The 220,574-nt window shown below is 37.7% G+C and carries 201 protein-coding genes, 1 tRNA gene, 1 rRNA gene, 6 pseudogenes, 2 riboswitches and 2 other annotated features; of the genes and pseudogenes, 57 read left to right on the forward strand and 152 right to left on the reverse strand.

Annotation, left to right across the window (positions count from 1 at the left end; all coding sequences use genetic code 11):
- Positions 1 to 126: transposase (locus tag FGQ66_RS03430; protein WP_138301725.1), on the forward strand; the 126-nt coding region annotated here is incomplete at its 5' end.
- 99 nt (positions 127 to 225) lie between these two features.
- A complete protein-coding gene (locus FGQ66_RS15085) occupies positions 226 to 675 on the forward strand; it encodes a transposase (protein WP_113846170.1) in 450 nt (149 codons plus the stop codon).
- On the opposite strand, the gene FGQ66_RS03440 is transcribed toward FGQ66_RS15085, so the two are convergent.
- Together FGQ66_RS03440 and FGQ66_RS03445 are read right to left on the reverse strand one after the other, a co-directional pair.
- Positions 647 to 937 (reverse strand): cation-transporting P-type ATPase, encoded by a 291-nt coding sequence (locus tag FGQ66_RS03440; RefSeq protein ID WP_113846171.1) that lies wholly within the window; start codon positions 935 to 937, stop codon positions 647 to 649. The two genes, FGQ66_RS15085 and FGQ66_RS03440, sit on opposite strands and share 29 nt — an antisense overlap.
- 519 nt (positions 938 to 1,456) lie before the next feature.
- Positions 1,457 to 2,113 carry an MFS transporter gene (locus FGQ66_RS03445; protein WP_230315219.1) on the reverse strand — a complete coding sequence of 219 codons (657 nt, stop codon included), beginning with the start codon at positions 2,111 to 2,113 and terminating at the stop codon, positions 1,457 to 1,459.
- Between the two features lie 34 nt (positions 2,114 to 2,147).
- On the opposite strand from FGQ66_RS03445, the gene FGQ66_RS03450 reads away from it, so the two are divergent.
- Together FGQ66_RS03450 and FGQ66_RS03455 are read left to right on the forward strand one after the other, a co-directional pair.
- A complete protein-coding gene (locus FGQ66_RS03450; protein WP_113846172.1) occupies positions 2,148 to 3,380 on the forward strand; it encodes an AraC family transcriptional regulator in 1,233 nt (410 codons plus the stop codon).
- A gap of 98 nt (positions 3,381 to 3,478) precedes the next feature.
- Positions 3,479 to 4,222: pseudogene (locus FGQ66_RS03455) on the forward strand (transposase); the annotation flags it as partial.
- A 144-nt stretch (positions 4,223 to 4,366) separates the two neighbouring features.
- Here FGQ66_RS03455 and FGQ66_RS03460 read toward each other — a convergent pair.
- The 9 genes and pseudogenes from FGQ66_RS03460 to FGQ66_RS03500 all read right to left on the reverse strand — a co-directional run bounded on the left by FGQ66_RS03460 (position 4,367) and on the right by FGQ66_RS03500 (position 15,292).
- Entirely contained in the window at positions 4,367 to 6,988 is a 2,622-nt protein-coding gene (locus FGQ66_RS03460; RefSeq protein ID WP_212745818.1) for a glycosylhydrolase-like jelly roll fold domain-containing protein, read from the reverse strand.
- A 395-nt stretch (positions 6,989 to 7,383) separates the two neighbouring features.
- The gene (locus tag FGQ66_RS03465) at positions 7,384 to 8,802 is read right to left on the reverse strand and encodes a 6-phospho-beta-glucosidase (RefSeq protein ID WP_138301729.1); all 1,419 of its coding nucleotides are present in this window, start codon (positions 8,800 to 8,802) and stop codon (positions 7,384 to 7,386) included.
- Positions 8,803 to 8,844: 42 nt separating this feature from the next.
- Complete coding sequence (locus FGQ66_RS03470) at positions 8,845 to 10,251, reverse strand: PTS transporter subunit EIIC (protein ID WP_113846175.1); 1,407 nt, start codon at positions 10,249 to 10,251, stop codon at positions 8,845 to 8,847.
- 128 nt (positions 10,252 to 10,379) lie between these two features.
- Positions 10,380 to 11,234, reverse strand: coding sequence for a PRD domain-containing protein (locus FGQ66_RS03475; protein ID WP_113846176.1), 855 nt, complete (start codon positions 11,232 to 11,234; stop codon positions 10,380 to 10,382).
- The gene (locus FGQ66_RS03480) at positions 11,218 to 11,685 is read right to left on the reverse strand and encodes a PTS sugar transporter subunit IIA (RefSeq protein ID WP_171024556.1); all 468 of its coding nucleotides are present in this window, start codon (positions 11,683 to 11,685) and stop codon (positions 11,218 to 11,220) included. The genes FGQ66_RS03475 and FGQ66_RS03480 overlap by 17 nt, the downstream gene beginning before the upstream one ends.
- A 324-nt stretch (positions 11,686 to 12,009) precedes the next feature.
- Positions 12,010 to 12,328: pseudogene (locus tag FGQ66_RS03485) on the reverse strand (family 1 glycosylhydrolase); the annotation flags it as partial.
- A gap of 505 nt (positions 12,329 to 12,833) precedes the next feature.
- Positions 12,834 to 13,847, reverse strand: a complete 1,014-nt coding sequence (locus tag FGQ66_RS03490; RefSeq protein WP_212745819.1) for a quinone oxidoreductase family protein — start codon at positions 13,845 to 13,847, stop codon at positions 12,834 to 12,836.
- Positions 13,848 to 13,938: 91 nt separating this feature from the next.
- Positions 13,939 to 14,739 carry a 2-oxo acid dehydrogenase subunit E2 gene (locus tag FGQ66_RS03495; RefSeq protein WP_138301732.1) on the reverse strand — a complete coding sequence of 267 codons (801 nt, stop codon included), beginning with the start codon at positions 14,737 to 14,739 and terminating at the stop codon, positions 13,939 to 13,941.
- 115 nt (positions 14,740 to 14,854) lie between these two features.
- Positions 14,855 to 15,292: a hypothetical protein gene (locus FGQ66_RS03500; protein ID WP_138301734.1), complete on the reverse strand. Its 438-nt coding sequence runs from the start codon at positions 15,290 to 15,292 to the stop codon at positions 14,855 to 14,857.
- A gap of 197 nt (positions 15,293 to 15,489) precedes the next feature.
- Between FGQ66_RS03500 and FGQ66_RS03505 the strand changes: the two genes are divergently transcribed.
- A complete protein-coding gene (locus tag FGQ66_RS03505; RefSeq protein WP_171024557.1) occupies positions 15,490 to 15,969 on the forward strand; it encodes an RrF2 family transcriptional regulator in 480 nt (159 codons plus the stop codon).
- A gap of 466 nt (positions 15,970 to 16,435) precedes the next feature.
- Here FGQ66_RS03505 and FGQ66_RS03510 read toward each other — a convergent pair whose 3' ends face one another.
- Together FGQ66_RS03510 and FGQ66_RS03515 are read right to left on the reverse strand one after the other, a co-directional pair.
- Positions 16,436 to 17,065 carry an NAD(P)-dependent oxidoreductase gene (locus tag FGQ66_RS03510; RefSeq protein WP_113846180.1) on the reverse strand — a complete coding sequence of 210 codons (630 nt, stop codon included), beginning with the start codon at positions 17,063 to 17,065 and terminating at the stop codon, positions 16,436 to 16,438.
- A gap of 31 nt (positions 17,066 to 17,096) precedes the next feature.
- The gene (locus tag FGQ66_RS03515; protein WP_230315220.1) at positions 17,097 to 18,038 is read right to left on the reverse strand and encodes a DMT family transporter; all 942 of its coding nucleotides are present in this window, start codon (positions 18,036 to 18,038) and stop codon (positions 17,097 to 17,099) included.
- A gap of 128 nt (positions 18,039 to 18,166) precedes the next feature.
- Here FGQ66_RS03515 and FGQ66_RS03520 point away from each other — a divergent pair, with 128 nt between their 5' ends.
- Positions 18,167 to 19,057, forward strand: a complete 891-nt coding sequence (locus FGQ66_RS03520; RefSeq protein WP_113846182.1) for a LysR family transcriptional regulator — start codon at positions 18,167 to 18,169, stop codon at positions 19,055 to 19,057.
- A gap of 468 nt (positions 19,058 to 19,525) precedes the next feature.
- Positions 19,526 to 19,966, forward strand: a complete 441-nt coding sequence (locus FGQ66_RS03525; protein ID WP_138301736.1) for a DUF5348 domain-containing protein — start codon at positions 19,526 to 19,528, stop codon at positions 19,964 to 19,966.
- A 95-nt stretch (positions 19,967 to 20,061) separates the two neighbouring features.
- On the opposite strand, the gene FGQ66_RS03530 is transcribed toward FGQ66_RS03525, so the two are convergent.
- The 5 genes from FGQ66_RS03530 to nadB all read right to left on the reverse strand — a co-directional run bounded on the left by FGQ66_RS03530 (position 20,062) and on the right by nadB (position 25,979).
- Positions 20,062 to 20,514, reverse strand: coding sequence for a hypothetical protein (locus tag FGQ66_RS03530; protein ID WP_113846184.1), 453 nt, complete (start codon positions 20,512 to 20,514; stop codon positions 20,062 to 20,064).
- A 686-nt stretch (positions 20,515 to 21,200) separates the two neighbouring features.
- Entirely contained in the window at positions 21,201 to 21,584 is a 384-nt protein-coding gene (locus FGQ66_RS03535; protein ID WP_113846185.1) for a hypothetical protein, read from the reverse strand.
- Between the two features lie 996 nt (positions 21,585 to 22,580).
- Positions 22,581 to 23,678 (reverse strand): quinolinate synthase NadA, encoded by a 1,098-nt coding sequence (nadA, locus tag FGQ66_RS03540; RefSeq protein ID WP_138301738.1) that lies wholly within the window; start codon positions 23,676 to 23,678, stop codon positions 22,581 to 22,583.
- Complete coding sequence (gene nadC / locus FGQ66_RS03545) at positions 23,675 to 24,520, reverse strand: carboxylating nicotinate-nucleotide diphosphorylase (RefSeq protein ID WP_005876697.1); 846 nt, start codon at positions 24,518 to 24,520, stop codon at positions 23,675 to 23,677. Before nadC ends, nadA begins: the two co-directional genes overlap by 4 nt.
- Position 24,521: 1 nt before the next feature.
- Entirely contained in the window at positions 24,522 to 25,979 is a 1,458-nt protein-coding gene (gene nadB, locus FGQ66_RS03550; RefSeq protein WP_113846188.1) for an L-aspartate oxidase, read from the reverse strand.
- Positions 25,980 to 26,068: 89 nt separating this feature from the next.
- On the opposite strand from nadB, the gene FGQ66_RS03555 reads away from it, so the two are divergent.
- Positions 26,069 to 27,160: a cysteine desulfurase family protein gene (locus tag FGQ66_RS03555; protein ID WP_113846189.1), complete on the forward strand. Its 1,092-nt coding sequence runs from the start codon at positions 26,069 to 26,071 to the stop codon at positions 27,158 to 27,160.
- 199 nt (positions 27,161 to 27,359) lie between these two features.
- Here the strand turns inward: FGQ66_RS03555 and FGQ66_RS03560 are convergent, their stop codons facing one another.
- From FGQ66_RS03560 to FGQ66_RS15090, 3 genes are all read right to left on the reverse strand, one after another.
- The gene (locus FGQ66_RS03560; RefSeq protein ID WP_016177727.1) at positions 27,360 to 27,695 is read right to left on the reverse strand and encodes a hypothetical protein; all 336 of its coding nucleotides are present in this window, start codon (positions 27,693 to 27,695) and stop codon (positions 27,360 to 27,362) included.
- Between the two features lie 121 nt (positions 27,696 to 27,816).
- Positions 27,817 to 28,362, reverse strand: coding sequence for a hypothetical protein (locus FGQ66_RS03565; RefSeq protein ID WP_081135554.1), 546 nt, complete (start codon positions 28,360 to 28,362; stop codon positions 27,817 to 27,819).
- A gap of 40 nt (positions 28,363 to 28,402) precedes the next feature.
- Positions 28,403 to 28,558: a hypothetical protein gene (locus tag FGQ66_RS15090; protein ID WP_171024558.1), complete on the reverse strand. Its 156-nt coding sequence runs from the start codon at positions 28,556 to 28,558 to the stop codon at positions 28,403 to 28,405.
- 213 nt (positions 28,559 to 28,771) lie between these two features.
- Here FGQ66_RS15090 and FGQ66_RS03570 point away from each other — a divergent pair, with 213 nt between their 5' ends.
- Entirely contained in the window at positions 28,772 to 30,235 is a 1,464-nt protein-coding gene (locus FGQ66_RS03570) for a helix-turn-helix domain-containing protein (protein ID WP_230315221.1), read from the forward strand.
- Positions 30,236 to 30,422: 187 nt separating this feature from the next.
- Here FGQ66_RS03570 and FGQ66_RS03580 read toward each other — a convergent pair whose 3' ends face one another.
- The 7 genes from FGQ66_RS03580 to FGQ66_RS03610 all read right to left on the reverse strand — a co-directional run bounded on the left by FGQ66_RS03580 (position 30,423) and on the right by FGQ66_RS03610 (position 37,107).
- A complete protein-coding gene (locus tag FGQ66_RS03580; RefSeq protein WP_005876685.1) occupies positions 30,423 to 31,130 on the reverse strand; it encodes a zinc metallopeptidase in 708 nt (235 codons plus the stop codon).
- A 77-nt stretch (positions 31,131 to 31,207) separates the two neighbouring features.
- Positions 31,208 to 31,543 (reverse strand): zinc ribbon domain-containing protein YjdM, encoded by a 336-nt coding sequence (locus FGQ66_RS03585; protein ID WP_113846191.1) that lies wholly within the window; start codon positions 31,541 to 31,543, stop codon positions 31,208 to 31,210.
- 148 nt (positions 31,544 to 31,691) lie between these two features.
- On the reverse strand, positions 31,692 to 32,642 hold the full coding sequence (locus FGQ66_RS03590; RefSeq protein ID WP_113846192.1) for a DHH family phosphoesterase: 951 nt from the start codon (positions 32,640 to 32,642) through the stop codon (positions 31,692 to 31,694).
- A 14-nt stretch (positions 32,643 to 32,656) separates the two neighbouring features.
- The gene (locus FGQ66_RS03595; protein WP_005876680.1) at positions 32,657 to 33,988 is read right to left on the reverse strand and encodes a DRTGG domain-containing protein; all 1,332 of its coding nucleotides are present in this window, start codon (positions 33,986 to 33,988) and stop codon (positions 32,657 to 32,659) included.
- An 8-nt stretch (positions 33,989 to 33,996) separates the two neighbouring features.
- Entirely contained in the window at positions 33,997 to 34,677 is a 681-nt protein-coding gene (locus tag FGQ66_RS03600) for a metal-dependent hydrolase (RefSeq protein ID WP_005876678.1), read from the reverse strand.
- A 152-nt stretch (positions 34,678 to 34,829) separates the two neighbouring features.
- A complete protein-coding gene (locus FGQ66_RS03605; protein WP_113846193.1) occupies positions 34,830 to 35,303 on the reverse strand; it encodes a YbaK/EbsC family protein in 474 nt (157 codons plus the stop codon).
- Positions 35,304 to 35,427: 124 nt separating this feature from the next.
- Positions 35,428 to 37,107, reverse strand: a complete 1,680-nt coding sequence (locus FGQ66_RS03610) for a ribonuclease J (RefSeq protein ID WP_005876674.1) — start codon at positions 37,105 to 37,107, stop codon at positions 35,428 to 35,430.
- A 533-nt stretch (positions 37,108 to 37,640) separates the two neighbouring features.
- Here FGQ66_RS03610 and FGQ66_RS03615 point away from each other — a divergent pair.
- Both FGQ66_RS03615 and FGQ66_RS03620 read left to right on the forward strand, forming a co-directional pair.
- Positions 37,641 to 39,137, forward strand: coding sequence for an ABC transporter permease (locus FGQ66_RS03615; RefSeq protein WP_138301740.1), 1,497 nt, complete (start codon positions 37,641 to 37,643; stop codon positions 39,135 to 39,137).
- Positions 39,138 to 39,149: 12 nt separating this feature from the next.
- Positions 39,150 to 39,824: an ABC transporter ATP-binding protein gene (locus FGQ66_RS03620; RefSeq protein WP_113846195.1), complete on the forward strand. Its 675-nt coding sequence runs from the start codon at positions 39,150 to 39,152 to the stop codon at positions 39,822 to 39,824.
- Between the two features lie 449 nt (positions 39,825 to 40,273).
- Here FGQ66_RS03620 and FGQ66_RS03630 read toward each other — a convergent pair whose 3' ends face one another.
- The 4 genes from FGQ66_RS03630 to FGQ66_RS03645 form a co-directional block, all read right to left on the reverse strand.
- Positions 40,274 to 40,501, reverse strand: coding sequence for a CsbD family protein (locus tag FGQ66_RS03630; RefSeq protein ID WP_005876667.1), 228 nt, complete (start codon positions 40,499 to 40,501; stop codon positions 40,274 to 40,276).
- An 85-nt stretch (positions 40,502 to 40,586) separates the two neighbouring features.
- Positions 40,587 to 41,771, reverse strand: a complete 1,185-nt coding sequence (iadA, locus tag FGQ66_RS03635) for a beta-aspartyl-peptidase (protein WP_113846196.1) — start codon at positions 41,769 to 41,771, stop codon at positions 40,587 to 40,589.
- A gap of 74 nt (positions 41,772 to 41,845) precedes the next feature.
- A complete protein-coding gene (gene yfcC, locus FGQ66_RS03640; protein WP_005876662.1) occupies positions 41,846 to 43,585 on the reverse strand; it encodes a putative basic amino acid antiporter YfcC in 1,740 nt (579 codons plus the stop codon).
- A gap of 534 nt (positions 43,586 to 44,119) precedes the next feature.
- Positions 44,120 to 44,719 carry an SIS domain-containing protein gene (locus tag FGQ66_RS03645; RefSeq protein ID WP_081135577.1) on the reverse strand — a complete coding sequence of 200 codons (600 nt, stop codon included), beginning with the start codon at positions 44,717 to 44,719 and terminating at the stop codon, positions 44,120 to 44,122.
- Between the two features lie 975 nt (positions 44,720 to 45,694).
- Between FGQ66_RS03645 and FGQ66_RS03650 the strand changes: the two genes are divergently transcribed.
- The gene (locus tag FGQ66_RS03650) at positions 45,695 to 45,940 is read left to right on the forward strand and encodes a hypothetical protein (RefSeq protein ID WP_113846197.1); all 246 of its coding nucleotides are present in this window, start codon (positions 45,695 to 45,697) and stop codon (positions 45,938 to 45,940) included.
- Positions 45,941 to 46,170: 230 nt separating this feature from the next.
- Here the strand turns inward: FGQ66_RS03650 and FGQ66_RS03655 are convergent, their stop codons facing one another.
- From FGQ66_RS03655 to FGQ66_RS03670, 4 genes are all read right to left on the reverse strand, one after another.
- Positions 46,171 to 46,521, reverse strand: a complete 351-nt coding sequence (locus FGQ66_RS03655; protein WP_005876654.1) for a hypothetical protein — start codon at positions 46,519 to 46,521, stop codon at positions 46,171 to 46,173.
- A gap of 158 nt (positions 46,522 to 46,679) precedes the next feature.
- Positions 46,680 to 47,549: a UTP--glucose-1-phosphate uridylyltransferase GalU gene (gene galU, locus FGQ66_RS03660; RefSeq protein ID WP_081135580.1), complete on the reverse strand. Its 870-nt coding sequence runs from the start codon at positions 47,547 to 47,549 to the stop codon at positions 46,680 to 46,682.
- Between the two features lie 37 nt (positions 47,550 to 47,586).
- Positions 47,587 to 48,606 carry an NAD(P)H-dependent glycerol-3-phosphate dehydrogenase gene (locus FGQ66_RS03665; protein WP_095443584.1) on the reverse strand — a complete coding sequence of 340 codons (1,020 nt, stop codon included), beginning with the start codon at positions 48,604 to 48,606 and terminating at the stop codon, positions 47,587 to 47,589.
- Positions 48,607 to 49,576: 970 nt separating this feature from the next.
- Positions 49,577 to 51,316: a fibronectin type III domain-containing protein gene (locus FGQ66_RS03670; protein WP_113846198.1), complete on the reverse strand. Its 1,740-nt coding sequence runs from the start codon at positions 51,314 to 51,316 to the stop codon at positions 49,577 to 49,579.
- A 205-nt stretch (positions 51,317 to 51,521) separates the two neighbouring features.
- On the opposite strand from FGQ66_RS03670, the gene FGQ66_RS03675 reads away from it, so the two are divergent.
- Entirely contained in the window at positions 51,522 to 52,376 is an 855-nt protein-coding gene (locus FGQ66_RS03675) for an Rgg family transcriptional regulator (protein WP_138301742.1), read from the forward strand.
- 119 nt (positions 52,377 to 52,495) lie between these two features.
- Entirely contained in the window at positions 52,496 to 53,137 is a 642-nt protein-coding gene (locus tag FGQ66_RS03680) for a lytic polysaccharide monooxygenase (RefSeq protein ID WP_113846200.1), read from the forward strand.
- A 226-nt stretch (positions 53,138 to 53,363) separates the two neighbouring features.
- On the opposite strand, the gene FGQ66_RS03685 is transcribed toward FGQ66_RS03680, so the two are convergent.
- The 7 genes from FGQ66_RS03685 to FGQ66_RS03715 all read right to left on the reverse strand — a co-directional run bounded on the left by FGQ66_RS03685 (position 53,364) and on the right by FGQ66_RS03715 (position 60,795).
- Positions 53,364 to 54,365, reverse strand: a complete 1,002-nt coding sequence (locus FGQ66_RS03685; RefSeq protein ID WP_113846201.1) for an SIS domain-containing protein — start codon at positions 54,363 to 54,365, stop codon at positions 53,364 to 53,366.
- Between the two features lie 12 nt (positions 54,366 to 54,377).
- Complete coding sequence (locus FGQ66_RS03690; RefSeq protein ID WP_113846202.1) at positions 54,378 to 55,427, reverse strand: SIS domain-containing protein; 1,050 nt, start codon at positions 55,425 to 55,427, stop codon at positions 54,378 to 54,380.
- A 15-nt stretch (positions 55,428 to 55,442) separates the two neighbouring features.
- Positions 55,443 to 56,264, reverse strand: a complete 822-nt coding sequence (locus FGQ66_RS03695) for a PTS system mannose/fructose/sorbose family transporter subunit IID (RefSeq protein ID WP_005876639.1) — start codon at positions 56,262 to 56,264, stop codon at positions 55,443 to 55,445.
- Positions 56,251 to 57,030, reverse strand: coding sequence for a PTS mannose/fructose/sorbose/N-acetylgalactosamine transporter subunit IIC (locus FGQ66_RS03700; RefSeq protein WP_005876638.1), 780 nt, complete (start codon positions 57,028 to 57,030; stop codon positions 56,251 to 56,253). Before FGQ66_RS03700 ends, FGQ66_RS03695 begins: the two co-directional genes overlap by 14 nt.
- A 17-nt stretch (positions 57,031 to 57,047) precedes the next feature.
- A complete protein-coding gene (locus tag FGQ66_RS03705; RefSeq protein ID WP_113846203.1) occupies positions 57,048 to 57,518 on the reverse strand; it encodes a PTS sugar transporter subunit IIB in 471 nt (156 codons plus the stop codon).
- Between the two features lie 12 nt (positions 57,519 to 57,530).
- Positions 57,531 to 57,950 carry a PTS sugar transporter subunit IIA gene (locus FGQ66_RS03710; RefSeq protein WP_081135659.1) on the reverse strand — a complete coding sequence of 140 codons (420 nt, stop codon included), beginning with the start codon at positions 57,948 to 57,950 and terminating at the stop codon, positions 57,531 to 57,533.
- A gap of 76 nt (positions 57,951 to 58,026) precedes the next feature.
- Positions 58,027 to 60,795, reverse strand: coding sequence for a sigma-54-dependent transcriptional regulator (locus FGQ66_RS03715; protein ID WP_113846204.1), 2,769 nt, complete (start codon positions 60,793 to 60,795; stop codon positions 58,027 to 58,029).
- 312 nt (positions 60,796 to 61,107) lie between these two features.
- On the opposite strand from FGQ66_RS03715, the gene FGQ66_RS03720 reads away from it, so the two are divergent.
- Both FGQ66_RS03720 and FGQ66_RS03725 read left to right on the forward strand, forming a co-directional pair.
- Positions 61,108 to 62,823, forward strand: a complete 1,716-nt coding sequence (locus tag FGQ66_RS03720) for an ABC transporter ATP-binding protein (RefSeq protein ID WP_081135654.1) — start codon at positions 61,108 to 61,110, stop codon at positions 62,821 to 62,823.
- Between the two features lies 1 nt (position 62,824).
- Positions 62,825 to 64,588 (forward strand): ABC transporter ATP-binding protein, encoded by a 1,764-nt coding sequence (locus FGQ66_RS03725; protein WP_005876629.1) that lies wholly within the window; start codon positions 62,825 to 62,827, stop codon positions 64,586 to 64,588.
- Between the two features lie 43 nt (positions 64,589 to 64,631).
- On the opposite strand, the gene FGQ66_RS03730 is transcribed toward FGQ66_RS03725, so the two are convergent.
- Complete coding sequence (locus FGQ66_RS03730; protein ID WP_005876627.1) at positions 64,632 to 65,168, reverse strand: folate family ECF transporter S component; 537 nt, start codon at positions 65,166 to 65,168, stop codon at positions 64,632 to 64,634.
- Positions 65,169 to 65,205: 37 nt separating this feature from the next.
- Positions 65,206 to 65,305: riboswitch (THF riboswitch) on the reverse strand.
- 157 nt (positions 65,306 to 65,462) lie between these two features.
- Positions 65,463 to 65,885, reverse strand: a complete 423-nt coding sequence (gene mgsA, locus FGQ66_RS03735) for a methylglyoxal synthase (RefSeq protein WP_005876625.1) — start codon at positions 65,883 to 65,885, stop codon at positions 65,463 to 65,465.
- A 174-nt stretch (positions 65,886 to 66,059) separates the two neighbouring features.
- On the opposite strand from mgsA, the gene FGQ66_RS03740 reads away from it, so the two are divergent.
- The gene (locus FGQ66_RS03740) at positions 66,060 to 67,169 is read left to right on the forward strand and encodes an ABC transporter ATP-binding protein (protein WP_005876623.1); all 1,110 of its coding nucleotides are present in this window, start codon (positions 66,060 to 66,062) and stop codon (positions 67,167 to 67,169) included.
- A 132-nt stretch (positions 67,170 to 67,301) separates the two neighbouring features.
- Here FGQ66_RS03740 and FGQ66_RS03745 read toward each other — a convergent pair whose 3' ends face one another.
- The 5 genes from FGQ66_RS03745 to FGQ66_RS03765 all read right to left on the reverse strand — a co-directional run bounded on the left by FGQ66_RS03745 (position 67,302) and on the right by FGQ66_RS03765 (position 72,065).
- Positions 67,302 to 67,928: a hypothetical protein gene (locus FGQ66_RS03745; RefSeq protein ID WP_005880261.1), complete on the reverse strand. Its 627-nt coding sequence runs from the start codon at positions 67,926 to 67,928 to the stop codon at positions 67,302 to 67,304.
- 257 nt (positions 67,929 to 68,185) lie between these two features.
- Positions 68,186 to 69,064: a 16S rRNA (adenine(1518)-N(6)/adenine(1519)-N(6))-dimethyltransferase RsmA gene (gene rsmA / locus FGQ66_RS03750; RefSeq protein ID WP_113846205.1), complete on the reverse strand. Its 879-nt coding sequence runs from the start codon at positions 69,062 to 69,064 to the stop codon at positions 68,186 to 68,188.
- Positions 69,057 to 69,623 (reverse strand): ribonuclease M5, encoded by a 567-nt coding sequence (gene rnmV, locus FGQ66_RS03755; RefSeq protein ID WP_138301743.1) that lies wholly within the window; start codon positions 69,621 to 69,623, stop codon positions 69,057 to 69,059. The genes rsmA and rnmV overlap by 8 nt, the downstream gene beginning before the upstream one ends.
- Complete coding sequence (locus FGQ66_RS03760; RefSeq protein ID WP_016177709.1) at positions 69,616 to 70,392, reverse strand: TatD family hydrolase; 777 nt, start codon at positions 70,390 to 70,392, stop codon at positions 69,616 to 69,618. Before FGQ66_RS03760 ends, rnmV begins: the two co-directional genes overlap by 8 nt.
- Before the next feature lie 359 nt (positions 70,393 to 70,751).
- Entirely contained in the window at positions 70,752 to 72,065 is a 1,314-nt protein-coding gene (locus FGQ66_RS03765; protein WP_095443589.1) for an APC family permease, read from the reverse strand.
- Between the two features lie 171 nt (positions 72,066 to 72,236).
- On the opposite strand from FGQ66_RS03765, the gene FGQ66_RS03770 reads away from it, so the two are divergent.
- From FGQ66_RS03770 to FGQ66_RS15095, 5 genes are all read left to right on the forward strand, one after another.
- Positions 72,237 to 72,821: a hypothetical protein gene (locus FGQ66_RS03770; RefSeq protein ID WP_113846206.1), complete on the forward strand. Its 585-nt coding sequence runs from the start codon at positions 72,237 to 72,239 to the stop codon at positions 72,819 to 72,821.
- Between the two features lie 400 nt (positions 72,822 to 73,221).
- A complete protein-coding gene (locus FGQ66_RS03775) occupies positions 73,222 to 75,384 on the forward strand; it encodes a peptide cleavage/export ABC transporter (RefSeq protein ID WP_113846207.1) in 2,163 nt (720 codons plus the stop codon).
- A gap of 71 nt (positions 75,385 to 75,455) precedes the next feature.
- Positions 75,456 to 76,811, forward strand: a complete 1,356-nt coding sequence (locus FGQ66_RS03780; RefSeq protein ID WP_113846208.1) for a sensor histidine kinase — start codon at positions 75,456 to 75,458, stop codon at positions 76,809 to 76,811.
- Positions 76,786 to 77,523 (forward strand): LytR/AlgR family response regulator transcription factor, encoded by a 738-nt coding sequence (locus FGQ66_RS03785; RefSeq protein WP_113846209.1) that lies wholly within the window; start codon positions 76,786 to 76,788, stop codon positions 77,521 to 77,523. The genes FGQ66_RS03780 and FGQ66_RS03785 overlap by 26 nt, the downstream gene beginning before the upstream one ends.
- Before the next feature lie 199 nt (positions 77,524 to 77,722).
- Positions 77,723 to 77,878, forward strand: a complete 156-nt coding sequence (locus FGQ66_RS15095) for a hypothetical protein (RefSeq protein ID WP_171024559.1) — start codon at positions 77,723 to 77,725, stop codon at positions 77,876 to 77,878.
- Positions 77,879 to 78,089: 211 nt separating this feature from the next.
- On the opposite strand, the gene metG is transcribed toward FGQ66_RS15095, so the two are convergent.
- Positions 78,090 to 80,099: a methionine--tRNA ligase gene (metG, locus tag FGQ66_RS03790; RefSeq protein ID WP_113846210.1), complete on the reverse strand. Its 2,010-nt coding sequence runs from the start codon at positions 80,097 to 80,099 to the stop codon at positions 78,090 to 78,092.
- A 463-nt stretch (positions 80,100 to 80,562) separates the two neighbouring features.
- Between metG and FGQ66_RS03795 the strand changes: the two genes are divergently transcribed.
- On the forward strand, positions 80,563 to 80,841 hold the full coding sequence (locus FGQ66_RS03795) for a hypothetical protein (RefSeq protein ID WP_005880237.1): 279 nt from the start codon (positions 80,563 to 80,565) through the stop codon (positions 80,839 to 80,841).
- Between the two features lie 101 nt (positions 80,842 to 80,942).
- The gene (locus tag FGQ66_RS03800; protein WP_005880234.1) at positions 80,943 to 81,764 is read left to right on the forward strand and encodes an NUDIX domain-containing protein; all 822 of its coding nucleotides are present in this window, start codon (positions 80,943 to 80,945) and stop codon (positions 81,762 to 81,764) included.
- 155 nt (positions 81,765 to 81,919) lie between these two features.
- On the opposite strand, the gene FGQ66_RS03805 is transcribed toward FGQ66_RS03800, so the two are convergent.
- Genes FGQ66_RS03805 through opp3b form a run of 5 tightly spaced genes read right to left on the reverse strand, consistent with a single transcriptional unit; the run spans position 81,920 to position 86,939 of the window.
- The gene (locus FGQ66_RS03805) at positions 81,920 to 82,927 is read right to left on the reverse strand and encodes an RNA-guided endonuclease TnpB family protein (RefSeq protein WP_113846211.1); all 1,008 of its coding nucleotides are present in this window, start codon (positions 82,925 to 82,927) and stop codon (positions 81,920 to 81,922) included.
- Positions 82,928 to 82,940: 13 nt separating this feature from the next.
- Positions 82,941 to 83,894 carry an ABC transporter ATP-binding protein gene (locus tag FGQ66_RS03810; RefSeq protein WP_005880230.1) on the reverse strand — a complete coding sequence of 318 codons (954 nt, stop codon included), beginning with the start codon at positions 83,892 to 83,894 and terminating at the stop codon, positions 82,941 to 82,943.
- Positions 83,869 to 84,948 (reverse strand): ABC transporter ATP-binding protein, encoded by a 1,080-nt coding sequence (locus FGQ66_RS03815; protein WP_016177701.1) that lies wholly within the window; start codon positions 84,946 to 84,948, stop codon positions 83,869 to 83,871. The genes FGQ66_RS03810 and FGQ66_RS03815 overlap by 26 nt, the downstream gene beginning before the upstream one ends.
- A 5-nt stretch (positions 84,949 to 84,953) precedes the next feature.
- Positions 84,954 to 85,997: an oligopeptide ABC transporter permease gene (gene opp3C / locus FGQ66_RS03820; RefSeq protein WP_113846212.1), complete on the reverse strand. Its 1,044-nt coding sequence runs from the start codon at positions 85,995 to 85,997 to the stop codon at positions 84,954 to 84,956.
- A complete protein-coding gene (gene opp3b, locus FGQ66_RS03825; RefSeq protein ID WP_005880225.1) occupies positions 85,998 to 86,939 on the reverse strand; it encodes an oligopeptide ABC transporter permease in 942 nt (313 codons plus the stop codon).
- A gap of 82 nt (positions 86,940 to 87,021) precedes the next feature.
- Between opp3b and FGQ66_RS03830 the strand changes: the two genes are divergently transcribed.
- Positions 87,022 to 87,369 (forward strand): DUF3899 domain-containing protein, encoded by a 348-nt coding sequence (locus tag FGQ66_RS03830; protein WP_016177700.1) that lies wholly within the window; start codon positions 87,022 to 87,024, stop codon positions 87,367 to 87,369.
- Between the two features lie 86 nt (positions 87,370 to 87,455).
- On the opposite strand, the gene FGQ66_RS03835 is transcribed toward FGQ66_RS03830, so the two are convergent.
- The 10 genes and pseudogenes from FGQ66_RS03835 to FGQ66_RS03875 form a co-directional block, all read right to left on the reverse strand.
- Positions 87,456 to 89,123, reverse strand: coding sequence for a peptide ABC transporter substrate-binding protein (locus FGQ66_RS03835; RefSeq protein ID WP_016177699.1), 1,668 nt, complete (start codon positions 89,121 to 89,123; stop codon positions 87,456 to 87,458).
- 335 nt (positions 89,124 to 89,458) lie between these two features.
- Positions 89,459 to 90,010 carry an aminoglycoside N-acetyltransferase AAC(6')-Iih gene (locus FGQ66_RS03840; protein WP_005880220.1) on the reverse strand — a complete coding sequence of 184 codons (552 nt, stop codon included), beginning with the start codon at positions 90,008 to 90,010 and terminating at the stop codon, positions 89,459 to 89,461.
- Positions 90,011 to 90,394: 384 nt separating this feature from the next.
- Positions 90,395 to 91,468 (reverse strand): dual-specificity RNA methyltransferase RlmN, encoded by a 1,074-nt coding sequence (gene rlmN, locus FGQ66_RS03845; protein ID WP_081134119.1) that lies wholly within the window; start codon positions 91,466 to 91,468, stop codon positions 90,395 to 90,397.
- A gap of 172 nt (positions 91,469 to 91,640) precedes the next feature.
- Complete coding sequence (locus FGQ66_RS03850) at positions 91,641 to 92,663, reverse strand: LLM class flavin-dependent oxidoreductase (RefSeq protein ID WP_081134118.1); 1,023 nt, start codon at positions 92,661 to 92,663, stop codon at positions 91,641 to 91,643.
- 388 nt (positions 92,664 to 93,051) lie between these two features.
- Positions 93,052 to 94,563 (reverse strand): annotated as a pseudogene (locus tag FGQ66_RS15770) (DNA translocase FtsK); the annotation flags it as partial.
- A 197-nt stretch (positions 94,564 to 94,760) separates the two neighbouring features.
- Positions 94,761 to 95,493, reverse strand: a pseudogene (locus FGQ66_RS15775) (cell division protein FtsK); the annotation flags it as partial.
- A 170-nt stretch (positions 95,494 to 95,663) separates the two neighbouring features.
- Entirely contained in the window at positions 95,664 to 97,100 is a 1,437-nt protein-coding gene (locus FGQ66_RS03860) for a glycoside hydrolase family 1 protein (RefSeq protein WP_081134116.1), read from the reverse strand.
- Positions 97,101 to 97,517: 417 nt separating this feature from the next.
- Positions 97,518 to 98,336: an amino acid ABC transporter substrate-binding protein gene (locus FGQ66_RS03865; RefSeq protein ID WP_005880208.1), complete on the reverse strand. Its 819-nt coding sequence runs from the start codon at positions 98,334 to 98,336 to the stop codon at positions 97,518 to 97,520.
- Positions 98,337 to 98,353: 17 nt separating this feature from the next.
- On the reverse strand, positions 98,354 to 98,989 hold the full coding sequence (locus FGQ66_RS03870; protein WP_081134115.1) for an amino acid ABC transporter ATP-binding protein: 636 nt from the start codon (positions 98,987 to 98,989) through the stop codon (positions 98,354 to 98,356).
- An 11-nt stretch (positions 98,990 to 99,000) separates the two neighbouring features.
- The gene (locus FGQ66_RS03875) at positions 99,001 to 99,642 is read right to left on the reverse strand and encodes an amino acid ABC transporter permease (RefSeq protein WP_005880203.1); all 642 of its coding nucleotides are present in this window, start codon (positions 99,640 to 99,642) and stop codon (positions 99,001 to 99,003) included.
- A gap of 199 nt (positions 99,643 to 99,841) precedes the next feature.
- Positions 99,842 to 100,072 (reverse strand) — a binding site (T-box leader).
- Positions 100,073 to 100,164: 92 nt separating this feature from the next.
- On the opposite strand from FGQ66_RS03875, the gene FGQ66_RS03885 reads away from it, so the two are divergent.
- Entirely contained in the window at positions 100,165 to 100,650 is a 486-nt protein-coding gene (locus FGQ66_RS03885; RefSeq protein WP_138301747.1) for a prolyl-tRNA synthetase associated domain-containing protein, read from the forward strand.
- Between the two features lie 646 nt (positions 100,651 to 101,296).
- Here FGQ66_RS03885 and FGQ66_RS03890 read toward each other — a convergent pair.
- From FGQ66_RS03890 to FGQ66_RS03900, 3 genes are all read right to left on the reverse strand, one after another.
- Entirely contained in the window at positions 101,297 to 103,369 is a 2,073-nt protein-coding gene (locus tag FGQ66_RS03890; RefSeq protein ID WP_113846214.1) for a DNA topoisomerase III, read from the reverse strand.
- Positions 103,302 to 103,679: a DUF1033 family protein gene (locus tag FGQ66_RS03895; RefSeq protein ID WP_005880198.1), complete on the reverse strand. Its 378-nt coding sequence runs from the start codon at positions 103,677 to 103,679 to the stop codon at positions 103,302 to 103,304. The genes FGQ66_RS03890 and FGQ66_RS03895 overlap by 68 nt, the downstream gene beginning before the upstream one ends.
- Before the next feature lie 124 nt (positions 103,680 to 103,803).
- Positions 103,804 to 104,370 carry a TetR/AcrR family transcriptional regulator gene (locus tag FGQ66_RS03900; protein ID WP_113846215.1) on the reverse strand — a complete coding sequence of 189 codons (567 nt, stop codon included), beginning with the start codon at positions 104,368 to 104,370 and terminating at the stop codon, positions 103,804 to 103,806.
- A gap of 148 nt (positions 104,371 to 104,518) precedes the next feature.
- On the opposite strand from FGQ66_RS03900, the gene FGQ66_RS03905 reads away from it, so the two are divergent.
- Positions 104,519 to 105,802 (forward strand): multidrug efflux MFS transporter, encoded by a 1,284-nt coding sequence (locus tag FGQ66_RS03905; RefSeq protein ID WP_081134111.1) that lies wholly within the window; start codon positions 104,519 to 104,521, stop codon positions 105,800 to 105,802.
- A gap of 214 nt (positions 105,803 to 106,016) precedes the next feature.
- Here FGQ66_RS03905 and FGQ66_RS03910 read toward each other — a convergent pair whose 3' ends face one another.
- From FGQ66_RS03910 to FGQ66_RS03945, 8 genes are all read right to left on the reverse strand, one after another.
- Positions 106,017 to 107,339 carry an MFS transporter gene (locus FGQ66_RS03910; RefSeq protein WP_138301749.1) on the reverse strand — a complete coding sequence of 441 codons (1,323 nt, stop codon included), beginning with the start codon at positions 107,337 to 107,339 and terminating at the stop codon, positions 106,017 to 106,019.
- Positions 107,340 to 107,363: 24 nt separating this feature from the next.
- Positions 107,364 to 107,474 (reverse strand): flavodoxin family protein, encoded by a 111-nt coding sequence (locus FGQ66_RS03915; RefSeq protein ID WP_309471317.1) that lies wholly within the window; start codon positions 107,472 to 107,474, stop codon positions 107,364 to 107,366.
- Positions 107,475 to 107,700: 226 nt separating this feature from the next.
- The gene (locus FGQ66_RS03920) at positions 107,701 to 108,324 is read right to left on the reverse strand and encodes an NAD(P)H-binding protein (protein WP_113846217.1); all 624 of its coding nucleotides are present in this window, start codon (positions 108,322 to 108,324) and stop codon (positions 107,701 to 107,703) included.
- Positions 108,321 to 109,187 (reverse strand): aldo/keto reductase, encoded by an 867-nt coding sequence (locus FGQ66_RS03925; RefSeq protein ID WP_081134108.1) that lies wholly within the window; start codon positions 109,185 to 109,187, stop codon positions 108,321 to 108,323. The genes FGQ66_RS03920 and FGQ66_RS03925 overlap by 4 nt, the downstream gene beginning before the upstream one ends.
- A gap of 76 nt (positions 109,188 to 109,263) precedes the next feature.
- Positions 109,264 to 109,683 carry a MerR family transcriptional regulator gene (locus FGQ66_RS03930; protein WP_113846218.1) on the reverse strand — a complete coding sequence of 140 codons (420 nt, stop codon included), beginning with the start codon at positions 109,681 to 109,683 and terminating at the stop codon, positions 109,264 to 109,266.
- A gap of 500 nt (positions 109,684 to 110,183) precedes the next feature.
- On the reverse strand, positions 110,184 to 111,305 hold the full coding sequence (gene mnmA, locus FGQ66_RS03935; RefSeq protein WP_005880185.1) for a tRNA 2-thiouridine(34) synthase MnmA: 1,122 nt from the start codon (positions 111,303 to 111,305) through the stop codon (positions 110,184 to 110,186).
- Between the two features lie 282 nt (positions 111,306 to 111,587).
- A complete protein-coding gene (locus FGQ66_RS03940; protein ID WP_113846219.1) occupies positions 111,588 to 112,190 on the reverse strand; it encodes a hypothetical protein in 603 nt (200 codons plus the stop codon).
- 82 nt (positions 112,191 to 112,272) lie between these two features.
- Positions 112,273 to 112,884 (reverse strand): hypothetical protein, encoded by a 612-nt coding sequence (locus FGQ66_RS03945; RefSeq protein WP_138301752.1) that lies wholly within the window; start codon positions 112,882 to 112,884, stop codon positions 112,273 to 112,275.
- A gap of 1,235 nt (positions 112,885 to 114,119) precedes the next feature.
- Between FGQ66_RS03945 and tnpA the strand changes: the two genes are divergently transcribed.
- From tnpA to FGQ66_RS15100, 3 genes are all read left to right on the forward strand, one after another.
- Positions 114,120 to 114,521: an IS200/IS605 family transposase gene (tnpA, locus tag FGQ66_RS03960; protein WP_005880176.1), complete on the forward strand. Its 402-nt coding sequence runs from the start codon at positions 114,120 to 114,122 to the stop codon at positions 114,519 to 114,521.
- Between the two features lie 23 nt (positions 114,522 to 114,544).
- Entirely contained in the window at positions 114,545 to 115,663 is a 1,119-nt protein-coding gene (gene tnpB / locus FGQ66_RS03965) for an IS200/IS605 family element RNA-guided endonuclease TnpB (RefSeq protein ID WP_113846221.1), read from the forward strand.
- Between the two features lie 77 nt (positions 115,664 to 115,740).
- Entirely contained in the window at positions 115,741 to 115,881 is a 141-nt protein-coding gene (locus FGQ66_RS15100) for a hypothetical protein (RefSeq protein ID WP_171024555.1), read from the forward strand.
- Between the two features lie 114 nt (positions 115,882 to 115,995).
- Here the strand turns inward: FGQ66_RS15100 and FGQ66_RS03970 are convergent, their stop codons facing one another.
- Positions 115,996 to 116,601 carry a metallophosphoesterase gene (locus FGQ66_RS03970; RefSeq protein ID WP_005880170.1) on the reverse strand — a complete coding sequence of 202 codons (606 nt, stop codon included), beginning with the start codon at positions 116,599 to 116,601 and terminating at the stop codon, positions 115,996 to 115,998.
- Positions 116,602 to 116,914: 313 nt separating this feature from the next.
- Here FGQ66_RS03970 and FGQ66_RS03975 point away from each other — a divergent pair, with 313 nt between their 5' ends.
- A complete protein-coding gene (locus tag FGQ66_RS03975; RefSeq protein ID WP_113846222.1) occupies positions 116,915 to 117,694 on the forward strand; it encodes a hypothetical protein in 780 nt (259 codons plus the stop codon).
- 93 nt (positions 117,695 to 117,787) lie between these two features.
- Here FGQ66_RS03975 and FGQ66_RS03980 read toward each other — a convergent pair whose 3' ends face one another.
- The 8 genes from FGQ66_RS03980 to FGQ66_RS04015 all read right to left on the reverse strand — a co-directional run bounded on the left by FGQ66_RS03980 (position 117,788) and on the right by FGQ66_RS04015 (position 126,099).
- Positions 117,788 to 118,129, reverse strand: a complete 342-nt coding sequence (locus FGQ66_RS03980) for a DUF1831 domain-containing protein (RefSeq protein WP_005880167.1) — start codon at positions 118,127 to 118,129, stop codon at positions 117,788 to 117,790.
- Between the two features lie 146 nt (positions 118,130 to 118,275).
- Positions 118,276 to 119,502 (reverse strand): chloride channel protein, encoded by a 1,227-nt coding sequence (locus FGQ66_RS03985; RefSeq protein ID WP_138301754.1) that lies wholly within the window; start codon positions 119,500 to 119,502, stop codon positions 118,276 to 118,278.
- A gap of 58 nt (positions 119,503 to 119,560) precedes the next feature.
- Entirely contained in the window at positions 119,561 to 120,256 is a 696-nt protein-coding gene (locus tag FGQ66_RS03990; RefSeq protein WP_081134101.1) for a GTP pyrophosphokinase, read from the reverse strand.
- 304 nt (positions 120,257 to 120,560) lie between these two features.
- The gene (locus FGQ66_RS03995; protein WP_113846224.1) at positions 120,561 to 120,995 is read right to left on the reverse strand and encodes a hypothetical protein; all 435 of its coding nucleotides are present in this window, start codon (positions 120,993 to 120,995) and stop codon (positions 120,561 to 120,563) included.
- Between the two features lie 110 nt (positions 120,996 to 121,105).
- Positions 121,106 to 122,974 carry an LTA synthase family protein gene (locus FGQ66_RS04000; RefSeq protein ID WP_113846225.1) on the reverse strand — a complete coding sequence of 623 codons (1,869 nt, stop codon included), beginning with the start codon at positions 122,972 to 122,974 and terminating at the stop codon, positions 121,106 to 121,108.
- A 301-nt stretch (positions 122,975 to 123,275) separates the two neighbouring features.
- Positions 123,276 to 124,103 (reverse strand): NAD(+) synthase, encoded by an 828-nt coding sequence (gene nadE, locus FGQ66_RS04005; RefSeq protein ID WP_113846226.1) that lies wholly within the window; start codon positions 124,101 to 124,103, stop codon positions 123,276 to 123,278.
- 12 nt (positions 124,104 to 124,115) lie between these two features.
- Positions 124,116 to 125,588: a nicotinate phosphoribosyltransferase gene (locus FGQ66_RS04010; protein ID WP_016177683.1), complete on the reverse strand. Its 1,473-nt coding sequence runs from the start codon at positions 125,586 to 125,588 to the stop codon at positions 124,116 to 124,118.
- A 148-nt stretch (positions 125,589 to 125,736) separates the two neighbouring features.
- Positions 125,737 to 126,099, reverse strand: coding sequence for a DUF1827 family protein (locus FGQ66_RS04015; protein ID WP_138301756.1), 363 nt, complete (start codon positions 126,097 to 126,099; stop codon positions 125,737 to 125,739).
- A gap of 194 nt (positions 126,100 to 126,293) precedes the next feature.
- Here FGQ66_RS04015 and FGQ66_RS04020 point away from each other — a divergent pair, with 194 nt between their 5' ends.
- Positions 126,294 to 127,049: a MerR family transcriptional regulator gene (locus tag FGQ66_RS04020; protein ID WP_138301758.1), complete on the forward strand. Its 756-nt coding sequence runs from the start codon at positions 126,294 to 126,296 to the stop codon at positions 127,047 to 127,049.
- Between the two features lie 266 nt (positions 127,050 to 127,315).
- Here the strand turns inward: FGQ66_RS04020 and FGQ66_RS04025 are convergent, their stop codons facing one another.
- The 3 genes from FGQ66_RS04025 to FGQ66_RS04035 form a co-directional block, all read right to left on the reverse strand.
- Entirely contained in the window at positions 127,316 to 128,239 is a 924-nt protein-coding gene (locus FGQ66_RS04025; RefSeq protein ID WP_138301760.1) for a LacI family DNA-binding transcriptional regulator, read from the reverse strand.
- Between the two features lie 16 nt (positions 128,240 to 128,255).
- A complete protein-coding gene (locus FGQ66_RS04030; RefSeq protein WP_138301762.1) occupies positions 128,256 to 128,528 on the reverse strand; it encodes a hypothetical protein in 273 nt (90 codons plus the stop codon).
- Between the two features lie 79 nt (positions 128,529 to 128,607).
- Complete coding sequence (locus FGQ66_RS04035; protein ID WP_138301764.1) at positions 128,608 to 130,011, reverse strand: PTS sugar transporter subunit IIC; 1,404 nt, start codon at positions 130,009 to 130,011, stop codon at positions 128,608 to 128,610.
- A 411-nt stretch (positions 130,012 to 130,422) separates the two neighbouring features.
- On the opposite strand from FGQ66_RS04035, the gene FGQ66_RS04040 reads away from it, so the two are divergent.
- The 3 genes from FGQ66_RS04040 to FGQ66_RS04050 all read left to right on the forward strand — a co-directional run bounded on the left by FGQ66_RS04040 (position 130,423) and on the right by FGQ66_RS04050 (position 134,831).
- Positions 130,423 to 130,734 (forward strand): DUF1700 domain-containing protein, encoded by a 312-nt coding sequence (locus FGQ66_RS04040; RefSeq protein ID WP_227260050.1) that lies wholly within the window; start codon positions 130,423 to 130,425, stop codon positions 130,732 to 130,734.
- A 550-nt stretch (positions 130,735 to 131,284) separates the two neighbouring features.
- Positions 131,285 to 131,713, forward strand: coding sequence for a GFA family protein (locus tag FGQ66_RS04045; protein ID WP_138301766.1), 429 nt, complete (start codon positions 131,285 to 131,287; stop codon positions 131,711 to 131,713).
- A 367-nt stretch (positions 131,714 to 132,080) separates the two neighbouring features.
- Positions 132,081 to 134,831, forward strand: coding sequence for a cation-translocating P-type ATPase (locus tag FGQ66_RS04050; protein ID WP_138301768.1), 2,751 nt, complete (start codon positions 132,081 to 132,083; stop codon positions 134,829 to 134,831).
- A 662-nt stretch (positions 134,832 to 135,493) separates the two neighbouring features.
- Here FGQ66_RS04050 and groL read toward each other — a convergent pair.
- Entirely contained in the window at positions 135,494 to 137,119 is a 1,626-nt protein-coding gene (groL, locus tag FGQ66_RS04055; RefSeq protein WP_005880136.1) for a chaperonin GroEL, read from the reverse strand.
- Between the two features lie 52 nt (positions 137,120 to 137,171).
- Positions 137,172 to 137,456, reverse strand: coding sequence for a co-chaperone GroES (groES, locus tag FGQ66_RS04060; RefSeq protein WP_005880134.1), 285 nt, complete (start codon positions 137,454 to 137,456; stop codon positions 137,172 to 137,174).
- Between the two features lie 282 nt (positions 137,457 to 137,738).
- Between groES and FGQ66_RS04065 the strand changes: the two genes are divergently transcribed.
- Positions 137,739 to 138,407, forward strand: coding sequence for a CPBP family intramembrane glutamic endopeptidase (locus FGQ66_RS04065; protein ID WP_113846232.1), 669 nt, complete (start codon positions 137,739 to 137,741; stop codon positions 138,405 to 138,407).
- Positions 138,408 to 138,705: 298 nt separating this feature from the next.
- Here FGQ66_RS04065 and FGQ66_RS15365 read toward each other — a convergent pair whose 3' ends face one another.
- The 9 genes from FGQ66_RS15365 to FGQ66_RS04110 all read right to left on the reverse strand — a co-directional run bounded on the left by FGQ66_RS15365 (position 138,706) and on the right by FGQ66_RS04110 (position 148,122).
- Entirely contained in the window at positions 138,706 to 139,290 is a 585-nt protein-coding gene (locus FGQ66_RS15365; protein ID WP_230315222.1) for a hypothetical protein, read from the reverse strand.
- Between the two features lie 578 nt (positions 139,291 to 139,868).
- Complete coding sequence (gene walJ / locus FGQ66_RS04075; RefSeq protein WP_005878927.1) at positions 139,869 to 140,678, reverse strand: exodeoxyribonuclease WalJ; 810 nt, start codon at positions 140,676 to 140,678, stop codon at positions 139,869 to 139,871.
- A 51-nt stretch (positions 140,679 to 140,729) separates the two neighbouring features.
- Positions 140,730 to 141,602 carry a two-component system regulatory protein YycI gene (locus FGQ66_RS04080; RefSeq protein WP_138301770.1) on the reverse strand — a complete coding sequence of 291 codons (873 nt, stop codon included), beginning with the start codon at positions 141,600 to 141,602 and terminating at the stop codon, positions 140,730 to 140,732.
- Positions 141,603 to 142,913: a YycH family regulatory protein gene (locus tag FGQ66_RS04085; RefSeq protein ID WP_113846234.1), complete on the reverse strand. Its 1,311-nt coding sequence runs from the start codon at positions 142,911 to 142,913 to the stop codon at positions 141,603 to 141,605.
- The gene (gene walK, locus FGQ66_RS04090) at positions 142,910 to 144,745 is read right to left on the reverse strand and encodes a cell wall metabolism sensor histidine kinase WalK (protein WP_005878932.1); all 1,836 of its coding nucleotides are present in this window, start codon (positions 144,743 to 144,745) and stop codon (positions 142,910 to 142,912) included. The genes FGQ66_RS04085 and walK overlap by 4 nt, the downstream gene beginning before the upstream one ends.
- Before the next feature lie 3 nt (positions 144,746 to 144,748).
- Entirely contained in the window at positions 144,749 to 145,453 is a 705-nt protein-coding gene (yycF, locus tag FGQ66_RS04095) for a response regulator YycF (RefSeq protein ID WP_005878934.1), read from the reverse strand.
- A 345-nt stretch (positions 145,454 to 145,798) separates the two neighbouring features.
- Positions 145,799 to 146,482, reverse strand: coding sequence for an MIP/aquaporin family protein (locus FGQ66_RS04100; protein WP_113846235.1), 684 nt, complete (start codon positions 146,480 to 146,482; stop codon positions 145,799 to 145,801).
- 226 nt (positions 146,483 to 146,708) lie between these two features.
- On the reverse strand, positions 146,709 to 147,566 hold the full coding sequence (locus FGQ66_RS04105) for a DegV family protein (RefSeq protein WP_005878938.1): 858 nt from the start codon (positions 147,564 to 147,566) through the stop codon (positions 146,709 to 146,711).
- Complete coding sequence (locus FGQ66_RS04110; RefSeq protein WP_005878940.1) at positions 147,556 to 148,122, reverse strand: DUF1836 domain-containing protein; 567 nt, start codon at positions 148,120 to 148,122, stop codon at positions 147,556 to 147,558. The genes FGQ66_RS04105 and FGQ66_RS04110 overlap by 11 nt, the downstream gene beginning before the upstream one ends.
- A 255-nt stretch (positions 148,123 to 148,377) precedes the next feature.
- Here FGQ66_RS04110 and FGQ66_RS04115 point away from each other — a divergent pair, with 255 nt between their 5' ends.
- Both FGQ66_RS04115 and FGQ66_RS04120 read left to right on the forward strand, forming a co-directional pair.
- The gene (locus FGQ66_RS04115) at positions 148,378 to 149,322 is read left to right on the forward strand and encodes a tocopherol cyclase family protein (RefSeq protein ID WP_113846236.1); all 945 of its coding nucleotides are present in this window, start codon (positions 148,378 to 148,380) and stop codon (positions 149,320 to 149,322) included.
- A 319-nt stretch (positions 149,323 to 149,641) separates the two neighbouring features.
- Positions 149,642 to 149,714: transfer RNA gene (locus FGQ66_RS04120), tRNA-Lys, on the forward strand.
- Between the two features lie 181 nt (positions 149,715 to 149,895).
- On the opposite strand, the gene FGQ66_RS04125 is transcribed toward FGQ66_RS04120, so the two are convergent.
- The 7 genes from FGQ66_RS04125 to FGQ66_RS04155 all read right to left on the reverse strand — a co-directional run bounded on the left by FGQ66_RS04125 (position 149,896) and on the right by FGQ66_RS04155 (position 157,953).
- The gene (locus FGQ66_RS04125) at positions 149,896 to 150,699 is read right to left on the reverse strand and encodes an HAD-IIB family hydrolase (protein WP_138301772.1); all 804 of its coding nucleotides are present in this window, start codon (positions 150,697 to 150,699) and stop codon (positions 149,896 to 149,898) included.
- 176 nt (positions 150,700 to 150,875) lie between these two features.
- Positions 150,876 to 152,603 carry an ABC transporter permease/substrate binding protein gene (locus tag FGQ66_RS04130; protein WP_138301774.1) on the reverse strand — a complete coding sequence of 576 codons (1,728 nt, stop codon included), beginning with the start codon at positions 152,601 to 152,603 and terminating at the stop codon, positions 150,876 to 150,878.
- Positions 152,596 to 153,789, reverse strand: a complete 1,194-nt coding sequence (locus tag FGQ66_RS04135; RefSeq protein WP_005878949.1) for a quaternary amine ABC transporter ATP-binding protein — start codon at positions 153,787 to 153,789, stop codon at positions 152,596 to 152,598. Before FGQ66_RS04135 ends, FGQ66_RS04130 begins: the two co-directional genes overlap by 8 nt.
- A 199-nt stretch (positions 153,790 to 153,988) precedes the next feature.
- Positions 153,989 to 154,621 (reverse strand): GntR family transcriptional regulator, encoded by a 633-nt coding sequence (locus tag FGQ66_RS04140; protein ID WP_005878951.1) that lies wholly within the window; start codon positions 154,619 to 154,621, stop codon positions 153,989 to 153,991.
- A 581-nt stretch (positions 154,622 to 155,202) separates the two neighbouring features.
- Positions 155,203 to 155,346, reverse strand: a complete 144-nt coding sequence (locus FGQ66_RS04145) for a hypothetical protein (RefSeq protein ID WP_016177900.1) — start codon at positions 155,344 to 155,346, stop codon at positions 155,203 to 155,205.
- Between the two features lies 1 nt (position 155,347).
- On the reverse strand, positions 155,348 to 157,480 hold the full coding sequence (gene feoB, locus FGQ66_RS04150) for a ferrous iron transport protein B (protein WP_138301776.1): 2,133 nt from the start codon (positions 157,478 to 157,480) through the stop codon (positions 155,348 to 155,350).
- Positions 157,481 to 157,485: 5 nt separating this feature from the next.
- Positions 157,486 to 157,953, reverse strand: a complete 468-nt coding sequence (locus FGQ66_RS04155) for a FeoA family protein (RefSeq protein WP_138301778.1) — start codon at positions 157,951 to 157,953, stop codon at positions 157,486 to 157,488.
- Between the two features lie 399 nt (positions 157,954 to 158,352).
- On the opposite strand from FGQ66_RS04155, the gene nrdH reads away from it, so the two are divergent.
- The 3 genes from nrdH to nrdF all read left to right on the forward strand — a co-directional run bounded on the left by nrdH (position 158,353) and on the right by nrdF (position 161,892).
- A complete protein-coding gene (gene nrdH, locus FGQ66_RS04160) occupies positions 158,353 to 158,577 on the forward strand; it encodes a glutaredoxin-like protein NrdH (RefSeq protein ID WP_081134079.1) in 225 nt (74 codons plus the stop codon).
- 137 nt (positions 158,578 to 158,714) lie between these two features.
- Positions 158,715 to 160,874 carry a class 1b ribonucleoside-diphosphate reductase subunit alpha gene (gene nrdE, locus FGQ66_RS04165; RefSeq protein WP_138301781.1) on the forward strand — a complete coding sequence of 720 codons (2,160 nt, stop codon included), beginning with the start codon at positions 158,715 to 158,717 and terminating at the stop codon, positions 160,872 to 160,874.
- Positions 160,875 to 160,926: 52 nt separating this feature from the next.
- On the forward strand, positions 160,927 to 161,892 hold the full coding sequence (nrdF, locus tag FGQ66_RS04170; RefSeq protein ID WP_016177897.1) for a class 1b ribonucleoside-diphosphate reductase subunit beta: 966 nt from the start codon (positions 160,927 to 160,929) through the stop codon (positions 161,890 to 161,892).
- 250 nt (positions 161,893 to 162,142) lie between these two features.
- Here nrdF and FGQ66_RS04175 read toward each other — a convergent pair whose 3' ends face one another.
- From FGQ66_RS04175 to nagB, 3 genes are all read right to left on the reverse strand, one after another.
- Positions 162,143 to 163,264, reverse strand: a complete 1,122-nt coding sequence (locus FGQ66_RS04175) for an AI-2E family transporter (protein ID WP_138301783.1) — start codon at positions 163,262 to 163,264, stop codon at positions 162,143 to 162,145.
- Between the two features lie 212 nt (positions 163,265 to 163,476).
- Positions 163,477 to 164,190: an MgtC/SapB family protein gene (locus FGQ66_RS04180; RefSeq protein ID WP_113846272.1), complete on the reverse strand. Its 714-nt coding sequence runs from the start codon at positions 164,188 to 164,190 to the stop codon at positions 163,477 to 163,479.
- Between the two features lie 130 nt (positions 164,191 to 164,320).
- Positions 164,321 to 165,022, reverse strand: a complete 702-nt coding sequence (gene nagB, locus FGQ66_RS04185; protein WP_081134070.1) for a glucosamine-6-phosphate deaminase — start codon at positions 165,020 to 165,022, stop codon at positions 164,321 to 164,323.
- 348 nt (positions 165,023 to 165,370) lie between these two features.
- Between nagB and FGQ66_RS04190 the strand changes: the two genes are divergently transcribed.
- Positions 165,371 to 166,903: an ABC-F family ATP-binding cassette domain-containing protein gene (locus FGQ66_RS04190; RefSeq protein ID WP_138301785.1), complete on the forward strand. Its 1,533-nt coding sequence runs from the start codon at positions 165,371 to 165,373 to the stop codon at positions 166,901 to 166,903.
- A gap of 99 nt (positions 166,904 to 167,002) precedes the next feature.
- Here FGQ66_RS04190 and FGQ66_RS04195 read toward each other — a convergent pair whose 3' ends face one another.
- The 6 genes from FGQ66_RS04195 to rplK form a co-directional block, all read right to left on the reverse strand.
- Positions 167,003 to 168,199 (reverse strand): MFS transporter, encoded by a 1,197-nt coding sequence (locus FGQ66_RS04195; RefSeq protein WP_081134068.1) that lies wholly within the window; start codon positions 168,197 to 168,199, stop codon positions 167,003 to 167,005.
- Positions 168,200 to 168,330: 131 nt separating this feature from the next.
- Entirely contained in the window at positions 168,331 to 169,008 is a 678-nt protein-coding gene (locus tag FGQ66_RS04200; protein WP_138301787.1) for a TVP38/TMEM64 family protein, read from the reverse strand.
- A 193-nt stretch (positions 169,009 to 169,201) separates the two neighbouring features.
- Positions 169,202 to 169,570 carry a 50S ribosomal protein L7/L12 gene (rplL, locus tag FGQ66_RS04205; RefSeq protein ID WP_081134063.1) on the reverse strand — a complete coding sequence of 123 codons (369 nt, stop codon included), beginning with the start codon at positions 169,568 to 169,570 and terminating at the stop codon, positions 169,202 to 169,204.
- A 52-nt stretch (positions 169,571 to 169,622) separates the two neighbouring features.
- Complete coding sequence (rplJ, locus tag FGQ66_RS04210) at positions 169,623 to 170,126, reverse strand: 50S ribosomal protein L10 (protein WP_005878979.1); 504 nt, start codon at positions 170,124 to 170,126, stop codon at positions 169,623 to 169,625.
- Between the two features lie 178 nt (positions 170,127 to 170,304).
- Positions 170,305 to 170,431, reverse strand: a sequence feature (ribosomal protein L10 leader region).
- A gap of 78 nt (positions 170,432 to 170,509) precedes the next feature.
- Positions 170,510 to 171,199: a 50S ribosomal protein L1 gene (gene rplA, locus FGQ66_RS04215; RefSeq protein WP_005878981.1), complete on the reverse strand. Its 690-nt coding sequence runs from the start codon at positions 171,197 to 171,199 to the stop codon at positions 170,510 to 170,512.
- Positions 171,200 to 171,302: 103 nt separating this feature from the next.
- Positions 171,303 to 171,725, reverse strand: coding sequence for a 50S ribosomal protein L11 (gene rplK, locus FGQ66_RS04220; protein WP_005878984.1), 423 nt, complete (start codon positions 171,723 to 171,725; stop codon positions 171,303 to 171,305).
- Between the two features lie 321 nt (positions 171,726 to 172,046).
- Here rplK and sdaAB point away from each other — a divergent pair, with 321 nt between their 5' ends.
- The gene (gene sdaAB / locus FGQ66_RS04225; protein WP_005878986.1) at positions 172,047 to 172,715 is read left to right on the forward strand and encodes an L-serine ammonia-lyase, iron-sulfur-dependent subunit beta; all 669 of its coding nucleotides are present in this window, start codon (positions 172,047 to 172,049) and stop codon (positions 172,713 to 172,715) included.
- 13 nt (positions 172,716 to 172,728) lie between these two features.
- A complete protein-coding gene (gene sdaAA / locus FGQ66_RS04230; RefSeq protein WP_115234719.1) occupies positions 172,729 to 173,592 on the forward strand; it encodes an L-serine ammonia-lyase, iron-sulfur-dependent, subunit alpha in 864 nt (287 codons plus the stop codon).
- Between the two features lie 242 nt (positions 173,593 to 173,834).
- Here sdaAA and FGQ66_RS04235 read toward each other — a convergent pair whose 3' ends face one another.
- The 5 genes from FGQ66_RS04235 to rpmG all read right to left on the reverse strand — a co-directional run bounded on the left by FGQ66_RS04235 (position 173,835) and on the right by rpmG (position 177,157).
- Positions 173,835 to 174,935, reverse strand: a complete 1,101-nt coding sequence (locus FGQ66_RS04235; RefSeq protein ID WP_113846277.1) for a lactate oxidase — start codon at positions 174,933 to 174,935, stop codon at positions 173,835 to 173,837.
- 235 nt (positions 174,936 to 175,170) lie between these two features.
- Complete coding sequence (locus FGQ66_RS04240; RefSeq protein WP_138301789.1) at positions 175,171 to 176,052, reverse strand: alpha/beta fold hydrolase; 882 nt, start codon at positions 176,050 to 176,052, stop codon at positions 175,171 to 175,173.
- A 117-nt stretch (positions 176,053 to 176,169) separates the two neighbouring features.
- Positions 176,170 to 176,715, reverse strand: coding sequence for a transcription termination/antitermination protein NusG (gene nusG, locus FGQ66_RS04245; protein ID WP_005878994.1), 546 nt, complete (start codon positions 176,713 to 176,715; stop codon positions 176,170 to 176,172).
- 100 nt (positions 176,716 to 176,815) lie between these two features.
- Positions 176,816 to 176,986 carry a preprotein translocase subunit SecE gene (secE, locus tag FGQ66_RS04250; RefSeq protein ID WP_005878996.1) on the reverse strand — a complete coding sequence of 57 codons (171 nt, stop codon included), beginning with the start codon at positions 176,984 to 176,986 and terminating at the stop codon, positions 176,816 to 176,818.
- 18 nt (positions 176,987 to 177,004) lie between these two features.
- Positions 177,005 to 177,157: a 50S ribosomal protein L33 gene (gene rpmG, locus FGQ66_RS04255; RefSeq protein WP_005878997.1), complete on the reverse strand. Its 153-nt coding sequence runs from the start codon at positions 177,155 to 177,157 to the stop codon at positions 177,005 to 177,007.
- Positions 177,158 to 177,316: 159 nt separating this feature from the next.
- Here rpmG and cbpA point away from each other — a divergent pair, with 159 nt between their 5' ends.
- On the forward strand, positions 177,317 to 177,958 hold the full coding sequence (gene cbpA / locus FGQ66_RS04260; RefSeq protein WP_005878998.1) for a cyclic di-AMP binding protein CbpA: 642 nt from the start codon (positions 177,317 to 177,319) through the stop codon (positions 177,956 to 177,958).
- Between the two features lie 239 nt (positions 177,959 to 178,197).
- Here cbpA and FGQ66_RS04265 read toward each other — a convergent pair whose 3' ends face one another.
- Positions 178,198 to 178,701 (reverse strand): QueT transporter family protein, encoded by a 504-nt coding sequence (locus FGQ66_RS04265; protein WP_104660430.1) that lies wholly within the window; start codon positions 178,699 to 178,701, stop codon positions 178,198 to 178,200.
- A 14-nt stretch (positions 178,702 to 178,715) separates the two neighbouring features.
- Positions 178,716 to 178,762, reverse strand: a riboswitch (PreQ1 riboswitch).
- Between the two features lie 572 nt (positions 178,763 to 179,334).
- Here FGQ66_RS04265 and FGQ66_RS04270 point away from each other — a divergent pair.
- Positions 179,335 to 180,312, forward strand: coding sequence for a diacylglycerol/lipid kinase family protein (locus tag FGQ66_RS04270; RefSeq protein WP_138301791.1), 978 nt, complete (start codon positions 179,335 to 179,337; stop codon positions 180,310 to 180,312).
- 196 nt (positions 180,313 to 180,508) lie between these two features.
- Positions 180,509 to 180,673, forward strand: a pseudogene (locus tag FGQ66_RS04275) (ISL3 family transposase); the annotation flags it as partial.
- Between the two features lie 194 nt (positions 180,674 to 180,867).
- On the opposite strand, the gene recD2 reads toward FGQ66_RS04275, so the two are convergent.
- The 4 genes from recD2 to FGQ66_RS04295 form a co-directional block, all read right to left on the reverse strand.
- A complete protein-coding gene (gene recD2 / locus FGQ66_RS04280) occupies positions 180,868 to 183,441 on the reverse strand; it encodes an SF1B family DNA helicase RecD2 (RefSeq protein WP_113846280.1) in 2,574 nt (857 codons plus the stop codon).
- 17 nt (positions 183,442 to 183,458) lie between these two features.
- A complete protein-coding gene (locus FGQ66_RS04285) occupies positions 183,459 to 184,115 on the reverse strand; it encodes a histidine phosphatase family protein (protein ID WP_113846281.1) in 657 nt (218 codons plus the stop codon).
- A 395-nt stretch (positions 184,116 to 184,510) separates the two neighbouring features.
- Complete coding sequence (gene trmL / locus FGQ66_RS04290) at positions 184,511 to 185,014, reverse strand: tRNA (uridine(34)/cytosine(34)/5-carboxymethylaminomethyluridine(34)-2'-O)-methyltransferase TrmL (RefSeq protein WP_005879005.1); 504 nt, start codon at positions 185,012 to 185,014, stop codon at positions 184,511 to 184,513.
- Between the two features lie 223 nt (positions 185,015 to 185,237).
- Positions 185,238 to 186,095 carry a methyltransferase domain-containing protein gene (locus FGQ66_RS04295; protein WP_113846282.1) on the reverse strand — a complete coding sequence of 286 codons (858 nt, stop codon included), beginning with the start codon at positions 186,093 to 186,095 and terminating at the stop codon, positions 185,238 to 185,240.
- Between the two features lie 135 nt (positions 186,096 to 186,230).
- On the opposite strand from FGQ66_RS04295, the gene FGQ66_RS04300 reads away from it, so the two are divergent.
- Positions 186,231 to 186,869, forward strand: coding sequence for a copper homeostasis protein CutC (locus tag FGQ66_RS04300; protein ID WP_113846283.1), 639 nt, complete (start codon positions 186,231 to 186,233; stop codon positions 186,867 to 186,869).
- A 270-nt stretch (positions 186,870 to 187,139) separates the two neighbouring features.
- On the opposite strand, the gene mgtE is transcribed toward FGQ66_RS04300, so the two are convergent.
- From mgtE to yjbM, 4 genes are read right to left on the reverse strand one after another with little or no spacing between them, the layout of a single operon-like run.
- Positions 187,140 to 188,501 carry a magnesium transporter gene (gene mgtE / locus FGQ66_RS04305; protein ID WP_081134051.1) on the reverse strand — a complete coding sequence of 454 codons (1,362 nt, stop codon included), beginning with the start codon at positions 188,499 to 188,501 and terminating at the stop codon, positions 187,140 to 187,142.
- A gap of 17 nt (positions 188,502 to 188,518) precedes the next feature.
- Complete coding sequence (locus tag FGQ66_RS04310) at positions 188,519 to 189,418, reverse strand: RluA family pseudouridine synthase (RefSeq protein WP_005879009.1); 900 nt, start codon at positions 189,416 to 189,418, stop codon at positions 188,519 to 188,521.
- Between the two features lies 1 nt (position 189,419).
- A complete protein-coding gene (locus tag FGQ66_RS04315) occupies positions 189,420 to 190,217 on the reverse strand; it encodes an NAD kinase (protein WP_005879010.1) in 798 nt (265 codons plus the stop codon).
- Positions 190,195 to 190,899, reverse strand: coding sequence for a GTP diphosphokinase (yjbM, locus tag FGQ66_RS04320; protein WP_005879011.1), 705 nt, complete (start codon positions 190,897 to 190,899; stop codon positions 190,195 to 190,197). The genes FGQ66_RS04315 and yjbM overlap by 23 nt, the downstream gene beginning before the upstream one ends.
- Positions 190,900 to 191,029: 130 nt before the next feature.
- Here yjbM and FGQ66_RS04325 point away from each other — a divergent pair, with 130 nt between their 5' ends.
- Positions 191,030 to 191,605 carry a CYTH domain-containing protein gene (locus FGQ66_RS04325; RefSeq protein WP_113846284.1) on the forward strand — a complete coding sequence of 192 codons (576 nt, stop codon included), beginning with the start codon at positions 191,030 to 191,032 and terminating at the stop codon, positions 191,603 to 191,605.
- 117 nt (positions 191,606 to 191,722) lie between these two features.
- Positions 191,723 to 192,394: pseudogene (locus tag FGQ66_RS04330) on the forward strand (ClpXP adapter SpxH family protein).
- A 292-nt stretch (positions 192,395 to 192,686) separates the two neighbouring features.
- Here FGQ66_RS04330 and FGQ66_RS04335 read toward each other — a convergent pair.
- The 9 genes from FGQ66_RS04335 to FGQ66_RS15105 all read right to left on the reverse strand — a co-directional run bounded on the left by FGQ66_RS04335 (position 192,687) and on the right by FGQ66_RS15105 (position 201,032).
- Complete coding sequence (locus tag FGQ66_RS04335; RefSeq protein WP_005879014.1) at positions 192,687 to 193,199, reverse strand: type 1 glutamine amidotransferase domain-containing protein; 513 nt, start codon at positions 193,197 to 193,199, stop codon at positions 192,687 to 192,689.
- A gap of 123 nt (positions 193,200 to 193,322) precedes the next feature.
- On the reverse strand, positions 193,323 to 194,180 hold the full coding sequence (pheA, locus tag FGQ66_RS04340; protein WP_171024560.1) for a prephenate dehydratase: 858 nt from the start codon (positions 194,178 to 194,180) through the stop codon (positions 193,323 to 193,325).
- A 2-nt stretch (positions 194,181 to 194,182) separates the two neighbouring features.
- Positions 194,183 to 194,683 (reverse strand): shikimate kinase, encoded by a 501-nt coding sequence (locus FGQ66_RS04345; protein WP_104660416.1) that lies wholly within the window; start codon positions 194,681 to 194,683, stop codon positions 194,183 to 194,185.
- On the reverse strand, positions 194,680 to 195,966 hold the full coding sequence (aroA, locus tag FGQ66_RS04350) for a 3-phosphoshikimate 1-carboxyvinyltransferase (RefSeq protein WP_081134046.1): 1,287 nt from the start codon (positions 195,964 to 195,966) through the stop codon (positions 194,680 to 194,682). The genes FGQ66_RS04345 and aroA overlap by 4 nt, the downstream gene beginning before the upstream one ends.
- A gap of 4 nt (positions 195,967 to 195,970) precedes the next feature.
- Positions 195,971 to 197,047 carry a prephenate dehydrogenase gene (locus tag FGQ66_RS04355; protein ID WP_138301795.1) on the reverse strand — a complete coding sequence of 359 codons (1,077 nt, stop codon included), beginning with the start codon at positions 197,045 to 197,047 and terminating at the stop codon, positions 195,971 to 195,973.
- A gap of 11 nt (positions 197,048 to 197,058) precedes the next feature.
- Positions 197,059 to 198,225 carry a chorismate synthase gene (aroC, locus tag FGQ66_RS04360; RefSeq protein WP_016177880.1) on the reverse strand — a complete coding sequence of 389 codons (1,167 nt, stop codon included), beginning with the start codon at positions 198,223 to 198,225 and terminating at the stop codon, positions 197,059 to 197,061.
- Positions 198,226 to 199,290, reverse strand: a complete 1,065-nt coding sequence (aroB, locus tag FGQ66_RS04365; RefSeq protein ID WP_005879020.1) for a 3-dehydroquinate synthase — start codon at positions 199,288 to 199,290, stop codon at positions 198,226 to 198,228.
- A 16-nt stretch (positions 199,291 to 199,306) separates the two neighbouring features.
- Positions 199,307 to 200,326, reverse strand: coding sequence for a 3-deoxy-7-phosphoheptulonate synthase (gene aroF, locus FGQ66_RS04370; protein WP_016177879.1), 1,020 nt, complete (start codon positions 200,324 to 200,326; stop codon positions 199,307 to 199,309).
- Between the two features lie 529 nt (positions 200,327 to 200,855).
- On the reverse strand, positions 200,856 to 201,032 hold the full coding sequence (locus FGQ66_RS15105) for a hypothetical protein (protein WP_005879022.1): 177 nt from the start codon (positions 201,030 to 201,032) through the stop codon (positions 200,856 to 200,858).
- A 393-nt stretch (positions 201,033 to 201,425) separates the two neighbouring features.
- Here FGQ66_RS15105 and FGQ66_RS04375 point away from each other — a divergent pair, with 393 nt between their 5' ends.
- From FGQ66_RS04375 to FGQ66_RS04385, 3 genes are all read left to right on the forward strand, one after another.
- Positions 201,426 to 202,817 carry a Y-family DNA polymerase gene (locus FGQ66_RS04375; protein WP_113846289.1) on the forward strand — a complete coding sequence of 464 codons (1,392 nt, stop codon included), beginning with the start codon at positions 201,426 to 201,428 and terminating at the stop codon, positions 202,815 to 202,817.
- Positions 202,780 to 203,274, forward strand: coding sequence for a hypothetical protein (locus FGQ66_RS04380; RefSeq protein WP_113846290.1), 495 nt, complete (start codon positions 202,780 to 202,782; stop codon positions 203,272 to 203,274). The genes FGQ66_RS04375 and FGQ66_RS04380 overlap by 38 nt, the downstream gene beginning before the upstream one ends.
- Positions 203,275 to 203,335: 61 nt before the next feature.
- The gene (locus tag FGQ66_RS04385) at positions 203,336 to 203,590 is read left to right on the forward strand and encodes a hypothetical protein (RefSeq protein ID WP_227644991.1); all 255 of its coding nucleotides are present in this window, start codon (positions 203,336 to 203,338) and stop codon (positions 203,588 to 203,590) included.
- 218 nt (positions 203,591 to 203,808) lie between these two features.
- Here the strand turns inward: FGQ66_RS04385 and FGQ66_RS04390 are convergent, their stop codons facing one another.
- From FGQ66_RS04390 to efp, 12 genes are all read right to left on the reverse strand, one after another.
- Positions 203,809 to 205,188: an FAD-dependent oxidoreductase gene (locus FGQ66_RS04390; RefSeq protein WP_113846291.1), complete on the reverse strand. Its 1,380-nt coding sequence runs from the start codon at positions 205,186 to 205,188 to the stop codon at positions 203,809 to 203,811.
- Between the two features lie 378 nt (positions 205,189 to 205,566).
- Positions 205,567 to 206,730: a pyridoxal phosphate-dependent aminotransferase gene (locus FGQ66_RS04400; protein WP_005879035.1), complete on the reverse strand. Its 1,164-nt coding sequence runs from the start codon at positions 206,728 to 206,730 to the stop codon at positions 205,567 to 205,569.
- A gap of 27 nt (positions 206,731 to 206,757) precedes the next feature.
- A complete protein-coding gene (locus FGQ66_RS04405; RefSeq protein ID WP_113846293.1) occupies positions 206,758 to 207,858 on the reverse strand; it encodes a M20 metallopeptidase family protein in 1,101 nt (366 codons plus the stop codon).
- Entirely contained in the window at positions 207,818 to 209,167 is a 1,350-nt protein-coding gene (locus FGQ66_RS04410) for an aspartate kinase (protein ID WP_113846294.1), read from the reverse strand. The genes FGQ66_RS04405 and FGQ66_RS04410 overlap by 41 nt, the downstream gene beginning before the upstream one ends.
- On the reverse strand, positions 209,164 to 210,165 hold the full coding sequence (locus FGQ66_RS04415) for an aspartate-semialdehyde dehydrogenase (protein WP_138301797.1): 1,002 nt from the start codon (positions 210,163 to 210,165) through the stop codon (positions 209,164 to 209,166). Before FGQ66_RS04415 ends, FGQ66_RS04410 begins: the two co-directional genes overlap by 4 nt.
- 14 nt (positions 210,166 to 210,179) lie before the next feature.
- Positions 210,180 to 210,875 carry a 2,3,4,5-tetrahydropyridine-2,6-dicarboxylate N-acetyltransferase gene (gene dapD, locus FGQ66_RS04420; RefSeq protein ID WP_138301799.1) on the reverse strand — a complete coding sequence of 232 codons (696 nt, stop codon included), beginning with the start codon at positions 210,873 to 210,875 and terminating at the stop codon, positions 210,180 to 210,182.
- A gap of 16 nt (positions 210,876 to 210,891) precedes the next feature.
- Positions 210,892 to 211,596, reverse strand: a complete 705-nt coding sequence (gene dapB / locus FGQ66_RS04425; protein ID WP_113846297.1) for a 4-hydroxy-tetrahydrodipicolinate reductase — start codon at positions 211,594 to 211,596, stop codon at positions 210,892 to 210,894.
- Positions 211,593 to 212,474, reverse strand: coding sequence for a 4-hydroxy-tetrahydrodipicolinate synthase (dapA, locus tag FGQ66_RS04430; protein WP_113846298.1), 882 nt, complete (start codon positions 212,472 to 212,474; stop codon positions 211,593 to 211,595). Before dapA ends, dapB begins: the two co-directional genes overlap by 4 nt.
- Complete coding sequence (gene dapF / locus FGQ66_RS04435; protein WP_081134027.1) at positions 212,475 to 213,278, reverse strand: diaminopimelate epimerase; 804 nt, start codon at positions 213,276 to 213,278, stop codon at positions 212,475 to 212,477.
- Entirely contained in the window at positions 213,275 to 214,522 is a 1,248-nt protein-coding gene (gene lysA / locus FGQ66_RS04440; RefSeq protein WP_113846299.1) for a diaminopimelate decarboxylase, read from the reverse strand. Before lysA ends, dapF begins: the two co-directional genes overlap by 4 nt.
- 336 nt (positions 214,523 to 214,858) lie before the next feature.
- Positions 214,859 to 215,497, reverse strand: a complete 639-nt coding sequence (trhA, locus tag FGQ66_RS04445; RefSeq protein ID WP_113846300.1) for a PAQR family membrane homeostasis protein TrhA — start codon at positions 215,495 to 215,497, stop codon at positions 214,859 to 214,861.
- Between the two features lie 548 nt (positions 215,498 to 216,045).
- Entirely contained in the window at positions 216,046 to 216,609 is a 564-nt protein-coding gene (gene efp, locus FGQ66_RS04450) for an elongation factor P (RefSeq protein ID WP_005879045.1), read from the reverse strand.
- Between the two features lie 366 nt (positions 216,610 to 216,975).
- On the opposite strand from efp, the gene FGQ66_RS04455 reads away from it, so the two are divergent.
- From FGQ66_RS04455 to FGQ66_RS04470, 4 genes are all read left to right on the forward strand, one after another.
- On the forward strand, positions 216,976 to 217,893 hold the full coding sequence (locus FGQ66_RS04455; protein WP_113846301.1) for a PLP-dependent cysteine synthase family protein: 918 nt from the start codon (positions 216,976 to 216,978) through the stop codon (positions 217,891 to 217,893).
- Between the two features lie 66 nt (positions 217,894 to 217,959).
- Complete coding sequence (locus tag FGQ66_RS04460; RefSeq protein WP_138301801.1) at positions 217,960 to 219,108, forward strand: cystathionine gamma-synthase; 1,149 nt, start codon at positions 217,960 to 217,962, stop codon at positions 219,106 to 219,108.
- Positions 219,109 to 219,240: 132 nt separating this feature from the next.
- Positions 219,241 to 219,699, forward strand: a complete 459-nt coding sequence (locus FGQ66_RS04465; protein ID WP_005879048.1) for an S-ribosylhomocysteine lyase — start codon at positions 219,241 to 219,243, stop codon at positions 219,697 to 219,699.
- Positions 219,700 to 219,980: 281 nt separating this feature from the next.
- Positions 219,981 to 220,451 carry a glutathione peroxidase gene (locus tag FGQ66_RS04470; protein WP_113846303.1) on the forward strand — a complete coding sequence of 157 codons (471 nt, stop codon included), beginning with the start codon at positions 219,981 to 219,983 and terminating at the stop codon, positions 220,449 to 220,451.
- A gap of 46 nt (positions 220,452 to 220,497) precedes the next feature.
- Here FGQ66_RS04470 and rrf read toward each other — a convergent pair.
- A 5S ribosomal RNA gene (rrf, locus tag FGQ66_RS15780) occupies positions 220,498 to 220,574 on the reverse strand; the annotation flags it as partial.

The raw sequence follows: 220,574 nt of genomic DNA on the forward strand, positions 1-220,574 counted from the left end.
GGACCATTGGAATGTTTAAACAACCACATCAAATCATTAAAACGCAATGCGTACGGCTTTCGCAGCTTTTACAATTTCAAACTACGGATCATGATTCGTCATGGCAAAACATTTTTAACCAAATAAACAGAACAGAAAGAGGTTTCCTTCTTTCTGTTCTGTCCAAATTATTCTAAGATTTCTCTTTACCAACATCATTTGACAAAGAGCCGGGTTTGTATTTTTATGGCAAAAAATAGTTTTGAATTCAAGTTGGCAATCGTTCAAGAGTATCATGAAGGAAAAAGGTGGATTAGGATACTTAGCAAAAAAACATGGGGTGAGCTCAAAAAACAGGTACACGGATGGATCAATGCTTATCGTGAATTTGGAGAAGAATGGCTCTTGCGTAAGCGAAAAAAGCAAAGTTATTCTTTTCAATTCAAGATAGATGCGATAGAGTTATATCAAACGAGTGATCCTTCCTATCGTGAAGTGGCGAATCATTTAGGGATAAATCAACCCGCGTTAGTTGTCAATTGGATGGAAATTTTTCGTTCAAAAGGATTGGACAGGCTCTCAAAAATGAAAGGATGTTCCTCCATTTTGTCTAGGAAAGAAGTAAAGGAAGAAATAAGTAAGCTGATGCCTGAAGAACATAATTGCATCAAAGAATTGAGGAAGCTGCGAAAATAGGAATCCCAACAAAGACGATCGAATCAATCACAATAATCACAACCACGAATACTAGCGTAATCAAGCCATCGTGGGGTTCGCCTAAAAAGAAGTAAATGAAAGCTGCAATAATCAGCAGAAGAAACATCGGTTCCAATATAATGTGGATAATTTTCAAGAAAAACGATTCCTTCTTTTTTTCTTCTAATCGATTCTTTCCAAATTGCTGTAATTTTTTTTGTGCCTCATGATTTGTTAGCTCATCCCAATGAATATTTTTCAAAGATCTCCACCTCGTTAAAGCTTAAAATAGTAACGTTTGCACCAATCTCAAAGCGGATGGATGAAATGTATGTAAAAATTATCATTATCTATACCGTGCGATTAATTCTAATGAATCTACGTTGGATATTTGGTTGCAGAAAAATTGGGATACGTTGTAAAACGTAGCTGTACTTTACCTAAGGATGTAAACTATCAAGCTGATAAGATTCTAAATAACATTTTGGAGCAGAATCACCGATTAATTATAAAACGAATTCCCAAATCCTGCGACAGGAAAAGTCATTTCCAAAGGCATCATTGCAGTTCTGCATATACTAGACAAACAAAGTCGAAGCGACAAAACTCGCTCCGACCATTTTTTGTGAAATAAATCTGATGAACTGTTCCAAGCAGCATAAAAGGAACAAATAAAAATTGGAGAATTCCCTACTTTGAAAAAACTTTATAACAAAACCACTTATCAGTTCGAGTCAATAGAGTCTGCCTAACCTTATATCTATTTTGAGAGCAAATTATTTTAAGCTTCTTGCACCTTTTCATTTTTTACATTGCTTGCTGTTGCTTCACCGGACTTTTTTTCGATTCGTTTTCCTAAACGAGTAATCAATAATACGACAGCCATTAAACCGCTAATGGCAATCCCCGCAAGATAAGAGTTTGCTCCTGCTGAAATCTTAGTTGCTGCCAGCAGTATAGGTGCTGCGAAACCAGCTAAGGAAGAAATCAGTGTATTCATTGCGATAGCGACCGGGAATTGTTGATGATTAGCTAAAATAGATAATTCAAATGGAATCGTCGCATTAACCATGACAATCCCCATTCCCGAGAACATATTTCCAGCAATATGCAACGCAGGATTATTGAAAAATACGATACAGATATAAGATAAGGCAAAAGCCACGAAACCCCAGGCCATCGTATCTGTTCTTGTAATTTTGCGGATATATTTCAATCCAAAGGCCGTACATATTCCTCCGACATTTCCTAATGCTGTGATCATTGCCGTATACGCTGTACCGTTCCCTTTTGAAGCTAGCAGAATTGATTGATTTGCCATAAAGATCATTAAGCAAAGAGAAGTCGCAAAAGTCACGATCAACATCACATAAACATAGCCATTCAAACTTTTTAACGTTTTACCAAAACTGATTGAACGCTGGTTAGAGACTTCCACTTCAGATAATTTTCGATCTTTGGGAGAAGATTATATGAGTAATGAGGTCAATGATAAGCTAGAGTATTTATTAGATTTGTCTAATTTTTTATTAGAAATTCTAGGAATTAATATATATTTTACTGATGAGTCTTATCATATTAAACATAATAATTCTAATGGGAACATACTTAATCCTAGATACAAAAGTAACTCTGCTTTAATTAAATCATTAATGAACAATAGATTTGGTAGTTTTGAGAAAAAACCAATAATATACCAAACTGCATTCTCTGAATATTTCATCATTTATAGAGTTGAAGGTTTTGGAAATATTATTTTAGGTCCTGTTCGGACAAAAAAAATTACCCATGTAGAAGTAAGATCACTACTGTATGATAACAATATTTTTTCTGATCATACTCAGTTTTTTACTTATTATGATTCAATTAAAGTTATAGCAACAGAACAACTTCTTTCAGTTATAAAGTACTTGAACTATCAGATTTTTGAGGTTAAATTATCTGATAATTGTATATTGGATGATTTTATTTTTTCTACTAATTACGAAACAGAATTACTGTCTTATGAAAAAGTGTTAATTAATGTAAGATCAAATCTAGACTTTCATCATGATATCAAAAATGAACACGAATTATTAAATGCCATTAAAATCGGTAGAAAAGAATTAATTCCTAAATATTTAGATAAAATAAGTAGTCAAAATAATGGGGTACTTTCAAAGAAAAGCTTATTGCGTTCCATAAAAAATCAAGGTATCTCTGCAATTACACTGGGAACACGAGCTGCCCTTGAAGGAGGATTAAATCAAGAAATTGCTTTTATTATTAGTGACAAATATATACAAAGAATGGAAGATATGAACGATACTGTAGCAGTAGCTATAAATGTCCAAGATGCTCTGTATAAATTAGCAGATGAAGTTGGCAAAAGTAAGACTGTAGGCTACTCTAAAAAGATAATTGACGCACAGCACTATATCTACAGTCATATTTTTGAAGAAATTAGCATTCACTCGGTTGCAGATTACCTTAATTTGAGTTGTAGTTATTTTTCAAAAATTTTAAAAAAAGAAGTTGGAGAAACTGTGCATCGGTATATATTGCGTGTAAAAATTGATGAAGCAAAAAATTTGATTGAGCACATAGATCTTCCAATTTCTGAGATAGGAATGCTTCTCAATTTCTCTGATCAAAGTCACTTTACAAAAATCTTTAAAGTATTTACCGGAATAACTCCAAAAATATATAAATCTTTACTCAGATAAATATTAATAGCAAAAGAGCGAATCAATAAAAGGTTCACTCTTTTGCTATTGTTATGGTTAACTCTATCTAAGATCACTCCAAAAGTATCAGCGGATTGGTTAATATTATTCACAACGGTTCGTATACAACATGGCACTCCCATGGTGAAATTCAAAGAGAAGCTGACTATTTCAGAAAGCATACGCCACCATTCTATTGTCATGATTGTGGACAGACATTTTCTGCGAAAACAGACTTATACTATACACTAACTTGGAATTAAAGCTAGCAATTCTCGTGGAACTGTATGAACATCAATCACGTAAATTGATCACTAATAAGTACTTTGTCTCGGATGAAACGATTACACATACCTTTCGTGAAGCGATTAGGTATTATCAGCCATGTATGAACTATCTTCCACCTGTATTGTGCATGGATAAGTTCAAATCAATGAAGCTGGTTTCTGGTTCCATAAGTTTCATTTGTATCGATGAGACAGCCAGTCGACTATTCACGATACTGGAAGATCATAGACTCTACAAATCGATCTAATACTTCCCATGCTTTCCTAGAAAAGTCCTTTTAAACGTTAAATACCCCTTAATGGATATGAAAGCTAGCTATTGTCAGTTGCTTAAAACTGTCTTTTCGAATGCGGAGATTGTAACTGATCGCATTCACATATTAATCGCAGCTTCAATCAATCACGTGTACAGATCATGAATCGTTTCCAAACCTCACACTTTGAAAACCAAAAAAGTACCGTCGACTCAACGATATTGGAACCTCTTACTCAAAAGATTCCACGGCATCATTAGAACTGCTCAAACAGCGTTATCACCGGCTTTTCAAACACCCATCAGTCACAATGAACGCTTAAGCTACAGGGTGTTATGAAATTTCACACCCATATCAAGTAAAAAACTTTCTGGTTGACAAGAGATTTGAATGCATGCTTTTTTAAACTATAGCAATAAAAACATCACCCAAAAATGAATTGGGGTTACATTTTACAATCATCAAGATTCTTTTTTAACGTAATTGGACCTAAAAGACCCGATGGCTCTTGTATCATGAACTGAGACAAATAGTCTTGCTCTTGTTTCCCTAAATTATTGGTAACTTCTATTACTAATTCGTTTCCTTTTCTTTTCAATTTTTTTTCAATACTATAAGTGTAAGGTGGAGCAATACTCACGCCTAATCTTTCACCGTTTAATATTACTTCAGCTATTTCATAAACACTCCCCAAATCAATACTTTCTATCTTTTCATCAACACAATCAAAAGTTGTTTCATACCGAACTGTGCCTGAAAAATTTTGTAAGCCTTCGATTTTGGCAATATTCCCTAATTCTAGCAATTCCATGCTATTCGTAAAATGTGGATAAGATTTAGCACTCGCAAAGGATACTTTCCATTTGCCAATTTGAGGTGAAACAGTTGTCACAGCCTCAAATTTTTTATTAAGAGTACTTCCATTATCCTCAATAAATATTATAGATTCATAAGGCTCCAGTTTAAGATCAACTGTCGTTTTACCATCAACTATATTTTGTGGGATATTTTTTAATGTATTTTTAAATCCATCGTATGCTAATACTCTTTTACTTGTAGATAATTTGACTGTAGTTTCAATCCTCTTGTATGGATCTTCATTGAAAAACATATAGATATTACCATCAGGTTGCTCATAATGGTAAAATCGCAAATAAGGTTGATATTCCTCAACTTCTAAATCAAAAATACCACTACCTCGTAAAAACTGCGCAATTTGATTCAATTTTATAGTAGTACAATTAATGGAAAATTTTTTTTGGCTAATTTGAAGTCCCATCTCATTATATTTAGGAAAACCATTGATAAACACTACAGGTATTCCATGTTTTGCTAATTCATCAACTTTATCGAGAAATTGTTGCGGTATCCCTTCAGAGTAGGGAACTACTAAAGCTTCAAAAGATTCATCGTCAATTAAAAATTTTTTCTCTCTCACTTTTGAATTACAAACTAATTCTATTGACATAATATCGAAATCGATTTGATTTTGTAATAGTTCACGAGCAGGCTCTTGAAATAACATATATTCACCGAGCCATTCAGATTCTGCATGATACAATACCCCAACACTTGCAATATGTTTCCCTCCATTTAACAAATGAGAAACTCGATTTAAATATTCGAATAGAACATTTATATAACGATTTTGTGGGTTCTCCCCTCTCGCGTAGAAATGAGGTGGGCAATCAGCATCTGGAAATTTTTTCATCGAAAATGCGTGAGGTACAAAATGTGTAATGCCTCTAACTAACATATGATCCGTTATCCATTTCATTAGCTTTAAGCCTTCTGCCCATCCATAAGCGCCGTAAACTTCACATACAGTTCTGTTTTTCTTTTTTTTATCTAAGTGACCTAAGGAAGATCCTAGTTTAGCTAAGCCATAGTGGAAAAACTCTCCATCCCAGCCGCTTGAGGTAATAGATTTAAAGTAATTTTTGTCCATTCCAGGTAAAATTTGATTTAGAACCACATCTATTCCAGCCATATCCTGTCCCCATAATGCTCTAAAATAGTGGCCCGCACCATAACCTAGTCGACTATGTGCATTGTTATCTTCAATTAGGTGCCCAATGTACTCAACTTTTCTTTCTCTGCACCAAGATGCCAAAGTATCTGTAAAGCACTCTGCGTATAATTTACTTACTATATCCATGTATTTATATCTTATACCAAATTCTTCTCCCTTAGCTTCAAGAGGTAAAAGAAGAGGTAGTTTTAATAATTCTTTTTCGCTAAAATAATTTAATAGATTTTCATTCCAGGGAAAAACCATCTCATATCTTCCAATAGACCCTGTAGATCCGTGCATATTTCCAAAGCGAGGCTCATCCGAAAAAAATCCAGCAAAAGTTTCTCCAAAATCTTTTTTGTAGCGTTGAAAATGAGGTTCGTATACCTCATCAATTAATACCTGAGTCGCATTCTTATCCAAAGGATTCAAATATCCTTCTGTTTGTTTCTCTCCACCATATATTGTTTCTATAAGTGTAAAAATTCTCCATTGCCCCTCTGGAATGTCCCAGTTGAGTATACCATCTTTTTCTAAAGAACTTATGTTAACCAAAGTTGCAGGATCTATGCTATTACTTCCTGTTTTTTTAGCTGCCACAACTAGTACTATTTTATCTGGTTTTTGTACTTGTTTTTTTAGCGAATTCTTATTTCTTTCATTCGCCCATCCTAATAGGAATGATGCATCTTTAAAGGGACCCACAAAATCCAACTGACTAATTTTTAAAAATTTCTTTATAAGATTGGGTTTATCTGAAAGAATTCTACCGTTTGCATATCCAGTCGGGAACCGAACATCGTCCAATAAAAAGACTTTCATTTTTTTTGCTCTAGCCTCCCCCATTATTAAGTCCATATCATTCCACCATTCAGAGCCCATAAAATCGGGATGAGTACGTGATTCAATACAAAGCCCTCTTATTCCTGCTGAGTAAATCTCCTCGATACAGGATTTTATGGTGTTGCTATCTTCTCCGTTTAACCATAAAAATGGATAGATATAATTATCTTGTTTATTTTCAAGAACTTCATTTAGTTTCCGGATTGACATAGTTATTAACTCCTTCTTTCTCTATGTAATAAAAACTCCAAATTAATGCTCAATTTTGCTTGTTTCTATCAAAAAAGCAATGCTTACTCAAAATAAGAATAAGCATTACTCTTACATGTCTTACTTAATCAATATATAAAATATAACGTAGTGCACTTTTTAGAATTTTCCACAAGTGATAATTTCTAAAGGATTATCCGCCCTTTATTGAATAACCATCTTCCCCCGTAGAGTTCCAATTGCTGTATATTTTGATAAATTAAATTAAATTTTAAAATTGAATATAGTCCAAAAATTTTAGAACAAAATTTACGCTTTGATTGTTCGATGAACACCACTTGTCATGTCCTATTAATCTCACTATATAAATAGTTGCATTAGAAATCATTTCGGTTTTATAGAATTTCTCCATTAGATGAAATAACTTTCTTATACCATTCAAAAGATTTCTTTTTACTTCTTTTTAAACTACCATTTCCTTTATCATCCCGATCAACGTAGATAAAGCCATAGCGTTTAGACATTTCCCCTGTTGCTACAGAAACCAAATCAATGGGCCCCCAACAAGTATATCCCATCAAATTAACACCATCTACTTCAACAGCAGCCTTCATTTCTTTAATATGTTCTTTTAAAAATTGGATTCGGTAATCATCTTGAACATAGCCGTTTTCATCGGGTTCATCTAAAGCACCAAGTCCATTTTCAACAAGAAATAGAGGTTTCTGATACCGATCAAATACTTCATTCATTGTAATTCTTAATCCAACAGGGTCAATATGTCTCCCCCATGGTTCCATTTCAACATATGGATTTTTTGCAGACTTTAATAAGTTCGAATCATACTTCCCAGGTCCATTCGAATCAACAACTCGTGTAGAGTAGTAAGAGAATGAGACAAAATCAACAATATTATTTTTTAGAATTTCAACATCATTTTCTAAAAATGGAATTTTGTAATTGTTTCGTTCAAATTCTTTTTTTACATACTCTGGATACTCACCTCTAACTTGTACATCAGAAAACATATAATGCTTCCGATTCTCGTATTGTGCAGCCAAGACATCTTGCGGGTTACAAGTCATTGGGTAATAAACACCCGCATTAAGCATACAACCTATCTTAGCTTCTGGAATTATTTCATGACATAACTTAACTGCCCATGCACTGGAAACAAGTACGTGATGCACTGCATCATATACTCTTTTATATTTATTCTCACCATCTTCAAAGATAATCCCTGCTGCCATGAAATAAGCTTGAGTCATAATATTAATTTCATTGAACGTTAGCCAATATTTAACAAGGTTTCTATATCGATTAAATATGGTAGTCAAGAGATTCTTATAAAATCCAATCAGTTTTCTATTGCTCCAACCACCATATTTTGTTACTAGATTCATAGGAAGGTCGTAATGAGAAATTGTGACAAGAGGTTCGATATTGTGTCTTTTTAGCTCGTTTAGCACATTATCATAAAATTTTAGTCCTTCTTCATTTGGTTCAGTATCATCGCCATTTGGAAAAATTCTGCTCCAAGTAAACGATATTCTAAGTGTTTTGAATCCCATTTCTGCAAAGAGAGCAATATCTTCTTTATATCTATGATAAAAATCAATACTTACTTTGTTAGGGTAATAATAATTGTCATCAAATTCCAACATGGGTTTGTCGCCAACTAATACTGCCCGTCTGTCTTTTCCATAAGGTAGAACATCAGAACTAGCTAATCCCTTCCCCCCTTCGTTATATCCTCCTTCACATTGGTTCGCAGCAATTGCGCCGCCCCATAAAAAATCATTTCTAAATGGCATACGTGAATCCTCCTAAAATTTATTAATATACAGCATACTAGATCAATTAGTTCGCATTGGGCTTTCGTTCTGCATTTCAAATCCAAAAATCAATGATAGTGCTAAAGTAACTCCAAATGCTACAGCACATCCAATAATACCTTTAACTAAGTCAGGGCCAAATCTTAACGGATTCATAAATGGGAGACCGACACTTGAAAAGATATAGACTTTTGCGGATAAAATTCCCATTGTAAATCCACCGCATGCTCCACCAATGACAGTCCAAGCTAGTGCTTTCATATTTCTTAGTAATAATCCGTAAATAAGCGGCTCAGAAACTTTTCCGAATGCATAGGTAACAAAAAATCCCCATCCTACTGCCCTGTCTTCTTTTCTTCGAGCACGAATTCCATAACCTATGGAGACGGCAAAACTAGCAAAAACTGTAGCAATAGTCCCTGGACTAACAATTGCATCATATCCTATTTCCATATTGGCAGGAAGGAGAGCCATCATAATAGGTAAGTGCATCCCAACCGCAATAATCATTGTCCAACATCCAGCAATTAATGTAATTGCTGCAATCCCAATTGTATTCGAAAGCCAGATAATACCATCGGCTATTAAACTCATAATGGTTGTACATAGTGGCCCAACCAAGCATAAAATGATTGGGATCATGATTAATACTGATAATACTGGAATACCCAATGTTCGTAAGGTGTCTGGAACAATCTTTTTCACATATTTTTCTACATATGAGTAAATCCAAACATTAATAATAATAGGAATTACAGCTTGAGTGTAATCTACTAAAACCATGGGAATCCCGTACACAGTAAATGGTTCTCCAGCTTCTACAAGGCTTAGCATATCAGGGTAAATTAACATGAGTGCAAGTAATAAAGAAATAACCCGATTACAGTCAAAATATTTTGCGGCACTATATGCAACGAAAACTGGTAGGAAATAAAATACTGAGTCCCCGATCATATTAAATAATCTGATTAAATCACTTTCAGAAGACATGAAGTTAAAGATATCAGGTCCTAGAAGAAATGCAATCATTTTCAATATACCGCTTACAATAAACACTGGTAATATGGGAGTAATTGAGCCAGTAATTCCATTTAAAATACTGCTTCCAATACTTTTAATAGATATTTTTGTTTTTATATCCTCGTCTAACTCAATATTGAGTTTAGCTGTTTCAGTGATTCCGCTTTGTTTAACTATCTCAGCATATACTTTATCGACAGTTGGTCCAATTACTACTTGTGTTTGACCACCCGCTTTCACTAAACTTAGTACTTGAGGGATATTTTTAAGACTATCCTCATTAACTTGACTTTCATCTTTGAGATTGAACCTCAGACGAGTCATACAGTGAGTGACATTAGTTACATTTTGCTTTCCCCCAACATTAATCAATATTAGATTTGCTAACTCAGAATAATTATTACTCATTTGATATTCCTCCATTTTTATCAAAATACTTTATAAATATAGTTTTTTTGAAGCAATAACTCTCTTGTTTATAATTTGTGTTTTGGTATAAAAAAACCTCATAACAAAGCAAACAATCGTCAACTTTGTTATGAGGTTATGCCCTGCTGGTTACAATCCTCTCTATAACACATTCTATTTATATGTAGAACCAAATATAACTGTTCTTCTTCAGATAGATTCCAATCTAACTTATCCGCAAAATATTTTTTAATAGACATAGTACACAGATAAGATTTTGGATAGTCCTTTGTTACCTTCTCAAAAAGTTTTCCATTTTTTGAAGTAACTTCTCCCTCCTCTGTTCTTCGAATTAACAGATACTGTACATGTGAAACAAACCTAGAATAGTTAAAAGAAGACTTATCAATAGTAATATCAAAATCTTCTTCAATAATTGAAGTAATTCTTTCAATTATTTCTTCTCTATTGAGTTGATCGGATTCTTCATTTTTTCTATTTTCAGACTCAAATATATGCATCGCAATAATGCCCGCTTCATCATTTGGTAAGCTAACATTATACTTTTTATTTATAAATTGAATAACTTTTAAGGCGATTTCTGTTTCTCTTGGATGATATATTTGTATATCGTGAAATAATCCAGTATGCATATATATACCTTCTTTTGCCCTAACTATCGCATAATTAATGTGATCCGCCAAAATAAAAAACAAGGACTCATTTATTTCATGATCGACATTAACCCTAGCATAATCAACAAGATTATTACTAATTTTAATAACATCATCTGGGATATGCTCTAGCAATGTTATATACTCGGTCTTGATACTGTAAAATGTTCTATCAATTAAACTCATATCAGCTATTTCATACGGTATTGGTTTAAAACCAATTCCTTTTGAGAATGCAATCAACTCCCTGTCATCACTATCTCTACATAATGCCACATTATTATTTATTTTTTTAATAACATGTATCATTTTTAATGACTCCTTCACCTTGCTTTATAAACTTATCGAAACGCGGCAGATTCATATCACTAGTCTCAAGAAGAACGACCATAGTAACCAGATTAATATTACTATCATTGAAAATTTTTTCTGATAATTCAATAATTTTTTGCCCTTGCTTAACTGTATCACCTTCTTTGACAAAAACAGAAAAACCCTCCCCGTTCAATTCAACAGTATCAATACCAACATGAACAATAACATCCTGACCATTATTCAATTGAAAACATATAGCATGTTTAGTAGGAAAAACCATCTTAACTTTCCCATTAATAGGTGAATACAAGGTTTTCTCTGTAGGAATGACTGCAAAACCATCACCCATAGCTTTACTAGAAAAAACTTGGTCTTCTACCTTGTCTAAATTGATTAAGTCACCACTAACAGGCGAAACTAAACTAAATTTTTCTTTTTTTTTCAAAAAATTGAACACAAAAATCCCCCCAATAGACTATTCCTTTTACGGTAATGCCTCCTAGGGGGAGTTACAATCCATATCTTTTAAATAAAAATTACCAGAAATCGCTTTCTATGTCAATAGCGTTTTTTGATTTATTTTACAAAATTATGGACACAAAAAGAAAAGAATATATCTCAATTATGTTTACAACAAATTTGTCCAGAAATTAGTCATTTTCTGAATACTGAAACTCTAATTTATATGCTCTTGAGGAGTTTAGAAAGTTCTAAAAAAAAACAAAGATATTTTAGACTTATTTCCAACTTATTGGCTCATTTCTGATATCTATCCACTTTCAAAGACTTCTCCGTTCGAGTCGATTAGTTTCTGATAATAATATTTTCTGATTCTTTGTCCACTACCAAAAGCCTGATCATCTCGATTCACGTAGATAAAACCATAGCGTTTTGACATTTGTGTCGGCAGATAACATGTCGATTGGGCCCCACCAGGTGTATCCCATAATTTGTACCCCGTCTTTGATTGCTTCTTTTATTGCCAACACATGCTGACTCAGATAATCGATTCGGTAAGGATCATGAATTTTTCCGTCTTCAACAGTATCTTTGGTACCAAGGCCATTTCCAACGGAAAACAAATGAATTCAACGGTATTTGAGTTGTTGACGGTACAGTGATAGGATTCAGAAAGGAAAGTGACAGAAGTATGTCTAACATGTGGAGGAAGTTATCGAGAATATGGCTATTTTGACTCTTAACCCCTCATGTTATCCATTATCTCCTTCAAGTTCTTACTATGCTAGTTCTAGTGGATCTCTCCATCCCATAAAAGTCTAATTTTTTTTGATTTAGTCTTGCCCAACTTACTTGTCCATTATATACAATCTATAAAATTCTAGTAATATTTCGAACCATGAAGTATACTCTGTTGACCTCTAAATAAAACCTTTCTGATCTAATTAAATGAGCTGCTGGAAAAGCTATGAAATGAGCAATAAAAAAAAGGATCAAAAACTTTTAAGTTTCTGACCCCTTAAAGAAATAGTTCTAATTATTATCAATTCCATTTAGTTGAGAAAAAAACTTAAAAACTCTTCAGAGGATTGGCTAGCTCTCTGAGGAGTTTTTATATCATGCTATTAATTAAAACTAAATTTCATTTATCGTTAAGACTATTTTCCCAGAATGTTGTCCTTTTTCAATTCTATCGAGTGCTTTCTTTACTTCTCGTAATGGATACGCTCGATCGATCACCGGGTGAATTTCTTTTTTGTTGACGAGTTTAATCATCTTAGAGAAATCATCTGCACTGCCCATTGTTGATCCAATTATGGACATTTCTTTAAGTGTCAACGAAGGCAAAAACAAATTGTTAACAGGGCCTCTGGTTGATCCAAAATTTACGATACGACTTCCGATTTTACCAAGAGCGATCAATGATTTAAAGCTGTCACCACCAACACTATCTATGCTAAGGTCAATTCCACCAGTTAGATCCAACAGCTGTTCTACCCAGTTTTCTTCCGTATAATTGACTCCTCCGACAGCTCCTAACTCCATTGCTTTATTAATTTTATCTTCTTTACTTGAAGTTACATAAACTTCTGCACCTAAAGCATGCGCAAATTGGATAAGAAAACTTGCTACACCACCACCAGCACCAGGAATTAAAACTTTTTCTCCTTTTTGGACATTCCCCTTTGTAACTAAGGCCCGATACGCAGTTAATCCTGCTAATGGCAAAGAAGCTGCTTCCTCCCAGGATAAGTGAGTGGGCTTTTCAACTATATTTTCAACGGGTACTTTTACATACTCAGCATAAGTTCCATTTTGAGGCATTCCCAAAATAGAAAAATCAACATTTTTTTTGTTGCTATCGTCTCCCCAATTCAAGCCAGGATTGATAATAACTTGGTCGCCGACAGAAAAGTTCCTCACCGGATTCCCTAATGAATAGACTTCTCCAGCACCATCGGAACCAAGAATTATCGGAGCTCTTGCCCCCTGATATTGACCTTTAGCAATCATTAGCTCGCGACGGTTCACAGCTGCTGCTCTCAATTTCACAACTACTTCTCCCTCTTCTGGTGAAGGTACATCAACCTCTTTATAGTTTAAACTAGCAAGATTACCTAATTCATCCAAAACTACTGCTTTCATCATAAAATTCAGAACCTTTCTCAAGTGATATTTTTATTCGAATAACTAAGATTGGTTGTCTCAATCATCAATATTATAAAAATAATGACCTATTTTACCATTCGTTTATTACACTTGGTAAAGCAAATATTTCATCAAGTTTCTTTAAAAATGGTACCAGTGCACTGAAATCCACTGCACGATGATCAAATACTAAAGTCATAGGAAGAACTTTTCTAATACCGATTTGTTTATTTCCATTTTTATCACTATAGACTCCTGCGCTTTCCTGAATAGCACCAATACCTACAACAAAAACTTCTGGAGGTATGATCTCAAGTAATGAAAAATGACCTTTCTGTTCTTTGTAAAGGGATCCAATGTTTGATACTGTCACGGTCCCTCCTTTTATATCTTCTATTGTCAAGCCGTCATTGTTACTTGAATCTGGTGTTCCTGTTGCGAGCATCCCCACCAATTCTTTTAAATCAGTCTTTTCAACTTTTTCTCCAAGACGTGCTATACTTTCAGCAATTTCAGTTAGTGATAACTCATTCACTCTATGGATTGCTAATGGAAACATTGTTCCGTTAGGCATTTGCCATGGAATTGAAATATGAATATCTTTATTATATTGAATTTGACCTTCTTTCGTTTCATCGTCGTATTCCAAATGTGCATTCAAAGCTGGAGCTGCAAGTAACCCCTCTGTAATAACTTTAAGCATAATCGTATTAATTGTAATTTTATCTTTCTTTGCTACTTTACGGTACTCCGTATAAAAATCTGTAATATCAGGTTGGTAAACATAAGATACATGCGGTACTTCTTTCCAAGATTTAGATGTCATGTGAGCAACCATCTTTCTCTGTGAATCAAAAACTTCATGATGGTCTGTTGTGTCTGAATTTATCATTTTATAAAATCCTCCTTTTTTTATTTTAACAGCACCCTACTTTAGAAATACTTACTTTGCATTTTCTGGTAGAGTTAAATAAACTTGTTGTACATGCCTAATTAAACGTGTATCTTCAATATGATCGTAGAGCCGAGAGTTTATACCAATGTTGAGTAATCAATGAAATGCCTATATATAATAAGAATGTGTCATTTAGCCCTTTAATGAAATGATCTGCTACCATATGAAGCACAATCATAACTAACCATATGACAACTGTTTTCCAAGTACCTTGACTATATAAAAGCCCATCTGCTTTCCATACTCTGCTTGTATAGGCTCTTAAAAATGCAAGCCCCACAGCCAGAAAAAGAAGCACAGAAACCAATCCCAGTGTTGAGAACGGAGTAAAGATAAAATCACCAGATAAGACACCGTTATAGAAAGTATAAAGTCCTATAAAAAAAAGCACATATTTTCCTTTACTATTGAGATCAACTTCTTTTGGCCGCAACTGATTGATAATAACCCAAATCACAATAAGTAAATAAATAAGATTAGTTCCACTCATACTTTTTACATCTCCATTTTTTGTTTAAGTTATTCTAAAACGAAAATAATTTTATCTTCGTCTATAATGAGTTTCTTGTGTTGACACCTTATTCGAAGTATCATTATTTGAGGATATATGCTATCCTAGTTCAATAAGAATCTTTAGACATTTTATATCCTCGGATAATTTATGTCAACGAAAAGGAGAGAGTACACTTGAAATTAAGTAAATCCTTTATCCAATCAATAGGTATACTGGTTATGCTGGCAGAATTACCAGAAGGTGTCACGCTGAAGTCGCATGAAATTAGCAAAAGAATGGACGTCTCACACACCTATCTAATTAAAATAGCAAAAAAATTAAAAGACCAAGGCATCATTTTATCTATTTCTTCAAAGAATGGTGGTTATTCTCTGAACCGTCCTATTGAAGAAATCAGTTTCTGGGATATTTATGAAGCTGTTGAACCTCAAAAAATTTTTTTAGACGGAGTAAATTTTGAACATATCTATTCCATGTTTTTATCTAAAGATATAATCATGGAACAAGGGCAAGTTTTCAGATCGATTGTGTCTGAAGCAGAACTAGGGTTTAAGGAAATTCTCGCTCACCATTTTCTTTCTGAAGTTATGCCGAAGGACAAGAATGGAAATTTTCTTAAGATTGACTGGACAAAAATAAATGACGAAAATTAAGTTAGCTACTATACTCTATTGCAATAAAAAAAGGTCAGTAGCATTTAAGTTTCTGACCTTTTACTTTCGATTGGTTAATAGTGTCTTTCGCGGAATAAATCGGTGCATGCCGAATGAAGCGTAAATTAGTCGTTCAGAACGATCATAAGATTGGTTAACATATAATAGAATATTGACAGTACTAATTAGCCTTGAATCAATACTGTCAACTTTTGCATTGTGAATAGTGACTTCATAAGGTCCAATTGGATTAACTTGTTGGGCTATTGATTGAATATCGGTTATTTTAAACAAATTATTGATGTCGGATACAGTTGAATTTCGGTTCAGTGCTACTTTTTCTCGTTCTTGATCTCAAGCATGTAAAATAATGGTATGTTTTTGTCTGAAATGCTCTTTAGCGGTTAAAGTACCTAATCCAGATGGACAGCCTATAATTAAAATTTTTACCATATCTTTGATTTTCCTAGTTTAAGACAACAATTCTCTGACGAATGTAAAGGTGTTGTTCGACCATGTCGATAATTGCTTTTGCCATATCTTTGTAGCTGATATAGGAATTCAATAGAGTATTTAAATCCACATATTCCCCACCAATTTGATATTTACCAGTGTATTTACCATTTGGATCATAATTGAATGCAGGTGTAACATAAGTCCAAGCAATATCCGAAAATGAGCGGATGCGTTCTAAGTTGGCAATTAATGCTTCAGCCAGCGCTAAAATAGCTTTAGGATAATCCGACCAATCTCGTAACATCTTAGTATGTTCAGAATTGATATACATTGTACCCGTACCACCTATTTTGATATAACGGATGGAGGTGCCTTGAATTAAATGAGCAATGTGGACAGCTGTATCTGTATGAATAGCAAAAGTAACTGGTGTCCAAGCACTAATAGCATCGATTATGACATCATAGCCATCAATGTCATCAGCAGTCAAATCAACACTACTTTTGATTAACTCATGCTTAAAATGAATATCATCATGTTTTCGATGAGCAACAGCCAAAACTTTATGACCATTCTTTTCAGCCATTTTTACTAGTTCACGGCCGGATTTACCATAAGCACCAATAACAATAAATTTCATAATATTTACCTCTTTTTTTAAATTGAATTAATTACGCAATAAAACGGATAACAATAACCCCAACCAGCATGACGATTAAACCGACAACTTTAGTTAGATTTAAGTTATGTTTGGCAGAATGAAACATTCCCAGTTGGTCAATAATAGCGCTGAAAAGTAACTGACCAAACAAAGCAATTACAATGACTTGTCCGGTGCCAATGATCGGTACAAGCCAAGCACTTAATAAGACGTATAAACTACCACAAATACCACCGAGCAAAATCCACCATTCACCTTGATGAATACCTGATTTGATAGCATAAAGTCGGACTTTAATAGGAGTTCTTAAAGTCATCGTAATGAGTCCAAGTGTTATAGCACCAACTAGAAATGCGACAAATGTCGCCTTGATTGGTGAATGTAAAATTGTTCCTAGTCGGCCATTAATAGCCGTTTGAAAACCAATTACTAAGCCGGCAAATACACCTAATAATTGCCAAAATATTTGGTTATTTTTTTGTTTGACATTAGCCCTCATTCCACTTTTATTACTCAACACAACTACTGCTAGCATGCCTAGTAGTACTAGAATCAAACCTAATAATTTTACTGGTGTTATTTGGGAAATAGGTGAATAGAACAACCCAAACTGATCAACTAAAATTCCAGCAAGCATTTGACCAAAAATTGGAAGAACTGCTGTTTGAACACTCCCGAGTCTGGGAAAGAGTAATATATTGACTGTCAAACCAAAAGCACCTGTAAAGCCAACAATCCATAACCACCATGGGTTATGAGTAAAAGTAGTCAATGGAATAAAAATTGATGTTTTAGTGAGCATCAATAAAATCAATAAAAATAAAGCGCCTATGAAAAAAGAAATTGCAGAAGCCATAAAGGGCGTTTTAGTATATTTTCCTAGGCGTGAGTTAACGGCTGTTTGAGACGCTACTGTGAATCCCATCAATATGGGGATAATAGATAATAACATTTTCATTTCCTCCTCAATGAATAACTGTAATTCATATCTTAACGGGTTTAGAAGTTGTTCGGAAGTGAGAAAAGTAGTATAGTGGCGTTAACTTAAAGTTAACTCAAATTTTGTGGGAGGAGTTAAAAATGATTTCACAAGAATACTTAACATTTTTACAGGTCGTTCAGAGTGGAAGTTTCGCAAAAGCTGCTCAAAAATTATTTATTTCCCCTGTTTCGGTAATGAAACAGATGAATAATTTAGAAGAGAAACTTAATCTCAAATTGTTTATTAGAACTAATCGTGGTATTAAATTGACCAAAACTGGTAGATTTCTATATGAAAAAACTTACAAAATTAATGAGATAACAAATTCCGTCATCAATGAGGCTAAGGCCATTAGCGAGCAGGAAAAAATTATCATTGATCTGGGTGCTTCCTTTATGCGTCCTGCAGATCCATTAGTTAATATTTGGCGACAGGTCAACGATAAACTTAGAGAATATAAATTACGTATTGTTCCTTTTAATGACCAAGATGTAACGATTAAAAGTCCATCACCAGATATTGGTACTAAAATTGATTGTATTGTTGGACCATGTGATGCTAGTCAATGGTCCAAGTATTACGGTATTTATGTTTTGGGATATGAACGTTTTAAGATTGCAGTACCGTTAAAAAGCAAGCTAGCAAAAAAAGATAAGCTAACTTTATCTGATTTAGATGGCGAAACACTTGTCATGCCACCGTTAGACTCTAGTGTTGTTGAGCGAATGAGCCAAGAAATGAGGGTGAGTCATCCAGCCATCAATATTATTAATACGAAAAATTATTATTCACCAAATACTTTTAATGACTATGCGGATAATTTTGTTTTAACACGTGAATCTTTTGAAAATTTAGCTCCTACTCATCGAGTTATAGAAGTGGATTGGGAATACAAATCGCCTTATGGTATTATTTTTGAAAAAAATCCTTCCGAGAAGATGAATAATTTTGTTGGCTTATTAAAGCAAATATTACCTAAAACAGTATAATTGTGATGATAAAGATTTATAAAATATTGTACTATCCGATATGATCAAAAAAGGCCTTGGTTTTTAGAAGAACTATGACGAATACACCCAGAGTTGGGAATCAACTCTGGGTGTATTCGTATATGAACCATTTCAAGACTAATTCTTTTAGCTTTATCATGTATAGCACTACTTCTAATATCTCTATAAAAGTTTAATGCAGTTTTTTCCTGTTTTCTATCCCTCCAAATATTTGTTTCATTAAATTCATTTAAAGCCTTAAATAACTCTTTTTCCCAAACACTTGTATTATATATACTGTTAACTCAGCTTTTTCTATCAAGGTATACTCTATTGGTCTTTTAATTTAATGATTAAACATTGTTTATATTGCTTTGTTAATCTTCTTTTCAATAAGGTATAATATATCTAGCAATTAAGATTTTTAGAAACATTCAAAACAATATGGTGAAGAAAGAAGGTAATACAATGAAAAATGTTAATGAAGTATTTCAATTGAGCAAAGATTTATCGATCGAGATCAAAAAAGCTTTCGGAAATTTAGGGTTCAAAGATGACAATGATTTTCAAAATATCGATACAAGCACATTGTCGTCTGATGAAATGCTGCGCTATGACGAACTAAGAAAAGCATTTAGTAATCTTGAAAGTTTTAATCACATTTTAGAATATTTGACTTCACCGATCGAGTTTGAAGGAACTATCCCTGAAAGTGGAAATGGACGATTTGTTCTAAACAACGGCTTTGAATTCACCAGTGGCAATAGAATTGAAGCACTTATTTATAATGATTTTCTCGATCAGATGAGTTGGGTTAAAACGTCGGTTGAAAGCAATGAAAACGGTTACTATCTTGTAGGATACAGACATATTTCTCTGGAAGGGCTGAAGGTACGGCTAAGAAAATGATACTTATAACAAAGGTAGCAATACATACACAAAAATCCCAACAAGGTATATCCTGTTGGGATTTTTGTATGTTTAATTTCTGATCTAATGTTTCATTATTTATTTTTTTCATAAAGCACATATTTTAACGTATTTCCTTCACGATCCTGGACATGAACGGCAATGGGGTGATAGTTCCAATGCAGCCAAGGTGATCCAAACTTGTTTACATCCTCATTCAGCTTGATACCAGCTACAATATAATCAGTTTTCTTTTCTTCTACATATTTATTTTGTTGATCCATGCTTTCTTGGTAAACACTGTAAGGAATATTTATATTCATAAAATACTTGACATTTGGCACAATATTTGGGATCACTGAGAATCCATAATCAACAAATTGATAATTTAACAGAGTTACATCTTTCTTGTTTTTTAAATACTGAGCAAATTCTAGCTGTGCTGGTACTTTAGCATTTGGATTTGTATTTTCCGAATTTTTTATTTGAACGCCTGGACGATCAGTAAAGAAACGCATGTCTTTAAAGGTATCATTAATGTTTGCCATTAATAGAATACCTACGATAATAATGGCTGCTAGTGATATTTCGTTTAAACTTTTATTGTACAAGCGGTATCGAAGCACTACGTTCTTAATCAATACACAAAAACTTAAGTAACTGATCAAAAGTATAATTATATCTAACAAAATATAATAGTTTAGTGGTATTCCTCCGTAGAAAATGAAAAAATTAGTACAAAAGAACAGCAGTAACCAGAGTAGCCTATAAAAGATTCGTTTAAAAATTGATTTTGTAAATAAAAGATAAATAGTTCCTATTAATAGAACAGCCAACATGATTTTATTGGGCCACGTCAATGTAATAAAAATTTTTAGAGTATTAATAAATCGGCTTATTATATTAAAGTTATTTCCTTGATCAACAAGTTGAGGATATAAGATCATATTAAATTTGAAATAAACAAAATACATTTCTTGTACAGCGTGATTGATTACAAAATAAATAATGACAGGTACACTGACGAATATAAATCCCATCAAACTACAGATCAAAGCCTTAAAGAATTGCTGAAAATCTTTTTTTATTAAATAAAATATACCAAAAAAAAGAAAAAAAGCAATCCAAGGACTTATTAAATTTTTGCTGTTTTTAGTAATTAGATCAATACATGTTAAGTTTATGGAAGATAAACGTTATTTCCAAAATAAGCCTGATTACGCCTAACTTTTTATTAGCCATTGCTCTCATCACTTTTCATCTCTTTAAAAGCCTCAGATAGAGCTAGCAACATAGCTGAAAAAGCAAACGTTGCTAACAAACTAAATATAATGGTTTTGAAGCCTTTAAAATTATGATGGACGTAAATTGAAGTTAAGTTCCACACAATAAAAGGTGTGAGCCAATAAATCACCCATGAAATACTCGTTCGTAAATTAAGTTTTAAAACACCAAGAATTAACAAGGCGTACCCCCCATAATAAAGAATAATTAACCAATCGAAAGAAGTATGAAAGAGCACCGATAATATCCAGTAAAACACAGCTGATAAAACGAGTGTAAATAATACACGACCAACGACATTTAGTTTCTTATACCACTTTGTAAAAGTATTCAATTTGTCATTCTCCTTTATATTGTAGTTACGCTTAGATAGCTTAATTTTTCTTTGCAATACGCATAAGAGTATAGTACAAAAATATGTAAACATAAGATGCGGTATCCAAATGTTCGATTTACTTCCCCTCAAAATAAAAACGTTTGCAAAATAAATTAATAGATTATAACTACCACTAAAACGAATTATGGGTAGCATTAAAAATCTAATAATATCCTACTATAATTTTTCTAAATCTATTTATGCCTGATAATTTTTACAAACTAAAATTACTAAAATACATCAACAGTAATCCAAACACTAAAAATACACTACATCTTAATAAAACAAAAATTGGTCAAAAAAACTGTTAACCAATCAGAATCAATTTTACCTTTAATTTTTAACAGCACTGATACTATAGTTATTACCACTGAAATAGCTATGAATAAGGATATTATAGTAAAAATACTGTCATCAACATAACCTACCTTTCTATTTTTACTAAAACAGCACACTATTCTTTACAAAGTTCTCTTTAATACTGTTATTGGTTAATGATATTAACGTAATTATAACATCATTACACTTCTAGTAATATTTTTCTTTGTATGGATAACTAAAATTTTCCGCTAGCCCCTCCATCTTGAGCCCTCGTTGGACAGACGAACAAGGTCGATGGAAATTTCTATACCGGATTTTGGTTTAAAAACACCCTGGATGAAACACCAGTATAATGTCTGCTTCATAACGTTGATTCACAAATTACTGTTTTTTAGTTTTCTTTGGCTAATTCGTCCCAAAAATTCTTGATAATTTTTAGGCGAATTAGTTCTTCTGACACGATGCCAAGCCACGGAAATTTCCAATGAGTTGCTCCAGCGAAAAAAGTGCGTTGAGTCCAATACCGAAAACCAACTACCGCGAACTCACAAAAAGCTAAGAACTAAGGTATTTAGACTATTTCCTCAGCGCCTAGCTTTTTGACTATTCTGACTTACTACCAATATCATCTGATCAACTTAAGGCTAACATCCGTTCAAGGGCCTTTAAAGCTGATTTTGTGGTTCTTTCATCGACTGTGATCTGGTTGACGACTTCACCTTGCACCAATTGTTCCAAAGACCAAGCTAAATGAGGCAAACGGATGCGATTCATCGTCAAGCAGGCACAGGAACGAGGATTCAAAAAACTGATTTTTTTATCGGTAAAGGTGTCCTTCATTCGACCGACAAGATTATTATCAGTTCCAATCGCCCAATGACTACCCGCCGGAGCCGCCGCCACCACCTGTAAGATTTTATTGGTGGAGCCATACTCGTCGGCCAACGCCACTACTTCCTGAGGACATTCAGGGTGGACGATTATGTTAATCTCAGGGTCAGCTTGCTTCAAGGCTTTGATCTGACCTGAGGTAAATTGTTGGTGCACCGAACACCAACCATCCCAGAGAATCACTCTTGGATCAGATCCAGCGGAGGCAATTAGTTCATTTTTACGGGGATTCCACAGGGCCATGTCTGATAAAGGAATGCCCATCCCAAAAGCTGTATTGCGGCCTAAATGTTGATCCGGTAAAAAAAAGATTCGCTTCTTCTGCTTGAATGCCCATTTCAACACCTGGGTCGCATTACTGGAAGTTACGGTAACTCCCCCGTGTTCCCCAACAAAAGCTTTCACGGCAGCAGTCGAATTAATATAGGTAATCGGTAAAATTTCAGCAGAATATTTCTCCTGTAGCTGCTCCCAAGCGGCCTGTAGTTGATAACGATCCGCCATATCTGCCATCGTGCAACCCGCAGTCAAATCTGGCAAGATTACTTGCTGATTGGCTTCTGTCAACATATCAGCTGTTTCCGCCATAAAATGGACGCCACAAAAAACGATATATTCCGCCGTTTTATTTTTGGCGGCAAGCTGAGCCAATTGTAAAGAATCCCCTACCTCATCGGCCAAGGCCACAATCTCATCTTTTTGATAGTGATGAGCCAAGATTAATAGCCGTGAACCGAATTGTTTTTTGGCTGCCAGAATTTTTTCTGTTAGCTGACTTGCTGAAGCATCAAAATAATCCTGCGTGATGCGTTGCCCTTGAAATTCTGTCAAAATGCTCATCCTTTTACTCCTTCCTTACTATTAAAACTGATATCTAAAGCTGTTACTGAGTGGGTCAGAAAGCCTAGAGAAATGCAATCTGCCCCCGTTCCTTGGTAGTTCGCGATATTTTCTAATGTAATCCCACCAGAAATTTCAGTGGTGATACCGGCGGGGACCAGCTGCTGAAATTCCTTGACTTCAGTGGGCGTGCGGTTATCGAACATAATCACATCCACCTGAGCCTCAATCGCCGCCTGCAATTCTTCTTTTGTTTCCACTTCCACTTCGATTTTTACCATGTGGCCTAATTGTTGGCGGGCTTTTTTAACGGCAGTTGGTATCCCACCGGCAAAGGAGATATGATTATCCTTTAACATCACCCCATCGTCTAAACCAAAACGATGATTAAACCCACCACCTTGTGTCACCGCGTACTTGTCAAACAATCGTAGCCCTGGCGCCGTCTTGCGGGTATCGCAGATTTTGATACTTGGGTCAGCGAGACGCTCACAAGCAATCCTAGTCGCGGTGGCAATTCCTCCCATTCGCTGCCATAGATTCAAGATTGTCCGTTCGCCAGTTAACAGTGTGCGAATCGGTCCGGTGACTTTTGCCAAAATAGTTCCTGCCGATTGATAACTTCCTTCTGCCACTAGCGGCGTAAATTCCACCTGTCCTCCTAATAATTCATAGACTAACGGGGCAATGAATAAACCACAAACCACTCCATCAGCTTTTAGAAGAAAGGTTCCTTCCCCTTGAGCTTCGACGGGAAAGATTGTTTCACTGGAAAGATCACCAAAACCGAGATCTTCATTGAGAAATAAGTGTAATGCGTCTTTTACTGCAATCTGATTCATCTTAATTTTTCCTCCAGGCATGGGCCCCTAAATTTTCTTTGCGTGCCAAGGCTGCTTGAGCAATTGCTTCAGCCACTAAGCACAAATTTGCTGTCTCTAATTCATTTAAACTATAGTGGGCTGGTAAAGATTGAAAATCAAACTGGGCCAGCCAAGTTAAAAATTCCTCGATTTCTGTTGGACTTCGTTGGATTCCCAGCGCTGCCCAAGCCCGAGTTTGCAATACTGCTTTATCCGGTAAAGTAAATTTATCGGCTAGCTTTTGAGAAATAGGTGTTGTCGCTTTTGTTTCGTCGGGTAAAGCCGCAATCTCTTGGGCTACTTGGTGACTAAAGACAACGCACTCCAATAAGGAATTACTGGCTAAGCGATTCGCGCCATGAACTCCGGTACAAGCGGCCTCTCCGACTGCATACAATCCTGGCAAGCTAGTAGCACCAGTTTGATCCGTAGCAATTCCCCCCATCATAAAATGTGCCCCTGGTCGAACCGGAATCAAATTGTTTTGCCGAAATGGAATTTGATGGCGATCGATTAATTGGGTAATCTGGGGGAAATGTGTTTCAAAATCTTGTACTTCCCTCAGATCCAAGAAAATTTGATGACCGGCTTGATATTCTGCGGTCAATGCCCGTGCCACGATGTCGCGTGGAGCTAGGTCTTGCATTGGATGGACCTCCTTCATCACTAGACGACCATGCTCATCAACTAAGTGAGCCCCCGCTCCCCGAACAGCTTCGGAAATCAAGCCGTAACATTTTCCATCCTGGGTTAACAATGTCGGATGAAATTGGACAAATTCCATATCCGCTAAGCTTACTCCCGCTCGGATAGCTAAAGCCGCTCCATCGCCGGTGATGGTTTCGTCATTAGTGGTCAAAGGATACAACCCGCCGATGCCACCAGTTGCTAAAATGACAGCATCCCCGTAAAGTTGTGTAGGTTCTCGAGTTTCACTCAGATATTCCACCCCGATACAGCGTCCCTCTCCTAAGAGCAAACGAGTCACCGGCTGATTTTCTTTGATTTCCACTTGCGCCAAATGTTCATGGGCAAAGCGTGTCAGATATTTACCAGTCTGATCTCCATGACAATGTAAAATTCGAGGAAAACTATGAGCTCCTTCCAAACCAAATTGCCAATTTCCTTGCTCATCTTGATCAAAAGCCATTCCTTGTTGAATCATCTTCTCGATCGCTGTGACCCCATTTTTGACTAATAGGCTCGTTGCCGCCGGATCATTATGAAAAACACCGGCTTTGAGAGTATCTTGATAGTGGGCCCGCCAATTATCATCTGGTGACATAGCAACAGCAATTCCCCCTTGTGCTAGCATCGAATTGCAATCGGTCAATTTTTTTTTGGTAAACAATGTCACTTTACATTGCTCCTGTAAGCTAGTGGCAGTCAAACTACCGGCTAGGCCTCCACCAACAATAATTACTGTTTTTGTTTTCATCTTAAATCGATCCCCAATATGTTTGTGTCTTGACAATAATATGCACCTATTCTACCATACATGTCAAGACAGTTTAGAAAGGAGTTTCTATGAACTATTTTGATTATGCGGCAACTACACCAATGTCAGCGATTGCATTAAAAGTTTACCTTGAAACAGCGGAAAAATATTATGGGAATCCCTCCAGCAACCACCCCATTGGACAGGCTGCTCAACAATTATTGAGCCATTGCCGGCAAGTCTTTGGCGAACTGGTTGAGAAACCAACCGAAAGTTTGATTTTCACCAGTGGCGGAACCGAAAGTAATCAATTGGCTTTAGCTTTGAGTTTAAAACTACTTCCAAAAGAAAGACGGGAAGTGTTGGTCAGCCCGATTGAACATCCCTCATTGCTTTATGCTTTGGCCGCTGATCCAACGATTCGGGTAACAAAACTGCCCCTTGATCAGCAAGGAAAAATTTCACCGGCTGTTTTCGCTGAAGCACTAACAGATCAGACGGGACTGGTGGTTATCCAACAACTCAATTCGGTGACTGGAATCCAACAACCGATTGATGCCTTGGCCAAGATAGCTCGCCAACGCAAAATCCTGTTTCACTGCGATTGTGTCCAGAGTTTTGGTAAACAGCCTTTACCAAAAGGTATCAGCTCTTTTAGTGCCGCCAGTCATAAGCTCGCTGGTCCCAAAGGCTGTGGCTTACTGTATCTTGATTCAACAGTCGCTTTTCGCCCCCTCAGTCCTGGAACGACGCAGGAACACGGTTTTCGTGGTGGGACACAAGATTTGCCGGCCATTGCGGCTTTTACTCAGGCGGCTAGTGAAGCCTTTAAGGAAATGTTGCAAAATCTGACTTATTTTCGGAGGCTTCAACAGGCTTTGATCAATGATTTGCCTGATTGGGAGTTCGTTGCGGGGGATTTTCCAGGAATCCTCGGATTATTTTCCCCCTCCCTTGGCGCCAGCGATCTTGTGACGGCGATGGCGGAAAGAGATTTCGCCTTATCGACGACTGCGGCTTGCAACAGTCGTGAGTTAGTCGATCCCAGCTTAGCCGCATTAGGACTGGACAAAAATCAAGCAGATCACTTTTTTCGAGTCTCATTCAGTTCAGCGACGACCCTTGAGCAAGTCCACCAGTTGGCACAAACGTTAAGGGAAATCACTGATCATGCCTCCTAACAAAATTTATAATGTATGAACTAGATCATAAAAACTTCCTGATGATGGCTGTATGCTAAACCAACTTTGATCAGTCGACCACAGCATATTAGGTCTGAAGACAACAATAAAAAAAGCTTAAAAGACTAGTCAAACGGTCTTTGGAAAATTCCTTTTCCTTGCTCGTTGACTAGTCTTTTAAGCTTAACTCGATAGTGTCTCACATCATATTATCGATAAAATGCAACAGACGATCTTTTACATCTTCCGTTGATCCTTTTAGTGAATCACCATAAACTGAAATTTTCTTTTTTCCAGATTTGATCTTTTTTAATATCCCCATCAAAGAGTCCAAGTCGTTATCCGATAAATGATCGACGATATCTAATAATTTTTCATTGCCATCAAATTTATCGTTCACGAATTTTTTTACTTTTGATCGAGTCGTTAGATGATGAATCTTTTCAATCACTTTACCTGAAACAATAACAGTAGTTGCCACACTAGCAGCAGCTGCGACAGTTAATCCGATCGTTACTTTTGTTGATGTTTTCATAATTATCAGCTCCTTTTATCTAACTTAATCATAGCATAGACAAAAGAATAAACGTACTATTTAACCCCGTTGCCTGAGTAAAAAAAACAAAGAAATTTAGACTAAAATCATTTTCTGTCTCTCATCTACTAGGCAAGTACTGGATATTGGTCAAAACTTCTGGTAAGTTTTCTTCCAACTCCGCCAGCTTGTTCCAGATCAATGTCATCGTTTCGAAAAATTCATGGGAAGACTTGTCCGAATTCAAACTACCCAAAGCATTTAACCACAATAGTTCTAATAAGTAAGGTTCTTTGATTCCGGTTTGTTCTTGTATGTACTCAAAAAATGCACGTTTGAATAAGGAAGCCATATCTAATTCAGATTTGATCACCACACCCTTGATACTTTCATGGATCGAAAAGAATTCTTTTAATAAATGAACAATACTAAAAAAATCATCTACGACATACTCCGTCAAGTAACGATCGAAACAAATCGTGATCTCCTCAAGTATTTTTTCTTTTAGTATACGTATCGATTTAAAATGCGCATAGATTGGATAAGTAGAGCAACCACAAAAAGAAGCTAAGCTTCTCGCTGTTATCATCGATATCCCGTTTTCTTCAGCATACACCATACTTTTAAAGAGTAAATACTCTTTACTAAAATTTGTTACTCTTCCCACGGACTCATCCGTCCTTTCATTTGGATTTTATTGACTGATCCTATTCTTGTGTATTCGTTTCCTCATCGATAAAAATAACAAACATAACAGAAATTTGTGCAAGCTTTCCCACAAGGTATAACTGAACACTGATTTGTTCATGACCCATCATACACATTGCTGTTAAAACATAACACTTAAGGCTGAATATCAACATAAAAATAAATTTTTTATTTTATACCATCCGTTATAGCTTGACAAATCAAGCAAAGAAATAAACAATAGGATAAATGAATCAATGATGCTTTTTAAATAACGATTATAAAAATAATATTCTAGTATAATGTGAGAATAACATACATTGAAAACACTTTCCACTCACATTTTTTGTCTCGTTCTGGACAACAATAAGATTAAAAAGGAGGACTTCATGTTAATCGATGCTAGAAAAAAAGAATTACTTGTTCTCTATACGATCATTCAAAAAGAGACATGTACGCTACAAGAATTAGCGGCTACTTTGTCGATTCCCAAAAGAACCATCAAAGAAATCATACGAAAGCTGAATGGAACGATTTTCCAATATTTAAAAATCGCCAACTTTATCCAGTCTACAGCGAAAGGAACGATCCAAACGATCGAGCCAAGTTTAAATGATAAAATGACTATTTTCTATAGGGTAAAGTTATTCTATCTTCAAGAATCAAATCGATTCAAATTCTTATTATTGCTTTTTAATTATCCGGACACTCATGTCCCTAAAAAAGTCTTACTCGAGCAGCTATATATTTCACCTTCTTATCTTGAGAAACTAAAGAGGCAATTGAATAAAGTATTAGGTCGTTTCCAATTACAACTTGTTTCACGCCAAAATTGCTATATGATCACAGGAAATGAACTTTTTTTAAGAGTCTTTATGTATCATTTTTTCTCAGAATCTTTCCAAGGTATTCAATGGCCTCTAAAAAGTCTGAGATATTCTTCGGTAAAAAAAGAGAAGTTGCTGTCACATGAACTATTAACAAAAACAGCGATCAAACAATATGAAAACAGATTCTTGCTGATGGCCATTTTTATGATTCGATCGAAGCTGCAACATCTGGACGATCCTACAATGCTATCCACCTATGAAATAATGAGGATCATCTATCAAACAAAAGATTTTTCTGGAGAGTTCAAACAGCACTTTTTTTCAATCTTTCCGCAAAATATCGCAATAAATGAAATCATCATATTTAATTTCCTGCTGTGCTACTTTTTTCCTAATCTAGTTTCGGATCAGCAAAAAACACTTTTTGGTTATGAATTATCTAAAAGCAACCATCCAATTTGCCGAAAAACTTCGCTCTTAGTAAAAAAACTTGCCGATTCCTTTCCTTTTATTCGTACACCAGAAAAAAAATATTATTACGGGTATTTCATCATCATGATGACGTCGTTCATTTTATTGCTAGAAAAGAACGTAGAAGATTTCCAGACACTTTTTTTTCCAAAAAAGTCGCCAAGTAAAGCAATTGAAGATAGCCAACTGGAGAAGATAAAAGCACTTATCGAATGTGTCTACTTACATTCCCCCCACAAAGAAATACTTACTGGAAAACTTAGTCAGTTGATTCATACACTTTTACACGCAGAAGAAAAAAAAGAACTCTTTATTCATTTTCAAATAAACAAACCATTGACCGGTAATTATTACATAAAAAGTCGATTGAAAAATCTCTTTAATGAGCAATTCCTACATATTACTGAAACTCCAGAAAAGGCAGATTTGATCATCACCGATGAATTTGAGATATTCCAGCAAAATGCTGAAATCTTTTATCTTGATCCACACGATGAGAATGAATCATGGTCCAAACTGATCAACTTGATCAAAAAAATGTATCTGAATTGACATTTTTTAACTACATACTAACTGGATTTATTTACGCATGGAGAAGTACTACATCCAATAGAGCAAGAACAGAGAATACAAAAAAAGCTGTCGATCATAAGAATTCGTAGTTCAAATTCTATGATCGACAGCCAATTTAACTGCTGATTTTGAATGAAAGAAAAGTAAAAAATGATTCTTTTTGTTCCTAATCTCTTCTGTTTCCACCAAAAATCAGGATCAAACGTAACAACTGTAAAAAAGTAGATAAAGCAGCTGCTACATAAGTCAATGCGGCTGCAAACAATACGTGTCTAGCCATCGGTACTTCATCTTCTGCCAAAAGACCGCCTTCACTTAAGATACGGATTGCTCGTCTTGATGCATTGAATTCCACCGGCAATGTGACTAATTGAAACAATAAAGCTAACGAAAAAGCAAATATTCCAATATTGATCAAGGTATCATTCCAGCTTAAAAGTACCCCTACCAAAATCAGTGGAAATGAGATCATTGAGCCAAAGTTCGCAACCGGAACTAATGCCGCTCTGATTTTCAGCGGTGCATAACCGACTGCGTCTTGGACAGCGTGTCCACATTCATGAGCTGCTACACCGATTGCTGCAACAGATGTCGACTGAGCAGTTGCCTGAGATAAACTCAACATCTTATTCCCAGAATTGTAGTTATCTGTTAAATTCCCTGCAATTTGTTGCACTCCAACATCATTGATCTGTTGACTTTGTAAAATGAATTGAGCTGCTTGCGTACCTGTCACATGATTTTTACTTTGTATTTGATCATATTTTCGAAACGTACTATTGACGTAAGCCGAAGCAATTCCTGATATGATCAGACCAGCTATGACTAATATAAATGTTGGATCAAAGAAACCATACATTCCATATCCATACATGTTGATTTCACTCCTTTTTACTTTACCTTATTTTACCATGAGTAATACGAAAAGAATGTGAAAATAACTTGAGCTTTTTATAGCTTTTTAACAAATTCTGATTTTAACTTCATCGGACCGAAGCCATCGACTTTACAGTCAATATTATGATCGCCTTCAACTAAACGAATATTTTTGACTTTCGTGCCTTGTTTGATTGCTCCTGTAGCGCCTTTGACTTTTAAATCTTTGATCACTGTGACGCTATCCCCTTCTGCCAAACGATTCCCGTTTGCATCAAGTACAACCAATCCTTCTTCTTGTTGATTCGTTTCTTCACTGCTCCATTCATTTGCACATTCTGGACAAATATAAAGCCCTCGATCTTCATAGGTATATTCAGATCCGCATTGCGGACAATTTGGTAATGTCATCTTCTTTCTCCTTTAAAAATAGCGTTAATCCATATTGTAACGGATAGCTCGCAATTTGAAAAGACACATTTGTGATTTTTAACACAATGATGATTTCCTTTACGATTATTGCATGTATCTTCTTATCATTCAGAAGCTTTGGGCAAAATTATTTGTTGAATGCCCGACACATTTCTTGTATTTCTTGATAGATTTCTGCTACTTCAGTGAGATCTTTCGCATTGGCTCCACTTGCTAATGGATGTCCACCGCCGTGATGACGCTTCGCCAGTTCATTGATAACAGGGCCTTTCGAACGTAGGCGTACACGATAATAGCCTTCTGGTTGTTGGACAAAGATCCCCCATGCTAATACCTCATCGATCACTCCTGGCAATGAGACGACTGCAGCTGTCTCGGAGTCATCAATCGAATACTTCGAAAGGATTTCTTGGGATAAGATCACCTTGCCAGCGCCATGTTCATCAACTTCGATATTTTGATAGATATACCCTGAAAGTTTCGCCACCTTCATAGGCATTTGTTCGATTTCTCGGTTTAGCGCACTTGCATCAAACGGATAGCTCATTAGGATTGCAGCAATCTCTAGCGTTCTTGAGGTAGTAGCTGGATATAAGAAACGTCCAGTATCCCCTACGATCCCTGCATAAAGAAGACGGGCTGCTTGCGCATTGATTTTTAGCTCATCTGGGAATAGCAACGCAAACTCAGCAATCATTTCACTGCAACTGCTTGCATCCGTATTGACCCAGACCAAATCTCCGTAAGGCTCATCATTTGGATGATGATCGATCTTTATCAGTTTATCGCCAAGATCATAGCGTTTATCACTGATTCTAGGGGAATTTGCTGTATCTGTCACGATCACCAATGCATTTTGATACACCTGATTTTCTATCGTCTCCATCTCTGCTAAAAAACGAAGCCCCTCAACTGTTTCACCCACTTGATAAATCTCTTTGGTTGGAAAGCTTTCTCGTAAAATTTCTGCTAACCCAACTTGAGAGCCTAACGCATCTGGGTCAGGGCGTTGATGCCGATGGATGATGATTCGATCATATTTTTTTATTTCTGTTATTATTTCTGATTGGATAGACATTTTTTTCCTGCTTTCTAAGAACGTTCCATTACTTGACACACCACAATAGCTTTTGAAACGATCGTATTTTCAATGTATACTTCGATATCTAGTTTGGCAGATCTTCTGCCTATTTCTAATACTCGAGGACGTATATCTAGCTCGCTTTCTAATTGGATCAAACGTAGGTAATGCAGATTTACTTGTTCGATCAAAATGTTTCTTCGCTGATTCATCACCATTGTTTTTTGTGCGACATCTGCAAGAATCTCACTCAAAACACCAAAGGAAATCGTACCGACGCCGTTGACCATTTGAGGGGTCACAACAAACTTGAATTTAGGATTCTCTAAACGATTCCCTTCTTTATCCACATCGATTGTTTGGATGCTGCCAGAAATCTGATCAGAGATCGTATCTGCGATTTGCGGCTGTCTTTGGACGAGCTGCATAGCTTTCATTACATCCTGACGAGTGATTACTCCTTCAAGAGTCAAATCATCTGACACTACTGGCATCACTTCCAAGCCATCCCAGATCATTTGATGGCTGACTGAAGCGACACTCATCGTTTTTTTGACACTGATAGGTTCTTTCGTCATGACACGATCAATAAATTGAGTAGCTGATTTTCCTAACACATCTTTTGCTGTGATGATCCCCATCAGACGCATATGACGATTCACTACAGGAAATCGTGAATGCTGTGTTTCTTCTGATAATTTCTGATAATCAGCAATTGTATCTGTTTGAAATAAGTAGTGTGTTTTTTCTGCTGACATATAAATATCACTGACTAGCATGATATCTTTTTTGATTAACTGATCACTCAATGCACGGTTGATCATTGTCGCAACTGTAAACGTGTCATAACTTGTTCGCAGGATCGGCATGGCTAATTCATCTGCTAACTGTGCGATTTCAGGAGTTGTATCAAAACCACCTGTGATGAGTACTGCTGCACCATCCTCTAAAGCAAGCTTTTGCACTTCTGCTCTGTTCCCTACGATCATCAACGATCCGGGAGTGATATAGCGTTCCATTGCATGCTTTGTCATTGCGCCGATCACAAATTTGTTCAGTACTTTATCAAGCCCAGAGGCACCGCCTAACACATCTCCTTCAATGATCCGTACAACTTCACCGAACGTCAAACGCTCGATATGTTTTTTTAATTTCCGCTCGATCCGAATCGTACCAACGCGTTGGATGGTTGAGACTAAACCAACATTTTCCGCATCTTTGATTGCTCGATAGGCAGTACCTTCGCTGACACTCAGTTCTTTTGCAATACTTCTTACTGAAATACGATTTCCTACTGGCAAACTTTCAATATATTCTAAAATTAAATCATGCTTCGTCGCCATAACTACCCCTACACTTCTAGCGTTTCAGATACGCTCATTATTTTTCCTTCGTTTTCCGTCAATAAATCGATAAATACTTGTGGATCTTGTTCGATCACTGGGAATGTATTGTAGTGGATAGGTACGACCAATTTAGCACCGATCCGTTTAGCTGCTCTCGCCGCATCTTCCGGCCCCATCGTGTAGTTATCTCCAATCGGCAAAAATGCAACATCAATCGAAAATTGTTCTTTTAGCAACGCAAGGTCACTGAAATCAGCTGTATCTCCAGCATGATAGATTGTTTTTCCTTCAGCTTGGATAACAATTCCGCTAGGTTCTCCCATATATTGCAGAATACCATCAACTTCATAGCTCGAACTATGTTGTGCAGGTACGAATTTTACTGTACCAAAGGGAAACGTGTATTTACCGCCGATATTCATCCCATGTCCTTTTACCCCACGACTTTGTGCATAATCTGCGATTTCAACAATACTTATGATCGTGGCATCGTTTTTCTCAGCAATCGGGATCATATCTCCTATATGGTCACTATGTCCATGAGTAACTAAGATCCAATCTGTGTTAACTTTTTCCACTGTTAAATCCGTCTTGCTGTTTCCTGTAATAAAAGGATCGATGATCAGCCGTTGTCCGTCAGCCATTTCTACGGTTAGGCAAGAATGGCCGTGATAAGTAATTTTCATTTTTTCCACTCCCAACACTTTTTATTATGAATAGTAAAACGATTTCACTTTCAGAAATCTATCTAAATAATAGTACAGTATATACGAAATCATTGTAACAGATAATACAGGTTGCACCAAGTCCAAAGTCAGTTTCAGCCGCTAAAAACAATTTAAACCAGATCTGCATAGATTGGTTGGACGATTGTTTCGAAGTCTTTTCTAGCAATTTTGATGCTTCTACCGATTTCACCACTCGACATAACTAACTCATTTTGTTCTTTCAATGTGTTGTCCGCCAGAAAAAGATAGTCTGGATGCTCTTTATGGATGCCGATTGGCGTATTTGCTCCGTGAGGATAGCCAGTATAAGTCATCACGTAGTCCATACCGGGAAAACCGACTTTGTGATCTTTAGACACTTTTCGCGTTTTTTTATAATCCAAGTGTGCAGCTAAAGGAACAATTGCAATGATCACACCTGTTTTATCACCTTTTAAAACCAATGTCTTGCAGACAAGCTTTGGGTCGATCTTTTGAGCTTGTAATACCGCCTCAAAATTTTCTAAATCTTCTTTTCTAAAATCAATAGGTTGATAGCCTACTCCTAAGTCATCTAAATAGTTTTCTACTTTTGTTTTTTCCATTTACTTTTTATCTCCTATCTCTTTAAGTAACTTCATTCTCATCTTATCATCAACTATAAAAATAAACGGTATGGAAAATCCTTCTCACTGTGGAGAAAAATTTCCATACCATTGTTGATTATGCTTATTTTTTACCTCTGCGTTGAGTAGCTTCCATGATCACTGGCAAGATGACAGGACGTCGTTTGGTTTGTTCAAACAAATAGCGTCCAAGCTGATCTCTAATATCTTGTTTGAGTTTACTCCATTCAAAATCATTGCTCTCTAAATGTTTCCCAACGATTTCTTCGATCATGTTGCTGCTTTCTTTCATCAAATCACGACTCGCTTTCACATAGACAAACCCACGTGATGTAATTTGCGGTTTTGAGATGATTTTCTTCTCACGGCGACTGATCGTAACGACTGCCACGAAAATTCCATCTTCTGACAGGATCTTTCGATCACGTAATACGATATTTCCGATATCACCAATACCTAGTCCATCGATCATGACATTCTCAGCGCTGATTGTCCCAGCAACACTCATCCGCTTATTTTTATATTCTAAGACATCGCCACGCCCTGTAATATAAATATTTTTATACGGGATTCCAACAGCGTGGGCTAAATCAGCATGTGCAGCCAATTCACGATATTCTCCTTGAACGGGAATAAAATAAGTTGGCTTCATAAAGTTCAGCATCAGCTGCAAGTCGTTAGGATTCGCATGTCCAGATACCCGCATATTCTCAGAAATAAGTTTCACCGATCCGCCAGCTCGATAGATCATATCTTCCGTTTTAGCGACCATTGTTTCCATTGCGATGCTAGGAGTGGTTGTAATATAGACCAAATCGCCTTCTTCGATCTTGATGTTACGGTGCGTACCGTTCGCCATTTTTTGTAAAGACTTGATTGGTTCACCCATACGACCTGTTTCTAGGATGATCAGCTCTTCTGGTTTATATTTTTTCATATCTTTCAACGTAACAAGTAGATCTTCACTAGGAAGTTGGAGTTTTTCTAAGCGCATCGCTGTCCGAATGATTCGTTCAAAATCTTGGCCAGTCAACACGACTTTTCGTTGCGCTTTTTCTGCTGCATCCAACACTTGTTGGACTCTTTGCAAGTTACTTGCTACGCAAGCGACAATAATTCTGCCTTCCCAATACTTGATCGTATCGAACACTTCATCTGCAATCTGTAATTCAGATGCAACTGGTACTGGGTTTTCTGCATTTGCTGACTCACTAAGCAAAGCAAGAACCCCTTCTTTACCAATCTCAGCTAGACGGGCATAATCTGTTTGATACATCGGGATCGCTGTCTGATCGAATTTGAAATCTCCTGTGTAGACGATGCTGCCTTCTTTTGTTTTCAAGTTGATTCCTATTGAATCAGGGATCGTGTGTGTTGTACGGAAGAAACTGACGATTGTTTCACCAAAATCGATTTCTGTGTGTTCATCTACTACATGAAAATCTTTGAATCCTTTTGCGGCATCATTCCGACTGACACTCAATTTTGCTAACTCGATCGTTAGCTCTGTACCAAAAACAGGAACAGATAACTTCGATAATAAATAAGGTAGTGCTCCGATTGCGTCCGCATGTCCATGTGTCAAAAAGACACCAGCTACACGATCGATATTTTCTTCCAAATACGTAAAATCAGGAATAACGACATCGATTCCTAACAATTCGTTTTCAGGATATTTTAGACCGCAGTCTAATACAAAAATGTCTTCTCCCACTTCAGCGATATACATGTTTTTTCCATTTTCACGTACGCCGCCTAAAGGGATAATTTTAATGGTACTCACAAATTTCACCTCTTCTTATGATGTCCAAGTTTAAAGACATCGATTCTCTTCTTTAACTAAATACGTGATTCATTTTAATGAAATACTTGCAAAATTTTTTGCTCTTCATACTAGCAATTAGCTGACAGCTGACTCGTTTTGATCCCTGCCACTTTTTTGAACAAGTTCCATCGAATAAATGAATCTTTTATATTTGTAAACACAAAAGCTGATCTTATCCTTATCAGCTATTCCCCACTATTATACAACAATTTACTCAAATCGCTAGTATCAGCCATTTTGTTTAATGTGAACCATTTGTTGCTCCTTTGATTGGGGGTAGAAAGAAGATAATAGGCTGAACCTTCTTGGTCTCCTTTCCCACATCATCCGTTACGAATATACTCCGTCCATTTTAACATATTTTCGGAAATAACTATAGTCAGATTTTCTAAGTTGTAAAAATCACTGCATAGAATAACAAAAGGGTTTAAGTTCTATTTAAGGTGACTTTCCTACACTCGTTCTTGTAACTATTAGGAGGGATACATACGATGAATTTTATGAAACGCGCACTAAAAAGTACCAAAGTAAAATGGGGACGTTCTTTATTGTTATTCGCAGTCTTTACTGCCATTCTTATTTTTGTACTGGCAGGTTTGACGATTCGAAGTGCGGCTGAACAAGCAGCAAAACAAGCACAAAAAGATGTTGGTGCGACTGTCACATTAAGCGCCAATCGTCAGTCAGCTTTCCAAAAACAAGAGGAGAATTCTACGAGTGATTCCTCATCAAGTGAGCGTCCAGATCCTGGCAGTTTTTCACTCACTCCTGTTTCATTGAGTGACGCAGAAAAAATAGCCAAACTCAGTAATGTGAAAAGCTACTCTTTTGAAAGTTCTGCTTCTGCCCTTGCCAAGAGCGGGATCACCGCTATTTCCAGCTCTGAGTCTTCAAGTGATTCACAAAGTACTGATTCAAACAATACAAACGCTCCTGGCGGCATGGGTGGCGGACCACAAATGATGCAAGCAGATTTTCAGATCAGCGGTGTATCAGCTACTAGTCAAAATAGTAATTTTACAGATGGAACAGCAAAAATCACAGACGGTGAAGGAATAACTGCAAGTGATAAAGGAACGAACAATGTTGTCCTTGATTCCACATTAGCTGAGGCAAATGATCTATCTGTTGGAGATACCTTTAAAATCACCAGTTCCAAAGATGAAGACACTGTATATGAAATGACGGTCAAAGGAATCTACGAATCGACTGCTACAACTAGTAGTATGGGAATGAATTTTAGTTTTATGAATCCCTCCAATACACTTTATACCTCTTATACATTTGCGAATGAACTGAACGGTACCACAGATGATGATACAGTTGACTCAGCTGTTTACACTTTGACTGATCCGGATGAAATGGCTGATTTTATTTCAGAGGCAAAAAAATTGATCGACACAGATACGTTCAGTCTACAATCCAATGATGCGTTATATCAATCCATGCTTGAACCGTTGAACAATGTTGCAAGTTTCTCTAAAAATGTTGTCTTGCTAGTAGCCGTTGCAGGTGTCATCATCTTGACATTAATTATTATGATCACGATTCGCGAGCGCCGACACGAATTAGGTGTCTTGCTCTCTTTGGGAGAATCACGAACGAAGATCATCCTACAATTGTTTATTGAAGTAGCGTTATGTATGATCCTAGCCCTCGGTGTGGCTTCGATCAGTGGTAATGTTGTAGCCAATGCAGTAGGTCAGCAGCTTTTAGAACAACAGACAGAAAATACCTCTCAAAATCAGGGACAAACAGCCCCTGGTCAAATGCCCGATGGTAATGCCAAAGCTCCTGATGGACAGAGAAACAGAAGCAACAATAATCCGTTTGAAGTTTCCCAACAAGTAAAAGAACTCGAAATCAGTGTTCAGCCTGCACAATTAGGTCTTCTCGCCGGTGTAGCATTCGGTATCAGCTTACTCTCTGTTTTTCTTGCATCAATAGGAATTTTGCGATTAAATCCAAGAAAGATTTTACTAAACTAAAGGAGGAATTCGATGTTACGAACAGAACAATTAGGTTTTTGGTATCAAAATCCAGAGGAAGCACTTTATAAAGATGTCAATTTATCATTTGAAACAGGAAAGATGTACGCTATTTTAGGTGCGAGCGGTTCTGGAAAAACGACCTTTCTCTCTTTGATTTCAGGACTCGATCAACCGAAAGAAGGAAAAGTATACTACGAAGAACAGTCATTAGCGAAAATCGGCTTACGGAATTACCGCAAAAATGATGTATCAATTATTTTTCAGGCCTATAACTTATTGCCGTATCTTTCAGCCGTTGATAATGTGATCGTCGCTATGGAAATCTCAAATGCCAAACATAAAGAGTATCGCCGAATGGCTTTGGAACGTTTAGCGAGAGTAGGTATCGATGAAACTCTTGCCAAAAAGCAAGTAACGAAATTATCTGGCGGTCAGCAACAGCGTGTGGCAATCGTCCGTGCTATCTGTTGCGAGCATCAATTGATCGTCGCCGATGAGCCTACTGGAAACCTTGATGAAGTATCTTCGCAAGAGATTGTCCACTTATTCCAAGAAATCGCTCATGAACAAAATCGCTGTATCATCATTGTGACTCATGAGTTAGAAGTTGCAAAAAGCTGTGATGAAATCTATGAATTAAAAAATAAAGAATTTGCTAAAATCATCCTTGATTCGCCAGAATAACTTTTTGATCCGACACACCAAAAAGAGGCTGTGACAGAAGTGTTTAACTCCGAGAAATAAGCCGAAATTCACAAAAATTTGAAAAACAATTTTCGTTAATTTCGGCTTATTTAAGAAGGAGTTGCTTCTGCTCACACCGTTTATTCGTTTTTTAAGAATAAAACAAAAGTATTCCTTACTTTTGTCTCACGCTCTGAAGGTAACTAAATGAATGTGGGATAAATCTAACAATCAGGTTTGCTACAGACTCTCGAATAAACGGCATCCAAAAGTCAATTTTTTTGGAAATTTCAAACCAAAACGACTTTTGTCTCGACCTCATACTCTGAAGGCAAATAAACGGTTGGAACAGGAGTTGCTCCTGTTCCAACCGTTCTTTGTACTTACTGAGTCAGGTATCATTTTATCATCGTGTACTATTGGGAACTCCACACGATAAACATCGATACTTATTTGCGGTGATCATCTTTTTTGGAGAATTTTTCTTTGACATCTTCAAAGCCTTCTTTGATGTCATCGCCGAGGTCACGTGCTTTTCCTTTGATATCGGCACCTAAAGATTGAGCTTTGCCTTCTGTTTCTTTGCTCTTATCATTAGTAGCTTTACCGTATGCTTCTTTTCCTTCACCGACTACTTTATCTTTTGTATCTTCTGTACGACCTTTTAAATCTGCCATTCTAATTCCTCCCTTGATTTTCATCTCTTACTATTATCAGAGTATCATCAACTATAGAAACAGACAAACAGAATGCTTGGACACCCTAGATCGTTTTTTCAAATGTCCCCCAAACTTTGACTTCCTGCTCTTTCACCATTATCTGTCCTTTGGCGATCACTGAATCAATCGTTAGTGTTTCCTTATCAAGGATACATAGATCAGCATCATTTCCGACTTGTATTTGCCCTTTGCCTTCAAGCTTTAGAATGCGCGCTGGGTTAGTTGTGATAGCTCGAAGTGCGATTTCCAATGGAATATTTTCCTTTTGGACGGCTTCTTTGATACCAACTAATAATGATCTTGCACTACCAACACCCATCCCGATAAAATGGTTATTTTCATCAAAATAAGGCAGGCTTCCTTGACCATCGGAAGTCATCGTAAAATTATCAAGTGCAACACCCGCATCTAATAATTGTTTCAATGCTTTACTAAAACGGACTTCTCCATCTGTTTTTTCCCAAAAATCAGGATCTTCGCTTGCAGTGAAATCGATAGTACCGCCATTTTTAGCAAATTCAATACATGCATCAAGTAATTCCTGTGTGCGATTCGCATGGGTTGGTAAAAATTGTGAAATGGGAATTTCTGTTTCTTCTACTACTTTTTTCAATAGTTCAAGTTTCCTTGTTCCTCCACCTAGATGGACATTCACGATTCCAGCTTTACCTGATAACATCCCACCCACACGTGCATCAGCAGTGGCACGAGCAAATTCTTCAAAAGTTGGCTGAGAAGAACGGTGATCAGAAACAGCAATTTCACCGATTCCGATTATTTTATCGATTGTCAAAAAATCTTTGATGATCGAATCAGTGACAGTTTTGACAGGTAATCGATACGAGCCTTCATATACAAAAGTAGTGATCCCTTCTGCTTCTAAGCCTTTCGCTTTACTAATGAGCGCTGTCATATCCCGCCCTTCACCATCTGTTCCTAAACAGCCGACCACAGTAGTCACACCAGCTGATGTCAATTGACTCAACGTGACTTCCGGCGTGCGATTTTGAAAGCCTCCTTCACCACCACCTCCTAGGATATGGAAATGACAGTCGATAAATCCCGGTGTCAACAGTTTCCCTTCCCCAGAAATTTCTTCCACCTCTAATTCAGAGTAACCACCTGTAATGTTTTCCTCTAGTGCAATGATCTTATTTCCTGCAAGTAAAACATCTAATTTTCCTAAATAATCTGGTGCGTATACTTCAATTTGTCGAATGAGTTTCATTTTTTTCTTCCTTTCTTATAAAAAAGCAACTGCACCTGCTATAGGTCCAGCTGCTTTTTTGTTCTTCTATTCTTTTATTGTAAACCAATGGCTATCGCGATCATAATAAAAATCGTTCCCAGTACAAAGAAAAATCCTTGCATTTTTATCTGGAATTTTGCCCATTTAGCCCATTCGATACGTGCCACACCTAGTACCCCAATCAAACTTGCTGATACTGGTGTAAAAGCATCCATGAACCCTGAACCTAATTGGTAAGCTAAGACAGCTACCTGGCGTGAAACACCAACTAAATCCGCTAATGGTGCCATGATCGGCATCGTCAACGCTGCTTGTCCTGAATTTGATGTAACGACTAAATTGAAGAGACTTTGGAAGATGTACATCGCCCAAGCGCCAATCACTGCCGGCACACCTGATAATAGTGAACCAATACTGTGTAAGATCGTATTCAACGCAGAAGGCACAGATGCATCTGAACCACCTAATACTAATAAGATCCCTTTCGCCATCCCTACAACAACTGCAGTTCCAGCTAAATCTGCCGCTCCGGATTGGAACGAAGAAGCGATATCATTGACTTTCATATCATCAAGTTTGAAAATCACAGCAATGATCCCAGCTGCCAATCCCATCACAAAGAACTGAGATGCAATTTCTGGAATATAGTAGCCTTTCTGGGTAACGCCCCAAACGATCCAAACTAATACAGCCAACATTTCAACTAAGATCAACTTATGTCCTAAGGTAAATGCTTTTCGCTCATCCGTTGTTTTCTTCAAATGACTTCTGAAATATTCATCTGATTTATATGTTACAGAACTTTCCGGATTTTTACGAACTTTCTCTCCGTAGATCATCAAATACCCTGCAGATAGTGCCGTAACGACAATCCACATGATCAAACGGAACGTGGCACCAGATAGTACTGGTATTCCCGCAATCCCTTGCGCTACTGCTACACTGAATGGACTCATCCAAGAGGTAGCATTACCAACTTGAGATGCTACGTAAGTCACCGTAACTGCAACGATCGAATCATACCCGAGAGCAATGACAAAGGGAACCATTACCATAGAAAATGGGATTACCTCTTCTGCCATCCCGAATGTTGCGCCTCCAAATGAAAAAGCGAAAAATAATAACGGTAAAGCAAGGCGCTCTAATCCTTTTGTTTTACTGATAAAAGCATAGATACCTGCATCAATAGCGCCGGTACGCATGATGATCCCAAACGCTCCACCGACAACAAGAATCAAGGCTACGATCCCAACTGCAGAACCATACTTATCGCCAGAAACTAGACCTTCAAAAACAAAATTCAAAAAGCCGAATCCACCAAAATCATCGGTTCCCCAAATCTTCGCTGTTTTATGGAGTTTCTTGGAAGTATCATAAATGCTTTCTCCATATTGGTCATATAACACATCGTCCGTTAGAGAAATTTTGTCAAGTTTCTCTTGTGACAGATTTTTTTCTCCCTCAGAAATGACCTCTTCTAAGCCTTTTTCTGGAACATCTAGTTTTTCTCTTTGTGACGGGTTATCTTGTAAGTCCTCCAACTGGTCAAACACATAAGACTTGTCTAATTCATATGCATAACGAAATGAATCTTGTCGCAACACCGTCCGTGTGCTAGTTTCTCCGTTTGCATCTTTATATTCAATGTCTTGTGTACTGAATTTTCCTGCTGGAACAAGAAATGTTAGTATCCATGCAAATATAACAACGCCAAAAATAATGACATACGTATGCGGAGTCGTCATTTTTGTAAGATCTCTTTTAGGTTTTCCCGAAGAAATTTTTTTCTTCAAAAGCAATTCTTCCTTTCTGTTTACAAATTTAATGAATAAAAAATGGATAAGCAACTAGATTATACAGTAAAAATATACTTGAGACATGAATTATCCATTAAAAAAATTTTTTTCTTTTGACTAAATAAAAATCTCCTAATCGTCATCAAAATATATCTAGTTAAGAAAAATAGGTATATTTTATAATTAATCTTCGATTAAAAAATTTTTCTATCTTTCATCTTTTGTAAAAAGTTGATCCATTTTTCTCATCATATGTAGATAACTGCTATTTATTCATTCCCTGATATTTCCAAATATATATTCATGTTTTCTGCTATTTTTTTTCGTGGAAAACGTTCTCTGCATAAATAAGGTCCATTATTTAAGACTTTTTTTCATTCAATAGATAAACTTCATTGCAATAATCATAACTAATGTACTATAATTGCAGTGTAAAGAGTTTTGGGGAAGACTCTTTCATCAACGTGTATTAAGAGACAAGAAAGAATTCGCAAGAATTCTTTCTTGTCTCTTTTTAACTATATTTTCCATTTACTGTTTCAGTTGGCAGACTGTAAAATAGATCATTTGTTGAAGCAATAACATTGTAGCAATCGAGGCACCACCGCAAATTTCAGAATCAACATTTGGTAAAGTCAAGACACCATCATTCATCTTTGCATGGTTGTCTAATACCAAATCTGCAAACTCGAATAATCGTAATCCACTACTGTGATGTGACTTGATACTTCGGGATAGATCAAATCCCGTGACAACGATCAATGTGTAGTCGTTGTCTTTGATCCACTGTGCTAATTCTATTATACTGGGATTTCTGCCTTCATTTGAAAGAAGCAAAAAGATATCTTCCGATTGTGTAGTAAGTTGCTCAATGATCGCAGTACCCGTCCCTTCTATTTCTTCATATATTCCATTTGCCGGATTTTTTATTAATGTTCCTGGGATCGATTCTGGCAGCTGTTCCCAAAATTCAAAAGCCACACCGCTAAGTGAGCGACTAGCAAATATCTGTAATTTCCCACCCAAAGAGATTTGCCGAGCTATCCATCTTCCGGCTTGTGCCATGAGCGGTTCTTCGATTCTTAATTTCTTTTCCAATTGATTATAGTAATCAAAGTAGCGTAAACCCATCTGTTTCTCCTGCCTTTACATTCACGACAGAAACAGCTTCCTAATTTTAAGTGAGATAGAAACAGAAAATGACTAGTTTGTGGTAGAGTAGCTAAATACAAAAAAGGCATCAGGCGTTCTGCCCAATACCTTGACATAGCAAATCAACAAGCATTCGATCCCTTGAAAAATCTACAGCAAGGGTAGAATTTTCACCTAAAATTAGGTACAATAAATAAGGTCGATGCAACTGCATTGACTATGGCAAATGATCGGTCAGGGTGTAGACGTGTGACTGGTCATTCCTTGGTAGTTAGTTGCCGCTAACTATCAAGGAGCCTTTTTATTCAGCTGTTTCTATCTGCAACTATTGTAAGTAAACTATCCTACTAACGCAAGTATGAAATAGCAAAAAAACAAAGATAAGAATTCTTTACATAACAATATTTTCAATATCACACTAGTCAAAATCCTATTAGTATAGGATTTTTTATTTTGTTCCTAACAAGAATCAACTGTTATCGACAAATTAAATAAACTATTTTTTTATTCTATTTTTGAACATTTACTTGCAGTTACGCTACTATTATCTACAAAAGCTATTATTCCACTCAAGCACACCACTTCATCTACTCTTTCTTTTGTATTTTTTATTATTGGTAGCAAAAGTTTATTTCGCTATACAAAATGTCATATATTCCTGATAACTAAGATTGACTAAAAAATCAATAACTCAGATTAAATAACTCAAATTATGTATATGAATTGTAGTATTATCATGGTATCGTCTATTAAAAGAGAACGTTTTTTTAGTAAAGGAGGACCAATTGATTGAAAAAATACATAATCACTTTTGTTATAGAGGTTGGGACAGAAGTGTTTAACTCCGAGAAATAAGAAGAAATTAACGAAAATTGCTTTTCAAATTTTTGTGAATTTCGGCTTATTTCCGAAGGAGTTGCTTCTGCTCCCACCGTTTATTCGGAGTTAGAGTCTGTGGCAAAACTGATTTTTAGTTTTGTCCCACGCGCAACTCTTAGTTACTTTGTCTTAGAAAAAAACATGTTGCAATATATATGGATTGGATCACTATTGATTGGTATAGCATTATCTGGTACTGCTGTATCAGGTGATAGAATGAGAGCGAATCAAACAACGGGTTCTGAAAGCTATAATCGAAATTATTTTTTATATCCTTTAATTGTCTGCATTCCTTTCTTTATTCTACACAGTTTTTTTTAACAATATTTGACACCTGATTTATGACACATAGGAAAAAGAGAAAGTAGCCTTTAGCGATCTGAGTTGCTAGTAGCTTCTTTCTCTTTATTGATAAACACATTTCTAATCTGAAATTCCTGTAAAAACAATCTAACTAATTTTGTTCCCGTCCTCATGGCCACTGTTACTACTTTTTTGAAGAACTTTATTTCCAGCTATTCCAAAATTTCTAGTAAGTTACGTCTTATGATCTACTTTTGTTGCCCTCTCCTACTCATAGAAGCTGCATGACGTCCTTTTTTACCCACATGAAATTTCTTGAATAAATGTGGGATATACGCCAACAGATACAGTAGAATGAAAATGACAGCAAAAGTCAAAGCTTCCCAACCACCTAAAGCAAGTTCAAGCATCAAACTTAAAATCGAGATTGTAGCCAAATACCAAACGAAAATCAAAAATGTTTCTTTTCGTTTGACCATTCTAAACATGACATATGCGCTAATCAGCAACACTGGAGTTAAAAACAACCAGTTATTTCCTTCCATCAGCCATTTCAATCCATCAAGAAGCGTTTGACTGATTGTGATTACTTTTCCCATGCACGATACACACCTTTTTATTTTACTTTTCTAAAAATCCGACTTTTCCATTCTACTATAGAAATGAAGAAATCTCGTTCAATTTATCTGGCAAAATAGTTTTTTTAACAAAAATTAAAAACGATCATAGCTACATTCTTTACCTGTCTAAAGTGGAATTATAGTTCTTTGCTCAATTGAATCACGTATTCTTTCAGTGCCTTCCCAATTTCAGGATGGTGCAACCCATACTCGATACTGGTTTGCAGATAGCCAAATTTATCTCCGACATCATAACGTTTTCCTTCAAAACACCGCGCAACGATCTTCTGTTCTTTGTTCAATCGATCAATCGCATCGGTTAATTGGATTTCATTACCAGCACCAGGTTTTTGTGTTTCTAAAATTGCAAAAATCTCTGGTGTAAGTAAATAACGACCAATAATAGCCAGATTACTAGGTGAATCTTCTGGTGCTGGTTTTTCTACCAATCCTTTGACCTGGTACAACCCTTGGCCTTCTTTTTCTCCTGGATCGATTATCCCATATTTTGAAGTATCTTTCTGATCGATCTCCATCACGGCAATTGCTGAAGACTGTGTTTGTTCATAATCATCGATCAATTGTTTAGTCAGCGGAACTTGATCCACCATTAAGTCATCCCCTAACATCACAACAAATGGTTCGTTCCCTACAAAAGTCTTTGCCTGCAAAACAGCATGACCTAGCCCATTAGGATGTGACTGGCGAATGAAGTGAAGGTTTATTTTCCCTGTTTCTTCCACTAATTTCAACAAATCATTTTTACCACTTTTACGTAGATTCATTTCCAATTCCACATTGGCATCAAAATGATCCTCGATAGGTCGTTTCTCTTTACCAGTCACAATCAGAATATCTTCAATCCCTGAATTCAGCGCTTCTTCGACTATGAATTGGATCGTTGGTTTATCAACGATTGGAAGCATCTCTTTTGCCATTGCTTTTGTGGCAGGTAAAAAACGTGTTCCTAATCCCGCTGCCGGAATGACTGCTTTCTTGACTTTCATCTTATTCGTCCTCTCACTCATTCAGCGAATGAAAATTCTATCTGAAAGAAAATTCATTTTCCATTTTTCCATCACGCAACATGATTTCTTTCGCTGCTTTTTTGATATCTTCACCCTCATATAACACTTGGTAAATCGTTTGTGTAATAGGCATATCTACTCCAAGCTGTTCTGCTAATTCTACGGCAGCCTTAGTCGTTGAGACGCCTTCTACGATCATCCCCATATTTTCTAGCACTTCATCCAAGTTATGACCCTTTCCTAGCAGATTTCCTGCGCGCCAATTTCTTGAGTGAACACTTGTACAGGTAACGATTAGATCACCTACACCACTTAGTCCGATAAAGGTTAATGGATTAGCTCCCATTGCAACACCTAATCGACTGATTTCTGCCAAGCCACGAGTCATGATTGCAGCCTTTGCATCATCGCCAAAACCTAATCCATGGATTGCCCCTGCACCGATAGCGATAATATTTTTCAAAGCAGCACCTGTCTCTACTCCGATGACGTCATTATTCGTATAGATTCTAAAATAATCATTCATAAAGAGTTCTTGAACATAGGCTGCTGCAGTTTGATCCGTACTAGCCGCAGTAATCGTCGTGATATCATGTACTGCTACTTCTTCCGCATGACTTGGTCCTGAAAGAACCACGATTGCTTGCCTTTTTTCTTCTGGTATCTCTTCTGCAATCACTTCGGAGATTCGTTTGTGTGTCCCTTGTTCTAACCCTTTACTAGCATGGATGATCACTGGTTTTGTATTCATTTTATTGATCAATTCTTGGGCAACGGCACGAATTGCTTTCGTAGGTACGACAAATAATACCGCATCTGCTCCGTCCACTGCTTCTGCTAATTCGTGATATCCGATAATCGTTTCTGGAATTTTTAAGTCTGGTAAAAAATGTTGATTTGTATGATACGTATTGATTTCATCGATCTGTTCAGGAACATTCCCCCAAATACGTACGTCATGTCCATTTTCTGCTAACGTTTGTGCTAAAGCAGTACCCCAAGAACCTGGGCCTAGGACTGCAATTTTTTGTCTCATGGAAATTCCTCCAAAATCATAGTTGATACTGTCCATTATAATATAGATTCTTTAAATATTGGACTTATTTTTGTCGTTTTAATTGTTTGTTTAATACTTGACTACATTATCAAGGAGTAACTTACTGTCCTTTTCCTATGACAGACGAATAGTATTTTTGAGTATAAGACACTTACTCATCCATTGTAAAAATCCTACTAGTTTTTCTCAAAAGATTCAATCCATATCCTCTTTCCAGATTTCGTTATCTTATCAACAAATTATTTTTATAATCATTAAATAACCATTTTTCATATGAAATCATTATGTTTTTTTGGATGAAGGATCATCTCTAAAGCTATTCTAATGTTGATTCAGAAGTTTTTCTAAAAAAATATTATTTTTTATTTTGTTGCAATAACATACATTTTTAATCAACAGCGAAATAGCTTGTTATACTTATTTTATAGAAAGTTACTTTAGTTATTCTTATCAACATCAAAGGAGGAATGTCGGATGGATTGGTCTGTTACACTTCCAGTAGTACTATAAAAGAAAATGTTTACATAACTGGTAAAAAAGGTAAGGTGGATTCCTTGCCTTTTTTACTTGCTTCACAGCATTTTTACCTTAACACAGCCAATCCATGAAATGGTATCTATGTAAAAAAACATATACGTTATTTTTCCAGCAGTCCATCAAAAAACTGGCAGTTTTGCATTGAGTGTATATGCTTCTACATAGTTATTAACAATAGAGAAAAAAGTATCGGATCGCTTTTTTAGATCCGATACTTTTTTTCTAAATCTGTGAAGCTAAACAGAAATGTTTCACTCTGAGAAATAAGAAGTGCCTTACAAAAAAATTTTCACATTTGTTCGTTTTGGCTCATTTTTCGAAGAGTCTACTTCTGCTACCATATATTTGTTTTTCGATTATATTATAAATAATCCTACATGGCGTTCTACATCTTTACGTATTTACGTACTCATTAGCTGATTTTTTGCCATAAAGCAGCAGTGATATCTGGCGTCCAAGAAGGGATTGCTGTGTGTGCTTGAAGGCAACGATAGGTTCCCCCTTTGTATGTCACAATTTCACCGACCCCATAAGCTTTACCACTAGTCCAGGTATCTCCTTGAGGACTTTCACCTAGCGTTGTCACTGCGATTGATGGGCTTGCATCTGATGTGCCAACTGCATTAACTGCTTTCACCCGATACTCATACCTTGTTGCGGCCATTAATCCCGCATCAGAAAAAGTAGTCCCACCGGTAACACCTACACGTATACCTGATCGATAAATTTCATACTGCGTGACTTTTTCACTTGCATCATTGGCAGCCCATCTAAATGTCACAGAATTTTGTGTCAAATTTTCCACCGTTAATTCTCTTGGTGCAGATGGTTTTTGAGTTTGCCCTGTTTCTTTGTTGGTTGTCATCATCAATACGTCTGACCGCAAAGAACGATTACCGGCTGCATCAACTGCTTCAATTGAAAAAGAATACTGTGTTTCGGGTGTTAAGTTTGTAACAGTATAACTTGCGTTAGTGCTTGTACCAATGAATTGGTTATCTTGATAGATATTGTAATGTGACACGCGGACATTGTCCGTTGATGGCGTCCAATTGATTGAAACTGTCGAATGTGTTGTTGTTCCCTTTAAGTTAGTTGGTTTAGACGGTTTTTCTGTGTCTGGTGTTTTTTCTTTAAATAGATTTTGGTAAGATTTGGCAAAGGATTCATTGTAGGCTACCCCTGCAGAATTCATCCCTTCATCCCAATTGGCACTCCAAGTCATCACTCCTTTTAATGGTGTATTTTCTTTCTCCATTTGTTCGAATACTTGATAGACAGTGGTTGGATCTTTTACAAAGCCATTAGCAGCCGCATCCTCATTGGCTGGGATTCCTATTGCCAATTTATTTGCTGGGATCTGGATGAAACCACCACTTCCTTCATTGAATGATTTTGAAATACCATATAAAAAGTCGTACTTGCGACTATCATTGTTTTGCGCGATCCATTCTGTGCCAATACTAATTCCGTCACCTGCCTGATTATATAATTGCGGAGCGATAAAATCATATTCATTTTCCAACGCACGAACATACGGTGTATACGCTTGATTGTTTCTTAAATATGGAAATTCTGGTGCCATTGAGATAATAAAATGTTTGTTTTCTTTCTGATAATGTTCACGTACGATTTTTAAAGCAGCGGGTATGACAGATTGGTTATCGCCTGCTGCAACAGCAGTTTGTTCCAAATCAATATCTAAGCCATCAAAGCCATAACGTTCAACTAAACGTATGATCTCGTTTGCGAAGGCCTGTTCCTCCCCTTTATGTAATTCAATGTGGGAGTCCGCACCTCCAAGTGACATCAAGACTACTCGGCCTTCATTGTTCAATACAGCCACTTTTTCACGAAATTCCTGATCTGATATGTTGTAAGGCTTAAACGTTGGAATGCCTTCCCCTTTCATAAATGCTACAGCGATCACATTATAGAATGAGTTGATTTTATCCAGCTCCAAGTTTGCTGGTTTACCACCACGATATCCTGCACCACGTTCCGCTTCCCAGTTATGGTAATAGCCCACAGAAATTTGTTTATTGGAAATATCTGGCATCGTATCCGCTGCATCTGCTGCTAGAACTGTAGTTCCACCACCTAATAATGTCCCAAAAAGCCCAACTGAAAATAATACTGTTTTTTTCTTCATGTTTTTCCCTCCTTATCTTTTTTACATTTTTAATTAAATCATTTTTTGATAACGCATACATTTTTTGTTTGGTATTACAACATTGAAATTTTCAAACAAAAAATAACTATGTTCAAATAATACAAATTAATATTTAATTTTATCGATACAAAGATAAGCGTTATGTTATGATTAATTCATCAAAAAATATTGGAGGGATCTAAATATGCCACAACACTCATCACTGATACGAAAATTACGTAAAGAACGAGGTTTAACTCAAGAACAATTGACAAGAGGGATTTCACAACGTGGGACACTTGCTGCCTTTGAATCAAGAGGAACGAAAATCGGGTTTGAATTGCTTTTCAATTATCTTGAACGTATGAATATCACTTTAGAAGAGTATCAGTTCCTCCTAAATAATAACAATCTTTCAAATAAACAAAAATTAACTAACTATCTAATTTATTCCAAAGACGTGTCACCAACACAAGAAAAAGAACTGCTGAATGAATACAAAAAAACAGGGAATATCTATTATCGTTTGATCTACAGCCAGCGTAAATTGATTATCAGCTATCTATGTAATGATGCTTTTAACGAAGAACTAAAAGAAGAAATTGAAACGATCAAAAGATACCTGGAAACAATCGATACTTGGGGCCACTTTGAATTGACTGTCTTTTCTAACTGTCTGTTTATTTTTGATGACCAGTATATCATTCACTCCTTTAAAAACAGTGTCTCAAAAATGAAAGCTTACATAGATGCCACCTACTATTCTGAATTACTATCGAATTTCATTTTAAACGGCTTACGTCTCTCCTTTAATCGCCAATCAGTCACTCTTAGAAAACTCTTCTTGACCGAGTTAAAAAAAATAACGATACATCACAAACAAACATTGGTTACCGCTCACTATAAGACTTTTTCTGCTTTGGATCTTTTAGCTGAAGGGGATCAGTCAGTGATTTCTGAAATCGATCAAAGCATTGCTTTCTTTGAATGGTTAGAATTAACATCTACAAAAGAGTATTATCTTAAATTAAAAAACACTCTTATCCAAAAACATTCTTAAGAATTCCCTATTGGTGATTCGCCCATATTGTTGCAATAACATACAAAATATTTTTATAAAAAAGTCCTCCGTTATACTAAAGTTGTAATAAAAAAGAACATTCTAAGGAGGAACGATCAATGAAAAAAGTGGTACAGTTAGGATTAGGGATCATCTTGGCGACAGCAGGATTCACTGCACTATCAACGGTAGAAGTTTCTGCACATGGGTATATTTCTCAGCCTATCAGCCGTGGTTATCAGGGAAGTTTAGAGAAAGACAAAAACTGGTCAGCTGCATTTGAAAAATATGGTGCCGTTATCAATGAACCTCAGTCTTTAGAAGCACCAAAAGGCTATCCAACAGGAGGACCTGCTGACGGTCGAATTGCTTCTGCCAATGGTGCTGTTGGAGATTTTAAATTAGATCAGCAGTCTGCCTCTTTCTGGACAAAACAAACTCTCACAACTGGTCCGAATGATTTTACATGGAAATTCACGGCAAATCATTCCACAAGTAAATGGCACTATTACATCACTAAAACTGGTTGGAATCAAAACAAACCACTTTCTCGTGACGAATTTGAATTTATTGGTGAAGTAGACAATAATGGAGATTCTTCCGCTACGACACCGACCCATACGATCAATATCCCAAGTAATCGCTTAGGCTATCACGTCATCTTAGCTGTTTGGGATGTCGCAGATACAACCAATGCTTTTTATAACGTCATTGACGCAAATATCCAAAGCCCTACACTTTTAAGTCGCTTGACAAATTAAAGAACCCGTAATGAACAAAGAAAATACTCCCTTTTCATAAGCGAAAAGAGGTTGGGACAAAAGTAAGAAACACTTTTGTCTCGACCTCTCTTTGATAGGGCGATCAACTGGGTCTCCTTCTTGCTTACTTATTCCAAGAGAAAAAATAGGACAGTCACAAAAATTCTCTTGATAAGCTTCATTTCACTTTAAAAATCATCGCCATTTATCTTTGTAGCCATTCTGATCAATAGTCGAACTGGCGATAATACCGACGGATATCCAATGGATGACAATTCAATTTTTCCACATGTGCATCGATCCGCTGTGTGACTGCATGCATCAATAAATAAGAAAGTACTCGACCACGATGGGCTTCGTCTATTCCTTCAATCGGGTAATCTTTCGTATCGATCAGCGTATAGTTGGCACAAATCTTAGGTAGTAGTCCTGCTACTCTTTCAGCTAAGACCCGCTGTTCATCTTCACCTAGGAACAAGGTGACTGGTGTTGTTTCCTCGATCACTTCCAATGTTCCATGTAAAAATTCAGCTGCATGGATCGATTTTGATCGAAGCCAGCTTTGTTCTTCCCAATAACACATAGCATAGGAATAAACCGCACCCCATTGATTGCCAGCTCCAATAAAGTAATGCATCGCATCATGCCGATGCTTTTCAGCAAAAGCAAGGCCAAATGCATCTGCTTTTTTCTCTGCTTCCACCAAACCAATCGCTAAATAGTCTTCCAGTTGTTGGTAATACTTTTCATAATCCTCAAAATCACCGTTTTTTTGCATCAAGCGATCTGCAACCATAAAGAATTTGATTTGCTCTGTTCCTAGAGCAGGGTAGGTGATCGTGTAATCACAAAGTCGTGCGAGTGGGCTGTCTTTTGTATCGATGAAGCCGATCAACGTTGCTCCGACTTTTTTTATGTCTTCTACTGCGCGCACTACTTCTTGTGTCGTTCCAGTTACTGAGGATAGTACTACGATTGATTCTTTTGTTAACCGCTTGTTCCCTGTTGTATAATATTCAGCTGCATGCTGGATAAAAACAGGGAGATCACTCTTTCCATTGATATAAGTAACGGCTTGCATCGCTGAAGCATATGTGCCGCCAATGCCTAAATAGTAAACTGCGTCAAATTTTCCATAAAGTCCATCAACGATTTCTTCTACTTGGGGACGTAAAGCTAAGGCACCATTAATTGCTTCTATTTGTTGTTGTTCGTTGAATTTTAACATATTATCCACCTCTTAAATTTTACTTTTTAATACACGATCAAAATCACTGAATATTTTTTGACTCAAATCGATTCCTTTTCCAGTCGCAATCTTATAAGCCAATACTTGAAACGGCACAACTAAACCTAAGCCAGATAGATATTCTTCACATGAAAATGCTATGCTCAAACTGTTTTCATCTGCTGTTTCCTCTGTCGTAACCGTAAATGTTGCCCCTACGTAAGGGTCCATGTATTCTTTTAAGCATCTTGAGCGTTGCTGATTTTCGCTCTTTGCTTCTATAAAAAACAACACATGTGAAGAATCAGCCTCCAGGTAAGGACCATGCATATATGCTTCTAGTTCAAATCCTTGTGAAGGTTCTCGAACGGTCTCTGTAAATTTGGTCTCAACCTCTTTTGCTGTTCCCCAGTTTGGTCCATAACCAATTGCGATAAACCGTTTTGCTACGCGAAACAGTGCTTGATTCTTTTCATAAAAAGCTTCGGTTCGCTGAATATTCTCAGGAATTTCTGTGATGATCTTTTTTAGCTGATCGATTTTTTCATGTCTTTGCGTTTCCGTGATCTTCCCTTTACTTACGCCAATCGTTATTCCCAAAAGGATCAGCTGTAGAACGGTTGCTGAATAACCTTTTGTCACAAATCCAACTTTTTCAATCCCGATCCCTAGATCGATTACTTGATCCGTTTCAGAAGCAATCGGACTATTCTGATCACTTGTTATTGCAATCGTCTGGATACTTTCGGTCGGAATCGCTTTAATCGCTGTGACTGTTGACGCACTTTTTCCGCTTTGTGAAACGGCAATAACTGTATCTACCGCCGTTGACAAATGACCATAGTGTGTAAAATGAAATGGTTCTTGGATATCTACAGTCAATCCACCGTAACTTTCTAATGCAGGTTTTGCTGCTAAGCATGCATTATAAGAAGATCCAGTTGCAAGGATCATGACATTTTTGATAGATGTATAAGCGTCCTTGCTTGAAAAATCATATGCCTCGATAATTGCTGATAATGTTTCGTTTTCCTCGTGGATATAGTCCAACATTGTGACCATTTGCTTCCCTCTTTTCTAAAAAATACCGATCCATGAACCAGCAATGCCAAAGATAGCTAATCCAATCAAGATCATTAAAGGTTTTACTTCTTTTTTCAATAAATAGAACACAGCGCCAAATGCACCTAAACATAAAATATTGGGAACAATATCATCGAAAATACTTTGCACAGTTACTGCATTTTCACCTGATCCGATTTTCAAAGGAATATTGATACTGATCATCGTAGCAGTCATTGCACCAACTACCATCAATCCAATGATCGAAGCACCAAATGTCAAACTTTCCATCATTCCATTTGCTTGGATTTTTTTCAAAAATCCGGTTCCCAATCGATAGCCCCAACCAGTTGCTAAATAGCGAAGCAAAATGTGTGGAATATTAAAAATCAGAAGAAAAAGAATAGGCCCCAAGATGTTTCCTTGCAATGCAAGTGACGTGCCAACACCTGTAGCGATCAGGCGTAAAGTCCCCCAAAAGAAGGAATCTCCGATGCCAGCTAAAGGCCCCATGAGAGATGTTTTGATGCTATCGATAGCTGTCACATCAAACTCTGGATCATGTATATTTTCTTCTTCCATGGCGGCATTTATCCCTAAGATCAGGGTGACGATATGTGGCGTCGTATTGAAGAATTCTAAATGGCGTTTCAAGGCTGCAGCCATGTCCTCTTTCGTATGGTAAAGCTTTTTTAGAATAGGGATGATCGCATATGCGTAAGCCATATTCATTTGTCGCTCATAATTCCAAGAAAATTCCATCTGAAAGGAACGCCAAAATACATGGTTCAATTCTTTTTTAGTGATACGGTTCTTGTCTTGTTCAGAAGTCTTCATCTTCTTCTACCTCCCCTGCTGAAGTTTGAACAGCTGTCTTTTGAACATTCATGATGTTTACTACTACTACTGCTAAAATGGCCCCAAAAATAGCAATCCCAGTAACTGGTATCTTCAAGTAAGAAGCCAAAGCAAATCCTAAAAAGAAATAAGGAACTACTTTTTTATTGATCAATAGGCGGGCTAACATCGCAAATCCTAATGCTGGAATCAATCCCGTAGCAACAGTTAATCCGTTTTGAACAAAATCAGGGATTTTTTCTAGCAGACTGCCTATCGTATTGCTTCCCACCATATAGGAAATCGTCACAATTAGGCCTAACATAAGGGACAGTCCAAACCCAGCGAGTAAATGCATATGTTCAACGCCTTTGTAATTTCCCTCTTCTGCATAACGATCTGCTTTATGGGTCATCAACGGGATCAATAAACCTAAATAAACATTTTTCAAAATCAAAGTGAGCGTTGCAATCGGCAACCCTAATAATAGAGCTGTTTCTGTTCCTGCTCCTGCAGTGATCGCAAATGCTGTTCCTAAAATACCACCCGTCACAACATCTGGTGGGATAGAGGCACCAACTGAAAATGAACCAATAAAAGCTAACTCTAAAGTGGCCCCCATGATGACACCTGCTTTAACATCACCTAACACGATCCCGGTAAATAATCCCGTGACAATTGGCCGAGAAAGCAGGGAAGTACCTAACGCATATTCTGATTGTGCAACAAAAGCAACTAGTCCTAAAAGAACCGCTTGTAGGATCATAATTTAACCTTCCTTTCTCATAAAACTTCTTTGGCAGCTACTTTTTTGTCTGCAGGCACTTGACGGATTTCAACTTCTATTTGATCCGTCAGCAACTGTTTCAATAATTCTTCTTCTTCGGGTAAAACATTGACCGCTTTTCCTAAACTTCTCGTTCCTTCTTTCGCTTTGATCCCTCCTAAATTGATGTGTTTGATCTCAGGGCAAGCTTTTGCTAATGCATAGGCATCTTTGATCGATTCCACCACAATGAATAATTTGTATTTATCTGTGACACCACTTTGCAACGCACTGATTGAATCTTGAATCGATTTGATCACTAACTTTACGCCCTGTGGTTTAGCCAATTTGATTGTTGTTTTACGTATTTCATTCTTTGGTACATCATCATTTGCAATCAAAATACAATCTGCTCCGATTGCCTGTGTCCAAGAAAATGCAACTTGACCATGTAATAAACGGTGATCTACTCTTGTTAAAATAATCATTTGATACCCCTCCTAAAATTCTTCTTCTTCGATTTTTGTTTTTATGCTTTCATTGCAGAACTGGATCGTTTCTTTCGACTCACGTAATGCTCGTTGAATCAATTCAGTGATTGAATCTACCATTTCGACTTGTGCGACGATCTCGATCAACAAAGGTAAGTTCAATCCAGCAATCAAATAGATGTTTGGTTGATCAATATATTGTAAAAATTCATTATTCACGCTTCCGCCAAACAAATCGGTCAAAATGATCAACTCTTTTCCTTTATGTTCCTCGATCAATTGTTTAACTGATTTGGTCAGATCAAATGATTCAGACATGTAACAATCTAAAGCAGTGATCGAATGATGCGTCCCATAGATAAGCTCCAACGAATTTAAAATGCCCGAAGCAAAATGCCCATGGGAAGCAATGATGATTTTTTTTTCCACTTTAACACCTCTTTCTTACTCTCAATTTAAATAAAGCAAGATACATGCCAAAAATAGTGGCCGTATCTTGCTTTGATCAGAATTCTTCGTCTTTCCCTATCTTCTCTTCAATATTTATCAAAATATCATAGATATAGGCTACCTCTGAAGTAGGAATCTTGACACTGTAATGTTCTTCGATGACACTAAATGCTTCTTTTATAGAATCAAACATTTCTTTTTGACACTTCGATATCGTCTCTTGACCGTGATAATTTTCAATGGGAATTTGTCGGATCAGGCGTTCAATCAAACAGCTGACATGGACGTAAAGCGCGATCTTTTTTGGTGTACTGATGTCTGTAGCCAATCTAAGTTCTAATTCACGTACAAAATATTCGATCTCTGTCATTACTTTTTCCGTATCCAGAATCGTGACCGAATCTAAAACTTTTTCCAATGAAAAATTACGTACGAAGCGCTGATCAAAATCTCCCCTTTCTTTTTCGGGAAAAATTGGTACTAACCATTCAGTGAGCTGATCCATTTGTTCGCCTGAGATCAAGGACTCTATAGATAAATAGGGCGTAACTTCAATTTGCGGATTCATCGTTCCGATGACGCCTATGACATCATACATTGAGAAAACAGTTTCTTTTTTCTTTCTTTCAGCTAACACATGATATTCGTAGGGCATGATTTTTAGCGCATGATTTGTTGGCAAACTTTTTTCCAATAATTCAGCCATATGAGTGGCTGTTCCTATCCCTGTGGCGCAAGTGACGAGTAATGCTTTTGGTTTATGTTTTTCAGGATAGATGATCTTCCATTCTGATTTTGTAGCATCAACGGCTTGCTGAACGATCGTCTCTAGATCCAAAAGGTTCTGCATTTTTTCACCGATCGTGATCGCTAAGGGTGTCGTCACGTTATTCAAGATCACGATCGGTGCAAATACTTGATCTTTAAATAATTGATAGATTTCTTTCAAAGAACCCATGTCCACTAGGATGATCAAGCCGTTCGATAGATCATGATGGTTACTGTAATCAATGATTTCATTCGCAATTTGTTGTGGCGTCACATCTAGTGGCATGTCAAATGATTCAAATAGATCTTGTCCTAATAAACGATTCGCGACATTTGCCATACTACTAGCTGTTGCATATCCGTGTGCGGCTATGATCGCTTTGGGGATGCTTTGCTCTTTTGACCATTTCGTCCGTTTCAGATAGATCGTTAAAATTATTTTATCCAACAACGTGCTATCTAAATCTAGTTTTGAATGCGTCAACTCCAAAATACGCGTAGCATACTGATAATTCGCTGGATAAAGTAGCTCTAATTGCTGGGATAAGCCCTTCATTAATTGAAGGATTTCTTCTTCATCTGGTAGCCATTTGACTGTACTACGCTGATACAGATAATAACTTAATGCATACACGGTGTTCCCATCAAATCTGATTTGATAGGCACTTTCCATCTGTTTCAGCGTTTCACGGATCGTATGCATCCAATAGACCAGTAATTCATGCTTTTCTTGCCGGCTTGTCTCAAAGAGCAAAAAATCAAATAAGTGCACAACTTCTTCTTTTAATTTATCCTCGCAATTGTTCAAAGAGGTCCCACTTTTTTTGAAAGTCAAAAGCAACTCTTCAAAACAGCGAATGATCCGCTCCTGTTCTGGCTGCCTTTTTTCCATTAGATATTCAAGGTTCTGTTTATCAGTGATCCACACAGCTGATTGGGTCGAATTACTATTGGGAGAAAGCGTTAAGAGATATTTTTGCAGATGTTGCAGTTTGATACATAGCTTATCTTCTTCTTTCTGCTCTGCAAATGCTTTTGCTACCGCAACCTTGACGTTATTCTTCAATTCTCCGATATTGCCGCTAAAATCCTGATTCGATAAAATCGTCAGTACTTGTCCGCTTACTTTCATTGGATACTTGATTTTTCGCTGTTCAGCTAAAAAAAAGGAATAGATCAATTCCAGTCGTTCTTCTTTTTGTCGTTCTTTTAAAGAAGGTAAGTCGATTTTGATCGGTATCCTACGTGTAAAAGTGTGGAGAAAATGGCTTGTTACTTCTTCTGTTGTTGCAAAGAACAAGCGAACATCGACTTTTCTTGCATGGTTCGTATCTCCCATGCGATAGATGATTCCTTTATCTAAATACGTAAACAACTTTTCTTGTCCTTCCGGGCTTAGTCGATGGACTTCATCCAAGAAAAGAATACCTCCATCTGCGGCCTCAAATGCACCTATTTTATCTTGAACTGCGCCTGTATAAGCACCTGTGACATGACCAAATAGATTACTTGTTAACAATTCTGGATTATCCGCATATTGCGCACAATTCAATGTGATGAGGGGGGCATTTTCTGTCAGCAGATCATATTCCAAACAATATTGATAAATAATGTTTACAAGATAGCTTTTACCAGTCCCACTTTCTCCTGTAAGTAAGACAGGAAGTCCCCCATCAGGATAAAAAAGAGCTGTTTTGATTTGCTCGATACTTTCTTTGAGACTGGCGTCATGACCGATCACTAATGAAAATAAATCTTTACTGCGCGCAAATATTGGTTTTTCTTCCTTTATTTTATTTGTCGAAGAATAGAACGTCTTGCTTAAAGGAAAAAATTGATGTTCAAACGCACTTTTATGAAAATAATAAACCGGTCGTGAATTCACTTTTACTAGCAACTCTTCCTCATTTAATTGATTTAAATAATGGCTGATCGTATTTCGTTTCACGTTGAAATATTCTGCCAATTTCTTCGCTGTAAACACATCGCTTATCTGATCGATATCGATAAAAGCAGTTTGATTCTCTAAATAAGTCAGAATTTCTTTTTTTAGCATTTTTTTCACCTCTCTCCAATAATAGAAAACGCATTCATTTTGTCAATAAAAGATTTTGTTTTTTTCACCATTGATTCAAAAAAAGCGGAACAATCAGCTAAAACGTTAAATTCACTTTAAAGTTTCATTTATGAAAAGGCTTGTTCACTTTTCATTCTAAATTTCATAAGCTACAATGTGAGAGTACCTACTTATATATAGGAATGAATTCATTTAGATATCTTTATTGATATCCAATATGTTCAAGCAGCTAAAAAAACATTCCTTCTTTTCTGGATAGTGATTAGCTGAAACTTTGTTAGGAGGAATCATATGATTCAATTATTACGTTATGCAAAAGATTATCGTAAACAGATCATTTTAGGCCCAGTATTCAAGTTTTTTGAAGCTGTGTTCGAATTGATCCTGCCTCTTTTGATGGCGTCTTTGATCGATAATGGGCTTAAAATGAACGATCGAGGAATGATTATCAAAATGGGGGTCTGGATGATCGCTATGTCAGTGATTGGCTTAGTTTGTGCCATCATCTGTCAATATTACGCATCGGTGGCTTCCCAAGGGTTCGGTACCGAACTGCGCAATCAGCTAATCAAAAAAATCAATTCATTTTCACATAGTGAACTGAACCACTTTGGAACAGATACGCTGATCACACGAATGACAAATGATATTAACCAATTACAGCTGGCTCTCGCAATGGTCATCCGTTTGTTGATCCGTGCTCCTTTTTTAAGTATCGGCTCAGTAGTCATGGCATTTGTCATTGATTGGGAAGTGGGCTTATTTTTCTTAGCACTATTACCTATTTTTTCAGTTATTTTATATTTTATTATCAAAAAAACAATTCCTCTTTATCAAAAGGTACAAGAAAAATTAGATCGCCTAAACGCAACTGTTAGTCAAAATCTAAGTGGTGTACGTGTGATCCGTGCATTTTCTCGTACAGCTACAGAAATCGATACATTCAATAACGACACTGATGATCTGGCGAAGAATTATCTTCGTGTTTCGAATATTTCTGCTCTATTATCTCCTGCAACCACTTTGATTATGAACGTGGGGATCATCTGTCTATTGACCGTGGGGGGAATCAAAGTCAACATTGGTAATTTACAACAGGGACAAGTCTTAGCCTTGATCAATTATATGAATCAAATGTTATTGGCACTAATCGTCGTCTCTAATCTAGTAGTCATTTTTACAAGAGCCGAAGCTTCAGGAAATCGAATCAAAGAAGTGTTAGCCACAGAAAATACCATTGTTGATGCCGCTGAACCTCTCACTCCTGATTTCCACTCTCAGAATATGATCCAATTCGATCATGTTGATTTTCGCTATACACCAGATTCTGGCTTAGCCTTACAAGATATCACCTTCCAGCTAAAAAGAAAGACAGTCCTTGGGATCATTGGTCCTACTGGTAGCGGGAAAACCACATTGACTCAATTGATCCCTCGCTTCTATGATGTTAGCGCTGGTGCTATTTCCTTTGACGAAGTCGATGTACGTTCTTGGGACCTTGATTCTTTAAGACACCAAATTTCACAAGTACCACAGACTTCTGTCTTGTTTACTGGAACGATTCGTGAAAATCTACAATGGGGAAAACAAGAAGCTAGCGATGAAGAATGTTGGGAAGCTTTACGGATTGCACAAGCAGAAGATTTCGTTCGCCAACTCCCTAAAGGTTTGGATACTAAAGTAATGGAGAACGGAAAGAATTTTTCTGGTGGACAAAAGCAGCGACTAACCATCGCACGTGCATTGATTGCCAAACCAGAATTGCTTATCTTAGATGATTCGTTGAGCGCTCTCGATTATCAAACCGATCTAAATCTGAGAAAAGCGTTACAAACTTCATTGGACAGCACCGTGATCATCATCTCGCAACGGATCCGCTCGATTCAAGAAGCACATACGATTTTAGTAATGGATCAAGGAAAAATCGTGGCTCAAGGTACTCACGAAGATCTACTAGCGCATTCAGCAGAATACCGCGAAATCGTCGCCTCACAGGAGGAAGCATAGTATGAAAACAAAAAAAATCTCTTGGAAAATCCTTAGACGTTTTGTTCCTTATCTTACGGCTTATTCTAAAGACATTTGGTTAGCTATCCTGTTAGGGATCATCAATGGGATCGCGACTGTTGTTATGACCTTGCAGATTGGTCAAAGTATCGATCAAATGATTGGTGTCGGTCAGGTAAGATTCACTAAGCTTTTCCACTTACTTTTACTATTTGGCGGTATCGTTTTGATCAATGTAGTCAGTCAGTGGCTGATCCAGGTCTTGAGTAACCGTCTGGCTTATCTTTCAGTAGCTAAACTTAGAAAAGATGCATTTGCTCGTCTGAATAAATTGCCCCTTCGCTACTACGATCAAAATTCTCATGGGAATATCGTCAGTCGTTTTACAAATGACATGGACAATATCTCCATTGCAATATCAGCCGCCTTCAATCAATTATTCGCAGGTGTAGCGATTATCGTTTTATCCTTTATCTTTATGTTAAGATTAAGTCCTTTGTTGACTTTGGTCGTTGTTTGTTCGACGCCAATCATCTTTCTGGTTAGTTGGATCGTAGCTCGAGCTTCTCAAAATGATTTCGACAATCAACAAAAGATCATTGGAAACATCTCTGGATTCGTTACCGAAAGAATTGGAAATCAAAAGATAATCAAAGCTTTCCAACAAGAAGAAGTGAATCAGCAACAATTTAGAGTATTGAACGCAGATCTCTATGAGAAAGGACAGCGTGCTCAATTTTCATCTTCATTAACCAATCCTTCTTCACGTTTTATTGATCACATGGCTTACCTATCTATCGGTTTAGTGGGCGGGTTGCTTGCGCTAAGAAGTGGGTCAGCGATCACTGTCGGTGTGATTTCAAGCTTTACGATCTACTCCAGTCAATTTTCAAAACCATTCATTGAGCTTTCGGGTATCACTACTCAAATACAGACAGCTTTTTCTGGTTTAGAACGAGCATTTGAATTGATTGATCAACCTGAAGAAACCCCTGATGATCCAGATGCGTATGCTTTGAATCCAGACACGATCAAAGGAGAAGTCGTCTTCAATCATGTTTCTTTTTCCTATGAACCAAAACAACGTCTGATCGAAAATTTCAACTTCAAAGCTGAACCAGGTCAAACAATTGCGATCGTAGGAAAAACTGGTGCAGGAAAATCAACGTTAGTCAACTTGTTGATGCGTTTTTATGAGACCACTTCTGGTTATATCACTATTGACGACTATGACATCAGACATATCCAAAGAGATACTTTACGAAAAAGCTTTGGTATGGTTCTACAAGACACTTGGTTATTTGACAGTACATTAAGAGAAAACCTTCAGTACGGCAAGCCAGACGCTAGTGATGAGGAAATCAATCAAGCATTAAAAGCTTCTTACATGTATGAATTTGTCGAACGTCTGCCAGAAAAATTAGATACTAAAATTGGCGGACAAGGACTTAAAATCTCTGATGGGCAAAGACAACTATTGACCATTGCTCGTACAATGATCAGTAATCCGCCTATGCTGATCTTAGATGAAGCAACCAGTTCAGTCGATACATTGACCGAAAAGAAAATCCAAAATGCTTTTCTCGCCATGATGCAAGGAAAAACCAGTTTCGTCATTGCACACCGTCTTTCAACAATCAAAAACGCCGACCAGATCCTTGTAATGGACCAAGGGGCAATCGTCGAGATGGGTACTCACGATGAACTACTACAAAAAAATGGCTATTATCATCAGTTATACCAAGCACAATTTACAAAACAATAATAAAAAACAAGCAGTCTTCTGGGATGGGAAGACTGCTTGTTTTTTATTTTGCATGAATAGTTAAACTATTTAATATCTTTTTATATGGAATACTTCGTCCAACATAATAAATCGCTATGGACTGTAGAGGGATCCAAATCACTGTTTTTAAGAGACGAGGTGCCCAAACGACCCAACTAAATAATGGTACGTGGTACATCATCGCTAGCCATAACGGCGTCAAAATCAAGTTGATGATCAACGTGACGCTCAAGGTAGCTAAGATCGCATTTTTCCAAGTGATTTCTTTTCGATAAAAAAAGAACCCATAGATTGCTCCTTCGATAAAGGCGTTCAATGTAAATCCAATAAAGAAGGCTGTTTTTGAAAATAATGCCATTCCTACTAAGTCAGCTAATACCGCTCCAATCCCTGACCAGAAAGGACCAAACAAAATCCCCATGATCACTTGTGGAATAAAGGTCACACTGATCTTAATAAAAGGTGTTTCGATCGATACTAATCGGGATAGGGTGACCATCAAGGCGATCAACAATCCCATAATAGCGATCATACGTGCGTCTAATCTGTTTTTCTTCATTTCCTAGCATCTCCTTTAAGAGCTGCTACACAATACATGCAGCGAATGCGAAAATAAAACCGCGAACAATTCTGTCCTTCGTCAAAGAGGCAACATCCCATCCTCTCAGCACTTAACGCTTTATTTCCTACTCTGATTATTTTGGGAAATCATTCCCAGGCAAACTATAGCATAGTTCACTAGTCACTGTAAATAAAAAAACATATATTTTCAAATATACCTATTTCTAAGTTCGTGATTAGACGACATATTTCTGTATCAAATGGCATTATACTTTAAAAATACCGAATTTTATCAAAAAGATAATGGACGCTTTTCTAACTCATGCACGACTTTACGAAAATCTAAAAAGCCAGCTTCTAATCCTCTCAGGAGTACTTCTGCAGTGCCAATATTTGTTGCAAGCGGAATCTCGTAGACATCGGATAAACGAATCAGTGCAGTAACATCTGGTTCGTGTGGTTGAGCTGCTAAAGGGTCCCGTAAAAAAATCACCAAATCCAATTCATCTTCAGAAATCATCGCACCAATTTGCTGATCTCCCCCTAATGGCCCAGATTTAAAACGATGGACTTTCAAGCCAGTTGCTTCTGTGATTTTCGCACCAGTAGTACCCGTAGCGAAAAGTTCATGTTTTTCCAATATTGTTTGATAAGCAGTTGCTAATTTGACCATCATCGGTTTCTTTCGGTCATGCGCGATCAACGCGATTTTCATTTCTATCACTCCTTCTTCTTGCCAAAAAATGTGTCCCTTTTCATTTTACATCAAAGATGAGCACATTGACCAAAATTTAAATCAATTGTTGTTCAATGTGACATAGAAAAAAGATAACGCTTTCACATATAATTTGTTTAACGAATAAAACTAATAGAAAGCGTGGAATGACAAATGGTAGAAATGGCATTAAAACATGTATACAAGAAATATGACAACGCAGAAAACTATTCTGTAACCGACTTCAATTTATCGATCGATGATCGTGAATTCATCGTTTTTGTTGGGCCTTCCGGTTGTGGTAAATCAACAACATTGAGAATGATCGCGGGTCTAGAGGATATTTCCGAAGGTGAACTGAACATTGGTGGGAAAGTCATGAATGATGTAGCACCAAAAGATCGTGATATCGCGATGGTTTTCCAGAACTATGCCCTCTACCCTCACATGACTGTTTTTGATAACATGGCATTCGGTCTAAAATTGCGAAAATATGACAAAACAGACATCAAAAAACGGGTAGAAAATGCAGCAGAGATCCTAGGATTGACTGAATATTTGAAACGTAAACCAGCTGCATTATCTGGTGGACAACGCCAACGTGTCGCATTGGGTCGAGCAATCGTCCGTGATGCAAAAGTATTCTTGATGGATGAACCATTGTCAAACTTGGATGCAAAATTACGGGTTGCCATGCGTGCAGAAATTGCGAAATTACACCAACGTTTAGAAACAACAACGATCTACGTGACCCATGATCAAACGGAAGCAATGACGATGGCTGACCGTATCGTTATCATGAAGGATGGTTTCATCCAACAAATCGGTACACCAAAAGAAGTATATGACACTCCTGTCAATATGTTCGTAGCTGGCTTTATTGGCTCACCTGCAATGAACTTCTTCCATGTGACTTTGAACAATGGCGTGATCTCAGATGGCCATGGTTTGAAATTGAAAATACCTGAAGGAAAAAATAAAGTTTTAGTTGAAAAAGGTTATGAAGGAAAAGCAGTCATCTTCGGTATCCGTCCAGAAGACATCCACAGCGAGCAAGTCGCTTTAGAAGCTTCTCCAGAAGCCGTGGTCAACTCTGAAGTTGTCGTTTCAGAATTACTTGGTGCGGAAACAATGCTTTATACTAAGACAGGTTCTACTGAGTTTATTTCTAAAGTCGATGCGCGTGATTTCCATAAACCAGGTGAAATGGTGGATCTAGCCTTCAATATCAGTAAAGGTCATTTCTTTGATAAAGATACAGAAGAAGTCATTACTTTACCTTAAAATCGCCCCCTTTAAGAACGGCACAGGATAACTCTTGTACCGTTCTTTTTTTCTCCTCACAAATCAAAAAAAGAAAGCTTACTGAGGACGAGTCCTCATAAACTTTCTTCTTTTGATGATCAGCTGATCATTTTAAGCGACTTTTTTAACTGTCTTGCCAATGATTTCTTTTTTTTCTAATTGTTTTGCTTTAGTAAATATTGGGATATCGAAATATTTGCTCAATGTTCCTGCAACAAAGTAAGCAATATTATAATCTACTAAACTATGGATCAGACCTCCCACACCCATCAAAATAAATACAGTGTAGAAATAACCACCTGAATAATACGTTTCAGGCATATTCCCCATAAAGAAGAAGGCACTGACGACTAACATTTCAGTAATCGCATGGATGATGCCGATCACCAGATTAAAACTTTGAAAACGCCAATTTGCTAATGTCACTTGACCGTCTTTCAAAACGATTCGTGGATTTTTTTGTAAGTACCATGCCCCAATAACGGCAAATACTAGATGCGATAATGCACGTAATGCAATAATGAATGGTGTAGATAAAAAGAAACCGAATGTTGTACCTAATGCGACAGCAATTGCTACACCAGGTGAAAAAAATAAGGCAATAAATAATGGCACATGGGAAGCTAATGTAAAAGATGCTGGTGGAATCATTATTTTAGGCATCACCATCGGGATAATCACACCCATGCCAATCAATAATGCAGAAATCGTAAGTGTTCGTACTGAATTTTTTTTCATTTTTCCCTCTCCTAACATGTCTTGACACATAAATGTCGCTTTATTTTACCTTTAACTACAAAATGTGTCAAGACACATGCGTAAAAAAATGAATAATCTCTAAAATAAATCAATAAAAAGGAAAATAAACCAGATCAACTAGCGGACAAAAGTGTTCTTCACTTTTATCCCACGCTTTTCTGATCTGGTTTATTTATGAAAGCGGAAATCTTTCATTAAATAGGGTTCGTTACTAAAAACTTTCCGCTTTATACATTTTACTTCTCTTCCAACGCATTACTTAATGCTGCAAACTCTTCTAAAGATAATGTTTCTCCTCGGCGTTTTGGATCGATATTCGCCTTTTCCAAACTTCTAGTTAGCCAAGCCTTCGTATCTTCTTCTTTCCCATAGGTTGCCTGTAAATTATTCCACAATGTTTTTCTTCTTTGTTGAAAAGCAGCCTTCGTCAATCGGAAAAAGGCTTTTTCGTTGGTCACTTTGACCGCTGGTTCTGCTCTTCTCGTCAACTTCAAAATAGCTGAATCAACATTTGGTTGAGGAACAAATACTGTTTTTGGAACGATAAATGCTACGCTAGCTTCCATGTAGTATTGTACAGCGATGGACAAAGAGCCATATGCTTTGGTCCCTGGTTGAGCAGAGATCCGATCTGCAACTTCTTTTTGCATCATCACGACCATCTCATCAACGACCAACTCTGACTCCAAAAAATGCATCATAATTGGCGTGGTAATGTAGTATGGAAGATTAGCAACCACTTTCAACGGCAATTCTGCGTCAAAATAGTCCATAGCAGCCTGTTGTAAATCAGTTTTCAAAATATCTTGATGGACCACAGTCACATTCGGATAAGGAGACAGCGTGTCTTCTAATACAGGGATCAAACGATCATCGATTTCAAAAGCAACGACTTGTTTGGCTTTTCTGGCTAATTGCTCGGTTAAAGCACCAATTCCTGGGCCTACTTCGATAACATTCGTTTCTTCATTGATTTGACCCGTTTCTACGATTTTTCTTAAAATATTCGGTTCAGTCAAAAAATTTTGTCCTAAACTTTTTTTAAACGAAAAACCGTGTTTCAATAAAATCTCTTTTGTCCTAGAGGGTGTCGCAATATCACGGTATTCACTCATGTTGTTCCTCCACTTTTTTCATTGCTTGTACAAATTCTTCTGGGGTGATCCGAAACATCTTCAAACGTTTTTCCAATTGCTTACCATTGGTATAACCAATCCGCAATTCATCCCCTAATTTTTCGCGTTTTTCTTTTGCTTTCGCTCCAGCTATTAAACCATGAGCAACAAGAATCTGTCTAGTGATCTCAGTAGTTTCTTTTTCCTCAGCAGGAGTCACGACCTTTTTCAAGGCTTCTAATATAGCTTCATCACTTGCATGTTCTACACCAAGACTTCCCTGTTTACGTGGGCGTGCTTGTTTGCGCGGTAAAAATGCATGTTTGACTTGTGGCACGACTTCCATGATCGTTTTCCGAATTTTTTCTCCCGAAAAATCTGGATCGGTGAAGATGATGACCCCTCGTGTTTCTTGGGCATGTTCGATTTGCATCAAAATATCTTCGTTGATCGCTGAACCGATAGTTTCGATCGTGTCAGCATCCACTACCTCTTGAAGTCTTCTAGTATCGTCTTTTCCTTCAACGACGATGATTTCTTGGATTTTTAACTTAGTCATTTTCATTTAACCTAAATAGACGATGTGCATTTTTCCATGTATGTCCAGCAACTTCTTCCAGCGTTAGTCCTCGTAATTCTGCAATTTTTTCAACAGTATAACGAGTATATCCCGGTTCATTTCGCTTTCCACGATAAGGGACTGGTGCCAAATAAGGAGCATCTGTTTCTACTAACAAGCGATCAAGCGGTACATTCATGGCTGCTTCTTGCACATCTGTCGCTTTTTTGAACGTCACGACTCCACTAAATGAGATGTGCATGCCTAAATCGAGGAATCGCTTTGCCCACTCAAAATCTCCGCTGAAACTATGCATGATCCCGCCAATATCACGAATATCTTCCTCTTTTAAAATCGCATACGTATCTTCAAGCGCTTCCCTTGTATGGATACTGATTGGCAAATTCATTTCTTTCGCAATCGCTATTTGTCGACGAAAAACTCTATCTTGGACCTCTTTAGGGTCTTCCATCCAATGATAGTCCAGACCGATTTCTCCTAGTGCAACAACTTTTGGCGTTGTTAACTGTTCTTGTAATTTTTCTTCGACTTCCTTTGTATAACTGCCTGCTTCTGTTGGATGCCAGCCGATAATACTATATATGTTTGAATAATCATGACTAAGCTGCAGTGATTTGTCGATGGTTGGCGTATCAAAGCCCACAACAGCCATTTTAGTCACGCCCAATTCGTTTGCGCGTTCAATCGTTTCTGGAATATCGTCATTGAATTGTTCCGCATTTAGATGGGTATGAGAATCAAATATCATCTTCTATCTCTCCTTTTCTTCATTACTTTAGCATATAAGCAGCTATGGCAGAAGTATTAAAACTAAAAATCAAGATTTATTTTTAGAAAAATAATTTTTTATGGAAAAAGCATGAGGGACAAAACTAAAAATCAGTTTTCTACAAACTCTCGAATAAACGGCGTCCAAAAATCAGGTTTTTCGGAAATTCCAAAAAAAAACGAACAATACAAAAAACGTATTGTTCGTTTTTTTCTCCAATTTCTCAAACCTAAACGACTTTTGTCTCGACCTCACTAACGACAAACGGTAGAAACAAAAAGCAACTCCTTCTTTTTTTGGAGCTGAAATCTCCTATTCCAGTCTTTCATTCAACGATTCTATATGTGTTTGTTTTTATAAAAATAAACCGGTATTCCTAATAAAGTCACGACAATCCCAATCATCGCAAGCCCTGTCTGAGTGAATAACGTCATGCCCAAAATAAAGACAGCTCCCACGATCGCAATCAAAGGAATAACAGGATATAAAGGAACTTTATAAGGTCGAGGCAAATCAGGTTGTTTTTTCCTTAAAACAAATACTCCGACAAAAATAAGTAGGCTAAACAACCACATCACAAATATCAACATATCTGTTAATAAATCAAATGAACCCACTGTCATCATGACACAAGCAATCACTAACTGAAAGATAGCTGGTGTATAAGGTACTGTAAATTTCTTTGAAAGTTTTGTCAGCTGGTTGCTGAAAGGTAGCTCATTTTCTAATGCCATCGCATAAGGAACGCGTATCCCTGTAAGCGTATAGCCATTCAATGCACCATAAACAGAAATCAAGATACCAATCGTCACAATTTTCCCGCCAATTTGACCAAAAATAACACCGGAAGCATCTGAAGCAGCATTGAGATTCCCTGCAATTTGATCAATAGGCAGTGTTTTTAGGAACACATAGTTGATCAATAGATAAACGACTGTGACAAAACTCAAGCCCAAAATAATTGCTTTCGGTAGGTCCTTTTCTGGATGCTTCATCTCACCAGCCATTGCGCCGACACCTAGCCAACCATCATAAGCAAACAATGTTGCCAGTAACGCACTACTCAATCCTTGCGCAAATGAAATATCTTTTCCTGCTTCGATCGGTAATAATTGCACAGTGCCATTGCCAGGAGTAAGCAAACCCCAAATAACGATAACTGCAAGTGGGATCAACTTGATCACTAAGGTAGCAGATTGCACAGTCGTTCCTACTTTGGTACCAAGCAAATTCAGACCTGTGATCGAAATTGCTGTGATAATAGCAATAACTAGTAAATAGTCCGTGGATAATTGTAATAAATTGATCAATTGTGTAGCAAAGATGATGGACAGTGCAGCAATATTTGCTGGAAAATAAATCAAGCTTTGTGACCATCCAAGTAAGAAACTAGGCAATTTTCCATAGGCCGCTTCGATATATTTTACAGCACCACCAGTTTCAGGAATCGCGGTAGCAAGTTCTGCTACGGTCAACCCCGCACAGATCGTCAAAAATCCACCTAGTAACCATACCAATAACGTCAAACTAGTAGACTGTGTACTTGCGGTCACTGCTGCAGTTTTAAAGAAAACCCCTGCGCCGATAACAGTCCCCATTACAGTCGCTAATGCACCGAATAAATTAATCTCACGTTTCAACTTACCTTTCATTCGCATCCCCTTTTTCGATTAGATTTTAGTATAACCTCCAGTATAACGGAGAATATTTCACTTTACCATTACTTTTCAGAAATTTTTACTGTAAATATCCCTCTTTGGGCGGAGGTATCCTAGCAAAATGTTCGTTATACTACTGAGTACGATACTAAAGGAGGAGGATTCATGGATTTTAGACGTTCCTATCCAAAAATAGCCGATTTTTTAGAAAAAAAAGTGCCAATTACTAGAAAAAATCAACTGCATTCTCGCTGGCATTGGCTTACCTTGATCCTATTCGGGCTATTGACTGTTGCTACTTTTACCCAACAAATCTTTTTACTACTTGTTTCTATAGTGGTCGTTGCTTTACTAAAAGGGCCAGGAATGATCTTTTTGGGCACGATCTATGCTTTCTTGGTAGGCTTATTTCCACCCATCGGCATCGTTTTGTCCGCTATTTTTTTCTTACTGAATCTGGGGACATTAGCCAAAAACTGGCGACTCTCATTAACAGGATTCTTTTTTTATGGCTATCCGATTGCTGCGATGTTTCTAAGAGTTTGGAGAAATTGGGACAATATTTGGTTTCTCACTGGGAGCTTAGCCATTGGCTTGCTTGTGCTCCACCTTCTCCTGACAAAAATTTACCAACGGTATGGAATCGGTAGAACGATTTTTTGGTATCTTTTCTCGCTACCCTTTGTTTTTCTGACGGCCCTTTTGCCAAAACGTTTAAAAAGAAGAATCAAGCTTCTACCCAAATCATGATCGATCACTATTCTTAAGTCAGAGATACGCAAAATAGGAAAAATTATTTTGCGTATCCCTGACTTATTTTTTTGTGCTTTTTTCAGCCACGAAATAACTAAAATAGGCTGATTCATTCATTTAAGACAGGAATAACTGGTTTTAGGACAATCCATCCATTCAGGATAACAACTTTGTTAATCTATAAAAAGAATGGATACTTAAAGACCGTATTGTCAAGTTACTGCTCTATCATGCATAGCTAAATAGCTCACCTCACTGATAGAAAAGAAAAAGCTTGATCTTCGCTTATTTTGCGACACTGTATTTTTTCGATGACCTAGAGCGATCTTCATGAAACCTTCTGAGCGTTTCTCTCACTGGACTAGTTACCATAAACTGTTTTCAAAGGAATGAGTGTATGAAAAAATTCAAACTAATTAAACAACATGATGCAAAAGATTGTGGCGTTGCTTGTTTAGCAATGATTTTAAATCAGTATCAAACAACGATCCCCATAAGTAAATTAAGACTAATGTCCAAAACTGACAACCAAGGAACGACCGCTTATGGAATGGTTGCAGCAATGGAACAATTAGGATTTGAATGTGAAGTATTCAAATCAGACGCTTCACTATGGCAAGAAAATCTTTCTTTCCCTTTGATTGCCCACGTCGTCGTTGATGGTTCATTTCTACATTATGTAGTGATCTATGGAATAAAAAACGGAAAAATTTTGATTGCAGATCCTGCAAAAGGGAAAACAAGCAAATCGGCAGAAGAATTCAATAAAGAATGGACAGGAATCGTGCTAACTGCCACGCCTACCGAGCAATACAAACCAGTAAAGGATGAGTTGAAAGGATTGCTTTCATTTATTCCATTATTACTGCCACAAAAAAAAATAATCTTTGAGATCACTTTGTTGTCCTTTTTACTAACGGGATTTGGCATCATCGGTTCCTATTATTTTCAACTGATCATTGATAGAATCGTTCCTGCAAGATCCGCCAATTTATTGGAAATCATTTCTATCGGACTGTTGACAATGTACGTGATCCAAGCTTTCCTTCAATATTTGAAACGTTATTTGTTGATCCTATTAGGCCAGCGGCTAAGTACTTCGATCATGTTACGGTACTTTGACCATGTACTCCATCTGCCGATGTCCTTTTTTTCAACGAGAAAATCTGGTGAGATTATTTCTCGCTTTCTCGATGCAACTAAAATTATTGATGCACTAGCAAATGCTACATTGTCATTGTTTCTAGACGCATCGATGGTCATTTCAGTTGGACTTGTTTTATATTTGCAAAATGCGCAATTATTTTTCATTAGTTTAGCAACTATTCCAATCTACGCACTGATCGTTTTTTCATTTATAAAGCGATTTGATCAAACAAACGAGGAACAAATGGAAGCTGGTGCTACTGTCAATTCACAAATCATCGAGAGCTTAAAAGGAATAGAAACAATCAAATCTTTTAACGCCACTGACCATATCAGTAATAAGGTAACAGAACAATTCAATGAGATGATGGAAAAAACATTCAAAAATTTAAATTTAGACAATATCCAAGCGAATCTTAAAAATGCCCTGCAAGTCATGAGCTCAACAGTGCTTCTCTGGTTTGGGACGACACTCGTTCTTAAAGGACAAATGACCATTGGCCAGCTGATTACTTATAATGCATTGATGATTTTTTTCACTACGCCACTACAAAATATCATTAATCTACAAGTCAAGATCCAAACAGCCAAAGTAGCAAATGATCGACTAAACGAGGTGCTTTTTTTAGAACAAGAACGACTGGCCGAAAGTGACTTGCTCGACACCTCTATTCGATCAACCGATTCTCCATTGATCGAATTCAAAAACGTTTCATTTTCTTATGGATTTTCCGAAAATGTGCTAACTAGTTTATCTTGCGTCATCCCGGAAAATTCAAAAACTGCAATTGTCGGAATGAGCGGATCGGGAAAATCGACACTCGTAAAGTTACTAATGAATTTTTATACTCCAGAAGAAGGTGAGATTTTTTATCAAGGGCAGGATCTTCGCTCCATCTCTCGATTGGAACTTCGACATTCTTTCAGCTATGTTCCTCAAGATCCCTTTTTCTTTAGTGGAACTATCATGGAAAATCTGTTATTTGGAATCGAAACAAAACCTTCTTTAGAAGAAATTGAACAGGCATGTGAACTAGCGCAGATAAAGACATACATCGATCAGCTGCCGTTGACTTATCAGACATCAATCGAAGAAGGAGCAACAAACCTTTCTGGAGGGCAAAAACAGCGTCTTGCTATTGCGCGAGCTCTTTTAAAACAATCAAACGTGATGATATTGGATGAAGCAACAAGTGGCTTGGACACACGATTAGAACATCTTATTATTGATAATTTGATGGCTATCCAGAATAAGACGATCATTTTTATTGCCCATCATTTACCCATCGCCAAGAAATGCGACGTTATTCTTGTCCTTGAGGATGGTCAATTAGTTGAATCGGGCTCGCATCAACATCTACTTGATCTAAACGGAACATACGAAACTCTCTGGGAGATGATGACTGTTGCGTAAAGTGGAAAAATATAAACTAATTATGCAATATCTTTATTAAAAAATCCTTGCTATAATTGGAGTAATATTTTATGAAGGAAGTGTTTTTTGTGATATTACTCAGTACTTTCGCTTATTTCTTCAATGAATTCTCCAATATATTATTATTCATTTTTTTGATTATCTTATGTACAAAAATCAAACAGAAATCATTTTTCCTTATTTTGCTTTTGGTCAGTTATCCACTTGCACTAGTCTCGATGGAAGACACATTGTTAGCAGAAATTGCTATGACACTCCTTTTTATTGCAGTGAGGGCACGCGCATGGAAAGCATCAAAGGAACTTGAGTTGAATGAATTACTGGGGTATTTTATTTCTCTGTCCATTTACTTTATTGTTCCTTTTATGGCATCAAGTTTTGTAAGATTCGTATTAGACCTCCCATTTAACCGCAATATCAATCATCCTTTAGTATTTATAGTGTTGTCCTTTTTATTAAAATTTGCTGTCTCTTTATTCTCTGTTTGGCTCATTGAAAAAAAAGTCTTAAATAAAATTGTTCTTTTAGAGGAGAAAAAAATCTATACGATCCAACTGGGCGTCTCATTAGCTATTATCATTGCAGTTGCTGAGATTCTAAGGGAAATGGATATATTAGGTATCGTCAGTATAATCATGTTGGGTTTTCTCATTGCCCAATATGCAATCACACTGTTCTTAACTTATATCATTTTAAAAAAGAATACTGAACGTCAAGAATTAAAAAATTTGAAGGAACAGCTATTGATGATGAATGTATACACCGTTGAAGTAGAGAAAAACTATCAGGAAATGAGAAAATTTCGACATGACTATAACAATCTGTTGCTAGGGTTAAGCACTAGCCCTACTGAAAAAATCGACAAAGGGTATTTGAAAGAAATGATTGATTATTCACATAAGATGATCGATAACAGTGTAATGAGTTTTTCTGGAATAAGTAATTTAAAAATCGTTCCCATCAAATCATTGATTGTCGCAAAGTTAACTCAGGCTCTACAAGCAAATTTAAATGTCCAATTTGAATGCTTAAAATGCATAAATGCTATAAATATAGACGTAGTCAAAGCGATAAGGATCATCGGAATCCTGTTAGATAATAGTATCGAAGCTGCTTGTGAATCAGAAGAAAAAAAACTGAATATCTTATTCATCACTACAGAGGATAGTTTAGAAATAACTATCGAAAACTCTTTTGCTGGAAAACTGCCTTCCTTATCCTTAATGAATCAAGAAGGATTCAGCAAGAAAGGAAAGAATCGTGGCTTAGGCTTATCCAACATCAAAGAACTACTAAAAAATGACACAAATGCTGAAGTGAATCATTACTCAACAGACGGATTATTCGTCTCAACATTAACAATCAAAAGGAGTGAATTAGATGACTCTACCAATTATTCTTTGTGATGATGATATTATGCTGATGACTCATTACAAACAGATAATCAAGAATCTCATTATGATCAACGACTATGATATGGAATTAGTGCTAGTAACAACAGATCCTCATGATGTCCTGCTGTATCACCATAAAGCAAATTTGACCAATTGTCTCTTCTTTCTAGACATTGATTTAGGGAAAAATTTAACTGGAATAGATGTTGCACAACTACTACGAAAAGAAAACGAGTTTGCAAAAATCGTTTTTATCACTTCGCATCAAGAGTTGGCTTTAGAAACACTAAGACGGCAAATTGCCCCATTGGATTACATCGTAAAAGACGGCAAAACAGAAAAACAGCAAATTGAAAACATCCTAAAAATCTGCAATGAACAAACGGTGATCAATCATAAATCAAATCTGCGTCATGTCTCTTTTGCAATTGGTTCCAGAAATTTTAAAATCGATTTAGCTTCCATCTACTTTTTAGAAACATCTGTCACTCCACATAAAGTGATTCTCTATGGAGAAAGTATGATGTACGAATTTTATGGGAAAATGAATGAATTAGAAAAAGAATATCCAGAATTATTGCGCGTCCACCGTTCTTTTTTAATCAATACGAATCAAATCAGATCTGTGGATTTCAAAACACGGAGGATCGTCTTTCCTGAAGAATATACGTGTGACTTTTCCATTTCAAAAACAAAGGTATTAAAAATGAATCTTAAGTCGTAAAACCGATCTACTTTTCCAGCCTCCATCATTTTTATTCCTGTATTTTTTGCCGCAACTCTACGCCTTTTCTACTATCCAATAACAGAGAATCTGTATTTAACTATCATTCAGGATCGATTCTTTTCATTTTAAGACAAATGAATCACTTTCGTCTTCAAATTAGCTATACTTTACCTATCATAAGTAGAGGAGTGATTCGATGAGTAAGAAACAAGCATTAAGCAAAGAAGAACTAAAAAAAATCAATGGCGGTACACCAGGAACAGGGGATATCGCAACAGGGCCTAAAGGTTCAGGAAAAAAAATGTGGGAAGCTACTTTAGATTTCCTTGCTGGATTTTTTGACGGTAAATAGCAACTAAGAAGCGGACACCTTCAAATAAAAGAAACAGACAATACCGACTACCAAAAGTTATTCTAACTTTTGGTAGTCGGTATTTCAGTTTTATTTGGAGTAATCTTGTTGGCATACTGTACTTACGACAAAAGGAGGTTGGGACAAAAGTGAGAAACACTTCTGTCCCAGCCTCCCATCATCTAGTCAGCTATGCTGGACTTTTTCTTAATTAAGCGATCTCTGAACCATTTGGCATTGATTTAGGTGCTTCGACTACTTGTAAAGAGCCGTCTGGTGCTTCCGCTGAAAGAATCATTCCTTGACTGATTTGACCACGCATTTTACGTGGTTTCAAATTCGCTACAATCACTAATTTTTTCCCTATCAATTCATTCGGATCAGGATAAAATTCTGCGATACCAGATAAAATTTGTCGATCTTGACTATCGCCTGCGTCTAAACGAAATTGCAATAGCTTATCTGCACCTTCCACTTTTTGACAGTTGATCACTTCTGCTACTTTCAATTCTACTTTTTCGAAAACATCAAATTTAATTTGTTTTTCTTTCGTAGAAACTAGTTCAGTTTCTTCAGGGTCCCACTTCACTGTATCTTCATTTGTCTGAGTACCTTCAGACATTTTTCCTTTGATATAGCTGACTTCTTCTTCCATGTCTAAACGTGGGAAGATCGGTGTTCCTTTTGAGACCACTTTTGTACCAGAAGGAAATTCACCAAAGTGTAGTCCTTCAAGATTCATCATTTCAGGATCCAATCCTAATTGAGTAAAGATTTTTGTTGGTGTTTCTGTCATGATCGGTTGTAACAGAATCGCTGTGATACGTAGAGATTCTGCCAAATGGATCATCACACTATCCAATTCTTTTTTCTTTTCTTCATCTTTGGCTAATACCCATGGTTCTGTTTCATCGATATATTTATTTGCACGAGAAATCAACACCCAAATCTCAGCCAACGCGGTATTGAATTCCATTTTTTCCATTGCATCATGGTAACGTCCAACGACATTCGCAGCAGTTGTAGATAATTCACTATCAAATGGCGTCACCAAAGAAGCATAATCAGGTACGACCCCATCACAATATTTATTGATCATCGCAACCGTACGATTCAAGAGATTCCCCAAGTCATTGGCTAAGTCATAATTGACGCGCGATACAAAATCTTCTGGTGTGAATACGCCATCAGAACCGAATGGTACTTCACGTAACAAGTAATAACGTAATGCATCCAAGCCATAACGCTCAACCAACATTTCTGGGTAAACGACATTGCCTTTTGATTTAGACATCTTACCGTCTTTCATCAATAACCAACCATGTCCAAAGACTTTTTTAGGTAATGGCAAGTCTAAGGCCATCAACATGATTGGCCAATAGATCGTATGGAAACGTACGATTTCTTTTCCGACCATATGAACATCTGCTGGCCAGTATTTTTGGAACAAGCTATCATCGTCTGAACCGTAGCCTAGCGCCGTGATATAATTGACTAGAGCATCGATCCATACATAGACCACATGTTTGGGATTGTTTTTCACTGGAACACCCCAAGTGAAAGTTGTTCTTGAAACTGCAAGGTCTTCTAGACCTGGTTTGATGAAGTTGTTGATCATTTCGTTTTTACGAGATTCCGGTTGAATAAATTCCGGATGTTCTTCATAATACTGAAGCAAACGATCTGCGTATTTACTCATACGGAAGAAATAAGATTCTTCTTTGACTAGTTCTACTTCATGACCACTTGGTGCTTTACCACCGATCACGTTGCCTTCTTCATCTCGATAGACTTCCGCTAATTGCGTTTCTGTAAAGAATTCTTCATCGGAGACAGAATACCATCCTTGATACTCACCAAGATAGATATCCCCTTTTTCTAGTAGACGATCAAATACTTTTTGGACTGCTGCTACGTGATAATCATCTGTTGTACGAATAAATTTATCGTAGCTGATATCAAGTGTCTTCCATAATTTCTTGACATCTGCAGCCATCTTATCCACATATTCTTGTGGTTCCACACCTAATTCTGCTGCTTTTTTTTCTATTTTTTGACCGTGTTCATCCACCCCAGTTAGATAAAACACATCAAAGCCCATCAATCGCTTATAGCGGGCAACTGCATCACAGGCAATTGTAGTATAAGAATTCCCAATATGAAGTTTCCCACTTGGATAATAGATTGGCGTAGTAATATAAAAAGTTTCCTTTTCTGCCATGGGGCTCTTCCTCCTTTATCGCATGATGCGAATTCGTTTCCTTGCTAGTATACCATAAAACAAATAGACTGTTACCATTTTTTCGTTAGCTCGCAACAAATGAAACCCATCTACCGATTTTTTTCATTTGAAAACATGCTATAATAAAAAAGGTTTGCAAAGACCCCCTTTTCTATTCAATAAATCATACCTTTACTGAATTTTTGGAAAATATTTGATCATGCGTATCGATTTGAAGTACGGGGTTCTGATATTAAGCTCTTGGCATGAACACTTAGGAATAACAGCGATCATTGCATGCCCTGACTAGTTGGTTCGCATCCATACTTTTTTAAGATCGAACATCAAAGGCGTTTTTTACTTATGTCATATTTTATCGTAAAAATCCCTACACCTTTTACACTATTTATTACCATTCATATCATTTAGATAAACTATTTGACCAAGAGAGGTTGGAATCATAATGAAAAAAAAGCATCTTTATTTCACTATCAGTATCGCACTTCTTTCACTTGTGCATTTACTGTTCAGCTATTTTTATGTACGCATGTATGGCTATTTTAATCTCCACGGAAATTTGAATAGTTTTGTGTTGGTTTCTCAAATACTCCGTTTTGTCTTGGATGCCTATATCATCGTTTGTGGTTTTTTTGCCATCCGAGAAGAAAAACAAAAAATATTGCCTTTTTACTTACTGTTCTTTCTATTTAATTTGATTCTGCCATTTTTATTTCATGTGTAACTAAACAGCTATTTTTCCATAGGAAATCTTTGGTTTTCTGATAGAGTCTGCTACAATGAAGTAAAAAGGACCCTGCAATCGAGCTAGAAGGAGGACATATAATGAAACAGTTTGCTTCTAAAGAAGAAGAAAAACAATATTATGAACATGAAGCAAGTGAAGCTGATTTTCTTGCTTGGTATCAAAAGCAAGAACGGCCAGAGTATGATAAGCCTTCTTTGACTGTCGATATCGTCTTAATGTGCTATAACAAAGAAGAAGATCAACTAAAAATCTTGCTCATTCAAAGAAAAGGACATCCTTATCGCAACTCATGGGCACTACCTGGTGGATTCGTACAAAAAAATGAGTCTACAGGAGAAAGTGTACTCCGAGAAACCAAAGAAGAAACTGGCGTAGTGATCTCCCAAGAAAACATCGAACAACTCCATACGTTCAGTACACCTAATCGCGATCCGCGTGGCTGGGTCGTAACTGTTAGTTATTTAGCATTTATTGGGGAAGAGCCTTTGATTGCTGGAGATGATGCAGAGGAAGTCCAATGGTTCACATTGGAACGTCAAGGAAACAAGATCCATCTAGCCAGTGATGATGTCGCTATTTCTTTGGATTTACTGACCGGTGAGTCCTCTGGTAAAGACACTTTGGCATTTGACCATAGCGAGATCATCCTCAAAGCCTTTAATCGTGTGGTAAATAAAATGGAGCACGAACCCCAAGTACTCCAAGTTTTAGGAAAAGATTTTACGATTACTGAAGCGAGAAAAGTTTTTGCAAAATTCTTAGGCATCGATTTCAAAATGATCGACCATTCTAATTTTAAAAAAGCAATGCTTCAATATTTCGATGAGATCGGTGAACGCCCTGTTGGTATTGGCCGCCCATCCAAAATCTACCAGTTAAAGCCAGGGAATGACGAGTAAATCAAAAAGCAGAAAGAACAAAAGACTCACTTTTGTTCTTTCTGCTTTTTGATTTATCATAATTAGTGAGCTTTTCTTTAAAGAAAATTCCTAGAAACAAAAACAAGTTATGTTTTTTATTAGCAAGGCGATCCCTGGCACCCCTACCAGTTCGATTATTCAAAAATCACTTGTTTCCCGATTTTTTCTAACTCCATACTTTTTTTGTCAGGTGGTTCATTCAATTGCTCGTTCACATTGATAAAAAGCAATGTTTTATTGTACCACTGTGCTTTATATCGCAATTTTGTAATCAATTTATACCAATCTTGCAGCTGAAAATCGGCTGAAGAAAGTTCAGATGGAACAGCTTCAACAAATAAGTAATCATAATTGCGGATCAAATTACCAGATACTCTTTCCAAGTAATCTTCTTTTTGTAATTTTTGTTTCTGATAAAGATCCATTACTTTTCTCTTTTGTTTCTGATAATTTCTAGCATTTTCCAAGCGAGCTTTTCTTTTTTGAGCTGCTTTACTTTTAATCACCAGTTTTCTCTTGGCAACCTTCATCTTATCTCTCGTTTGCCTGAATAATGGCATTTGTACTTCAACTGGTGATGAAGTTTCCACCAATTTCTTTGGATCATACGCTACCCCTAGCCATCGATTAGTAGTTGGCACTCCAGCGATTTGTACTTCACAAAGTAAAGAAACATAGAAACTTTCATTATACCGTGCTGAAATCGTCGCTGACCGTATAACACCTTCGACTGGACGATGTAATCTCACTTGGATCAGCTCTTTTTGTTTCGGCAGTTTCAAGTACTTATCTTCCAAATAAATCGTTCCTTTTTGATTATTTGTTGTATAAGACTGCCACATACTTTTTTTGTTCTTCAGTTTAGGGAAACTAGCACGCCCCTTGAAATAATTGCGAAAAGCGCGATCTAAATTTAATTGGGCATTTGCTAATGCTAAGCTATCTGCTGATTTTAAAAATGCGTATTTTTTTTTTAATGTTGCAGGTGTCATCGAATAATCGATGGCACCTGTTCTCGCATAACTTTCCTGTCGTGCTTTTAGCAAATGGTTATACGTAAAACGCACACAACCAAAATTTTGGATGAACCATTCTTTTTGTGAAGCAGTCGGGTAAATTCGGAATTTAAAGGCTTTTAGCATAAGCACTTACCTCCTAATTTGTGACAAGTAAGGCTTCCTTTTGCCGTTTTAATTTTTTTGAATAATAAGGTACTTCTTGTTCCGTAGCATAGACAAAATGTTCAGGAGCAATCTCTCTTAATGCTCGCACTTGACCATCATCTGGCTCCGGTTGATATTTGATTCGTTTGCGTTGTCTTTCATGATCAGGATCTGGTAATGGAATGGCAGATAGCAGACTTTCTGTATAAGGATGCACGCCATGGTTATAGATTTCATCACTAGTTCCCATTTCCAATAAACGTCCATTGTGCATCACGCCGATCCGATCGCTGATATGTTTTACCATAGACAAATCATGGGCGATGAACAAATATGTTAATTGGTGCTGTTTTTGCAGATCTTGTAAAAGATTGACTACTTGCGCCTGGATCGAAACATCTAATGCTGAGATAGGTTCATCACAAATAATAAAGCGTGGTTCGATCGCCAAAGCTCGTGCAATCCCGATCCGCTGACGTTGACCACCTGAAAATTCATGTGGGTAACGGGTACCATGTGTAGGGTTCAGTCCGACGGTTTTTAGCAATTCATCGACTTTTTTTGAACGTTCTTCTGGTGTTTTAGCTAAACCATTGACATCGATTCCTTCTGCAATGATATCTCGAACTTTCATTCGTGGATTCAAAGAAGCATATGGATCTTGGAAAATCATTTGGACTTCATGACGAAACAGGCTCATTTCTTTTTTGCCCTTGATTTTCGTGACATCTTTCCCGTCAAATAAAACTTCGCCACCTGTTGGTTCATTCAAGCGAATGATCGTGCGACCCGTTGTAGATTTACCGCTCCCAGATTCCCCTACTAATCCAAAGGTTTCTCCTTCATAGATATGAAAACTGATATCGTTTACTGCATGCACTTCATTTTTCTTGCCAATGTTGAAGTACTGTTTTAATCCTTTAACTTCGAGCAGTTTCTTTTGCATCAATCATTCCCCCTTGGCTTGCTTGTTTTTTTTCTTTGAAAATAGCCCAGCGTCGTTTGATTTCTTCAGGTGGATTCACTTTAGGCGCTTGAGGAGCTAACAGCCAAGTTGCTGCTTTGTGCGTTTTTGATAATTCAAAAAATGGTGGCTCTTGTTCTGCATCGATTTTTAATGCATATTCATTCCGAGGATAGAAAGCATCCCCTTTTGGTGGATTCAATAAATCCGGTGGTGAACCTGGAATAGCATATAAGCGATCATTTGCACTATCCAAAGTTGGCATAGAACCCAATAACCCCCATGTATATGGGTGTTGAGGATTATAAAAAATTTCTTCCGAGGTACCTACTTCGATGATCTTCCCACCATACATCACGGCTACACGGTCAGCGACATTTGCTACGACACCTAGATCGTGGGTGATGAAAATGATCGATGTATCGATTTTTGTTTGGATCTCTTTTAGAAGTTCGATGATCTGTGCTTGGATCGTTACATCTAGTGCAGTAGTTGGTTCGTCAGCAATCAGGATCTGTGGATAACAAATCAAAGCGATCGCAATAACGATCCGTTGACGTTGACCACCAGAGAATTGATGCGGATAGCTATTGATCCGTTTTTCTGCTTCAGGAATCCCAACTAATTTTAGTAAGTCTAATGCAGCTTTTTTCCCCTCTTTTTTCGAGACCTTGTTATGCTTACGTAAAGATTCAGCAACTTGTTTGCCAATCGTCATCGTAGGATCAAGAGAAGTCATTGGATCTTGGAAAATCATCGCAATTTCTTTCCCACGAATCTTTTGCATTTCTTTTTCTGTTTTGCCAACGATATTTTCGCCTTTGAATAAGATTTCTCCAGAGTCGATATTTGCGTTGCTTGATAATAATCGCATGATACTTCTAGTCGTGACTGACTTTCCGCTTCCGGATTCGCCTACGATCGCCAATGTTTCGCCTTTATTCAAATGAAAATTGACGCCACGGATTGCTTGGACTTTTCCAGCATACGTATCAAATGAGATTTCTAAATTTTTTACTTCTAGAATTTTCGTCATATTACTCACTCTTTCATTTTAGGATCAAAGGCATCACGTAAGCCATCAGCTAGTAAGTTAAAGGCAATCATGATAACCGATAGGGTTGCCGCAGGAATCCATAGCAGATATGGTAGATACAAGAATGTCTTGTAGCCATCGCTAAGCATTGTTCCTAAAGAGGCAGATGGTGGTGTTAGCCCTAATCCGATGAAACTCAAGAAAGCTTCAAAGAAAATAGCGGATGGAATACTGAACATCATTTGGATGATGATCACACTTGAGATATTAGGTAAGATATGTTTAAAAGCAATTTTCAACTTAGACTCGCCTAATGTCATTCCAGCTAGTACATATTCTTGGTCTTTTAATTTCATCGTTTGCGCACGAACGATCCGTGCCATCGGAATCCAGTTAGTGATTGCCATTGCTGCTACGATGGAGAAAATCCCCGGTTCAAACACCACGAGCATCAAAATCATCACAACTAAATTAGGAATACCTGAAAGGATTTCTAAGAAACGTTGCATTGCATTGTCCACGCGGCCACCTAATAGTCCTGAGATTAAACCATAAGCCACTCCAATAGTCACATCTAAAATTGCTGCAATAAATGCAATCAATAAAGAAATACGTGTGCCCATGAATAAACGGCTCAACACATCACGACCTAAACCGTCTGTTCCTAAGAAGAAATTCGTATTTGCCGGAACATTTGCTTGTGCATATTTATCAACTAATTCTCCGCCTACCATGGCTTTTCCGTTCAACCCATTGATATCGATCCCTGGAATACGTGGAGGCAAGTTGATATATTCCACATTTTGTGCAGTTGGATCATGAGGAGAAACAAAAATCGTTACGATCGAAATCAAGATGATGATCGCTAATAAGATCATTGAAACGACTGCCGCTTTATTTTTTTTCAAACGACGCCAAGAATCTTGAATGAAGTTCAATGAAGGTGTGGTGATTTGCTCACGTTCTTCTTCAGTATTTTTTTGTAACGGTAGAAACTCATCTGCAGGAATGTCAGCAATTGTTTCATACTTTTTGGGTATCATTTCCATTTAGCTTCGACTCCCTTCAGAAACTCGGATTCTTGGATCAACTAAACCATAAAGTAAGTCAACTACCAGAATGACGAAAATCAACATAAATGAATAAAGAATAGTTACTGCCATGATCGTTGGATAATCATTCGTCGTGATCGATTTTACAAATTGTTCCCCAATCCCTGGAATCGCAAAGATGTTTTCTACTACTAGCGATCCAGTCATCAATCCAACAGCTAATGGCCCTAAGAGTGTCATCAAAGGAATCAGACTGTTACGAAGTCCATGTTTGAAAGCAATCTCCCAACGACTCAATCCTTTTGCTCGCGCTAATTCCACATAATCACTATGCAACACTTCAACCATCTCAGTTCGGATGAATCGAGCAGAATCCGCTAACGGCGACATAGCTAATGCGATGGTTGGTAAAATCGTATAAGCGAAACCATCCCATTTCGCAATCGGTAATACATGTAATTTAATTGCAAAAATATATTGAAGTAATACTGCAAAAACAAAGTTAGGAATTGAACGGCCTAAAATTGCGACTAATGTTGCAGAAGTATCTGCCCACGTATTTTGCTTCATTGCGGAAATCGTACCTAGAGTCGTACCAATCACTGTTCCAAAGATAATCGCCTGTAACCCTAATTGTAGAGAAGGTCCAACACGTCCAGCTAACAAATGTGAAACTGGTTGGTTTTTAAATTGGAATGAGATCCCAAAATTGCCATGTAATAAATTGGAAAGGTAAATTCCATATTGGACAATCACTGGTTTATCCAGCCCTACTTGTTTATTCAACATTGCGACGGTTTCAGGACTTAAACGTTCTTGGTTTGTGTATGGTGTACCTGGTAATAATTGCATTAGAAAGAAAGTAATCGTTGCAATCAACCAAAGCGTGATGACCATAAAAAAGACACGTTTCAATACATATTTTATATAACTATTCACTACTATTTCCCCCTAGCTTTTGACTTCTGACAAATGTTTCGCTACATTATTAATAATGAACCAAAGATAAAGGAGCAAATGAATGAAGAAAAAATATTTTCCCTATACACTTGCCGGTGTATTGATTATTCTGATCATTATAAAGAATAGCCTGAACCATCAATTAACACTTATTCAATTATCGAATGATTTATTTTTATGTGCGTTGCCGTTTTTGATTATCGGCGGATTTTTATGGGTTTTTTCCTCGGGTTTCTTTGATCATTTTCAACGATCCATCTATTTAGCCCGAACAAGAAACCGCAAGAAAAAACCAGAATTTTCTTCACTCTCGTCTGCCAGCTATGGTATGTATACCTTTTGGCTGATCATTGCCGGAATCTTGCTTGCTCTTTCTATCGTATTACTAATTCTTTCATTGGTGCTTTAAGTATCTAATAATCATTAGTTAAGGAGACGGAGATTGGGACACATGTCTCAATCTCCGATTCTCCTATTTTTTTCAAAATCAATCGATTATTTTTCTATAGACGTCCATTTATAATCCCATGAAGCGCCGGCAGCGTGGTGAACAATTCCTTTGACTTTTTTGTTAACCAAGTGACCTTCTGCTTTTTGGTATACAGGCACAACACCCATATCATCAGCAGTAATGATCTTGTTCGCTTTTTGCAAATCATCCCAACGTGCTTTTTCATCACTAGCATCGCGTGTAGATGAAGCTTTCACTACGTCGTCGTATTCTTTGTTGCTCCATTGTCCACGGTTATAAGAGTTACCTGTTACAAATAGATCCGTAAAGCTACTTGGGTCAGCGTAGTCAGCAGCCCAACCACCTAATACAGCATCAAAATCACCTGTTCCAGAACGGTCGATACGTACTGAGAATGGTACTGGAGTTGGTTTTACTTTTACACCTTCAAGATTTTCTTGGATTGAATTTTGAACATATTCAATTACTTTTTTCGATGCATCATCATCTGAAGCCAACAAGTCAAATTCTAGAGAATCAATACCAAGTTCCTTCTTCGCTTTTTCCCAGTATTCTTTTGCTTTGTCTTTGTCATAATAAGCTTGTTTGCCTGCTTCTTTGGCAAAGTCCTCGTTTGTATCTGGGCTTTTTGACATATCGGCTGGGATCAAGCTAGTTGAAATAGTTGAACCATCACCTAATACTTGTTTCACTAGTGCATTTCTGTCAATTGAATAAGAAATAGCTTTTCTCAAGTTTGCATTTTTGAATGGAGATTTTGCATCGCGTTGATTGAATTCGATATAACTTGTACGAGCTTCTTTTACAGAAGTGTATGAAGGATCATTTGCATTTTGTTGTGCTAATTCACCTGAAAGAATAACATCATCAGCTTGTCCATCTTTAAATAGATTCAAGGCTGTTGAAGATTCTTTTACAACACTTACTTTGATTTCAGATAATTTCACAGAATCTTTATCCCAATAATTATCATTTTTCTTGTAAGTCCATTCAGTATCTGTTCCTGGTCCATCAAAGTCTGTTAAAGTGAACGGACCATTATAAACAGCTTTGTCACTTGTTGTTGCATAAGAGTCACCATTTTTTTCCACTACTGATTGTTTTTGTGGGAAGAATGATGGGAATGCAAGTAAGTATTGGAAGTAAGGTGTTTGTTTCGTTAATGTGATTTCTAATTCATAATCACCAACAGCTTTGATTCCCAATTCTGATTTATCTTTTTTACCAGCTGTGATATCTTCAGCATTTGCTACTGGCGCAAATAGATACGCATATTCAGAAGCAGTTGCTGGATCTACTGTACGTTGCCAACCATAAACATAATCGGCTGCAGTTACTGGATCACCATTTGACCATTTTGCATCATCTCGTAATTTGATTTTATAAGTTAGACCATCTTCACTGACATCTGCTAGTTTAGTTGCGCCTGCTGGTTGAGGTTTACTGTCTTTGTCTAAACGATAAATTCCTTCGTATACATTGTTCAAGGCTGTAAAACTAATTGTGTCTGTCGCTAAAGATAAATCAGCAGTCGGCATTTCTTGAGGTACGACTAAATTGAAAACGCCGCCTCCACTAGCTGATCCTCCACTAGCTGAATCACTACTTTTTGTATCTGTGCCCCCGCCATAACATCCGGCTAATACTAGCCCACATAAGGCAACAACGCTAAATGTCCATTTCTTTTTCATTTTTCGTACCCCTTTATCGAAATTTTCAGAATAATTAGTATTTTCTGAGTTGTTTAAGATTTTAATGAATAATTATTAAAAAAGCAATACTTTTTTCTCTTTTTTCCAAAAAATAATGAATTTTTCGTGAATTATTTACATTTTCTTTCTGAAAATCTCTATTTTTAAAGGGTTTAAGCAACTATCCAAAAAAAATTAAATAATTTTGCTAACAGATCGTTTTATGCTATTTTAAGCGCTGTATTCTCAAAATTTGCAAAAAAAAACTTGGAAAGCAAATAAATTACTCTCCAAGTTGCTATTTCTTATTTCAATATATTCTCTATTGCTAAAGATCATTCACTTCCATGTTTTCTAGCAATTCGTTTGGCCATCCAAATATCTGGCTTGTTCCAGCCATTCGCATCCGGAATTACCCCAACGATCTGATAGCCAAGTTTCTCATAGAATTCATAAGGATGATCTTTCCTATTTTGAATCGTTTCAAGCTTGTCAAAGGTATCTTCAAACAGGTCTTCTTCAATCGCCAAACTTGTTTGCCCTTCCACATCATCAGTTCCTAAATAGACAACGATTCCTCCTTGTGAGGCAATCTCTTTTTCTAGATAACTCACTAGGCGTGTACCAACTTGTTGCTTACGGTACATACTTTCGACGACTAAGGGATGCAGTTCCCAACCAGTTTGACCATATTGTGGAATCGCACCGACAAAACCAATCAGCTCATCTCCTTCGATTGCAGAGACGGCGATCCTTTCATCTTCCAGCAGTCGCTCTACTTCTTTCATCGGCTGTTCACCGTATTCATCTGGCCAAGTCAATCTCAAAAGATCGGCTAATTGGTCACGTAAAACCAAATTATCACGATCAAACTCACTGATAATCATACCCATCCCCCCATTTCTGCCTATTTTAGCAGTAGATGGAAGAAAAATGAACAATTTTATACTAAAGGTTGTGAAAAGACCGTTCAGCTCCGCTGACAATAAGAATGGATTTTTCGAAACAGCTTTCCATGTTTTGAAAAATTCAGACTTATTTCAAGGAGTTGGTCTTTGAACACCGTGAATAAGGTTGTGAAAGAAGCGATTTAGCCTGATCACTAGCACAGAAAAAGAGTGTGAAACAAAAGTATTTCTTTTGCCTCACACTCCACGAATAAATGGTGGAGCAGAAGTAGTTCCTTCGAAAATGGACTGGAATCCACAAAAATTTGAAAAGCAAATTTCATGAATCCCTTTTCGTTTCGCGGAGTCAAACTCTTCTGATGCTTATTTGCTCGTTGCTTTTTCTTTTTTCATTTGCTTACTGCGTAATTGGCCACAGGCTGCATCAATATCCGTTCCATGTTCTTTACGGATGACACAGTTTACGCCATTTTTCTTCAGTACATCATAAAACTTCAATACATCAGCTTTAGGACTTCGTGAATATTGATCATGCTCACTGACAGGATTATAAGGTATCAAGTTCACATAGACTAGTTTCTTTTTATCTTTCAATAAATCAGCCAATTGCTGTGCATGTTCAGGGCGATCGTTCACTTGGTTCAGCATGATATATTCGAATGTGATCCGTCGATTTGTTTTTTCTAAATATTCATCTACAGCTTCCATCAGTTTTTCGATTGGGAAACTACGGTTGATTCGCATGATCGATGTGCGTACTTCGTTGTTTGGCGCGTGCAATGAGATAGCTAGGTTTACTTGTAATCCATTGTTTGCAAATTCTTTGATCTTGTTCGCTAAACCACTAGTTGACACAGTGATGTGACGTGCACCGATGGCCAAGCCTTTCGCATCATTGATAATGTATAGAAAGTTCATGACATTGTCGTAGTTATCAAATGGTTCACCAATCCCCATGACTACCACATGAGATACTCGCTCGCCTTCTTGTCGTTCATCAAAATAATGTTGCACCATCATGATTTGTGCAACGATTTCTCCTGCTGTTAGATCACGATTTTTTTTCAACAAACCACTCGCACAAAATGTGCAACCGATATTGCAGCCGACCTGTGTCGTTACACAGACAGACAAACCATATTCTTGTCGCATCAACACTGTTTCGATCATGTTTTTATCAGGCAATTCAAACAAGTATTTGACTGTGCCATCTGACGCCTCTTGTACGACCATTTGTTTTAATGGGTTGATAATAAACTGGTCACTCAACTTAGCAATCAAGCCTTTTGAAAGATTCGTCATTTCAGAAAAATCTCTTACACGCTTTTGATATAACCATTCCCATACTTGCGCAGCTCGAAATTTTTTCTCGCCATTTTCTAAAAACCATGCGGTCAATTCTTCAATTGTTAAACCATAAATGGATTGTTTTTCCAAGATTATTTCCCTCTTTTTTTCAAAGTATCGCTACATACTATAACTGATTCTCCAAACTAATGCAACTCTTCACAAAATAAACACTATGTAAATAGATGATATGCGTCTTTTTATTAAATAAAAAACACTCCAAAAATCTCCTTTACTAAGATTTTTGGAGTGTTCCTATTTTTTAACGCCAGCCCAAATCAGGCGCTACGTCTTTTACGATCGATTCTAGTAGATGCAGATTGTATTCGACACCTAGTGTATTTGGAATTGTGACTAGTACAGTATCCGCTTCTTTGATTGCTTCATCTTCTGCCAATTGTTTAACGATTTTATCTGGTTCACCGGCAAAAGTTTTACCGAAAATCGTTGGGTTGCGATGATAAGCCAAAAATCCTACTTGATCTGCTGCCTCATCACCTAATTCACCGAATAACTGACGATCTAAATCTGTTGTGATCGGTTGGATAGACCGAGTCACCAAAGTCCTTGGTTCAAAATCATGTCCTGCTTCTTTCCAGGCTTCCTTAAATGCACGCAATTGTTTGGCTTGCTGGATATGAAATGGTTCTTTGCTTTCAAAATTGACAAGAGTAGAGGATTGTAAGTTCATTCCTTGTTTGGCTGCCCAAACTGCCGTCTCAGTGGAACCTGATCCCCACCAGATACGCTCTCTTAATCCATCCGAGTAAGGTTCAATACGTAGTTTTCCTGGACCTTGAGGAAACATCGGCATCGGATTTGGTTCGGCGAAAGGCTTGCCCTCTAATAATTTTAAAAATTCCAATGTCCGCTGACGAGTGATTTCCTTAATTTCTTCTTCACTGTAATCATAGCCAAAATATTTCCAACCATCTAAAACTTGTTCTGGTGAACCACGGCCCACACCCAATTGCACTCTGCTTTGGGTGATAATATCCGTCAAGCCAGCATTTTCCGCCATCATATAAGGATTTTCATAACGCATGTCGATCAAACCAGTACCCACTTCGATTTTGCTAGTTTTAGCACCGATAGCAGCCATCAGTGGAAATGGTGATCCAATCTGATCGGCAAAATGATGTACACGAAACCAAGCACCATCGATACCAATTTTTTCTGCTTCAACCGCCAATTCGATTGATTGCAGATATGCATCACTTGCCGTCTTGACTAGTGATCCTTCATCCATCCAGTGACCAAAACTTAAAAAACCAATTTTTTTCATTCCAGATTCCCTCCTTTTAACTAGCACTTACTATTTGTTAGCTTGAAGTGATTCTACTACTTTTTATTTTAAAAAACGAATAAAACATCTCGAAAAACACATTTTTGTGAAAATACACACATATATAGAGAAAATCATACCTTTTCCACCATTTTCAAAGGGAAAACTACTCACTTTTTTCTACACGACAGAAAATCTATCCCATCATTTATCAGTTATATCCAGTACGTTCTCTAAATGGTTCAGATGATTCACAACAATTGAAAATGATCGCCATAAAAAATACACTCCTTTTCCAAAAATCATTAGAAAAGGAGTGCTTTATTTCAGATAAAATCAATTTGTTATACTCATTGACTATATTTCAGATAGTCACTCGTTGTTTTTCTCATTCTTGATCAGATGGCAGAGAATCCATCGGTTCTTCTGCTTGTTCGATAAATACTTTACGTGGTTTACTTCCTTCTGATGGTCCTACAACTCCGTGAGCTTCTAACTCGTCGACTAAGCGAGCAGCGCGGTTGTAGCCAATCCTAAACCGACGTTGTAACAATGAAATACTTGCTGTTTGCATTTCGATCACTAACGCCTTTGCTTCTTCAAATAGTTCATCTTGCGGTTGTTCTGCCGAACCACTTGTTTCTGCTTCATCCGTTGGCATCATCTTCTCTTCATAATGTGCTTCTTGCTGATCCGTTACAAAACTTACGACTCGCTCAACTTCATGATCGGAAATAAAGGCTCCCTGAACACGGATTGGTTTGTTTTCACCCATTGGTAAGAAGAGCATGTCCCCTCTTCCTAGGAGTTTCTCTGCACCATTTGAGTCAATGATCGTTCGAGAGTCGGTTCCACTTGAAACTGCAAATGCCATTCGTGAAGGAACATTGGCTTTAATGATCCCAGTGATAACATCTACACTTGGTCTTTGGGTTGCCAAGATCATATGGATTCCAGCGGCACGGGCCATCTGCGCTAAACGAATGATCGCATCTTCAACTTCATTACTTGCTACCATCATCAAATCAGCTAATTCATCTACAATAACTACGATAAATGGTAATGTTGGATGCTTCGTTCCCATTTCAAGATTTTTTTGTTGTACAAATTCATTGTACCCAGTGATATTTCGAACCCCAGTTGCAGCAAATTTTTCGTAGCGCTCTTCCATTTCCTGCACTACTTTTTGTAATGCCTGAGCTGCTTTTCTTGGATTAGTTACCACTGGTGTTAAAAGATGCGGTATGCCATTGTACATGTTCAATTCAACCATTTTAGGGTCGATCATCATCAATTTGACCTCATGTGGTTTTGCCCGCATCAAAATACTAGTGATGATCCCATTGATTGCAACTGATTTCCCACTACCTGTTGAACCTGCCACAAGTAAGTGAGGCATTTTAGAAAGATCCGCTGTTTGGACCCGTCCAGAGACATCGCGCCCTAACGGAACTTCTAATAATTTATCTGGATGGTTTGGCTGCGCTTCGATGATTTCTCTAAACGAGACCATACTGATTTTACTATTTGGTACTTCGATCCCTATCAATGATTTCCCTGGAATCGGTGCTTCCATCCGAACATCTTTCGCTGCTAACGCCAAAGCAATATCATCCGTCAAACTAACGATTTTGCTTACTTTGACTCCTACGGCTGGCTGCACTTCGAATTTCGTCACGGATGGTCCTAAACTCGCTTTCACTACTTTAGCATCCACCCCGAAACTTTGGAATGTCTGTTCTAATACGCCAATATTTTTTTCGATTTTCTTATACTCATCACTTTGGTCTGTCGTTTTTACGGAGTCTAACAAATCAATAGATGGCAATTCATAATCATGATTTTCCTGTTCCGCTTCGATTTCAAACTCTAACGCTGTTCCGTCATCTTCTATGCCTTCTTCTTCTAGACCTGACATCGATGAGGAAGGTGATGATTGCTGTTCTGTTTTCACAGGATTCGTTGCTGTTGGTTGAACCGTTCCCTGAAAACTGTCGATCGGTACAAAACTCAATTGTTCTGGTTCATCTTCAGAAACTTCTTCTTGATATGAACGTGCGGGTACTTCTTGGTGTTTCTTTGATCGCCGAGTTTCCATTTCTGCGATTTCCGCTTCTGCTGCTTCTTTTGCTGCTTGTTTTTTTGCTTCTCTCGCTTCTGCACGTGCTTTTTGTCGTTCTTCTTTTGCCGCTTGCTTTTGTGCCTGTTTAGCTGGATCACCTTCCAATAACTCCTGAAGTCTTTCACCCATTGCTTGCAGACCGTCTAGCAGTTGATACCCTTGAAGATTACTAAACAGGATCGCACCACCAACTAATAGTAGAAATGCCACAAAATAGCTTCCTGGTTGAGCAATCAAAAAGTACGTAAAATGATACAAAATTGCACCGATCATCCCACCACCAACATTATTGCCTACTTGACTTTGCTTAATGTCACTTACGAGCAAATCCCAGGTCGTACCTATGATATTAGGCTCACCGCTGTGTAATTTACCAAACAAGTGCGCATGAAGAAAAAGTAATATCCCTAAGTAAAAAAGGAGACCACCAAACCAGCGTCGACTCTTTCCTATTTTAAAGTCAGTGTTTTTGATAACAACCCAAAAACCAATAATGGCTAGTAACAAACACAGAATTTGATACGTATTTCCGGCAATGACTCGAAAGCCGTTTGCAACTAAAATACCTAAGAATCCCAATTTTAAAAAGCCGAAGACGGCAAATAATATCAAAGCAAAGCCTACACAGATCGCAAGAAGTTGTTCCTGCTGCTGTTTTTGCTTTTTCGTCTTTTTCTTTTTCTTAGCAGGACGTTTTTTCTTTGCCATTTTTATCCCTCATTTCATCAAGTTCCATTATACAAAAAAAAGCGAGGGAACAAAAGTTTTGTTTCAAAGTTTGGTTGTTTCTTTTATTTCGATGATAGAATACTCATTTTGACGATGAAAAAACAGCTTGAAGCTGCTGTCCCTAAGGTCAACATTTCAAGCTGTACTTATCAGATATTTTTCCCATTTTCTTGGATCACTTGTTGATACCAATAATAGCTGTCTTTTTTATAGCGTGTCAAAGAACCCTTCTGTGTTTCATCTTGATCCACATAGACAAATCCATAACGCTTTTGATAGCCATTTAGCCAACTTAGTAAATCTGTATAAGACCAAGTGCAATACCCTAACACTTCGGCACCATCAGAAATTGCTTCTTTGATCGCTTTGACATGACTTGAAAGATAAGCAATACGATAATCATCATGAATCTTATTGTCTTCAGTCAATTTATCATATTCCCCTAGTCCATTCTCAGTAATCAAAATCGGTGTACGATAACGGCTAGTGATTCGTCTCAAGGCAATCCTTAACCCTTCAGGATCAATTTCCCAATCCCAATTTGTACGTTCAACAAATGGATTTTCTACTTTCTTGTACATGCCCGGAACACCAGTCTCTTCTGACGAACCTTTCTTCCCAGTCGTATTCATCTTCCCTGCGCCCACACCATCTAATGGATTAAAGGCATTCGTTGCTGTTTGATAATAATTGATCCCTAAGAAATCTGGTTTTGCTGATTCAAGTAACTCAGCGTCGCCTTCTTCGATTTTTGGAGCCCATCCTTGTTCTTCTAAAAATTTCATTGCAGCAATTGGATATTTGCCCCACATATAGACATCCATCCAATAGTTTGCCATTAAGTCTTCTGCATTTTCAGCAGCTAAAATATTCTTAGGATCACTATTGATTGGATAATTTGGTGTATACGCGAAACTTGGCCCAATCTTACCAGGCATCTCCAATTCGTGGAATTTATTGATAACAGACGCATTTGCTAGATTCGCAATATGATTGACTTGATACATCCGTTTTGGATCAGTGACTCCAGGAGGATGTACCGCTAATAAATAACCTAATGAAGTAAAAATATTTTGTTCATTCAAGCTGATCCAATAATGGACTTTTCCGCGAAAAGCTTGAAATAACGTTTCTGCGTAGTTTGTGAAATCAGCGATGATCTGACGTGATTCCCACCCAGCATATTCATCTTGAAGTGCTTGCGGAAGATCCCAATGATACAGTGTCAACATTGGCTCAATATCATTTTTGATCAATTCATCGATTAGATTTTCATAAAAAGCTAAGCCTTCCTGATTGACTTCGCCACGTCCATTAGGAAAGATCCTTGTCCAAGCGACAGAAAAACGATACGCCTTCAATCCTTGTTCTTTCATCAAGGCAATATCTTCTTTAAAACGGTGATAATGATCTACGGCTAGATCGCCATTGGTCTCTTTAAATGTTTTCCCAGGGATACGGACAAAACGATCCCAAACAGATTCTCCTTTGCCACCTTCTTGCCATGCACCTTCAACTTGGTAAGCTGCTGAGGCTGATCCCCATAAAAAATCATTGGAAAATTCAGTTAACTTTTGGTGTTCCATAAACTTCTTCCTTTCTTGCTTCAATCCTTACCATGTAAGAATAACACGAAACCCCTTTCAATTCAAATTGAACTTATCTCAGTAGAACAACTAAACAACAAATAATGATTTTCAATAGTATGTTTCGCTTGTATACTATTTTTCTCTTAAGGTATACATCTGCAATACTACTTTTTCATTCATTCCATAAGGATCAAATCATCCGTTCGTGTTTCATCTGAAAAAGTGACCATTATGGATCATCCCTGATTTGCCTCATATTTTATGAAGGCAAATCCTAGATCTTACATATCTGACTACTCAATATATCTAGCTGATCCTGTTTTCTTTTAAACATCCATAGGTTCTTCATTTGAATAGAATATAAAAGAGTTGGTATAATGTACAATCTCTTTCTGTACACTATACCAACTCTTTTTATGATGCACCTGGTGTAACATCTTCTCCAAACCATTTATCTGATATCTTTTGGAACTCGCCATTTTTTTCCAGTTGTGCGATTCCATCATTGATTTTCTTCACTAATTCATCATCACTTTTACGGGCACCTACTACAAAGTTTTCACTTTCATAATCACCAGTCGTCATATTGAATTCATCTATTTCATTTTTTTGTTTTAAATAGTAACCCGCGTAAACTTTATCCATCAACAAGCCATCAATTCGACCGCTTTTCAAATCGATCAAAGCTTCGTTAAAACTATCATATAAGACCGCATCCTTATTTTTTACGATATCCTTCAAAGTTTCAGGTTGTCTTGTGAAGATATCATAACCGGAAGAACCGTTTTGAGCGCCAATGATTTTATCTTTCATCTGTGCAAAACTCGTGATTCCAGATTTCTTAGGAGTGATCAATACTTGGGAGTTCTCCATATATGGCTTTGTAAATTGAACTTTTTTGGCTCTCTCATCCGTTTTCGAATAACCATTCCAGATGAGATCGATCGTGCCATTGTTCAATTCGAATTCCTTCATTGACCAATCGATTGGTTGAAATTCAACATTGATGCCATATTCTTTAAAGACAGCAGTCGCAAGGTCAATATCAAATCCTGTCAGTTTACCATCTTTATCTCGAAATCCCATAGGTACAAATGTATCATCTAATCCAACGATTACTTTTTTCTCTTCTTTGATTGTGGACCAATTATCTTCTGTTGCTTTTTTGTTTGTACAACCTGAAAGAAGGATGATTCCTGCAATGATTGCAAGTACAAAACTAAATTTTTTCATGACACATATCCTCCCTCTTACTTGTTTGGAACAACTTTCACTAATTGATCACCGACATTTTCAGCAAAGACAAGATCATGCGTAACAATGATCTGTGTCACGCCTTCTTCTTTCAATGATAGAATCAGTTTTTCAACTTGTTGACGCAACTCTGGGTCCAATGCACTAGTTGGTTCATCATAAGCTAGAACTCGTGGGTTCATTGCAAGTGCTCGTGCAATTGCTACCCGTTGTTTTTGTCCTCCAGATAATTGATACGGATAATTGTCTAACAAATCGCTGATTCCCAAAGATGTGGCCAGTTCTTTTGCTTTTTTCGTATACTCTTCTTTTGACTGTTTCAACACCATTTTTGGTGCTAATGTAATATTATCAAAAATACTTAAGTGGGGGAAAAGTTGGAAATCTTGAAAAACTACACCAACAACTTGTTCTTTTGTTTTTAATTCAAATGGATCAAATGGTGTTCCATCTAAATAAAAGTTCCCGCTATCTGCTTTTTCTATTCCTGCCAAGATTCTTAAAAGGGTTGTTTTACCACCGCCAGAAGGACCAACGATTGCCATTGTTTGACCATCTGGAATCGTTAAATCTAGTCCGTTGATTACTTTCTTTTCTCCAAATGCTTTGCTTACTTTTTTTAATTCAATCATGTGCTTTCCTCCTAGCGATAATAGTTCAATTTTCCTTCAACTTGTTTCATGATGATTGTTAAGACTCCAGTTAATACTAAGTAGATGATAGCGACCCCTAGTAGCGGCAACAATGTAGCATCTCGTTCCATCGCAATCTTGCCGGCACGCATCACATCTCCTAATCCCAAGATGTAGATCAGTGAAGAATCTTTGACTAAATTGATTACTTCATTCCCAACTGATGGTAAAACGATCTTCGTTACCTGTGGAATAATGATTTTTGTGACAGTTTGAAATGGGCTTAGTTGCAACACTTGCGCTGCTTCATATTGTCCTTGAGGAATCGATTGGATACCGCCACGGAATATTTCTGCAAAATAAGCGGCATAATTTAAAATAAATGCGATCAATGCAGCTTCAAAACGATCAAAGACGATTCCTATTGTTGGTAACCCATAGAATACAAAAATCAATTGAAGTAGCAAAGGTGTGCCTCGCATAATCCAAACATAAGTCTGTAAAATATAGCGAATCGGTTTAAAATGCAGAGATAATCCTAACGCTAAGATGATCCCTAATGGTAATGAACCAATCAAGGTAAAAATAAATAATTTCAAGGTTGTGAGAGCTCCCACTAACAATTGCGGCATTACTTCAATCAAATAATTCATTTCTTTCTTCCTCCTTTAAATAAAAAAAATCCTCTTGACTCTCGTCAAGAGGACGTATAACACGTGTTCCCACCTCTGTTTGTTTCTTCTTCACAAAAGAAACCTCTAACAGTCGTTTCCAGAATTCAGATCGATCCAAATAAGATAATGCTTTACTTGAATAGCCACGGAAATAAAAAAAAGTCCTTTGATCAAACGATCAAAGGACGTAAATTACGTGGTTCCACCTTTTTTTGTCAGCACCTCACGGATACTAACCTTATCTGGTCATCTAACAACGACCGCAGCTATAACGGGCTTCCCGGATTTTCCTACTCTATTTCAGAAAATCGACTCCAAGATGTGTTTCACTATTAACTGCTATCTCTTCTCACCTACCAGAGACTCTCTTAAAACATTTAATCGCTACTTTTCTTTTCGATGTCGTTTGTTTTAACTTACGTGTAATTTACATGATTATTTTTAGTTTGTCAACTCTTTTTTATGATAAACTAGTAAAAAATAAAGGAGGCGTCTTATAATATGGCACTTGCAACTGAACAAGAAGCCTACGAGTTGCTTGATCACTTAGGCATTTCTTATCAGAAAGTGGAGCATCCAGCAATAACTTCTGTTAAAAATATCCCATTTACTCTTCCAGGTCCACAAGTAAAGAACTTATTATTAAAAGCCAAAAAAGGAAAACAAATCTATCTAGTTATCTTACCCGATAAAAAACAAGCAGATCTAAAACAACTTGCAGATCAACTAGAAGAAAAACGTCTATCTTTTGTCTCAGAAGAGCAGCTCAAAGACTTATTAGGTGTTGCACCAGGCACAGTTACACCTCTCGCATTGATGCATGATAAAGATCATCTGATCAAAGTAATCATCGACTCTGATATCGATCAAAAAAGTACTGTCGGCTTCCACCCAAATATAAATACAACCACATTGATCCTAAAATTCACCGATTTCCTAACGATATTAACCCATTTAGACCATGAGCCGATTTATGAAAGGTTATAAAGGTTGTGAAAAGGCTGATCTGCATCGAGCAATAAGAACAAACAGAGAAAAACAGCTTTTCATGTTTTTCATCTGGTTGGTCTTATTGCTGAAGATGCAAGCCTTTGAACACCGTGGATAAGGTTGTGAAAAGACCGTTCAGCTCCGCTGACAATAAGAATGGATTTTTCGAAACAGCTCTCCATGTTTTGAAAAATTCAGACTTATTTCAAGGAGTTGGTCTTTGAACACCGTGGATAAAGGTTGTGAAAACCGTTCAACTCCTTAAACTGTTATAGAAAAATCTAAAATGTGCTTCATCTGATGATCACCATAATTTCCCAATTTTTCCGCAAAAAAAGTGAGTGTGGGACAAATCTAAAAATCAGTTTTGCTACACACTCTCGAATAAACGGCGTCCAAAAGTCAGGCTTTTCGGTAATTAAAAAAAACGAGCAATACAAAAAACGTATTGTTCGTTTTTCTCTCCAGTTTCTCAAACCTAAACGACTTTTGTCTCGACCTCTATGCGTTAAGCCCAAATAAATAGCATTAGCAGAAGCAACTCCTTGGAAAATAAGCTGAAATTCACAAAATTGAAAAACAATTTCATGAATTTCTTCTTAACTTATTGGAGTTGAACACTTCTATTCTGATTTCTTATTCTCTATTTTTCCATGGCTGCTTTTAGTGCAGCTGCCAGTGGACTTTCCTCTGGTTCATCAGCTTGAGAATATTTTTTCATCAATCGACGTTCTTCATGTTTGGTCATTTTTTTCTTCTGTTCTTTTTTCCCTAGCATTTTCTCCGTTGTACCATCATATTTGCAACGGAAATAAGCTCCATTCTTGCCTTCAATAATTTCCATTTTACGATGACATTGTGGACAACGGTGATTAGACACTTTAGGATCTTTTCGACGACGATAATCACAGTCCTGATTAGTACAAACATAGATTTTTCCATCACGCGTATTTTTTTCGCGGAGATTGGACCCACACTCTGGACACTTCTTTTGTGTGATTGAGAAATCTTGATACGTTTGCTTACTTGTTTTAATTTCCTGAACTAAACGTTTTGTTTCTTTTTCGATTTCTTTTAAGAAGTGTTCTGCCTGTTTTTTACCAGCAGCAATCGCCTCTAGGTCTTTCTCCCAACTTTCAGTCAATTCTGGAGAAACGAGTGAAGGATTCACCAACTCTAATAATTGTTTTCCTTTAGGCGAAACTTGTAAGCCTTGTGGAGTACGTTCCATCAATTCAGATTTGATCAGCTTTTCGATAATCTCTGCCCTTGTTGCTGGTGTACCCAAACTGTATTTTTCCATTTGACCTAAAAGACTCGCTTCAGTCAGCGGTTTTGGCGGTGCGGACAGTTCTTTTTTGATCGTAAAATTCGGTTGGATACGTAGTCCTTGTTGCCAATCAAACTTACTTGCTTCCTCTTTGCTTACTGTTTTCCACCCTGCTTGTAACACTTTGGTTTGACGGAAAATAAATTCTTCTTTGTCAAAAACGACAGTAATTTTTGTCTGGCTCACTTTATGCGGTTCTGCAAATAATCCTAAAAAGCGGGTCACGATCATTTGATAGATTTTTTGTTCTTCATTGCTTAGTTTTTCATAACGAGGACGGTTTTCAGTAGGCAACAACGCATGATGGTCAGTTACTTTATTATCCTGAAAGACTTTGGTTTGACGGACTACAGCCCCGTTTTTTAGATATTGTTTGACCTCTGGAGCAAAATTGCTGACTGCTTGCAACCGCTCACTCATTGTACTTTTCATATCATTCGTCAGATATTTACTATCTGTCCGAGGATACGTTACAATTTTATGTGTTTCATATAGACTTTGTACTAACCCCAACGTTTTCTTAGCAGAATAACCATAACGCTGATTTGCTTCTCTTTGGATCTCTGTTAGATCATAGGGTAAAGGCGCACTCTCAGTCTTCGTTTTCTCTTCAATAGATGAAACGGTTCCTTTTTGTTGGCTTAAACGTTGAACCAGTGCTTGCGCTTCTTCCTGTGACTTCAACGCAAATTGATTTTTCTGAGCCATTTTTGCTTGTTCTTTTTCTACATTCAACAAAATCGAAAAATATGTTTGTGGTTTAAACGTTTCGATTTTTCTTTCTTGGTCTCTTACCAACGCTAATGTAGGTGTCTGTACACGACCAGCTGATAAATTATCTTGATATTTCACAGTCAATGCACGAGTAACATTCAAACCGACCAACCAGTCTGCTTTTGCTCTAGCTAATGCTGAATCATATAGCGTATCATAAGCTTTAGCTGGTTTTAGTTGCTTGAATCCAGTCTTGATTGCTTTGTCTGTCTGTGAAGAAATCCAAAGTCTTTTCACTGGTTTGTTAAAATGTACATACTCCAAGATCCAACGAGCGACTAATTCTCCTTCTCGTCCTGCATCAGTCGCGATTACCACTTCTGAAACATCTTTTCGTTGAGCTAATTGTTTGATTGCTTTCAATTGATGACCTGTTTTTGGTAATGGTTTGATGCCTAACTTTTTAGGAATCATTGGTAATGTTTCCATCTGCCAACTTTGCCATTCTTTATTCAGGTCTTCTGGCATTTTTAACCCCAGTAAATGACCAAGGGCCCAAGTAACGATCACCTTAGGTCCTTCGTAATAGTTTTTGTATTTTTGATTAGCACCAAGCACCTTGCTTAGGTCTTTCGCAACGCTTGGTTTTTCCGCTAGAATTAGTTGTTTCATAAAATTCCTTTCTGCTTTCTAAGGTGATTGGTTGATGATTTTTCAATAAAGCCAATCCTTTATATTGTTGTAGATCATCATCACACTCTTCACACCATCGTTCCTCGCCATCATTCCAGAAGGCACTTAGAAAGTTGCTTTTTGCATTGATATACTCATATTGATTTTTGATTGTGAGCCATTTTTTTTCATACTCTGCTTGTGCTTCTTCAAAAGAATCAAATGACTCTTCGATTTCAATATCGTCTTCCCAGTTTTCAAAAAACCACCAAGGCTCATTGTCACCGAACATGATAACTACTTGATACATATTCGTACTCCTTTTCTTCGCTTTTTCTTAGACTCATCTTAGTCACTTTTCAAGAAAGTTGCAAGAATTTTCTCTTATAAAAGGGACATTTTATGAAGGGGCTAAAGATAAAATACCGATTGTTTCATTTGCTTGGTAAAGTTGCAATAAAATCATTGATCATCCAAGAATAACTGTCTTCAGGAGAGACTTTTGGTTCCTTAGTGAAATAGCCCAAAAATCGTAGAGAAAGATACCCATGAATCATACTTCTCAATTCTCTACTACGATGTGTTTTTTCTTCTTTTGTTAACGGGAATGAGTCAAAAATTTGAAGAATGATCTGGTTTGTTTCATGTATCCCGTCCAATAGTATTTCCTCATTTGTATGCGGAATACTGATCAGCAATTCGTAAACAGCTTGATTCGCAAACGCAAAAGATTGATAGATCTGTGCATAGATGCGTAAAGCCTCTGCTCCACTTTTCCCTACTAATGCACGACGTAATTCATCATTGAGTTCTTGCAGTAATTTCGCTGTCAAAGCCGTCTTTACTTCACGCATATTTTTAAAGTGGTTATACAATGAAGGTGATTTGACATCCAGACGTTTAGCTAAATGTTGAAACGTGATTTGTGGAACATCCATCTCTTCTGCTAACTCACGGAAGCAGGCGATGATTTTCTCTTGAGATAGATTTCTTTTTTTCATTTCTACGGTCCTCTCATAAGTTAAATCCCAACAAAATAAGTTTACCATGAAAAACCAAGATAAAAAAGAGAGTTTCATTGATAAACTACATATTGTAGTTTATAATAACTAACTGTAAATGGAAATTTTCAGAAAGAAGGATATTGCATTGGCCACACAGATAAAGGAAAAATTGTTTAGAAAAAGAGAGCCATGGGAGCAAAACTTGTTTGTCTTATGGTTTGGTACATTTATGGCAGGTATTGGTTTTAGTCTAGTCATGCCTTTCATGTCACTTTACATAGATACTTTGGGATCTTATACTACATCGCAGTTAAATTTTTGGAGCGGTATAACATTTTCTTCTACTTTTTTAGTCACGACACTCATCTCACCTTGGTGGGGAAAATTAGCGGACCAAAAAGGCCGAAAATTGATGCTTTTACGTGCCTCATTAGGGATGGCAATCGTGATTTCTTTAATGGGCTGTGTCACAAGTGTCTATCAATTAGTCGCTCTACGTTTATTACAAGGAATCTTTTCAGGTTATATCAGTAATGCAACTGCACTCGTCGCAACAGGCACTCCCAAAGAAAAAAGCGGACAAGTATTAGGTACTTTGGCTACTGGTTCTGTTACTGGAACTTTACTTGGCCCTCTACTTGGCGGAATCTCTGCTTCTGCGTTTGGTTATCGTCCAACTTTCTTTATTACTGGGATCATTTTATTCTTCGTTTTCTTATTAAGTCTCTTCTTTGTTCATGAAAAATTCGTACCAATCAAAAAAGAAGACATGTCTTCTGCCAAACAAATTTTCAAAGATTTAAAATATCCTCATGTGGTGATCGGCATGTTTGTGACTACAATGATCATACAAGCATCAAATAATTCGATCAGCCCAATTATCAGCCTGTATATCCGACAGTTATTGAATGGTCATGGAAACGTGACATTGATCAGTGGTATCATCGCTTCTATCCCTGGGATTGCGACATTGATTGCTGCCCCTCGTTTTGGACGTTTGGGTGATAAGATCGGTAGCGAACGGATTTTAGCTATCGGATTAGGATTCGCCATTCTCGTTTATATTCCAATGGCCTTTGTTACTAATGTTTGGCAACTTGCTGGACTTCGCTTCTTGATCGGTATTTCTGATGCGTGTCTTCTACCAGCTGTTCAGGCGTTGATCACAAAATATTCTCCTCACAATGCAGCAGGCAGAATCTTTAGCTACAATCAATCTTTCCAAGCAACTGGGAATGTCGTAGGTCCAATGATCGGTTCAAGCGTGTCTAGTGTGTTTGGTTATCGCGGTGTATTTATTTCAACCTCTGTACTTGTTTTACTAAACTTCTTATTAGTACGTCATAACACACAGGAAATCCACAACGACGCACAATTGCAAGAAGACACCACACAATCGACAGTCTCGCATCAACATAGCACAAAGTAAACAAGAGGTCGTGAAAAGGCTGGTCTGCATCAAGCAATAAGAACAAGCAGAGAAAAACAGCTTTTCATGTTTTTCATCTGGTTGGGCTTATTGTTGAAAGTCATTTTTCCTTTTTAAGTAATAAAACATTATCTATAAAAAATAGAAGCTAAAAGTTTGATCAATCATCAAATCTTAGCTTCTATTTTTTATATGACTACTAAATTAAAAATTTTTATTTCTCAGTATTGAGGAAAATAGCTACTACCACTATAGAAATAAGGGTAAATACTGCCATTATCCAGATTTCAGTTTGAAAATTTGTGGTTGTTGCAACAATCAATGATAACCCAATAGGACCACCAATTTGATGCATCGTATTCGTTACACCACTTGCAATACCAGCTAATTTATCAGGTGCTTCATAAACACCCGCAGATGTCACCGGTGCTAATATTAATCCTTGACCTAATCCAAGTATGATCATAGGTACAAAAACAGTCTGCCAATAACCATTTACTGGATTTGAGATTGCAAGTAAAATCAACCCTATAGCTAGTATTATTTCTCCAATAAGTAATACCCTATTATTACCAAATTTCCCTGTTAGCTTTGGTAATTGCATCGCAATTATAAAATTAACAATTGTCAGTGGCAAAAAAGCAAACCCGGATTCTAGCGCTGAAAAACCATATTGGCTTTGCATCATTTGTGGTAAAAAGAACCAAAATGGCAACATAGCCATCATAAATAAAAGACGAGTCGCATAAGCACCAGAACGAATCTTATTTTGAAAAAGTGCTAAAGGTAGAATGGGCGAAGAAGTCTTTCTCTCCCATAATATAAACAAGAATATAAAGATAATACCTACAACTATGAAGCTAAATATCCCTTCAGTAAAACCATAGATAATACCCACCAAACCAATTATGGAAAGTAAACTACCTAAATAGTCGATAGTTTCTTTTCGACGCGCTGATGATTTCACATACTTCAATGTTAATATAAATAATACGAGAGTAAATGGAACATTTATTAAAAAGCCAGCACGCCAAGAAATCAAGCTAGTCAGTCCACCGCCAACTAATAAGCCAATACTTGAGCCAATTCCAGCAGTTGCTCCATAATAAGAAATCGCACGTTGTCTCATATTATTTTGATAGGCATCCATGATCAATGCCAAAGTTGTCGGTGCGATAATAGAACTACCAATTCCTTGCACTGCACGCATAATAATGACCATTTCAGCTGTTTTCGATAGCCCAATCATTAAAGAACTGAAACCAAGAATCAGTAAGCCTATCAAAAAAATACGTTTTCTTCCTAACAGATCAGAAAGGCGTCCGCTTAATAGCAAAAAACCTCCAAAAGTGAGTGTATACGCACTTAATACCCATGAAAGTGCTGAGGCAGATAACCCTAAACTTTTACCTATCTGCACAGAACTTGTAAAAATGATTGAATTATCCATCAATATCAAAAAATAAGATAATAATGTAATTGGTAAAATGACACCGAATTTTTCTCTATTCAAATTTCCTAACTTCTTTCTATCCATTAATCTGTTGGTTTTTTTTCTGTTTCAATTTGTACACGATCGATCTCCACCAACCATTTCTTGAATCAGTTTAGCAACTACCTTTGTATTTCCAGTTCGTGAATAATAGACAATCAATGTTTTGAGATTTTTCATCATTTCACTTCCTTTTATTTTACTTATTATTTTAGATAAACTAATAAACCTAATAATAACGAGACATATAATTGTTATTAAAAATATGAAATTCGTTTCTTAAACGCCTTTATCGCTATTTTTATCACTTATTTATCCATAAAAATACTGCAGCATCAATTATCTAATGATTGATACCACAGAATTCACTTTTACTGTACTATATTGCTAAAATTGTATTCTTTTATCAATAAAAATCAGGTTTTGACTTATTTTCTGAACCAGGTTCCCACAAGCCGATACTTCCTCGAATGTCATTTCTTTTTCCTGTGATATTGTCCATTATAAATTGAGCAATGGCACGTCTCGTAATTTGAGCACCTAAAAACGGTTCTCCCTTAGGACTTGCAATATAGTCCTTTCGATTCCCATTATAGAGCCAAGTCATACGCATATAAGTATAATCCAAATCACTTGCTTCCAATGCTTCTACACCACGCTCATGGGCGACTGACCCTCCCATCATGCGACTATTCCATATAGCAAACGGTTCTGCAACTTCACCATACACGCTAAGTACACCTGCTTGAATGATTCGTTTCACACCCGTTTTATGCATCGCATCGATCACAATTTCTGTTACTTTTTTATTATCAAAATTCATATAAATGATATCTTGATTTTTCATAACATTGATCAAGTCAGTTAAATTTCCAGCATCTCCAGAAACCTTTGTTACATTTGTATAAGGTAAGTCAGCGGCATAACGCCCAAATAAAGTCAAATGTAAATCAGGTTGCTCTTGCAAAAGTGGGATTAATACCTGTGGAATCTGACCGCCAGCACCAATAATCAGTATGTTTTTGCTCATTTTTCTGTATCCAACATCCGATTCATAAACCATTCTACTTGTTGGGGTGCATCATGGTCAAAGAACGCAGATTCTTTCCTATCTAAAGCCGCTATCTTTTCAACATCTTCTTTTGAAAGCTCAAAATCAAAAATATCAATGTTTTCAGCCATTCGTTCAGGATGAACTGATTTTGCTAAAGCAACAATCCCTCTTTGCATTAACCAACGTAATACAACTTGTCCCACTGTCTTACCATACTGTTTACCGATTTCTGTTAATACAGGATTGTTAAATAGTTCGTGACGCCCTTCTGCAAATGGTGCCCAAGCTTCCACTTGTACGCTATATTTTTCATGCCATTCTTGATCTTCAACTCGTTGATTCCATGGATTCACTTCGATTTGATTGACTTGAGGTTTTACCTCATTCAAACCCACAAACTCGATCATCTTAGCTGATTTGAAATTTGAAATCCCAATGGCACGTAATTTTCCTGCTTTTTGAGCCTCAACCATTGATCGCCATGCACCATAAATATCTCCGTATGGTTGATGAATAAGATAAAGATCCAGATAATCCAACCCCATTACTTTAAGAGAATGTTCAATCGTTTCCGCAGCTTTTTCTTCTGGCGCTTGAAGAATAAACAATTTAGAAGTAACAAAAAGTTCTTCTCGAGTAACTAGTCCTTCGTTGATGGCACGTTTGATTCCTTCCCCTGTTTCTTTTTCATTTCCGTAAATCGAAGCTGTATCAATCAGACGGTACCCTGCTTTAATTGCTTGATATACTGCTGCAGCTGTTTCCTCCAATGGAATTTGATAAACACCAAATCCTAATTGAGGCATTTCTATACCATTGTTCAAAGTTATTTTCTGCATATTGTTTTCCTCCTCTAATTTTCTTTACATGTTCTATCCTAAACCTTAGAGTTAAGTCCATAGCAAGAGAAAAGATTTATTTTTTTCGTTCCCATAATTTTTCAACTTTATCAGGTTCCATTTCACCTGCTTTAAATTTTGCAATATGGTCATCATACGTTTCTATCTTATAAATAAGTAAGTCTCTAACTTCCTGCATTTCCGCTAATTTTTGGTCTAATTCTTTTAATTGATCAGACAAGATCTGTTTCTGCGCTTTTTCTACATTCTTCGTTTTACGCAATTGTGCCAGCTGAGCAAACTCAATGAGTGATTCAATCGATAAACCAGCATTTCGTAAGTTTTTTGCTAGATAAATCCAATTCAAATCATTCGTAGTATAATCTCGATAACCGCTTTCGTTACGGTGAACAGGTGGTATGACACCAACACGTTCATAATAGCGTAGTGTATCTACACTCAAATCAAACATTTCCGCAGCTTTTTTAATATTCATCAAATAATCACCTCATCTTTTTATATAAGTTATCATAAACCTTGAAGTGCACTCCAAGGCAAGCTATTCACTAAATTTGTAAAATTATCAAAAACTATTGTCCAATTCCTTACAACTTTTGGTAGTACCTCTTTACAAATTGCATGACGGACAAATTAATTACTTGCTGATACATTAAATTACTTCATCCATATTGACCGACTGATGTTTAGAACATACAGTTTATTTAGCCAAAAATTTTTATTATCTCTGAAATATATTAGCGACAATTTCCACCAAATATTCGTTGTACTTTAATTCAAGTTCATCTAAATACTTTTTATTGTTTTCATCATTTCCTCTCACAATATTATTCACTTAAAAATATCCTATCACCATTTTAGTATGTTCTTGGACAACATATAAAAAACAAAAGACTGTAGACAAAGAATTTCTTTGTCTACAGTCTACTAAAAGGACATAGCCTTCTCTTGCTATTCAAGGTTTAATTACTGTTGTGATTAAACATATTGTAAAACTTTTGTTTCTTGATATGCATGGTCGATCAAACCGCCACCTAGACATTCCATTCCATCATAAAAAACGACAGCTTGTCCTGGAGTGATTGCTCGTACAGGTTCGTCAAATACTACTTCTGCACGGTTTCCTTCTAACAAACGTACAGTTACCGGTACGTCTTGTTGACGGTAACGGAATTTTGCCGTACATTTGAATTCTTTAGGCATGTCTTCATTTGTAGTGAAGTGGATTTCACTTGCATCAAGACTTGTAGCATACAAAGCTGGATGATGGAACCCTTGTCCTACATATAGTGTATTCGTTGCTAGATCTTTTCCAACGACAAACCAAGGTTCTTGTGAAGCTCCACCGCCACCAATTCCTAGTCCTTGACGTTGACCAATCGTATAGTACATCAATCCTGCATGTTGACCTTTGACTTCACCGTCTAGTGTCACCATATTCCCTTTTTTGGCAGGTAAATAGTTACTTAAAAATTGTTTGAAATTCTTTTCACCAATAAAACAAATACCAGTAGAGTCTTTCTTCTTCGCAGTCGCTAACCCTGCACGTTCTGCAATAGCACGTACTTCAGTTTTTTCCATTCCACCTAGAGGAAAGAGTGTTTTTGATAATTGTTCTTGTGATAATTGACTAAGAAAATACGTTTGATCCTTATTATTATCTACACCGCGAAGCATATGCACAACACCATTTTCATCACGTGTTACTTGCGCATAATGACCTGTTGCTACATATTCAGCACCTAGATCCATGGCATAATCTAAGAAAGCTTTAAATTTGATTTCTTTGTTACACATTACATCAGGATTCGGTGTTCGGCCAGCTCGATATTCCGCTAAGAAATATTCAAAGACACGATCCCAATATTCTTTTTCAAAATTAACAGAATAATAAGGAATGCCGATTTGTGCTGCTACTTTCGCAACATCTTTATAGTCTTCGGTCGCAGTACATACGCCATTTTCGTCAGTATCATCCCAGTTTTTCATGAAGATCCCGACTACGTCATAGCCTTGTTCCTTTAACAAAAGTGCTGTTACAGATGAGTCAACTCCGCCACTCATCCCAACGACAACGCGTGTTTTGCTGTTGTCTGTCATGATATCACCATCATTTCAATTAGATTTTCTGAAACATCTACGAGTTGAAGGTCGCAACTTTTCAGTATTTTACATTATACGTCATATTTTTGAAAATTTCATCCTTTATTTCTCACGCCTTGAACAGACCCCGTCCTCTTAAAAAATGAACAGCTCATGATTTGAACGGACAACTTTTTTATGTAAGTATCTACGATTCACCAGCAGCAACTCTTTTTTTCAATAGTATTTTTAATTAAGAACGTTTGTCTTTTTTAATCACTCACCATTGTCGACTTGTAGTTATCGCCAAAGAATCCAAATAACGATATGAAAATAGGTCGCAAATGCATAATTGATTCCTAGCAGTATCCATTTAGTTTTTCCGTTATCAAGGCCTGTTGAAAGAATAAGTCCTACTAAGCCAGAGATACTCATGAAAATGAGATATTTGATAATTTCTCCGTCAAACGTCATTAAGTAGTAATTGATTCTAATGAAATAGGTAATTGAATATAACATTGGAGGCCCTAATAAAAGCATCTGCACCCGTTGTTGTGTTTGTTTTCTTGGCAACCTTCGTGACATTGTAGGTACCAATAAATAAGTAAGGATCGATACGATTAAAATTATCCCTCCAGACAACGGGACAAGGATGCCAGCAACCAAATAAATACTACTAAAATGAACGAACATCCCCCATCCTTTCAAAGAGTCTAAATGCGTACCTGTAGCAAAAATAAAACTGATACCACTAAGTAAACAGGAAAGATAATAGACAACCGCTACGTCTGCGTACAAACTACGACTAAACCAAATAATCAGCAGCCATGCCAGTAAGAAAACACTACCGATTAAGAAACACTTTGAAACCTTTGTGCACGTTTTACTGTTTATTGGAAACATTCACCTTATTCCTTTCAGATAAAAATTTTTTATATTTTAGTCGCTTTCCTTTCAAGTGATCAACAACGTGTAGAGCGGCATCTTAATGAAGGAAGATGAGGATGAGGACATGGTAATAAGCTGCAAAAAAATAATTGATCCCTAGAAGTATCCATTTAGCTTTTCCATTATTGAGTGTTGTCGAAAGAGTCAAACCAATTAAACCTGAAATGTTAAGGATGACCGTGTATCCCAGAGCGTCCCACCCCAATCGTTCCCCATAAATGATTAATTCGTAATTGATCCTACTAAAAAAAACAGTTGAAAGAATCATCGGTATCCCTAAACAAATGATTACTACCCATTTCTGCTCGTAAACTTTCAGTATCCAGATGGACAGTAGCAAATAGGCAACTATTGCAAGTAACACAGCAGAGCTTTCCCACAATAATAAGCCGATGATATATAGAGACAATACATAAATACTACTAAAATGGACAACTGCAGTTAGCCTTTTTAAAAATTTTGAATGCGTACCTCTAGCAAAAATAAAACTGATACCACTGAGTAAACAGGAAAGATAATAGACAATCGCTACTTCTGCGTACAAACTACGACTAAACCAAATAATCATCAGCCATGCCAGTAAGAAAACACTACCGATTAAAAAATACTTTGAAAACTTCGTGCATGTTTTACTATTTATTGGAAACATCAACATCACTCCTTTAAAAAATTCATCCATTTAGCTATTTATTATTTTGTATACGCCTCTATCACACACTAGGGAGCCCCTAACATGGATAGTCATAAGCCAACTAACTATGCGTTCATTTTTGGTCATCCATTTCGTTTTGCCCAACTTCATTTCAATTCGATAAATATAAAAACCAATTGCTCCCTAACACACAGAACAAATTAAGGAAGATACTGCTTCTTTTTAACCACTGAGGCTCAATTTTTGTGGAAATTATTAAATTAGCACTGCCACTCATCCAGCACCCTGCCATAGTGAGCGCAAGAAAAAGTGGGTTCTCCTTCATAAACGGGATAAAATAGAAGCTCGTAAAGAGAATCGTGATTGTTGATAAAGTCAAAGAAATCTTAGTATACGTTTTACTTTTTAGTGAAAACATAAAAACAACTCCTTTTTCAGTTTTCTTTTCTTATTTATTTTAAAAATAGTTCAAATGCTACTACGAAAAAATGAACAATATTCGACATTGTTGCAAAGAGGTAATTCATTACTAGTAGTAACCATCTCCACTTTACAGTCTTTATTTTTGTTGAAAAGTAAAGTCCAATTAATCCTGGAACGATTATGATAAACATAAAAACAAAACTCACAGGGCCAGGATAATCAAGATACACCTCTATCACACACCAAAGAGACACTGACATGGATAGCCATAAGCCAACTAAATACGCCTTCATTTTCATTTATCTCCTTTCAATTGATAAACATAGGATTGCGGTCATCTGTGAAAGAGTCGTACAAGCAGTTATCTGAATAAAAAACGACTCTTTTAGCGCCTTTTCGAGAAGCAAACAATTCGATCATTAAATCAAGGATCAGCAAATCTCCTAATCAAAAAATGTTATCTTAAATAAAACTATCCTTGTAATTTAATAACAAAAATTAACAATAAAACCATATGTACAAAACTTATTCAAGCCTTTCTTTTATTAATTACTCTGCTAAAAATCAACAATACGAGTCATTAAAATCAGTATTGTTATCATACGTCCGAAATTAATGCGTTTACCTTCGAATTTAAACTTATTTTATCTCCACTATCATGTCACTCCTTTCGTCTTAATTAAAAAACATATTAAATTTCATTTAAATCCACTTATTTATTTTTTATATGTTATTATTCTATCATAAAACTTAGGAGGGATACCTTTGAAATTCAAATTCTTTTTTATAACTTAATGCATAATAAGGTCATGGATAACGATTACAGACATACAAAGACAACTGTATCGTTAATCAATTACCACTTTGTTTTTTGTCCAAGGTATCGCCGGAAAATATTTGTTAATTCCGATGTGGACGCTAGATTCAAATCACTTGTCGCAGAAATTTGCCAAGAAAACGAGTGGAACATCCTTGCTATAGAAACAGACAAAGACCATTGTCATTTGTTTGTGAATGTTCAACCTACATATTCGCCTTCTGACATAATGAAAGTGATTAAAGGAAAGACATCACGAACGTTAAGACAAGAGTTTGAACACTTAAGCAAAATGCCGAGTGTTTGGACACGTTCTTACTTTGTTTCAACGGCAAGAAATGTATCTAGCGCCACGATTAAACGGTATGTTGAGAACCAAAGAACAAGATATTGATAACGTTAAGGAGGTGTGCAGAAATGAAGAAGGCTCATAAGATTCGTATCTATCCCAACCAAAGGCAACAAATTCAATTTCAAAAGACATTCGGTTGCGTCCGCTTCTATTGGAATTTTCTATTAGATCAACGCATAACGAATTACAAAATGAAAAAAGAAAATGCTGACTATCAAGAAGATAAGACAACGTATGCGGCATTAAAAAAGATGGATGAATATTCTTGGTTGAAAGAAGTTGAAGCTCAACCCCTTAGCCAAGTGACCATGGATTTAAATAAAGCATACAAGAATACTTTCAAATCTAACTTTGGTTTTCCAAAATTCAAGAGTAAAAAGTATTCAAAAAAATCCTATCGGACAGCTATGGGTATGAAAGTAAATAGCAACTACTTTTACGTATCTAAAGTTGGTTGGGTAAAAATGGCTGAAAATTTGCGGTTCAACGGGAAACTAATGAGCGTAACAGTTAGCCAATCGAAATCGGGTAAATACTTTGCCACCTTTTTAGTGGATACCGAAAACTTCCAAAAAGAACCAGTTGAAGAATCAATCGGGTTGGACTTAGGTATCGCACATTTTTGCATAACGTCCGCAGGAGAAAAGATAGATAACGAGAAATTCTATCGATCCATGGAAAAACGTTTGGTAATTGAACAACGCAAGCTTTCAAGAAGATTAGAAGTAGCCAAAAAGCACAATCGTAAATTAGATGAGTGCAAAAACTACCAAAAACAAAAATTGAAAGTATCACGTATCCATGAAAAGATTTTTAACCAACGAAGCAACTTTTTACACCAGCTGTCTTCACGTATAACTGATGAAAACCAAATCATTTGTATTGAAGACTTGAATGTAAAAGGTATGGTTAAAAATCACAAACTAGCTAAATCAATTGCAGATGTCTCTTGGAGTGAGTTCGTCAGACAACTTGCTTACAAGTGTGAATGGAAAGGAAGAACCTTAGTTAAGGTTGATCAATTTTACCCAAGTTCACAAATTTGTTCTTTGTGTGGTCATAAAGATGGCAAAAAAGAGCTAAATATTCGTGAATGGACTTGCAGCAATTGTGGTACACACCACGACCGAGACATCAATGCGAGTATAAATATTAAAACCGAAGGACTTTCGGGGATAGCTTAGTAAATTTGCGTTCGTTAGGACGTATTACCTAAGAACCCCACGACTTTAGTCGCGTGGAGTGTCAGGGGATCGATTGGTTGAATCAGTACACAAAAGAACGAACGTTGATCGTTTTTTCAAAAGATATTGATAAAGATATCGACAGATTAAATAAAGGGACCGCCATGATCGATAAAGGGTTCAACGAAAGTGGCCAATATGTTTACTGCATTTTGTAATGCGCAAATGTAGAAATGACGGCATCAATTTGAATACATAATCGTAGGGATCGACGAAAAAGCAGTCTTCAATCTTGCCCAAAATGGCTTGATTTGAAAACTGCTTTTTGACGTCTATTGTAAATTGGCTAATTCTTTTTGCTTTTCTTCGTAAATTTCTTCAATTTCTTTTTCAGATAAAGGTGTCCCGAATGGTCTTTTGACTTTCAACAGCTCTCTTTCAGGCGCATCTACCCCCACATTGACATCATTGCCAATAGGAACACTATAATGATGGATATGCCCATGAAGGTTTCGGATGGTATCATTTGGACCCAGCAGCATGGGATAATGTGTTAAATAATATTGATGATGATTGAATTTGACAATCGCTCCCACGTCATAGAAGTAAAATTTTTTCGTTCCATCTTTATTTCCAGGATCATGTTTTTCCAAATAGCGAAAAAAGTTTCGGCTATCGTGGTTTCCTTTGATAAAGTGAATCGTTCCATTGAGCTGCTGAACTAATTCAAGTATTTCTAGGCTACCTTTTTCATATTGCGGATGCATCGCTAAATCACCAAGATGGTAAACGTGATCTGTTTCTTTGACTACCGCATTCCAACTGGCGATCAATTGCTGGTTCATTTCCTCCACTGTAGCAAATAACCTAGGTGCAAAATCATTTTTTCCTAAGAGCGCCGCATGAAAAAAGTGGATATCACTGGTAAAAAAATTCATCTCGCATCCCCCTTCTTTCATTCTTTCCTATAGCGTAAATAAAAGTTTCAAATTATTCAAGTATATCACTCATCAACTGATTCTTTCGTTTCTAACTTTCTCTTCTTTTGTAGCACTTGATCATATGTCCTATCAGAAGGGATCGCATATAATGCAATGCCACAAAGTAACATACCGACCAGGAACAATTTTTCTACTCCTAAACGATCTGCTAAAGATCCAACAAACAATAAACGAATTGAACAAGGGATCTTAAAATAAGGTAAAAGGATTTGCGCATGGTAAAATGAATAAAAAATAGGAGGAAACGATAATGGAGATTACTTTTCAAACTGTACTGACCCCTTCAGCGACCACTATCACATTGGATCATGAAGTCGAGAAAATAAGTGTAACCGAAGAAAAGCTTCCTTTACCCGAAAATTCATTTTATCTCTTTTTTGCTCAAAAAGAGTGCCAAGCAATTGGCAGGACGATCGAACCTAAAAAGTGGGATAAAGTCATTCTCATCCAACTGTCATGGGAAATCGAAGCCCCACATATGATTGCTTCTCTACTTGAAAAAGCACAAGCAAGTGGACTGACGATTATGACAGATGAAACATTAGATAGAAAAATCCCCACAAATATCCAGAAAAAATTGGCTACTCCGAATGAAGAAATTTTGACTATCCTCTCACTTTTCGGCTATTCATTAGGCGAACAGCAAAAAACGGAAAAGAAAAAACCAGCAAAGGCTCGCCATCGCTGGTCAAAAAAGATCAGCGAAATACCCTTTACTGTAAACTTCAGAAACAGCCAAGCAACACTATATTGGCTTAGCCGAAATGAAATGTTGATCAAATCAGGTGCAACACTACTTACCGAAGCACCACGAAATAAAGATGGCTCTGTCGGTTATTCAGCAAAATATGGTGAAAAATTACGAGACGACTTCAAAGAGTGTATTTCTAATGGGAAAACGACCAAAGATATCATTGTAAAAAGTGTCAATGAAGCCAGCTTACTCCTTTATTTCGGTGGCACAAATAGTTGGCTCGAAATAGTTGACGAAAACGGCAAATCCATCGATGAGTGGACAAAAGTGGAATAGACACAAAGCCAATGATACAAATAAGAAACAAAGCCAAAGAGCCGAAGAACTGTTCTCTTCGATTCTTTGGCTCTTTTTATTCAGACTATAAAATCATACTTTTTCAAATAGTCCGCGACTGATCATACCATCCATCAAAAAATAAAATTTATCTTGGCTCATTTTTTGTTTGTCATCTTTGAAGATATTGACAGCTTTCAATCCATTCGCAGTCGTGATCGACATTTTTAACGTTTTGATGTCTTTTGAAACAGTGATTTTCAGCTTAAAGCCTTCTTTACTTTGTGGAGTTGCATCTAGCGGACGAATCAATTGATAGTTTCCGCCATTTGTTTCAGTAAAGCCATTGTCTCTAAGTGTGTATCTTTTTGCATCTGGGTGCAGACGATAACTCGTTTTTGCGCCCATTACAGTTGCTATTTGTTCAAATGCCATGCTTTTCACCTCGGTAAACTTATTCTACTTTTATTATAAAAGTTTCTGATTTGTTTTACTAGGATTTTTTAGCCGGCTCCATCATCTGTTCACAGTCTACAGTGCTTTATGCTTCTCCACGTAGAATTGAGAATCTCCTTGTCATTTTACTTACTCGTTTCTGCATGTTTTGCTTCTACAAAATTTTTTACTTTACCTAGTCCGAGTCTGCTAAGCAAGATGACTGGGAAAAACTGGATTGGGAATAGAAAAAGCAAGAGTGACATGCTTAAATATGGTTGGCCTAAGATCATGGTCAGACTAGCAGCAACTACTACCCCGACGAGCAATCCTGGCGTATAAGGGAATAGACTGACAAAAGCAAAACCTATTGCTGTACTTGAAAAAATTGCCGGAAAGATTTTCCCTCCTCGCCAGCCGAATGCAAAACAAAAGTTCGTCAATATGGCTTTCCCTATACCTAATAGAACTAAATTGAAAAATGAAAATTGAAGGGCTTCTTTGGATAAAGGCAACAATTGATGTTCCCCAGAAAACAAAAAATAGGGAGACACTAAGCCAAATACACCGATACCGATACCTGCCAGTACTGCCTTGGTCATTATCCCATTGATTTTTTCTGCCATTTTGTTCGTCAATTTTTCAATTTTTAAAAATATCCAGCCAAATATCCCTCCAACCAGCCAACCTAAAGGAGCGAATAAAAGTGCCTGCCACTCCCACTGGATCGTAGTGGAAAAATGGAGTGCAAAAACACTTTCCTCTGGCGAAAACTGTTCAATAAATAAAAAACCTACAATACCAAATAATGTACTGATTGCATACAAACCAATTTTTCTGGCTTTATTTTTCAATTTGAAAGGATGCTTGTTATCAAACACTTCACTGATTCCAGCGAACGGTGCCCGAAAAATCGTTGCTAGCATTGTTCCTATACTGAGCTTCAATAGTTCGTCTTTATGCTCAAAAGTTATTTTTAAATGATCCCCCATCCAAGTGATCATGCCACCCACAACACCCGCAAGTGCAGCTTCTGGTCCAAGGCTGGCGCCAAACATCAATACAACGAGCGCAGCCAAGATGTTTTTCCCGATTCTTCCTTTATAAGAAACGCGATTATTTTTTTTGAATTCTCCTAAGGTTTCTTCGATCGTTGTCGGATAGCGGCCTAAATGTTTTTGAAGCAACCCTACTAAAACGCCACCTACTACCCCTACGATCATTGGGTAAAAAGGAAGTGAAACCATACCCGGAATATCTTGCCAAACTAAATCAATAAAAAAATTAGCGACTAGTAAAAAAAAAGCTGCGACAGCACCAACTATCAGACCTAATACACAGCTGTATACCACAAATAACGCAGAAAATCTCATGTCTTCGCCCCTTTTCTAACACCTACTGAAATTTTTAGCCACTTGCTAAATCGCTGTCTTACTCCTCAGATAATCCTTCGATTTCTTTACGAATAGCCAGCATTTCATTTTCCAAATGTTCAATGTCATCTGAAATCCCTTGTAATTTTTCTGAGAGTTCAGGATTTTCTAAATTATTTTTATACCGTAAGCTATGTTCTAAACTAGCCCAAAAATCCATGGCAATCGTCCGAAATTGAATTTCAACTTTGATTTTTTTTGTTTCTTCAAGAAAGTAGACTGGAACTTCTAAAACAACATGGACACTGCGATACCCACTCGGTTTAGGGTGCTTTAAGTAGTCTTTGATCGTCAGAATCGTAATATCAGGATGATGACTCAATGAGTTGATCAATGTGTAGATATCGTCACTATAGGAACAAATCACTCTTAAACCTGCAAAATCTCGGACATTCGCAATAATTGCCTGTTTTGAATAATTTACCTGTTTACGATTCAATTTGTTCACAACGCTCTTGAATCGTTTGATCCTTTTCTGAATTTGATGGATACTGTTTTTTCGTCCTCTGTGACTATTGCTGCTTAATTCACGGTCAATAATGAATAGTTTCGTTTCTACTTCATCTAAAGCTGAGTGGTAATAAACCTCTAGTTCTTGATACAATTCAATCGCTTCGACACCCAGTGCACGATTTGTCGCATTCGATTCTTTATTTAAGATATTGATCAATTCCTCAATTGGAATTTCGGACATTTCATCTCACTCCTTAGAAAAAAGTATTTTTGGATGGCGCTCTCATTATAATTTTAGCACAAAGCTAATTTTAAACTCAAAATAGCGCTCACTGGATGATCACTAATCGCTAAAAAATACGTGGATAAAATAAAAAACCGCTGAGTTGGTTAGGCTCAGCGGAAAAGGGAGATTACTTTTTCAAATAATCATTCGTTTGTTGTTGGTTACGTATTCATCATAAATCACTTAAGCTAAACTATCATAAAAATAATCTAATATTCAGATTAAATAACTCTTGTTTTCAGTAAAATCAAGTATTCGTTTATTTTTTCAATAACAAATTAGTCATTTTTTGAATGGCTGATGAGATATTTTCTGTCGCTTTGTCCTGTTTTTCTTCTGACGCGTTGAACAAAGCTACATCTACTCCATCTTTTGTCGTAATACTTTGGATCATTTCTTCACAGCCTGCAACATAAGAAATATAGGCTTTTTCAAAATTTTTGTGGATTCCCATTACTTTGGCTGGGGGACGAAGCTGACTGATTTTCTTTAAAATCAATTGATATTTCTTTGTTCCCTCTTTGAATAATTCACTGATTTCAGTTAATTCTTCAGTGCTTAGATCAGCCGTTTTGTTTTGGTCGATTGCCTCTCTGACCACTTGGTATTTGGGATGCATTGTTTCTCCGATTTCTTCCGTTTCTTTCACCATTCGATCAACAGCTTGAACATAATAGCCCATATTTGGTAACATTCATTTTCCTACTTTCCGATTTTTATTTCATTTGACTCTTTACTTTTATTTTACCTGTTTTTATTTCTAAAAGACAGGTTTTCTTCATTTACTATTTGATGACTTATTCGTTATTTCTTAAAAAAGCCTTCCTTCAAACTGTATTGTTTTCCGGATACAATATCATATTGGATCATCTTATAGGCATCATAAAGTGTTTCTTGCTCTTTATTCAATTGTGCTTCTTGATGCCATTGCCCGCCTTGATAGTATAATTCTCGTTCAAACGCAGGCAGTGTTTGTTCCATTTCCAATAACAACTGATAGAAACCAGTCGTTGGTTGTTTGGTTTGCTCTAGCAAATTAGCAGCAAAATAAAATGGACTAGTAATCGCATCATGCGTACTGTTCTCAGTCAATTTCCCCTGATTGTCAAACATCAAAAACTGCGTTTCATGTAACGTTTGCTTATCATTTTTATTTTGGATATCTTCTGAATAGATACCCGGTAAATGATCGCCCCAAAAAACAACTAACGTTCTTCTAGAAAGATCTTTTAACTCCTCGGTAAATTTTTTCAACGCTTGACTGCTGTAAGCAATGTCTTGAAGATAATTGTCTAAACTATTGGTACCACTATCGTCCATCGTCTTTGCTGAATAGTCTAGCTTTGAATACTTCCCATTATATGGCATATGTGTCTGCATCGTTACTAGATGGACAAACTGCGGAGTTTCTGTATTCTTCAAAAGATCCATGACTTCTTTATAGGCAGATTCATCTGAAATATAAGGATTATTATCGATCGTTTCTGTATATTTCATCGTGTCCTCACTAATAAAGCGATCAAAGCCCATCACCTTGTAGACATCTTCCCTTTTATACATGGATGTATTAAAAGGATGGATAGCAGTCGTCTGATATTTTTGGGCGTTCAATGTCGATACGAGTGAAGGCAATTGGTCGATTTTAGGCACAAGCATCGTATAAGGAGTGGTCAACTGTGCATTAAATAGTGCCATTGAAAAACCAGTCAGAGCTTCAAATTCGATGTTCGCTGTGCCACCTCCGTAATTTTGGGAGAGCATATTCCCACTGTAGGTTTGATTTGCGACATCATAATAATCTGCCAGTGGATCTCCTGAGATCTCCACACCATTCAACCGGCTAGGATCAGAGAAACTCTCACTCATGACATAGATGATGTTCGGTTGCTCTTCTGTTGCTTCTTGATTTTTTTTATCAGCCAGTTCCTGATATTTTTCGGTGATCTCTTTAATTTTTGCTTCTGAATATCCACTAGGTTCATCCATTGGGTCAATTTTTAAATTATACAAAAAACCGCCAATAAACCCAGTATTGTAATAATTCATCTTTTGGCTGTAAGGAATCCATAATGCTGTTTTATTATAGGCCTTACGCAAAAGATTATTAGGATTATTGAAATGACTGATATATACCAACGATCCGATAGTTACACACAATGTAATCATGCGTAGTATCTGGAATCGCCGTCCTTTTTTGAAACTTCGGTAAATCCCCCATAAACCACCAAGCAAGACTAGCATGATCAACCCTAGCAACAAGTAAAAGGAGCCTTTCCCAGTCATTTCCTTCAATAAGCTGAACTCCGTGATCATTTTCAAATCGTCTGGGTAGATAGGCTCTTGTCGATAACTCATTTTTAAGTAATTTGCATACCCTAATATCCCGATACTTACAATGTAAAAGAACATACCGAAAAGAAATGATCCCATAACCGATACTAAAAGTAAAAAAATCATCAACAATACAAGGCATGCCAATAAGAATTTTTGTGTGTGCCACGAAAAAGCAAAGTTCAACGCAAGGTCAACAGAAAGATCATTTTGACACCATTGTAAATAGAGGTTGCTTAATACAACAATCAATAAAGTAAAAATGCTGATTACTGTGTATTTTAAAATACGCTTTTGTGTTAAAGTCAATTTATTTAAGAGATTGCTTAATTTTCTTTTCAAGTAGATACTCCTTCAACTTTCAGTGAATTGATTATTATTACTGTCTACTTTATTTTAGTAGTTAACCTTTTACAAGTAAAGAAACGAGAAGAATTAATGAAGATTTTTGAATCATCTATGAAGACCAATGCTACAACAAGTCCTAACTTAGACTATAAGAAATCAGGCTATTCAAAAAATTAGAAGAGTTTGCTCTATAAGTATAAAAAACTGAGACACCAACTTTTTGATGTCCCAGTTTTTCGGCTCTATACGCTTACTTTTATTCGCTTTTAATTTCTGATTTACTTAGATCTGCAATTTATTTCTTCCAAAAATCATCGAAAACTGAGATTGGCAAATGACGTTTATGTTGCGTTTTATTCCACCATGCTTCAATCTTTTCTTGCGCATCGACTGGAATTTCTCTGCCTTCTAAATAATCATCGATTTCATCATATGTCACACCGAGTGCTACTTCATCTGCAATCAATGGTTTGCCATCTTCTAAATCTGCAGTTGGTATCTTCGTGTATAATTTTTCTGGCGCATTTAATTCTTTTAATAATTGTTTTCCTTGGCGTTTATTCAAGCGGAACAATGGCAAGATATCTGCTCCACCATCGCCGAATTTCGTAAAGAAACCTGTGATATTCTCTGCAGCATGATCTGTTCCTAAAACTGCTCCAGCTCGTTCTCCTGCAATCGCATATTGCGTGATCATTCGTTGACGTGCTTTGATATTTCCTTTATTGAAGTCGCTGATTTCTACGCCAGCTTCACCTAAAACTGTGACTTCTGCATCTACGGCCGGTTTGATATTCACGCGTAAACTAACGTCTGGTTTGATAAAATCTAAGGCTGCTTTTGCGTCTTCTTCATCCACTTGTTCCCCATATGGCAAACGGACAGCGATGAATTGATAGTCCTCATCTTTTGTTTCTTCGCGCATTTCTTCCATTGTTAATTGCGCTAACCGCCCTGCTAATGTTGAATCTTGTCCCCCACTGATCCCTAAGACGAATGTCTTTAAAAATGGGTGTTTTTTCAAATATGCTTTCAAAAAATCAATACTTACTCGAATTTCAGCTTTTGGATCAATCGTTGGTTTGACACCTAATTCTTTGATGATTTCTTTTTGTAAGTTCATTGTTTTTCCTCCTTACGCTTCATTGTGCATGTCTGCAACACTTTTTTTCATACGTTCCATCGTCGCCATTTTATGATTCCAACAATCCGTAGATAGATCAACTGGATATTTTTGTGGATTAAGGTCACGTTTGTATTCTTCCCAAAGTGAATCAAGGTTCGTTCGAGTGTATTCCTTGATCTCATCTAAAACAGGCAAATCATAGACAAGTTTTCCATCGATATAGATATCTTGTAAGATTGGACGTGCAGTAAAGTCTCGCACAGTTTTATTGATAAATGTATGGATTGGATGGAACATGAAGATTTCTTCTTCTTCTCGTGGATCTTCGTCCCAAAGAGTGACATAATCCCCTTCTGATTTTCCATCGAAATTACGCGTGATACGCCAAACTTGCTTTTTACCAGGAGTTGTTACTTTTTCAGCATTGCTGGATAGTTTGATCGTATCGATCATTTTACCATCCTTACTTTCAATCGAAACTAACTTGAAAACAGCTCCTAGAGCGGGTTGATCATATGCAGTGATCAATTTTGTTCCGACACCCCAGACATCTATTTTGGCTTTTTGCATCTTTAAGTTCAAAATCGTTGCTTCATCTAAATCATTTGACGCATAGATTTTTGCTTCAGTAAATCCAGCAGCATCTAGCTGTTCACGTACTCGTTTAGAAATATAAGCCATATCTCCACTATCGATACGTACACCTTGGAAATTGATTTGATCACCTAATTCTTTGGCTACCCTGATCGCACTAGGAACTCCTGATTTAAGCGTATCGTACGTATCCACCAAGAAAACACAATCTTTATGCGTCTTGGCATATGCCATAAAAGCTTCATAATCATTTCCGTAAGATTGAACAAGTGAATGTGCATGCGTACCGCTTGCAGGAATCCCGAATATTTTTCCTGCACGTACATTACTTGTGGCATCTGCTCCACCGATGTATGCTGCACGAGTTCCCCAAACTGCTGCATCAAGTTCTTGTGCTCTTCTTGTTCCAAATTCCAATAAAGGATCATCGCCGATAACTGATTTGATTCTAGCAGCTTTGGTGGCAATCAGTGTTTGGAAATTCACGATGTTCAACAAAGCTGTTTCAACTAACTGGCAATGCGCTAGTGGACCTTCCACTTGGATCAAGGGTTCATTTGCAAAAACCAGTTCTCCTTCACGGGCAGAACGAACTGTTGCTTTGAACTTAAATTCTTTTAGATAAGTTAAAAAACCTTCTGGATAAACATTCATATTACGTAAATACTCAATATCCGTCTCTGTGAATGTCAAATTTTCTAAATATTCGACTAAATGTTCTAACCCTGCAAACACGGCGTACCCATGGTTAAAAGGCATTTCACGGAAATAGCATTCAAAAACAGCGTGCAGATCAGCTCGACCTAATTCCCAGTACGTTTGCATCATATTGATTTGATATAAATCTGTATGCAAAGTCAAACTGTCATCTGGGTATATTTTATTCATTTTTTTATTACTCCTCTTGGCAAGTTTTCATTTCTTTCCCATTATAACAAAAAAAAACCTTAGGAGAAGAAATCTTGATTATTTTCTGAAAAACGTACAAAAAAGACCACTAAAATCAGATATCCAAGTGATCTTAGTGGTCTTTTATTTATACAGCCGAGGCGATAGTTCGCTGCTCAACGATTACGATGTCTTTGTTTGGTCGCTTAAACTGGATTCCTTTTTGCTCCAAGTCTTGTTTTACGCCAATATGTACCTTGACGTCTTCACGATCAGATTTTAAAATCCGTCGAACCGCAAAGTCTATTTCCTGCTTTGTGATTTTTTTCTTTGTATTGATCATCACTAATTCTTGTTTATCATACGTATCTACAAATAGAATTTGGGTACGATCTAACGAATACAGCTTATAATATTTGATTGCTGAACCGCCAAAGAAAAAATCGACTATCTTAGGGTAAAACGTCTTGATATTCAAATTATTTGTTACAGGTGTCTCGATTAATTTCATCTCATTCCTCTTTTCTTTTTTAATATGGATAAGCGCCCCAAGGAATCGCTTTCAATTAAATCAAAGAATAACAGAAAAAAACTTTTTCTGTTATATTTAGTATAACATAAATCCAGCGATAAAAAAATAGTCATCCTTTCCCTTGACCTTCTCGTTACGTCAAGGAATATGCTAAAGATGTCAGGAGGTAGAAAATGGAATACACTATCAAAAAAATGGCTCAACTCTCTGGTGTTAGTCCGCGAACACTGCGTTTTTACGATGAAATCGATCTTTTGAAACCAGCGAGGATCACATCTTCCGGTTATCGTATCTATGGACCAAGAGAAGTGGACCGTCTGCAACATATTTTGTTTTATCGTTCGCTTGCATTCAAATTGGAACAGATTCGCGAGATTTTAGACGACCCAAAATTTGACCATCAACAGGCATTACTGGAACATCAGAAAATGTTACAGGAAAAAAGAGACCAGATCGATACTCTCTTGACAACTATCCAGCAAACACTGACGAACTACGAAGGAGGAACACATATGACTGATCAAGAAAAATTTGAAGGATTCAAACAGCAAAAATTAGCAGAAAACGAACTACACTATGGTCAAGAAATACGAGAAAAATACGGCAACAAGGCAGTGCATGCGACAACTAAAAAGTGGCAAGAGATGGATGAGAAAACTTATCATGACATGGAAACAATCGAAGAACAGCTTCTAGCTGATTTGACTCACTATCTTCAAGATCCTACAAATCAACAATTGGAAGAATCTATTTTTGCTTCGCATAAGAAGTGGCTCGCTTTTAGTTGGCCTACTTACAGTTTAGCAGCCCATAAAGGATTAGCGGCAATGTATCTGTCCGATGAACGATTTGCTTCTTACTATGATAGCCGTAGCGGTGTAGGAGCAACAAAAGCATTAAGCGAGATCATAAAAAAACAAACAGAATAATCATACTAGTATCAAATAGAAATAAGAAATAGCGATCGTGACAAAAGCTGTCTGCTACAAAACAAGCACAGATTTCCTAAAAATATTTATCTTTTTGTGAAATTTTGATTTGTTTTTGTAATAGTGACTTCTGGATTACCGATCATTCGAAAAAAGGAACGTGGGACAAAAGTAAGAAACACTTCTGTCCCATCCTCTTTTCTTTCCAATTTCTCAAACCTAAACGACTTTTGTCTCGACCTCTTTTTATTGATTATTCTTTTTATTCATCTCTCGATAAATCGATAAGGAATTTTGATTTGTTCCAACCGTTCCTCGATCAGAAGTTGAAATGCCATTTCTCCACAAGCAATCAGCCCGTGATCGATCGTTGAAAAATCCATGATCTCACTGATCAGTAAATTATCCCGACCAACTATCCGCCGATTACTTTCCAAAAAAGATTGCTGTAAAATTCCAGCTGCGACTGTATCTGAATTTGTTAGCACCCCATCAATTGCTTGCTTTTCAAAAAAAGTGCCAGCTTTGACACCTTGTTCATGGTCGATACAATCCCAATAAACATGTTGCTTTTCAAAGTCCGGAAACACTTTTTTGCAAAGTTCTAATGTGATTTTTGAATTGTAACTGAGTCGACTGCTTCTGCCTAATGTCACACCGAGACGTCTGACTCCTTGATCACGTAGAAAGAAAAGTGCTTCTTCAATCGATTGTTCACGGTCAATAAAGACACAGTTTGCCTTTTTTTCTTTGATTTCTTCACAAAAAACGACTGGTCCATATTTTTGATAAGGAAGCAAAGCCTCTAAATGATTCGCTCGAGAAGTAATGATCAGCCCATCAAAGGCTTTACCTGCAAATTCTTCCAAATACATCATTTCACGATCCGCTTGATAATTTGTAGGCAATAAAGTCACCTTATAGTCCTCATTAAAAGCCGACTCAATGATTCCGCCGATCAGCTGATCAAAATATGGATGATTTGCATAGGGCAAAATAACGCCGATATTTCTTGTTTTCCCATAGCTTAACTGTCTTGCACTTGCATTGGGAACATAGTCAAGCTTCTTCATCATTGCCAAAATCTCCGCACGTTTTACTTCATCCACATACGGATGTTGATTGATCACTCGAGACACTGTTGAAACAGAGTAACCAGTGAGTCTTGCGATATCTCGAATGTTTGCCATACTCGGTTTTCGCCACCTATATGAAAAGATTTTCTTGTAAATAGTCTACCACAGCATGCCCACATTCGAAAAATTGATAGAATGTTTCATCATATTCAAAGCTGATACGTTGACCACCTAAATACGTGTCTTTCGTCAATCCGCTGATTTCACTTAAAGGAATTTTCTGAACTATCGTTTTATTTAACCCTTGAAAACTAGAGAGTAACAGCATTGACCCCTTAAATTCTACAAAAGCATAAAAGTAATCATTGGTTGTTTCATTGGTCGTTTTGATATAGGTATTCATTGTAAATCCCTCCTTTGATGCTTTGAGTATAGCTTATGAAACGCGTCTCAGAGCAAGGAGTTTGTTTCTGCTTATTCTTTTATTCTTCTGGCTCCCCAAGAGTAGGATCCAAACGATTGGCAGCCAGAATGAATGGTGCCCAGATCAAGGCAGCCACTAACAAGTTTATGATCGTCAAGACGATGGCCCGCCAGTCACCTGCCGTTGCAAGAAAGCCGCTGATGATCGTAGGCATGACCCAAATCACATTCACTACTACCGGACGCACCAATCCTGCCATCGTGGCAAAGTATGCAATGGTCGCAGTTGCTAATGGCGCTAAAATAAATGGAATCATCATCAACGGATTCAAGACGACCGGCAGACCGAACATCACAGGTTCATTGATATTGAACAACCCAGGAGCAATCCCTAGTTTACCCACTGTTTTATAATCAGCGCGCTTAGATAGTACCAAGATCATGATGATCAACACTAACGTCACTCCTGCTCCACCAGGCCATACAAAAGCCTCAAATGAACCAGCTACCCATTTGAAGGGAATCGGTTCATTATTTTGAAAAGCATTCGTATTCTCTACCATCGCTGTTCCATATAAAGTCTGTAAAACAGGCGACATGATATTCGTTCCATGAAGACCAAAAAACCAGAGAACATGGACAAGCAGAACAATAATAAAGACAGCCCCGTAGCCCTGTGAAAGATGCATCAAAGGTCTTTGGATCGCTTCTGAGATCCAATCAATCAAAGGGACACCAGCAGTTTGTTTGAACAGATAATTGATAGTACCGACGACATACAATGAGACTACTGCGGGTATGATCGCAGCAAAAGCTTTTGAGACAGCCGGAGGAACAGAATCAGGCATACGAATAATAATGTTTTTACGAATTAGAAGTGCGAAAATGATAACCGATATAAACCCAAAAATCATGGCTGTAAAAAGCCCAGAGCCACCCATATATTTTCCAAAATTAAAATAGCCCCACGCCCCCATTGAAAGTGTTTGCCCACCTTCCGCATCAGCAAGGACTCCACCAGCAGAAGTAATCATCGTTGCTGCTTCTTCTGATAATTTTTCTGGCAATGTCAACACCGCCGTAGCAGCATCAGGTAAACCAATAATAAAAGCAACTAAAGAAACGATACTACCGGAAACTGGATCTACCCCATAAGCTTTGGCTAAGTTAGCCCCTAAAGATAGTGCAAAAACAACCGCCATGATCGCCAATGTTCCATTCCAGATCAGACCATTCACACCGATAACTGGTGTAAAAAATGTAGTTATTGCATTTCCTTCTCCTAGATACGTATTGGGAAAATCACGCATAAATGCATTTAGCAACACTGCAATTGCACCAGCCATAGTAGCTGGCATTGTTCCAATAAAAGCATCACGTAAAGCAACTAAATGTTTTTCTGAACCTATTTTTGTTGCGACTGGTAAAATATACCTCTCCATCCACTTCATCAATCCGTCCATTCTTATCCTCCTAAAATCTATTTTTCGTCACTTTGTATGCGCATACATTATAACGATATCATAAATATAGCATATATTTCTAAGCGTGCCTACTTAATGTAAAAAGAATTTTTTATGCCTAGGAAAAATAGTACACTCTGTAGTAATTTTTTCATTTATATGTGATAAATGGAGGTTGTCATGAAACTATTTCGTTTTAACGCACTCTCCATTTCTTTATTCATATGTTTTTCTTCTTTATTTCCACCTACATTGATTTTATCCTTTCATCCTAGAGTTCATCTTATTTTCTCATGGCAACAGGTTTTCCCTTTGTTTAACTAAAAAATGCGTTTCCTCATTAACTAGTACTTAGGTCTGATTGTTGTGAAATAACTTTAGTGATAGAGTAAAGAAAAGGGGGAATAGATGATGAAAAAAGCTTCGATTGTTTTCTCGCTATTATTTTTTAATGTAGTCTTCATTTTAGGTGTAGCAGCAAGTGTTTATATCTTTATTGCGAGTTTATGGATAGTTACGGGTTCATTTTTGCTCTCTCCACTTCTACTATTAGGAGCAACCTTGTTGACGATTCAGGATTTTTCAGTTTTTCAAAGCATAGCAAGTATCTTGTTGTTTGCTTTGGGCGGGCTACTAGTCCCAGTATGTATCAAAGCAACAAAATACGTAGGAAATATTTCAGCGAAGTACATTGCTTATAACAAGAGATTGATTTATGGATAAGTCGTATTACAGGCTCCAAACTTCTGCTAACTGACCACTATCCTCAGATTTTGTTAACTCTTAAGTCTCCCTGAGGTCAAGACAAAAGTCGTTTAAGTTTGAGAAATTGGAGACAAAACATACTAAGATTAGAGGGTAAATTCATCCGTCGATGAATTTACCCTCTAATCTTAGTATGTTTTTTTCCTCAAAGCTCCTCATTGAAGCACCTTCCTTAACCGTATAAAACTATTGATTGCTAAAACCGCAATTATTACCCTTCTTACCATTGCAGGTCTGCACTATCAAGGAATAACTTTTTTATTCAAACAGCTTTTAAATGAACACTGGATGTACCAGGACAAGTAACCTTGAAGGCATGAATTCAAATAACACCCTTTTCGATAATACTGACGGACTAGTTCCCCAAAGTCTTTTCATTCCCCCTATGATAAACTAAAAATAGTAAGTAGTTTATTCACTTATGGTTCCTTGAATATCAGTGTTTTAATCTTTTTCTATTTTAAGTTGTTCCACTATCCAACAAAAAAGATCAATAGGAGGAAAGTAAATGAAGAAAGCAAGTTGCTTATGCGGTGCTATTTCGATGGAAGTTCAAGACATCCATTCCGAGGTGGGCGCCTGTCATTGTTCGATGTGTCGTCGTTGGGGAGCGGGACCACTGCTTACGGTTGAAGCAGGAACAGGTGCAACAATTTCCATCCAACCTGAAAACTTAGTTACTCGCTATCAGTCATCTGAATGGGCGGAACGTGGCTTTTGCTCAATTTGTGGGTCACATCTTTTTTATCATCTTCTTCCAGGGGATTCCTACAGTATCCCAATCGATTTATTTGCAGATCAGGAAGGAGCAACACTGACAGTCGAAGTCTATTACGATCAGAAACCGTCTTACTACAGTTTTGCAAATGACACAAAGAAGCTAACCGAAGCCGACGTCATGAAAATAGTACAAGAAACGTATTTTAACAAAGAATAGTTGCTACATTGAGGTTTTGTTCAACGACAACAATCTTCAATAGAAGAAAATATTACGGAGGGGAGATTCAACGGCCGTTGAATTTCCCCTCCGCTCGTTCTTTAGGCTTACATATAATGAAGTACCTCATTGAAAAATAGGCCAAGCAAAACATGTATCCGATTGGAATCAGCTTTTCCATTCCATCCATAATATCTGATGATCAATGCTATCCCGCCTGACACTGACGAAATTTTATGAAGAAATCAGTCCAAACATATTACTGATTTTCTACGATTATTTTTCTTTTCACATCATTTCAGGTAACCCATAAACCGATTTGCAATTTTTGGATCTTAGGAGGAAAATACAAACAGAGGTGATGACCATGGACAAGATAAATTGGGCGACTAGTTCGGTCCAAGCGGCTTATCAAGCACTAGCAAGTTCAGAAAAGGGACTTTCGACAGATGAAGTGCAGCAACGCTTAACCAAATACGGTCAAAATGTAATCAACACAACAAAAAAAGAATCAATTATCAAAACATTTTTATTAAATTTCACAAGTCTGATGGCACTCTTATTATGGGTATCGGGTTTTATTGCTTTATTTGCCGGTATGCTCGAATTAGGGATCGCCATCTGGTTGGTCAATGTGATCAACGGGCTCTTCAGTTTTTGGCAGCAATATCGCGCTAGTCAAGCAACTTCTGCCCTACAAAAAATGTTGCCAAACTATGCTCGCGTCTTACGCAACGGTAAAATAGAAAACACTCTGGTGGAAAATATCGTACCCGGAGATGTCGTACAGATCAAAAGTGGTGATAATATTCCTGCGGATGGCCGTCTATTGCAAGCTGACAGCATGCAAGTCAACCAATCTTCTTTAACTGGTGAATCCACCACCGTTAACAAGGATAGTGCCACATTAACCGCTGATGAAGTCAAAACAGCTGGGCGCTTTGCCGAAGCGAATCTGGTTTATGAAGGAACTTCTGTAGTCAGTGGTAGTGGGTTGATGTTAGTTACCCAAACAGGGATGAAAACTGAATTTGGGCAAATTGCTTCTTTGACCGGTTCCGTTGCTGCAACTCCCAGCCCATTAGAAAAAGAACTAAACGTCTTGACGAAGCAACTTTCCCTGATCGCCATTGTAATCGGTGTGATTTTCTTTCTAGCAGCAGTCTTTTTCGTAAAAAATCCTGTTGTTGAATCATTTATTTTTGCCTTGGGAATGATGGTAGCCTTTATTCCAGAAGGGTTGTTACCAACAGTCACTTTATCTTTAGCGCTGGCAGTTCAGACGATGGCTAAGAAAAATGCTCTCGTTAAACATCTAAATAGCGTTGAAACACTAGGAGAAACTTCGGTGATCTGTTCTGATAAAACTGGGACCTTGACTAAAAATCAGATGACCGTCGAAAAAGTATGGTTGCCTTATGCACAGTATGAAGTGTCTGGCACTGGTTATGCACCAAATGGGATCGTAACTAAAGAAAGCATGCGAATCGAATTAGCTAAAGAAAAAGATCTATTACAACTGATCCGTATCGGTACATTAGATAACGACTCTGCTATCCAACAAACAGATCAGGAATATCAATTAGTAGGTAGTCCCGATGAAGGTAGCTTACTCATTTTAGCAGATAAAGCGGATTATGCTCTGGCAGAAGAGAAAGAACGTTATCAAAGGCTTAGTGAACTACCCTTTGATTCAAAACGCAAACGAATGTCGACGATCCATCAGCAACAAAATGATCGCTTTATTTTTACCAAAGGCGGGATCACCGAAGTCCTCGAATGTTGCACTTACTTTTTACTGAATGGAGAAATCAAGCCTCTCGACGACACACATAAAAAACAGATTCTTGATCAAAATGACATTTTCGCCAAAGAAGGTCTACGAACACTGGCTTTCGCCTACCGCCGATTAAATCCGGATGAAACAGAATACAGCATTGAAAAAACAGAAAATCAGTTGGTCTTCGTCGGTATCACTGCCAGCCAAGATCCACCACGGGAAAACGTCATCGAAGCAATAAAAAAATGTCACGCTGCTAGCATTCGGATCATCATGGTCACAGGTGATTATGGCCTGACCGCTGAAAGTATCGCCCGCAAAATCGGGATCGTTGAAGGTGACGATGTTCGTGTCGTGACAGGCGATCAACTGTCAGCGATGTCTGATGACGAACTAAAGGAAAATCTTACCCATCAAATCATTTTTGCCCGAGTTGCACCAGAACAAAAATATCGGATCGTTTCTCTCTTACAATCCTTAGGTGAAATTGTTGCATCCACTGGAGATGGGGTCAATGATGCCCCAGCTTTGAAAAAAGCTGATATCGGGGTGGCGATGGGAGTCACCGGTACTGATGTCGCAAAAGAAGCCGCCGATATGATCTTAACAGATGATAATTTCACTTCGATCGTCAATGCTATTGAAGAAGGTCGTACGGTCTATAATAATATACGTAAATTCTTGTTATATATTTTAAATAGCAATATGCCAGAAGCTTTTCCATCAATTTTATTTCTGCTTTCTCGGGGAATGATCCCATTGCCTTTAACGGTGATGCAGATCCTTTCTATCGATCTAGGGACCGATATGTTGCCGGCACTAAGCCTAGCCACTGAAAAAACCGAACCTGGAACGATGAATAAACCGCCTCGCAAACGAACAGATCATCTCTTGACCAAAAAATTGATCTGGAAGGCATTTGGTTGGTATGGTCTGGTGGCATCTGTAATATCGATTGGTGCTTATTTCGTAATCAATTATTCTGACGGTTGGCCAACTATTCCATTGGCAAGCACAGGAAAAACTTATGTAATGGCCACTACAATGACTTTAGCAGCAATTGTTTTTAGTCAGATTGGTGCTGTTTTCAACTGTCGAACAGAAAAAGAATCCTTATTCAAGATCGGTTTTTTCAGCAACAAACGAGTTTTGTTAGGTATCCTTTTTGAAATCTGCCTGTTAGCCGCTCTGATTAACATTCCTTTCTTGCAAGATGCCTTCAACACCACCAATATTCCATTGATTGCTTGGTTTGGCTTGGCATTGATCCCGATTCCGATCATTCTATTGGAAGAGTTGCGTAAAGCCATATTACGACATCGGACTTCGGTGAAATAAAACTGGAAATCATTGAGCATCCAGCTGATATAATTGGTGAGGTTGGGACAGAATTGTTTAACTCCGAGAAATAAGAAGAAATTAACGAAAATTGCTTTTCAAATTTTTGTGAATTTCGGCTTATTTCCGAAGGAGTTGCTTCTGCTCCCACCGTTTATTCGTTTTTAAAGAATGAGACAAAAGTGTTTCTTACTTTTGCCCCACACTCACTTTCTTTTGAAAAACTGATATCTAGAGATGTTTGAAAAACATTTCAGAGACTTCTCCTAACAAACAAACGAATGTGGGATAAATCTAAAAATCAGATTTGCTACAGACTCTCGAATAAACGAAAGTCCAAAAGTCAGGTTTTTCGGAAATTTCAAAAAAAGAGGTTGGGACAAAATTGTTTCTTACTTTTGTCCCAACCTCTTTTCCATATTACTACACTAGCCTAAAAAGGAAGCGAGGTTTCTACCTCATAAGTTGAACTAATGCTATCATTCGATACAAAATTCTTAATGTAGATTTTTTGTTCGTGTAGTTCTAAAGTTTACTCTTTGTTGTGATGGCACATTTATTATTACCTACTCACCAATAATAAACTAGATTATACTCTTTACTTTACTCTTCTATAAATTAAAAAAAGAGAACCCAGATATATCAAGGTTCTCTCTTAAATACTACATCATGCCGCCCATCATTGATGGATCCATTGCTGGCGCTGCTGGAGCCGCTGGTTCTGGCTTGTCAGCTACGACAGCTTCTGTTGTTAATAACAATGCAGAAACAGATGCTGCATTTTGTAATGCTGAACGTGTAACTTTTGTTGGGTCAACGATACCAGCTTCTACCATGTTTACCCATTCGCCTGTTGCGGCATTGAATCCTGTTCCTAATTCAACATTTTTCAATTTATCAACAATGACTGAACCTTCGTAACCAGCATTTTCTGCAATTTGACGAATTGGTTCTTCTAATGCACGAACAACGATCTTGATACCTGTAGCAACATCACCTTCTGCATCTACTGCAGAAACTTTACCGATGACATTCACTAATGCTGTACCCCCACCAGAAACCATGCCTTCTTCAACAGCGGCACGTGTTGCGTTCAATGCATCTTCAATGCGTAATTTCAATTCTTTCAACTCTGTTTCAGTTGCAGCACCGACTTTAACGACAGCCACACCACCTGCAAGTTTTGCTAAGCGTTCTTGTAATTTTTCGCGATCAAAGTCTGAAGTTGTTTCAGCGATTTGATTTTTGATCAATTGAACGCGAGCTTCGATCGCTGTTTTTTCGCCAGATCCTTCAACGATTGTTGTGTTGTCTTTATCCACAACAACTTTTGATGCGTTTCCTAGGTTTTCGATCGTTGCGTCTTTCAATTCTAAGCCTAGGTCATCAGTGATCACTGTACCACCAGTCAAAATAGCGATATCTTCAAGCATTGCTTTGCGACGGTCACCAAATCCAGGAGCTTTGACAGCGACAACGTTGAATGTTCCGCGAATCTTATTCAAGACTAATGTTGGTAGAGCTTCGCCATCCACATCATCTGCAATGATCAATAATGGACGAGATTGTTGTAAGATTTGTTCTAACAATGGCAAGATGTCTTGAATGTTAGAGATTTTTTTATCAGTGATCAAAATGTATGGATTTTCTAGAACAGCTTCCATTTTATCATTGTCAGTTACCATGTATTGTGATAAGTAACCGCGATCGAATTGCATTCCTTCAACTACGTCTAATTCTGTTTCGATCCCTTTTGATTCTTCGATAGTGATTACGCCATCGTTTCCTACTTTTTCCATAGCGTCAGCAATCAAATGTCCTACTTTATCAGAGCCAGATGAAACAGCCGCTACTTGTGCAATGGCTTCTTTTGAGTCAACAACAGTTGAAATATTGTGTAATTCTTCTACAGCAGCTTTTGTTGCTAATTCGATCCCACGGCGGATACCTAAAGGATTAGCTCCTGCTGTAACGTTTTTTAACCCTTCACGTACGATTGCTTGAGTCAAGACTGTAGCAGTTGTTGTACCGTCACCAGCAATATCGTTTGTTTTTGAAGCAACTTCAGAAACTAATTTTGCTCCCATGTTTTCAAAATGATCTTCTAATTCGATTTCTTTCGCAATCGTTACCCCATCATTTGTGATCAATGGTGAGCCATATGATTTTTCCAATACGACATTACGACCTTTTGGCCCTAATGTTACTTTCACTGTATCTGCTAATTTATCTACGCCACGTAACATTGCTGCACGAGCATCTTCTGAAAATTTCAATTCTTTTGCCATATCTATTCACCTCATCAAAATTTTTCATTCATTTTAATTGATTGCTTTGTTTTTACTCAACGATCGCCATGATATCTTTTCCAGCGACGATCAAATATTCTTTTCCTTCAAATTTCACTTCTGTACCGGCATATTTTTCAAACATTACTTGGTCGCCTACTTTTACAGCAGCAGGAACTTGTTCCCCGTTTTCTAACAAACGGCCTTCACCAACTGCGATAACTGTTCCAGTTTGTGGTTTTTCTTTAGCTGATGAAGCTAAAACGATTCCTCCAACAGTTTTTTCTTCCTCTTTTGCGACTTCAATAACGACGCGATCACCTAATGGTTTTAACACGATAAATCCCTCCGATAACTCTTTTTTGAATTCATTAGCACTCTAACAAGTCGAGTGCTAACCTACATTTTTAATAATACTCATTCTTCCATTTTTTTGCAAGCTTTTTAAATGAAGTTCTATAATTTTTACGTTATCCCTTACGTTTCAAAACAAAAGAAGGTAAATGAAGTATGTTATAATTAAAGAAAGCGTGGGAGCAGAAGCAACTCCTTCTTATTTCTCGGAGTTAAACACTTCTGTCCAAGCCTCGTTATTCTGCCTAATTTTAAGGAGGACCTTATGTCATTAAAAAAATATAGTTTTCTGAGTATCTTTTGCTATGGATTGATTTTCCTTTCACCTTTGATCCTTTCCTCTGTTGGAATCGTCCATACAACCACAGATTTGATTACTGCGACAGCAATTGCTTATATTTTAGGTGCGATCGTTTTAGCCTTCCTTTATTTTAGACAAAGGGAACCTTTATCCATCGAAGCAGCAGTTCCTAAATCTTCTGTACCAAAAATTATTCTTTATGGACTTGTTGGTATTTTTATCGCCTTGATTCTGCAAAGTTTAGCTGTAACATTGGAAACATTTTTATTTGGAGAAAGTGCGCCTTCTGAAAATACACAAAATATCATCCAGATGATCCTTGAAGCGCCAGCCTTCATTGTCGCAACTACGATTGCTGGACCGATCATGGAAGAATTCGTCTTTCGTCGCAGCATTTTGGGTATTGTTGGAAGATATAGTAATTTTTGGGTAGGTGCCATTGTTAGTTCCTTGCTTTTTGCATTCGCACATAATGACGGACATTTATTGATCTACTTTTTCTTAGGTTTTTTCTTCAGCTTACAATATAAGGTAACTGGTCGAATTTGGACATCAATGATTACTCATGTCGGAATGAACACGCTTGTCGTGATTGTCCAACTCGCTATCCAAAAAGGATTGCTTTCCTATTAAAATTTACCATTGATTTGATAAAAATAAAAAAGCTTTCAATAAAAAATAGAACGATACCAGCATAAACAGCTCGTTCATTTTTCTAGGAAAAGCTTTTTTATTTTTTTACTGTCTTCTTTTAGATAACACTTCATTGCCAGAAACAGGATTATTTTTCTTGTTTTATCTGTTGCTTTTCTCCTTATTTCTGCCACTTCTACTTTTCTTTCTCGATACACAACTGAAAGTTAACACATGCAGAATCCCTTCGCCAATTTTTCTAAATAGTTCTACGATGATATCTTCAATGAACGTTACCTTAGTCCTGACGAGATCTTATTGCCGACTCAGTCCTCTCATGCAAAATTTTCTTATTAGACATAAATTCATACCCACGTTTCTTCAGATCCGTAATACTCATATAGGTTTCTGCTTCAACTCCACCGATTTCTTTATCCTGTAATAATTTTTGTTTATGTATATAGGATGAGTCCAAGTACATTCGTTTCTGCCTTTGTTCATTTATTTCTGGTCTCTCACCTGTTTGTTTGATTTTTTGTTCTTTCATTATCAGTTCTAGATTTTTTCTCTCTATAATTACTTCTCTTCTTTCTAAGTCTACTTCTTTTCTCTCTAAGCACAATTCTCTTTTTTCTAGGTCTGTTTTTCTTTTTTTAAAGTCCACTTCTCTTCTTTCTAGATCTACTTCTTTTCTCTCTAGCTCCACTTTTCTTCTTTCTAGGTTTACTTCTTTTTCAATCATGTCGATTTTGTTTAAATCAAGCTTTAATTTATTTCTGTAAGTTTTTAATTTTTGTCTTTTATATTTATATTTTAGACGTTCAACTTGCGCTTTTGTACTGATTTTCAATTCTTGCCTGTTTGTATTCCTCTTACCTGACACATTGGATATGCTTCTCTCTAGATTTTGCTTTTTTCTCGCCCGATTCGACGATATTTTTGCCGTATCGTCGGATTGCTTCTGTCTTAAATCTTTTTGTTTTTCTACAGTTTTTATCGGCGTTGATTTTACACTTTCCTTTTGAAAAGCATTTGTCTTCTTTTTGACCGACTGTCTTATTTCATTTCCTGTGAGTTTCTTTTTTTTTGATTAGTTCTTGTTTGACGAATTTTACTAATTTTGGAGGAACATGGCTAGATCTAGCAACCTTTGTTACACTTGTCACTCTGAGTAGTTCACGTTCAATATGACGTCTTTGATTTACGGTTAACACTAATTTAGTTTTTTTTCTCATTTTCTTTCCCCTTTTTTTGGATCAAACGTTTGATTGCTTTGAGCATAACCGATTCTTGGAATAAACAAGCCATCATTATTTCTTCATTTAGAAATAGTTGTTCTGATCTAAGATGACAAAAAAACAAGCTAGGATTCACAAAAATTTGTGAGTCCTAACTTGTTATGAAGAGAACATTCTTTTTTTAGTGTATAGATACAACTACTTTTCTCTAATCATGGATCGATCATATTGAAAATAGTTCCGTTGCTTCATCTGGATCTGTGTCATAGACATCAAAGTCATAACCAACACCCAGATCTTTTTCTTTAAGGACATTTTCCATGGTTAAATGCGCAAGTTCTTTCATATTGTTTTCTTTACTTAAATGTCCCAGATAGATCCGTTTTGTTCGGTCACCAATCACATCTGTCATGACTAGCGCCCCGTCTTCATTAGAAAGATGGCCTCGATCCCCTAGAATCCGTTGCTTTAGATTCCAGGGATAAGGTCCCATACGAAGCATTTCCAGATCATGATTGCTTTCCATAAGATAGCCATCTGCATTCTTGATGATCCCACGCATACGATCATTACAATATCCGGTATCTGTCAACATGACAAATGACCGATTTTCTTTATAGAAACGATAGAATTGAGGTGCTGCTGCATCGTGTGATACACCAAAACTTTCAACGTCTAGATCGCCAAAAGTTTGAACCTTCCCCATTTCAAATAAATGTTTTTGCTCAATTGGAACATTTCCGATCAACGGCGACATCGCTTCCCAAGTTTTTTCATTGGCAAAGACATCTAAATGATACTTTCTCGCTAATACACCGACCCCATGAATATGGTCTCGATGTTCATGCGTTACTAAAATCCCATCTAACTGGTCAGGTGTCCGATCAATCTGTGCCATTAAAGAAGTAATTTTTTTCCCGCTGAGTCCAGCATCCACCAGAAGTCGCTTTTTATCACTTTCAATATAAAGTGAATTTCCAGAGCTTCCGCTTGCTAGGATACTGATTTTGAAAGCTGGTTTTTCTTCAGCCATTTCACTACTTCCCTTCTTACTTTGTAAACTTTTTTCATTATACCTACTTTTTTAATGATCTTCCACCTTTGGAATCGTATTATTTGTAACAATCGTATTACTGAATGCATTGACTGATTCAACTTGTGTTACTTTATCAGCTGTTTCGATTGCTACATACCAAATAGGTACATAAACATTTTTTTCACGTACTTTAAGAATACAGGAGTACGCCAATTGTCGCCATAAAATCTTTGAACCTCGGGAAATTTTGTTATTTATATATAATGTTTTGATTGCATCTTCTTCTGTGTGTAATTCTGTTTTCTCACGTAGCTGTTCAATACCTGAAAGATGTGTCTGGGTGTATTTGGTGACTGCGTAGCGGTTATCTACCTTATCCAAAGAAAACACGATTTTCGCTGTATCATCATAGAAAGGTAAGCCTTCGTACACTTGACTTGCTTCAATTTCAGGAGAATCTCCACCTAGTGTCGAGAAATGCTTCATATACATATAATCAGTGCCAAACAATACATCCTCTTTATTAGCTAAAAAATCTGCAACAGAATGACCTAACTGATCAGGATCAAACGTACTCTTTTCTGATTCTGTTTCTGATAACGTCTTTGTTAGCACATCATCATTTAACACGACCCCGCTACTTAACAAACCTCTTTTATCTGAATTACGGCGATAATCCGTCAGCACATTGCTAAGATCTGTTTCTTCTGCACTAAGGTAATACCCTTGACGACTTTCAGAGGAGATTTTCCCTGTATATGAGATGTCATCACTGGCAAGGCGTTGCTGGATCGATTCTGTTTGATCAGAGCGAATAACATTGTTTTCTTGATTTACAGCATCATGGTAACTACTGAATAAGAAAATGTTAAGACCTAAAAAGGCAACGAAAAAGATCCATTCAATCTTTTTGAAATCCATTTATTTCGCCTCCGATCCAGGTAACCTTACAAGCAACTCACTTACGGAATACCATTGTTCTTGATATTTCACATACCATTCTGGCAATAGATCGACGACACGATTCGTTTCTTTGATATTTTGCCATGTATACCCTACGATGATCGATTGGATTTTCCCTTTATCTGCACCTTTATCGACTAAATTTTGAATCACATTTTCTGTATTTGGTAATTCTACTTCCTCATCAGAAGGGATCGGCACTTGGATCGTATTCAAACTTGTTTGGATATTCACCTCAGACCCGCCGGAATCATCACCAATCTCAATTCCAACCTGTCCCTTACTATCCGAACCAAAGACGGGAAATCCTTCTACAAATATCCGATAATCGATTTTATTTTCCTTACGATCAAAGTAGCGCATATTACCAAGAGAACTACCTAGCTTACTAATGTAAGGGAAACTTTCGGAAAAAATATCGCCAGAGGCTTCTTCCGGAGTTTCTCCCCGAAAATCAACGACTTGTGTGTCCGAGTGGATCGACATCGTTTCATTTCTATCATAGAAAATCAATTCACTGCTCTCATCATTATTCTTTACTTCGTCAGGTTTTTGAAAAAAAGCATTTCGAAATACTGTATATGGTTGTTGTGACAAGATGTAACTATATTTCTTCAGTTTCACCGGATTTTTTGTATCATACTGCGTTGGCATGATAGATGGTTCAGCATTCATTTCTGTCCATTTAATACCTGTAGCTTTTAATTCTTTCTCTAGATCCGACCAATCGATCGAAATACTCGCCTCATAAATCGTGTGATCAGAATAATTGATAAAACGTACTTTATCCTTTTTCTCATCAAATTGGATACGATTGAAATAAGGCGTATCATCTTCCTTGGTAATTGCTGAAATATCAAAATTCAAATGAAAGGCATCTTTATATTCGCTTAAAAGCAAAGGTGCATTATACGTAAGTTCGACACCCTCATCAATTGTTTTTGTCTGATTGAACTTTTCTAAGTTTCCAGAAACCACTTCAGAAAGTCGACCAAATCTTGCCCCTTCAACGACCGTTTGTAAACGGGTAATAAGATTCTCACTGTTTGTTTCTTTCAGCGATCCAGCATTTATCCAAGTTAGATGCAACGGTAGAAATACCTCTGATGCTTTACGATAATTTTGAGATTCCACTACTTGCGAGCTAGTTTCATCGACATTGATCGATGTCTTTCCTGCTGGGCTTAACCAAATGGCATAAGAGAAATAGATGCTTAAAGCAATCATCAAAATCAGTCCGATCCGAACAACTTTTTCAGATATTTTCATTCCCACCATTCCTCCTCATAAGGTTCATATGGTAAAGAAATATAGAAAGTTGAACCTTGTCCTTCTTTACTTTCTGCCCAGATTGCACCACGATGTGCTTTTATCACTTCTCTTGAAATCGCAAGCCCCAGCCCAGTTCCTCCTTGGGCTCTTGCTCGTGCTTTATCAACACGGTAGAAGCGCTCAAAAACTCGGTTCAAGTCTTTTTTAGGAATCCCTAGCCCTTGGTCTGTAATACTTAAAATCACATTATTGTGTGTTTCTAGTAATCGACAGGTGATCGTTCCACCATCTGGAGAATATTTGATTGCATTATTCATGATATTATCCACCACTTGAATGATCTTGTCTGTATCGATTTCCACCCATAGATCTCTTTGGGTAAATTCTCTTTTGATCCGATAATTTTTTTCCTGATTACCAACCATCATATCAAATCGGTCAAGTACAAAATTGACTAGTTCATTGAAATTCACATATTCTAGTTGAAGTTGCGTATTTCCTGTGTCCATCCTTGAAAGATTTAGCAGATCATTGATCATCCGAATCATCCGATCCGTTTCATCTAGCGTAACTTTTAAAAAGTTAGGGGCAACTTCTTCGTCTTTCCAAGCACCTTCACTTAATGCTTCGATATAGCTGCGCATACTCGTCAATGGTGTCCGCAATTCATGTGAAACATTCGATACGAACTCACGTCGTTCTCTTTCTGTTTTTTCTTGCTCTGTGACATCGTGAAGAACCGCAACTAAACCACTGATAAATCCAGATTCTCTGCGGATCATCGAAAATTCTACGCGTAAAATCATTTGGTCACTTTCCATCAATCCCGTTGAACGGTCGAGAACCATTTCATTCGGATCTTCCAACAATTTTCGTAACGTGTACTCTTCTTCAATGTCCAGTAGTGTTAAGATCGACTGTCCGATTGCCTCTTCATTTTTTACATCCAACAATGAGATTGCCATGTCATTGATCGTGATCACCTTGCCTCGACGGTCTGTGGCAATTACTCCATCTGTCATATGAGAAAGGACGCTATCTAGCCGATTTCTTTCAGCTTCCATCGTATCTTGTGCTTCTTCGATACGTTCAGCCAATTGATTGAATGTATCAGCCAGTTGCCCCAATTCATCTTGACCATGGACTTTGACTTTCCGACTATAATCTCCTCGAGCGATCCGAATCGCTTGCTCACGCATCTCTCCGATTGGTTGGGTGATCGAACGCGCGACTAGGACGGAAACGATCATAGAGATAAATGCAGCAATCAATGAGGCAGTAAAGAAGATAAGTGCGGTATTATTGATTTCTGAATATTTTTGTTCAATATTGCTTTTGACGTAAAGAGCCCCGATAACGGCATCACCGGTCGGGGATAGGATAGGTTGAATATTGATGTTCACCCGCTTATCGTCATTGTCGAGTGCTACATAGCGTTTGGTTGTGAAGTCATTGATGTCGACATAATCATTTTTTTTACCAATAGAACTCTGCTCACTCACATCTGTTGTCCCACGTATGATCCCTTTTTCGTCCACCACACGCATCTCCAGAATATCGCTAGATGCACTCGTTTCAATAAACCGCTTGATATTCGCATTTACTTCGTCTGTATCTGCGCTATCTTTACGATTCAACTCAGGGCTGATTGTAGTTGCTAATGATTCAACCGTCTGATTCATATCTTTGATAAACGTATTGATCGTTGAACGTTCCAGTCCTCGGATGAAATACGCTCCAATAATTTCAATAGAGATCAGCAAAATCAAAATAAATGTAATGGCTATTTTAAAATTGACTGATCGAAAAAAGCGGACTTTCCTTTTCATCAACTACTCCTGTTCTTGGTTACGTAAATAGTAACCGACACCTCGACGCGTCACTAAATAATTAGGGTGACTCGGATTATCTTCAATTTTTTCGCGTAAACGTCGTACTGTAACGTCCACTGTTCGTACATCCCCAAAATAGTCATAACCCCAAACAGTTTGTAATAAGTGTTCACGGGTCATCACTTGCCCAATATGTTTGGCTAAATAAAAGAGCAATTCAAATTCACGATGTGTCAATTCGATCGTTTCTCCTCGTTTGGTTACCATGTACGCATCTGGATGGATCGTCAAATCGCCGATCACCAATTCTGACGGCGTTTCTTCCTCTACTTCTTTAGATGCAGTTGCTCCTCTGCGAAGATTTGCTTTGACCCGAGCGACTAACTCACGATTAGAAAATGGCTTGGTGACATAATCATCTGCGCCTAATTCTAGACCTAAGACTTTATCGATTTCAGAATCCTTTGCCGTTACCATAATGATCGGCATATCGTAAGTTTTGCGTACTTCACGAGCCACTTCCAGTCCATCCATTTTTGGCAACATCAAATCCAGTAAAATCAAATCAGGTTCTACCTCAGTCACTTTTTCCAAGGCTTCTTCCCCGTCATAAGCAGTGTAAACATCATAGCCTTCTTTGGCTAAATTAAATTTGACGATATCCGAAATCGGCTTTTCGTCATCGACAACTAAAATCTTTTTCATAAAGAGCCACCTCTTTTTTATTTATTGTCATACTCTTCTATTATAACTTATTTCCGAATATGTTTCATCTCTGTAAAAAACAAGGTCTCAAAAGCCTTTTTTAAAAGAAAAAAGGTGGAACAAAAGTAAAAACCACTTTTGTCTCACCTCTAGATTCGACTAATCGATGACTATGGCAAACACTTTTCTAAGAATAAAGCGAATATCCTCAAAATTTAAAGAACATTTTTTTGACCTTTATTCCTTGAACCTTAGCATTTCCATTTTCGATTCTTCAAACGAATATTTCTGTTTCTTGTTTCTACAGTTTCTTGCTGTCATCACTCAGAATGACACTGACCCACATCAAACTTCGATGGTATCTAGATCTTCGGTTTCCAAGAGGTATTTTGCTACAAGTGCCGCAATGATTCCCCCGACGATTGGTGCTACTACGAATACCCAAACTTGATCCAATGCTTGTCCGCCTACTAAGAATGCTGGTGCTAGACTACGAGCTGGGTTGGCAGACATTCCAGTCAACGGTACACCCACGAAATGGACTAGTGTCAATGTCAATCCAATAACGATTCCTGCTAGTCTACTGTTTCCTTTACTTGGACTCGTCACTGTCATGATCACTAATACAAAAATAAATGTGAGGATGATTTCAACTGCTAAGGCACCACCTACACCCATTTCAAATGTATTTTGCCCTAGATTGTCGACACCTTTACCAGCAGAATCTAATATGCCCGCCAAGGATAATGACGCCGCAAAAGCCCCAACGATCTGTCCCGCCATATAATAAAATAATTCAGTTGTTGTAATGCGTTTGTTCAACCACATTGCAATTGAAACAGCTGGGTTCAGATGTGCACCTGAAATCGTTCCGATACTATATGCTGCTGCAATGATTGTCAAACCAAAAGCCAAGGCAATCCCAGTAGTACCGACGATTCCTGAAGCACCACCGCCTAGTACGGCCGCTCCCGTTCCTACAAAAACTAAAATATACGTACCAATAAGTTCAGCAATTCCTTTTTTCATAAAAAAACACCTCCGCTTCTGATTATAACATTTTCTGCAAACTTTCAATAACATATATTATTAAATATTGTGTCATTTAGAAAATGTTCTTCTTACGTAGCTCCTTTAATGGAAAACTCCGCAAAAAAATACCAAGAAAATAGTTTGTCCTTCACAGATGGATTTCCAACCTGACTTTTTCGAAAGACTTCTTCACTACATTCTTGGTATTCTTTTCAACGATTATTTAGTTTTCCAAAACTTGTATTCCTACACCTAGCAATCCCGGCCCTGTATGGACAACTAACGCTGGAGAGATTTGTCCAAAATAAACGTGCTGTGCTTGAGGAAATTCAGTTTTTAGTCTTTCTACCATTGCGATGGCTTCCTCTTTCGCATCACCATGTGCAACCGCTAAATTGAACACTTTAGCTGTGCCAATTCGTTCGCGCACATAGCCAACTGTTTTATCTAAACTTTTCTTACGACCTCTTGCCTTGCCAACAGTATAATAAATACCTTCGTCGTTACAAGAAATGATGGGGTTTAGTTTTAACGCATTCCCAAGGATAGAAGCAACCAAACCGATACGTCCACCTTTTTGCAGATATTCTAAAGTCGCTACATTGAAGAACACTTTTGTGTGCTCAACTAGTTCGTTCAACTTGTCGATCAATGTCTGCCATTCGACTCCTTCTTCTAACCACTTTGCTGCTTGGATCGCAGAGAAACCTGCTCCGATTCCAATGTTCTTCGTATCTAATACATGCGCTTCCAATTCTTCTTGCTGTTCTGCGATCAGTCGTACGATATTGAAAGTACCGCTTAACCCACTAGAAATAGTAATAGCTAACACTTTATCGTAGCCATCTGCTTTGATCTTTTCAAAAATCTTAGTGATCGTTTCGCCATCTGGTAGAGAGGTTCCAGGGATTTCTTGCGGTAATCTTTGATAGATCTCTTCTGGCGTAATATCGACTTTATCTGTATAAACTTTATCTTTATAGATGATTTTTAATGGGATAACATACATCTGATATTTTTCAATCAATTCTTGTGGTACATCTGTACCAGAATCTACTAAAATAGCAATTTTATTTTTCATTTTTTTTCTCCTCAATTAAATACTCTGTTTCTAAGCTAATCGTCTTTTCTGCCAATAACTTCATCGCAAAAGACAAAGTGGCAGACCGAACAGCAATATATTCCACCGGCGTTTCTTGATCAAGGAACGGTGGATAATTTTCTCCTTGCGCTAGTCGGCTGACCATTTTGACCGCAGTTTCTTGTTCAGAGCAAAATAAATTATAGGCTTCGCGGATTCCTACTGTTTTCCCTTGAAATAAGATACCTTCCTTGATTTCAGGAATCGTCAAGACCTGTTTCAAAGTCGTGATCGCAATCAAAAATGCCACATGTTCTTTGTTATATCTTTTCTTGACAGGCGCTGGTATCAACCCAAGTTTCACATAATTATTGACCATTGATGAGGTGAGTAAAGGATGCTTTTCTCCTTGAATGACTGGAGAAAGATAACGATCGACTAATGTTCTCACTTGATCCATATAAAGATCTAAATCAGGAAGTTCTTCCCAATGTGGCAAGTGGAAATCTTCTAGATCTTTTCCCCACTCGATTAATTGTTGCTTCATCTTTTCCATGGTTTTATCTCCCTTTTTTGTTTTCATTTATATCTTATCAAAGTTATCAAAAACATTCAATCTAGTTACCTTAACTAGATGAAAAGTTTATACTAATTTTGCATTTTAAAAAAATATTGAGGAAAAAAACAAATACAATTGCCCACTTGCTATGACTAACTAACTAGATAACAGTCCTTCTCTATATCAAGAAGCCTTTTATGCATAGGCTTTCAATCTCCCATGGTAAAATGTACCTGAACGGAGGGAACGAGAATGATTTCAACAGATAAATACTTCCAAGGGGAACAAAGAAAATATCCTTTTTTTGAAGGATGGTATTTTAAGCAACAAATCGAAAAAGACGTTTATGCCTTTATTCCCGGTTATTCAGTTGGGGAAGATGGCCTGAAATATCCCTTTATCCAAGTCATCAATCATGAGCATTCCGAAATGTTCTATTTTGAACCTCAAGATCTATGGATCAAAGAAGATCAATTATTCGTTAAGATCGGGACAAATGTATTTAGTGAAAAAGGACTTTCTCTATCATTAAAAGGTCCGAACTTAACAATCCAAGGAACGATCACATTTGGCGATTTTACTGTGCTAAACAAATCAACCTATGCTCCCAGTATTATGGGGCCTTTTTCTTATCTCTCATTTATGGAGTGTTACCATGGCATCTTAAGTATGAGGCATTCTTTAAAGGGAACTTTAGTATGGAATGGAAAAATCATTGATTTTACGAACGGTATTGGTTATTTGGAAAAAGATTGGGGCAGTTCTTTTCCAGCTACGTATCTCTGGGCACAATGTAATCAGTTTGCGACTTCCGAAGCGAATTTTTTCTTTTCTGCAGCAGACATCCCCTTTATGGGTAGCCGCTTTTTAGGTATCATCTCTGTATTGCATTATCACGGGAAAGAATATCGTTTTGCTACTTATTATGGTGCCAAGATCATGGATATCTTCTGCGAAGAAAACCAGCTGATTATAACAATCAAGCAAAAACAATATATATTACAGATCAAAGTCCTGCAAAATGGGGGGCATCCATTGATGGCTCCTCACAAAGGACTGATGAATCGTGTCATTCGGGAAAAAGCTAGTACTGAGATGACAGTGACTTTACAAAAGAACAAACAGATTGTGTTCCATCAGTCAGGAATCGCTGCTGGATTCGAACAAGTCGGGAATTTGCATGGATACACTTACTGATAGAGCAACCAGAATGAATAAAAAGCCCCCATTGAAAGTGAACTTTCAGTGGGGACTTTTCTCTTTGTTTCTTTAAGCATCGTTAAGATTAGGAGACCCGCCGCGGGTAACGGCGGGAAGGAGTAAAAAAATGAAAAAGTGTTAGGGTTTGTTCTCTTACAAGAACTTTTGTTGGTTGGTATACTTATATAATAGGGGGAATTTATGAATAATCTATGAATGATTTCCTATAAAGAAGTAAAGTTTTTTTTGAATTTTTACAAACGCAGACTTGCATTTTAAAATCCATAGTGCTACTATTATAAAGTACTTTTCATATGGGCCGTTAGCTCAGTTGGTAGAGCAGCTGACTCTTAATCAGCGGGTCGCGGGTTCGAGCCCCTCACGGCCCATTGGGTGCCAAACCCACGTCATCAGTACATCTTTGGCTACTTCGGTAGTTTCGAAAAAGATGTACGTGATGACATTTTTTTGTTTTCAGGTAGGATTTTCGGGTATACACTTATCCTTGCTTGCGTTTGATTCGATGTTCTATACTTCTTGAGGATACCTCTTAGCAAAACTAATGTTATACTATTTTTGTAATGCAATTATTTTTTGAATCGTCTGTAGTACCCCTTGTTCATCATTTGATCGAGTGATGAAATTCGCTGCTGCTTTTGTTTCCTCAAAAGCATTTTCCATCGCAAAACTGTACGCAGCAGCATTCAACAATTCGATATCATTTAAGCCATCACCAAATGCCATCGTTTCTTCCTTGGTGACCCCTAACAGCTTTTGCAATTCTTTCACTGTCGTTCTTTTATGCACACCCGCATTTGAAATATCGATCCATGCGGCTTCAGAAGCAACGATATATGCCTGTTCTTTGAACTCCATCAGTTCCTTTACATACTCAAAACATCTTTTCTTTCTATCATAGACAGTGATCTTCACAAAATCTTCGGTTATTTTATTAAGCTCTTCTACCAATTGAACTTCTCGATAGGAACCTCTCACCATCTGTTTGTCCTCTTCAGACGTAGTTTCTTTGATCATCGCTGCAGTCGGCGTACAAGCAATGATCGTATAATCATTGGCAATTTCTTCTAGTTTATTGATCAGTTTGATTCCAAGATCATTCGGCAAAAACGATTCGTAAACGTATTCATTGTTGTGCTTGATGCGTGTCGCACTATCACCTAAGATCCATAAATCCTTAGAAAGTTCTGGTCCAAAAAGTTCTTCTACACGTTCACATTGTTTTCCTGTACAAGGAGCAAAGTAAATCGCTTGGTCATCCATCGATCCTTTTACTTGTTGATAAAACTCCTTATCGAAGCTACCCTTACTATCCAAAAATGTTCCGTCTAAATCAGTCAATATCAATTTGATCATGTGTTACTCTCCCCTACTCACTAAAATGTCCTTCTTTCCTCAGTGTAACAACTGGCAGCAACAAGTCAATCCATGCTCAGATTTTTGCAACCTCATTTACAAAAAAACATCTAGAATAGAATTGGTTCTTCTACGCTAGATGTTTTCTTATTCCCCATTGAATTTGAAAAGTATGCTTATTCTTTCCAGCTATCGACTGTTTTTTGATTTTCTTTGATCCAGTCTTGTGCTGCTTGTTGTGGTTCTTTTCCATTGTTGATTTCCAACATGACTTTTTCCATATCTTTTTCTGTCCAATGGAATTTATCTAATACTTTATAAGCTTCAGGCTGATCTTCTTTTAATCCTTTACGTACAACTGTGTGGATTTCTTCAGCATCTCCCATCGCTTTTTTCGGATCTTCCAAATATTTCAAATCATATTTAGCAAACATCCAATGTGGTGTCCAACCGGTGATCACAATTGGTTCATGCTTTTTGATTGCTTGTCCTAAAGCAACAGTCATTGCGCCTGATGAGGAAGTTTCAACAGTCCATCCTTTTAGATTATCGTATTGTTTAACCGTGTTTTCCGCTGCATTGACGACGCCTGCACCAGGTTCAATCCCAGTAATTTTTTTATCTGCTTGGTCAGTTAAATCTGCAATAGAGTTGACATCCATATAACTAGGTACAGCTAGTCCAACTTTAGCACCTGTTAAGTTGGCACCTAGATCGTTGATTTGATCTTTGTATTGTGCATATTGTGAACCATGTGTTTTTGGCAACCATGCAGAAACCATCCCATCTGACTCACCTTTTGAAACAGATTCCCACATGATGGAGTTATCAAGAGGAGTGATTGTAACATCATAGCCCATTCCCTTTAACACTTCCGCAACAACATTTGTTGAAGCGACCTCTGTATCCCATTCAACGTAAGAGAGATTGATTTTTTTCGTTTCTTTTGCACTTGAAAAACTACCTAAACCGATTGCACCTAAAAGCACTACGACTACAGCCCCTATGATGATCCCTTGACGCTTTTTATTTGGTTGTTTTGAGCCATTTACTGCCTTTTTACTATTTGGCTGGTTTAAATGCTGTGTGAAGCGGTCAATGATAATCGCCAAGATGACTAATGCTACCCCATTAACGAATCCGTTACCGACTTGCGCACGTTGTAAAGCAGATAACACGCCACGTCCTAAGCCAGGTGCCCCAATCATTGAAGCAATGACAACCATTGAAAGAGATAACATCGTAGTTTGATTGATCCCAGCCATGATCGTACTTTTAGCTAATGGCAATTCTAGTTTGAATAATTTTTGCCAGCTTGTACTACCAAATGAATCAGACGCTTCGACCAACTCTTTTGGTACTTGGCGAATCCCTAAGTTCGTAAAACGAACAGTCGGTGGTAAAGCAAAGATGACAGAGGCAAATACCCCCGGCACCATACCGATCCCAAAGAAAGCAACTGCTGGAATCAAATACACAAATCCTGGCATTGTTTGCATAAAGTCAAGAATTGGTTTGATGATACTTTGAGCTTTACTGCTTTTTGCCATCAAAATACCTAGTGGCACACCAATGACGATAGAAATAACGCTGGATAATAAAACGAGCGTTACTGTGTTCATCAAGTCTGTCCACAATCCTTGATTATAGATAAACCATAAGCCAATCAGTGTGAAGAGCGTTAATCCTGGACGTTTTTTAGAAATAAAGAAAGCAATAATCGTTAATATCAAGATAAACAATGGTGCGGGAATGACCAAAAGTAAATTAGTGATTCCTGACATTACTGCTTGACCAATTGTTTGTAAAAATGAGAATAATCCTGCAAAGGTCGTTGTAAACCATTCAGTGATGTTCTCTACCCAATCAGCGACTGGTAATCGATAGTTCAATAAATTATTCATCATCACTCACCTCACTCGTTTCTGCTAATGCTTCGATTACACTACCGCGAATGACAACACCTTTTAGTTTGCCATTATCCACAACGGCTAGAGGAGTTGGGGAGTCATAGATGATATTGAAGATATCACTAACCACCATATCTTTACCAATCACCGTTACATTTTCATCTAAGAAATCAATCAATGGACGTTTTTGACGTCTTGCTTCTAATGCTTGATCTGCAGTAATGATCCCTTTAAGATGTCTTTTTCTATCAACAGCCATCAGCATACTTACTTCTTCATTCCTCATTCTAGTTAGTGCTACATTTGGCCCATCTGATTCGATGTTCGTCGTTAAAGCAGGTACCATGATGTTTTGGGCAGTCAGTACTTTTGAACGATCGACTTCTTCAACAAATTCACGGACGTAATCATTCGCTGGATGGGTCAAAATTTCTTCACCAGTCCCAATCTGCATGATTTCACCATCTTTCATCAAAGCGATTCGATCACCAATACGTAATGCTTCGTTTAAATCATGTGTGATAAAAATGATTGTTTTTTGTACGTTCGCTTGTAAATCGAGTAACTCATCTTGCATTTCCTTACGGATCAAAGGATCAAGAGCAGAAAAAGCTTCATCCATCAGTAAGATTTCTGGATCATTCGCTAATGCCCTAGCTAGACCGACACGCTGTTGCATCCCTCCAGATAATTGACTAGGATATTGATCCTTGAATGAAAGCAAACTTGAATTTTCCAATGCTTGCTCTGCTTTTTGTTGCCGTTCTTCTTTTGGTACTCCACGAACTTCTAATCCATATTCAGTATTTTCTAAGATCGTCCGATGAGGGAATAAGCCGAAATTTTGAAAAACCATATTGATTTTATGGCGGCGTACTTCACGAAGTTCTTCTTTACTTAATTTTGAAATATCTTCTCCATCAATATAGATATTTCCAGAAGTCGGCTCGATCAATCGGTTCAGTAAGCGGATCAATGTTGATTTCCCACTACCTGAAAGCCCCATGATCACGAAGATTTCTCCTTCTTGCACATCAAAACTTGCATCATAAACACCAACGGTTGCGCCAGTCTTTTTTAATATATCTGTCTTTGGTTGACGGTTCTTCATCATTTCCAAAGCAGCTTGCGTTTTTTTACCAAATATCTTTGTTAAATTCTTTACTTCAACTTTTACCAAACAAATTCTCCTTTACCTATGTAAATTCATTTTTCTTTCTGAAAAAAGTGACCACACTATACTAACATCGTGTAGTCACTTTTGTCAAAAACGCTAACTGTATTCTTTTAATCAAACGAAAAAAAGCTCGGCAAATCCCTTTTAAATCGGGATTTACTAAGCTTAAAATTTGATGAGAAAAAACAACTCACTTGCAACGCTAATTTTCTGGATAAAAGAAATTGGTCATTCGCTGTAATGTAAATTCATTTCCAATAAAGTGGACTGTATCCCCCGCAGTAAATTTAGCATATGGGCCAGGCGACACAAGCAACTCTTCTTCATGCGAGATTGCAATCACTGTCGCACCAGTTGCTTGCCAGATATTCAACTCGCTGATTGACTGATCGAGATGCGTTGCCTCATTCGTCAATAATAGTTCAAACGGCAATAAGGGGTTCATCTTGTGGATCCTCTTCGTTTGATTTACCAGTTGATCCAGTAATTGAGAAAAGTGATCCAACTCTTCTTGTTGCTTTTCTACACTCGCCATGATCTCCGCTTTTGTTTCTTGGATCGATTGGACATCCTGATATTGCAACAAAAAATCTTTTGCTTTTTCTTTTGATGCTACAAAGGCGCCGCTTCCGTGACGAACCTCCATGATTCCAAGATCGACTAGCACATTGATCGCTTTTCTCGTCGTTTCAGGAGATGCATTATATGTACTTGCTAACGTAGATCTCGCGTGTATTTTCTCACCGATTTTGTAACGATTTTCCACAATCCGTTCTGCCAAATCAACAGCAATCTGTTGATATCTCGGCCGAACGATTTTTTTCTTCCCAGCCATATTTTTTCCTCTCTCTTCTACTTTTCTGTTCCATCTTACTATGGGAAAGAAAAATAAGCAAAAGGTTGTGAGCTCAGCGCTATGACCTGAGCATTAAAGAGAAGCTACTCGAAACAGCTTCTTCATGTTTTGAGTAGCTATGATTTAATGCCGAAGGTCAGCTGAGGGAACACCGTTGATTGTTGTGAGCTCAGCGCTATGACCTGAGCATTAAAGAGAAACTACTCGAAACAGCTCTCCATGTTTTGAGTAGTTATGATTTAATGCCGAGGGTCAGCTAGGTGAACACCGTTGATTGTTGTGAACCTAGCGCTATGACCTGAGCATTAAAGAGAAGCTACTCGAAACAGCTCTTCATGTTTTGAGTAGTTATGATTTAATGCCGAGGGTCAGCTGAGGGAACACCGTTGATTGTTGTAAGTTCAGCGTCATGACCTGAGCATTAGATCATGCTTGAGGAAATAAAGCGCCACACGGAAATAGTCAACGAAGACATTCACATGTGGCGCTTTATTTTGCTTATTTAACTTATGTTTATTTAGTGTATTTCTTTATGCAGAAGTGATTTTTCTGACTAGAGATCAGTCCACCATCGTTTTCTTCTGAACCTTCTTTACAGGACAGGCACTTTTACATTCATCACATGTTTTTCCTGATTTTAATCGCGAATAAACAATAGCTGCTGCACTGCCAAATATCAAGACGCTTAATAAAAATGTTGCCATATTATTGTTCACCTTCTAACGAAATGGTTAATACGTTACTAGTCTTTGCTTTCTTTTTCAATAATGCATAACAGATACCGATGATACATATCCCTGCCAAATAAGTTTGGATGACTAAATGTCCCCCTTCAAACAAGTGAGAGAGCTGATAGATAATAAAGCTGATCAAATAAGCAAAACCGCATTGATAGCCTACTGCGATCATCGTCCACTTCGCAGAATTCATTTCCCGATGGATTGCGCCAATTGCGGCAAAACAAGGAGCACATAGCAAATTGAATGCTAAAAATGAATAAGCAGCAGCAGATGTATACGTATTTTGCAATGCCAGCCAAATTTCTTGACCATTTTCAGAAACTTCTTTGTGCCCAAATAAAATTCCAAAGGTACCAATGATATTTTCTTTCGCAATCAGACCGGTGATGGTAGCCACAGTCCCTTGCCAGTTTCCCCAGCCAAGCGGTTGGAAAATAGGGGCAATCACACGTCCAAAGCTTGCTAAGATACTTTGACTTTCAGGCACAGCTTGTCCGATAAAATTGTATGAAGATGTAAACCAGATAAGGATACTTGAGACAAAAATAATCGTGCCAGCCTTTTTCACGAACGACTTACTTCGATCATATGTCTGTCTTAGAATGATCGACCATTGTGGCAAATGGTAAGTTGGCAATTCCATGATGAAAGGAGACGTGTCTCCAGCAAATAATTTGGTTTTCTTCAACATGATCCCAGAGATGACAATAGAAGTCATCCCTAAAAAATAGGCAGAAGGAGCAACCCATGAAGCATGAGGAAAAAATGCTCCCGTAATCAATGCAATGATAGGCAATTTTGCAGAACAGGGCATAAATGTAGTGACCATGATCGTCAACCGTCTGTCCTGTTCGTTTTCAATCGTTCGACTTGCCATTACACCCGGCACCCCACAACCAGTAGCAATCAGCATGGGAATAAATGATTTTCCTGAAAGTCCAAATTTTCGGAACAATCTGTCCATCACAAACGCTATCCGTGCCATGTAGCCGCAGTCCTCTAAGAAACTCAAGCATAAGAAAAGAACGATTAATTGTGGGAGAAATCCTAAAACAGCCCCGACTCCAGCAATGATCCCATTTAAAATCAATTGTTGCATCCAGTCAGCTACTTGCCACTCAACTAATAACTGTTCAATATGGTTTGGCAACCAGCCGCCGAACAACGTATCGTTGACCCAGTCGGTTCCGATCGTCCCAATCGTTTGGATGGCTAGATAATAGACAAACCACATAACAAAAGCAAAAATAGGTAATGCAAACCACCGATTGGTAACGATCCGATCGATCTTATCACTGATAGAAAGCTGAAAAGAGTCCTTTGTGACCACACAAAGAGCCGTTAATTGGGTCAACCATTCGTACCGTTCATTGATGATGATCGTCTCGCTATCTTCATCAAATATCTTTTCAGTCAAACGGATCAATTGTTCGACTTCCTTTAATTGCTTTGCAGAAATTTTTAGACCTTTCGAAATCTCAGGATCGCGCTCAAACAGTTTGATCGCATACCATCGTTTAAAAACGGGAACACTATTGTCTAAAACATCCTCAATTTCATGCAGCGCTGCTTCTAGGCGATCATCATATGTACAAGAGAGCGGTGTTGGCAGCTTCTTATAGGTCGCTTGAATGATCATTTCTGTTATTTTTCCTAGTCCTTCCCTTTTCAATACACTGATAGGAACAACAGGAACGCCTAACCCATAACTTAATTTTTCACTATTGATTTTTCGACCGTCTTTTTTAACGACATCCATCATATTTAGCCCCACAATGACGGGAATACCTAAATCAAGCAATTGTGAAGTCAAATAAAGATTTCTTTCCAAATTCATGGCATCTACGATATTGATGATCACATCAGGCCGTTCATCAATCAGATAATTCCTAGCAATCACTTCTTCAGGCGTATAGGGGGAAAGGGAATAGATCCCCGGTAAATCTTGAATATAGATGGTGGGATGTTTCTTCAAGTGCCCTTCTTTTTTTTCGACGGTCACGCCGGGCCAGTTTCCCACATATTGATTTGCGCCTGTCAATGCGTTGAACAGGCTCGTCTTTCCACTATTTGGATTACCGACTAGTGCAACTTTCATTTTATCTACTCCTCTTTTTGAACCAGGATCAAGGATGCTTCTTCTTTACGGAGTGTCAATTCATACCCTCGTAATGTGATTTCTAAAGGGTCGCCTAACGGTGCTAATTTTCGTACAGTGACACGCACGTTTTTAGTCACACCCATATCCATCAGACGTCGTTTCACTGCACCCTTCCCATGAATGGCAACCACCACACCACTTTCGCCTGTAGTAAGCTGGTCAAGCGAAGTCCAACTTTCTTCGGAGAACTCGCTTTTTTTTACGATAATCTGGCTTAATAATTCACGGTTGACCGCGATCCAATTATTTTTTAGGAGTAAAATCGAGTTGCTGCCAGATCGATTGATAACGACGATTTTACTTCCTATGATAACTCCTAAATTTTGCAAGTGCTTTTTGACTGAGTCACTGGTCTGTATTCTTTCAATCTGATACACAAGATTTAGTTTGACTTCTTCTAAAGTTTCCATCAAAGCTCCCTTCTTGTGAAAAAAGTCTTCTATAGCTTTTCTCCATTTTATCTATCCATTCAATCCCAATCTATCTCATTTATTGAGAATCATTCTCACAAAGAATACTCTCTCTAATTGAGAATGTCAATGTTACTTGTGATTTTTTGAGCGTATTTTCATTTCTTTTGATTTTTGTGTGTAAAAAAAAACTTTTTCCCAAGTTTTCCACAGTATTTGCTGTACTAAAACAAGCTTTTTTTCACTTAACGCTTGTTTTCAGCTGTTTTTCAAAAACCACAAAACATAGTATTCCACAGTTTCCACAACACAATATGTAGTGTCTGTCGTTTGACTTTTTTACTAATAGTTTTATACTATTCATTATAGATAAACAGCAGAGTCAGGAGGAAAACAAAAATGAACGTAAAAATATTTTCAAAAAACAATTGTATGCAATGTAAGATGGTCAAACGCTTTTTAGCGGACAACCAAATCGATTTTGAGGAAGTCAATATCGATGAACAACCTGAAGCCATCGATTGGTTAAAAGCACAAGGCTTTCAAAGTGTACCTGTGATCACTTCAGACGTTGAAACAGTGATTGGTTTCCGTCCAGATCAATTACGCAAACTTGCTAGCTAATGAACTGTCAATTGGAATGTATCTCTAATCGGATTTGATGGAAGTGAGGACTCTTTGCCCGAACATCCCCCAAATCCTTTTTTACAGCATCAAAAGAAAGAATTTACCAAAATAAGAAATGAAGGTTGGGCGTATTTATGAGTCTTAAACAATTAAAAGATGTCAGCTATTTTAAGTTAAACAATGAGATCAATCGACCTGTGAATGGTCAGATCCCTTTAAATAAGGATAAAGAAGCATTGACTGCATTTTTTGAGGAAAATGTTAAACCAAATACAATGACTTTTGCTACAGCAATGGATAAAATCAATTATTTAATCACTCATGATTACTTGGAATCAGAATTTATTCAGCTTTATTCCCCTGAATTTATTGAAACGCTATATCAATTTTTAGACAAACAACATTTTACATTTAAATCATTTATGGCTGCTTATAAATTTTATTCACAGTATGCATTAAAAACAAATGATGGTTCTGCATATTTAGAATCTTATGAAGATCGTGTAGCTTTCAATGCTCTTTATTTTGCAAATGGTGACGAAGACCTTGCTCTTTCTTTAGCTGATGAAATGATCCACCAACGCTATCAACCAGCTACACCTTCATTCTTGAATGCTGGGCGCAAGCGACGTGGTGAATTAGTTTCCTGTTTCTTGACACAAGTGACAGATGATATGAATTCGATTGGTCGTTCCATCAACTCAGCTCTACAACTGTCTCGTATTGGTGGAGGTGTAGGTATCACACTTTCTAATTTGCGTGAAGCAGGTGCACCAATCAAAGGATATGAAGGAGCTGCTAGTGGGGTTGTTCCAGTGATGAAACTTTATGAAGATAGTTTCAGTTATTCAAATCAGTTAGGTCAGCGTCAAGGAGCTGGCGTGGTTTATTTGAATGTTTTCCATCCGGATATCATTGCCTTTCTTTCAGCAAAAAAAGAAAATGCAGATGAAAAAATCCGTGTTAAAACACTTTCTCTTGGTGTCATCGTGCCTGATAAATTTTACGAATTAGCACGTAAAAATGAAGACATGTATCTGTTCAGTCCCTATAGCGTTGAAAAAGAATACGGTGTCCCATTTTCTTATGTCGACATCACTGCTGAATACGATAACTTGGTCGCTAATCCTAATATCCGTAAACAAAAAATCAAAGCACGCGATCTTGAAAATGAAATTTCAAAATTACAACAAGAATCTGGCTATCCTTATATTATCAATATCGATACAGCCAATCGTGAAAATCCAATAGATGGAAAAATCATCATGAGCAACTTATGCTCTGAGATTTTACAAGTACAAACACCTTCTGTTATCAATGGAAAACAAGAATATGAAGTATTGGGAACAGATATTTCATGTAACTTAGGTTCAACAAATATCGTCAACTTGATGGATAGCCCAGATTTTGGCCATTCAGTCCGTACAATGACTCGTGCATTGACTTATATCACAGATGCCTCAGATATCGACGTTGTTCCACCAATCCAACATGGAAACAAATTGAACCATACGATCGGGTTAGGCGCAATGGGCTTACACACATTTTTCGCCAAAGAACAAATGGAATATGGCTCTGAAGATTCATTGGACTTCACAAATATTTATTTCATGTTACTAAACTATTGGACACTTGTAGAAAGCAACGCGATTGCTCGTGAACGAAAACAAGTATTTCATAATTTTGAAAAATCAGCTTATGCAGACGGTACTTATTTTGATAAATATGTTACTGGAGAGTTCCAACCAAAATCAGAAAAAGTGAAACAATTATTTGCTGGCATCTTTATCCCAAGTGCTGAAGACTGGGAAAACTTGAAACAAGCAATCATGAAAGATGGATTGTATCATCAAAACCGCTTGGCTGTTGCACCAAATGGATCAATTTCTTATATCAACGATACAAGTGCAAGTATCCATCCGATCACTCGTATGATCGAAGAACGCCAAGAAAAGAAAATCGGTAAAATCTATTATCCAGCACCTTATCTTTCAAACGAAACAATTCCATATTATACTTCTGCTTATGATATGGATATGCGAAAAGTGATCGATATCTACGCCACTGCACAAAAGCATGTCGACCAAGGAATGAGTTTAACTTTATTCATGCGTTCTGAAATTCCAGAAGGGCTTTATGAATGGAAAACAACAACCAAACAAACGACGCGTGATCTAAATATTTTAAGACACTATGCTTTCCATAAAGGTGTAAAATCAATTTATTACGTACGTACCTTCACAGACGATGCAGAAGAAATCGGCAGCAACCAATGTGAAAGCTGTGTCATCTAATTGGGTAATCAAGAATATTTAGGACTGTATTTCAAATAAAGGAGCATCACTCATGTCAGAAACTTATTATGAAGCAATAAACTGGAATGAAATTGAAGATGTCATCGATAAATCTACGTGGGAAAAATTGACTGAGCAATTTTGGTTAGACACACGTATTCCTTTATCTAATGACTTAGATGATTGGCGTACCCTTTCTCAATTAGAAAAAGACACTGTTGGTCATGTTTTTGGTGGATTGACATTACTAGATACCGTTCAATCAGAAAGCGGAATGGATCAATTGCGCAAGGATGTTCGTACCCCTCATGAAGAAGCGGTATTGAACAACATCCAATTCATGGAATCCGTTCACGCAAAAAGCTATTCTTCTATCTTCAGTACACTGAATACAAAAAAAGAAATCGAAGAAATTTTTGAATGGACGAATACAAATCCTTATCTGCAGAAAAAAGCAGAGCGTATCAACGAAATTTATAAGCATGGCACACCTTTAGAAAAGAAAATTGCCAGTGTGTTTTTAGAAACATTCTTATTCTATTCTGGTTTCTACACACCACTTTACTATTTAGGAAATAATAAATTGGCGAATGTCGCTGAAATCATCAAATTGATCATTCGCGATGAATCTGTGCATGGTACCTACATTGGGTACAAATTTCAGCTAGGCTATAATGAACTTCCTGAAGAAGAACAGGAGCAATTAAAAGATTGGATGTATAATTTGTTGTATGAATTATATGAAAATGAAGAACGTTATACGGAAGAATTGTACGATCCCATCGGTTGGACAGAAGAAGTAAAAACTTTCTTGCGCTACAACGCAAATAAAGCTTTGATGAATCTAGGGATGGACCCACTCTTCCCAGATACAGCAAACGATGTAAACCCAATCGTCATGAATGGGATTTCCACAGGAACAAGCAACCATGACTTCTTCTCTCAAGTCGGTAACGGCTACTTACTTGGTCATGTTGAAGCCATGAAAGACGATGACTATTTGATTGGATTAGACTAGACTGTAAAGTGATTCGGTTTGAGTGAAATAGGCTGGGACAGAAGTGTTTCTTACTTTTGTCCCACGCTTTTTTTTATTATGGAGTTGTTTTTTTAGAGCATATTCCTAGAAGTCAGAAACCGAGGTTCTCAAAAGGTACCAATCCACTGTTAGTTTCATACATTTTAAGAACAGAAAAAGCATCTCCAAAAGTCATGACGACTTCTAAAGATGCTTTTTTCTAATTTTATGTTATATGGTAGTGTTTCTATTATTCGTTGATCAATCGATCGCTCTCTGTAGTGTGTTCAAATTTTTTTAATAGATAGATTTTTCGGATATTCAATATCAATGTCTTGATGACCGCATAAACTGGGATACAAATCAGCATCCCCATGATTCCAGCCACACTTCCGGCTCCTATCAAAACTAAAATGATGGTTAATGGATGGATATTCATCGACTTTCCAAATAATAACGGTTTGATGACGTTCCCGTCCAACTGTTGGATGACCAGTATAGAAAGTGCCATATAAAGCGCTTGAAATGGTGAAACAAATAAGCCAACGATCACTGCAGGAACCGCGCCAATGAACGGTCCCACGTAAGGTATGATATTCGTGATCCCACAACATACAGCGAGTAACAAACTATACGGCTGATTAAAAATCGTCATTGCTATAAAACTCAATACACCGATGATCACTGCATCCACGATCGTACTACTGATATAGGCCGATAAAGTATCATTCAGTTCTCTCACAGTTTGCCGCAACTCACCACGTATATTTTGTGGGAAAAATTTTGAAAGTGCATCAATAAACTTATGTCCATCTTTGAACATGAACAATAAAATGAATGGCACTGTAAATAATAGAATAAAAAACTGGAGCATGAAAGAAATGATCTTTGATACACTGCTTGTCAAACTCACCAATGCGATATTGAAGAGATTGCTAAGGGATAAGTTTGCAGAAGCTAACTGTTCCTCCAGATTGAAATTTTTAAATTCTTCTCTTTGTGCCACTTCATTCAGCCATTTACTCGTTTCTTCGGCGTAGGTTGGTAAGCTTCGTGTTAATTGAATCGTTTGTTCGACCAATTGAGGAATCACATTCATGATTGCTAATACTGTAACCACGATCACTACAACTAATACCAAGATATACCCGTATACTCTTGGTATCCGATGTTTTTCCAAAAATGAAACTACCGGATTAAACATATAGTAAAAGAAGCCAGCAATTAATAAAGGCAAGACAATTGCTGAAATCATTTTTAAAACTGGACTAAAGACATTCGGCATCTGGATAATAAAAAAGACACCGATAATCGTCAATACCAGTTCAACAGTCCAGAATAATAATTTTGATTCTTTAAATTTTGAATACATACATCTCCTCCAACTTTTGATAAGTCTATTCTATCATTCCCATTAAATTAAAGCGCTATTTTATGAGAAATTTTAACTTTTCCCTTATTCAATCATTACAATCAATAAAAAGGACAAAACATTCAGCTCTAAGACCCTCAAAAAATGAATGATTTTTGAAGCCCCATGCTTTTGTTTTGTCCTTTTTTTATTTAGTTGATACAGAATGAATTTTACTGAGCAATGCTCACCAAATGAAGTTTTGTGATATTTTTATAAATCGATAATTCTTCAATCACTTCTGCGTAGGTCATGTTTTTAGGTAAATTTATCGTATAAATATTTTTATATACTCGATAATCCTCTACAAATTTCACGTCAAAATTCACATCTTCGATAATAATATCGCGTTTTTCAAAATAATCTGCCAGAAAATCTTTTGTTTCTTTCCGGTGGATAAATTGGATCTCCAACTTTTTAGTCGTTGGGACATGGATAATTTTTTTGACGACCGTCAATGCAAGCACAATTCCAATAAAACTAATAATAGCAATCGCATAAAACCCCATACCGATCGCAATGCCTACCCCTGCAATTGCCCATAAAGACGCTGCGGTCGTTAAACCTGTAACAGACTGCTTAGTGACGATGATCGTTCCTGCACCTAAAAATCCGACACCACTGACTACTTGAGCAATCAGACGTGCTTCATCTGACCGGATCGTTCCAACTAATTCCGGATATTCTAACGCATCACGCATTGCTTTACTAGCGATTTCCACTTGGATCAGTGCGATGATACACGCGCCAATACAAACTAAAATGTGCGTACGCATGCCTGCCGGTCTATTTTTGTACTGTCGTTCAAATCCGATTGCTCCACCAAATAGTAATGCAATCCCCAATCTAAGAACGATTTCTGGAATAGTTAATATCATATCATTCATTTCAACACCCTCTACTTCAATATATCATGTTTAAAAGATGGAAACAAAAAAAGACTGATTTCTGGTAGAAAAAAAGAGTGCGTGACAAGACGTTTGCCACACCCTCTTTTTTAGTTTTTGAAAAGTTTGCTTATAATTTGCTTCCAGCAGCATCATCGATAATAACGATAACATTGTCGTGATTTTGTAATGCACTAGCTGGCATATCTGTTGTTACAGGTCCATCGATCATTCCTTTGATTGCATCTGCTTTGTTTTCGCCATATGCAAGTAAAACAATTTCTTTTCCTTTAAGAATTGAACCTACACCCATTGATACAGCTTTAGTCGGAACATCCTCTGCTTTTTCAAAGAAACGTTTATTGGCATTGATCGTTGATTCAGTTAAATCAACTACGGATGTTTTCCCATCAAATGGTGCGCCTGGTTCGTTGAAACCGATGTGACCATTTTGGCCGATACCTAAGATTTGGATATCGATCGGATGTTTTTCGATCACTTCATCATACTCTTTGCAAGCTGCTTCAAGATCGTCCGCTTTTCCATTTGGAACGAAAGTTTCTTTAAATGGTTTTTTATCAAACAATTGGACATTCATAAAGTGACGGTAGCTTTGGTCATCGTCTCCACCTAGTCCAACATATTCATCCAAGTTTACAGAAGTCATGTTACTGAAATCTAGATCGCTTGAAGTCATTTCTTTATATAATGTGATTGGCGTACTTCCTGTCGCAAGTCCTAAAACCGTAGCACCATTATCCATACCTTTTTTGATAATTTCAAAAGCTTTTTTTCCGCCTTCTTCAGCGTTTTTCACACGAATGATTTCCATAACGACTACTCCTTTGTTTTTGGTATAGCCCAATTATAGCATCCTTTTTTCTTTTTTACAACATTAGTATAGACCAAATATCGTACTTTTTGTATTTTCTTGACAATCCCTTCCTGTCCGTGTTACGTTGCATTAGATACGATGTTTTTTAGACTGGTTGCATTTTATTCAACTATTTTACAAGAGGCTAGGCCAAAAGTATGAATCTACAGAGCTTTTTTCTGTCCCATCCTCTTTTACCTTACTCTTTTTAGAGAAAATACGAGAAATATTTCCCAAATCATTTTAACTATTTCCCTTGAAATTGAGTTTTAAAGTGTCTTCCTCATCGTTAGAAAGGAAATCACAATGAGTATTTTAACTTTAACAAATATTACCCAGCAATTTGGGGATAAAATTTTATATGAAAATGTTCAGCTACAAGTCAATGCCGGCGAACACCTAGGCTTGATTGGACAAAATGGTGCTGGTAAAAGTACCTTGATCAAAATCATCACTGGCGAGATATTGCCTGATGATGGTCAGATCCATTGGCAAAAAAATATCCACCCCGGCTATTTAGATCAATATGTAGAGGTAGATGAAACCTTAACGATCGAAGAATTTCTAAAAACAGCTTATTCAAAGGAATTTGAAAAAGAGGCAAAAATAGCTGAACTATATCAAGAATATGGTGAGAATTTCGATGATAGTCTCCTTGAAAAAGCAGGAAAGTTACAAACAGAACTAGATCAGGGTGTTTTTTATCAAATCGATACTTTGGTAGCAGAGATGAGCAGTGGCTTAGGGATCGATGTCCTAGGTCTAGATACCCCTCTAAAAAATCTTAGTGGCGGACAACGCTCGAAAGTCATCTTGGCAAAATTATTGTTGGAGACCCCAGATGTCTTAATTCTAGATGAACCAACCAACCATCTAGACGACCAGCATATCCAATGGCTGACACAGTTTCTCCAAGAATTTGAAGGAACATATATTGTCATCTCACATGACCAAGAATTTCTAGACAAGATCACTACCCACATCGCAGATATCGAATTTGGTAAAATCACAAAATATACGGGACATCTAAAGCAGGCATTGAAACAAAAAGAACAAAATCGTGAAAGCTATTTGCGTCAATTCCATGCACAGCAAAAGCAGATCGAGAAAACAGAAGCTTATATCCGCAAATATAAAGCTGGTTCACGTTCTACGATGGCGAAGAGTCGCCAGAAACAGCTAGATAAAATCGAACGCTTGACACCACCTGCTTCCGCAGCTAAAGCGATTTTTGATTTCCCATTTGCACCGATCGTGACTACTCTTGCTGTTGAAACAACTGATTTAGTTATCGGTTATGAACGTCCTTTACTGGCGCCGATCAATCTGACGATCCGTTTTGGTGAAACAGTAGCTATCCGAGGATTTAACGGGATCGGTAAATCCACGCTTCTAAAAACATTGATTGGAGAAATCACACAGTTAGATGGTGACTATCATTTTCCTGATAATACGAAAATCAATTATTTTTCACAAGATCTCCATTGGGAAAAACCTTTAGAGACTCCTTTACAATATTTAAGTGCCCAATTTCCGAAGGCAACGATCAAGGAGTTACGACGCCAATTAGCTAAATCAGGGCTTGTCAATCAATTAGCCAGTGAACCGTTATCGACCCTCAGTGGTGGTGAGCAAACAAAAGTCAAGCTTGCTCAATTGACGATGAATCAAGGAAACTTATTGATTCTTGATGAACCGACAAATCATATCGACCATGAAACGAAGGATAGTTTGCAAAAGGGTATCCAAAAATTCCCTGGTACTGTCATCATTGTTTCCCATGAACAAGAATTTTACCAAGATCTAGCAGATCGAGTCATTGAGATCGAAGGATTATAACAAACTATGTTAACTAGTTAAACAAGAGGCTAGGACAAAATTGTACGATTTTGTCTTAGCCTCTAACTTATTTTTGAAAAATGCGTTCGTTCATCAATGCTAGGATACTTGATGCGTTTTTTCCCTAAAAACAACATATTGGAAGAAAAAAGCACATAATTGGAAAGCAATTCCAGCCAGTGTTACGCCTGTCCAACCATATTGTTGCCACATGGTAGTACCAAGCAATGAACCAGCTGCTCCACCAATAAAGTACATAAACATAAAAATAGTATTGTTACGATTACTTGCTGCCTCTCCCAAACCTTGTACTCTCGTTTGGTTCGCCACTTGTCCAAATTGGTTCCCAACATCTAACAAGATGATTGCTAACAATAATACAACCAAATAATCACCTGCAGTAAATAAAGCAATGAAACTGATCGTTTGCATAGCCAAGCCCATACCTACGATCTTGCGTTCTGAATAGGAATCTGCTAGTCGCCCAACAATTGGTGCTGCTACAGCCCCAGATAAGCCAAATATAGCTAAGATCCCAGCTTCAAAAGTTCCCCAATGATACGCCGGACTACTGATATAAAAAATCAATGTTGACCAAAAAATCGAAAATGTCCCAAACATAAAGAAACCGCTGATAGCTGCTTCTCGTAGCAATCGTTGTGTTCTTACTAAATGTGGCAAGCTTTTTAAAGAGTCCACATAAGAAACTGTTTTCGTCGTTGCTACGGTCGTTCTTGGCATTTTCCAATATAACAGTCCTGTTAAAACAGCAACCAAGACTAATGCAAATAAGTAAATCATCCGCCATGAGAAAAGACTCGCTACGATCCCCGAAACAGTTCGAGAAAGCAAGATCCCCACTAAGAGACCACTCAGTAATGTCCCCATCACTTTTCCTCTTGCTTTTGGCCCAGCTAGAACCGCTCCATACGGAATAATGATTTGCGGTACGATAGATAATAAACCAATCAAGAATGACGCACAAGCAAACAACGTGAATGATGGCGCAAAAAAGGCTGCTAATAATGAAATTGCTGATAATGCTGCCATCCGAATAATCAATTTAGGCCGATCAACAACATCACCTAACGGAACTAAAAATAATAATCCTAGTGCATAACCAAGTTGAGTCAACATCGTCAAGATTCCGACGGCACTCGTACTGACGGACAGACTAGTCGCTACTTTCGTTCCAATCGGTTGGATATAATACATATTCGCTACAACTACGCCGCATGTGATCGACAAAAGTAAGATCAGCGAGCGTGTTAACGGTGTTTGTTCGTTTTTTTCCATTTATTTCCCCCATTTCCTTTATTAGTTTACAACTTCTTTAAAAAATAGGAAACAGGAAAGTCTAGCACAACCAATCTTTTATCGATACAAGACAAACATTCGTTATTGAAATCTTTATACAAGAAAAAAATTCATTCTACTTGTTTTTTTCTATGGTCTTTATAGATAACTACAATCAACAAAGTCAAAATCAACACACTTGCAATCAAGAGCAATGCTGTTTTGCTATATCCATGGAATAAAGCCTCTCCTCCACACGCATACAAAACAGAAGATGGGATCACTCCAATAATGATCGACATCAAAATTTCTCGAACTTGTAAATTCAACGTCGTTGTTGCAAAGTTGATCACTGATGAAGGAATGATCGGCACCATGTATCCCACCATGATCCCGATTTTTGGGTGTTTCATGTTACGAATCGCTTTGACCCAACGATTTGATTTTTTAGAATGGTCCACTAATTTCAAATGTTGCATAAGAGAAATCGCTAAAATATTCCCAGAAGCATTCCCTACAATATTGATCAATGCACCAAGAAAAGGACCATAGCTTAACCCTACAATCACTCCGATGACTGCAGTAGGTACTCCTGGAATAGCACACATGATCCCCATCAACAAAATCAGGATCACTGCCGCAGAAAGACCATGGGAGCGTACACTATGCAACAATTGCTGTTCATTTGCTTTAGGATCAATTAACAAATGGATATCTGATTGGTATTCCAAATACAAGTGGTACCCTAAAAAAAGGATCAGCAAAATGCCCAGCGCAATCAATACTCTCTGTAATTTTTTACTTTTCATTTTTCCACCTACCAAAACACTGATTATGTATTAGTGTACCATACATATAAAAAGAACTAGCCAACCTAAAGATTGAATCAGCGAGTCCTTGTTTATTTCTTGGAATTTGGTTTCTGTCCTTTTATCCTAAAGCCAAACAAAAAAAGCTAGAACCCTCATAGTAAGGATTCTAGCTCGTAATAATCAAGAGTGATTATTTAACTGTTACAGTTGCGCCAACTTCTTCAAGTTTAGCTTTTAATTCTTCAGCTTCGTCTTTTGACACGCCTTCTTTAACTGGTGCAGGAGCTCCGTCAACTACAGCTTTAGCTTCTTTCAAGCCTAAGCCAGTTGCTTCACGAACTGCTTTGATAACTTTAACTTTTTGGTCGCCAGTTGCTGTTAATTCAACAGTGAATTCTGTTTGTTCTTCAGCAGCAGCAGCGCCACCAGCAGCAACTGCAGCTACAGGAGCAGCAGCAGATACGCCAAATTCTTCTTCAATAGCTTTAACTAGGTCGTTAAGTTCTAGGATAGTTGCTTCTTTTAACTCAGCAACGATGTTTTCAATGTTCAATGCCATTATAATTTCCTCCGTTTTAGATGTTAATATTTTTATTTATGCTATGCGGCAATTAAGCTGCATCTCCATCTTCTTTTTCTGCCACTGCTTTGACAGCGTAAGCCACGTTGCGGACTGGCGCTTGTAGTACAGATAGCAACATAGATAGAAGTCCTTCGCGGTTTGGCAATTTTGCCAATGCTGTGATTTCTTCCAATGAAGATACTTTACCTTCGATGATACCGCCTTTGATTTCTAATGCTTTTGCTTCTTTAGCAAATTCGTCCATGATTTTCGCTGGTGCAACTACATCTTCGTTACTAAATGCAACGGCTGTAGGGCCAGTGAATACTTCGTCCAAGCCTTCTAATCCAGCTTTTTTTGCAGCACGAGAAAGAATTGAGTTTTTGATAACTTTCATTTCTACGTTTGCATCACGAAGTTGTTTACGTAAACGAGTCACTTCATCAACAGTTAGACCACGGTAGTCAACAACGACTACAGATGCTGCTGCTGTAAATTTTTCACTTACTTCATCAACGATTGCTGCTTTTTTTGCGATAATTGCTTCACTCATTTTTGAGTTTCACCTCCTGAATTTTGATGGAAGAGTTCTTTACACTTAGTTATTCACCAAGTATTGTGTATCAACCATCCACTTCGTTCTTAGTGATTCAACATGCTTCGCCTGAGAGGAGACTTCGCTCACTCTGTTCGCCAAGTATTGTTCATCATCTATTCACTTCGTTCTTAGTGATTCACAATAAAAAACTCTATGCCACCGCAGACATAGAGGGACTATTGAAAGTATTCAATAAACGTCCTCGGTAGGAAATTAAGGCGAATGCCACCTACTGTCTTCGGTACAAGTTAATTATTAACCTCAACTAGCTTAGCATGCTAAACTAGTTGAGTCAAGAATTATTTTTTCAGTTGGATCAATCAACGTTCTAATTTAAATTAGAAAGAAGCTTGGTCTACATGGATACCAGGTCCAAATGTTGTTGTAACAGTGATATTTTTCATGTATTGACCTTTAGCTGCTGATGGTTTAGCTTTCACTAATACATCATGAATTGTTGTAAAGTTTTCAACAAGTTTTTCGTTATCAAATGATACTTTACCGATTGGAACATGGACGTTTCCAGCTTTGTCCACACGGTAAGTTACTTTACCTGCTTTTACTTCGTTCACTGCTTTTGTAACATCCATAGTTACAGTACCAGTTTTAGGGTTTGGCATTAAGCCTTTAGGTCCTAAAACACGTCCTAAACGACCAACAGTAGCCATCATGTCAGGTGTAGCAACAACTACGTCAAAGTCAAACCATCCATTTTGGATTTTTTGAACCATGTCGTCGTCACCTACGAAGTCTGCACCAGCTGCTTCAGCTTCTTTTGCTTTGTCGCCTTTAGCAAATACTAAAACAGTTTGTGTTTTACCAGTTCCGTTAGGTAATACTACTGCACCACGAATTTGTTGGTCTGCTTTTTTAGGGTCTACGTTCAAACGGTATGCAACTTCAACTGTAGCGTCGAATTTTGCAATGTTTGTTTCTTTTGCTAATGCTACTGCTTCAGCAACAGGATAAACTTTACTTGAATCAACTTTTTTTAATGCATCTTGCATTTTTTTGCTCTTTTTAGCCATTTTGGTTCCTCCTTGATTGTGGTTATAACGGTTGTACCTCCCACGTGTTCTATATCTTTCAATACAGAGCCAACTGAGAAGCTACTTTCTTAGGGTGTAGAGATTATTCTACAGTGATCCCCATGCTTCGTGCAGTTCCTTCAACCATGCGCATTGCTGCTTCAACGTTCGCTGCGTTTAGGTCTTCCATTTTTAATTCAGCGATTTCTTTGATTTGATCGCTAGAAACTTTAGCAACTTTGTTTTTGTTTGGTTCGCCTGAACCTTTTTCAATATTTGCTGCTTTTTTCAACAATACTGCAGCTGGTGGTGTTTTTGTAACGAATGTGAATGAACGGTCTTCGTATACAGAAATAACAACCGGAATAATCAAACCTGCTTGATCAGCTGTACGAGCATTGAATTCTTTTGTGAATCCCATGATATTGACACCCGCTTGACCTAGTGCAGGACCTACTGGTGGAGCTGGAGTTGCTTTACCTGCAGGAATTTGCAATTTAACGATTTTTTCTACTTTCTTTGCCACGAGACATACCTCCTTAAGTCCGTGATGTGGTTAATTGGAGATGCATATTTCTCCTCCCACGTTTTCTCTCATAATCATCTGATTATCAGACAAAATAGTGCGCACGACAATGCACACTGATACAGTATAGCAAATATATTCTTTTTTTCAAGATTTTTTTCTTATAAATTTACATTCTATGGAAGAAATCGATAATTTTCTCCTTAAAACGTGAAGAACCTTCCCTATTTGTTTACCATTTGTGCTAAACTAGCGCCAAGAAGAAATGCTGACACGTGCCAGCTCTATATATATATCTGTAAATTTTAACGAGGTGAAGAAATGAAAGAATTAAAATACCGCAGTGTTTTCGATATTATCGGTCCTGTCATGATCGGTCCTAGTAGTTCTCATACCGCTGGTGCTGCTCGAATCGGTAAAATCGTCCGTAGTATTTTTGGCGAACAACCAGATTCTGTCGATATTTATCTTTATGAATCTTTTGCGAAGACTTATCGAGGGCATGGTACCGATATTGCTTTAGTCGGCGGCTTATTAGGAATGGAACCAGATGATGAACATTTAGCAGATTCACTGAAATTGGCTTATGAAGCAGGCATGGAAGTATTATTTGTTCCAAAAGCGGAAAAAGCGGAACATCCCAACTCTGTAAAAATGTTGTTAAGAAAAGGGACTCGCAAACTTTCCGTAACTGGGATCTCTATCGGTGGCGGAAATATTCAGATATCTGAATTGAATGGGTTCAAGATCTCATTAAGCATGGGCACCCCTACCCTGATCATCGTCCATCGAGATGTGCCGGGAATGATCGCCAAAGTCACAAACATCCTTTCTGAAACGAATACAAATATCGGGACTATGACGGTTACTCGTGAATCTAAAGGCGAAAATGCGATCATGATCATCGAAGTCGATGACCCGCAAGTAGATGATACTGTTAAAAAATTAAATCAATTGCCAAACATCGATAGTGTCAATTATTTCGATTAAAGGAGGAAGAAAAATGTTTTTCTCTATTGAAGAACTCGTACAGCAAGCAAACGACTACTCCAGTGTCGCTGAATTAATGATTGCTGTTGAAATGGAAATGAGCGGACGTTCACGCGAACAGATCATCGCGATCATGGAAAAAAATCTAAGTGTGATGGAACAATCCATTGCTGAAGGAAAAGCAGGTGTAACATCTGTAACTGGCATTACAGGTGGCGATGCAAAAAAACTAGACGATTATTTAAAGGAAGCTGATTTTCTTAGTGGTGAAACAATCCTGACTGCCGTTCGTAATGCGATTGCTGTGAACGAGGTCAATGCCAAAATGGGCTTGATCTGCGCAACACCTACTGCCGGCAGCGCTGGAGTCGTACCTGGTGTATTGATGTCTGTTCGTGAGCGCTTGGAATTAAGTCATGAACAACAGTTAGAATTTCTCTTTACTGCTGGGGCATTCGGACTAGTCATGGCAAATAATGCTTCGATCAGTGGTGCAGAAGGTGGTTGCCAAGCAGAAGTTGGTTCAGCCAGTGCCATGGCAGCTGCTGCATTAGTATGTGCAAAAAATGGTACGCCGCATCAAGCCGCTCAAGCCGTTGCAATTACTTTAAAAAATATGATGGGGCTGATCTGTGACCCTGTCGCAGGACTCGTTGAAGTTCCCTGTGTCAAAAGAAATGCGCTTGGTTCTTCTCAAGCTTTCATTTCTGCCGACATGGCGTTAGCCGGTATCGAAAGTGTCATTCCGCCTGATGAAGTTGTCGCTGCGATGTACCAAGTAGGCAGACAAATGCCCTCTATCTTCAAAGAAACAGCAGAAGGTGGTCTAGCAGCAACTCCAACTGCTAAACGACTGACAAAAGAGATTTTAAAATAAAACGTGGAAATGTTCTTTTATTAGAGGCGGAAAACGAATGTGGGACAAATCTAAAGATCAGGTTTGCTACAGACTCTCGAATAACCGTCGTTCAAAAGTCAGGTTTTTCGGAAATTTCAACAAAACGACTAGTTTTACCTGTTTTGTCGTTAGTGGTGTACTCTATTGAGGAGAGACGTTCCCTCAAAAAAATAGCGCGTATCGACGGCTCTGTCGATACGCGCTATTTTTTTTGACTTCTTTTAATCTAGCAACTTAGTGTTTTTAATTTCGTTCACTGTTCTAGTACCAGCCAATTGCATAGTGATCGATAACTCTTTATTCAAATGATCAAATACAGAAGTAACACCTTGTGCGCCACCTAGGTTCAAGCCGTAGATGACTGGACGACCGATGGCAACTAGATCCGCCCCACTCGCTAGAGCTTTGAAGACATGTTCTCCACGGCGTACGCCTGAATCAAAGATAACAGGAACACGTTTATTGACAACTTCTGCTACTTTAGGCAGAACTTCAAAAGAAGCAGGGCCACCATCAAGTTGACGTCCTCCATGATTCGAAACCCAAATACCATCTGCACCGGCAGAAATTGCTACTTCGGCATCTTCTGGTGATTGGATCCCCTTTACGATCACAGGTAGATTCGTTAAATCTTTGATTTTTTTGATATCTTCTGGTGTCAATCCTTGCTTAGCCGCTGCATAGATTTCAGAGATCCCTTTTCCTTCACCATTTCCACTTGCGCTCTGTTCACTATATGCTGCAAGGTTAGGCATTGGTAATGGGAATTGGAAATGATTGATGATATCTTCTTCTCGATACCCGCCTAATGTCGAATCAGCGGTTAAGATAATTGCCTTTGCACCAGCTTCAACTGCTTTGTTCAAGATGAATTCATTAAAGCCGTCATCTTTACTCATATATAATTGGAAAAATTGTGGCGCACCAGGCGCTGCCGCTGCCGCATCTTGGATAGTTGTATTGGCATACGTGCTGATAGAAAAGATCGAACCAGCCGCAGCAACACCTTTCGCTGTATTCGCCTCTCCTTTTTCATGTGCTAAGCCTTGCGCAGCAGATGGCGCTTGAATGATCGGCGTCTTCAAATCAATCCCAAAAATCGATGTACTTAAATCAGCCGAATCGATCCCTCTCAACACTCGAGGCATGATTTTTTTCGTATTGAACGATGTCGTATTTTCTTTCATCGTCCATTCATCTTCTGAACCGCCACGGATATACCCAAATGCGCCAGCTTCCATGCGCTCTTTTACTTTTCCTTCAAGTGAAGCAATATTTACGATATCAATTGAATGTTCTTCTGTACTTGCCTGATAAGCCATAACTAAATCCCTCTTTCTTTTTTAGTACAAACTCATCATATTACTCTTACTAAAAGTAAGCAAATATTTATACTCGGTCTGAGTTTAAAATAAAAAAGTGTCACTCACAAGGAGGTCGAGACAAAAGTGTTTCTTACTTTGGTCCCACGCTCGCTTCACTTGAGTTACACTCTTTTAAACAAAAGAATCCAGTTAAATAGCAAGTAGCAGTACTTTTTTTGAATGCTAGTCGATTCTATTCATTCAGGTTCCAAACAAATTGTTGGACCAGTCGATCCACTTCCTGGTTTTCATGAAGCATACTGTGTGCAGCATTTTCTCCTTCGACAACCTTTTCCTCAACTGGATTTCCATTTTGCTTGAGTAAAGCATACACTGCCAAGGCACTACTCAATGGAACAGTGCCATCACTAGCATCCGTTTCACTCAATTGTCCACCAACTAGCAAGAATTGGGTAGTTGTAGGAACATTGCCTATCAGTTGTTGGTAATCTTGGTACCGACTAGTTGTCACAGCTGGGCCATTTTTCAGCATATCATTTAAGCTTTGGGTACTATTTTCTTCAAATTCATTAAACGGCGCCCCTAATGCCACAAACTTTTGGACTTGTGGTAACGATTTATCTTGGCCATAAGTAGCAAGATAACGCAGACCGCTGACTCCTCCCATGGAGTGACCAACGATATTTACTTTATCGATGCCATAGGTAGATTGTAGATATGTTAGACACGCTTTGATCCATTCAGTTTGATTCCATTCATTGTTTTTATTATCTGCAAATAATACTTGGACGATCGGATTGTCCGCTTTCTTTGTTAATTCTCCATCAGCCTGTACTTGACCATTGACATCAACCGTCAATGTCAACTCTTTTTGTGCGCTATCTTCTAATCGCTGGATCATTCCTTTAAAGGAGTTGACGGTTCCACTATAGCCATGGAGAAACAGCGTAGGTGTAGTCGTTTTTTCAATTTCTTCTTCTGTTGTTTGTGTTGTTTCTGCCTTCTTTGTTCCAGTGGTTGGCTCATTGGTTGCTTTAGACTGACAGCCAGCCAGCAAAACCATCCCTAATCCAATCAAAAAACTGGTCATTATAAATTTACGCCATTTTGTCATGATCTGTCCTCCTACTAATGAATAACAAAAAAAAGACGAAAAGAGTTGAGTAACAATCTTTCCGTCTTACTTGTTGCTCCGGCGATATGCTTTTTTTAAAACACTTCTAGCAACGTATTAATCGATTTTGTCTACTTGATCAAAATCAAGTTCTGTACTTGTTTCACGACCAAACATATCGATATTCACTTTTAATTTTTCTTTTTCTTCATCTACTTCTGTTACTTGACCTTCTAGTCCAGCAAAAGCACCTTCGATGATCTTGACTACTTCGCCTACTTCGATTTCTAAATCATTTTGACGTAAGCTCATACCGATTGAACGCAAGATATGGTTCACTTCTTCTGGCAATAGTGGCGCTGGTTTGCTTCCTGCACCATGAGAACCAACAAATCCAGTTACACCCGGTGTATTACGAACGACATACCAAGAAGCATCCGACATGATCATTTCTACTAATACATAACCTGGGAATGTTTTATGAACGATTTCTTTTTCTTTACCGTTCTTTACTTCTGTTTCAGTTTCTTCTGGAACAACTACACGGAAAATAAAGTCAGCCATTTTCATACTTTGCGCACGAGATTCGATGTTTGCTTTTACTTTGTTTTCATATCCTGAGTATGTATGCAATACATACCAATTTTTTTCAAAAGATTCCATTAAGGGCTCCTCATTTCATTGTAAAATAAAAAAACCCCAGTTGCCCGAAGTTTTTCCTTCAACCTGATTATAGCACTATTTTGCGATTTTTACTAGCGCCTTATTTTAATAAGAAAGCAAATAAACTTTGGATTGCTGTATCCATAACGAAAAACATCACACCAAAAATAATCGACGTTTCGATAACTACCAATGTATCTTTACGTAATTGCTTACGAGATGGCCATGTTACTTGTTTCATTTCTGCTTTGACACTTTTTAGAAACTTCATCCTTTATCCTCCTGTGTTCTATTTTGTTTCTTTATGTAATGTGTATTGATTACAATATTTACAAAATTTATTGATCTCCAAACGTTCGCCGCTTTTTCCTTCACTGATTGATTTTGTGTAGTTTCTAGAACCGCAAACGGAACAAGCTAATGCTGCTTTTTTCTTTGCCATTCGTTGTCCCCCCTTACTGAAAATCAAAATTATACACTTTTACAGTATCATGGAAAAGTTTTTCTGTCAATTCGCATTTAAACGGTCTATTGTTTTGCAATTAATTATGATATGATTAATTTGAAATGAAGTAAAAATGAGATATATGGAGGTAAAATTATGCTATTAAAAACACTTGTATATAAGAAAAAAGATTTAACAACTGTTACTGAGACCAGCACTTTAGAAGAAGCATTAGAGATTTTAGAAAGTTCTGGCTATCGTTGCGTGCCGATCTTAGATGCTTCTGGAAATATTTTCCGTGGAAATATTTATAAGATGCACATCTATCGCCATAAAGCTAACGGCGGGGATATGACACTACCAGTTACACATCTATTGAAGAATGCCACAAAATTCATCTATTTAGACACATCTTTCTTTAAAGTATTTTTCACGATCAAAGAGCTACCTTATATCGCCGTACTTGATAATGAAAATCACTTCTATGGAATTTTGACACATAGTACCTTGTTGACTATGCTCTCACAATCATGGAGTGTCGAACAAGGTAGCTACGTGTTAACGATTGCGTCTACTGGTAAACAAGGCGATTTAGCAACGATCTCAAAAATCATCTCTAAATACAGCAGTATTGCCAGCTGTATTACACTTGATATCGAAAAGGATGAATTCATCCGTCGTACACTGATCACTTTGCCTGCTGACACAGACGAAAAAGTATGTGAAACGATTGTTAACCAACTTGAAAAGAAAAACTATAAAGTAATCGAGATCGAAAATCTACAACACGCAGAATAAGCTTCGATAAACAGATAATTAGCCAAACAGAACTAGAGAGTGGGACAAAAGTAAGAAACACTTTTGTCCCACTCTTTAAAAACGAATAAACGGTGGGAGCAGAAGCAACTCCTTCGGAAATAAGCCGAAATTAACAAAAATTTGAAAAGCAATTTTCGTTAATTTCTTCTTATTTCTCGGAGTTAAACACTTCTGTCCCAACCTCTATCTTTATATAAACTATTTTCAACTCGCTCTTCCTATACGCGATTTTTAAAATCTAATGCCCGGTCTAAATAATACATCAATGGTGCTGACACAGCCATGATGATACACTCGCTTGCTGCTAATGTGCCATAAGTCGTCCAAAAGGCCTTGCCGCCTGTTGGTACTAACATGTACGCAATCAATCCCATGCTGATCGTAAAGAAGAGCGTATTCAGTGCTAAACGTACTTTTACATTTTTGATTTTATTTTGCAAAATTGCTGTTAAGCCTAAAGAAATCAATGTTTGTCCGCCACCGAAAATAACGTCTAGTATTCCAAAGCCAAAGAATGCGTTATAGATGATGACTCCTCCTAGTACACCCCAGAGTAATTTCCGATTAAAAACCACTAAATGATTCAAACTTTCAGAGATTCGAAATTGGATTGGTCCAGATGATACTGGTGCAACTAAAATCGTTAACGCTAAATATAAAGCCATGATGATCCCATTCACTACGACGACCATTAGTCGTTTTTGTTCCTGTGTCTTTTGCATAATATAAGCCCTCATTTCTCCTAGTTTTTTTAACGCGGGATGGTTGATGAACCGCGGTTATCTTAAACAAAGAATCATTATAGCAGACAATCTATAGATTTAAAACCATAGAATTCTTTGAATTAAAATAGTATCTAAAGAATGAATGTAAACGTTTGCCAAAACAAAGGAATTATGCTATAAAATAGGTGTAAGAGGCATAAGGATTCCCAGTAGCGCAGACGAAGCAGGTTCTGCAAGAAAAGAATTGTTGTGTATCTAAAAAAGAAAAAAGGAAGTGGGAGTTTGAATAACCTCTTACCTGAACAAGATCTAGCAAGCAGCTGAAGAACTAAGTGGACATATCGAACCTTAGATTTCTTCTCCGTTTCAAACGAACGGATCGAGCGCTTGCTAGATTTTTTTATTTTTTTGAAATCTGTTCTTTTTCATTTCTGCACTCCTCTGCTATAATAACCAAGAATAAAAACATATGATTTGTTTTTTCTCTTTTTAAAATAAATTTTGATATTCAACAATGAATATTTCAGTCGCTAACCATTGGAGCGTTAAGCGAAAAATTGAGAAGTTCTCTGATTTTATGATTGAGTCTATAGCCAGCTCAACTTCTGAAATGTTTCGCAGGAGGCAAAAATGAAGTTTCATTATTATTTATTGATCAACCAAGCGGCTGGAAGCGGCTCTGGTAAAAAGGTAGCGGACAAGATCATCCCGCTATTTGCTGAAAAGAATCTGACCTATTCTGTTTATTATAGTAAGTGGAAAGGCCATGATGCCCAAATCGCTGAGGAATTAGCAGAAGATACGCTGAAAGAATGGACTGAAGAAACCAGTGAGCAAGAAGCTCCTTTTCCTTTACTTGTAATTGTCGGCGGTGATGGAACACTGCACCAAGTATTGAATACTTTTCACCAACTGAAAGTTAATTTTCCTGTTGCATATATCCCTGCCGGTTCTGGTAATGATTTTGCTAGAGGTATCGGATTATCAAGGAATGCTGTAAAAGCATTAGAAAATGTGCTTGCTGCAACTGAACCTCAGGAAATCAATCTATTAAGCTATGAAGAAAAAATCAGCGATAGACAAGGAGTTGTCGTAAATAATTTTGGGATTGGTTTGGATGCGGCAATCGTGCATGCGACAAATCATTCGAATGCGAAAACACAATTGAACAAGTATAAATTAGGATCGCTTTCTTATATTTTTTCGATCTTGCGTGTTTTCTTTGTTCAAAAAGGATTCCCTATTTTAGTAGAAACTAGTGGAAAACAGGTCAGTTTTGAAAAAGCTTTTTTATGTACAGCAACGAATCACCCATACTTTGGAGGCGGTGTAGCCATCGCTCCCACCGCTGACATTGCCAAACCAACGATTGATTTTGTTGTCGTGGAGCGGATCAATCTATTCAAGATCCTGTGGATTGCTCTTTTACTGACACAAAAAAAGCAACTCCATTCTAAAAATTTTCACCACTTTACCACTAGTAAATTGCGTATCGTTTCGACTACATCACAATATGGTCAAGAAGATGGTGAAGACACTGAGAAGCAACCGTTCGATCTACAGTTGTCCACAAAAAAACAACTATTTTGGTGTAATTTAACGCTTTGATAGGCATATAGTTATAAGAGCAAGGAGCGTAGGATAATAGTCCTTCTTAAAAAGAAAAGGTTCTATAATATTTTGTGTTGGTGGAAATCGAAATCGATTTTCTACCAACACTTTTTCTTTGTTTCAATCCAAAAAAAGACTCACATTTGGTAAAATTTAGTCGACAAAAACATTACCCTACCAAAGGAGTCTCTCTATGGATAATCATATTAGAAAATTACTCGGATTAACAGATAAACATTCATTTTTTTGATGAAAAATGGATGACTCGCCTTCCCATTGCGAACACTGCGAATTGGTTCTCATTATCCGCAACGATTCATATACGACACGCACAGAACACGCCGCATGTCGGACTAAGTTTTATCCAAATTTGTCTCCACCAACACAATTTGACGAAGAGCCCATTTTTAACCAAATAAACAGAACAGAAAGAGGTTTTCTTCTTTCTGTTCTGTCCAAATTATTCTAAGATTTCTCTTTACCAACATCATTTGACAAAGAGCCGACAAAAATCAGAAAAAACCTGATTTTTGTCCCGCTCGCTTTCTATTTTTAAGGTTTTACGTTTTCCATACCAATCATTGGATCAATCAGTTGTTTTTCAATTGCTTCTGTTGTCAGAATATACGTCTGAGGTAATCGAGTCGTTTCTGTTTCCTTTTCTCCATCTTTCATCTGCTCTTTTGTTTCTTCAACCGATGAGAATAGATTAACATTACGTTCCTTTTCCTGGACAGACTCTTCTTGTTCGTTGTGCTCATTCTTTTCAGTTGGTGTCTTGGCTATTTCACCCACGCTAGTGTATGAACCATCCTCAAACGGATCACTTCCACTCAATGAGTCCTCGTAAGCTACTAGCTTCGTTCGGGTAGCGATCGTCATCTGCTCATTTTCTTCGATTCTTTTTTTCAAGGTTGTCTTTCGGCTCGCTGATTCATTCTTCACACATGTAGCATAAGCGTGTTCTTCCCCTAAAAGTATCAGCAATTCTTTACTTCGAGTGACTGCAGTATAAAGCAAGTTTCTCTGGAGCATACGCTGATATTGGTGAACCATTGGCAAAATGACCATTTTGAATTCGCTACCTTGAGATTTATGGATCGAGCAACAATAAGAGAGCGTGATCTTATTCCACTCATTCCGTTTATACGTGACTTCATTGGCATCAAATTGAATCACCAATTCATCAATCTTATCTTCAGAATCTTTTGCCAACACAATTCCCGTGATTTCTCCCATATCGCCATTAAACACATTTAATTCTGGCGTATTTACTAACTGGAGTACTTTATCTCCGATCCGATAGACTGTATCGTTCCAATGAACTTCTTTGCGTCCATCCCTTCCCGGATTAAAGATATTTTGCATCATCTTATTCAGCGCATCGATTCCTGCTGGACCACGATACATTGGAGCTAATACTTGGATATCTTGTGCAGTAAATCCTTTGTTTTTCGCTTTTTCCACGATCTTCGCAATCAACGGTTCAATCGTATATGCATCACTTCTGAAAAAGGATCGATCCCTCTGATTCTTTGTAAAATCAGCTGGCAATTGTCCTTCTTTGATTTCATGAGCAAGTGGAATAATACTTGAGCCATCTCCTTGACGATAGATCTGATTCAATTCCATTTTAGGAATCTGATCGATTTCCAACAAATCATGCAGAACCTGACCAGGACCTACAGAGGGTAATTGATCTTTATCCCCAACTAAAATAACTTGCATATTTGTAGGAATAGCTTTAAATAAAGTGTTCGCTAACCATGTATCGACCATCGACATTTCATCAATGATCAATAAACCACCCTCCAGCTCTTTCGTACTGACTGTTGGTGATTTTTCACGTCCATTCAATCCAAGCAATCGGTGGATCGTGCTTGCCGGAAGTCCCGTCGTTTCATTCATTCGCTTTGCTGCCCGACCAGTTGGCGCTGCCAACAATATCGGAAAAATTTCCTGTGTATATTTCGTAGGATCTAATTCTAACCCATTCAATTCCGCAAATAAATTGACGATTCCATTGATAACTGTCGTTTTTCCTGTACCGGGTCCTCCAGTTAAAATGAATAATGGCGAACGGACTGCTTCTGAAATAGCCTTTTCTTGGGACTCTCCATATTGGATACCAAAAACTTTTTCGATACGACGAATATTTTTTTTCACTTCTTTTTCTGGATACTTGATTTCTTTTTTTCGACTAAGCAACCGTTGAATCGAATTACCGATCCCCCATTCAGAGAAAAACAAACTGTTCTCATAGAGATTGGTTCCTTCTTGTTGGATCTTTCCCTCTTCGACAAGTTGGATGATCACTGTTGCCACTTGATCTGGTTGAATTTCAATCGGTCGGCTTGTTTCCAAAATCCTGATGGTTTGGCTAAGAAGCATCTCAGCAGGAACATATGTATCGCCAGTTTGAACCGCATGCTGAAAAATTTGGTGTAAGATTGCTGCTCGGATACGTCTTGGAGAATCGGCGGCGATCCCTAGTTGCTCTGCCAAGTTATCTGCACGTTTAAAGCCGATTCCTTCAATATCTTCAACCAGTTGATACGGATTTTCTTGAATGATATCTAGTGCTTCATTTTTATAAGTTTGGTAAATACTAAACGCAAGCTGACTACCAAAACCATAGCGGTTCAGCCCCATGATCACTTGATCCATTCCATGATTCAAGCGAATCGTTTCCGCAATCATTTCTCTTTTTGGCTTAGTCAAACCAGAAATCTGTTTTAGCACTGAAGGATCAGCAATGATTTTTTCAATCGCTTCTTCCCCTAATAATTCAACGATTTTTTCTGCTGTTTTCTTTCCGATACCCGGAAATTTCTCACTAGACAAATAGCCAACAATACCGTTGGCTGTAGTAGGTTTTTCTTGCTCATACCGCTCAACTTTTAGCTGTCTGCCATATTTAGGATGGTCTACTAATTCGCCATAGAACCGATACAACTCATTTTCTTGGACATCTCCAAAGCTTCCAGTCACAACGATTTCTTTTTCGCGATAATCAGCAGTTGTTTCAGTGACCCGAACCAGTAAGACTTTATAAAAATTACTAGGATTTTGATAAAAAATTGCGGCAACTGTGCCAACAAAGTAAGGCATTTCTTCTGGCTGCATTTTGCCGCCTCCTTCAATTATAATAGTGGTTCTGGTTTCGTATCTTTCCCTAAGAAATCGATCTCGTTCCATACTTTTAATTCATAAGGGAGTAAATTATACGGTTCTCCCGTCTCTAAAATCGTAAGACTACTATTGAAGAGTCCGCCCATTTCTCGCAATTGGCTCAATTCTTTTCCCACCATCCATTGAATAGCGGCAGTCAATGATGCGCCATGGCCGACAAAAAGAATCGGTCCCTCGTGTTGTGCGACAGCATCCGCTACTACTGTTTCGATCCGCGTAATCGCAGACTCGATCGCTTCTCCTCTAAAAATGGTAGGATCGTATTTATCGAGATGTTGCCGTAGATTAGGTAGTGTTTCAGGATATTTCTGATACATTTCATCAATTGGCTGGCCTTCTAAATCTCCTAATCCTAGTTCTCTCAACTTATCTGTATAAATGATTTCAACTGGATGGGCTAGCTCTTTATTTATCCCTTCTGCTGTATCACGTGCGCGTTTCGCTGTACTGGAATAGATTACCTTAAACGGCACATATCTCACTTTTTTACCAAAAGCTTTGATTTCTTCATAGCTTTCTGCTAAAAGGGGGGAGTCTCCGTTGCTGCCTTGAAAACGGCGTTCAAGATTCCATTCTGTTTTTCCATGTCTTGTAAAATATAGTTCCATTTGCATCGGACTCCTTGTTGTCACTTTTTAAAAGTAGTGTCTGCTAATTAATAGAATAATGGCTCTGCTGAATAAATAAAATTGCTAGTAAAGGGCATTCCCCTTTTTCCTTGCTTAATGCTTGAGCCAGAACATTTGCTAAATAGCCTCTAGTGTAAACGGCATTTCTCAAATTGCCTCTGCGACATTAAGCCGAAAAAGACAAAATATGAAAAGCTATTTTTCCTTTTTCTTTGCTTAATGCTTGAGCCAGGACATTTGCTAAATAGCCTCTAGTGTAAACGGCATTTCTCAAATTGTCTCTGCGACATTAAGCCGAAAAAGACAAAATATGAAAAGCTATTTTTTCTTTTTCTTTGCTTAATGCTTGAGCCAGGACATTTGCTAAATAGCCTCTAGTCTAGCTTATCATTTTCATAGTGATGTGTTAACTCTAAATTTGGAAATCCTTGTTGTCGCAATGCTTCGTAGACGATCATTGCCGCAGTATTTGACAGATTCAATGAACGGACATGTTCATCATTCATCGGGATTCTTAAACATTTTTCTTCATTTTCACGCATGAATTCTTCTGGCAAGCCCGTTGTTTCTTTCCCAAATAAGAAGAAGTGTTCTTCTCCATCTGCAAAATTTTCATCACTGTATACCTTATGGGCAAATTTTGAAATCAAATGAAGTTTTCGATCACCTAGATAAGACAAAAAAGCGTCCAAATTAGGATGGTACGTGATGTTCACGTCATTCCAGTAATCTAATCCAGCACGTTTCAAATGTTTATCATCTGTTGAAAATCCTAGAGGTTCAATCAAGTGGAGTGGTGTATTCGTTGCAGCACAAGTCCTTGCAATATTTCCAGTATTGGCAGGGATCAATGGTTCAAATAAAACGATATGGTTCATAAGGATCAATCCTCTCATCTATATGTTAGTTCATTACTCTCTTTATTTTGGCATAAAAAAAAACGTATCAACTCGGTGTCAGTCACTGCGAGTCGTTACGTTAGTGAAGCTCTTCTCACTAACTTTTATCAGAACAGGAACCTGATAAAAACCAATGAAAAAACAACTTGTGGCTACTATACCACCTATAAACTCTTTTTGCAACCTTTCAAAAACAATATTTCTATTGGAATCGTTTTCTCTTATTTCCTTTTAATAATTCTACATCAATTGTAATTTTTTTCAAAGGATCCCGCGCTAATTGCTCTTTTATCGCTGGGCTGACCTGCCATTCTAAAGGTGACATCGCTAAGAGATCTTGCTGATTTTTTTCAGGTATCTCAAATTCATATGTCACACGTTGACGTCCAACTAACTCCAGAGAATCAGCGAATTTGGCTACTACTCGCTCATTTGAATACTGTTGTTTTTCTGGTTGATCCGGATAAAAAGCTTGTCGAAGTTCTTTTAGATAATTTTCTTGAGGGACGATTTTTAAGATTTCTCCATCATCGGCCAGTACCCGTTGGAATTCTTGGTAATGAGAAGGTGAAAAGATATTCAAGATCGTATTGAATTGCTGATCTTCAAAAGGAAGATTCGTCAAATCTGCCACACACCAAAATGCAGAGATAGGATGCTCTGTTGCTGCGTACACCCCTTCTTTTGAAATATCAAAACCCACAGCGCGGTTTAACGGATGTAGCTGGTCGAGAACGGACAAAAAGCTTCCCTCTCCACATCCAACATCTAACACATCTGCCTCTTGAGGCAATTCTTGTGCTAATAATTCGAGAACCGGCTGATACATTCCAGATTGGATCATTCTGCGCCTAGGTTCGAACATTCCTTGATCATATTCTGTCTTCACAGCATGGGATAAGAAATATAGCGTGCCTTTTTTGGAGAGATCGAAATGATGGTTCTGCTGACACACCAAACCATTATTCGTTGTTTCAATCTTTGTGTGACACAGCGGACAACGAAATAGTCCTTTATTCTCCAGCAAAAACTGGCGTCCTTTGTCGATTTTTTTTAACATTTTCCCGCTCATTTCTCGTTTCAAATAGTAAACGTTGATTTTACACTTTCATCTTACCGTTAGAACAAAACTTTAGCAACTACAAAAAATATGTTACAATCTCCATGACTAAGGCGAATATAAAGGAGCAAGAAAATGATCAAAGAATTTTGCGCAGAGAACTATACAGCGATCCCTTTAGCAATCTCAAGAGGAGCAAACCGTATTGAACTATGTGACAACTTAGCTGTTGGAGGAACAACTCCCAGCACAGGTGTCATTGAGGAAGCGTTAAGTTACGCAGGGGAAAAGGAAATACCGGTTATGACGATCATCCGTCCGCGTGGAGGCGACTTCGTCTATAACGATATCGAATTAAAAATCATGCATACCGATTTGATTGAAGCAAAAAAATTAGGAACTGATGGTGTCGTTTTGGGCTGTTTAACTCCTTCTGGCTGGATCGACGAAGAAGCAATGGAATTATTGCTTGAAACAGCGGAAGGATTACAGACTACTTTCCATATGGCATTTGATAGTATCCCTAAAGATCGCCAGTTTGCAGCAATTGACTGGTTAGCAGAACATGGTGTTGATCGTATTCTGACTCATGGTGGCGATGCAAGTGACCCAATTGAAGCTCATTTTGATCATCTCAAACAATTGATTGCTCACGCTGATGGACGCTTGATCATTCTTCCCGGCGGAAAAGTCAATTATAAAAATGCCGAATCTGTAGCAACGGAGCTAGGTGTTACTGAAGTCCACGGCACAAAAATCGTACCATTAGACTAAAAAAACGAGCGTGGGACAAAAGTAAGAAACACTTTTGTCCCACGCTTTAAAAACGAATAAACGGTGGGAGCAGAAGCAACCCCGAGAAATAAGCCGAAATTCACAAAAATTTGAAAAGCAATTTTCATGAATTCCTTCTTATTTCTCGGGGTTAAACACTTCTGTCCCAACCTCGTTTTTTGATTCATTCCATGATTGTCTGTTTATATAAATGGCATTCTAGTCATTTCACTTCGGGCATTCATCAAAATACTTTGAACAGAATCATTTCTACATAAAATATCCCATAAATAATGAAGCGATATTGAAATAAATCAATACACTTGTCAAATCACTCAATGTTGTGATGAATGGTCCACTTGCAACTGCCGGATCAAAGCCAAGTCGGTCCATCAACATAGGGATCAGACTACCTGCTAAGTTGGCAACCGTAATCGCAAACAACATTGCGATCCCTATAACAAAACCCAGAATAAAATTGTGTTTCCAAAATCCAACGATCAAGAAAATCGTTAATCCGGTAATAGCTCCAGTCACTAGTCCAGTTAATACCTCTGCCAAGATCAAACGAACAAACCCATGATCTTTTTCATCTGAGATAGCTAATCGCCTTACAGCAACCGCCAAGGACTGTGTACCAGCATTTCCAGCTGTACCAGTGATCAGTGAAATAAAGACAGCTAGAATACTTGCTTCACTGACTAAATCTTCATAATGACTGATAAGTGAAGCTGTTGACATCCCTAGAAAAAGAAGCGTAACTAACCATGGCAAACGCCTGGAAGCTGCCTTAACAGGGTTCTCATTGATTTCCTCTACGTTGACCCCTGCTAAACCAGAATAGTCACTCGCTGCTTCATCATCAATAACATCAATGATATCATCGACTGTAACGATCCCTAATAGATGATCATCATAATCTGTTACTGGTAATGCCAGAAAGTCATAGTCACGGAAAGTTTGAGCGACATCTTCTTGGTCATCACCTACATGAACAGACAAGACCCGTTCACTCATGAGGTCAGAAATCATCGTGTCATCATCATTCACAATCAAATCACGTAAAGAAATAACACCAACTAACTGGCCTTCTTGATTGACTACATAGATATAGTAAATCGTTTCTGCAACATCTGCTTCATTTTTCAACACGTACATTGCAGAACGTACGGTTTGATTAGCAACGATCGAAACAAACTCAGTGGTCATGATCGCACCGGCTGTTTCATCTTCGTAATGCAGCAATTCTTTGATCTCGCTGGCATCATCTGTCGACATCAAGCTTAAATATTTCGCGATTTGTTTTTTATCTAGTGTATTCAATAAGTCGACGGCATTATCCGTATACATTTCTGACAACATTTCCGCTGCATAACTCGGACGCATTTCGTCTAAATACTCTTTCATGTGCTCATTGTCTTCTTCGATCACATCGAACATATCCGCTAATTCTTTAGGAGACAAATACGTGTAGATCAGTTGGCGATCTTCTTCGTTAAGGGATTGATAAAATTGCCCCTGCTCATAAATATGCATCTCCAAGAAGCTGTTTCTAAATTCCTGAATATTATTCTCTCTCAAATCCTGAGATAACTGGGCAAATCTTTCCTCTAATTCTTGATTTTCATCCAAACCAATCTCACCTCACCTTAATCTTCAAACCGTTGAACGATAGCTGCCATGTCCTGTGCCAAAGGCTGCTTAAATTCTAATAATTTTTGTGTGAAAGGATGATAAAAGCGTAGATCATAGCAATGCAATGCTTGCCGTTCAATACCTAGATCCATTCGTCCGCCATACATTTCGTCACCTAAAAGGGCACAACCAATCTCAGAAAAATGAACTCTGATCTGATGGGTTCTTCCAGTATGCAACTGAATATCCACCAATGCAATTTCAGAGTCTCTTTTTTCTAACCAGTATTCGGTTTGCGCACTTCGACCATCGACATGGACCTGACGCTTCAACAATGATGAATAGTCCCGGGCAATGGGTAAATCGATCCAACCATGTTCCTTTAAATCATCTAAACTTCCACTAATAAGTGCTTGATATTTTTTGATAAACTTTTTTTCCCTAAGCTGAACGTCTAATTTCGCATGTGCAAAACCATGTCTTGCAAACAGCATCAACCCAGAGGTATCGCGGTCAAGCCTCGTGACAACATGAACGACCTGATCCTCATAACCTTGTCGCTTATAGTATGCTTTTACGCGATTCGCCATAGTTCCATTCGGGTGGTATTGTGCTGGAATCGAAGAAATACCAGCTGGTTTATTGACCACCAGAAGATGCTCATCTTCATATATAATGTCAATCGGTGTCTCATCTAAGAGTACCGTTTCATGCTCACCTTCAGCAGGAATCACAATGGTTACCTTATCATTGTCTGAAAGAGAAAACAAGACATTTTCTCTTTTGTCATTTACTTTGATCGTTCCACCTTGAAACTTTATTTTAGCTAGCAAACCTTTAGAAATACCTTTTTCTTTTAAAAAGTATTTTAATTGCTGTGGCTGCTCTTTTTCATATCTCCATTCAAATTCCATACTACCCCTCACCAATAAAGGCATCTTTTACACGATGCCAAAAATGCATATGACGATACGACGCAAAATGGATCCGTTCTTTCGCGATTCGATAGTAGATGGAACGGATATTTGATTCTGCAATATCGAGTTGATCGACCGTCACAAGATAGTCTTCTGTATTTTCAAGTTTTATTTCTACCCACTCATCCTGTGCGATAACCATCGGTGAGCCTAATGTTCGAAACACTCGGTTGTTCAATGAAGCAATTTCTGCTAATTGAAAGGCATTGATACTTGGATGGATCACAGCGCCACCAATACTTTTATTATACGCTGTTGAACCAGTAGGCGTTGAAACAGCTAGACCGTCTCCTCGAAAACTTTCAAAAAGTTCGTTTTTAATGTAGACATCTGCTACCATCGTTCGATTGGAGCGCTTGATCGTCGACTCATTCAACGCAAAATAATGTTGATCTGGCTTGTCATCTACGTAGCTGATACGGACATCCAACAAGGGATAACTGACACTCTGCTCACGATTGGTCTGCAAGCTGTCCACAAGTTCTTCTAATTCGTAATCTCGCCAATCGGTATAAAAACCCAAGTGTCCGGTATGCACACCTAAAAAACGGACATCGTTCAACAGATGCGTATACCGATGAAAAGCCGATAGTAAGGTGCCATCTCCACCAACAGAGATCACTAACTCTGGCTGTTGTTCATCTGTTTGGATCCCCGCTTGTTCCAAAAGATGCTTCAATCGCTCAGTTACTTCTAAGGTTTTGCTTTCTTGATTATGAACGATCGCTACCTTCATCTTTTGCCTCCTCTTTCAGCTTTTCTCTGGTGAGTAATGTCCGATAATAGATATCATCCGATTTTCCTCTGCCATGAGAAAATAGGCGTTGCGCCTCTTGGATTTCTTCTCGTATATTCGACATCTCTTCATCTAGTTGGTAGGCTGCTTCTGCCGCCCGTTGAAGTCGTTCACTCATTTCTTCTGGAAATACGCCTTGGTATTTATAGTTTAATGAATGTTCGATCGTTGCCCAAAAATTCATTGCTAATGTCCGAATTTGAATTTCAGCGAGTATTTTCTTTTCGCCACTGATCAATTGGACTGGATACTCGATGACCAAATGATAAGAACGATAGCCACTTGCTTTTTTATTCGTGATATAGTCTCTTTCTTGGATAACCTTCATGTCTTTACGATTACGAATGATCTCTACCACTTGATGGATATCTTCAACAAATTGACACATGATCCTCAAACCAGCAATATCCGACATTTCTTCTTCTAAACGTCCCATGGGGATATGTCGTAACTGTGATTTTGTGACGATGCTGTCAACCGGCTTCACTCTTCCCGTCACAAATTCAATCGGAACATGACGATTCTGTTCTCTGAATTGTTTACGGATCCCACGTAGTTTTACTTTTAATTCTGATACTGTTTGCTCATATGGTGCTAAAAATTCTTCCCAGTCTCGTTCCATAGCTGATCCCTCTACTTCATTAACATTCTTTTTCATTTTACCATATAAATGTAGTTTTTTTGTACCTCTCGCCTTTTTGTATTGACCAAAAAAGAAATTTTAGGCAGAATAGATAAAAGGAGTGTTACATATGTCTAAAATGTTAGAGATCGAATATAAATCTATGTTAACTGAAAAAGAATACAATCAGTTGATCCAACACTATCAATTAGAACCAAAAGATTTTACCGTCCAAACAAATATTTATTTTGATACACCTGATTTTCAATTGGCGAAAAAAAATTGTGGGCTGCGTATCCGCCTTTTAGATACATATGCAGAATATACGTTAAAAACTCCTGAAGTAGCAGGTCGGCTTGAAACAACCGATACATTGACAATGGAAAAGGTCGATTCCTACTTGAATCAACATGTTCTACCTACATCAGGGGCTGTCTTTCAGAAACTTTCTGAATTAAACATCGATCCAAAACTATTGATCGAAACTGGAAAATTAACGACTAAACGTGCAGAATTCAAAGTAGCAGAAGGTCTTTTAGCGATTGACCAAAGCTTTGGAGAAAATCTACATGACTTTGAATTAGAACTGGAGGTCGCTGACGCTACTGTTGGAAAAATAGCTTTTGAACAGTTTTTAGAAGCCCATTTTTTACCTTATCGTCCAGCAAAAAATAAGATCCAGCGCATGATTGAATCTAAAGATTAAAATTCTATCATTTTCACAAGGCACTTGAGTTCATTTTTTATCATTTTTCTGTTAAGTTATAGGTTGTGAATGAAAGAATTCACTAGTTGTATAGAATCTATTTTGGGGGAGATTCATATGATCGAAATTTATCTATTTGTTAATCCTTTGGGGAAACGCTGCTTTAAATTAGAACAACAATTGTTACAATTTATTGGCGAAGAATACGGAAAAAAATCGAAAGACAAGATGCAATTTCGCTTTCTTCCACTAGTTAATTTGCAGACAATTGGGGATGTCATGCAAAGTAACGGAATTTCTCAAAAAAATCTAACCGAACGGAACCAACTATTTTCAATGACTTACTCTGCTGCATTAGATTGTAAAGCCGCATAGTTCCAAGGAAAGAAAAAGGGACGGCAGTTCTTGATCAAATTGCAAGAAGCAGTAGGTTGTAGAAAGTTACCATATTCTCCAGCGCTTGCTGAATCCCTCTTTGCCGAAATCGGAGGCGATCTAAAAATGTTCAAAGAAGATCGTCAATCAGAATTTGTCAAAGAAGCCTTTTTCTCCGATCAAAAAATTGCTCGTGAGATGGGAATCACTAAGCATCCTTCAGCTGTAGTATATAACTACTCCTGTGAACACGACTTTGGTGTATTAATCGAAGGTTCTAATACCGTTCGACGTATCAAAGAAATTTGTAAAACAAAAGATGACTCTTATCAAGTTTTCGATGGTGAACATTTACATACAAATGCTTCTCGATTAAACTCAGGAAATAGCCATTTATATTTACTTTCTAATTAAAAGTTGTGTGTTGAATAGACTATTGCGAAGATCCTTTCGTGGTAGTCTATTTTTTGTTCAAAAATGGCTTATTTTGTTTCCCAGTCGCTTGTTTAGGTGATGACACGAAAAAAAGCAATGAACATCATCATGGGGTGCCCACAAGTTGTCATCACTTGATTTCTAGCTACAAATACACTCTTTTAAACAAAAAAATCGACCAAGTTTCTAATTCAAGATTCTTGGTCGACTATTTCTGTACTATTGTCGTTATTGTAGATTTTGGTTCAATTTGTTGAGAAATACTCTTCGCTTACTTAGCTAACATTTCAACGATCGTACGATCAAATTCAGGTAGATCATCTGGATTACGACTAGTTACTAATTGTTTATCCACTACTACTGCTTCATCTTTCACTACGGCTCCGGCATAACCAATATCTGGTCGAACGGTGTCATAGGCAGTCATCGTACGCCCTTTTGTTAAGCCTGTCTGGATGAACAATTGTGGTGCGTGACAGATTGCAAATAATGGTTGATCATTTTTTAAGAAATAAGAAACAAAATCAACGAATCGTTGATCTGCTCGTAGTTGATCCGGTGAAAATCCCCCTGGTATCAATAGCGCGTCAAAGTCTTCAGGAGACACTTCATCGATGCTTTTTTCAATCGTAAATTCAGTTCCTTTTTTCCCTTTGATCGTTTGATTTGCCTCAAATCCAATCAAAGTAACAGAATGACCTGCTTTTTCCAAAGCTTCCTTTGGTGATGATAATTCTACATCTTCCACCAAATCAGTAACGATTGCTGCAACTTTTTTTGTCATTTATCCTCTTCCTTTCTTATCGCTTAATTCAAGCCTAAAGGAATTGAAGAAAGTGTGCAACTAATCTGTTTATACTAATAGTAATAGGGTGTAATAAAGCATTCTGACCGAATCGTCCTTTGTTTATTGTGCTGGTTTCACTTGATTGATTTGATACACTGGGTATTGACCAATCAAATGTACTGGAAATTGTTGCTCTTGGAGTAAGCTTATCGCTTCTTGTAATTCTTTTGCTTGTGCTTTGACTGCTACGTCGATCACAAAAAAGTATTCCCCTAACTGCGTTTTTTGCGGACGAGATTCGATTTTTGTCAAATTCAATTGTTTCTGGGCGAAAACAGCTAATACCTGATACAGTGCCCCCGGACGATTTTCTGGCAGATCAACAAATAACGTTGCTTTATAATCGACTGCCTCTAGATTTGAGGCGCTTGGTTTTGAACCAAGTAGCCAAAAACGAGTTTCATTATTCACGATCGTCTGGATATCTTTTTGAACGACAACGAGTCCAAACTCTTCTGCTGCAGATAACGGGCCAATTGCCGCTAATGCTTGCTCAGGATGGTTTGCTACTTGTTGCGCGCCTTGAGCGGTTGAACCAACTTGTTCGATCTCGACTTTTGGAAAATGAGTTCTTAGAAAAAGCTGTGACTGTGCCAACGCCTGGGGATGACTACAGATTTTTTTTGTCTGTCTCCACTCTTTTTGTCGCTCTTTGTGAACCATCAATTGTTGACGAATCGGAAGAATGATTTCCCCTTGAATAGAAGGCAACGTTTCATAGACATGATCTAATGTCGGCAGGACAGAGCCTTCGATTGAATTTTCGATGGGCACCATCGCATAAGTTATTTCCTGATTCAGCTGTGCATCGATCAAATCAATCAACGAGTCATACGATATCCACTCACCATTTTTAAAATAGCTAGTTACTGCACTATAAGTAAATGATCCCTTCGGACCTAAATAACCGATTTTCATCATCATCCAACCTGCTTTATGATTTCTTTTACGATTTCTTCTGGCGTTTTTGCAGTTGTCTCAATCGTTAGTTTTGCTAATTTTTCATACATTTTTTCTCGTGTTGCCAATATCGTTTTTAGCTTCTGATCGCTATTTTCTACAGCCAAAGGACGAATATTGTCTTTGTCTTGCCGTATACGGTCGATCAGAATTTCTGCTTGTCCTTTTAAATAGATCACGAACTGATCTTGCAATACTTTTTGATTCTCTTTTTGTAAGATCACACCACCACCAGTTGCGATAATGGCATCATTACTTAATGCTTCTTTTAATAAAGCGGTCTCCTGCTCCCGAAAAGCTGCTTCACCAAACTCCGTGAAATAATGATTGATAGAACACCCCAAACGAGCCACCAACACTTCATCCATGTCGATCACGGGTTGCTCCAAGCAAGCGGCTAATTTTTTACTGATTGTCGTCTTGCCAGCACCCATGAAGCCAATCAAAACAATAGCCGTCATGCTTGCTCCTCCTTGATCAGTTGTGCAAGATCCTGAAAGAATGCTGGATAAGAAATATTTACCGCTTCTGGATTTTCCAGCTCCACAGGTTCCTCTGTCAATAAAGCTGCAATCTGCAACATCATACCGATTCTGTGATCCCCATGACTGTCGACTTTTGCCCCATGCAAAGGCGTAGGGCCATGGATAATCAATCCGTCATCTGTCGCCTCGATCGAAGCACCCATCTTCGTTAGTTCCGCGGCAGTGGCATCGATCCGATTCGTTTCTTTAACTTTAAGTTCCTGCGCATCTTTGATTATTGTGGTGCCATTTGCCTGAGTTGCTGCTAAAGCGATGACTGGTAATTCATCGATCAATCGCGGAATGATTTCTCCTTTAATCTCACAGGCATTCAATGTAGCCGAACGAACGATCAGATCAGCAGCTTGATTTTTTTCATCTTCATGAATTTGTTCGATTGTTGCACCCATTTGTTTCAACACATCAATGATTCCTGTACGTGTCGGGTTGATACCGACTTGTTTAAGGATAACTTCACTGTTTGGCAAGATACTTGCAGCGACTAGATAAAATGCAGCAGAAGAAATATCTCCTGGGACTGTTACTTCTTGACCGCTAAGAGTTTGTCCACCTTTCAAAGTGATCACTCGGTCCTCTATGTCGATTTGTCCACCAAATTGTTTGATCATTTCTTCTGTATGATTCCTTGATTTTTCTTTCTCGATGATTTTCGTTGTCCCTTTTGCTTGTAACGCTGCAAAGAGAATGGCCGATTTTACTTGTGCACTCGCAATCGGCATCTGGTACTCAATTCCATGTAATGCATGACCAGATACTCTTAGTGGCGGAAACTCGGCATGTTCGATTCCCTGTAATTCAGCTCCCATCTCTCGAAGTGGTTTCATCACACGTTCCATGGGACGGCGATTTAACGAAGCGTCGCCAGCGATTTCAGAAGTAAAGTCACTTCCTGCCAAGATGCCTAAGACAAGACGCATCGTTGTCCCTGAATTTCCTGCATCTAATCGAGTAGCAGGGGCTGTCAATCCGCTAAATCCTTTGCCATCAATATAGATCTTTTCATTTTTTTCTGTGATGGTGACGCCCAATTGTCTGAATACAGCAATCGTGCTCAAGCAATCCTCTGCTTTTAAGAAATTGTTCACGATTGTTTGCCCCTGACTAATCGCACCAAACATGATACTGCGGTGAGAAATCGATTTGTCAGCAGGAATGGTTAATTCCCCATTGATGCCATGTTTTGTGGTCAATAACTTCATTCACTCAACTCCTTACCCGACAATGAAAATTTTCTGCTTCTATCAACGCTTTTCCTTTTAGCAAGTCGGCTTGATTTTTAAATGACAATTCTAATACGCCAAAAACATCTTCCCTTGTTTCCTGGATCTTTAAATTGATGATCGAAATGCTTGCATGACTCAAAGAAGTAGTGACTTTTGCTACTGCCCCAGCGATATCGGGGATATCGACGTACAGATCATAAAAGGCAGGGATTGCTCCTTGTTTTTTCTGTGGTAGATGATCCCTGGTCTGTTTTGCTTGTGTAAAAAAATCATAAACAGCTTGCTGATTATTAGCTGCTAATTCATTTTTCAGATTTCCCATAGATATTTGCCAGTTTTCCAGCAATTTCAATAAAATCTCTTGATTCGTGATCAAAATATCTGTCCACATCTTAGGATCAGAAGAGGCAATCCGAGTAATATCTTTAAAACCGCCAGCTGCAAGTTGCGAAGCACGTGGATATTTTTGACTTAGCGTTTCACATGCCTGCACTAAGCCAGCTGCAACGATATGTGGTAGATGACTCAATACGCCAACGATTTCATCATGGCTAGAAGCATCCAAGTCGACAAACTTCGCTCTCGTTGGCTGCAGAAGCTCTTTTAATTCGTCAATACGATCACTCTCAAGGTCATTCGTAAAGATATAATATGCTTCTTCAAACAAATTAGGGTTGCCCGCTCGAACACCGGACTTATGCGACCCCGCCATTGGATGGCCACCAATAAATGTAAATGGTAAGTCTTTTGCTAATTCCATTACTTTTGCTTTCGTGCTTCCTGTATCACTCACTAACACCGAATTTTTAAGAGGAAGATTTGCCAATATTTTCAGATATTCCAGACTGACTTGAACAGGTACAGCCAGCAAGATGATATCCATCTCACTTGCTACTTCAATCCCAGAAACGACCTGATCCACTAGTTGGACTTCTTTGGCTATTTCCCTTGTTTCCTCTGAATAATCCCAGCCGTAAAGAGTGACATTGGGCCCTTTGATTGCCCGGCACAATGATGCACCGATCAATCCTAACCCTATTACCAATACTTTTTTCATGGTTGCCTCCATTAAAATTCTTGGATCATTTGTCGATGGTCATTAACTGCCTTTTTCAGCTCAGTTAGATTATCTGCCGGAAAATGGTCGAGTATTTCCATAGCTAAAGTTGTAGCAATCACGTGTTCTGCAACCACGGATGCTGCTGGGACAGCTGTGCTATCCGAACGTTCAACGCTTGCTTTATAAGGTTCTTTTGTATCAATATCCACACTCATCAATGGTTTGTACAAAGTCGGGATAGGCTTCATGACTCCTCGAACAATGATCTGCTCTCCGTTAGTCATCCCACCTTCAAAGCCACCTAAGTGATTGCTTGCTCTTTGATAGCCGTTTGTTTGATTCCACGTGATTTCATCCATCACTTTTGATCCTGGACGAAAAGCCGACTCGAAACCGATCCCAAACTCTACCCCTTTAAATGCATTGATACTTAACATCGCTTGTGCTAATTTCCCATCTAGTTTTTTATCCCATTGGACATAGCTGCCTAACCCAGCTGGTACGTTCTCCACTCGAACTTCTACAATACCACCTAAAGTGTCTCCAGCTTTCTTGGTTTCATCAATCAGTGTTTTGACTTGGTCCTCAATGGTCAAATCAACCATGTTGACTTCTGATATCGCTGTTTTTTCTTTGATTTCAGCGACCGAAAGTGTCATCGGTACTTCTGCCTTGATCCCGCCCAAAACAGCAACATGACTCGCAATCTCGATATCCAGTGCGGCTAAAAGCTGCTTCGACAAAGCCCCAATAGCGACACGCATCGTTGTCTCTCTGGCAGAAGAACGTTCCAATACATTTCTAAGATCACGATGTTGGTATTTCATACCACCAACTAGATCTGCATGCCCTGGACGTGGTTTTGCCACACGACGTAATTGTTCATCTTTCTCAGAAACCGGTTCTACAGACATCACCGTTTGCCAATTTTTCCAATCGCGATTCTCAACGATCATCGTGATGGGAGAACCCAATGTTTTGCCATGACGGATACCTGACGTAAGTTGTACTTGATCTTTCTCGATCTTCATTCGCCCGCCTCGGCCGTATCCTCCTTGACGTCTTGCAAGTTCCTGATTGATTTGGTCGACTGATATCGCCAGACCAGCTGGCACACCTTCGATAATCGCAGTTAGTTGTGGTCCATGAGACTCTCCTGCAGTTAAGTAACGCATCTAATCACCTTCTTTTAAATAGTCGTTCATCTCTTTGATTGGTATCGTCTGCACCTTCGCTTGACCGATCTTCTCTAATAAAATGATTTTCAAATTTTGTCCACGTGCTTTTTTATCATGTGTGATTGCTTGGAACAATTCATCTTCTTGCCAAGGTGTATAAGCAGTCGGTAAATGATATTTTTGATTCATTGCAATGATTTGTGCGGTGATTCCTTCTGGCATTTCTCGTCTTGCTTCTGCTTTCCGACTGATTTGGACCATCCCGATTGCTACCGCTTCTCCATGGCTGATTTTCCCATATCCCGCGGTATTCTCGATGGCATGACCAATCGTATGTCCAAAGTTTAGTAGCAAACGACTGCCATTATCATATTGATCTTCTTCAACTACTTTTTTCTTTACACGTAAAGCTTTTTCAATGACCGCTTCACTATGTGCCACTAAATCAGCGATACCTGTATAAGCAGCTAAATCATCCCATAAACTTTTATCACTGATTGCTCCACACTTGATGATTTCTGCAATGCCTTCTTGGATTCGTTTTTCAGGAAGTGTCTGCAATGTTTCTGGATCAATCAGCACCCCATCTGGCTGCGCAAATGTCCCGATCATATTCTTCGCTTTTGGTCCATTCACTGCTGTTTTTCCACCGATACTGGAGTCAACTTGTGCCAACAAAGAAGTCGGTATTTGGACAAAGGCGATCCCCCGCATATAAGTAGATGCGACGAAGCCAGCTAGATCGCCGACTACGCCTCCCCCTAATGCGATGATCCCATCACTTCTAGTGAATTGTTCTTCCGCTAGAAAATCATAGAGCACAGCTGCCATTTCAAGGGATTTACTTTTTTCACCAGCCGGTACCACATAGTGGACTACTTCATAGGTTGCTTCCAATTGTTTTTGAATCTGTTCTCCATAAATCGGAAATACATTTGTATCGCTGATGATAGCAATTTTTTTATTTCCCCATAAACCACCGATCCATTCGGAGATTTGTTCGAGAGAATTTCGCTTAATGACAATCTCATAGCTTTTTTCTGGTAAGACAACTTCTAACATTTTCCGCTCCTCTTTTCTATAAAGCGTTGATCTCTTTCATTGCTTCCACTAAAATATCTACTTCCTTCATCATCTTCAAGTAGTTCTTTTCATTCAATGATTGTTGTCCATCTGACCAAGCATGAAGAGGATCTGGATGGATCTCTACGATCATTCCATCAGCACCACTTGCGACACCAGCTCTAGCCATTGGAGAAACAAGATCCCAAACCCCTGTACCGTGACTTGGATCAACAATGATCGGGAAGTGGCTTAATTTTTTGATGATTGGGACAGCGCTCAAGTCAAAGGTATTTCGCGTCGCACGCTCGTAAGTACGGATACCACGTTCAATGAAGATGACGTTGAAATTATTTTGGACAGCAATGTATTCTGCTGCATTTAACCACTCTTCAATTGTACCTGAAATTCCTCGTTTCAAGCCAATTGGTTTACCTGTTTTACCAACAGCCTCTAACAAACGGAAGTTTTGCATGTTGCGGGCACCAATCTGAATGATGTCTGCGTATTCGCAAACAACGTCGATATGTGCTTCATCCATTACTTCGGTGATGACTTTCATACCGTAATGATCCGCTGCTTTACGCATCATCTTCAATCCTTCTACACCCAATCCTTGGAAAGCGTAAGGTGAAGTTCTTGGTTTGTATGCACCACCACGTAAAATTTTTGCACCACCAGCTTTTGCCATGCGTGCCGTTTCCATGATTTGTTCTTCTCCTTCAACGGAACAAGGTCCAGCCATTGTCACAAAACTACCGTCACCGATTTTGACCCCGTCCACATCAACGATCGTATCTTGTGGATGAAATTCACGTGAAGTTAATTTATACGTGTTTGAGATAGGTACTGCTCGTTCCACAATGTCGTATCTTTCAAAAGGAACATCATGGATAACTTTTGGATCGCCTAAAAGTCCTAGAACAAAGCGATCTTTTCCATGATTGATTTGGACATCTAGCCCCTCTTCTTTAATACGTGAAATAACGGGTAGTAACTCATTTTCTTTGATACCTGGTTTAATAATCAAAATCATAAAATAACATCCTCTGCTCTTTATTTTTTAGTTTACAATTGCTTCATGGCTTTTTTATTCAATAGAATCGATAGATATTCAGTTTGCTTTCTAACGACCTACATGTTCGCTTCTCTTTGCTCCTCCTTTATGTATTAAAAAAGCCCACCGTAGAAAATCTACAGTGGGCCATGAATAAATCAAAGAAAAAAGCCACTATAGATTTTTCATCTATGCGGCGAGCAAGTCATCTCAAACATCCTTAGCCATCATAGATACAAACAAGCGCTGATGTTTGTACCCATAACCTCATGAATACAAACCTATCTAAAATAGCTAAAGTAATAATTATTCAGTTGTGTACATAGGGTCATTTTCATAAAAAACCGCTCCAAACTGATTTAAGATTGAACTTAGTATAGATTTGTTTCTGAAAGATGTCAATATCTTTTTCATGATTTTCTTTTTTATTTTTCAATCTAGAGAATATACGAACAAATCCAGCTGCAAACCTTCGTATATTTTGATCCTTTTCACTATTTGTTTATAGTTACTTTTCTAACCTTTTATCTTGTTTTCTACTTCCCGCCCAAAAAGCAAAACATACAGTACATTCAGTAATAATAAATGCCGCTACCGACCAATGATAAAAAATCGTCAATCCGAGAATAATAATAATAGCAACGGCTAACATCGCATCTTTCGTTCCAATATTCAGCATATACATTTGTTTTCCCTCATTTCTTTAGTAATCAACTCTATTTTCAATAACTTTTCTGTAAATCCAGTCGAAAAAAAATTAAATTTCTTTAGCCAGCTCAATGGATTCTTTTACAACTCATTCACATTTGAGGCATTCAGCATCCCTGTCGAATCGATTTCATGCTCATTGGCAATATCTAAGGCAAAAGTAAAAATAACTTTTCATTTAACACTTTTCCATGAAATGATCATTTTTCTTCTATTTATTACCGCTAGTATAGCGCTTTTCATTTCTATCAGCAATCATAAACAAAACATTTCTTCAAAAGAATGACTATTTTTAGAACTAAGTTATGTGATTTTTCCATTGACATAAAATGCGAACATGTGTTCTAATTACTAATGAGAGGTGACTGTTATGTTTAAAAATCAAAACCCTAAATTTGATTATACAAAAGAACCTTCCAGGGATATCCTTTGCATTGATTGCAAATCTTTCTACGCTTCTGTTGAATGTGTAGAGCGTAACTTAGATCCTTTAACGGCCAAACTTGTTGTTATGTCTTATCCGTCTGATCGCTTAGAAGAGCGAGGAAGCGGATTGATTTTAGCCTCTAGTCCGGCTGCAAAAAAAGCCTATGGTATCACAAATATCAGCAGAGCAAGAGATCTGCCTTTCCCCTATCCGCGTGATTTATATATTGCACCGCCGAGAATGGCCTATTACATGAAAAAAAATCAACAAATCAATGCCATCTACAAAACTTATGCAGATGAATCGAACCATCACGTCTACTCCGTTGATGAAAGTTTTCTTGATGTCACGAATAGTCTGAAACTTTTTAAAGTAAAAAATGCTTGGGATCTAGCAAAAATCATCTGTGAGGATGTTTATCAGCAAACTGGTATCTACACGACTGTCGGTATCGGTGATAATCCATTGCTCGCAAAGTTAGCTCTAGATAACGGAGCCAAAGATAACCCAGAGCGAATCGCTGAATGGCGCTACGAAGATGTGGCAAATAAGGTTTGGCACATCCCATCACTGATCGATTTTTGGGGGATCGGTCGCCGAACAGCTAAACGCCTCAACCGTATGGGTATCACTTCGATTTACGACTTGGCACATTCCGACTATTATCGGCTAAAAGAAAATATGGGAGTCATCGGTACGCAACTGTTTGCACATGCTTGGGGAATCGATCGAAGTTTTTTAGGAGAAAAATATGTGCCTAAATCGAAAAGTATCGGCAACAGTCAAATTTTAAATCGTGACTACACGCGTCAAGAAGAAATCGAGATCGTCATCAAAGAAATGGCGGATCAAGTAGGTACCCGATTGCGTCGCGAACATGTAAAAGCGCAAGTCGTTAGTCTCTGGGTAGGATTTTCTTTGGGGTATAAAGATAGCCAAGGCAAGACAGGATTTCATCAACAAACCACCGTCGAAGCGACAAATTCAAGTCAACGATTAGCGGCTGTCTTGTTGGACCTCTTTCACAAACATTATCGCCGGCAAGACATTCGAAGTATTGGCGTGAATTGCTCCCATTTGGTCCACACAGACAGCTTACAATTAAATTTATTTGATGAACCTGAAGTGCAAGTCGCAAATGCAAAAATCGATTTTGTTGTAGATAAGATCCGGCAGAAGTATGGATTCAGATCGATCGTCCATGCCCATAGCTTGTTAGAAGGTGGTCGAGCAATTGCGCGAAGTTCTCTTGTAGGTGGGCATGCAGGTGGATTAGCCGGTATAGAAGGTGAAGGTCATGCGTCGAACGAAAAAGGAATTTCTCGATTACAATGAATACCGCGACCGCCCTTTTGGATTGAAATGGGGCACAGCATTTGCAATGGATGAACTGATGAGTGGGATCAAAAAAAACGAAGCATGGGCTATCAAAGAAATCCAGCCGCTAACTCCGATGTCTCGTGAGGAAATCGATGCCGTACTATTAGAATCTTTTCTTTACCATAAAAAAATCACCCTTCAACGAAACACAAAAGATGAATTTGGCAGATACCTAGAAAATATTGAAGGCACATTTACTGGTGAAGCTTACGATGATTACTTGGTTCTTGAAGATACGAAGATCTACTGGTCAGATATTCGTCATATTGAGAAAAAAGAGGAGGAAAAATGGTTCACGGTCGCTTTTTCTGACGATGCATCCATACAACCATCCTTATACTCAAAACAGAACATCCAAGAATTGGAACAGATCAAAGATGAATTTTATCAACAATTCCCTGAAGAGGAGTGAATTTTTTATTTATCCCTTCATTGCTTATCATTATCCATTTCCTCCCATTTTTTAGAAAGAAGTGATTCTATTGAAAACTGCTGATAAACATTTTGAAACTATTGTCATTACTACTTTTATAGCCAAGCAACTCATCATTGTCCACTGTAAAAATGGACAAACATATCATGGGTTTGTCCAACCAAATCTCACAGAAAAAGGCTTCATGTTAGAGGAACAATTTATTTCTTGGACAGATGTCCTAGAAATCCAGTTGACGGATCAATATTTTCAATTTTGGGAAGATATTTTACATTTGGAAAACGAACACAGCTGAATCGAGTAATGGATAGAAGCTACCACACATTTCATTAACATCCAGCTTTATAAGGCGACTTAATCGGTTTTTTTAGTCAAAGAGGATGAAACAAAAGTAACCTCACTCTTGTCTCATCCTCTTCCTCAATTAAAAATCTCTTCGTAGTTCTTGAAGTCTAGCAACTTCTGTACTTTTTTATTGAATGCGCTTCTTTGAAAAAAATCTAATTTTTTAAGCTACTCAACAAATGGTTCTTCTCCTAAAGCTTGTTGGGCTGCTAAATTAAGCACGCTCCATTGGCGATCAAAACCTGGTTGGAAGAAGAAATCTGCTTCCGCTAGATCCTCGATCGTTAGTTTTTGTTGGATAGCCAAAGCCAAAACGTTTCCTTGGGCTGTGACATCATAAGTGGATAAGACGGCACCACCAAGGATTTGATGTGTCATAGGATCAAAGAACAATTGGACAGATACTTTTGGATTGCCAAATTTTTCAGGAACATATTTTGGACGTAAGGTATCTTCATAGTAAGAAGAACGGATAGCGACTCCTGCTTTTGATGCTGTAAAACTATTCAATCCGCTAGCAGCAAAATGATAATCAAACACACTTAATGCAGAGGAGCCAACAACGCCACCAAACGGTTTGTTTGGCACTTTTTCAAACAAATGCTGAACGACATAGCGGGCTTCTCTTCTTGCTACTGTTGCTAAAGCAATTGGCATTTTTGTACGTGCAGGAACAGAGTAAGCCAATGTTGCATCTCCAACTGCATAAACATCTGGCAGATTTGTTTGAAGATACTCGTCCGTAATGATCCATCCACGCTCGTCTAGATCGACTACTCCTTTTAACCACTCCGTATTGGCTTTGACACCAGCTGCTTGAATGACGAGGTCTGTGGCGATCTCTGCTTGTTCTGTCTGGATAGCAGCTACTTGACCTTCACCAGTAAACGCATTGATTTTCGCCCCAGTTACCACGTTGATTCCTTTTTCTTTTAGATGGTCTTCTAAAATATCTGTCATTTCTTTATCTAAATAAGTGCCTAATGGACGATCGATCACATCTAATAGAGTCACTTCTTTGCCTGCTTTACAAAAAGCTTCTGCTGCTTCGATCCCGATATAGCCAGCACCGATTACCGCAACTTTCTTCACGTTCGGATCGGTTAATTTTGCTTTGATTTTCGTTGCCCAATCGTAGCCACGCATTAAGTATACGTTTTCTAAATCAGTTCCTGGAACAGGCAATGAATTTGGTGTCACACCTGAGCTTAAAATCAATTTATCGTATGCATAGTCTTTTGTTTGATCATCTGATGAACGAACCACTGACACAGTTTTTTTATCTGCATTGATTACTGTCACTTGATGATTGTTTAAAATATGAACATTTGATTGTGGAAAGTTTTCTGGTCTGAAATTTCGTACGTCATTGACATCTGTTACTTGATCTTCTAAATATAATTCCATTCCACATGACATGAATGAAACGTAATCACCCGCTTCAAATAAAGTAATATCGACATCTTCTCCATACCTAGATAACAATTCTAAGATTGATTGATGTCCTCCGTGTGATGCACCGACAATGATAACTTTAGTTTTTTCCATTGATGAAACCTCCTTGTTCAATTATTTAGAATTATTCTAAACAATTCAAACATAACACTCCGTTTTTTATAAATCAAAAGAAATGCGTTCCACATGAAACTCAATTAAAAAAACATTTAGTACATCGATGCCCCCGATTTAGTAGTGGTAAACGCAAATAACCCGTTGACCCTAAAATCAAGACGATTTCACGATCAACAGAGGTTGGGACAGAAGTGTTTAACTCCGAGAAATAAGAAGAAATTAACGAAAATTGCTTTTCAAATTTTTGTGAATTTCGGCTTATTTCCGAAGGAGTTGCTTCTGCTCTCACCGTTTATTCGAGAGTCTGTGGCAAAACTGATTTTTAGTTTTGTCCCAACCTCTTTACTTGGTAGATTATTTACCTAAAAAAGTACGGATACGTCGGCAAGCTTCTTCTAGTTGAGCCATACTGCTGGCGTAAGAAATCCGGATAAAGCCTTCTCCTTCTGGACCAAATGCAGAACCTGGAATACAAGCCACTTTCCCTTTTTCTGCCAATTGTAAACAAAAGTCCCAAGAATTAAGCGTAATTGTTTCTGGCAACTTGCAAAACAAGTAAAATGCACCATCTGGTTGTGAAATATGAAACCCTAAAGGAGTCAGTTCTTTTAAGAGATAATCTCTTCTCTCCACGTAGCGTTCTTTCATTTTTGCCCCGTCATTCATTCCTGCTGTTAAGGCTTCAACCGCTGCTTTTTGCGAATTTGTTGTAGCAGAAGTAACAAGGTATTGATGGACTTTGATGATTTCGTCGATCAAATATTTTTGAGCGAAGATGAAACCAATCCGCCAACCAGTCATCGCATGAGATTTAGATAACCCATTGATGACGATAGTCTGTTCTGGTAGATATGTCGCCATAGAAACATGGTCACTCACATAATTCAATTCTGAATACACTTCATCACTAATGACAAATACGGGATGTTGTTTGATTACTTCAGCTAGTTTGATCATTTGTTCCGCAGATAATAATGTTCCTGTTGGATTACTAGGGTAATTCAAAATGATTGCTTTGATCGACTCACCATAAGTTTCAAATGCTGCCTCTAACTGTTCTGGTTGGCAGATAAAACCCGTTTCTGATGTATCTAACGTGATCAATTCCGCTCCTGCTAGATCGACCATTGGTTTATATCCTGGATAAGCCGGTGCTGGTATCAACACCTTATCGCCTTCTTCTAAGACGGCTAACAAGGAAGCTGCGATCGCTTCAGTAGCTCCCACAGTCGTCAATACTTCTGTTTGGGGATCATAGTCCAAACCGTAACGTTTTTTCTGAAATGCACACGCTGCTTCACAAAGTTCTGGCAGTCCTCTCATTCCAGTGTAGTGTGAATAATTTTCTTCAATTGCAGTGATACCGGCTTGTTTCACATGTTCGGGTGTAGAAAAATCCGGTTCACCTAAAGTCAGTTTGATGATACCAGGGATCGAAGAAATTTGTTGATCGAAATTTCTGATTTTTGAAATTTCCACGGTCTTAAGTCGCGGATTAAAGCGGTTGGTCATATTCATTTGGTTCTCTCCTCTTTGTCGCTGTTGCTACTTGGTCAATAGTTCCTTTGTTTCAAGAATCGTTTTATACCAAGCCACACCTTTTTCTAAAACTGCCATATTGAAATCAAACTGAGCATCATGAAGTGCTGGTGTATCTCCTACCCCTAGAAAGAAAAACACACAAGGGTATTTTTCGGTATATACACCAAAATCTTCTGCCTGTAAAACTGGCTTCTCAAGCTCATGCAATTTTTCTGAATGGGCTAATGCTGCATACAATTTTGCATCATTGTTAACAGCTGGATATCCATCATTATAACGGAAATGGATTGCCACATTTGATTTTTTTTGAAAATTTTCGGCTAAATCAGCTAATTGATCTTTTAAAAAGCGTTGTGTTTTTCGACTGTAAGAACGGATACTTCCAGAAATGACCACTTCATTTGCAAGCACATTACGGATGGTTCCCCCGGTTATTTGTCCGAATTTCAGCAAATGGTAGAGATCCGTAGGCAAGCTCTGATCAAAATCATACACTTCTTTCATGAAACGTACGGCATTTTCAATACTATCGATGCCCTTCTCACTGGAAGCAATATGTGCGGACTTTCCTTTAATGATAATATCTGTTTCACTGCTTTGAGCCATGAAAGCACCCGCTCGTGAATACACTTCTCCTTCCGGTAATCCCGGCCATAGATGAAAGCCAAAGATCGCTTTGACTTGATAATGATCCAGTAACCCAGTTTGGATCACACTTTCTGCTCCCCCTGAAATTTCTTCTGAAGGTTGGAAAATCAATACAACGTTGTACAATAATTCATCCACATGTTGTGACACATAGTCTGTTAACCCCAATAACATTGCCATATGTCCATCATGACCACATGCATGCATGAATCCTTCATGCGTCGAAGCAAATGGCAGATCCGTTTCTTCTTTGATGGGTAATGCGTCGATATCTGTACGAAAGGCAATCGTTTCTTGTTGATGATTGTCAAAATAAAGCAGCAATCCTGTTTCTCCGATTTCATGGAGCACACCTCCGCTATTTTTGACCTGTTCGTACAGATATTTTTTTGTTTTGAATTCATGAAAACCGATTTCAGGAATTTGATGTAATGCCATCCGATGTTTCGCTAACATGAGCAGTCACCATCCCTTCATAAATTCCTTTTACCACTGTTTCATACTGATCGTTTGCAACTCCTATGATCAGGTTCAATTCCTGTGCCCCTTGCGATAAAATCGATGTGCGGATACCCAGTTGATTCAAGATCGATAATACTTTCCCTGATAATCCGATCAACTCTTTATGCGGTCCTCCGACAACGGAAATCAAAGCCAACTCATCAATGATTTCGATTTCTTCTACCCCTAATTTTTCTTTTAGTTCTTTTGTGATCAAAAACAATTTATCGGCGATTGCTTCAGCAGACACAACAACACCGATATTATCGATTCCAGATGGGATATGCTCAATCGAGATACCATAGTTGGCAAAAATACTCATCGCCTTCCAGATAAAGCCGATTTCATCTGACATATGTCTCTTGAATAGAGTAATCGAAAGAAAATCTTTACGTCCTGCAATCCCTGTCAGCCCATTTTCTTTTTCTACTTCATGGTTGGATATCCTTGTTCCTTTGGCTTCTGGTTCATTGGTGTTTTTGATTTGGATCGGAATATCTGCTTCCTGAACTGGAAAAACAGCTGCTTCATGTAAGACGTTTGCTCCCATATACGCCATTTCTCTTAATTCTCTAAAAGAAATTTCTTCAATGACTTTCGGAGAATCGATGATTCGCGGATCTGCCATCATGATTCCCGAGACGTCTGTCCAATTCTCATAGCTTTCAGCATCCAATGCTTTAGCCAACACAGCTCCTGTGATATCACTTCCGCCACGCCCCAATAGTTTTTCTTTTCCAAATGGGTTTGCCCCATAAAAACCTGGAACCACTAGGGTCGTTTGCTGTTCATAAAATGAACGAATTGCCTGAGTCGTTTTTTCGTAGTCGATTTCTCCTTCATAATCAAAGAAGATCACTTCTTTTGCATCCACAAATGTGTAATGGAGATATTCTGCCATTAGCTGTGCTGTCAGATACTCTCCACGACTAACCAGATAATCTTGAGAAACTTTTTCATTCTGCAACCTTGTCTGGATCGCAGACAACTCTTTTTCAATTGGAAAAGTCAACTCCAATAGATTTCTTACCTGAATAAAACGATCACAGATTCGTTTCCAAAGTGGCGTCCAATCCACATCATGTTGGAGATACGCATGGATCAAATACAATAGATCAGTTACTTTGTCATCTTCATTCGTTCGCTTCCCTAAAGCAGAAACCACGATTACTTCTCTTTTTGGATCAGATAGAATGATTGATTTTACTTTTCTAAATTGTTCTTCGTTGGACATCGACGAACCACCAAATTTAGCTACTTTCATTCCTGCCCCTCCGTCATTTCCGTTAGCAGTGCTTTAGCAATCTGAACAGCATTCGCAGCTGCACCTTTTCGGATGTTATCGGCTACGGTATAAAGAAGAAGGCCATTTTCTGATGCCATATCCTGACGTATTCTCCCCACATAGACCTCATCTGTCCCTTTCGCTAAAATGCTTGTGGGATAACGGTGAGCGGGTAAATCATCAATGACTTTTATGCCCGAAAAATTCTGTAGACATTGGCGAACTTCAGCAAGTGTAAAGTTTTTTTCTAGTTCAACCGCAATCGAAACGCCATGTCCTGTTTCAATAGGCACCCGCACACAGGTAGCTGAAACTGGAAGATCCGGTTGGTGTAGGATTTTTCGGGTTTCATTGATCATTTTCTGTTCTTCTTTGGTATATCCATTCTCTAACGCCACATCAATTTCTGGCAGAGCAGTTTGACTAATGTCATAAGGATAAAGAAGAGGTTCTTCTCCTTTTTGTGTCCGATGTAAATCTTCGATCCCTTTTTGACCAGAACCTGACACTGCTTGATAAGTCGAATAGTTCACTCGCGTAATACCAAACGTTTGTTGTAGTGCTTTTAAAGGTAAAACAGATTGGATCGTTGAACAATTGGGATTAGCAATCAACTTGTTCAAGCGATGATCTTCTAAGTTTACTTCTGGTACGATCAATGGGATCTCTGGGTCTTCTCGCCAAGCTGAAGAATTATCTATTACGACCAACCCTTGTTCTCGTGCAATGGGACCAAAAGTTTGAGAAACTCCTGCTCCAGCTGAAAATAGCGCTAAACCATACCCTTCAAATGAAGTCTTAGTCAGTTCTTCGACTGTATATTCTTTCCCCTTAAATACACAGACTCTTCCTGCAGAACGTTTCGAAGCTAACAGCTTGAGACGCCCTACCGGAAAATCATATTCTTCTAAAACTTTCAACATTGTTTGGCCGACTAGACCAGTCGCTCCAACTACACAGGTATCTATTTTGCGCATGTTTCTCATCCTTTCTATAACTCACGTAGTGCATCGATCAATGCAGTATTTTCTCTAGTTTTGTCGTCTTTGATTTTCAATACACGAGCAGGTGTTCCTCCAACGACCGTATCTGGTTCTACGTCTTCTAATACAACTGCTCCGGCAGCTACCACCGCATTTTTGCCGATTCGAACACCTTCGACGACCACTGCGTTTGCTCCTACAAGTACACCATCTTCCACAATGACTGGTTGAGCTGAAGCTGGTTCGATCACCCCAGCTAAAACAGCTCCAGCACCGATATGACAGTTTTTTCCAACGATTGCTCGGCCTCCTAGTATTGCTCCCATATCTATCATTGTCTTTTCGCCAATCTCTGCCCCGATGTTTATAACAGCTCCCATCATGATCACCACATGATCACCAATGGTCACCTGATCTCTAATGATCGCCCCTGGCTCAATACGGGCATTGATCGTTTTACTATCTAGCAATGGGACTGCACTATTTCGGGCAGTCTGTTCAATCTCGATTTCGAGGATTTTATCTGCCTCTTTTTCTAAGACTGGTGCAATTTCATCATAATCACCAAATACGATTTGAGTATTTCCTTGTCCGAATACCTTCGCTTGACCAAAAGTGATTGGTTCTGTCACATTTAAAAATACCTTCACGGGTGTTTTTTTTTCCGCAGTTTGAATAAAACGAATAATCTCCTGAGCATCCATTTTCTGATCCACTCCCTTACGCTAACATATCTTTCAATTGATACCATCCTGCTGGTTGATCCTTCAACCAAATTGCTGCATTTACCGCTCCATCGGCAAAAATACGATTTGAAAAAGCCTCATGTTTGATACTCAATACTTCATCAGTCGTAGCAAATAATACTTCATGTTCACCAGGTAATGAGCCCACGCGGATACTATGGACGCCGATTTCATCGTCATTTCTTGGCTGTTTTTCCAAACTATAGACTGGGGTAAGCTTTCTCACTTCTTGGATGCTTTCGATCAGTGTCTTTGCAGTACCAGAGGGAGCATCTTTTTTTTGACTATGGTGTTTTTCGATCAACTCGATCTGCCAGTTCTTTAACGCCGCTGTTGCTTGTTGGACTATCTGATTCATGACTAAAACACCTAAAGAAAAATTCGAACTATATAAAACAGGAATATCTTGCCCTGCTTGCTGGATTTTTTGAAACTGTTCCGAGCTATACCCGGTTGTGCCAATCACTAACGGAAGCTTTTTTTGCAGGCTATAGGTAAGCAGCTGCTCTAGGTTGTCTGGATGAGAGAAGTCAATCATGATTTCCGGTTCTTCAGTAAATACGAACGCTTCTGTTCCAGTTAATGAAGAAGTAAGTGTTACGGCTTCATCTCCGTAAGTTTGAACGACTTCTTGGATTCTTTTTCCCATTTTGCCATCCCCGATGACCCCGATTTTCATTCTTTCTCACTTCCTTTCGGTTCTAGTAATCGTGCAAGCTGTTCCTTTTTTTCTTCTGCCAAAGAAACAAGCGGCAAGCGTAAAGGACCTGCTGGTAATCCGAGTATCTCCATTGCTGCTTTTACAGGGATCGGATTTGTTTCACTGAATAACGCATGGATCAATGGCAACGCTTCTAATTGGATTGCTTGAGCTTTTTCAATATTTCCATTGTTAAAGGCACTGACCAGATCATGGACTTGCTTAGGCTTTATGTTTGCCCACACACTGATGACTCCACTTCCCCCTACACTTAACACAGGTAAGATCATATCGTCATTTCCGCTATAAAGTACAAAGGTTTCGTTCAATAATCGGGCGACAGCCATTACATATGAAATATCGCCAGACGCTTCTTTGATTCCAATGATTTTTGGATGTTTTGCTAACCTTTCTAAAACTTGGATGGGGATCGTCATTCCCGTTCTGGAAGGTACATTGTATAAGATGATTGGGACTGGAGATCGATCTGCAATCGCAGTAAAATGAGCAAGTAAGCCAGCATCACTTGTTTTGTTGTAGTAAGGAGTAATCACTAAGACTTGATCCGCCCCTAGTTCGGCAAAGCGGTTCACACGTTCAATCGTTTTTTTTGTTGCATTTGTTCCAGCTCCTGCGATCACAGGAACTTTGCCATTGACTTTCTCAACTGTGAACCGTAGAATCTCCTCTTCCTCCTCTGAAGAAAGTGTCGAGGATTCGCCCGTTGTCCCTAATACAAGTAAAGCATCCGTTTTTTCTGAAAGATGAAATGTAATTAGTCTTTCCAACCCATCGTAATCAACTTCACCCTGTTCATCCATTGGCGTAATCAGCGCCACGATTGATCCTTCTATCACTTAATTTTCCTCCCATTCTCTTGACCATTCCCGAACAGCTGGCCCCTTCATCTTGATCTGCTTCTCTCCTGAAATAATTAAATCGCCTAGTTCCAAGTGGACAGTCGCCTTGGGCTCAGAAAGATAACCATGATCTTTTGCTACTACATAAGCTGCACAACAACCTGTGCCACACGCAAGTGTCCAACCAACGCCCCGTTCGTAGGTACGTACAATCAGTTCCTCGCTATTCAAAACTTGGACAAAGTTGACGTTCGTTTTCTCTTTGAATAAAGGATGATGACAAATTTGCTCTCCTACATCACGTGTCAACTCTGCTAGTGCATCTTCAACAAATACTACAGTATGGATCGTCCCCATAAATAAACTGGTGATCTTGATACCTTTTTGGTGAATCGTCAACTCTTGATCAATGATTGGTTCTTCCTGTTCCACCGCTAATTTATCCGTTGAATAATCTGGGCTGCCAATCATTGCTTCACAATAAAAAGGATCCTGATTTAAAATTTCGACTTTGATGATCCCCGCTAATGTGTGTACATCGAACTGTGATGCTTGAATGATACCTTGGTCGCGAACATAACGCGAGAAGCAACGGATACCATTCCCACACATAGGCGCACGACTACCGTCTTTATTGTAATAAATCATTTCAAGCGGTTCAGTTTTCACGGCAATCAATCCATCTGTATCGAAATTTTCTTTGCCACACAATTGGATAGCTAATTGGCTATAGTCAGTGACACCATCGTAATCAAGCAGAATAAAATCATTGCCGCAACCATTATATTTGTAGATCATCATAACACTTCACTCCTTAACAAATCTGCGTAGGATTGTCTGCGCACCACGATCTTCGATACACCGTCTTTGACAAACACCACTGCTGGAGTAAGTGCTCTATTGTAATTGCTACTCATGGAGTAACCATAAGCGCCTGTTGCATAAACAGCTAGAATATCGCCTGGTTCTGCCACAGGTAAATAGGTTTCTTGGATCACTACATCCCCAGATTCACACATTTTTCCTGCAACTGTTACCTTTTCGCTTTTTTCAGACTGCAACTTTGTGGCAAGATCACAGGTATATTCAGCTTGATAAAGTGCTGGGCGGATATTGTCTGTCATCCCGCCATCGACAAAATAGTATTTTTTATGCGGTGTTTCTTTGATAAATCCAACAGTATATAACGTCGTCCCTGCCTCACCCACAATACTTCTTCCTGGCTCGATCATCAGTTGCTGAATGGTTTGTCCTTGTTTTTTCAACGCCTCTTCTGTATAACTGACTAACTCCTGTACTGATTTTTCGATCGGTAATGGTGCATCATTTTCTGTATAACGTATGCCAAATCCACCACCAAGATTCAATGAAAGGACGTCATCAAAATCCTGTAAATAACTAACCAGTTTATCGATTTCAGCTAACCATGCAGACATTTCAAAAATTTGAGAACCAATATGTGCATGAAACCCTTCCAAGAGAAGCTGTTCACTGTCTTGAATGATGTTCAATGCCTTTTGGCAAGCTTCACTTTCATACAGCATACCGAATTTAGAATCGATATGAGCAGTCACAATGTATTCATGGGTGTGGGCTTCGATCCCAACATTTAGCCGGATCATGACATGGATTTTTTTGTTGTATTCTTGGCTTAAAGCATCTAATAACTCCACTTCCATTTCATTGTCCGCAATGAAATGATTTATTCCATTTTCTATAGCAAAACGCAATTCATCTGGTGTTTTATTATTCCCATGAAAATAAATCTCTTCTACTGGAAACTCCGCTCGTAATGCCGTATAGATTTCACCGCCGCTGACTACATCTAGGCCTAAATCATATTTTTCAATCAGTTTTAACATCTCAACTGTTTGGAATGCTTTTGACGCATATAATATCTTGGTCTTAAAATGATCTGATTGAAACCCTTGCTTAAACGCCTTTATTGTATCTTCCAATTTTTTCTCATCATACACATAAAGGGGGGTCTGATATTTTGCCACTAATTGACTTACAGGAATTTCACCGATCATTAATTCTGACATGCAAGATTACCTCTTTTCAAAAATGATTTTTTTCTCATCAAATTGGAATTAACTTTGATTGAGATTTAAATTTTATTTGAATAATATTAAACAAAATTTTCTGAATTGTCTAGTATATTCTGAAATATTTTCAGGAAAAATCATCAATCATTCGTTTTTTTGTATATTTACAAAGCTATAGAAAAAATCAATAGAAAACAATGTATATGCTCATTTGATTTTACATTTTTATACACAAAAAAAAGAACTCAACTATTTTTTGAGTTCTTTTTTTCATTCTATTTTTCATTTTTCTTTTAACCGTTTATGTCATTTCACTGAGTATACAAGAGATTTTTAACCAAAATATAACGCTAAAAACATCAACGATGCGCCCAACATAACGAATAGATGCCAAATGACATGTGTGAATTTTTTACTTTTCATACTATAAAAAACAGAACCAACCGAATAAGCCAAACCACCAGCCACTAAAAGTAACAAGCCAGTCAAATTGATCGATTGGTACAATTTAGGGAGAACGATCACGATCCCCCATCCCATGACATTATAAATAATCGTAGATATTTTAGACACCTGGCTTGCCTTAGTCAATGTCAAACATTTATAAATGATCCCGACCACAGCCGTTGCCCAAATAACACTAAGAAGTAATACACCCGAGAGACCTTGGACGATCAACAAACAAAATGGTGTATAGGTGCCAGCAATCAATAAGTAGATCGAACAGTGATCAAAAATTTGAAATACTTTTTTAGCCTTTGTAAAAATCAAACTATGAAAAAGTGTCGATGAAAAAAAGAGTAGAAAAAGGGAACTCCCATAGATGATAAATGCGACATAATCGAGTGTCGTGTGTGCTCGTTCCATCAAAAGATCAAAACAAACGATACTCATTAGTGCCGCAATCCCATGTGTGACCGCATTCAATACTTCATTCACGATATGATACTTCCGACTAAATCCTATTTCCATTCCGTGTTTCCTCCAATCAAACCAGTTCTCTATTCTGTAATTCCATTATATACTGTTTATAAAAACTTTTACATCTAGTTTTCAATACTATATTAAATCTTAAACAATAAAATAGCAACCATAAACGCTTCCATTTTCAATTATTACTCAAATAAATAAAACAGTGATTCCATAAAGACTATTTTTCCTATTCGTGGAATAATTTCTTTTGGTCCGCGATTGATCCTCCCTATTTAGTCAATAAGAATACCACTAGATGTATCGAATAACCACTCCACAAAAGATCTATTTGAAAAAGGCCCTCTTAATTGAGCTAATGAGAAAAGGAGTTTACGGATCGAGCGGATTTTTCTTTAGTATTGTTTCTCCACTCTACCGAGAGATTTCGCTCATCAAAATATATTGTCGATTTTAGCGACAAAAAAATTTTAGAATGATCCTCCATCCAACGATTCTAGAGCTATCCCCTTACGGAATCACAAAAAAATAAGGACTTTTGATGAGTTCCATCCTTGGATACCATCAAAAGCCCTGATTTTAGTTAAAAATTATTTTGACGCACGTTTCAAATATGTGCCTTCTGCTGTATTGATTTCAAGTAGTTCATCTACTTCGACGAAATCAGGAACGTTGACAACTAGACCTGTTTCCATTGTAGCTGGTTTACCTGAACCAGTAACAGTAGCACCTTTGATTGAAGGTTGTGTTTCAACGACACGCAACACAACAGTTGTTGGCAATTGAACACCAATCACTTCACTACCGAAGAATTGAATTTTAACTTCCATATTTTCTAGGATATATTTCATTTCTTCTTCTACAGTTTCAACTGGAATTTCATATTGTTCATATGTTTCAAGATCCATGAAGAATGCTGTATCGTCCATTGTGTATAAATATTGGACAGCCTTCGTATCGATGTGTGCTTTTTCAAATTTTTCTTCTGGTCTAAAAGTCGTATCGTAAGTTGCTCCTGAACGAACGTCTTTTAATTTCATACGCATGACTGTATTTCCTTTACCAGGTTTGTGGTGGCTTGCGTCTAAAACTTTAATTAGTTTGCCGTCTTGAACAAATGTCATTCCGGCTCTTAAATCACTTGCTGAGATCATTATTTTTGCTCCTTCTTATCTTAATCATAATCAACTTTATTGTATCAGACAACTGGCCATAAAACTAGGAAATTATCTCTTTTTAAGGTTTAGTCTTTGACTTTCAATTTTTTTCATGCTATTTTTAACTCAATTCTTTTTTGGAGGGAACTAACATGACTATCAGCAATCATAAAGAATTGAATCGTTGCTGTTGTATGGTGCTTAAAAGCAGCATACTATTCGTCATGTCTATTGATAGCCCTTCATATAGTTGAGTATCTCTATTTACATTTATCCTTTAATGGACACTCATCTGATGATTTTTCAAGGAGCTGATTTAATAGTCAGCTCCTTTTTTATTTTATATTTTTTTAGGAGGATCTCATGATTATTACTACGATTACAGATGCGATTGGTTCAACGCCCATTTTTAAATTCACTGAAAAAGATTATCCCATGCCTAAAGATTCAGTGATCTATGCCAAATTAGAAAATTTAAATCCTGGAGGAAGTATCAAAGATCGTTTAGGAAAATATCTAATTACGACTGGCGTAAAAACAGGAAAAATCACAAAAAATACGACCATTATCGAACCCACTGCCGGCAACACCGGTATCGGTCTCGCAATTGCCGCATTGAGCTACCAGTTAAAAACGATTTTTGTCGTTCCAGAAAAATTCAGTCTTGAGAAACAGCAATTGATGAAAGCACTAGGCGCTACCATCATTCATACACCGAGCGAGTTAGGCATTCTGGGTGCGATTGAAAAAAGCAAGGAGTTAGCACAAGCGATACCTGACAGTTATCTTCCTTTACAATTTGAAAATCCTGATAACCCTGCTGCATATTACCATACGCTAGGTCCAGAAATCCTTCAGGAATTAGGAGATCAACTCACTAGTTTTGTTGCAGGTATCGGAAGTGGCGGAACTTTTGCAGGAACAGCCAGCTATTTGAAGGAACAGATTCCTGCCATTCAATTAATTGGCGTTGAACCTGAGGGCTCCATTTTAAACGGTGGGAAACCACACGCTCATGCAATTGAAGGGATCGGGGTAGAGTTCACTCCACCTTTTCTTGCAACACTTCCGATTACTCGCTTTGAAACGATTTCTGACAAAGAGGGGTTCGACTATACCAGACAGTTAGCTGAAAAAAATGGCTTATTAGTTGGCAGTTCCAGTGGTGCTGCTTTTGCTGCTGCTTTACATGAGGTCCAACGTTTACCAGAGAAAAGTACGGTTGTAACGATTTTTCCAGACACAGCTGATCGTTATCTATCTAAGGGAATCTATGAATAAAAACATGCTTTTTTAGATTAACTTATTATCAAATAAAAGAATCATACACTTTAGGAGGAAATAACCATGCACATTCAAACAAAATTGATTCACGGTGGAATTAGCGAAGATCCAACTACTGGAGCAGTCAGTGTTCCCATCTATCAAACCTCGACTTACCGTCAAAACGGTGTGGGCAAACCCAAACACTATGAGTATTCTCGTTCAGGTAATCCAACTCGGTTTGCTTTAGAAGAACTGATTGCTGATTTAGAAGGCGGAGTAAAAGGCTTTGCTTTTGCTTCCGGCTTAGCCGGTATCCATGCCGTATTTTCCCTTTTTCAAGCTGGTGATCATCTCTTATTAGGGGATGATGTCTATGGTGGAACATTCCGCTTGTTTGACAAAGTACTCACCAAAAATGGCTTAGAGTATACGATCATCGATACCAGTGATTTAACTCAAATCGAAGATGCTATCCAACCAAATACTAAAGCTTTATACCTAGAGTCACCAAGTAATCCATTGTTAAAAATCACTGACCTTGAAAAAAGTGCTGAGATTGCCAAAAAACATCATTTACTTACAATAGTTGATAATACCTTTGCCACACCTTATTTCCAGAAACCTCTTGATTTAGGTGCAGATATTGTTTTACACAGCGGTACAAAATATTTAGGTGGGCATAGTGATGTCGTTGCTGGTCTTGTCACTACCAATAATGAAGAATTAGCTGACTCCATCGCTTTTTACCAAAATGCAATCGGTGGTGTGTTAGGCCCACAAGATAGTTGGCTACTGCAACGGGGAATCAAAACATTAGGTGTACGTATGGAAGAACATCAAAAAAATGCCTTTCGTGTAGCTGAATTTTTAGCAAACCACCCTAAAGTAGAAAAAGTCTATTATCCTGGTTTAGCTACTCATCCAAATCACACACTTGCACAAGCACAAATGAGTGGATTTAGTGGGATGGTTTCCTTTACGTTGAAACAAGATGAAGAAGCAATTCCCTTCGTAGAAGCATTACAATTATTTATCCTAGGTGAAAGCTTGGGAGGCGTTGAAAGTCTTGTCGAAATTCCTTCCGTTATGACCCATGCGTCTGTTCCCAAAGAAAAACGGGAAGCAGCAGGAATCAAAGATGGCTTGATTCGATTGTCAGTAGGTATTGAATATGGAGAAGATCTTTTAGATGATTTGACCCAAGCATTCGAACACTTAATAAAAAGATAAAAATCATTTCAGATTACTACACCTTAAAAGAAATAAGTGTTAGAATCTATATGAATAGCAGCTTGATTATGGAATGTTCACTATTTTCTTCCATAAACAGCTAGTATGAACAATAGTTAGGGGTAATCACACATGAGAATGAACGTTGAAAGTTTTAATCTTGATCACACAAAAGTAAAAGCACCTTATATCCGAGTTGCTGACCGTAAAACGGGAGAACATGGGGATGTTATCATTAAATATGATGTCCGTTTCAAACAACCAAACAAAGAACACATGGATATGCCAAGTCTACATTCTTTAGAACATTTAACAGCAGAATTGATTCGTAACCATGCGGACTATATTGTTGACTGGTCTCCAATGGGATGCCAAACAGGGTTTTATCTAACTGTTTTAAACCATGAAAGTTATGATGATATTTTAGATATCTTAGAAAAAACGATGAACGACGTACTAGAAGCAACGGAAGTACCAGCAAGTAATGAAACACAATGCGGTTGGGCTGCTAGTCACACATTAGAAGGCGCGCAAGCATTAGCACGCGAATTCTTAGCAAAACGTGACGAATGGTCTGAAGTAGAAGCTTAAACACCCTGTTTTAGACAAAAATGTGTCTGGATAATTCACTATATTCGAGCTATTCAAACACTTGATTGAATAAACGGACTAGCTATTTAAACAAAATAAGCGTATGATTTGAGCACAATCAATTTATGTATTCTAAGAGATTATGTAAGACTATTTTGCTCTGAAAAAGCCGGACGATCTGAAGATACTTTTCAATATTTTCGAGATTGTCTGGCTTTTTTTAATCATTTCATGAAGCAAGAAATCATAATATTTTGGAAATACCTTAGGAGGAATTACTAATGAGCATTTATGACTTTACCGCCACACTAGAAAATGGCACAAGCTATTCATTAGATAAATACAAAGGGCACCCGATGATCATTGTCAATACAGCTACGAAATGCGGATTAGCACCACAGTTCAAACAATTAGAAGAACTTTACGAACAATATCAATCTAAAGGTTTGATCATTTTGGGATTTCCATCGAATCAATTCAAACAAGAAGTTGACGATGCAAGTGATGCTGCTGAAGCTTGTCGCACCACATACGGAGTTACCTTCCCGATGCACCAACTGACTGAAGTCAATGGGTCGCATACCGATCCAATTTTTGCTTATCTAAAAGAACACGCGTCTGGCACACTAACAAATGCAATCAAATGGAATTTCACTAAATTTTTAGTAGATAAAAATGGTGAGGTCGTTGAACGTTTCTCTCCACAAACTTCTCCCACAAAAATGGTCGATGCGATTGAAGCAGTATTATAGAAAAACAAAAAAGCAGATGAACTTTGTTCATCTGCTTTTACCATTTGCGTGGCGACGTCCTACTCTCACAAGGGGCAACCCCTCACTACAATCGGCGCTAAGAAGCTTAACTTCTGTGTTCGG

Origin of the sequence: Enterococcus sp. BSD2780061688st2 D3 (genome assembly GCF_005844145.1) — a bacterium.
Classification (GTDB): Bacteria; Bacillota; Bacilli; order Lactobacillales; family Enterococcaceae; genus Enterococcus_B; species Enterococcus_B durans.

Bases quoted from the DNA above. Each gene is read 5' to 3' on its own strand.
- FGQ66_RS03725 (WP_005876629.1), top strand. From the start codon at position 62,825: ATGAAAACAAAAAAAATCTCTTGGAAAATCCTTAGACGTTTTGTTCCT.
- aroB (WP_005879020.1), bottom strand. From the start codon at position 199,290: ATGTTAGAAGTTGTCTTACCAGAAAAAAGCTATGAGATTGTCATTAAG.
- FGQ66_RS15090 (WP_171024558.1), bottom strand. From the start codon at position 28,558: ATGTTGATATTCAGCCTTAAGTGTTATGTTTTAACAGCAATGTGTATG.
- FGQ66_RS04105 (WP_005878938.1), bottom strand. From the start codon at position 147,566: ATGAAAAATAAAATTGCTATTTTAGTAGATTCTGGTACAGATGTACCA.
- FGQ66_RS03555 (WP_113846189.1), top strand. From the start codon at position 26,069: ATGAACTATTTTGATTATGCGGCAACTACACCAATGTCAGCGATTGCA.
- FGQ66_RS03975 (WP_113846222.1), top strand. From the start codon at position 116,915: ATGGAGATTACTTTTCAAACTGTACTGACCCCTTCAGCGACCACTATC.
- tnpB (WP_113846221.1), top strand. From the start codon at position 114,545: ATGAAGAAGGCTCATAAGATTCGTATCTATCCCAACCAAAGGCAACAA.
- FGQ66_RS04415 (WP_138301797.1), bottom strand. From the start codon at position 210,165: ATGCGCAAAATAGATACCTGTGTAGTTGGAGCGACTGGTCTAGTCGGC.
- FGQ66_RS04410 (WP_113846294.1), bottom strand. From the start codon at position 209,167: ATGAAAGTAGCTAAATTTGGTGGTTCGTCGATGTCCAACGAAGAACAA.
- nadB (WP_113846188.1), bottom strand. From the start codon at position 25,979: ATGAAAACAAAAACAGTAATTATTGTTGGTGGAGGCCTAGCCGGTAGT.
- FGQ66_RS03890 (WP_113846214.1), bottom strand. From the start codon at position 103,369: ATGAAACAACTAATTCTAGCGGAAAAACCAAGCGTTGCGAAAGACCTA.
- FGQ66_RS03830 (WP_016177700.1), top strand. From the start codon at position 87,022: ATGAAGAAAAAATATTTTCCCTATACACTTGCCGGTGTATTGATTATT.
- rpmG (WP_005878997.1), bottom strand. From the start codon at position 177,157: ATGGCAAAGAAAAAAGCAGCATTAGCTTGTTCCGTTTGCGGTTCTAGA.
- FGQ66_RS03450 (WP_113846172.1), top strand. From the start codon at position 2,148: ATGAGTAATGAGGTCAATGATAAGCTAGAGTATTTATTAGATTTGTCT.
- FGQ66_RS03605 (WP_113846193.1), bottom strand. From the start codon at position 35,303: ATGGAAAAAACAAAAGTAGAAAACTATTTAGATGACTTAGGAGTAGGC.
- FGQ66_RS04455 (WP_113846301.1), top strand. From the start codon at position 216,976: ATGATTATTACTACGATTACAGATGCGATTGGTTCAACGCCCATTTTT.
- rplL (WP_081134063.1), bottom strand. From the start codon at position 169,570: ATGGCATTGAACATTGAAAACATCGTTGCTGAGTTAAAAGAAGCAACT.
- dapB (WP_113846297.1), bottom strand. From the start codon at position 211,596: ATGAAAATCGGGGTCATCGGGGATGGCAAAATGGGAAAAAGAATCCAA.
- FGQ66_RS03945 (WP_138301752.1), bottom strand. From the start codon at position 112,884: ATGTTTCCAATAAATAGTAAAACATGCACGAAGTTTTCAAAGTATTTT.
- FGQ66_RS04355 (WP_138301795.1), bottom strand. From the start codon at position 197,047: ATGAAAAAAGTATTGGTAATAGGGTTAGGATTGATCGGTGCATCATTG.
- FGQ66_RS03705 (WP_113846203.1), bottom strand. From the start codon at position 57,518: ATGATTATTTTAACAAGAGTAGATCACCGTTTATTACATGGTCAAGTT.
- FGQ66_RS04265 (WP_104660430.1), bottom strand. From the start codon at position 178,701: ATGCAAAAGACACAGGAACAAAAACGACTAATGGTCGTCGTAGTGAAT.
- FGQ66_RS04080 (WP_138301770.1), bottom strand. From the start codon at position 141,602: ATGGATTTCAAAAAGATTGAATGGATCTTTTTCGTTGCCTTTTTAGGT.
- FGQ66_RS04125 (WP_138301772.1), bottom strand. From the start codon at position 150,699: ATGATCAAATTGATATTGACTGATTTAGACGGAACATTTTTGGATAGT.
- sdaAB (WP_005878986.1), top strand. From the start codon at position 172,047: ATGAAAGAATTAAAATACCGCAGTGTTTTCGATATTATCGGTCCTGTC.
- recD2 (WP_113846280.1), bottom strand. From the start codon at position 183,441: ATGCAGCCAGAAGAAATGCCTTACTTTGTTGGCACAGTTGCCGCAATT.
- nagB (WP_081134070.1), bottom strand. From the start codon at position 165,022: ATGGAAATCATTCGTGTGAAAAACGCTGAAGAAGGCGGAAAAAAAGCT.
- FGQ66_RS04375 (WP_113846289.1), top strand. From the start codon at position 201,426: ATGTTTAAAAATCAAAACCCTAAATTTGATTATACAAAAGAACCTTCC.
- FGQ66_RS03745 (WP_005880261.1), bottom strand. From the start codon at position 67,928: ATGAAAAAAAATTCAGTACGAACACTTACGATTTCTGCATTATTGATT.
- groL (WP_005880136.1), bottom strand. From the start codon at position 137,119: ATGGCAAAAGAATTGAAATTTTCAGAAGATGCTCGTGCAGCAATGTTA.
- dapD (WP_138301799.1), bottom strand. From the start codon at position 210,875: ATGGATGCTCAGGAGATTATTCGTTTTATTCAAACTGCGGAAAAAAAA.
- FGQ66_RS04240 (WP_138301789.1), bottom strand. From the start codon at position 176,052: ATGACAAAATGGCGTAAATTTATAATGACCAGTTTTTTGATTGGATTA.
- nadE (WP_113846226.1), bottom strand. From the start codon at position 124,103: ATGAACTTACAAAAAGAAATCATCAAAGAATTAGGTGTCAAACCAACG.
- FGQ66_RS04345 (WP_104660416.1), bottom strand. From the start codon at position 194,683: ATGACGGCTATTGTTTTGATTGGCTTCATGGGTGCTGGCAAGACGACA.
- FGQ66_RS03580 (WP_005876685.1), bottom strand. From the start codon at position 31,130: ATGTATGGATATGGAATGTATGGTTTCTTTGATCCAACATTTATATTA.
- feoB (WP_138301776.1), bottom strand. From the start codon at position 157,480: ATGAAAGTTGCACTAGTCGGTAATCCAAATAGTGGAAAGACGAGCCTG.
- FGQ66_RS03630 (WP_005876667.1), bottom strand. From the start codon at position 40,501: ATGGCAGATTTAAAAGGTCGTACAGAAGATACAAAAGATAAAGTAGTC.
- FGQ66_RS03900 (WP_113846215.1), bottom strand. From the start codon at position 104,370: ATGAAAAAAAGAAATCTATCTCAAGAGAAAATCATCGCCTGCTTCCGT.
- FGQ66_RS03585 (WP_113846191.1), bottom strand. From the start codon at position 31,543: ATGACATTACCAAATTGTCCGCAATGCGGATCTGAATATACCTATGAA.
- FGQ66_RS03940 (WP_113846219.1), bottom strand. From the start codon at position 112,190: ATGTTTCCAATAAACAGTAAAACGTGCACAAAGGTTTCAAAGTGTTTC.
- nadA (WP_138301738.1), bottom strand. From the start codon at position 23,678: ATGAGCATTTTGACAGAATTTCAAGGGCAACGCATCACGCAGGATTAT.
- lysA (WP_113846299.1), bottom strand. From the start codon at position 214,522: ATGTCAGAATTAATGATCGGTGAAATTCCTGTAAGTCAATTAGTGGCA.
- FGQ66_RS15085 (WP_113846170.1), top strand. From the start codon at position 226: ATGGCAAAAAATAGTTTTGAATTCAAGTTGGCAATCGTTCAAGAGTAT.
- FGQ66_RS03815 (WP_016177701.1), bottom strand. From the start codon at position 84,948: ATGACGAAAATTCTAGAAGTAAAAAATTTAGAAATCTCATTTGATACG.
- FGQ66_RS03810 (WP_005880230.1), bottom strand. From the start codon at position 83,894: ATGCAAAAGAAACTGCTCGAAGTTAAAGGATTAAAACAGTACTTCAAC.
- FGQ66_RS04035 (WP_138301764.1), bottom strand. From the start codon at position 130,011: ATGGACGGATTGATGAAGTGGATGGAGAGGTATATTTTACCAGTCGCA.
- FGQ66_RS04085 (WP_113846234.1), bottom strand. From the start codon at position 142,913: ATGAAAATATCTGAAAAAGTTGTTCGGATCGGACTGATTTTGATGATT.
- FGQ66_RS03840 (WP_005880220.1), bottom strand. From the start codon at position 90,010: ATGATTATCAGTGAGTTTGATCGTGATAATTTGGTTTTACGTGACCAA.
- FGQ66_RS04030 (WP_138301762.1), bottom strand. From the start codon at position 128,528: ATGAATACCTATATCAAAACGACCAATGAAACAACCAATGATTACTTT.
- FGQ66_RS04380 (WP_113846290.1), top strand. From the start codon at position 202,780: ATGCGTCGAACGAAAAAGGAATTTCTCGATTACAATGAATACCGCGAC.
- FGQ66_RS03500 (WP_138301734.1), bottom strand. From the start codon at position 15,292: ATGAGTGGAACTAATCTTATTTATTTACTTATTGTGATTTGGGTTATT.
- FGQ66_RS03490 (WP_212745819.1), bottom strand. From the start codon at position 13,847: ATGATGAAAGCAGTAGTTTTGGATGAATTAGGTAATCTTGCTAGTTTA.
- FGQ66_RS04010 (WP_016177683.1), bottom strand. From the start codon at position 125,588: ATGAATAAAATATACCCAGATGACAGTTTGACTTTGCATACAGATTTA.
- FGQ66_RS03915 (WP_309471317.1), bottom strand. From the start codon at position 107,474: ATGAAAAATCTCAAAACATTGATTGTCTATTATTCACGAACTGGAAAT.
- pheA (WP_171024560.1), bottom strand. From the start codon at position 194,180: ATGAAAATCGGTTATTTAGGTCCGAAGGGATCATTTACTTATAGTGCA.
- FGQ66_RS03465 (WP_138301729.1), bottom strand. From the start codon at position 8,802: ATGCCATTTAGAAATGATTTTTTATGGGGCGGCGCAATTGCTGCGAAC.
- FGQ66_RS03495 (WP_138301732.1), bottom strand. From the start codon at position 14,739: ATGATAAATTCAGACACAACAGACCATCATGAAGTTTTTGATTCACAG.
- FGQ66_RS04335 (WP_005879014.1), bottom strand. From the start codon at position 193,199: ATGACAAAAAAAGTTGCAGCAATCGTTACTGATTTGGTGGAAGATGTA.
- FGQ66_RS04270 (WP_138301791.1), top strand. From the start codon at position 179,335: ATGAAGTTTCATTATTATTTATTGATCAACCAAGCGGCTGGAAGCGGC.
- dapF (WP_081134027.1), bottom strand. From the start codon at position 213,278: ATGATGATCTACAAATATAATGGTTGCGGCAATGATTTTATTCTGCTT.
- sdaAA (WP_115234719.1), top strand. From the start codon at position 172,729: ATGTTTTTCTCTATTGAAGAACTCGTACAGCAAGCAAACGACTACTCC.
- tnpA (WP_005880176.1), top strand. From the start codon at position 114,120: ATGGATAACGATTACAGACATACAAAGACAACTGTATCGTTAATCAAT.
- rsmA (WP_113846205.1), bottom strand. From the start codon at position 69,064: ATGAGTGAATACCGTGATATTGCGACACCCTCTAGGACAAAAGAGATT.
- FGQ66_RS03720 (WP_081135654.1), top strand. From the start codon at position 61,108: ATGATTCAATTATTACGTTATGCAAAAGATTATCGTAAACAGATCATT.
- FGQ66_RS03680 (WP_113846200.1), top strand. From the start codon at position 52,496: ATGAAAAAAGTGGTACAGTTAGGATTAGGGATCATCTTGGCGACAGCA.
- FGQ66_RS03985 (WP_138301754.1), bottom strand. From the start codon at position 119,502: ATGAGATTTTCTGCGTTATTTGTGGTATACAGCTGTGTATTAGGTCTG.
- walJ (WP_005878927.1), bottom strand. From the start codon at position 140,678: ATGGCTGAAGAAAAACCAGCTTTCAAAATCAGTATCCTAGCAAGCGGA.
- FGQ66_RS03595 (WP_005876680.1), bottom strand. From the start codon at position 33,988: ATGGCGACGAAGCATGATTTAATTTTAGAATATATTGAAAGTTTGCCA.
- trmL (WP_005879005.1), bottom strand. From the start codon at position 185,014: ATGAACCATATCGTTTTATTTGAACCATTGATCCCTGCCAATACTGGA.
- FGQ66_RS03520 (WP_113846182.1), top strand. From the start codon at position 18,167: ATGATTTCACAAGAATACTTAACATTTTTACAGGTCGTTCAGAGTGGA.
- FGQ66_RS04140 (WP_005878951.1), bottom strand. From the start codon at position 154,621: ATGGCTGGGAAGAAAAAAATCGTTCGGCCGAGATATCAACAGATTGCT.
- FGQ66_RS04020 (WP_138301758.1), top strand. From the start codon at position 126,294: ATGGAATACACTATCAAAAAAATGGCTCAACTCTCTGGTGTTAGTCCG.
- FGQ66_RS04065 (WP_113846232.1), top strand. From the start codon at position 137,739: ATGTCATTAAAAAAATATAGTTTTCTGAGTATCTTTTGCTATGGATTG.
- FGQ66_RS03765 (WP_095443589.1), bottom strand. From the start codon at position 72,065: ATGAAAGGTAAGTTGAAACGTGAGATTAATTTATTCGGTGCATTAGCG.
- FGQ66_RS03865 (WP_005880208.1), bottom strand. From the start codon at position 98,336: ATGAAAAAATTTAGTTTTGTACTTGCAATCATTGCAGGAATCATCCTT.
- trhA (WP_113846300.1), bottom strand. From the start codon at position 215,497: ATGGAAATAGGATTTAGTCGGAAGTATCATATCGTGAATGAAGTATTG.
- FGQ66_RS04045 (WP_138301766.1), top strand. From the start codon at position 131,285: ATGAAGAAAGCAAGTTGCTTATGCGGTGCTATTTCGATGGAAGTTCAA.
- FGQ66_RS03600 (WP_005876678.1), bottom strand. From the start codon at position 34,677: ATGAAAATTACTTATCACGGCCATTCTTGCCTAACCGTAGAAATGGCT.
- FGQ66_RS04405 (WP_113846293.1), bottom strand. From the start codon at position 207,858: ATGTTAGCGAAACATCGGATGGCATTACATCAAATTCCTGAAATCGGT.
- FGQ66_RS03615 (WP_138301740.1), top strand. From the start codon at position 37,641: ATGAATTTTATGAAACGCGCACTAAAAAGTACCAAAGTAAAATGGGGA.
- nrdH (WP_081134079.1), top strand. From the start codon at position 158,353: ATGAACGTAAAAATATTTTCAAAAAACAATTGTATGCAATGTAAGATG.
- FGQ66_RS03665 (WP_095443584.1), bottom strand. From the start codon at position 48,606: ATGAGACAAAAAATTGCAGTCCTAGGCCCAGGTTCTTGGGGTACTGCT.
- FGQ66_RS04155 (WP_138301778.1), bottom strand. From the start codon at position 157,953: ATGGAAACTTTAGAAGAAGTCAAACTAAATCTTGTGTATCAGATTGAA.
- FGQ66_RS04025 (WP_138301760.1), bottom strand. From the start codon at position 128,239: ATGGCAAACATTCGAGATATCGCAAGACTCACTGGTTACTCTGTTTCA.
- rnmV (WP_138301743.1), bottom strand. From the start codon at position 69,623: ATGACTAAGTTAAAAATCCAAGAAATCATCGTCGTTGAAGGAAAAGAC.
- yjbM (WP_005879011.1), bottom strand. From the start codon at position 190,899: ATGGAACGAGACTGGGAAGAATTTTTAGCACCATATGAGCAAACAGTA.
- FGQ66_RS03850 (WP_081134118.1), bottom strand. From the start codon at position 92,663: ATGAAAAAAATTGGTTTTTTAAGTTTTGGTCACTGGATGGATGAAGGA.
- FGQ66_RS03885 (WP_138301747.1), top strand. From the start codon at position 100,165: ATGGCACTTGCAACTGAACAAGAAGCCTACGAGTTGCTTGATCACTTA.
- rplJ (WP_005878979.1), bottom strand. From the start codon at position 170,126: ATGAGTGAAGCAATTATCGCAAAAAAAGCAGCAATCGTTGATGAAGTA.
- FGQ66_RS04390 (WP_113846291.1), bottom strand. From the start codon at position 205,188: ATGGAAAAAACTAAAGTTATCATTGTCGGTGCATCACACGGAGGACAT.
- FGQ66_RS03860 (WP_081134116.1), bottom strand. From the start codon at position 97,100: ATGGAACACCAAAAGTTAACTGAATTTTCCAATGATTTTTTATGGGGA.
- FGQ66_RS04190 (WP_138301785.1), top strand. From the start codon at position 165,371: ATGAGTATTTTAACTTTAACAAATATTACCCAGCAATTTGGGGATAAA.
- FGQ66_RS03760 (WP_016177709.1), bottom strand. From the start codon at position 70,392: ATGATATTTGATTCTCATACCCATCTAAATGCGGAACAATTCAATGAC.
- FGQ66_RS03670 (WP_113846198.1), bottom strand. From the start codon at position 51,316: ATGAAGAAAAAAACAGTATTATTTTCAGTTGGGCTTTTTGGGACATTA.
- FGQ66_RS04315 (WP_005879010.1), bottom strand. From the start codon at position 190,217: ATGAAGGTAGCGATCGTTCATAATCAAGAAAGCAAAACCTTAGAAGTA.
- FGQ66_RS03590 (WP_113846192.1), bottom strand. From the start codon at position 32,642: ATGTCTATCCAATCAGAAATAATAACAGAAATAAAAAAATATGATCGA.
- secE (WP_005878996.1), bottom strand. From the start codon at position 176,986: ATGAAGTTTCTAAAAAGTGTCAAAGCAGAAATGAAACAAGTAACATGG.
- FGQ66_RS03655 (WP_005876654.1), bottom strand. From the start codon at position 46,521: ATGGGAAAAGTAATCACAATCAGTCAAACGCTTCTTGATGGATTGAAA.
- FGQ66_RS03990 (WP_081134101.1), bottom strand. From the start codon at position 120,256: ATGTCCGAAATTCCAATTGAGGAATTGATCAATATCTTAAATAAAGAA.
- FGQ66_RS03875 (WP_005880203.1), bottom strand. From the start codon at position 99,642: ATGAATTATTTGATTGAAGTAATGCCGCAATTGTTAGTGGGAGCTCTC.
- FGQ66_RS04115 (WP_113846236.1), top strand. From the start codon at position 148,378: ATGATTTCAACAGATAAATACTTCCAAGGGGAACAAAGAAAATATCCT.
- FGQ66_RS15105 (WP_005879022.1), bottom strand. From the start codon at position 201,032: ATGTATATGCTGAATATTGGAACGAAAGATGCGATGTTAGCCGTTGCT.
- FGQ66_RS03775 (WP_113846207.1), top strand. From the start codon at position 73,222: ATGAAAAAATTCAAACTAATTAAACAACATGATGCAAAAGATTGTGGC.
- FGQ66_RS03925 (WP_081134108.1), bottom strand. From the start codon at position 109,187: ATGCAGAAAATAACTTTGAACAATGGTATAGAAATGCCTCAATTAGGA.
- FGQ66_RS03995 (WP_113846224.1), bottom strand. From the start codon at position 120,995: ATGTTACCAAATATGGGCTATTATGTTCAAGCTGTTGATCGAATGGTG.
- walK (WP_005878932.1), bottom strand. From the start codon at position 144,745: ATGAAAAGGAAAGTCCGCTTTTTTCGATCAGTCAATTTTAAAATAGCC.
- FGQ66_RS03460 (WP_212745818.1), bottom strand. From the start codon at position 6,988: ATGTCAATCCGGAAACTAAATGAAGTTCTTGAAAATAAACAAGATAAT.
- FGQ66_RS03930 (WP_113846218.1), bottom strand. From the start codon at position 109,683: ATGAATATTAAAAAAGCTGCGGAAATGTTTGATTTGAGTGTAGATACA.
- FGQ66_RS03700 (WP_005876638.1), bottom strand. From the start codon at position 57,030: ATGATCCTACAAGCGGTTCTTTTAGGACTAGTTGCTTTTGTTGCACAA.
- FGQ66_RS04460 (WP_138301801.1), top strand. From the start codon at position 217,960: ATGCACATTCAAACAAAATTGATTCACGGTGGAATTAGCGAAGATCCA.
- FGQ66_RS03795 (WP_005880237.1), top strand. From the start codon at position 80,563: ATGAAAAAAAAGCATCTTTATTTCACTATCAGTATCGCACTTCTTTCA.
- FGQ66_RS03895 (WP_005880198.1), bottom strand. From the start codon at position 103,679: ATGTATCAAGTAGTTATCATGTTCGGTGACAATGAGCCTTGGTGGTTT.
- FGQ66_RS03835 (WP_016177699.1), bottom strand. From the start codon at position 89,123: ATGAAAAAGAAATGGACATTTAGCGTTGTTGCCTTATGTGGGCTAGTA.
- FGQ66_RS04195 (WP_081134068.1), bottom strand. From the start codon at position 168,199: ATGGAAAAAAACGAACAAACACCGTTAACACGCTCGCTGATCTTACTT.
- FGQ66_RS04295 (WP_113846282.1), bottom strand. From the start codon at position 186,095: ATGTTAAAAAAAATCGACAAAGGACGCCAGTTTTTGCTGGAGAATAAA.
- FGQ66_RS15095 (WP_171024559.1), top strand. From the start codon at position 77,723: ATGAGTAAGAAACAAGCATTAAGCAAAGAAGAACTAAAAAAAATCAAT.
- FGQ66_RS03510 (WP_113846180.1), bottom strand. From the start codon at position 17,065: ATGAAATTTATTGTTATTGGTGCTTATGGTAAATCCGGCCGTGAACTA.
- rplA (WP_005878981.1), bottom strand. From the start codon at position 171,199: ATGGCTAAAAAGAGCAAAAAAATGCAAGATGCATTAAAAAAAGTTGAT.
- metG (WP_113846210.1), bottom strand. From the start codon at position 80,099: ATGGCAGAAAAGGAAACTTTTTATATTACTACGCCAATCTATTATCCA.
- FGQ66_RS04130 (WP_138301774.1), bottom strand. From the start codon at position 152,603: ATGAATAATTTATTGAACTATCGATTACCAGTCGCTGATTGGGTAGAG.
- FGQ66_RS03970 (WP_005880170.1), bottom strand. From the start codon at position 116,601: ATGAATTTTTTTACCAGTGATATCCACTTTTTTCATGCGGCGCTCTTA.
- FGQ66_RS03920 (WP_113846217.1), bottom strand. From the start codon at position 108,324: ATGAGCAAAAACATACTGATTATTGGTGCTGGCGGTCAGATTCCACAG.
- FGQ66_RS03785 (WP_113846209.1), top strand. From the start codon at position 76,786: ATGACTCTACCAATTATTCTTTGTGATGATGATATTATGCTGATGACT.
- efp (WP_005879045.1), bottom strand. From the start codon at position 216,609: ATGATCTCAGCAAGTGATTTAAGAGCCGGAATGACATTTGTTCAAGAC.
- FGQ66_RS04145 (WP_016177900.1), bottom strand. From the start codon at position 155,346: ATGGCAACATTTTTATTAAGCGTCTTGATATTTGGCAGTGCAGCAGCT.
- FGQ66_RS03690 (WP_113846202.1), bottom strand. From the start codon at position 55,427: ATGGTCACAATGTTGGACTATATCCACGAGGAAAACGAAACATTATCA.
- FGQ66_RS03715 (WP_113846204.1), bottom strand. From the start codon at position 60,795: ATGCTAAAAAAAGAAATTCTGACTTATTTAGAGAATCAAACTGCTTTT.
- FGQ66_RS03475 (WP_113846176.1), bottom strand. From the start codon at position 11,234: ATGATACATGTTATTAAAAAAATAAATAATAATGTGGCATTATGTAGA.
- FGQ66_RS03870 (WP_081134115.1), bottom strand. From the start codon at position 98,989: ATGATTGAATTAAAAAAAGTAAGCAAAGCATTTGGAGAAAAGAAAGTA.
- iadA (WP_113846196.1), bottom strand. From the start codon at position 41,771: ATGAAACTCATTCGACAAATTGAAGTATACGCACCAGATTATTTAGGA.
- FGQ66_RS03770 (WP_113846206.1), top strand. From the start codon at position 72,237: ATGGATTTTAGACGTTCCTATCCAAAAATAGCCGATTTTTTAGAAAAA.
- FGQ66_RS04200 (WP_138301787.1), bottom strand. From the start codon at position 169,008: ATGAAAAGTAAAAAATTACAGAGAGTATTGATTGCGCTGGGCATTTTG.
- FGQ66_RS03740 (WP_005876623.1), top strand. From the start codon at position 66,060: ATGGTAGAAATGGCATTAAAACATGTATACAAGAAATATGACAACGCA.
- FGQ66_RS03645 (WP_081135577.1), bottom strand. From the start codon at position 44,719: ATGGGTTTACGCTACTTTGATTACTATAATCAATTGGAAAAGAAATTA.
- FGQ66_RS03685 (WP_113846201.1), bottom strand. From the start codon at position 54,365: ATGTTAAAATTCAACGAACAACAACAAATAGAAGCAATTAATGGTGCC.
- FGQ66_RS03980 (WP_005880167.1), bottom strand. From the start codon at position 118,129: ATGGCATTTGAACAAATAGCAACTGTAATGGGCGCAAAAACGAGTTAT.
- yycF (WP_005878934.1), bottom strand. From the start codon at position 145,453: ATGAAAAAGATTTTAGTTGTCGATGACGAAAAGCCGATTTCGGATATC.
- opp3C (WP_113846212.1), bottom strand. From the start codon at position 85,997: ATGGAAATGATACCCAAAAAGTATGAAACAATTGCTGACATTCCTGCA.
- FGQ66_RS04110 (WP_005878940.1), bottom strand. From the start codon at position 148,122: ATGGAAAAGATGAAGCAACAATTAATCGAGTGGGGAAAAGATCTAGAA.
- cbpA (WP_005878998.1), top strand. From the start codon at position 177,317: ATGCTATTAAAAACACTTGTATATAAGAAAAAAGATTTAACAACTGTT.
- nusG (WP_005878994.1), bottom strand. From the start codon at position 176,715: ATGGAATCTTTTGAAAAAAATTGGTATGTATTGCATACATACTCAGGA.
- nrdE (WP_138301781.1), top strand. From the start codon at position 158,715: ATGAGTCTTAAACAATTAAAAGATGTCAGCTATTTTAAGTTAAACAAT.
- FGQ66_RS03570 (WP_230315221.1), top strand. From the start codon at position 28,772: ATGTTAATCGATGCTAGAAAAAAAGAATTACTTGTTCTCTATACGATC.
- nadC (WP_005876697.1), bottom strand. From the start codon at position 24,520: ATGAATCAGATTGCAGTAAAAGACGCATTACACTTATTTCTCAATGAA.
- FGQ66_RS04470 (WP_113846303.1), top strand. From the start codon at position 219,981: ATGAGCATTTATGACTTTACCGCCACACTAGAAAATGGCACAAGCTAT.
- FGQ66_RS03530 (WP_113846184.1), bottom strand. From the start codon at position 20,514: ATGGCAAACATTAATGATACCTTTAAAGACATGCGTTTCTTTACTGAT.
- FGQ66_RS03470 (WP_113846175.1), bottom strand. From the start codon at position 10,251: ATGAGTAATAATTATTCTGAGTTAGCAAATCTAATATTGATTAATGTT.
- FGQ66_RS03910 (WP_138301749.1), bottom strand. From the start codon at position 107,339: ATGGATAGAAAGAAGTTAGGAAATTTGAATAGAGAAAAATTCGGTGTC.
- FGQ66_RS04300 (WP_113846283.1), top strand. From the start codon at position 186,231: ATGATCAAAGAATTTTGCGCAGAGAACTATACAGCGATCCCTTTAGCA.
- FGQ66_RS03730 (WP_005876627.1), bottom strand. From the start codon at position 65,168: ATGAAGAAAAACAGATTAGACGCACGTATGATCGCTATTATGGGATTG.
- FGQ66_RS04325 (WP_113846284.1), top strand. From the start codon at position 191,030: ATGTCTAAAATGTTAGAGATCGAATATAAATCTATGTTAACTGAAAAA.
- FGQ66_RS04100 (WP_113846235.1), bottom strand. From the start codon at position 146,482: ATGAAAAAAGGAATTGCTGAACTTATTGGTACGTATATTTTAGTTTTT.
- mnmA (WP_005880185.1), bottom strand. From the start codon at position 111,305: ATGACAGACAACAGCAAAACACGCGTTGTCGTTGGGATGAGTGGCGGA.
- FGQ66_RS03620 (WP_113846195.1), top strand. From the start codon at position 39,150: ATGTTACGAACAGAACAATTAGGTTTTTGGTATCAAAATCCAGAGGAA.
- galU (WP_081135580.1), bottom strand. From the start codon at position 47,549: ATGAAAGTCAAGAAAGCAGTCATTCCGGCAGCGGGATTAGGAACACGT.
- FGQ66_RS04015 (WP_138301756.1), bottom strand. From the start codon at position 126,099: ATGAAATTAATCGAGACACCTGTAACAAATAATTTGAATATCAAGACG.
- aroF (WP_016177879.1), bottom strand. From the start codon at position 200,326: ATGATTTTGATTATTAAACCAGGTATCAAAGAAAATGAGTTACTACCC.
- FGQ66_RS04285 (WP_113846281.1), bottom strand. From the start codon at position 184,115: ATGGAACTATATTTTACAAGACATGGAAAAACAGAATGGAATCTTGAA.
- FGQ66_RS03780 (WP_113846208.1), top strand. From the start codon at position 75,456: ATGAAGGAAGTGTTTTTTGTGATATTACTCAGTACTTTCGCTTATTTC.
- aroA (WP_081134046.1), bottom strand. From the start codon at position 195,966: ATGAAGTTATTGACCACAAAACATGGCATCAATGGGGAATTAACCATT.
- FGQ66_RS03695 (WP_005876639.1), bottom strand. From the start codon at position 56,264: ATGAAGACTTCTGAACAAGACAAGAACCGTATCACTAAAAAAGAATTG.
- FGQ66_RS04310 (WP_005879009.1), bottom strand. From the start codon at position 189,418: ATGGAATTTGAATGGAGATATGAAAAAGAGCAGCCACAGCAATTAAAA.
- mgsA (WP_005876625.1), bottom strand. From the start codon at position 65,885: ATGAAAATCGCGTTGATCGCGCATGACCGAAAGAAACCGATGATGGTC.
- FGQ66_RS04040 (WP_227260050.1), top strand. From the start codon at position 130,423: ATGAAAAAAGCTTCGATTGTTTTCTCGCTATTATTTTTTAATGTAGTC.
- FGQ66_RS03675 (WP_138301742.1), top strand. From the start codon at position 51,522: ATGCCACAACACTCATCACTGATACGAAAATTACGTAAAGAACGAGGT.
- nrdF (WP_016177897.1), top strand. From the start codon at position 160,927: ATGTCAGAAACTTATTATGAAGCAATAAACTGGAATGAAATTGAAGAT.
- FGQ66_RS04180 (WP_113846272.1), bottom strand. From the start codon at position 164,190: ATGAATGATATGATATTAACTATTCCAGAAATCGTTCTTAGATTGGGG.
- FGQ66_RS04175 (WP_138301783.1), bottom strand. From the start codon at position 163,264: ATGTATTCAAAATTTAAAGAATCAAAATTATTATTCTGGACTGTTGAA.
- FGQ66_RS04465 (WP_005879048.1), top strand. From the start codon at position 219,241: ATGAGAATGAACGTTGAAAGTTTTAATCTTGATCACACAAAAGTAAAA.
- FGQ66_RS04050 (WP_138301768.1), top strand. From the start codon at position 132,081: ATGGACAAGATAAATTGGGCGACTAGTTCGGTCCAAGCGGCTTATCAA.
- aroC (WP_016177880.1), bottom strand. From the start codon at position 198,225: ATGCGTTACTTAACTGCAGGAGAGTCTCATGGACCACAACTAACTGCG.
- FGQ66_RS04400 (WP_005879035.1), bottom strand. From the start codon at position 206,730: ATGAATATGACCAACCGCTTTAATCCGCGACTTAAGACCGTGGAAATT.
- FGQ66_RS03805 (WP_113846211.1), bottom strand. From the start codon at position 82,927: ATGCTAAAAGCCTTTAAATTCCGAATTTACCCGACTGCTTCACAAAAA.
- FGQ66_RS04235 (WP_113846277.1), bottom strand. From the start codon at position 174,935: ATGGCTTATCAGGCAAGTACAGAAGAACATTCAATTGATATCGTAAAT.
- FGQ66_RS03560 (WP_016177727.1), bottom strand. From the start codon at position 27,695: ATGAAAACATCAACAAAAGTAACGATCGGATTAACTGTCGCAGCTGCT.
- FGQ66_RS03800 (WP_005880234.1), top strand. From the start codon at position 80,943: ATGAAACAGTTTGCTTCTAAAGAAGAAGAAAAACAATATTATGAACAT.
- FGQ66_RS03515 (WP_230315220.1), bottom strand. From the start codon at position 18,038: ATGTTATTATCTATTATCCCCATATTGATGGGATTCACAGTAGCGTCT.
- FGQ66_RS03525 (WP_138301736.1), top strand. From the start codon at position 19,526: ATGAAAAATGTTAATGAAGTATTTCAATTGAGCAAAGATTTATCGATC.